Origin of the sequence: Paracoccus indicus (assembly GCF_003056335.1) — a bacterium.
GTDB lineage: Bacteria > Pseudomonadota > Alphaproteobacteria > Rhodobacterales > Rhodobacteraceae > Paracoccus > Paracoccus indicus.
The window spans coordinates 1-229,833 of the sequence record NZ_PYWA01000007.1 but is presented as its reverse complement, the minus strand read 5'-3'; the positions used below and the strand labels follow the sequence as shown (position 1 = coordinate 229,833).

Annotated in this window: 206 protein-coding genes, 3 tRNA genes, 5 pseudogenes and 1 riboswitch (1 of these 215 only partly in view); of the genes and pseudogenes, 134 read left to right on the top strand and 80 right to left on the bottom strand. The window is 65.3% G+C overall.

What is annotated here, in order from left to right; translation table 11 throughout:
- The 10 genes from fba to thiC form a co-directional block, all read left to right on the top strand.
- Positions 1-181 carry the 3' portion of a class II fructose-bisphosphate aldolase gene (fba, locus tag DDE75_RS13460; protein ID WP_108502888.1) on the top strand. 854 nt of this gene lie to the left of the window's left edge, so 181 of the gene's 1,035 nt are visible here — the last part of the coding sequence; its start codon lies off the left edge, out of view; the stop codon is at positions 179-181.
- A gap of 118 nt (positions 182-299) precedes the next feature.
- Entirely contained in the window at positions 300-1,307 is a 1,008-nt protein-coding gene (locus tag DDE75_RS13455; protein ID WP_108502926.1) for an ArsJ-associated glyceraldehyde-3-phosphate dehydrogenase, read from the top strand.
- A complete protein-coding gene (arsJ, locus tag DDE75_RS13450) occupies positions 1,304-2,554 on the top strand; it encodes an organoarsenical effux MFS transporter ArsJ (protein WP_108502887.1) in 1,251 nt (416 codons plus the stop codon). The genes DDE75_RS13455 and arsJ overlap by 4 nt, the downstream gene beginning before the upstream one ends.
- A gap of 88 nt (positions 2,555-2,642) precedes the next feature.
- Complete coding sequence (locus DDE75_RS13445) at positions 2,643-3,221, top strand: TetR/AcrR family transcriptional regulator (RefSeq protein WP_108502886.1); 579 nt, start codon at positions 2,643-2,645, stop codon at positions 3,219-3,221.
- Between the two features lie 44 nt (positions 3,222-3,265).
- Positions 3,266-4,297: an NADP-dependent oxidoreductase gene (locus DDE75_RS13440; RefSeq protein WP_108502885.1), complete on the top strand. Its 1,032-nt coding sequence runs from the start codon at positions 3,266-3,268 to the stop codon at positions 4,295-4,297.
- 30 nt (positions 4,298-4,327) lie between these two features.
- A complete protein-coding gene (locus DDE75_RS13435; protein WP_108502884.1) occupies positions 4,328-5,002 on the top strand; it encodes a type 1 glutamine amidotransferase domain-containing protein in 675 nt (224 codons plus the stop codon).
- Between the two features lie 119 nt (positions 5,003-5,121).
- Entirely contained in the window at positions 5,122-6,423 is a 1,302-nt protein-coding gene (locus DDE75_RS13430; RefSeq protein ID WP_108502883.1) for a cytochrome c, read from the top strand.
- Between the two features lie 20 nt (positions 6,424-6,443).
- The gene (locus tag DDE75_RS13425) at positions 6,444-6,917 is read left to right on the top strand and encodes a (2Fe-2S)-binding protein (RefSeq protein WP_108502882.1); all 474 of its coding nucleotides are present in this window, start codon (positions 6,444-6,446) and stop codon (positions 6,915-6,917) included.
- Positions 6,910-9,234 (top strand): xanthine dehydrogenase family protein molybdopterin-binding subunit, encoded by a 2,325-nt coding sequence (locus DDE75_RS13420; protein ID WP_108502881.1) that lies wholly within the window; start codon positions 6,910-6,912, stop codon positions 9,232-9,234. The genes DDE75_RS13425 and DDE75_RS13420 overlap by 8 nt, the downstream gene beginning before the upstream one ends.
- 75 nt (positions 9,235-9,309) lie before the next feature.
- Positions 9,310-9,432: riboswitch (TPP riboswitch) on the top strand.
- A gap of 106 nt (positions 9,433-9,538) precedes the next feature.
- Complete coding sequence (thiC, locus tag DDE75_RS13415) at positions 9,539-11,311, top strand: phosphomethylpyrimidine synthase ThiC (RefSeq protein WP_108502880.1); 1,773 nt, start codon at positions 9,539-9,541, stop codon at positions 11,309-11,311.
- 30 nt (positions 11,312-11,341) lie between these two features.
- Here the strand turns inward: thiC and DDE75_RS13410 are convergent, their stop codons facing one another.
- The gene (locus DDE75_RS13410) at positions 11,342-12,022 is read right to left on the bottom strand and encodes a GntR family transcriptional regulator (RefSeq protein ID WP_108502925.1); all 681 of its coding nucleotides are present in this window, start codon (positions 12,020-12,022) and stop codon (positions 11,342-11,344) included.
- A gap of 127 nt (positions 12,023-12,149) precedes the next feature.
- Between DDE75_RS13410 and DDE75_RS13405 the strand changes: the two genes are divergently transcribed.
- On the top strand, positions 12,150-12,848 hold the full coding sequence (locus tag DDE75_RS13405) for an aspartate/glutamate racemase family protein (protein WP_108502879.1): 699 nt from the start codon (positions 12,150-12,152) through the stop codon (positions 12,846-12,848).
- A gap of 32 nt (positions 12,849-12,880) precedes the next feature.
- Positions 12,881-14,239, top strand: a complete 1,359-nt coding sequence (locus DDE75_RS13400; protein WP_108502878.1) for an NCS1 family transporter — start codon at positions 12,881-12,883, stop codon at positions 14,237-14,239.
- A gap of 38 nt (positions 14,240-14,277) precedes the next feature.
- Here DDE75_RS13400 and amaB read toward each other — a convergent pair whose 3' ends face one another.
- From amaB to hglS, 3 genes and pseudogenes are all read right to left on the bottom strand, one after another.
- Positions 14,278-15,756 (bottom strand): L-piperidine-6-carboxylate dehydrogenase, encoded by a 1,479-nt coding sequence (amaB, locus tag DDE75_RS13395; RefSeq protein WP_245894752.1) that lies wholly within the window; start codon positions 15,754-15,756, stop codon positions 14,278-14,280.
- Between the two features lie 62 nt (positions 15,757-15,818).
- A complete protein-coding gene (locus tag DDE75_RS17810) occupies positions 15,819-16,166 on the bottom strand; it encodes a 2-oxoadipate dioxygenase/decarboxylase family protein (RefSeq protein ID WP_335672048.1) in 348 nt (115 codons plus the stop codon).
- A pseudogene (gene hglS / locus DDE75_RS13390) lies at positions 16,165-17,130 on the bottom strand (2-oxoadipate dioxygenase/decarboxylase HglS); the annotation flags it as partial. The pseudogene hglS and the gene DDE75_RS17810, both read right to left, overlap by 2 nt.
- Positions 17,131-17,291: 161 nt before the next feature.
- Between hglS and DDE75_RS13385 the strand changes: the two are divergent.
- Both DDE75_RS13385 and DDE75_RS13380 read left to right on the top strand, forming a co-directional pair.
- Complete coding sequence (locus DDE75_RS13385; RefSeq protein WP_162799038.1) at positions 17,292-17,771, top strand: hypothetical protein; 480 nt, start codon at positions 17,292-17,294, stop codon at positions 17,769-17,771.
- A 27-nt stretch (positions 17,772-17,798) separates the two neighbouring features.
- Positions 17,799-19,919 (top strand): M10 family metallopeptidase C-terminal domain-containing protein, encoded by a 2,121-nt coding sequence (locus tag DDE75_RS13380; RefSeq protein ID WP_108502875.1) that lies wholly within the window; start codon positions 17,799-17,801, stop codon positions 19,917-19,919.
- A 250-nt stretch (positions 19,920-20,169) separates the two neighbouring features.
- Here the strand turns inward: DDE75_RS13380 and DDE75_RS17900 are convergent.
- The 3 genes and pseudogenes from DDE75_RS17900 to DDE75_RS13365 all read right to left on the bottom strand — a co-directional run.
- Positions 20,170-20,324 (bottom strand): annotated as a pseudogene (locus DDE75_RS17900) (IS3 family transposase); the annotation flags it as partial.
- Positions 20,325-20,775: 451 nt separating this feature from the next.
- Positions 20,776-20,850 (bottom strand) — tRNA-Asn (locus DDE75_RS13370).
- Between the two features lie 59 nt (positions 20,851-20,909).
- Positions 20,910-21,761: an MBL fold metallo-hydrolase gene (locus tag DDE75_RS13365; protein ID WP_245894747.1), complete on the bottom strand. Its 852-nt coding sequence runs from the start codon at positions 21,759-21,761 to the stop codon at positions 20,910-20,912.
- A gap of 46 nt (positions 21,762-21,807) precedes the next feature.
- Here DDE75_RS13365 and DDE75_RS13360 point away from each other — a divergent pair, with 46 nt between their 5' ends.
- From DDE75_RS13360 to dusA, 5 genes are all read left to right on the top strand, one after another.
- Positions 21,808-23,163 carry an ATP-binding protein gene (locus tag DDE75_RS13360; protein WP_108502924.1) on the top strand — a complete coding sequence of 452 codons (1,356 nt, stop codon included), beginning with the start codon at positions 21,808-21,810 and terminating at the stop codon, positions 23,161-23,163.
- A 147-nt stretch (positions 23,164-23,310) separates the two neighbouring features.
- Entirely contained in the window at positions 23,311-25,728 is a 2,418-nt protein-coding gene (gene lon, locus DDE75_RS13355) for an endopeptidase La (RefSeq protein ID WP_108502872.1), read from the top strand.
- A gap of 174 nt (positions 25,729-25,902) precedes the next feature.
- Positions 25,903-26,160, top strand: a complete 258-nt coding sequence (locus DDE75_RS13350; protein WP_108502923.1) for a DNA-binding protein — start codon at positions 25,903-25,905, stop codon at positions 26,158-26,160.
- Between the two features lie 73 nt (positions 26,161-26,233).
- Positions 26,234-26,308: transfer RNA gene (locus tag DDE75_RS13345), tRNA-Val, on the top strand.
- Positions 26,309-26,401: 93 nt separating this feature from the next.
- Positions 26,402-27,403 (top strand): tRNA dihydrouridine(20/20a) synthase DusA, encoded by a 1,002-nt coding sequence (gene dusA / locus DDE75_RS13340; protein ID WP_108502922.1) that lies wholly within the window; start codon positions 26,402-26,404, stop codon positions 27,401-27,403.
- Here dusA and mazG read toward each other — a convergent pair.
- Positions 27,400-28,236, bottom strand: a complete 837-nt coding sequence (mazG, locus tag DDE75_RS13335) for a nucleoside triphosphate pyrophosphohydrolase (protein WP_108502871.1) — start codon at positions 28,234-28,236, stop codon at positions 27,400-27,402. The genes dusA and mazG overlap by 4 nt on opposite strands.
- Before the next feature lie 64 nt (positions 28,237-28,300).
- Between mazG and DDE75_RS13330 the strand changes: the two genes are divergently transcribed.
- From DDE75_RS13330 to ggt, 11 genes are all read left to right on the top strand, one after another.
- Positions 28,301-29,467 (top strand): M20 aminoacylase family protein, encoded by a 1,167-nt coding sequence (locus DDE75_RS13330; protein WP_108502870.1) that lies wholly within the window; start codon positions 28,301-28,303, stop codon positions 29,465-29,467.
- 146 nt (positions 29,468-29,613) lie between these two features.
- The gene (gene yajC / locus DDE75_RS13325) at positions 29,614-29,946 is read left to right on the top strand and encodes a preprotein translocase subunit YajC (RefSeq protein WP_108502869.1); all 333 of its coding nucleotides are present in this window, start codon (positions 29,614-29,616) and stop codon (positions 29,944-29,946) included.
- 15 nt (positions 29,947-29,961) lie between these two features.
- The gene (secD, locus tag DDE75_RS13320) at positions 29,962-31,626 is read left to right on the top strand and encodes a protein translocase subunit SecD (protein ID WP_108502868.1); all 1,665 of its coding nucleotides are present in this window, start codon (positions 29,962-29,964) and stop codon (positions 31,624-31,626) included.
- 1 nt (position 31,627) lies between these two features.
- The gene (gene secF, locus DDE75_RS13315) at positions 31,628-32,629 is read left to right on the top strand and encodes a protein translocase subunit SecF (RefSeq protein ID WP_108502867.1); all 1,002 of its coding nucleotides are present in this window, start codon (positions 31,628-31,630) and stop codon (positions 32,627-32,629) included.
- On the top strand, positions 32,629-32,982 hold the full coding sequence (locus DDE75_RS13310; RefSeq protein WP_108502866.1) for an Mth938-like domain-containing protein: 354 nt from the start codon (positions 32,629-32,631) through the stop codon (positions 32,980-32,982). The genes secF and DDE75_RS13310 overlap by 1 nt, the downstream gene beginning before the upstream one ends.
- A complete protein-coding gene (gene ccmA, locus DDE75_RS13305; protein ID WP_108502865.1) occupies positions 32,979-33,608 on the top strand; it encodes a heme ABC exporter ATP-binding protein CcmA in 630 nt (209 codons plus the stop codon). Before DDE75_RS13310 ends, ccmA begins: the two co-directional genes overlap by 4 nt.
- Entirely contained in the window at positions 33,605-34,261 is a 657-nt protein-coding gene (ccmB, locus tag DDE75_RS13300) for a heme exporter protein CcmB (RefSeq protein ID WP_108502864.1), read from the top strand. Before ccmA ends, ccmB begins: the two co-directional genes overlap by 4 nt.
- A gap of 52 nt (positions 34,262-34,313) precedes the next feature.
- Positions 34,314-35,039 (top strand): heme ABC transporter permease, encoded by a 726-nt coding sequence (locus DDE75_RS13295; protein ID WP_108502863.1) that lies wholly within the window; start codon positions 34,314-34,316, stop codon positions 35,037-35,039.
- Positions 35,036-35,179: a heme exporter protein CcmD gene (gene ccmD / locus DDE75_RS13290; RefSeq protein WP_108502862.1), complete on the top strand. Its 144-nt coding sequence runs from the start codon at positions 35,036-35,038 to the stop codon at positions 35,177-35,179. The genes DDE75_RS13295 and ccmD overlap by 4 nt, the downstream gene beginning before the upstream one ends.
- 13 nt (positions 35,180-35,192) lie before the next feature.
- Complete coding sequence (locus DDE75_RS13285) at positions 35,193-35,714, top strand: DsbE family thiol:disulfide interchange protein (protein ID WP_108502861.1); 522 nt, start codon at positions 35,193-35,195, stop codon at positions 35,712-35,714.
- Between the two features lie 64 nt (positions 35,715-35,778).
- A complete protein-coding gene (ggt, locus tag DDE75_RS13280; protein WP_108502921.1) occupies positions 35,779-37,581 on the top strand; it encodes a gamma-glutamyltransferase in 1,803 nt (600 codons plus the stop codon).
- A gap of 141 nt (positions 37,582-37,722) precedes the next feature.
- Here the strand turns inward: ggt and acnA are convergent, their stop codons facing one another.
- The gene (gene acnA, locus DDE75_RS13275) at positions 37,723-40,497 is read right to left on the bottom strand and encodes an aconitate hydratase AcnA (protein WP_108502860.1); all 2,775 of its coding nucleotides are present in this window, start codon (positions 40,495-40,497) and stop codon (positions 37,723-37,725) included.
- 239 nt (positions 40,498-40,736) lie between these two features.
- On the opposite strand from acnA, the gene DDE75_RS13270 reads away from it, so the two are divergent.
- Positions 40,737-41,639: a DUF1223 domain-containing protein gene (locus tag DDE75_RS13270; protein ID WP_162799036.1), complete on the top strand. Its 903-nt coding sequence runs from the start codon at positions 40,737-40,739 to the stop codon at positions 41,637-41,639.
- Positions 41,640-41,738: 99 nt separating this feature from the next.
- Positions 41,739-42,335: an inner membrane-spanning protein YciB gene (locus DDE75_RS13265; RefSeq protein WP_108502858.1), complete on the top strand. Its 597-nt coding sequence runs from the start codon at positions 41,739-41,741 to the stop codon at positions 42,333-42,335.
- Here DDE75_RS13265 and DDE75_RS13260 read toward each other — a convergent pair.
- Positions 42,332-43,216: a DUF726 domain-containing protein gene (locus DDE75_RS13260; RefSeq protein WP_108502857.1), complete on the bottom strand. Its 885-nt coding sequence runs from the start codon at positions 43,214-43,216 to the stop codon at positions 42,332-42,334. The two genes, DDE75_RS13265 and DDE75_RS13260, sit on opposite strands and share 4 nt — an antisense overlap.
- Positions 43,217-43,312: 96 nt before the next feature.
- Positions 43,313-44,023 (bottom strand): SOS response-associated peptidase, encoded by a 711-nt coding sequence (locus DDE75_RS13255; protein ID WP_108502856.1) that lies wholly within the window; start codon positions 44,021-44,023, stop codon positions 43,313-43,315.
- 468 nt (positions 44,024-44,491) lie between these two features.
- Here DDE75_RS13255 and DDE75_RS13250 point away from each other — a divergent pair, with 468 nt between their 5' ends.
- The 16 genes from DDE75_RS13250 (at position 44,492) to recN (ending at position 63,096) form a co-directional block, all read left to right on the top strand.
- Positions 44,492-46,867, top strand: coding sequence for an Rne/Rng family ribonuclease (locus tag DDE75_RS13250; RefSeq protein ID WP_108502855.1), 2,376 nt, complete (start codon positions 44,492-44,494; stop codon positions 46,865-46,867).
- Positions 46,868-47,013: 146 nt separating this feature from the next.
- Positions 47,014-47,757, top strand: coding sequence for a cytochrome c biogenesis CcdA family protein (locus DDE75_RS13245; protein ID WP_108502854.1), 744 nt, complete (start codon positions 47,014-47,016; stop codon positions 47,755-47,757).
- Position 47,758: 1 nt separating this feature from the next.
- Entirely contained in the window at positions 47,759-48,622 is an 864-nt protein-coding gene (locus tag DDE75_RS13240; protein ID WP_108502853.1) for an urea carboxylase-associated family protein, read from the top strand.
- A 116-nt stretch (positions 48,623-48,738) separates the two neighbouring features.
- Complete coding sequence (gene ftsW / locus DDE75_RS13235; protein ID WP_108502852.1) at positions 48,739-49,902, top strand: putative lipid II flippase FtsW; 1,164 nt, start codon at positions 48,739-48,741, stop codon at positions 49,900-49,902.
- Positions 49,902-50,987 carry an undecaprenyldiphospho-muramoylpentapeptide beta-N-acetylglucosaminyltransferase gene (gene murG / locus DDE75_RS13230; protein WP_108502851.1) on the top strand — a complete coding sequence of 362 codons (1,086 nt, stop codon included), beginning with the start codon at positions 49,902-49,904 and terminating at the stop codon, positions 50,985-50,987. The genes ftsW and murG overlap by 1 nt, the downstream gene beginning before the upstream one ends.
- Entirely contained in the window at positions 50,984-52,405 is a 1,422-nt protein-coding gene (murC, locus tag DDE75_RS13225) for a UDP-N-acetylmuramate--L-alanine ligase (RefSeq protein WP_108502850.1), read from the top strand. Before murG ends, murC begins: the two co-directional genes overlap by 4 nt.
- On the top strand, positions 52,402-52,689 hold the full coding sequence (locus tag DDE75_RS13220; protein WP_245894746.1) for a DUF2484 family protein: 288 nt from the start codon (positions 52,402-52,404) through the stop codon (positions 52,687-52,689). The genes murC and DDE75_RS13220 overlap by 4 nt, the downstream gene beginning before the upstream one ends.
- Complete coding sequence (locus tag DDE75_RS13215) at positions 52,686-53,033, top strand: hypothetical protein (protein WP_108502849.1); 348 nt, start codon at positions 52,686-52,688, stop codon at positions 53,031-53,033. Before DDE75_RS13220 ends, DDE75_RS13215 begins: the two co-directional genes overlap by 4 nt.
- Before the next feature lie 49 nt (positions 53,034-53,082).
- Entirely contained in the window at positions 53,083-54,018 is a 936-nt protein-coding gene (murB, locus tag DDE75_RS13210) for a UDP-N-acetylmuramate dehydrogenase (protein ID WP_108502848.1), read from the top strand.
- A gap of 195 nt (positions 54,019-54,213) precedes the next feature.
- Positions 54,214-55,104 (top strand): D-alanine--D-alanine ligase, encoded by an 891-nt coding sequence (locus DDE75_RS13205; protein ID WP_245894751.1) that lies wholly within the window; start codon positions 54,214-54,216, stop codon positions 55,102-55,104.
- Positions 55,092-56,036 (top strand): cell division protein FtsQ/DivIB, encoded by a 945-nt coding sequence (locus tag DDE75_RS13200; RefSeq protein ID WP_245894745.1) that lies wholly within the window; start codon positions 55,092-55,094, stop codon positions 56,034-56,036. The genes DDE75_RS13205 and DDE75_RS13200 overlap by 13 nt, the downstream gene beginning before the upstream one ends.
- Before the next feature lie 28 nt (positions 56,037-56,064).
- On the top strand, positions 56,065-57,399 hold the full coding sequence (ftsA, locus tag DDE75_RS13195; protein WP_108502846.1) for a cell division protein FtsA: 1,335 nt from the start codon (positions 56,065-56,067) through the stop codon (positions 57,397-57,399).
- 227 nt (positions 57,400-57,626) lie between these two features.
- Positions 57,627-59,222, top strand: coding sequence for a cell division protein FtsZ (gene ftsZ / locus DDE75_RS13190; protein ID WP_108502845.1), 1,596 nt, complete (start codon positions 57,627-57,629; stop codon positions 59,220-59,222).
- A 229-nt stretch (positions 59,223-59,451) separates the two neighbouring features.
- Positions 59,452-60,396 carry a UDP-3-O-acyl-N-acetylglucosamine deacetylase gene (gene lpxC, locus DDE75_RS13185; RefSeq protein WP_108502844.1) on the top strand — a complete coding sequence of 315 codons (945 nt, stop codon included), beginning with the start codon at positions 59,452-59,454 and terminating at the stop codon, positions 60,394-60,396.
- Positions 60,397-60,561: 165 nt separating this feature from the next.
- Complete coding sequence (locus DDE75_RS13180; RefSeq protein ID WP_108502843.1) at positions 60,562-61,410, top strand: outer membrane protein assembly factor BamD; 849 nt, start codon at positions 60,562-60,564, stop codon at positions 61,408-61,410.
- A gap of 39 nt (positions 61,411-61,449) precedes the next feature.
- Complete coding sequence (recN, locus tag DDE75_RS13175; RefSeq protein WP_108502842.1) at positions 61,450-63,096, top strand: DNA repair protein RecN; 1,647 nt, start codon at positions 61,450-61,452, stop codon at positions 63,094-63,096.
- Here recN and DDE75_RS13170 read toward each other — a convergent pair.
- From DDE75_RS13170 to DDE75_RS13145, 6 genes are all read right to left on the bottom strand, one after another.
- Complete coding sequence (locus tag DDE75_RS13170) at positions 63,093-63,398, bottom strand: hypothetical protein (protein ID WP_108502841.1); 306 nt, start codon at positions 63,396-63,398, stop codon at positions 63,093-63,095. The genes recN and DDE75_RS13170 overlap by 4 nt on opposite strands.
- A gap of 86 nt (positions 63,399-63,484) precedes the next feature.
- Positions 63,485-64,354 carry a 3-hydroxyisobutyrate dehydrogenase gene (mmsB, locus tag DDE75_RS13165; RefSeq protein WP_108502840.1) on the bottom strand — a complete coding sequence of 290 codons (870 nt, stop codon included), beginning with the start codon at positions 64,352-64,354 and terminating at the stop codon, positions 63,485-63,487.
- Complete coding sequence (locus DDE75_RS13160; RefSeq protein ID WP_108502839.1) at positions 64,351-65,358, bottom strand: enoyl-CoA hydratase/isomerase family protein; 1,008 nt, start codon at positions 65,356-65,358, stop codon at positions 64,351-64,353. The genes mmsB and DDE75_RS13160 overlap by 4 nt, the downstream gene beginning before the upstream one ends.
- A 4-nt stretch (positions 65,359-65,362) precedes the next feature.
- Positions 65,363-66,508, bottom strand: coding sequence for an acyl-CoA dehydrogenase family protein (locus tag DDE75_RS13155; RefSeq protein ID WP_108502838.1), 1,146 nt, complete (start codon positions 66,506-66,508; stop codon positions 65,363-65,365).
- A gap of 80 nt (positions 66,509-66,588) precedes the next feature.
- Positions 66,589-67,719, bottom strand: a complete 1,131-nt coding sequence (locus DDE75_RS13150) for a carboxylate-amine ligase (RefSeq protein WP_108502837.1) — start codon at positions 67,717-67,719, stop codon at positions 66,589-66,591.
- Between the two features lie 90 nt (positions 67,720-67,809).
- Positions 67,810-69,309, bottom strand: coding sequence for a CoA-acylating methylmalonate-semialdehyde dehydrogenase (locus tag DDE75_RS13145; protein ID WP_108502918.1), 1,500 nt, complete (start codon positions 69,307-69,309; stop codon positions 67,810-67,812).
- A gap of 102 nt (positions 69,310-69,411) precedes the next feature.
- On the opposite strand from DDE75_RS13145, the gene DDE75_RS13140 reads away from it, so the two are divergent.
- The 3 genes from DDE75_RS13140 (at position 69,412) to coaD (ending at position 71,427) form a co-directional block, all read left to right on the top strand.
- Complete coding sequence (locus tag DDE75_RS13140) at positions 69,412-70,323, top strand: LysR family transcriptional regulator (protein ID WP_108502836.1); 912 nt, start codon at positions 69,412-69,414, stop codon at positions 70,321-70,323.
- A gap of 56 nt (positions 70,324-70,379) precedes the next feature.
- On the top strand, positions 70,380-70,841 hold the full coding sequence (locus tag DDE75_RS13135) for a CBS domain-containing protein (protein ID WP_108502835.1): 462 nt from the start codon (positions 70,380-70,382) through the stop codon (positions 70,839-70,841).
- An 88-nt stretch (positions 70,842-70,929) separates the two neighbouring features.
- Positions 70,930-71,427, top strand: a complete 498-nt coding sequence (coaD, locus tag DDE75_RS13130; protein ID WP_108502834.1) for a pantetheine-phosphate adenylyltransferase — start codon at positions 70,930-70,932, stop codon at positions 71,425-71,427.
- Here the strand turns inward: coaD and DDE75_RS13125 are convergent.
- The 9 genes from DDE75_RS13125 to pyrC all read right to left on the bottom strand — a co-directional run bounded on the left by DDE75_RS13125 (position 71,418) and on the right by pyrC (position 80,450).
- Positions 71,418-72,266: a fumarylacetoacetate hydrolase family protein gene (locus tag DDE75_RS13125; protein WP_108502833.1), complete on the bottom strand. Its 849-nt coding sequence runs from the start codon at positions 72,264-72,266 to the stop codon at positions 71,418-71,420. The two genes, coaD and DDE75_RS13125, sit on opposite strands and share 10 nt — an antisense overlap.
- A gap of 115 nt (positions 72,267-72,381) precedes the next feature.
- A complete protein-coding gene (locus tag DDE75_RS13120; protein ID WP_108502832.1) occupies positions 72,382-72,882 on the bottom strand; it encodes a bactofilin family protein in 501 nt (166 codons plus the stop codon).
- The gene (locus tag DDE75_RS13115) at positions 72,872-74,167 is read right to left on the bottom strand and encodes a M23 family metallopeptidase (RefSeq protein ID WP_108502831.1); all 1,296 of its coding nucleotides are present in this window, start codon (positions 74,165-74,167) and stop codon (positions 72,872-72,874) included. Before DDE75_RS13115 ends, DDE75_RS13120 begins: the two co-directional genes overlap by 11 nt.
- A 188-nt stretch (positions 74,168-74,355) precedes the next feature.
- Complete coding sequence (locus DDE75_RS13110; protein ID WP_108502830.1) at positions 74,356-75,753, bottom strand: helix-turn-helix domain-containing protein; 1,398 nt, start codon at positions 75,751-75,753, stop codon at positions 74,356-74,358.
- Between the two features lie 60 nt (positions 75,754-75,813).
- Positions 75,814-76,350, bottom strand: coding sequence for an MFS transporter (locus DDE75_RS13105; protein WP_108502829.1), 537 nt, complete (start codon positions 76,348-76,350; stop codon positions 75,814-75,816).
- A gap of 64 nt (positions 76,351-76,414) precedes the next feature.
- Complete coding sequence (gene msrA, locus DDE75_RS13100) at positions 76,415-77,056, bottom strand: peptide-methionine (S)-S-oxide reductase MsrA (RefSeq protein ID WP_108502917.1); 642 nt, start codon at positions 77,054-77,056, stop codon at positions 76,415-76,417.
- A 73-nt stretch (positions 77,057-77,129) separates the two neighbouring features.
- On the bottom strand, positions 77,130-78,617 hold the full coding sequence (locus DDE75_RS13095) for a replicative DNA helicase (RefSeq protein ID WP_108502916.1): 1,488 nt from the start codon (positions 78,615-78,617) through the stop codon (positions 77,130-77,132).
- Positions 78,618-78,738: 121 nt separating this feature from the next.
- Positions 78,739-79,410: an orotate phosphoribosyltransferase gene (locus DDE75_RS13090; RefSeq protein WP_108502828.1), complete on the bottom strand. Its 672-nt coding sequence runs from the start codon at positions 79,408-79,410 to the stop codon at positions 78,739-78,741.
- The gene (gene pyrC / locus DDE75_RS13085) at positions 79,407-80,450 is read right to left on the bottom strand and encodes a dihydroorotase (protein WP_108502827.1); all 1,044 of its coding nucleotides are present in this window, start codon (positions 80,448-80,450) and stop codon (positions 79,407-79,409) included. The genes DDE75_RS13090 and pyrC overlap by 4 nt, the downstream gene beginning before the upstream one ends.
- A gap of 157 nt (positions 80,451-80,607) precedes the next feature.
- Here pyrC and DDE75_RS13080 point away from each other — a divergent pair, with 157 nt between their 5' ends.
- Positions 80,608-80,922 (top strand): antibiotic ABC transporter, encoded by a 315-nt coding sequence (locus tag DDE75_RS13080; RefSeq protein WP_245894744.1) that lies wholly within the window; start codon positions 80,608-80,610, stop codon positions 80,920-80,922.
- A 65-nt stretch (positions 80,923-80,987) separates the two neighbouring features.
- Positions 80,988-81,740 carry an SDR family NAD(P)-dependent oxidoreductase gene (locus tag DDE75_RS13075; RefSeq protein WP_108502826.1) on the top strand — a complete coding sequence of 251 codons (753 nt, stop codon included), beginning with the start codon at positions 80,988-80,990 and terminating at the stop codon, positions 81,738-81,740.
- A 51-nt stretch (positions 81,741-81,791) separates the two neighbouring features.
- Here DDE75_RS13075 and gap read toward each other — a convergent pair whose 3' ends face one another.
- From gap to purB, 4 genes are all read right to left on the bottom strand, one after another.
- Positions 81,792-82,793, bottom strand: coding sequence for a type I glyceraldehyde-3-phosphate dehydrogenase (gene gap, locus DDE75_RS13070; protein WP_108502825.1), 1,002 nt, complete (start codon positions 82,791-82,793; stop codon positions 81,792-81,794).
- An 89-nt stretch (positions 82,794-82,882) separates the two neighbouring features.
- Positions 82,883-83,026, bottom strand: coding sequence for a hypothetical protein (locus DDE75_RS17450; protein ID WP_170310954.1), 144 nt, complete (start codon positions 83,024-83,026; stop codon positions 82,883-82,885).
- Between the two features lie 65 nt (positions 83,027-83,091).
- Positions 83,092-84,102: a FliG C-terminal domain-containing protein gene (locus DDE75_RS13060; RefSeq protein ID WP_162799035.1), complete on the bottom strand. Its 1,011-nt coding sequence runs from the start codon at positions 84,100-84,102 to the stop codon at positions 83,092-83,094.
- Positions 84,103-84,181: 79 nt separating this feature from the next.
- Positions 84,182-85,495, bottom strand: coding sequence for an adenylosuccinate lyase (gene purB, locus DDE75_RS13055; protein ID WP_108502822.1), 1,314 nt, complete (start codon positions 85,493-85,495; stop codon positions 84,182-84,184).
- A 145-nt stretch (positions 85,496-85,640) separates the two neighbouring features.
- On the opposite strand from purB, the gene DDE75_RS13050 reads away from it, so the two are divergent.
- From DDE75_RS13050 to DDE75_RS13040, 3 genes are read left to right on the top strand one after another with little or no spacing between them, the layout of a single operon-like run.
- A complete protein-coding gene (locus DDE75_RS13050) occupies positions 85,641-86,384 on the top strand; it encodes a hypothetical protein (RefSeq protein WP_108502821.1) in 744 nt (247 codons plus the stop codon).
- Between the two features lie 28 nt (positions 86,385-86,412).
- Positions 86,413-87,450, top strand: a complete 1,038-nt coding sequence (locus DDE75_RS17700; RefSeq protein ID WP_162799034.1) for a YihY/virulence factor BrkB family protein — start codon at positions 86,413-86,415, stop codon at positions 87,448-87,450.
- Entirely contained in the window at positions 87,450-87,785 is a 336-nt protein-coding gene (locus DDE75_RS13040) for an SMR family transporter (RefSeq protein ID WP_245894750.1), read from the top strand. Before DDE75_RS17700 ends, DDE75_RS13040 begins: the two co-directional genes overlap by 1 nt.
- Here DDE75_RS13040 and DDE75_RS13035 read toward each other — a convergent pair.
- From DDE75_RS13035 to DDE75_RS13025, 3 genes are all read right to left on the bottom strand, one after another.
- Positions 87,782-89,449: a peptidoglycan -binding protein gene (locus tag DDE75_RS13035; protein ID WP_108502818.1), complete on the bottom strand. Its 1,668-nt coding sequence runs from the start codon at positions 89,447-89,449 to the stop codon at positions 87,782-87,784. The genes DDE75_RS13040 and DDE75_RS13035 overlap by 4 nt on opposite strands.
- A gap of 4 nt (positions 89,450-89,453) precedes the next feature.
- Positions 89,454-90,755, bottom strand: coding sequence for a biopolymer transporter ExbB (locus tag DDE75_RS13030; RefSeq protein WP_335672047.1), 1,302 nt, complete (start codon positions 90,753-90,755; stop codon positions 89,454-89,456).
- Positions 90,756-90,835: 80 nt separating this feature from the next.
- The gene (locus tag DDE75_RS13025) at positions 90,836-91,402 is read right to left on the bottom strand and encodes a gamma-glutamylcyclotransferase (protein WP_108502817.1); all 567 of its coding nucleotides are present in this window, start codon (positions 91,400-91,402) and stop codon (positions 90,836-90,838) included.
- A gap of 49 nt (positions 91,403-91,451) precedes the next feature.
- Here DDE75_RS13025 and DDE75_RS13020 point away from each other — a divergent pair, with 49 nt between their 5' ends.
- The gene (locus tag DDE75_RS13020) at positions 91,452-92,468 is read left to right on the top strand and encodes a DUF2125 domain-containing protein (protein WP_108502816.1); all 1,017 of its coding nucleotides are present in this window, start codon (positions 91,452-91,454) and stop codon (positions 92,466-92,468) included.
- Here the strand turns inward: DDE75_RS13020 and DDE75_RS13015 are convergent.
- The 4 genes from DDE75_RS13015 to DDE75_RS13000 all read right to left on the bottom strand — a co-directional run bounded on the left by DDE75_RS13015 (position 92,465) and on the right by DDE75_RS13000 (position 96,511).
- Positions 92,465-93,394: a prephenate/arogenate dehydrogenase family protein gene (locus DDE75_RS13015; protein WP_108502815.1), complete on the bottom strand. Its 930-nt coding sequence runs from the start codon at positions 93,392-93,394 to the stop codon at positions 92,465-92,467. The two genes, DDE75_RS13020 and DDE75_RS13015, sit on opposite strands and share 4 nt — an antisense overlap.
- Complete coding sequence (hisC, locus tag DDE75_RS13010; RefSeq protein WP_108502814.1) at positions 93,391-94,482, bottom strand: histidinol-phosphate transaminase; 1,092 nt, start codon at positions 94,480-94,482, stop codon at positions 93,391-93,393. Before hisC ends, DDE75_RS13015 begins: the two co-directional genes overlap by 4 nt.
- Positions 94,483-94,611: 129 nt before the next feature.
- Positions 94,612-95,232, bottom strand: coding sequence for a 30S ribosomal protein S4 (gene rpsD, locus DDE75_RS13005; RefSeq protein ID WP_108502813.1), 621 nt, complete (start codon positions 95,230-95,232; stop codon positions 94,612-94,614).
- Positions 95,233-95,398: 166 nt separating this feature from the next.
- A complete protein-coding gene (locus DDE75_RS13000; protein WP_108502812.1) occupies positions 95,399-96,511 on the bottom strand; it encodes an ROK family transcriptional regulator in 1,113 nt (370 codons plus the stop codon).
- 125 nt (positions 96,512-96,636) lie between these two features.
- Here DDE75_RS13000 and DDE75_RS12995 point away from each other — a divergent pair, with 125 nt between their 5' ends.
- From DDE75_RS12995 to DDE75_RS12985, 3 genes are all read left to right on the top strand, one after another.
- Positions 96,637-97,659, top strand: coding sequence for a sugar ABC transporter substrate-binding protein (locus tag DDE75_RS12995; protein ID WP_108502811.1), 1,023 nt, complete (start codon positions 96,637-96,639; stop codon positions 97,657-97,659).
- 86 nt (positions 97,660-97,745) lie between these two features.
- Positions 97,746-98,801 carry an ABC transporter permease gene (locus tag DDE75_RS12990; protein WP_108502810.1) on the top strand — a complete coding sequence of 352 codons (1,056 nt, stop codon included), beginning with the start codon at positions 97,746-97,748 and terminating at the stop codon, positions 98,799-98,801.
- A complete protein-coding gene (locus DDE75_RS12985; RefSeq protein WP_211659350.1) occupies positions 98,798-99,571 on the top strand; it encodes an ATP-binding cassette domain-containing protein in 774 nt (257 codons plus the stop codon). Before DDE75_RS12990 ends, DDE75_RS12985 begins: the two co-directional genes overlap by 4 nt.
- Before the next feature lie 58 nt (positions 99,572-99,629).
- Here the strand turns inward: DDE75_RS12985 and DDE75_RS12980 are convergent, their stop codons facing one another.
- The 4 genes from DDE75_RS12980 to thrS form a co-directional block, all read right to left on the bottom strand.
- Entirely contained in the window at positions 99,630-100,850 is a 1,221-nt protein-coding gene (locus DDE75_RS12980; RefSeq protein WP_245894743.1) for a multidrug effflux MFS transporter, read from the bottom strand.
- 58 nt (positions 100,851-100,908) lie between these two features.
- Positions 100,909-101,535: a DsbA family oxidoreductase gene (locus DDE75_RS12975; protein ID WP_108502912.1), complete on the bottom strand. Its 627-nt coding sequence runs from the start codon at positions 101,533-101,535 to the stop codon at positions 100,909-100,911.
- A gap of 285 nt (positions 101,536-101,820) precedes the next feature.
- On the bottom strand, positions 101,821-102,027 hold the full coding sequence (locus DDE75_RS12970; RefSeq protein ID WP_072296963.1) for a cold-shock protein: 207 nt from the start codon (positions 102,025-102,027) through the stop codon (positions 101,821-101,823).
- Between the two features lie 205 nt (positions 102,028-102,232).
- Positions 102,233-104,179, bottom strand: a complete 1,947-nt coding sequence (gene thrS / locus DDE75_RS12965) for a threonine--tRNA ligase (RefSeq protein WP_108502808.1) — start codon at positions 104,177-104,179, stop codon at positions 102,233-102,235.
- Between the two features lie 122 nt (positions 104,180-104,301).
- Between thrS and DDE75_RS12960 the strand changes: the two genes are divergently transcribed.
- Together DDE75_RS12960 and DDE75_RS12955 are read left to right on the top strand one after the other, a co-directional pair.
- Positions 104,302-105,582 (top strand): MFS transporter, encoded by a 1,281-nt coding sequence (locus DDE75_RS12960; RefSeq protein ID WP_108502807.1) that lies wholly within the window; start codon positions 104,302-104,304, stop codon positions 105,580-105,582.
- Positions 105,582-106,328 (top strand): alpha/beta hydrolase, encoded by a 747-nt coding sequence (locus tag DDE75_RS12955; RefSeq protein WP_108502911.1) that lies wholly within the window; start codon positions 105,582-105,584, stop codon positions 106,326-106,328. The genes DDE75_RS12960 and DDE75_RS12955 overlap by 1 nt, the downstream gene beginning before the upstream one ends.
- On the opposite strand, the gene DDE75_RS12950 is transcribed toward DDE75_RS12955, so the two are convergent.
- A complete protein-coding gene (locus tag DDE75_RS12950; protein WP_108502806.1) occupies positions 106,329-106,811 on the bottom strand; it encodes a pyridoxamine 5'-phosphate oxidase family protein in 483 nt (160 codons plus the stop codon).
- Between the two features lie 73 nt (positions 106,812-106,884).
- Complete coding sequence (gene phaZ / locus DDE75_RS12945) at positions 106,885-108,216, bottom strand: polyhydroxyalkanoate depolymerase (RefSeq protein ID WP_108502910.1); 1,332 nt, start codon at positions 108,214-108,216, stop codon at positions 106,885-106,887.
- Between the two features lie 370 nt (positions 108,217-108,586).
- Here phaZ and phaC point away from each other — a divergent pair, with 370 nt between their 5' ends.
- The 5 genes from phaC (at position 108,587) to DDE75_RS12920 (ending at position 113,214) form a co-directional block, all read left to right on the top strand.
- Complete coding sequence (gene phaC / locus DDE75_RS12940) at positions 108,587-110,470, top strand: class I poly(R)-hydroxyalkanoic acid synthase (protein ID WP_418304186.1); 1,884 nt, start codon at positions 108,587-108,589, stop codon at positions 110,468-110,470.
- Positions 110,471-110,660: 190 nt separating this feature from the next.
- Positions 110,661-111,122: a Phasin gene (locus tag DDE75_RS12935; protein WP_108502805.1), complete on the top strand. Its 462-nt coding sequence runs from the start codon at positions 110,661-110,663 to the stop codon at positions 111,120-111,122.
- Positions 111,123-111,270: 148 nt separating this feature from the next.
- Complete coding sequence (gene phaR / locus DDE75_RS12930; RefSeq protein WP_108502908.1) at positions 111,271-111,843, top strand: polyhydroxyalkanoate synthesis repressor PhaR; 573 nt, start codon at positions 111,271-111,273, stop codon at positions 111,841-111,843.
- 46 nt (positions 111,844-111,889) lie between these two features.
- Positions 111,890-111,979, top strand: a tRNA-Ser gene (locus DDE75_RS12925).
- A gap of 398 nt (positions 111,980-112,377) precedes the next feature.
- Entirely contained in the window at positions 112,378-113,214 is an 837-nt protein-coding gene (locus DDE75_RS12920) for a protein NO VEIN domain-containing protein (protein ID WP_108502804.1), read from the top strand.
- Between the two features lie 3 nt (positions 113,215-113,217).
- Here DDE75_RS12920 and DDE75_RS12915 read toward each other — a convergent pair whose 3' ends face one another.
- From DDE75_RS12915 to DDE75_RS12905, 3 genes are read right to left on the bottom strand one after another with little or no spacing between them, the layout of a single operon-like run.
- Positions 113,218-113,601, bottom strand: a complete 384-nt coding sequence (locus tag DDE75_RS12915; RefSeq protein ID WP_108502803.1) for a hypothetical protein — start codon at positions 113,599-113,601, stop codon at positions 113,218-113,220.
- The gene (locus DDE75_RS12910) at positions 113,598-114,923 is read right to left on the bottom strand and encodes a recombinase family protein (RefSeq protein ID WP_108502802.1); all 1,326 of its coding nucleotides are present in this window, start codon (positions 114,921-114,923) and stop codon (positions 113,598-113,600) included. The genes DDE75_RS12915 and DDE75_RS12910 overlap by 4 nt, the downstream gene beginning before the upstream one ends.
- Positions 114,923-115,378, bottom strand: coding sequence for a DUF2924 domain-containing protein (locus DDE75_RS12905; protein WP_108502801.1), 456 nt, complete (start codon positions 115,376-115,378; stop codon positions 114,923-114,925). Before DDE75_RS12905 ends, DDE75_RS12910 begins: the two co-directional genes overlap by 1 nt.
- 765 nt (positions 115,379-116,143) lie before the next feature.
- On the opposite strand from DDE75_RS12905, the gene DDE75_RS12895 reads away from it, so the two are divergent.
- From DDE75_RS12895 to DDE75_RS12815, 18 genes and pseudogenes are all read left to right on the top strand, one after another.
- Positions 116,144-118,177 (top strand): hypothetical protein, encoded by a 2,034-nt coding sequence (locus DDE75_RS12895; RefSeq protein WP_108502800.1) that lies wholly within the window; start codon positions 116,144-116,146, stop codon positions 118,175-118,177.
- Positions 118,178-118,268: 91 nt separating this feature from the next.
- On the top strand, positions 118,269-118,514 hold the full coding sequence (locus DDE75_RS12890) for a hypothetical protein (protein ID WP_108502799.1): 246 nt from the start codon (positions 118,269-118,271) through the stop codon (positions 118,512-118,514).
- 99 nt (positions 118,515-118,613) lie between these two features.
- Entirely contained in the window at positions 118,614-119,336 is a 723-nt protein-coding gene (locus tag DDE75_RS12885) for an RNA polymerase sigma factor (protein ID WP_108502798.1), read from the top strand.
- A gap of 84 nt (positions 119,337-119,420) precedes the next feature.
- Complete coding sequence (locus DDE75_RS12880) at positions 119,421-119,615, top strand: hypothetical protein (RefSeq protein WP_018303655.1); 195 nt, start codon at positions 119,421-119,423, stop codon at positions 119,613-119,615.
- A 38-nt stretch (positions 119,616-119,653) separates the two neighbouring features.
- On the top strand, positions 119,654-119,950 hold the full coding sequence (locus tag DDE75_RS12875; protein WP_108502797.1) for a hypothetical protein: 297 nt from the start codon (positions 119,654-119,656) through the stop codon (positions 119,948-119,950).
- Positions 119,950-120,825, top strand: coding sequence for an ATP-binding protein (locus DDE75_RS12870; protein ID WP_108502796.1), 876 nt, complete (start codon positions 119,950-119,952; stop codon positions 120,823-120,825). Before DDE75_RS12875 ends, DDE75_RS12870 begins: the two co-directional genes overlap by 1 nt.
- Positions 120,826-120,926: 101 nt before the next feature.
- Positions 120,927-121,550, top strand: a complete 624-nt coding sequence (locus DDE75_RS12865; RefSeq protein ID WP_108502795.1) for a hypothetical protein — start codon at positions 120,927-120,929, stop codon at positions 121,548-121,550.
- Positions 121,551-121,563: 13 nt separating this feature from the next.
- Positions 121,564-123,252 carry a DEAD/DEAH box helicase gene (locus tag DDE75_RS12860; RefSeq protein ID WP_108502794.1) on the top strand — a complete coding sequence of 563 codons (1,689 nt, stop codon included), beginning with the start codon at positions 121,564-121,566 and terminating at the stop codon, positions 123,250-123,252.
- A gap of 3 nt (positions 123,253-123,255) precedes the next feature.
- Positions 123,256-123,666 carry a DUF6511 domain-containing protein gene (locus tag DDE75_RS17695; protein ID WP_245894742.1) on the top strand — a complete coding sequence of 137 codons (411 nt, stop codon included), beginning with the start codon at positions 123,256-123,258 and terminating at the stop codon, positions 123,664-123,666.
- The gene (locus DDE75_RS12850) at positions 123,663-124,433 is read left to right on the top strand and encodes a PD-(D/E)XK nuclease family protein (RefSeq protein WP_108502793.1); all 771 of its coding nucleotides are present in this window, start codon (positions 123,663-123,665) and stop codon (positions 124,431-124,433) included. The genes DDE75_RS17695 and DDE75_RS12850 overlap by 4 nt, the downstream gene beginning before the upstream one ends.
- Positions 124,430-126,751, top strand: a complete 2,322-nt coding sequence (locus tag DDE75_RS12845) for an AAA family ATPase (RefSeq protein WP_245894741.1) — start codon at positions 124,430-124,432, stop codon at positions 126,749-126,751. Before DDE75_RS12850 ends, DDE75_RS12845 begins: the two co-directional genes overlap by 4 nt.
- 340 nt (positions 126,752-127,091) lie before the next feature.
- Complete coding sequence (locus tag DDE75_RS12840; protein WP_245894740.1) at positions 127,092-127,631, top strand: hypothetical protein; 540 nt, start codon at positions 127,092-127,094, stop codon at positions 127,629-127,631.
- Entirely contained in the window at positions 127,628-127,828 is a 201-nt protein-coding gene (locus DDE75_RS12835) for a hypothetical protein (protein ID WP_108502791.1), read from the top strand. The genes DDE75_RS12840 and DDE75_RS12835 overlap by 4 nt, the downstream gene beginning before the upstream one ends.
- Complete coding sequence (locus tag DDE75_RS12830; protein ID WP_018303644.1) at positions 127,821-128,201, top strand: DUF6362 family protein; 381 nt, start codon at positions 127,821-127,823, stop codon at positions 128,199-128,201. The genes DDE75_RS12835 and DDE75_RS12830 overlap by 8 nt, the downstream gene beginning before the upstream one ends.
- A 416-nt stretch (positions 128,202-128,617) precedes the next feature.
- Positions 128,618-129,994 (top strand): site-specific DNA-methyltransferase, encoded by a 1,377-nt coding sequence (locus tag DDE75_RS12825; RefSeq protein WP_108502790.1) that lies wholly within the window; start codon positions 128,618-128,620, stop codon positions 129,992-129,994.
- A pseudogene (locus tag DDE75_RS17690) lies at positions 129,951-130,502 on the top strand (DNA cytosine methyltransferase); the annotation flags it as partial. The gene DDE75_RS12825 and the pseudogene DDE75_RS17690, both read left to right, overlap by 44 nt.
- 205 nt (positions 130,503-130,707) lie before the next feature.
- Positions 130,708-131,190 carry a hypothetical protein gene (locus DDE75_RS17685; RefSeq protein ID WP_245894753.1) on the top strand — a complete coding sequence of 161 codons (483 nt, stop codon included), beginning with the start codon at positions 130,708-130,710 and terminating at the stop codon, positions 131,188-131,190.
- Positions 131,187-131,408 carry a DUF7220 family protein gene (locus DDE75_RS12815; RefSeq protein ID WP_108502788.1) on the top strand — a complete coding sequence of 74 codons (222 nt, stop codon included), beginning with the start codon at positions 131,187-131,189 and terminating at the stop codon, positions 131,406-131,408. Before DDE75_RS17685 ends, DDE75_RS12815 begins: the two co-directional genes overlap by 4 nt.
- Here DDE75_RS12815 and DDE75_RS12810 read toward each other — a convergent pair whose 3' ends face one another.
- The 3 genes from DDE75_RS12810 to DDE75_RS12800 all read right to left on the bottom strand — a co-directional run bounded on the left by DDE75_RS12810 (position 131,409) and on the right by DDE75_RS12800 (position 133,154).
- Positions 131,409-132,017: a hypothetical protein gene (locus DDE75_RS12810; protein ID WP_108502787.1), complete on the bottom strand. Its 609-nt coding sequence runs from the start codon at positions 132,015-132,017 to the stop codon at positions 131,409-131,411. It abuts the gene before it with no gap.
- A gap of 182 nt (positions 132,018-132,199) precedes the next feature.
- On the bottom strand, positions 132,200-132,787 hold the full coding sequence (locus DDE75_RS12805; RefSeq protein WP_108502786.1) for a DUF3489 domain-containing protein: 588 nt from the start codon (positions 132,785-132,787) through the stop codon (positions 132,200-132,202).
- 94 nt (positions 132,788-132,881) lie between these two features.
- Entirely contained in the window at positions 132,882-133,154 is a 273-nt protein-coding gene (locus DDE75_RS12800; protein WP_108502785.1) for a hypothetical protein, read from the bottom strand.
- 111 nt (positions 133,155-133,265) lie between these two features.
- On the opposite strand from DDE75_RS12800, the gene DDE75_RS12795 reads away from it, so the two are divergent.
- The 22 genes from DDE75_RS12795 (at position 133,266) to DDE75_RS12695 (ending at position 154,701) form a co-directional block, all read left to right on the top strand.
- Entirely contained in the window at positions 133,266-133,862 is a 597-nt protein-coding gene (locus DDE75_RS12795; RefSeq protein WP_108502784.1) for a hypothetical protein, read from the top strand.
- Positions 133,810-135,813, top strand: a complete 2,004-nt coding sequence (locus DDE75_RS12790) for a phage terminase large subunit family protein (protein WP_108502783.1) — start codon at positions 133,810-133,812, stop codon at positions 135,811-135,813. The genes DDE75_RS12795 and DDE75_RS12790 overlap by 53 nt, the downstream gene beginning before the upstream one ends.
- 2 nt (positions 135,814-135,815) lie before the next feature.
- A complete protein-coding gene (locus tag DDE75_RS12785) occupies positions 135,816-136,025 on the top strand; it encodes a phage head-tail joining protein (RefSeq protein WP_037207673.1) in 210 nt (69 codons plus the stop codon).
- 47 nt (positions 136,026-136,072) lie between these two features.
- On the top strand, positions 136,073-137,563 hold the full coding sequence (locus DDE75_RS12780; protein WP_245894739.1) for a phage portal protein: 1,491 nt from the start codon (positions 136,073-136,075) through the stop codon (positions 137,561-137,563).
- Positions 137,564-137,567: 4 nt separating this feature from the next.
- On the top strand, positions 137,568-139,625 hold the full coding sequence (locus DDE75_RS12775; protein ID WP_108502781.1) for a prohead protease/major capsid protein fusion protein: 2,058 nt from the start codon (positions 137,568-137,570) through the stop codon (positions 139,623-139,625).
- Positions 139,626-139,702: 77 nt separating this feature from the next.
- Entirely contained in the window at positions 139,703-140,038 is a 336-nt protein-coding gene (locus DDE75_RS12770; protein WP_108502780.1) for a DUF2190 family protein, read from the top strand.
- On the top strand, positions 140,038-140,349 hold the full coding sequence (locus DDE75_RS12765; RefSeq protein ID WP_108502779.1) for a head-tail joining protein: 312 nt from the start codon (positions 140,038-140,040) through the stop codon (positions 140,347-140,349). The genes DDE75_RS12770 and DDE75_RS12765 overlap by 1 nt, the downstream gene beginning before the upstream one ends.
- Entirely contained in the window at positions 140,346-140,966 is a 621-nt protein-coding gene (locus tag DDE75_RS12760) for a DUF6441 family protein (RefSeq protein ID WP_108502778.1), read from the top strand. The genes DDE75_RS12765 and DDE75_RS12760 overlap by 4 nt, the downstream gene beginning before the upstream one ends.
- A gap of 105 nt (positions 140,967-141,071) precedes the next feature.
- A complete protein-coding gene (locus DDE75_RS17325; RefSeq protein WP_162799032.1) occupies positions 141,072-141,911 on the top strand; it encodes a hypothetical protein in 840 nt (279 codons plus the stop codon).
- Between the two features lie 6 nt (positions 141,912-141,917).
- Complete coding sequence (locus DDE75_RS12755) at positions 141,918-142,337, top strand: acyl-CoA transferase (protein WP_108502777.1); 420 nt, start codon at positions 141,918-141,920, stop codon at positions 142,335-142,337.
- 24 nt (positions 142,338-142,361) lie between these two features.
- Positions 142,362-143,303, top strand: coding sequence for a phage tail tube protein (locus tag DDE75_RS12750; RefSeq protein WP_108502776.1), 942 nt, complete (start codon positions 142,362-142,364; stop codon positions 143,301-143,303).
- Between the two features lie 2 nt (positions 143,304-143,305).
- On the top strand, positions 143,306-143,743 hold the full coding sequence (locus DDE75_RS12745; RefSeq protein WP_108502775.1) for a hypothetical protein: 438 nt from the start codon (positions 143,306-143,308) through the stop codon (positions 143,741-143,743).
- Positions 143,744-143,811: 68 nt separating this feature from the next.
- Complete coding sequence (locus tag DDE75_RS12740) at positions 143,812-143,970, top strand: DUF7697 family protein (protein ID WP_245894738.1); 159 nt, start codon at positions 143,812-143,814, stop codon at positions 143,968-143,970.
- Positions 143,963-146,380, top strand: coding sequence for a phage tail tape measure C-terminal domain-containing protein (locus DDE75_RS12735; RefSeq protein ID WP_108502773.1), 2,418 nt, complete (start codon positions 143,963-143,965; stop codon positions 146,378-146,380). The genes DDE75_RS12740 and DDE75_RS12735 overlap by 8 nt, the downstream gene beginning before the upstream one ends.
- Entirely contained in the window at positions 146,380-147,006 is a 627-nt protein-coding gene (locus tag DDE75_RS12730) for a DUF2460 domain-containing protein (protein ID WP_108502772.1), read from the top strand. The genes DDE75_RS12735 and DDE75_RS12730 overlap by 1 nt, the downstream gene beginning before the upstream one ends.
- On the top strand, positions 147,003-147,887 hold the full coding sequence (locus DDE75_RS12725; protein ID WP_108502771.1) for a DUF2163 domain-containing protein: 885 nt from the start codon (positions 147,003-147,005) through the stop codon (positions 147,885-147,887). Before DDE75_RS12730 ends, DDE75_RS12725 begins: the two co-directional genes overlap by 4 nt.
- Positions 147,884-148,330, top strand: coding sequence for an NlpC/P60 family protein (locus DDE75_RS12720; protein ID WP_108502770.1), 447 nt, complete (start codon positions 147,884-147,886; stop codon positions 148,328-148,330). The genes DDE75_RS12725 and DDE75_RS12720 overlap by 4 nt, the downstream gene beginning before the upstream one ends.
- A gap of 9 nt (positions 148,331-148,339) precedes the next feature.
- Positions 148,340-152,305: a baseplate multidomain protein megatron gene (locus DDE75_RS12715; RefSeq protein ID WP_108502769.1), complete on the top strand. Its 3,966-nt coding sequence runs from the start codon at positions 148,340-148,342 to the stop codon at positions 152,303-152,305.
- A 10-nt stretch (positions 152,306-152,315) separates the two neighbouring features.
- Positions 152,316-153,392: a DUF2793 domain-containing protein gene (locus tag DDE75_RS12710; protein WP_108502768.1), complete on the top strand. Its 1,077-nt coding sequence runs from the start codon at positions 152,316-152,318 to the stop codon at positions 153,390-153,392.
- Positions 153,393-153,411: 19 nt separating this feature from the next.
- Entirely contained in the window at positions 153,412-153,699 is a 288-nt protein-coding gene (locus tag DDE75_RS12705) for a DUF6127 family protein (RefSeq protein WP_026198502.1), read from the top strand.
- A 73-nt stretch (positions 153,700-153,772) separates the two neighbouring features.
- Positions 153,773-154,447, top strand: coding sequence for a YcbK family protein (locus tag DDE75_RS12700; protein WP_108502767.1), 675 nt, complete (start codon positions 153,773-153,775; stop codon positions 154,445-154,447).
- Positions 154,444-154,701 (top strand): hypothetical protein, encoded by a 258-nt coding sequence (locus DDE75_RS12695; RefSeq protein ID WP_108502905.1) that lies wholly within the window; start codon positions 154,444-154,446, stop codon positions 154,699-154,701. The genes DDE75_RS12700 and DDE75_RS12695 overlap by 4 nt, the downstream gene beginning before the upstream one ends.
- A 464-nt stretch (positions 154,702-155,165) precedes the next feature.
- On the opposite strand, the gene DDE75_RS12680 is transcribed toward DDE75_RS12695, so the two are convergent.
- Genes DDE75_RS12680 through DDE75_RS12650 form a run of 6 tightly spaced genes read right to left on the bottom strand, consistent with a single transcriptional unit; the run spans position 155,166 to position 165,490 of the window.
- Positions 155,166-158,141, bottom strand: coding sequence for a type I restriction endonuclease subunit R (locus DDE75_RS12680; RefSeq protein ID WP_108502764.1), 2,976 nt, complete (start codon positions 158,139-158,141; stop codon positions 155,166-155,168).
- Positions 158,128-160,278, bottom strand: a complete 2,151-nt coding sequence (locus DDE75_RS17515) for an NADAR domain-containing protein (protein WP_211659349.1) — start codon at positions 160,276-160,278, stop codon at positions 158,128-158,130. The genes DDE75_RS12680 and DDE75_RS17515 overlap by 14 nt, the downstream gene beginning before the upstream one ends.
- Entirely contained in the window at positions 160,278-161,309 is a 1,032-nt protein-coding gene (locus DDE75_RS12665) for a phosphoribosyltransferase-like protein (protein ID WP_108502763.1), read from the bottom strand. Before DDE75_RS12665 ends, DDE75_RS17515 begins: the two co-directional genes overlap by 1 nt.
- A 40-nt stretch (positions 161,310-161,349) precedes the next feature.
- A complete protein-coding gene (locus DDE75_RS12660; protein WP_108502762.1) occupies positions 161,350-163,146 on the bottom strand; it encodes a GmrSD restriction endonuclease domain-containing protein in 1,797 nt (598 codons plus the stop codon).
- Between the two features lie 2 nt (positions 163,147-163,148).
- Positions 163,149-165,281, bottom strand: a complete 2,133-nt coding sequence (locus tag DDE75_RS12655) for a type I restriction-modification system subunit M (RefSeq protein ID WP_245894737.1) — start codon at positions 165,279-165,281, stop codon at positions 163,149-163,151.
- Positions 165,278-165,490, bottom strand: coding sequence for a helix-turn-helix domain-containing protein (locus DDE75_RS12650; RefSeq protein WP_101754046.1), 213 nt, complete (start codon positions 165,488-165,490; stop codon positions 165,278-165,280). The genes DDE75_RS12655 and DDE75_RS12650 overlap by 4 nt, the downstream gene beginning before the upstream one ends.
- 844 nt (positions 165,491-166,334) lie before the next feature.
- Here DDE75_RS12650 and DDE75_RS12645 point away from each other — a divergent pair.
- Entirely contained in the window at positions 166,335-167,072 is a 738-nt protein-coding gene (locus tag DDE75_RS12645) for an McrC family protein (protein WP_108502760.1), read from the top strand.
- Between the two features lie 147 nt (positions 167,073-167,219).
- Here the strand turns inward: DDE75_RS12645 and DDE75_RS12640 are convergent.
- Positions 167,220-167,958, bottom strand: a pseudogene (locus DDE75_RS12640) (IS5 family transposase).
- Positions 167,959-168,291: 333 nt separating this feature from the next.
- On the opposite strand from DDE75_RS12640, the gene DDE75_RS12635 reads away from it, so the two are divergent.
- The 4 genes from DDE75_RS12635 to DDE75_RS12625 all read left to right on the top strand — a co-directional run bounded on the left by DDE75_RS12635 (position 168,292) and on the right by DDE75_RS12625 (position 175,248).
- Complete coding sequence (locus tag DDE75_RS12635) at positions 168,292-170,088, top strand: peroxidase family protein (RefSeq protein WP_108502759.1); 1,797 nt, start codon at positions 168,292-168,294, stop codon at positions 170,086-170,088.
- A gap of 243 nt (positions 170,089-170,331) precedes the next feature.
- Positions 170,332-172,215, top strand: coding sequence for a hypothetical protein (locus DDE75_RS17320; RefSeq protein ID WP_162799031.1), 1,884 nt, complete (start codon positions 170,332-170,334; stop codon positions 172,213-172,215).
- A complete protein-coding gene (locus DDE75_RS12630; protein ID WP_162799030.1) occupies positions 172,212-173,183 on the top strand; it encodes a substrate-binding periplasmic protein in 972 nt (323 codons plus the stop codon). Before DDE75_RS17320 ends, DDE75_RS12630 begins: the two co-directional genes overlap by 4 nt.
- A 559-nt stretch (positions 173,184-173,742) precedes the next feature.
- Entirely contained in the window at positions 173,743-175,248 is a 1,506-nt protein-coding gene (locus DDE75_RS12625; RefSeq protein ID WP_108502757.1) for a family 16 glycosylhydrolase, read from the top strand.
- A gap of 59 nt (positions 175,249-175,307) precedes the next feature.
- Here the strand turns inward: DDE75_RS12625 and DDE75_RS12620 are convergent, their stop codons facing one another.
- From DDE75_RS12620 to DDE75_RS12610, 3 genes are read right to left on the bottom strand one after another with little or no spacing between them, the layout of a single operon-like run.
- Positions 175,308-175,799, bottom strand: coding sequence for a RidA family protein (locus DDE75_RS12620; RefSeq protein ID WP_108502756.1), 492 nt, complete (start codon positions 175,797-175,799; stop codon positions 175,308-175,310).
- Complete coding sequence (locus tag DDE75_RS12615) at positions 175,796-176,245, bottom strand: c-type cytochrome (RefSeq protein WP_162799029.1); 450 nt, start codon at positions 176,243-176,245, stop codon at positions 175,796-175,798. Before DDE75_RS12615 ends, DDE75_RS12620 begins: the two co-directional genes overlap by 4 nt.
- A gap of 4 nt (positions 176,246-176,249) precedes the next feature.
- Positions 176,250-177,827 carry a flavin monoamine oxidase family protein gene (locus DDE75_RS12610; RefSeq protein ID WP_108502754.1) on the bottom strand — a complete coding sequence of 526 codons (1,578 nt, stop codon included), beginning with the start codon at positions 177,825-177,827 and terminating at the stop codon, positions 176,250-176,252.
- Between the two features lie 530 nt (positions 177,828-178,357).
- Here DDE75_RS12610 and DDE75_RS12605 point away from each other — a divergent pair.
- Together DDE75_RS12605 and DDE75_RS12600 are read left to right on the top strand one after the other, a co-directional pair.
- Positions 178,358-179,527, top strand: a complete 1,170-nt coding sequence (locus tag DDE75_RS12605) for a GTP-binding protein (RefSeq protein ID WP_108502753.1) — start codon at positions 178,358-178,360, stop codon at positions 179,525-179,527.
- 70 nt (positions 179,528-179,597) lie between these two features.
- On the top strand, positions 179,598-183,827 hold the full coding sequence (locus DDE75_RS12600) for a DUF4082 domain-containing protein (protein ID WP_108502752.1): 4,230 nt from the start codon (positions 179,598-179,600) through the stop codon (positions 183,825-183,827).
- Positions 183,828-183,832: 5 nt separating this feature from the next.
- On the opposite strand, the gene DDE75_RS12595 is transcribed toward DDE75_RS12600, so the two are convergent.
- Positions 183,833-185,155: a mechanosensitive ion channel family protein gene (locus DDE75_RS12595; protein ID WP_108502751.1), complete on the bottom strand. Its 1,323-nt coding sequence runs from the start codon at positions 185,153-185,155 to the stop codon at positions 183,833-183,835.
- A 666-nt stretch (positions 185,156-185,821) separates the two neighbouring features.
- Here DDE75_RS12595 and DDE75_RS12590 point away from each other — a divergent pair.
- The 4 genes from DDE75_RS12590 (at position 185,822) to DDE75_RS12575 (ending at position 191,114) form a co-directional block, all read left to right on the top strand.
- Positions 185,822-186,325: a sugar dehydrogenase complex small subunit gene (locus DDE75_RS12590; RefSeq protein ID WP_108502750.1), complete on the top strand. Its 504-nt coding sequence runs from the start codon at positions 185,822-185,824 to the stop codon at positions 186,323-186,325.
- Positions 186,326-186,334: 9 nt separating this feature from the next.
- Entirely contained in the window at positions 186,335-187,717 is a 1,383-nt protein-coding gene (locus DDE75_RS12585; RefSeq protein ID WP_162799028.1) for a c-type cytochrome, read from the top strand.
- Positions 187,718-187,781: 64 nt separating this feature from the next.
- A complete protein-coding gene (locus DDE75_RS12580) occupies positions 187,782-189,416 on the top strand; it encodes a GMC family oxidoreductase (protein WP_108502748.1) in 1,635 nt (544 codons plus the stop codon).
- 162 nt (positions 189,417-189,578) lie between these two features.
- Positions 189,579-191,114 carry an alkaline phosphatase D family protein gene (locus DDE75_RS12575; protein WP_108502747.1) on the top strand — a complete coding sequence of 512 codons (1,536 nt, stop codon included), beginning with the start codon at positions 189,579-189,581 and terminating at the stop codon, positions 191,112-191,114.
- A 33-nt stretch (positions 191,115-191,147) separates the two neighbouring features.
- On the opposite strand, the gene ccoS is transcribed toward DDE75_RS12575, so the two are convergent.
- From ccoS to fnrL, 9 genes are all read right to left on the bottom strand, one after another.
- Positions 191,148-191,294 (bottom strand): cbb3-type cytochrome oxidase assembly protein CcoS, encoded by a 147-nt coding sequence (ccoS, locus tag DDE75_RS12570; protein ID WP_108502746.1) that lies wholly within the window; start codon positions 191,292-191,294, stop codon positions 191,148-191,150.
- The gene (locus DDE75_RS12565; protein WP_108502745.1) at positions 191,291-193,435 is read right to left on the bottom strand and encodes a heavy metal translocating P-type ATPase; all 2,145 of its coding nucleotides are present in this window, start codon (positions 193,433-193,435) and stop codon (positions 191,291-191,293) included. Before DDE75_RS12565 ends, ccoS begins: the two co-directional genes overlap by 4 nt.
- Entirely contained in the window at positions 193,429-193,878 is a 450-nt protein-coding gene (locus DDE75_RS12560) for a FixH family protein (protein WP_108502744.1), read from the bottom strand. The genes DDE75_RS12565 and DDE75_RS12560 overlap by 7 nt, the downstream gene beginning before the upstream one ends.
- Positions 193,875-195,383, bottom strand: coding sequence for an RdxA/RdxB/FixG family protein (locus tag DDE75_RS12555; RefSeq protein ID WP_108502903.1), 1,509 nt, complete (start codon positions 195,381-195,383; stop codon positions 193,875-193,877). Before DDE75_RS12555 ends, DDE75_RS12560 begins: the two co-directional genes overlap by 4 nt.
- Before the next feature lie 63 nt (positions 195,384-195,446).
- Positions 195,447-196,322: a cytochrome-c oxidase, cbb3-type subunit III gene (gene ccoP / locus DDE75_RS12550; RefSeq protein WP_108502743.1), complete on the bottom strand. Its 876-nt coding sequence runs from the start codon at positions 196,320-196,322 to the stop codon at positions 195,447-195,449.
- Positions 196,319-196,516, bottom strand: a complete 198-nt coding sequence (locus DDE75_RS12545) for a cbb3-type cytochrome c oxidase subunit 3 (RefSeq protein WP_108502742.1) — start codon at positions 196,514-196,516, stop codon at positions 196,319-196,321. The genes ccoP and DDE75_RS12545 overlap by 4 nt, the downstream gene beginning before the upstream one ends.
- Before the next feature lie 8 nt (positions 196,517-196,524).
- Complete coding sequence (ccoO, locus tag DDE75_RS12540) at positions 196,525-197,289, bottom strand: cytochrome-c oxidase, cbb3-type subunit II (RefSeq protein ID WP_108502741.1); 765 nt, start codon at positions 197,287-197,289, stop codon at positions 196,525-196,527.
- Positions 197,290-197,293: 4 nt separating this feature from the next.
- Complete coding sequence (gene ccoN, locus DDE75_RS12535) at positions 197,294-198,889, bottom strand: cytochrome-c oxidase, cbb3-type subunit I (RefSeq protein ID WP_108502902.1); 1,596 nt, start codon at positions 198,887-198,889, stop codon at positions 197,294-197,296.
- Positions 198,890-199,000: 111 nt separating this feature from the next.
- The gene (gene fnrL, locus DDE75_RS12530) at positions 199,001-199,741 is read right to left on the bottom strand and encodes a transcriptional regulator FnrL (protein ID WP_108502740.1); all 741 of its coding nucleotides are present in this window, start codon (positions 199,739-199,741) and stop codon (positions 199,001-199,003) included.
- Positions 199,742-199,811: 70 nt separating this feature from the next.
- On the opposite strand from fnrL, the gene hemN reads away from it, so the two are divergent.
- The 3 genes from hemN to DDE75_RS12515 all read left to right on the top strand — a co-directional run bounded on the left by hemN (position 199,812) and on the right by DDE75_RS12515 (position 205,007).
- The gene (gene hemN / locus DDE75_RS12525; protein WP_108502739.1) at positions 199,812-201,167 is read left to right on the top strand and encodes an oxygen-independent coproporphyrinogen III oxidase; all 1,356 of its coding nucleotides are present in this window, start codon (positions 199,812-199,814) and stop codon (positions 201,165-201,167) included.
- 103 nt (positions 201,168-201,270) lie between these two features.
- On the top strand, positions 201,271-202,383 hold the full coding sequence (locus DDE75_RS12520) for a metallophosphoesterase family protein (protein WP_108502901.1): 1,113 nt from the start codon (positions 201,271-201,273) through the stop codon (positions 202,381-202,383).
- On the top strand, positions 202,380-205,007 hold the full coding sequence (locus DDE75_RS12515) for an AAA family ATPase (RefSeq protein ID WP_108502738.1): 2,628 nt from the start codon (positions 202,380-202,382) through the stop codon (positions 205,005-205,007). The genes DDE75_RS12520 and DDE75_RS12515 overlap by 4 nt, the downstream gene beginning before the upstream one ends.
- A gap of 9 nt (positions 205,008-205,016) precedes the next feature.
- Here the strand turns inward: DDE75_RS12515 and DDE75_RS12510 are convergent, their stop codons facing one another.
- The gene (locus DDE75_RS12510) at positions 205,017-206,408 is read right to left on the bottom strand and encodes a M20 family metallopeptidase (RefSeq protein ID WP_108502737.1); all 1,392 of its coding nucleotides are present in this window, start codon (positions 206,406-206,408) and stop codon (positions 205,017-205,019) included.
- A 196-nt stretch (positions 206,409-206,604) separates the two neighbouring features.
- The gene (locus DDE75_RS12505) at positions 206,605-207,396 is read right to left on the bottom strand and encodes a sulfotransferase family protein (RefSeq protein WP_245894736.1); all 792 of its coding nucleotides are present in this window, start codon (positions 207,394-207,396) and stop codon (positions 206,605-206,607) included.
- A gap of 196 nt (positions 207,397-207,592) precedes the next feature.
- Here DDE75_RS12505 and DDE75_RS12500 point away from each other — a divergent pair, with 196 nt between their 5' ends.
- From DDE75_RS12500 to DDE75_RS12485, 4 genes are read left to right on the top strand one after another with little or no spacing between them, the layout of a single operon-like run.
- Entirely contained in the window at positions 207,593-209,635 is a 2,043-nt protein-coding gene (locus DDE75_RS12500; protein WP_108502736.1) for an HAD family hydrolase, read from the top strand.
- The gene (locus DDE75_RS12495; protein ID WP_108502735.1) at positions 209,628-210,767 is read left to right on the top strand and encodes a glycosyltransferase; all 1,140 of its coding nucleotides are present in this window, start codon (positions 209,628-209,630) and stop codon (positions 210,765-210,767) included. The genes DDE75_RS12500 and DDE75_RS12495 overlap by 8 nt, the downstream gene beginning before the upstream one ends.
- A 5-nt stretch (positions 210,768-210,772) precedes the next feature.
- Positions 210,773-211,741, top strand: a complete 969-nt coding sequence (locus DDE75_RS12490) for a glycosyltransferase family 2 protein (RefSeq protein WP_108502899.1) — start codon at positions 210,773-210,775, stop codon at positions 211,739-211,741.
- A 2-nt stretch (positions 211,742-211,743) separates the two neighbouring features.
- Entirely contained in the window at positions 211,744-212,871 is a 1,128-nt protein-coding gene (locus tag DDE75_RS12485; RefSeq protein WP_108502734.1) for a glycosyltransferase, read from the top strand.
- Positions 212,872-212,915: 44 nt separating this feature from the next.
- Here DDE75_RS12485 and DDE75_RS12480 read toward each other — a convergent pair whose 3' ends face one another.
- On the bottom strand, positions 212,916-213,872 hold the full coding sequence (locus DDE75_RS12480) for a LysR substrate-binding domain-containing protein (RefSeq protein ID WP_162799027.1): 957 nt from the start codon (positions 213,870-213,872) through the stop codon (positions 212,916-212,918).
- Between the two features lie 38 nt (positions 213,873-213,910).
- On the opposite strand from DDE75_RS12480, the gene pcaD reads away from it, so the two are divergent.
- From pcaD to DDE75_RS12440, 8 genes are read left to right on the top strand one after another with little or no spacing between them, the layout of a single operon-like run.
- Positions 213,911-214,693: a 3-oxoadipate enol-lactonase gene (pcaD, locus tag DDE75_RS12475; protein ID WP_108502732.1), complete on the top strand. Its 783-nt coding sequence runs from the start codon at positions 213,911-213,913 to the stop codon at positions 214,691-214,693.
- Positions 214,690-215,082: a 4-carboxymuconolactone decarboxylase gene (gene pcaC, locus DDE75_RS12470; RefSeq protein ID WP_108502731.1), complete on the top strand. Its 393-nt coding sequence runs from the start codon at positions 214,690-214,692 to the stop codon at positions 215,080-215,082. Before pcaD ends, pcaC begins: the two co-directional genes overlap by 4 nt.
- Positions 215,079-215,798, top strand: a complete 720-nt coding sequence (gene pcaH, locus DDE75_RS12465; protein WP_108502730.1) for a protocatechuate 3,4-dioxygenase subunit beta — start codon at positions 215,079-215,081, stop codon at positions 215,796-215,798. The genes pcaC and pcaH overlap by 4 nt, the downstream gene beginning before the upstream one ends.
- Position 215,799: 1 nt before the next feature.
- On the top strand, positions 215,800-216,411 hold the full coding sequence (gene pcaG, locus DDE75_RS12460) for a protocatechuate 3,4-dioxygenase subunit alpha (protein WP_108502729.1): 612 nt from the start codon (positions 215,800-215,802) through the stop codon (positions 216,409-216,411).
- Positions 216,404-217,243 carry a 3-oxoadipate:acetyl-CoA acetyltransferase gene (locus tag DDE75_RS12455; protein ID WP_108502728.1) on the top strand — a complete coding sequence of 280 codons (840 nt, stop codon included), beginning with the start codon at positions 216,404-216,406 and terminating at the stop codon, positions 217,241-217,243. The genes pcaG and DDE75_RS12455 overlap by 8 nt, the downstream gene beginning before the upstream one ends.
- Before the next feature lie 2 nt (positions 217,244-217,245).
- Positions 217,246-217,950, top strand: coding sequence for a CoA transferase subunit A (locus DDE75_RS12450; RefSeq protein WP_108502727.1), 705 nt, complete (start codon positions 217,246-217,248; stop codon positions 217,948-217,950).
- Complete coding sequence (locus DDE75_RS12445; RefSeq protein WP_108502726.1) at positions 217,950-218,591, top strand: 3-oxoacid CoA-transferase subunit B; 642 nt, start codon at positions 217,950-217,952, stop codon at positions 218,589-218,591. The genes DDE75_RS12450 and DDE75_RS12445 overlap by 1 nt, the downstream gene beginning before the upstream one ends.
- Complete coding sequence (locus DDE75_RS12440; protein ID WP_108502725.1) at positions 218,588-219,913, top strand: lyase family protein; 1,326 nt, start codon at positions 218,588-218,590, stop codon at positions 219,911-219,913. Before DDE75_RS12445 ends, DDE75_RS12440 begins: the two co-directional genes overlap by 4 nt.
- Here the strand turns inward: DDE75_RS12440 and DDE75_RS12435 are convergent.
- A complete protein-coding gene (locus DDE75_RS12435) occupies positions 219,902-220,747 on the bottom strand; it encodes a helix-turn-helix domain-containing protein (protein ID WP_108502724.1) in 846 nt (281 codons plus the stop codon). The genes DDE75_RS12440 and DDE75_RS12435 overlap by 12 nt on opposite strands.
- A 96-nt stretch (positions 220,748-220,843) precedes the next feature.
- On the opposite strand from DDE75_RS12435, the gene pobA reads away from it, so the two are divergent.
- On the top strand, positions 220,844-222,013 hold the full coding sequence (gene pobA / locus DDE75_RS12430) for a 4-hydroxybenzoate 3-monooxygenase (protein ID WP_108502898.1): 1,170 nt from the start codon (positions 220,844-220,846) through the stop codon (positions 222,011-222,013).
- On the opposite strand, the gene DDE75_RS12425 is transcribed toward pobA, so the two are convergent.
- The 7 genes and pseudogenes from DDE75_RS12425 to DDE75_RS12395 form a co-directional block, all read right to left on the bottom strand.
- Positions 222,010-222,636, bottom strand: a complete 627-nt coding sequence (locus DDE75_RS12425) for an ATP-binding cassette domain-containing protein (protein ID WP_108502723.1) — start codon at positions 222,634-222,636, stop codon at positions 222,010-222,012. The genes pobA and DDE75_RS12425 overlap by 4 nt on opposite strands.
- A gap of 3 nt (positions 222,637-222,639) precedes the next feature.
- The gene (locus tag DDE75_RS12420) at positions 222,640-224,358 is read right to left on the bottom strand and encodes an ABC transporter permease (protein WP_108502722.1); all 1,719 of its coding nucleotides are present in this window, start codon (positions 224,356-224,358) and stop codon (positions 222,640-222,642) included.
- Positions 224,334-225,524: an ABC transporter substrate-binding protein gene (locus tag DDE75_RS12415; RefSeq protein WP_108502721.1), complete on the bottom strand. Its 1,191-nt coding sequence runs from the start codon at positions 225,522-225,524 to the stop codon at positions 224,334-224,336. The genes DDE75_RS12420 and DDE75_RS12415 overlap by 25 nt, the downstream gene beginning before the upstream one ends.
- Positions 225,524-226,147 (bottom strand): CDP-alcohol phosphatidyltransferase family protein, encoded by a 624-nt coding sequence (locus DDE75_RS12410; protein ID WP_108502720.1) that lies wholly within the window; start codon positions 226,145-226,147, stop codon positions 225,524-225,526. The genes DDE75_RS12415 and DDE75_RS12410 overlap by 1 nt, the downstream gene beginning before the upstream one ends.
- Positions 226,144-228,294, bottom strand: coding sequence for an FAD-dependent oxidoreductase (locus DDE75_RS12405; protein WP_108502719.1), 2,151 nt, complete (start codon positions 228,292-228,294; stop codon positions 226,144-226,146). Before DDE75_RS12405 ends, DDE75_RS12410 begins: the two co-directional genes overlap by 4 nt.
- 91 nt (positions 228,295-228,385) lie before the next feature.
- Positions 228,386-229,069, bottom strand: coding sequence for a haloacid dehalogenase type II (locus DDE75_RS12400; protein WP_108502897.1), 684 nt, complete (start codon positions 229,067-229,069; stop codon positions 228,386-228,388).
- A 536-nt stretch (positions 229,070-229,605) separates the two neighbouring features.
- Positions 229,606-229,833, bottom strand: a pseudogene (locus tag DDE75_RS12395) (transposase); the annotation flags it as partial.

Genomic DNA, 229,833 nt, shown 5'->3' with positions numbered 1-229,833 from the left:
CGCGGCCATTCGCAAGTGCTTTGCCGAGGACCCGGCCGAGTTCGATCCGCGCAAATACCTCAAGCCCGCGATGTCGATGATGGCGCAGGTCTGCAAGGACCGTTTCGAGGCATTCGGCACCGCCGGCAATGCCGACAAGCTGCAGCCGCTGCCGCTGTCGGCCATGGCCGCACGCTACTGATTTGTGACGCCTTGATGACGGGTGCGGGGGATCGGCCCCCGCACCCGTTTCCATGTCTTGCCGCGCCCGATCAATTCCAATATGCATGAAATATGGATTTGATTGGAAAGGCACCCTCATGACCCGCATCGCCCTCAATGGACTCGGCCGCATCGGCAAACTGGTCCTTCGCGACCTGATCGCATCGGGGGCAGGGGGGCAGATCGTCCTGCTGAACGATGCCCAAGGAACGCCCGAACAGCACGCGACATGGCTGGAATTCGACAGCATCCATGGTCGCTGGCGGGCCGACATCGGCCATTCCGAGGACAGCCTGACCATCGATGGCCAGCGGATCGCGCTGACCCGCACCGCCCGGATCGAGGATCTGCCGCTGGCAGCGATGGCCATCGACGTGGTGATCGACTGCACCGGGGTCTTCAAGACGGCGGAAAAGGTCCAGCCCTATTTCGATGCCGGGGTCGGTCGGGTCGTGGTATCGGCCCCCGTCAAGGATGGCGGGGCGTTGAACATCGTCTATGGCATCAACCACGACGCTTATGACCCCGCGCAGCACCGTCTGATCACGGCGGCCAGCTGCACGACGAACTGCCTGGCACCGGTGGTTAAAGTCGTCCACGAGGCGTTGGGTATCCGCCACGGCGCGATCACCACCATCCATGACGTGACGAACACGCAGACCATCGTGGACCGCCCCGCCAAGGATGCCCGCCGCGCCCGTTCGGCACTGGCGAACCTGATCCCGACGACGACCGGATCGGCCACGGCCATCACGCTGATCTATCCCGAACTGGCGGGTCGCCTGAACGGCCATGCGGTGCGGGTGCCGCTGCTGAACGCCTCGCTGACCGATTGCGTCTTCGAGGTCGAGCGCCCCACCACCGCCGAGGAGGTCAACGCCCTCTTTGCCGCCGCCGCCGAAGGCCCGCTGAAGGGCATCCTGGGGTATGAGGTGCGCCCGCTGGTGTCCTCGGACTACCTGAACGATCCGCGTTCCGCGATCATCGATGCGGGTTCGACGATGGTGATCGACGGGACGCAGGTCAAGATCTATGCCTGGTACGACAACGAATGGGGCTATGCCTGCCGCTTGGCCGACATCGTGCGGATGGTGGCGGCGTCATGAATGCGATGCGCGCCTATGTTGCGGTGACGGCGGCCTATTGGGCCTTCATGCTGTCGGACGGGGCCTTGCGGATGCTGGTCCTGCTGCATTTCAACGGGCTTGGTTTCACGCCCGTGCAGCTGGCCTATCTGTTCCTGCTGTACGAGGTCGCGGGCATCGTCACCAATCTTGCCGCAGGCTGGATCGCGGCGCGCTTCGGGCTGGCTAGCACGCTCTATGCGGGGCTGGGGTTGCAGATCGCGGCGCTTGTCGCGCTGGCGCAACTTGACCCGGGATGGAGCGTCGGTGCCTCGGTCGTCTTCGTCATGGCGGTGCAGGGGGCCAGCGGGGTCGCCAAGGATCTGGCCAAGATGTCGTCGAAATCGGCGGTCAAGGTGCTGGCCCCCGAAGGCGACGGCACGCTGTTCCGATGGGTGGCCGCGCTGACGGGATCGAAGAATGCGGTCAAGGGTCTGGGCTTCTTCCTGGGCGCGGCGATGCTGGGGCTGGCAGGGTTCCAGGCGGCCATCTGGCTGATGGCGGCGGTGCTGGCGGCGATCCTGCTGGCGATCGTGCTGTTCCTGCCCGCCGGTCTGCCGAAAGGGCGCAAGGGCAGCAAGATCAGCGCCATCTGGTCGCGCGATCCGGACATCAATCGCCTGTCGCTGGCGCGGATGTTCCTGTTCGGGGCGCGGGACGTCTGGTTCGTCGTGGGCATCCCCGTCTATTTCCAATCGGTGCTGTCGGACGGTACGCCGGACAGCCGCCGTGCGGCGTTCTTCCTGATCGGCACCTTCATGGCCGTCTGGATCATCGCCTATGGCGCCGTTCAGGCGGCGGCGCCGAAACTGCTGGCGGCGCGCGGCAAGCCGCAGGCCGCGATCGTCGATCAGGCCGTGGCCTGGGCCGGTCGGCTGGTTCCGATCCCGCTGGTGCTGGCGGCGCTGGTGCTGGCATCGGGTGCGCCCGCGCCTTGGCTGACCGCGACGCTGGTGGCGGGGCTGCTGCTGTTCGGCTTCGTCTTCGCGCTGAACTCGGCGGTGCATTCCTATCTGATCCTGGCCTTTTCCAAGGCCGAGCGTGTGACCATGGATGTCGGCTTCTACTACATGGCGAATGCGGCGGGGCGGCTTCTGGGGACGCTGCTGTCGGGCCTCAGCTATCAGCTGGGCGGGTTGCCGCTGTGCTTGGCGACGGCGGGGGCGATGGCGTTGGCCGCATGGATCAGCGTGGCGCGGTTGAAACCCGCGGCGGGGGATCGGCGTTGATCGCCGGTCCCTGCACGGATGATTTCAGGAAATAATTATTTCCTTCATGGGGCTAGACAATCGGTCTAGCGTGCTTAGCTAGTGCGTCATGACAGACGCACGGACCCATATCCTTGATACCGGACGCCGCCTTGTGGCGCAGCGCGGCTATACTGCCGTCGGCCTCGGTCAACTGCTGGCCGAGGCGCAGGTGCCCAAGGGGTCCTTCTATCACTACTTCGCCTCGAAAGAGGGATATGGCTGTGCCCTGCTGGACCGCTATGTCCGTACCTATGAATGCGATCTGGGCGCCACGTTGGACAATGACGGCTTGCCGGGACGCGATCAGGTGCTGGGCTATTTCGCGGATTGGCGCGACCGCCAAGGCAGTGGCGATGCCGAACGCCAGTGCCTGATCGTCAAACTGGCCGCCGAGATCAGCGACCTGTCCCCGGATATGGCCTTGATCCTGCAGAACGGCGTCTCGGCGATCATCGCGAAGCTGACACGGGCGCTTGATAAGGCGGGACGGGACGGCTCGATGACGCCGCTTGCAGACCCCAAGGCCATGGCCACCATGCTGTACCAGCTGTGGCTAGGGGCAAGCCTGATGGCGCATCTGTCCCATGACGGAACCCCGCTGGACGATGCGATGGCACGCACCCGCGACCTTCTGCCGCCGTCCTGAACTGAAATTCCACGTTACGATCAACCGATCGGGAAAGAGACATCATGACCCAATCCAAGACACAGAACCGCCGCCACGTTCTGGCCGAACGCCCCAAGGGCGAGCCGACGGAAAACACGCTGCGGCTGGAAACCGTCGATGTGCCAACCCCCGGCAAGGGGCAGATGCTGCTGCGCAACGAATATCTGTCGCTGGACCCCTACATGCGCGGCCGGATGAGCGATGCGCCCTCTTATGCCGCGCCGGTCGAGGTCGATCAGGTCATGGTCGGCGGGACCGTGTCGCAGGTGGTCACCTCGGACGTCGATGGTTTTGAGGAAGGTGACTGGGTCGTGGCCTTCGGTGGCTGGCAGGATTACGCCCTGTCGGACGGTACCGGCGTCATCAACATGGGCAAGAACCCCGAAAACCCATCCTGGGCGCTTGGCGTGTTGGGCATGCCCGGGCTGACCGCATGGGCAGGTCTGACGCAGATCGGCCAGCCCAAGGCAGGCGAGACTCTGGTCGTCGCCGGTGCCAGCGGCCCGGTCGGCGCGACGGTCGGCCAGATCGGCAAGATCCTAGGCCTGCGCGTCATCGGCATCGCCGGCGGTGCCGACAAGTGCAAGCATGTAGTCGAGACCCTGGGCTTCGATGCCTGCGTCGACTACAAGGCCGACAGCTTTGCCGATGACCTGAAGGCGCAAGCGACCGACGGCATCGACATCTATTTCGAGAACGTCGGCGGCGCAGTCTTCGACGCGGTCCTGCCGCTGTTGAACCCCTCGGCGCGGATCCCGGTCTGCGGGTTGATCTCGCAGTATAACGCGACCTCGCTGCCGGACGGGCCGGATCGCATGAATTACCTGATGGGTCAGATCCTGCGCAAGCGGATGACCATGCGCGGCTTCATCGTCTTCGACGATTTCGGCCATCTCTATCCCGAATTTGCCGAACAGGTCGGCGGTTGGGTCAAGGAAGGCAAGATCAAGTACCGTGAGGAAATGATCGACGGGCTGGAACAAGCGCCCTCGGCCTTCATTGGACTGCTGCGCGGCGAGGCTTTCGGCAAGCGCGTCATCCGTCTGTCCGCCTGATCCCGCAACACAAGACAAGGAGATACCGATATGAAAATCCTGATGGTTCTGACCTCGCACGACAAGCTGGGCGACACGGGCAACAAGACCGGCTTCTGGCTGGAGGAATTCGCCGCCCCCTATTACGTCTTCAAGGACGCGGGCGCCGATATCACCATCGCCTCGCCCAAGGGCGGCCAGCCGCCGCTGGACCCGAGCAGCGACGCCCCCGAGGCCCAGACCGATGCGACCGAGCGCTTCAAGAAGGATGACGCGGCGCAGGCAGCCCTGGCCGACACGAAGGTGCTGGCCGATGTGCAGGTCGATGGTTTCGACGCCATCTTCTATCCCGGCGGCCACGGGCCCCTGTGGGATCTGGCCGAGGATGCCGACAGCCGCCGCCTGATCGAGGGCTTTGCCGCCAAGGATCTGCCGGTCGGTGCCGTCTGCCACGCGCCGGGCGTCTTCCGCCACACCAAGGGCGCCGATGGCAAGCCGCTGGTCGATGGCAAGCGCGTCACCGGCTTCACCAACACCGAGGAAGAAGCCGTCGGCCTGACCGATGTCGTCCCCTTCCTGGTCGAGGACATGCTGAAGGCCAATGGCGGTCAGTATGAGAAGGGCGAGGACTGGGGCGTCTTCGTGCTGGTCGATGGCAAACTGGTGACGGGTCAGAACCCGGCCTCGTCCGAAGAAGCCGCGAAAAAACTGTTGTCGCTGATCTGATACCAGAACGCTGCAAGGTAATGGGAACCCGACCGTTCGCGGTCGGGTTAACATTTGCATATCGACTGATCGGCGGGATCCGCCGATTTTGCCATACTGATACCCAGGGATATGGATCAATGATCAAGAAGATCTGCCTAGGCATCCTGGCCATCGCAGCCATCGGCGCTGTGGGCTTTGGCGTCTATGCATATAAACCCGCGATGCAGCCGGTGACGGCGGCAGATCACGCGAATTTCCCGCCTGAACAGGTGGAAAAGGGCAGGGTTCTGGCGGGTGCGGGCTATTGCGCCACCTGCCACACCGCCAAGGGCGGCGAGCCCTATGCCGGCAACTATGCGATGGAGACGGGGTTTGGCACCATCTATGCCACGAACCTGACCCCCGATATGGAAACGGGGATCGGCAGCTATTCGCAGGCCGCCTTCCGCCGCGCCATGCATGAAGGCGTGGGCCGCGACGGGCGTCACCTGTTCCCGGCCTTCCCCTATGACCATTTCACCAAGATGAGCGACGAGGACATCGACGCCATCTATGCCTATATCATGACCGAGGTGGAGCCTGTCCGCACCGTCCAGAAGGAAAACGAGCTGCCCTTCCCGCTGAACCTGCGCATCCTGCAGGCCGGCTGGAAGATGTTGTTCGTGGACTTCGGCGAATACGAGGCCGACCCCGAGAAGTCGGATGAATGGAACCGCGGCGCCTATCTGGCCGAGGGCATCACCCACTGCGGCGCCTGCCACACCCCGCGCAACATCCTTGGCGCTGAAAAATCCAGCGAGGAATATGCGGGTGCCGAGATCGACCGCTGGCAGGCCCCCGCGCTGACCGCCGCCAATGCCTCGGCCGTGCCGTGGAACGCCGCCGAATTCCGCGAGTATCTGGTCAAGGGTTCCTCGACCTATCACGGCATCGCGGCCGGTCCGATGGGGCCTGTGGTCCACGCCGGTGTGCGCGAACTGCCCGACAGCGACCTGACCGCCATCAGCGTCTATCTGGCCGACAAGGTGGGCGGCGACGATCTGGACCCCGCCGACAGCGACGTCGTCCGCGCCAGCCTCGAACGCAACGCCCCCGATCGCCGCTATCGCCAGGTTGAGGGCGAGCGGCTCTATACCACCGCCTGTGCTGCCTGCCACTATAACGCCAAGCAGATCCTCGAAGGCCGTCCCGATCTGGGGATCAACTCCTCGGTCAATCAGGATGATCCCAGCAACCTGATCCAGGTGATCCTCTATGGCGTGAACAGCCATCAGGGCACCGAAGGCGTCGTCATGCCCGGCTTTGCCCAAGCGTTGACCGACGATCAGATCGCCTCGGTCGCAGCCTATCTGCGCGCCGATCGGGCCGAAAAGGCACCGTGGGAGAACCTGCGCGAGGATGTCACCCAACTGCGCGCGCGCGGCCCCGGATCCCACTGAATTCATGAAGGAAACACCTGATGGTTAATCTCAAGATCAACGGGCGCGAGGTCAGCGTCGACGCCGATCCCGACACGCCGCTTCTCTGGGCGATCCGCGACGAGGTCGGGCTGACCGGCACCAAGTTCGGCTGCGGTATCGGCATGTGCGGTGCCTGCACCGTCCACGTCGGCGGACGGGCCACGAGGTCCTGCATCACCGCGCTTGGCGACATCGAAGGCGCTGAGATCACCACGATCGAGGGGCTTGACGCCAACGACAGCCACCCCGTGCAGGAGGCATGGCGCAGCCTGCGCGTGCCGCAATGCGGCTATTGCCAGTCGGGCCAGATCATGCAGGCCGCAGCCCTGCTGACCGATATCCCCGACCCGAGCGACGACGACATCGACGCCGTCATGACCGGCAACCTTTGCCGCTGCATGACCTATCCGCGCATCCGCCAGGCGGTTCGCAAAGCGGCTTCGGCAAACAGGGGGCAGACCCAGAATGGCTAAGAACAAGATCCTTTCGCGCCTCGGCGCCGGCAGCCCGGCAACGGCGCTGAGCCGCCGCGGCTTCCTGATCTCGATGACGGCGGCCGGTGTGGCCTTCGGCTTCCCGCGCACATCCCATGCCGCAATGGACCCAGAGGCCGCCGATGGCGTGCCGATCGAGGCCGTGGGCAAAACCTTCGAGCCGACCATGTGGTATTGGATCGACACCGAAGGCCGCGTGAACGTCAATATCATCCGCGCCGAGATGGGCCAGCATGTCGGCACCGCCATCGCCCGCATCCTTGCGGACGAATTGGAAGTGTCGTGGGACGATGTGCGCATCACCCATGTCGATACGGCCGAGAAATGGGGCACCATGGTCACCGGCGGCAGCTGGTCGGTCTGGCAGAGCTGGCCCGTTTATCGCCAGGCAGGTGCCGCAGGCCGCACGGCGCTGATCGAAGCCGCGGCAGAGCAATGGGGCGTCGATCCCGCGACCTGCACGGCGCGTGACGGCATGGTTACCGATGGCACCAATTCCATCACCTATGCCGAGCTGGTCAAATCGGGCATCACCCGCAGCTTCACCGAGGACGAACTGGCCGCCCTGCCGCTGAAGGCGCATTCCGACCTGCGTCTGGTCGGCAAGGATGTCACCGCCTTGGACATCACCAACAAGACCAACGGCAAGACCATCTATGGTCTGGATGCCAAGATCGACGGCATGGTCTATGGCATCCCGATGCTGCCGCCGACGCGTCTTGGGTCCTCGGTCGCATCGGTGGATGACAGCGGCGCCAAGGACATCAAGGGCTATCTGCAGACGCTGACGCTGGACGATCCTTCGGGGACGGTGCCGGGCTGGGTCGTCGTGCTGGGCGAGACGCTGTTCGCCGCCAAGCAGGCCGCCGATCAGATCACCGTCGAATGGAACGCGGGCGAGACCGCAGGCGTCTCCGAGGCCGACATCCAAGCGCGGTCGCGCGAATTGATCGCCGATGCCTCCAGCGGGGCGATCCTGCCGACCGAGACGCCGGACACCACGCGGGCCTTCCAAGATGCCGTCGATACGATCGAGGCGGAATACACCACCTCGACCGTGCTGCACTTCCAGATGGAGCCGCTGAACGCCACCGTCTTCCGCAATGCGGACGGCATCTGGGAAACCCATGCGGGCAACCAGTGGCAGTCGCTGATCCTGCCGACGCTGTCCGCCGCGCTGGAGGTCGAGCCCGACAAGATCGTCATGCGTAGCTATATGCTGGGCGGCGGCTTCGGACGTCGCCTGAACGGCGATTACATCGTGCCCGCCGCGCTGGCCTCGAAACAGCTGGACGGCAAGCCGGTCAAGCTGGTCTTCATGCGCGAACATGACGTCCAGTTCGACAGCGTCCGGTCGCCAAGCGTGCAGAAGCTGCGCATGGCATTCGACGCCGACAAGCAGGTCATCGGCATGGACCACGATGCCGCAGCCGGCTGGCCCACGGGCGTCATGGCGCCGTCCTTCATGCCCAAGGGCGTGAACGACCAGCCCTATGACGTCTTCGCCATCGACGGTGCAGACCACTGGTATTCGGTCGGTGCGCATAAGGTCCGCGCGATCGAGAACGAACTGGCCAATCAGACCTTCCGTCCCGGCTGGTTGCGCTCGGTCGGTCCGGGCTGGACCAATTTCGCGGTCGAAAGCTTCATGGACGAGGCTGCCGCCAAGATCGGCGTCGATCCGCTGGAATTCCGGCTGCAGCACCTGATCGCCGAGGGCTATAACGCCGGCACAGCGCCCGATTCCGTCGGCGGCGCGTCGCGTCAGGCAAAGGTTCTGGAACGCGTGGCCAAGATGTCGGGCTATGGCACGGCTGATCTGCCTGCCGATACCGCCATCGGCATCGCGACGACCTTCGGTCAAAGCCGCCAGATGCCGACCTGGACCGCAGGTGCCGTGCAGGTGCATGTGGACCGCGAAACCGGCACGGTCGAGGTTCAGAAGATGTGGCTGGCCTTCGATTGCGGCACCGTCGTCGATCCCGACAGCGCCCGCGCGCAATGTGAAGGTGCAGCGCTTTGGGGCCTTTCCATGGCGCTTTACGAAGGGACCGAGTTCGAGAACGGCAACGTCCGCGACCTGAACCTTGGCGGCTATACCCCCCTGCGGATGATCGACACGCCCGAGATGGAGATCGAGTTCATCGACAGCACCGAGGTTCCCGTGGGTCTGGGCGAACCCGGCACCACGGTCGTGGCCCCGGCCATCGCCAATGCCATCCAGGCGGCGGTCGGCGTGCGCCTGCGCCACCTGCCGATGCGCCCCGACGATGTTCTGGCCGCGCTGAAGGTCTGATACCGACCGCAGGCGCCCGCCACCGCGGGCGCCTGCATCAAGCTGTTGACAGTTCCCCCCGAAATCGCGACCCTGCCCGCACGTCAGGGGAGTCCCGCCTTAAGGGGACTGAGAGGCTGAGTGGGGGCAACCCCGGTGAAGCGACCCTTTGAACCTGACCCAGTTTATGCTGGCGTAGGAAGACCAAAGGCAGCTTCCCCAACCCAAGGGGCGGTCCTTTGGGCCGCAAGGTCCGTCACAGGGCCCGCGTGGCCCCTTCATCGCTTGTCTTATCCGGGTCGCCCATTTGTTGCGGGAGACACTGATGAAACCGAACCCCCAGATCACCACCGGCCCCATGCCTGCGTCCAGCAAGCTGTATGTGCCGGGCGACATGCACGATATCCGCGTGCCGATGCGCCGGATTTCCCTGACGGGCGAGGCCCCGCTGACCGTCTATGACAGCTCCGGCCCCTATACCGACGCCGATGCACGCATCGATATTCAGGGCGGTCTGCCTGCGGTGCGCGGGAAGTGGCTTACGGGCAGGGGCGACGCCGAAGCCTACGCTGGTCGTCCCCTGACCGCTGCCGACAACGGTTTTGTCGATGGCAAGCGCCTGACCCCCGCCTTCCCGCATCAGCGCGATCCGCTGCGCGCCACCAAAGGGGCCGTGACCCAGCTGGCCTATGCCCGCGCCGGTATTATCACGCCGGAAATGGAATATGTCGCCATCCGCGAGAACGAAGGCCGCACCGCGGCCTATACCCGCGATGGAGAGGATTTCGGGGCCTCCATCCCCGATCTGGTGACCCCGGAGTTCGTACGCTCGGAAATCGCTCGGGGGCGGGCGGTGATCCCTGCCAACATCAACCATCCCGAACTTGAACCCATGATCATCGGCCGCAATTTCCTGGTCAAGATCAACGCCAATATCGGCAACTCCGCCGTGACATCCTCGATGGAGGAGGAGGTCGACAAGATGGTATGGGCCATCCGTTGGGGTGCCGATACCGTCATGGACCTGTCCACGGGCCGCAACATCCACAACATCCGCGACTGGATCATCCGCAACTCGCCCGTGCCCATCGGGACGGTGCCGCTGTATCAGGCGCTGGAGAAGGTCGGCGGTATCGCCGAGGACCTGACGTGGGAGATCTATCGCGACACGCTGATCGAACAGGCCGAGCAGGGCGTCGATTACTTCACCATCCACGCGGGCGTGCGACTGCACATGATCCCGATGACGGCCAAGCGGGTGACGGGCATCGTCAGCCGGGGCGGGTCGATCATGGCGAAATGGTGCCTGCACCACCACCGCGAAAGCTTCCTCTACGAGCGCTTCGACGAGATCTGCGAGATCATGCGCGCCTATGACGTGACCTTCAGTCTTGGTGACGGTTTGCGGCCCGGCTCCATCGCCGATGCCAATGACCAGGCGCAATTTGCGGAACTGGAGACTTTGGGCGAGTTGACCAAGCGTGCCTGGGCGCGCGACTGCCAGGTCTTCATCGAAGGGCCGGGCCATGTGCCGATGCATAAGCTGAAGGCCAATATGGACAAGCAGCTGGAGCATTGCCACGAGGCGCCGTTCTATACGCTTGGGCCGCTGACCACCGATATCGCGCCGGGCTACGACCATATCACCAGTGCCATCGGGGCGGCGATGATCGGTTGGTTTGGAACGGCGATGCTGTGCTATGTCACGCCCAAGGAACATTTGGGCCTGCCGGACCGGGACGACGTGAAGACCGGCGTCATCACCTACAAGCTGGCGGCCCATGCGGCGGATCTGGCCAAGGGTCATCCGGGCGCGCAGATGCGCGACGATGCGCTGTCACGCGCGCGCTTCGATTTCCGCTGGCAGGATCAGTTCAACCTGGGTCTGGACCCCGACACCGCGCGCGAGATGCATGACGAGACCATGCCCGCCGACGCCCATAAGGTCGCGCATTTCTGTTCGATGTGCGGGCCGAAGTTCTGTTCGATGAAGATATCGCATGATATCCGCGCGACGGCGGAAAAGCAGGAGGGGATGGAGCGGATGGCCGATCTGTTCCGCGAGAAGGGCCAGCTTTACGTTCCAGCCGAGGACTGACCGGGGCGGATCACAGGGCGGCGCCCGTCTTCAGCGGGCGTCGCGACGCAGCGCCTTCGACAGGGCGCCGGTGGGGGGTGCATCCTCGCCGAAGTGGATGCCACCCTCGATATGGCGCAGGTGCCGGTCCAGCAGGTCCTGGGCCGCATCCATGTCGCGGGCCTCGATCGCGTCGGTGATGCGGCTGTGTTCGTCATCGGCGCAAAGCGTGCCGTGGCCGGTGGCGTAAAGCCCGATGATCAGCGAACTGCGCATGGTCAGTTCTTCCAGATAGCGCAGCAGGACGGGATTGCGCCCGATCCGCCCCAACAGCAGGTGGAACCCCCGCGACAGGCGCACGGCGGCGGACCTGTCGCCGCTGCCCCGGGCCAGGGCTTCCTGTGCCAGATGGGCGCGCAGGGCGGCGATGTCATCCGGCGTCGCTTGGCGGACCGCGTTGCGGCAGATCACCACCTCGATGGCGCGGCGGGCCTGAAAGACGTCGCGCGCATCCTCGGGCGTGGGGGTGGCGACATAGGCGCCCCGGTTCGGCAGGTGATCGACCACCTGATAGGCCGTCAGCGTCCCAAGCGCGCGCCGGACATGGGCGCGATTGCAGCCGAACAGATCCGACAAGGCCTGTTCGCCCAGCTTGGTGCCCGCATGCAGGCGCTGGTCGGCAATCGCGTCGAGGATGCTGTCGACGATGACGGTTTCAAGCGGCTTTTCCATTCCCGACAGATTGCACAGCCGATGACCACGCGCAAGAAACATGCGCCTGAAATTTGAGCAAAGAATATATTATCTGATTGTTAACAATCTGTGTTATCAAACTTGCGACTCGGAAAAAGGACGCAAGATGAAACTGGTTGTCATCAACCCGAACTCGACCACCTCGATGACCGACAAGATCGTGGCATCGGCGCGCGCCGTCGCGGGGTCGCAGGTGCAGGTTATCGGCCGCACCGCACATGGCGCCCCCGCCAGCATCGAGGGCCACCATGATGAGGTGATGGCCGCCCCCCACCTGCTGCGCGAGGTGGCGCATGCCGAAAAGGACGGTGCGGATGCCATCGTCGTCGCCTGTTTCGACGACCCTGCGATCGGCGCCTGCCGCGAGATCGCCTCCGGCCCCGTCATCGCCATCTGCGAGGCGGGGATGATGGCGGCCAGCATGATCGCGACCTCGTTTTCCATCGTTACGACGCTGCCTCGCTCGGTCCCCGTGATCGAGGAACTGGTTCGCAGATACGGCCAGGACCACAAGTGCCGCCGCGTCCGCTCGGCCGCCATCCCCGTTCTGGCGCTGGAGGAACCCGGTTCGGACGCCCGCGACCAGGTCCGGGCCGAGATCATGCGCGCCATCGAACAGGACGGCTGCGAGGCCGTGCTGCTGGGCTGCGCAGGCATGGCCGATCTGACCGAATGGCTGACCCTCGAAACCGGCATCCCGGTCATCGACGGCGTGACCGTCGCCACGAAAATGGCCGAGGCGCTTGTGGGCGCCGGGCTGAAGACCAGCAAGATCGGCGCCTATGCGGTGCCCAACAAGAAATAAGACGACCCCAGCTTCCAACAGGGAAAACCGACATGACGTATCAAGACACCGCCGGGGCCGCACCGCCCCATCCGTCCCACGGCAACAAGAGCATCGGTCAGGAGAGCCTGGCGCCGCAGCAGACCCGCATCATGGGGTCGTGGTCCTATCTGTTCGCCTGGTTGGGCGGATGCGTGTCCATCGGCACCTTCACCATCGGGTCGGGGCTGGTCGGCACGCTGAACCTGCTGCAGGTGGTCGTGGCCATCGCCATCGGCTGCACGGTCATCGGCGTCGCGCTGATGATCAACGGGCAGGCGGGGCACCGCTATGGCATCCCGTTCATGGTTCAGGCGCGGTCGTCCTTCGGCTTTACCGGCACGCGCTTGCCAGCGCTTGTCAGATCCGTCCCGGCACTGGTCTGGTTCGGCTTCCAGAGCTGGATCGGGGCAGGGGCGCTGAACCTCGTCTCGGAAACCATGTTCGGCTTTTCCAACATCTGGGCCTTCTTCATCGGCTTTCAGGCCTTGCAGATCGGGCTTTCGGTGCTGGGCTTTCATGGCATCAAGTGGCTCGAGAACATCGGCTCGATCTTCATCATCGGGTCGCTGATCTACATGTTCTTCACCGTCATCGGCAAATACGGCACCCAGATCAGCCAGAACCTGATCAACGTCGAGGGAACATGGGGCGCACCCTTCTGGGGGGCGACGATGCTGTTTCTGGGCATCTATTCGACGATGATGCTGAACGTCTCGGACTACAGCCGCGAACTGCATGACGACGTGGGGCGGGGACGGCAGGTGGCGATCTATGCCAATTCGATCTTGCCCGCGACGCTGTTCATGGGGCTGATCGGGCTGATGGTGTCGGGGGCCACGGGCGAGGTCGATCCGATCAAGGTGTTTTCCAGCGCCGTCGACAACAAGCTGCTGCTGGTGACGACGCTGCTGTTCATCGCCTTCGCGCAGGTGACGACGAACATCCTGAACAACGTCGTGCCGCCCGCCTATGCGTTGATGGACGTCTTCAAGCTGCCGTTCCGCACGGCGGCGGTGCTGGTCGGGCTGCTGGCCTTCGCCACCTTCCCCTGGCTGCTGGTTCGCGACGAAAGCGCGGCGGGGCTGAACCTGTTCATCCAGACCTACAGCGCCTTCCTGGGGCCGATCTTCGCGATCCTTGTCGTCGACTACCATGTGATCCGCGGCCAGAGGTTGAACCTTGCGCATCTCTACGACCCGCAGGGGCCTTATCGCGGCATCAATCCGGCTGCCGTCATCGCGACGGTGATCGGGGTTGGGTTCGCGCTGCTCTTTTCGGGTGTCAGCTGGTATGCCAGCCTGATCCCCGCCGGGGTCAGCTATTACCTGCTGATGAAGACGCTGCCCTCTGCGCGTCGTTTCGCAAGCTGAGGACGGTTGCGCGGGCGGGGGCGACCCCGCCCGTGTGTTCAGATGTCGAAGACCACGCCCTGCGCCAAGGGCAGGTCGCGGGAATAGTTGATCGTGTTGGTCGCCCGCCGCATATAGGCCTTCCACGCGTCCGACCCGCTTTCGCGCCCGCCGCCGGTTTCCTTCTCGCCCCCGAAGGCCCCGCCGATTTCCGCCCCCGAGGTGCCGATGTTGACGTTGGCGATGCCGCAATCGGACCCCTGGGCCGACAGGAAGGCCTCGCTTTCGCGCAGGTCGGTGGAGAAGATGGCCGATGACAGCCCCGCGCCGACGGCGTTGTGATCCGCCAGCACGGCCTCGAAATCGTCGTATTTCATCACATAGAGGATCGGGGCGAAGGTCTCGTGCAGAACGGGGCCGGTCTGGGACGGCATCTCGACCAGGGCGGGGCGGGCATAGAAGGCATCCGGTTCGCCCGCGTCATGGCGCCCGCCGCCATGAACCACGCCGCCTGCCTGAGCGGCGGCCTCCAGCGCTGCCTGCATGGCGTCGAAGGCGGCGCGGTCGATCAGCGGGCCGACCAGCGCGTCGGTGGTCAGCGGATTGCCGATGCTGACCGTCCGGAAAGCCTTGATCAGACGCGGCACCAGATCGTCATAGACGCTTTCATGGACGAACAGCCGCCGCGTCGTCGTGCAGCGCTGGCCGGCCGTGCCCATCGCCCCGAAGGCCACGGCCCGCAGCGCCATGTCCAGATCGGCCGAGGGGCAGACGATGCCCGCGTTGTTGCCACCCAGTTCCAGGATCGAGCGGCCAAAGCGTTCCGCGACCTTGGGGCCGACGATGCGACCCATGCGTGTCGATCCCGTGGCCGAGACCAGCGCCACCTTCGGGTTCTCGACCAGCGCCGCGCCGACCGAGGCATCCCCGATCAGCACCTGCGACAGACCCGCGGGCGCATCGCCGAAACGGTCCATCGCACGGGTCAGGATGGCCTGACAGGCCAGCGCCGTCAGGGGCGTCTTCTCGGATGGCTTCCAGACCACGCTGTTGCCGCAGACCAGCGCCAGCGCGGTATTCCACGACCAGACGGCGACGGGGAAGTTGAAGGCGCTGATGACGCCCATGACGCCAAGCGGGTGCCAGGTCTCCATCATGCGGTGGCCGGGGCGTTCGGTGGCGATGGTCAGCCCGTAGAGCTGGCGCGACAGGCCGGTGGCGAAATCGCAGATGTCGATCATCTCCTGCACCTCGCCCAGCCCTTCCGAGGTGACCTTGCCCGCCTCGATCGACACCAGTCTTCCAAGGGCGGCCTTGTTGCGGCGCAGCTCCTCGCCCAGCAGGCGGACCAATTCGCCGCGACGCGGGGCAGGCACCATGCGCCACGTATGAAATGTTGCCTGCGCCCGGTCGATGGCGGCGGCGGTGGTCGTCGCGTCGTCGCGGGCAAGGCTGGCGATCTGCTGGCCGTTGACGGGGCTGCGGCAGGGCATGTCGCCCGCGCCCAGGGTGGCGGGATCGACGCCAAGGTCGGTCATGAGGGCGTGCACGTCTGCGGTCAGGTCCATGGGTCTTTGGTCTTTCGTTCGGTTGCGGTCGGTCAGGCGGGGGCCATTCCCAGCTGGGCCATGCATCGCGCCAGCGAGGCGTCCTGCAACTGTTGATACAGCGCGAATTCATCCTGCACGGGCGCACCCAGATCGGCCTCGAAGGCGGCGCGATTGGGGTTGGCGGCGAAATCCTGAGCCGCCTCGTCGCCAAGGTTCGACTGGAAGATGCCGGCGGCGCTGACGGGCAGGAAATCCTCGTATGTCAGGGGATGGGCGCGCAGGTGGCCGCTGGCGATCAGAGCCTCGGGGTCGCTGCCGGGGGGGGGGCAGGGTGTCCATGTCCGGCTGAAGCGTGAATTCACAATATCCCAGCCCCTGCTGGCGGATTGCTTCCGCATTGTCGGGGAAATCGGCAAAGCTGGTTTCCAGCGCGTGGATGTATTCGGCGCCATTGCTGCCATCGGCCTTGGGCGTGACCGTGGCGCGGGCACGGGTCAGCAGGCGGTCGTAAAGCGCCTTGCCCTTGGGGGTCAGGGCCTGGCCGCGCGCCTCGATCTCGCCGAAGCGGGCGGTGTGCTGTCCGGGGCTGCCTGCAAAGCTGACCGCTTCGTCCAGCGCCTTGAACGAGGTCTGGCGCAGCAGGATCGGGCAGCGCCGCGCCGGAGGCCCCTCGACCACGGCCTTGGGGGCGATGCCGTGATCGGGCATCATCCGCTGCACGGCGTCGATGTCCAGCGTGCGCGGGGTCAGGTGGTTGATATGGGGGCCGCGGAAGGCCACCACATCGGCCAGCAGGCGGTGCGCGTCATGCAGACGCTGATACATCGCGCGATCGACCGGGGCATCGGCATGCCAGCGGAAGGTCTCCAGCGCCTGCTGCACGAAGGTCGCGGCATCGGCGGGCGAGAGGCCCCCTTGCGCCTCGGCCCGTTCGATCAGGGCGATGCAGGCGTCGGTGAAGATGCGGCGGTTCTGCAGCAATTGCCGGGCTTCCTCGCGCAGCGCCGCGTCCCGCACCAGATCCAGCCGCAGCAGTGATGTGAAGACCCGGAAGGGGTTCGCGTTCAGCGCCTTCTGCGTCAGCGGGCGGAAGGCCGTCGAATGGACGGGAACGCCAGCCTCGGTCAGGTCGTAATAGCCGACCGGATGCATCCCCATCACGGCGAACAGCCTGCGCATCATCGACAGCTCGGCCGGGGTGCCAAGGCGGATCGCGCCGTGGCGTTCATCCGACACGCGCCCCAGCTCGCCCGTGGCCTGCATCCGGTCGCGCAGCTCCGGATCGTCGGCCAGCCGACGGTCGTTCACCTGCGCGACCAGCGTGATCAATTGGCCATAGGCGGGGACCTCGTTGCGATACATGGCCGACATGGCGGCCGAGAACATGGCACGGATGTCGTCGGGGCTGGCATGGTTCGGGCTGTTCATCGGTCTGATCCCCTATGGTGTGCCGCGCTTCCCACCGCCTTGGGGTGTGACCTCCCCGTGCGGCGACACGGGCGCGGAAAATCCGTGACGTTTTCATGAAAATGCCTTTGGTGCTGGCCTGCAACCCCTGTATAGATCTGCCCGAGGTTGCGTCGCCCCAAAGGCGCACGCCCTTGGGCGCCAAGCGGAACGGAACCGGACCGTGCGGCGGCCATCACGCGTCATCCACGGGGATCGATCCGATCATGCCTCATGCCCCTTTGTTGCTCGGTTCGCTGATCATCCTGCTGGCGGCGGGGGGCGCTCATGCGGGGCAGGTCGATTGCCGACAATCCGCGGGTGTCGACCAACGTCTTGCCGGCGGGCTGTGCCAAGCGCTCCGCGGTCTGGAGACGCCACCGGGGCTGCGCCTGCGGGTGCTGGCAACGACGCCATCCTCGATTACGGCGATGCTGGTCACGCCGCAGGGAAAATCGCGTCAGCCGATGCGCTTCAACATCATGGACCGCGATCCCGGCCCCGAGGTCTATTCCGGCTTCGCGCGCGACCTGCTGCGCTTCGGGCTGTCCCAGTAACATTTTTCAGTATTCAGGTATTACCGCATGTGCACCCTTTGCGCCAATTTCCGGCCCTTCGACAAGACCTGCGCCTTCGACACGCAGGCGGACAACGCGCCGATCACCGCGCAGGCCACCATCCACGAGGGCGGGGACGCCGCCGCATCGACGGCCACCACCTATCGCATGACGGTCGAGGACAGCTTTCGTGGCCGGATCGGGGACGTCGGCGACAGCGACTGGATCAGGATTCAACTGCAGGAGGGGCAGACCTATCGCTTCGATCTGATCGGCAATTCGCTGGCCGATCCGATGCTGGCGCTGCACGACCGGAACGGAATACTGCTGGCGGCGAATGACGACATGGGGCCGTCGCTGGACAGCCGCATCACCTTCACCGCATCCGAGAGCGGAACCTATTTCCTGGACGCATCCGCCTATGGCAGCCATACGGGCAGCTATGTCCTGACGGTCGCGGGGGTGCCCAAGCCAGCCGTTTCGGCCATGGCGGATCTGGCGGATTACCTGGTCCAGGGGTACTGGGGCGATGTGGGCCAGCAGGCGCGGGCCTTCGACACCTCGGACGACAACATCATCACGGTCAATCTGACGGGACTGGATGCAACGGGACGCAGCCTGGCGCGGGATGCGATGGCGGCATGGTCCTCGGTCGCGGATCTGCGGTTCCGCGAGACGACGGGCCGCGCCGACATCCGCTTCGATGACGGCGACGACGGCGCCTATGCATGGTCCAGCACCATGGGCCGACGCATCATGTCATCCGAGATCAATATCGACACCGACTGGCTGCGCCGCGAAGGCGGGCAGATCGGGACCTATGGCTTCCAGACCTACCTGCACGAGATCGGGCACGCATTGGGGCTGGGCCATCAGGGCAATTACAACGGTTGGGCAAACTTCGGCACGGATGCGGTCTTTCTGAACGACAGCTGGCAAGCCTCGGTCATGTCCTATTTCTCGCAGTCCGAGAATCCCAACGTCGATGCCACGATGGGTTTCGTGACGACGCCCATGCCCGCCGACATCATTGCCATCCAGGCGCTCTACGGCGTCGCGGGGCAGGGGTCGCTGACGGCTGGCAATACCGTCTTCGGCGTGGGCCATACCTTGGGCGACAGCTGGCTGGGACGGCTGTTCTCGGCCCAGGACGGGAACGGCGACCCGACCGTGCGCGCGGCGCGCAGCGCGGTGATGACCATTCACGACGTGGGCGGCATCGATACGCTGAACCTTGGCAACGATGCGCAGGCGCAGCGCGTGGACCTGCGCATCGGTGCATCCTCGGACGTCTATGGCATGCGCGGCAACCTGCAGATCGCACCCGGCACCGTGATCGAGGTCTATGTGGCCGGATCGGGCGGCGACCTTGTGCGAGGCAATATCGCCGACAATATTCTTGGTGGCCGCGCGGGCGACGATACGCTGCACGGCGCATCGGGCGATGACGTCCTGAACGGTGGTGATGGTGCGGACCGCCTGCTGGGCGGTCTGGGGCATGACCGGCTGTTCGGCAATCGCGGCGATGACGTGCTGACCGACCTGAATGGAAACAATCTTCTGTCGGGCGGTTTCGGCAATGACGATCTGCGCAGCGGCGCGGGACGCGACAGTCTGCATGGCGGTCAGGGCGACGACCTCCTGCGGGCAGGTGGCGGTCGTGACATCCTGACGGGCGGCGCGGGGAACGACCGCATGGCCGGCAACCAGGGCGAGGATCGGCTGTCGGGCGGCACTGGTGCAGACCGGCTGGAGGGCGGCACGGGCAATGACGTTCTGCGCGGCCAGGCAGGATATGACCGGCTGTTCGGGTTTCACGGCAATGACACTTTGGTCGGCGGACAGGGTGCTGACCGCATGGCGGGCGGTCCGGGCGAAGACGTCTTCCGTTTCTTCACCGCCAGCGACAGCCGCCCTGATGCGCCCGACCTGATCGTCGACTTTCAGACCGAGGCCGATGTTGTCGATATGCGTGCGCTCGGGTTGGCCTATGATGGCTGGGACTCGGGCACGGAACCCGCATTGCGCTGGAACCACGCGAACGGTCTGACGTCGATCGAGGTTGATCTGGACGGCGACCGTCAAGCCGACATGGTGATCCGCCTGGCCGGTCTGATCGACCTGCAAGAGGATCACTTCCTGCTTTGAGGTAGGCCATGAAATGATTGCGTCCTACCAATCACCCACCACAGCCGCGCGTCTGCGTCGCATCGATGTGCAACTTGGCCTTTTCCCGCGCACCCTGCAGAGGGGTCATGCATGGATGTCCTCGCCCCCCGCGGAACCGATAGCACAGTTTCGCATCGCGAAGCGCGAGATGCAGATTTGTCGTCAAGCCGAGAAGGCGGGATGATCGGCGCAGATGTCGAATTCCATCAGCAGTATGCGAACGAAATGCGGGCGGTCGAGCTCTGCCGCTGCGAAGTATGCACTGGCCTTCTTACGGATCTCGTTGGCCTGACGCAGTTCACGGAGCTCGCGCTCCAGTTCCTTGATCCCGTCCTTCTCCGCGCTCGTCAGACCGCCGCGCTGACCGGCATCACGTTCGGCCTATTGGCACAAGGCACGCAGACAGTCGAGCAAACGGCCAAGCTTCAGACCGATCTTCTTGTAGGTAGCCGTGTCACTGGCGTAGTCGGCGCGGTTCTCTTGGAAGAGCCGAACATCGCGTCCACCCAGTTCGGCAGGATACGCGGGGGTGAACCGTTTCGACGTCATAGAACGCATCCTTTGAGTATCTTACCGTCCACCAAACCCGGGACGGTTCACCGTGGTGCGCAGAGACAACTGCCAGTGTCTGGTCTTTGTGGATAACTCAGGCAAACGCCGACGCCAACTTCAAGTGGAACCGCGTTGCAGAAGGCAAAAGGTGGTCGCCAAAGTGCGGCCTTTAAGACTAAAGACGAGCGACCCGCATTTCAGGAACTTGTACTACAGTGCTGTGTGACACTGTACTTGCCAAATTCAACCTAAGCCTTGATTATCACAGGCTTATTGGATGAATTGGCTCCGGCGGTAGGGATCGAACCTACGACCAATTGATTAACAGTCAACTGCTCTACCGCTGAGCTACGCCGGAACACGAGGCGGATATAGCAACGTGTTCCGGGGGCGTCCAGAGCCTTTTCCGATTTTTTGTCATGAAATCGAAAAAAAGCTATCGGCGGTCAAATTCCCTTGGAAATCAACGGCACCAAGCTGGGTCAGGGCGATCAGATGGGACAGGATGTTGCGCTGCGCCGCCGGGTAAAGCGGTTCGGGCACTTCATAAAGGCGGCGCGCCAGTCCCTCGGCCGTATCGGGTGCCTGATGCAGGGCGGTCATGATCTGGGCGGTGCGGTCGCGGCGATGGCGGGCCAGTTCGTCGATGCGGGGCAGGGGGTCCTGGATGGGGGCGCCATGGGTCGGCAGCAGGCGGGCGGGGGACAATTGCCTCAGGCGGTCCAGCGAGCGGAAATAGTCGATCAGATCGCCGTCCGGGGGCGAGATCAGGGTCGATGACCAGCCCATCACCAAGTCTCCGCAGAAGATCGTATCGCCCCACGCAAGGCAAAGATGCCCCGCGGCATGGCCGGGGGTGTGAAGGACGCGCAGGCTCCAATCCGGCGTGGTGATCTGCTGATCGTCCTGCAAGCGGATGTCGGGGGTGAAATCCATGTCCAGCCCCTCACCCCCATGGATCATGCCCGATGCGGCAAGGCGGGCGTTGATGGCGGATCGGCCTTCGGTCGCGGTGCCGAAGGCCAGAACCGGCGCGCCGGTCATCTGCGACAGGCGGGCCGCCCCCTGGCTGTGGTCCAGATGCGCATGGGTCACGAAGATATGGCCGATGCGCCCGCGACCCTGCGCAACGATCGCCTCAAGATGCGCGTCGTCATCCGGGCCGGGGTCGATCACGGCGACATGATCCTCTCCGATCAGGAATGTCGTTGTGCCGGGCCCCGTCAGGGGCGAGGGATTGGGCGCGAGGATGCGCAGCGGCTCTTTCATGGGGGCGTGCATGGGGCTAGCCTTGCAGGGGAAGGAAGGGCTGTCCATGTCAAACCACATCCAGGGTCCCATCGCCAGAACGCTGCTGCCGCGCGGGCTTTATGCGCGGGCGGCGCTGATCCTGTTCCTGCCGGTGGTGGCGGTGACGCTGGTGGTGGGCGTCATGTTCCTGCAGCGCCATTTCGATGGCGTGACGCGGCAGATGACATCCAGCATGGCGCATGAGCTGGATTTCGTCGCGCGCCGGATCGAACTGGCCAGCGATGTGACCGACGCCCGTGCGCAGGCCGAGGCGATTGCCCAGCCCCTCAGCCTCGATTTCCGGCTGCCGGTCGATCCGGTGCCCGACGACCGGCGCAAGTGGTACGATTTCTCGGGGCGCATCGTGACCGAGGTCCTGCGCGAGACGGTGCCGCGCGTCATCTCGATCGACCTCGCCTCGAACGAGAAGCGGGTCGAGGTGGCGCTGATGGGGCCGTTCGGGCCCTATGGCCTCGGCTTCGAAAGGCGCAGGGTCAGCGCATCGAACCCGCACCAGCTGCTGGTGCTGATGGTCTTCACCTCGCTTCTGATGAGCGGGATCGCCACGGTCTTCCTGCGCAACCAGCTGCGGCCGATCCGCCGCCTGGCCTTCGCGGCCGAGGAATACGGCAAAGGCCGCATGGTGCCCTATCGCCCCGCTGGTGCGGTCGAGGTGCGCAGTGCGGGGACGGCGTTTCTGGATATGCGCAACAGGCTGGAACGGCAGAACGAACAGCGCAAGCTGATGATGTCGGGGATCAGCCACGACCTGCGCACGCCGCTGACCCGGCTGCGGCTTGGGTTGTCGATGATCTCGCCCGAGATGCCCCCAGATGCCGAGGACGTCGCCGCCATGGAGGCCGACATCGCCGAGATGAACCGCATGGTCGACGGCTTTCTGGACTATGCCCGCGACGAGGCGCAGGACCGCCCCCCCGAGACGCTGGCCGCGGGCGCTTTCTTGGAAACCGTCGTCGCGGATGCGCAGCGGGCAGGGCAGGCGGTCCAGATGACGGGTTTCGGCGGCGATCCGCAGGGGCTGGCCACCTTCCGCCCGGACATGCTGCGCCGGGCGCTGGAAAACCTGATCGGCAATGCCGTGCGCTATGGATCGCGTGCCGAACTGGACGCGGCGCTTGGCCCCCGCAGCCTGCGCATCGGTGTCGAGGATGACGGCCCGGGCATTCCCGAAGACAGCCTCGAGACCGCGATGCGTCCCTTCACGCGACTTGATCCCGCGCGCAAGCGCAACAGCGCGCAAGGGGCCGGACTGGGGCTGGCCATCGTCAACGACGTGGTTCGCGCGCATGGCGGGCAGCTGCGTCTTGGCCGGGGCGACAGGCTGGGCGGCTTGCGTGCCGAGATCGTGATCCCGCGCTGAACCCGGTAAAGGCAGCCTTCATCCTTCAAAATAGGTTGTATTCTTCGGGTCATATTGAACGGCGGGGGTGCTGGCCCTAGATTGACGCGATGCAGGGGCCGTGCGTCGCCATGACGGGGCCACGGCTTCGGGCAGAAAGGACAAGACATGACGGAATTCGCCAAAACTACCTACCCGGTGCTGCCCTTGCGGGATATCGTCGTATTCCCGCACATGATCGTGCCGCTGTTCGTCGGCCGTGAAAAGTCGGTGCGGGCGCTGGAAGCGGTGATGGAGACGGACAGCCCGATCCTGCTGGCCGCCCAGATCGACGCCTCGGTCGATGAACCCACCGAAGAAGGTATCTATCGCACCGGCGTGCTGGCCAATGTGCTGCAGCTGCTGAAACTGCCCGACGGGACCGTGAAGGTTCTGGTCGAGGGCCGCGAGCGCGTGCAGATCACCGATTTCGTTCCCAACGACGACCATTTCCAAGCCGCTGCCGATCAGTTGTCCGAGGTCGACGGCGATACCGATACCGTGACCGCGCTGGTCCGCACCGTCGCCGAGGAATTCGAGCGTTACGTCAAGGTGCGCAAGAACATCCCCGAAGAGGTCGTGACCGCCGTGTCCGAGGCCGATGAGCCCGGCAAGCTGGCCGATCTGGTCGCCGGCCACATGGGAATCGAACTGGACCGCAAGCAGGACCTGCTGGACACGCTCGAGGTCTCGGAACGCCTCGAGAAGGTCTATGGCCACATGCAGGGCGAGATGTCGGTCCTGCAGGTCGAGAAGAAGATCAAGTCGCGCGTCAAGACCCAGATGGAGAAGACGCAGCGCGAATACTATCTGAATGAGCAGATGAAGGCCATTCAGAAGGAGCTTGGCGACGGAGAGGACGGCCAGAACGAGCTGGCCGAGCTGGAAGAGAAGATCGCCAAGACCAAGTTCAGCAAGGAGGCTCGCGAAAAGGCCGAATCCGAGCTGAAGAAGCTGAAATCCATGTCGCCCATGTCGGCGGAAGCGACCGTCAGCCGGAACTACTTGGACTGGCTGCTGGCGCTGCCCTGGGGCGTGAAGTCGCGCACCAAGAAGGATCTGGGCAAGGCCGAGGCAGTGCTGGACGCGGACCACTATGGTCTGGACAAGGTCAAGGAACGCATCGTCGAATATCTGGCCGTGCAGGCGCGCAGCCAAAAACTGAAGGGCCCGATCCTGACGCTGGTCGGTCCTCCGGGCGTGGGCAAGACCTCGCTTGGCCGCTCAATTGCCAAGGCGACGGGGCGCGAATTCATCCGCATCAGCCTGGGCGGCGTGCGTGACGAATCCGAGATCCGCGGTCACCGCCGGACCTATATCGGCTCGATGCCGGGCAAGATCATCCAGGCTTTGAAAAAGGCCAAGACGACGAACCCGCTGATCCTGTTGGATGAGATCGACAAGATGGGTCAGGACTTCCGCGGCGATCCGGCTTCGGCAATGCTCGAGGTGCTGGACCCCGAACAGAACTCGACCTTCGTGGACCACTATCTCGAGGTGGAATACGATCTGTCGAACGTGATGTTCGTGACCACGGCCAACAGCTACAACATGCCGGGCCCGCTTCTGGACCGGATGGAGATCATCAGCCTGTCGGGCTATACCGAGGATGAGAAGCGCGAGATCGCCAAGGGTCACCTGCTGTCCAAGCAGATCATGGCCAACGGTCTGCGCAAGGGTGAATTCAGCGTCACGGACGAGGCGCTGACCCATATGATCCGGTATTACACCCGCGAGGCCGGTGTCCGTTCGCTGGAGCGCGAGATCGCCAAGCTGGCCCGCAAGGCCGTGACCGAGATCATGAAGACCAAGGTCAAGTCGATCGAGGTCACGCCCGAAAAGGTCGAGGAATACCTGGGCGTCCGCCGCCACCGCTATGGTCTGGCCGAGAAAGAGGATCAGGTCGGTGTCGTCACCGGTCTTGCCTGGACCTCGGTCGGGGGTGATCTGCTGCAGATCGAGGCGCTTCGCCTGCCCGGCAAGGGTCGGATGAAGACGACCGGCAAGCTGGGCGACGTGATGAAGGAATCGATCGACGCGGCATCCAGCTTCGTGCGCTCGGTCTCGCCCGAGATCGGGGTCAAGCCGCCGGAATTCGACAAGCGCGACATCCACGTGCACGTTCCCGAAGGCGCGACGCCCAAGGATGGACCCTCGGCGGGCATTGCGATGGTGACCTCGGTCGTGTCGGTGATGACCGGCATTCCGGTCCGCAAGGATGTCGCCATGACGGGCGAGGTCACCCTGCGCGGCAACGTGCTGGCCATCGGCGGGCTGAAGGAAAAGCTGCTGGCAGCCCTTCGCGGCGGCATCACCACGGTGATGATCCCGCAGGACAACGAAAAGGATCTGATCGAGATCCCCGACAACGTCAAAGAGGGTTTGACCATCATCCCGGTCAGCAATGTCCGCGAAGTGCTGCGCCATGCGCTGGTGCGTCAGCCCGTTCCCGTCGAATGGGACGAGGCCGCCGAGGAAGCCGCCGAGGCAGCGCGCCTTGATGCGCGTCGCACCGACGGCAGCAAGGGCAGCGCCGTAGCCCACTGATTGGGCTTTGATGCGAAAAAAGGCCGGGGACGTTCCACGTTCCCGGTTTTTTCATGTCTCGAAACTATTGACGCAACGTCACGGCGCGTTAGGCTGAACTTAAGTTAATCGGTTTGGAGGCCAATGATGCCAGAGACCTCTGTTGAAAAGGCAGGCGATTCCCCTGCGATCATCATGCAGGACCCGCATGTTGCCGCCGTCGTGCAAAAGCGCGATTTCATCGATCGCGTCATCGCGGCCAGCGGTGCCCGCAAATCCGATGCCAAACCGGTGATCGAGGCGACGCTGGCCGAACTGGGCCGTGTCCTGTCCGATGGGCATACGCTGGCCGTTCCACCTTTGGGTCGAGCGCGCATCAGCTGCGAAAAGGACCCGCGTGGGGGCGACGTGATCACCCTGCGGCTGCGCCGACGGCCCACCAAGACCAACTGAGCGGCGAACGCGCGCAGAAATGCACCAAGACCTCTTGCATGCTGTCAAGACTGGCGCTAGAAGCCAGCGCGACGGGTGATTAGCTCAGCGGTAGAGCGCTTCGTTCACATCGAAGATGTCAGGGGTTCAAATCCCTTATCACCCACCATTTCCCCTTTTGCGGATCTGAATGCGGCGCCTGCGTCGCGATTTCCGCATCGCGTGCCGTGCAAGACAGGCGCCAGCAGATCAAGAGGTCCCGATGGAAATCCCCAATACCTCCGGCCATTCCGACCTGCGCCGCGCCGCCCGCCTGTCGGTCGCGCCGATGATGGATTGGACCGACCGCAACTGCCGGCGCTTTCATCGCATGATGTCGCGCAACGCCTTGCTCTACACCGAGATGGTGACCGCCCCCGCTGTCATTCACGGCGAACGCGATCGCCTGCTGGATTACGACGCCTGCGAACATCCCCTTGCCCTGCAGCTTGGCGGATCGGACCCGCAGGAGCTGGCCATGGCGACCCGCATCGCCGAGGATTGGGGCTATGACGAGGTCAATCTGAACGTCGGCTGCCCAAGCGACCGCGTCCAATCGGGCGCCTTCGGGGCCGTGCTGATGAAATCGCCCGATCTGGTGGCCGAATGCGTTCAGGCCATGCAGGCCGAGACCGCAGCCGAGGTCACGGTGAAATGCCGCATCGGCGTCGACGAACAGCTGCCCGCCGAGGTGCTGCCCGATTTCATCGGCAAGATGCAGCAGGCCGGCATCCGCCGCATCACGATCCATGCCCGCAAGGCCTGGCTGCAGGGCCTCAGCCCGCGCGAGAACCGGCAGATCCCGCCCCTCGACTATCCGCTGGTGCAGGCGATGAAGGCGCAATTTCCCGATCTGCACCTGTCGATCAACGGCGGCATCGCCGATCTGGAGACGGTGCGCGATCAGCTGACGGTCATGGACGGGGTGATGGTGGGGCGCGCCGCCTATCACGAGCCGTGGAATATCCTAGGGCAGGCGGATGTGCTTTGGGGCCAGCAGCCGCCCTTCGCTTCACCGCTGGATGTCGCCGCCGCAATGCGCCCGATCATCGTCGAGCACATCGCCCAGAGCGGCAGGCTGCATCAGTTCACGCGGCACATGCTGGGCCTGTTCCACGGCATGCCCGGTGCGCGGGCGTGGAAGCGGACCCTTTCCGAAGGCGCCTCGAAGGGCGGGATCGAGGTCTATGACGCCGCCGTCCAGCAGGTGGCGGAACCGGCCTAGCGCGCCGCTTTCTCGGCCGCCTTGGCCTTGTTCCACAGCTGGTCCATCTCGGCCAGGTCGCTGTCTTCGGGGCGGCGGCCGTCGGCGGCCAGATCGGCCTCGATGGCGGCGAAACGGCGGGTGAACTTGGTGTTTGCCCGCCGCAGCGCCAGTTCGGGGTCGATCTTCAGGTGACGCGCCAGATTGGCCATCACGAACATCAGATCGCCGAATTCCTCCTCCAGCGCGTCCTGGCCAAGCGTGTCGCGGGCCTCGACCAGTTCGGCGGTTTCCTCGGTGATCTTGTCCAGCACGCCCGTGACGCCCGGCCAGTCGAAGCCCACGCGGGCAGCGCGGTTCTGCAGCTTGACCGCGCGTGTCAGCGCGGGCAGCCCAAGCGCCACGCCGTCCAGCGTTCCGCGCTCGGCCTTGCCTGCGCGTTCGACGGCCTTGATCGCCTCCCAATCCTTGACCTGCTGTTCGGCGGATTTGTCGCGGCTTTCATCGCCGAAGACATGCGGGTGGCGGAAGACCAGCTTGTCGCTGATGGCGGCTGCGCAATCGGCGAAATCGAACATCTTCGCCTCTCGCGCCATCTGCGCATGGAACACCACCTGCAGCAGCAGATCGCCCAATTCGCCGGGCAGTTCGTCCCAGGCCTGACGCTGGATCGCGTCCTCGACCTCATGCGCCTCTTCGATGGTATAGGGGGCGATCGAGGCGAAATCCTGTTCGATGTCCCAAGGGCAGCCGGTCTTGGGGTCGCGCAGCGCGGCCATGATGTCCAGCAGGCGCCGGATCTCCGCCGCGGGATCGCGCGAGGCTTCGGCTTGGGTCGGGATCTGGTCGGCCATTGCAATTCCCCTTGGGACACGGAAGATGCCCCATCGACTGCCACAGCCAAAGGCCCAAGTCCACATGCCCGTCCTGAACCGCATCGCCGATTACGCCGACCAGATGACCGCATGGCGCCGCCATCTGCACCAGCACCCCGAACTGGGGTTCGACTGTCACCAGACCGCCGCCTTCGTGGCCGAACGTCTGGCCGAATTCGGCGTCGACGAAATCCATCAGGGCGTCGGGCAGACCGGCATCGTGGCGATCGTCAACGGTCAGGGTGAGGGCCCGACCATCGGGCTGCGCGCCGATATGGACGCCCTGCCCATGGACGAGGTGACGGGCGCGGAATGGGCCTCGACCGTGCCGGGGCGGATGCACGCCTGCGGGCACGACGGCCATACGACGATGCTGCTGGGGGCCGCGAAATACCTGGCCGAAACCCGCAATTTCGCCGGTCGCGTCGCCCTGATCTTCCAGCCCGCCGAAGAGGGCGGCGGCGGTGCCGAGGTCATGGTCCAGGAAGGCATCATGCAGCGCTTCGACATTTCCAGCGTCTATGCCATGCACAACAATCCCGGCCAGCCCCTCGGCAGCTTCTGGACCACGCCCGGTCCGATCATGGCCGCCGTCGATACCTTCGAGATCCATGTCCAAGGCCGCGGCGGGCACGGCGCCATGCCGCATCTGACGACCGATCCCATCGTCGCGGCCGTGGGCATCGTCAACGCGATCCAGACGATCAGCAGCCGCAATCACAACACCGCCGACGATCTGGCCATCAGCGTCACGCAAATCCATTCGGGCAGCGCCGACAACATCGCCCCCGACACCGCCTATATCTGCGGCACGGTCCGCACCTTCGCGCCCCATGTGCGGCAAATGGTCCGCGATCGGATGACGCAGATCTGCGACGGGCAGGGGGCCAGCTATGATGTCAAGGTCGTGCTGGACTACCAGCAGGGCTATCCCGCAACGGTGAACGATGCCGCCCGAACCAATTTCGCGGTCGAAACCGCACGCGAGATTGCGGGGGATGCCAATGTCTCGGGCGAGAAGGGACGCGAGATGGGGGCCGAGGATTTCAGCTATATGCTGAACGCACGCCCCGGCTGCTATCTGTTCCTGGGGCAGGGGGACGGTCCGGGTCTGCACAACCCCGGCTATGATTTCAACGACCAGATCTCCCCCATCGGCGCCAGCTTCCTTGCGCGACTGGTGGAACGCGCCCAGCCCCGCGCGGCGTGAGGCGCGTTCACGCAGGCGTTTGCCGGCCCGCCCCGCGCAGGGGCGGGCGCTTTCTTGCCAAGCGACGGTCGCGCAGCTAGGTTGCGCGCCAAACAAGCCACGGTTTGCGGGCTTTTCCGCGGCCCCGTTTCTCGAAAGGACCATGAATGTTCGTGACCCCAGCTTATGCCCAGGCCGCCGGTGGCGCAGGTGGTGGTGCAGCCTTTGCACAGTTCATCCCGCTGATCCTGATCTTCCTGATCATGTATTTCCTGATGATCCGCCCCCAGCAGAAGCGTGCCAAGCAGCACCGCGAGATGGTCTCGAACGTCAAGAAGGGCGACACGATCATCACCCAGGGCGGCATCCTGGCCCGCGTCGCTTCGGTCCGCGACGACGAGTTGGACGTCGAGATCGCCCAGGGCGTCAAGATCCGCGTCGTGCGCAGCACCATCGCCCAGGTCGTCAGCAAGACCGAACCTGTCGCCGCCAACAACTGAAAGGCGTAAGCCAAAATGCTGCAGATTGACCGCTGGAAGCGCGTCCTGATCGTCGGGATCTGCCTTCTCGGGCTGCTATTCGCGTTGCCCAATGCCTTCTACAAGCGGGTCGAGGCGCATAACGACGCCGTGGCCCAGATCGAGGCCACCGGTGTCGAGACGCCCGAACTGATCGCGGCCCGCGACGCCTGGCCGTCCTGGCTGCCCAGCAACCTGGTCAATCTTGGCCTCGACCTGCGCGGAGGCGCCCATCTGCTGGGCGAGGTGCAGGTCGAGCAGGTCTATAAAAGCCGCATGGACGCGCTTTGGCCGGAAATCCGCCGTGCCATGGCCGCCGAACGCGACACCATCGGCGCGATCCGCCGCGTCCAGTCCCCCGACGGCCAGTTGGCCATCGAGATCGGCAACCCCGACCAGATGGCCCGCGCGGTGGAAATCGCCCGCGGCTTTTCCGATCCGGTCACGACCCTGACCGGCGCAGGTCAGCAATCGCTGGCCATCAGCACGCAGGGCCCCAAGCTGACCATCCAGCTGTCGGATGTCGAGAAGGCCGTGACCGACGACCGCACCATCCAGCAGTCGCTGGAGATCGTGCGCCGCCGCGTCGACGAGGTCGGCACCCGCGAACCGACCATCATGCGCCAAGGCGAGGATCGCATCCTGATCCAGGTCCCCGGCATCGGCTCGGCCGCCGAGCTGAAAGAGCTGATCGGCACCACCGCCCAGCTGACATTCAACCCGGTCGTCGGCACCACCGGCGACGGCGAAAGCAACCCCGGCATCGGGCAGTTCATCGCACCCTTGGTCGATCAGCAGGGCGTCTTCTACATCCTGGAAGACACCCCCGTCGTCACCGGCGAGGATCTGGTCGATGCCATGACCGCCAGCGATGAAAACGGCCTGCCTTCGGTCAATTTCCGCTTCAACCCTTCGGGGGCCCGCGCCTTCGGGGCCTATACCTCGGCCAATATCGGTCAGCCCTTCGCGATCGTTCTGGACAATGAGGTGATCTCGGCCCCGGTGATCCGTTCGGCCATCACCACGGGTTCCGGCCAGATCTCGGGCTCGATGGGCTTCGAGGAGGCGAACCGCCTGGCCGTCCTGCTGCGCGCAGGTGCCTTGCCCGCCGAAATGACCTTCCTCGAGGAACGCACCGTCGGTCCCGAACTGGGTCAGGACAGCATCGACGCGGGCAAGATCGCGGCAGCGGTGGGCTTTGCCGCCGTGATCGCGCTGATGATCCTGTCCTATGGCCGCTTCGGCGTCTTTGCGACCGTCGCGCTTGGCGCCAACATGCTGCTGCTGTTCGCCGTCCTGTCGGTGATCGGCGCGACGCTGACCCTGCCGGGCATCGCGGGCATCGTGCTGACCATCGGCATGGCGGTCGATGCCAACGTGCTGGTCTTCGAACGCATCCGAGAGGAGCTGAAGACCGCCCGTGGCCCCGCCCGCGCCATCGAGACCGGTTACGAAAAAGCCATGTCGGCCATCGTGGACGCCAACATCACGACGCTGATCGTGGCCGGCATCCTCTTCGTGCTGGGCTCGGGTCCGGTCAAGGGCTTTGCCGTGACGCTGACCATCGGCATCGTGACCTCGGTCTTCACTGCGCTCTTCGTGACCCGCCTGATTACCGTCATGTGGTTCGAGCGTGCGCGCCCCAAGCAGATCGAGGTGTGATATGGCCTTTCGTTTGAAACTTGTCCCCGACAACACCAAGATCGACTTCTTTCGCCTGCAGAAGGCCACTTTCGGGCTGTCCGCCCTGCTGATGGTCCTGTCGGTGCTGGTGCTGCTGGTGAACGGGCTGAACTTCGGCATCGACTTCCGCGGCGGCACGACGATCCGCACGGAATCCGAACAGGCCGTGGACATTGCGGCCTATCGCAATGCCCTGCAGCCGCTTGATCTGGGCGATGTCGCCATCACTCAGGTCTATGATCCCGGCTTCCGCGAGGATCAGCATGTCGCCATGGTCCGCATCAGCGCCCAGGACGGCGTCGAAGCGGTGACCCCCGAACTGATCACCGCCGTCGAGGGCGCGCTGCAGACGGTCGATTCCTCGATCAGCTTTCCTTCCGTCGAATCCGTCGGGCCCAAGGTCTCGGGCGAGTTGATCAAGACCGCCATCTATTCGGTGCTGGCGGCGCTGGCGGCGATCTCGGTCTATATCTGGCTGCGGTTCGAATGGCAGTTCGCGGTGGGGGCGATCGTGTCGCTGTTCCACGACGTGCTGCTGACCATGGGGCTGTTCGCGGCCTTCCATATCCGCTTCGACTTGACCACCATCGCGGCGCTGCTGACCATCGTCGGCTATTCGATCAACGACACCGTTGTGGTCTTCGACCGCCTTCGCGAAAACCTGATGAAGTTCAAGCAGAAGCCCCTGCGCGACCTGATGAACCTGTCGGTGAACGAGACGCTGTCGCGGACCATCATGACCTCGGGCACCACGTTGGTCGCGCTGATCGCGCTGCTGGTTCTGGGTGGCGACGTGATCCGGGGCTTTGTCTTCGCGATCACCTTCGGTATCTTCGTGGGCACCTATTCGTCGATCTATGTCGCGAAGAACTTCGTTCTGTGGCTGGGCGTGCGGCGTGACTGGGGCAAACCCGACCCCAACGATCCCAATGCCAAGCCGCGCAAATCCGTGTCGCCCTTCGAGGGCGCAGAGGAGGGCTGATGATCCTGAACCCCACCGATTTCGAGGGCGCACATGCCGTGGACAGCTATGGCCCGGGCTTCTTCCGGGTCGCAGGCAAGGTGCATCAGGGGGCGATCGTCGTCGAAAGCGACGGCGTGACCCCTTGGGGCGGGCTGTCCGACCTGGCCGCGCTGACGGAACTGGCGGGGCGGATCGACGTCCTGTTCTTGGGCATGGGCGATCAGATCGCCTATGCCCCGCGCGAGATCGTCGCCGCGATGGAAGCCGCCGACATCCGCGTCGAGGCGATGAATTCGCCCACGGCGGCGCGGACCTACAACGTGACCCTCTCTGAGGGTCGCCGCGTCGCCTGCGCGCTTCTGCCCCTGTGAGCCTGCTGACGGTCCACGATCTGTCCGTCGCGCGCGGCGGATTGCGGGCCGTCGAGGGCGTCAGTTTTTCTCTGAACCCCGGACAGGCGCTGATCCTGAAAGGCCCGAACGGCATCGGCAAGACCACCCTTTTGCGAACCATCGCGGGGCTGCAGGTCCCCGTCGCGGGAACGGTCGCCATGGCCGAGGATGCCGTTGCTTATGCCGCCCATTCCGACGGGTTGAAATCATCCCTGACCGCGCGGGAGAATCTGACCTTCTGGGCGCAGGTCTTCGGCGGTGACGGCATCGAGGCTGCGCTGGCCGCCATGGATCTGGCCGCGCTGGCGGATCGTCCGGCGGGTGCGCTGTCAGCCGGTCAAAAGCGTCGCCTCGGCCTTGCGCGCCTGATCGTCAGCGGGCGTCCGCTGTGGGTGCTGGATGAACCCACCGTTTCACTGGATGCGGCCTCGGTGAGGCGTTTTGCGCAGGTCGTGGGCACGCATCTGGGGCAGGGCGGAGCGGCGCTGATGGCCACCCATATCGACCTTGGCCTGCCCGACGCCCAGATGCTGGACTTGACGCCCTTCCGCGCCCGCCCCGGCCCCGTCGCCCGCCCATCCGGCTTCAACGAGGCTTTCGCATGATCGCCCTGCTACTGCGCGATCTGCGCCTTGCCACGCGGGCAGGGGGCGGCTTCGGGCTGGGCGTGGCCTTCTTCCTGATCCTCTCGGCGCTGGTGCCCTTCGGCATCGGTCCCGACCGCGGGGCGCTGGCGCCTGTCGCGCCGGGGATCCTCTGGGTGGGGGCGCTGCTGTCCTGCCTGCTGTCGCTGGACCGCATCTTCGCGCTGGACCACGAGGACGGCAGCCTCGACCTGCTGGCCACCGCCCCCATGCCGCTGGAGGGGACCGTCGCCGTCAAGGCGCTGGCCCATTGGATCACCACCGGCCTGCCGCTGATCCTGGCGGCCCCGGTCTTCGCCATCCTTCTGCAACTGCCCACCCGCGCCATGCCGATGCTGATCCTGTCGCTGCTGATCGGCACGCCCGCGCTGTCGATGCTTGGCGCCTTCGGGGCTGCGGTCACCGTGGGGCTGCGTCGCGGCGGGCTGCTTCTGTCGCTTCTGGTGCTGCCGCTTTACATCCCCACGCTGATCTTCGGGGCCGAGATCACGCGTCGGGGCGCCGAAAGCCTGCCCGTCACCACGCCGCTGGTCTTCCTTGGCGGAGTGACCCTTCTGGTGCTGGCCCTGATCCCCTTCGCTGCCGCCGCCGCCCTGCGGGTCAATCTGCGGTGAACCCGTCCCAATGGGCTTGAGAAGCCCGCCACAGGACAGATAAGGAAGAACCATGTCGCTCTGGGAATATGCAAATCCGGCCAAGTTCATGCGCACCACCGACAGGGTTCTGCCTTGGCTGGTCGTCAGCGCCGCGATCTGCGTGACGGGCGGGCTGGTCTGGGGCTTTCTGACGCCCGACGACTACCGCCAGGGATCGACCGTCAAGATCGTCTTCCTGCATGTGCCGGCAGCCCTGATGGCCATCAACATCTGGGTGATGATGCTGGTCGCTTCGCTGATCTGGATCATCCGCCGTCACCACGTTAGTGCGCTGGCCGCCAAGGCGGCAGCGCCCATAGGCGCGGTGATGACGCTGATCGCGCTGATCACCGGCGCGATCTGGGGCCAGCCGATGTGGGGGACGTGGTGGGAATGGGACCCGCGGCTGACCTCCTTCCTGATCCTGTTCCTGTTCTATGTCGGCTATATCGCGCTCTGGTCCGCGATCGAGGATCCCGACAGCGCCGCCGATCTGACCGGCGTCGTCTGCCTCGTGGGGTCGGTCTTTGCGCTGCTGTCGCGCTATGCGGTGCTGTTCTGGAACCAGGGGCTGCATCAGGGCGCCTCGCTCTCGGTCCAGTCGGGTGAACGGATGGCCGCGACCTATCGCCACCCGCTCTACCTGTCGATGATCGGCTTCGGGCTGCTGTTCCTGGCGCTGGTCGTGATCCGCACCCGCACCGAAATCCGCAAGCGGCGTCTGGCCGCATTGCAAGCGCAAGAGGCCCGCGCATGATCGACCTTGGACGTTACGCCGGAACGGTTCTGGCCGCCTATGGCGTTTCGCTGCTGCTGCTGGTCGGATTGATCTGGCACAGCGTCGCCGCCAATGCCCGCGCCCGCCGCAATCTGGAAAGACACAAGACCGATGCCTAAGATCTCGCCCTTGATGCTGCTGCCCCCGGCCGTCTTCCTGGCCTTGGCCGCGACCTTCCTGTGGGGGATGAACCGCGAGGATCCGGGCAATCTTCCCTCGACCATGATCGGACGGCAGGCTCCGGCCATCCCGCAGACGACCCTGCCGGGCAAGGTCCAGCTGACCGATGCGATGCTGCGCGAACCGGGGGTCAAGCTGGTGAACTTCTGGGCCAGCTGGTGCCCGCCCTGCCGCGCCGAACATCCGACCCTGACCGAGCTGTCAACCCGGCTGCCGGTCTATGGCGTCGACCTGAAGGACCCCGAGGGCGCGGCCCTGTCGTTCCTTGACGACGACGGCGACCCCTTCGCGGCGATCGCCACCGACCCGCGCGGCCGAACGGCCATTGACTGGGGCGTCACCGCCCCGCCCGAGACCTTCATCATCGACGGCGATGGCAACATCCTCTATCGCCACGCTGGCCCCCTGATCCGCGAGGATTACACCAACCGTTTTCTGCCCCAGCTTGAAAAGGCAATGGCCGCACAAGACTAGGTTGCGCCCTTGCGTCAACTTGATCAGACTGACCTTATCAAGCCGACATCAAGGGAGAATGGCGATGACGCGAACAGGTCTGGCCCTGGCACTTCTGCTGGGCAGTGCATCACTGGCGGGCGCCCAGCAGGCAACCGATGCGATTTCCCCCGAGGGTGCCTCGGCGCCCGAGATCACCACCGATGGCTTCGGCGATCTGGATCAGCCCGCCCGCGACGGGCTGACCGCCAAGGCCGAGGGTCGCCCCGTCACCGCCAAGAACTGGATGGTCACCGCCGCCCATCCGCTGGCCGTTCAGGCCGGTGCCCGCGTGCTGGAGGCCGGTGGCAGCGCCGCCGACGCCATGGTCGCCGTGCAATCCGTTCTGGGCCTCGTCGAACCGCAAAGCTCGGGGTTGGGGGGCGGTGCCTTCCTGGTCTGGTATGACGCCGAAACCGGCGAGCTGACCACGCTGGATGGCCGCGAGACCGCCCCGATGGATGTGACCCCGACCCTGTTCCAGAACGAGGATGGCGAGCCGCTGGAGTTCATGGAGGCCGTCGTCGGCGGTCGTTCGGTCGGGACGCCGGGCACGCCACGGCTTTTGGAAACGGCGCATCGCAAATGGGGCAAGGCGAATTGGTCCGACCTCTTCGACGACGCCATCGCGCTGGCCGATGACGGCTTCACGGTATCCCCCCGCCTCGCCGGTCTGGTCGCCGAAGAGGGCGACGCCCTGTCGCGCTATCCCGAAACCGCCACCTATTTCTTCCCGGACGGCCAGCCTGTCGCGCAGGGCAGCAAGCTGAAGAACCCGGCCTATGCCGAGACGCTGCGGGCCATCGCCCGCGACGGCGCGGATGCATTTTATGAGGGGCCAATCGCGGAACAGATCACCGCGGCCGTGCGCGGTGCGACCGACAACCCGGGCTATCTCTCGGCCGAAGATCTGGCGCGCTACCGCGTGATCGAGCGTCCTGCCGTCTGCGCGGAATACCGCGACCACGATGTCTGCGGGATGGGACCGCCATCGTCGGGTGGGCTGACCGTGGGTCAGATCCTCGGCATGCTGGACAGTTACGACCTCTCGGCAGGCCCCGAGGATGCCGACAACTGGCGGCTGATCGGCGATGCCTCGCGCCTGGCTTTCGCCGACCGCGGGCGCTACATGGCCGACAGCGATTTCGTCCCCATGCCGACCGATGGGCTGATCGACCCCGCCTATCTGGCCAAGCGCGCCGAACTGCTGGCAGGCGACGACAGCCTGCCCGAGGTTTCACCCGGCAGCCCTGGCTGGTCGCATGCCATGCTCTGGGGACAGGACAGCGCGCTGGAGCTGCCCTCGACCACGCATATCTCGATCGTCGATGCCGATGGCAACGCGCTGTCGATGACCACCACTATCGAGAACGGCTTCGGCTCGCGCTTGATGGCAGGCGGCTTCCTGCTGAACAACGAACTGACCGATTTCAGCTTCGAGACCCATGACGATGCAGGCTACCCCATTGCCAATGCCATCGCGCCGGGCAAAAGGCCACGGTCGTCCATGGCGCCGACCATCGTGATGAAGGATGACGCGCCCGTCATGGTGATCGGATCGCCAGGCGGCAGCCGCATCATCGGCTATGTCGCCAAGGCCATCATCGCGCATCTGGACTGGGGCATGGATATCCAGCAGGCGGTCGCCACCCCGAACATCCTGAACCGCTTCGGGACCATGGATATCGAGGCCGGTCTTCCCGCTGCCTTGACCGACGGCCTGACCGCAATGGGCTTCGAACTATCCGAGCGTGATCTGACCTCGGGCCTACAAGGCGTGGTCTTGACGCCCGAAGGCCTGCAAGGGGGCGTCGATCCACGCAGGGAAGGCGTCGCCATCGGCGGCTGAGGGCTCCTTCCGGACAACCCGGCGCGAAATCACATTGCGGCCCCGGTGCTTCTCGGTTGTCCAAATACCCATAGAACGACAGCGCAGCAAAAAGCCCCCGACCGATGGCCGGGGGCTTTTCCGTTCGTGAACGCCGATCGATCAGGAAGCGGCCAGATCGCGCAGCACGTAGTGCAGAACGCCGCCGTTCTTCAGATAGTCGATCTCGACCTCGGTATCGACGCGGGCCTTCAGCTGGATCGTCTTCTGGGTGCCGTCCTTGTAGGTAATGGTGCAGGGCACCAGCGACAGCGGCTTGAACTCGCCCGACAGCCCGTCGATCGTGATGGTCTCATCGCCGGTCAGCTTCAGCGAATGGCGGGTGTCGCCTTCGGTGAATTCGAACGGGATGACGCCCATGCCGACCAGGTTCGAACGGTGGATGCGTTCGAAGCTTTCGGCGATGACCGCCTTGACGCCCAGCAGGTTGGTGCCCTTGGCTGCCCAGTCACGCGACGAACCGGCACCGTATTCCATGCCGCCGATCACGACCAGGGGCGTGCCTTGGTCGGCATAGGACATGGCGGCGTCATAGATCGCGGCTTCGTTGCCGTTCACGTCCTTCGAGTAACCACCCTCGACGCCGTCCAGCATCTCGTTCTTGATGCGGATGTTGGCGAAGGTGCCGCGCATCATGATCTCGTGGTTGCCACGACGCGAGCCGTAGCTGTTGAAGTCCTTGGGCGCGACCTGACGCTCGGTCAGGTATTTGCCTGCCGGGGTCGTGGGCTTGAACGAACCGGCCGGGCTGATGTGGTCGGTGGTGATCATGTCGCCCAGCAGAGCCAGGATGCGGGCACCCTTCACGTCGCTGATCGTGCCGGGCTCCTTGGACATGCCCTGGAAATACGGCGGGTTCTGGATGTAGGTCGAGCTTGCCGGCCAGTCGTAGGTCTCGCTGTCGGTGATCTCGACACCCTGCCAACGCTCGTCGCCCTTGAAGACGTCGGCGTATTTGGCCTGGAACATCTCGCGCGTGACGACGCTGTCGACCAGGTCCGACACCTCTTTCGAGGTCGGCCAAACGTCCTTCAGATAGACGTCCTGCCCGTCCTTGCCCTTGCCCAGGGGTTCGGTCGTCAGGTCGATGTTCATGTCGCCTGCCAGCGCGTAGGCCACGACCAGCGGGGGCGAGGCCAGATAGTTGGCCCGGACGTCCGGGCTGATGCGGCCTTCGAAGTTGCGGTTGCCCGACAGGACCGAGACGGCGACCAGGTCGTTGTCGTTCACCGACTTCGAGATCTCGGGCTGCAGCGGACCCGAGTTGCCGATGCAGGTGGTGCAGCCGTAACCCACCAGGTCGAAGCCGATGGCGTCCAGATCGTCCTGCAGACCGGCCGATTCCAGGTATTCCGACACGACCTGCGAACCGGGTGCCAGCGAGGTCTTGACCCAGGGCTTGCGGGTCAGGCCCAGCTCGCGCGCCTTGCGGGCGACCAGACCGGCGGCCATCATCACGTAAGGGTTCGAGGTGTTGGTGCAGGAGGTGATCGAGGCGATCACGATCGAACCGTCGCGCAGGGTGTAATCCTCGCCCTCGACGGCGCCGGTCTTCAGGTGGCCGTGGCTGTCGCCGGGGATGTCGCCCGGTGCGGGCTGGCCGCCTTCTTCCGCCCAGTCACCCTTTTCCTCGGCGGGAACGGCGGGTGCCTTGCGCAGGCCCTTGATGTAGTCGCTGAAGGCGGTCGCGGATTCGGTCAGCGCGACGTGATCCTGCGGGCGCTTCGGCCCCGAGATGGCGGGAACGACGGTCGACTGGTCCAGCTTCAGCGTCGAGGAATAGACCGGCGCGTAATCGGCGGTGCGCCAGAAGCCGTTTTCCTTGGCATAGGCCTCGACCAGCGCGATGCGGTCCTCGTCACGGCCGGTCTGACGCAGATAGCGCAGCGTCTCGTCGTCGATCGGGAAGAAGCCGCAGGTGGCGCCGTATTCGGGGGCCATGTTGGCGATGGTCGCACGGTCGGCCAGCGGCATGTTGTCCAGGCCGTCGCCATAGAATTCGACGAACTTGCCAACGACGCCATGGGCACGCAGCATCTGGACGACGCGCAGCACCAGGTCGGTGGCGGTCACGCCCTCGGCCAATGCGCCGGTGACCTCGAAGCCCACAACCTCGGGGATCAGCATGGAAATCGGCTGACCCAGCATCGCGGCCTCGGCCTCGATGCCGCCGACGCCCCAGCCCAGGACGGCCAGGCCGTTGACCATGGTGGTGTGGCTGTCGGTGCCGACCAGCGTGTCGGGGTATGCGACCTCGGTGCCGTTCTGGTCCTTGTCGGTCCAGACGGTCTGGGCCAGGTATTCCAGGTTCACCTGGTGGCAGATGCCGGTGCCGGGCGGGACCACGCGGAAGTTGTTGAACGCCTTCTGACCCCATTTCAGGAAGGTATAGCGTTCGAGGTTGCGCTCGTATTCCAGCTCGACGTTGCGCTGGAAGGCGCGGGGGTTGCCGAACTCGTCGATCATGACGCTGTGGTCGATGACCAGGTCGACGGGGTTCAGCGGGTTGATCTTCTGCGCGTCGCCACCCAAGGCCTTGATGCCGTCGCGCATGGCGGCCAGGTCGACCACGGCGGGAACGCCGGTGAAGTCCTGCATCAGCACGCGTGCGGGGCGATAGGCGATCTCGCGCGGGTTCTTGCCGCCAAGGGTCGCCCATTCGGCGAAGGCCTTGATGTCGTCGGTCGAGACGGTGTGGCCGCCGTCCTCGAAGCGCAGCATGTTTTCCAGCACGACCTTCAGGGCGGCCGGCAGTTTCGAGAAGTCGCCAAGGCCGGCTTCGGTGGCGGCGGCGATCGAGTAGTAGTCGACCTTGCTGTCGCCGACCGCAAGCGTGCGGCGGGTCTTGGCGGTATCGGTTCCGGTGGTGATCGGCATCAGGGCCTCCCTGTCTGGAAGAATGGATGGGTCGGGCATGCGTACCCCTGCTTTGCCCCATCGGGAACCTTATCGCAAGGGTGGTCTCGCAAGATTGTATGCAATCGCATACCATAGGGCGCGCTGTTGCTCAAGGGGCACGGCACCGAAAGCTGCCGGTTGCTGACGAAGCCTTGATTTGGCCTTTGCGGGGCATGGTCGCTATCACTGTGTCCAGGATGAAGATCGGGGATCTGCAAATGTTGTCTGTGTCAGGCTGGTGCCGGACCCATAGCCGCCTTGTTCAGGCGGGGGCCTTCGCGGCTGCCCTGCTGGCAGGGGGCGGGACTGCCCTTGCGCAGCCGATCATCCTTGCGCCCGACGATCCGGGCCGGATGGTCCCATCGCTGTCCGAGGCGTTGGAGAACGGCGGTTTCAGCAATTTCTCGGCCTCGGACGTGGCGGCGCCGACGGTGGACCTGCCTGCGGCGACGCAACCCGTCGTGGTCGAGCTGTTCACCTCGCAGGGGTGTTCGTCCTGCCCGCCGGCGGATGCGATGCTGACACGACTGGCGCAGCAGCCCGACGTGCTGCCGCTGTCCTATCACGTCGATTACTGGGATTACCTTGGTTGGGCCGACAGCTTCGCCAGGCCCGAATTCACCGACCGCCAAGAAGCCTATGCCCGGGCCGCGGGCGAACGTTCGGTCTATACCCCCCAGATGATCGTAGGGGGCATCGAGACCGCCGTGGCGCCGGGGCCGACGCAGTTGATGGGCCTGATCGACAGCCGTCGCTTTGCTGCTACCACCGTCAGCGTCATGCGCGAACCCACCGACAAGGGTGAGGTGATCGAGCTGTCGCCCCTGTCCGAACTGGGCGGGCAGATCGACATCATGCTGGTGCGCTATGCCCCCGAACGCCAGGTCGATCTGACCGAGGGCGAGAACCGGGGCCGCAGCATGACCTATACCAATGTCGTTCTGGGCACGCAGCATCTGACGACCTGGGACGGCACGACCACGCTGCGCCTGAACGTCCACCCCGAACATTTCGCCGACGAACGCTTCGGACCCGACACCCGTCACGTGGTGCTGGTCCAGCAGATGATGGGCAAGCGCCGCCTGCCGGGCAGGATCCTGACCGCGATCCCGCTGGACTGAGCCGCCAACGCCCTTGCGGCGGGGCGCGGGTCGGGCGACAAGATCGCCAGATGGAACGGGTCATGCAGCCGATGGCCAATGAAAAAAGCGGATAACCCGATGACGAACAACAAGCCCTGGATCAAGCCCGTGTTGGAATTTGGTCCCCTGATCCTCTTCTTCGGGGTCTTCATGCTGTATCGGGGCCGAGAGGTGGTTCTGTGGGGCGAAACCTACAGCGGTTTCATCGTGGCCACGCTGGCCTTCATTCCCGCAATGATCATCTCGACGCTGATCCAATGGCGCATCACCGGCAAGCTGGCGCCGATGCAGGTGGCCACGCTGGTGCTGGTGGTGGTCTTCGGCGGCATGTCGGTTTGGCTGAACGATCCGGCCTTCTTCAAATTCAAGCCGACGCTGATCTATCTGCTGTTCGCGGCGATCCTGGGGACCGGCCTGATCCTGCGCCGCAACTGGCTGGGTGCCGTCATGTCCGAGACTCTGCCCATGGATGAGGCAGGCTGGCGCAAGCTGACCTTCCGCATGGCGCTGTTCTTTCTGGCGCTGGCCGTCGCCAACGAGGTGATCTGGCGCAACATGTCCGAAACCACCTGGGTCTATTTCAAGACCTTCGGCCTGCCGGTGCTGATTTTCGTCTTCCTGCTGGGGAACGCGGGGCTTTACCGGGCCCATGCGCTGCCCGAGAAGGACGGCTAGGCCCGCACCTCGCCCAGGCCCACCGTTGGTGCCAGCAAGCGCGACCAGCGCGGATGCGGGCACGTCGGAAGATTGTGGCGCAGCAGGCCAAGGGGCAGGGCCCAGGGGTGGCAAAGCGCCGCGCGATAGAAATCGAACAGCCCGCCCCGCAGATAAGGCGTCCAGTGGGACAGGCGGCGCGCGCGCCGTTCGGTCGGAAACCCCAACCCGTCCAGCGCATCCAGCGTTGCCGCATCGTCGATCTGCAGATCGACCCAGTTCGGGCATTGCGTTTCCAACCCGAAGCCGAGGGCGCGTCGCTTGCCGCGCGACAAGAGCTGCTCCAGCGCGAAATCGAACAGGTCGTTTTCACGGGCGGTGACATTGATGACCTCGGCGTGGCGACCGGCGGGGCGGGCCAATGCGGCGGCGGCGGTGTCGCGGAACTCGGCCGCGTTCAACAGGATGACGCGACCGATGCTGCCCGCATCCGCCGCCTGCACGGCCTGCAGCGCCACCCGCCCGCCAAGCGAATGCCCGATCAGCCCCACGGGCCGCCCCGATACCTGCGCCAGCCGCGACACGACATCGGCAAGCGCCTGTCCCGTCGGGCCGGCGCGCCTGTAGGCGGCCCGCAGCCTGCCGCGGGCATGCCAGCCAAAGCCGATGGCCAGCCCCTGATCGGCAGCGCCGTCCAGCCCAAGGGCGCAGGGCCAGGATGTCGTATGGGGCAGGGCGACGGGCGAAAGGATGTGGCGATGCGGATCATGGGCAGGGGTGGCGGGTGAATAGCGATAGCCGTGCAGCATGACCACGATCGGCGCCCCCTTGGGCAGGTCCCGGGCCGTCTGCAGCAGCCCATCGGTCAATCCGTCTTCGGCATTCAGCTGGATCACCGTCATCCCGACCTCCGATGCTGTCCCGTCACGGGTGCTTCTAGGATCAGGGTGCGACAAAGACGTGAACGGGGCGTTAAGTCTGCGTGACGCCCCGTTGCGTCAGATCAGCGGCAGCTGCGGGTCATCGACGGCCCCCGGCGGATCGCCGTCATGTGTCAGGCCGATGCCCTGCTGATGGATGACCATCCGATCGGCGGGATAGGGCTCGAGCAGCTCGAAGGCCTCATCATCGGTACCCTGCAGCCATTGGTCGTGATCGCGCGGGTGCAGGATGACGGGCATGCGGTCGGGATGCACGGGCGCGACCAGCGCATTTGGCCGCGTCGTGATCATCGAGCTGGTCAGCAAAGCCCGCCGGTCGTTGCCATAGGGACCGTCGTAATCCTGCCAGATGCCCGCCAGCGCGAAGGGCGTACGGTCCTGAGGGCCGGTGACGCCGAACCAGACATGGGTCGCGGGGTTGCGCCCCGTCATCTCGCAGAAGCTGGTGGCGGGGATCAGGCACCGACGGTGGCGAAAGGCCGACCGCCAGAAGGGCGACACGCGCAGCTTGTCGTCGCGGGCATTGTTTACAGCCTTAGGTTGTATCGGCTTGCCCGTTCGCGTCGACGTCTGTGGCAGGACGAAGCCCCAGTGGCTGTAATCCAACCGCCGCTGGCCGTCCGGGTCCATGCGGACGATGGCGGCATCGCCCTTGGGGAAGATGGCCGATTGCGGCGGGGCATTGCCCAGGTGATCGTTTTCCGGGGCGACGGCAAAGACGCGGCGCATCGCCTCAACCGCGGTGGTGTTCGAGAAAAGGTTGCACATGGTGCCAGATTAGCATCCCCGCGCCGGGCCGGAAATCGCCTTAGGGCGGGGTATCGCGTTTTCCGCATTGAATTTTCCCTGCCTCAGCCTCTATGGTGGGGCCATGTGCAATGCGGCCTCAACCAGGGGTTGCCAGGCACCGACAGTTTCGCAGCGGGGCACCTCTGGATCCGATCAAGATGACGGAACAGCCATGTACCCCGCGGAAAACCCGCCCTCCGGTCGCGCCAATCGCGCACGGGGGTGATGAACACAGTGGCCCGGTCGGCCTGACAAGCACCGGGTCTTTCGAAGGAACAGACGCGATGACGCGCGCTTTGGACGGCAGATTTCAGGATGGGCGGGCCGCTGGCCGCGCCGGTCCGAACGCCGTTGCCGAAGACGCCCCCGTGTCCTCATCACACCGCAGCCGCATTCCGGGGATGCCACTGGCACCGCCCGTCAGGCGCCTGCGCGAAAGACATATCAATGGCAAACAAGATGCTCATAGACGCGACCCACGCCGAGGAAACTCGGGTGGTCGTGGTGGATGGAACCAAGGTTGAGGAATTCGATTTCGAGACCGTCAACAAGCGTCAGCTGTCGGGTAACATCTACCTGGCAAAGGTGACGCGGGTCGAGCCTTCGCTGCAGGCGGCCTTCGTGGATTACGGCGGAAACCGCCACGGTTTCCTGGCCTTCGCGGAAATTCATCCCGATTATTACCAGATCCCTGCGGCCGATCGCGACGCCCTTTTGGCCGAGGAAAACGACCCGGCCGACGACGAGCCCGAAGAAGCCCCCCGCAAGACGCGGTCGGCATCCCAGGATGACGACGCAACCTCCGAGGAGGAGGGCGACGACGGCATCGAATCCGTCGCCGAGGAGGACGTGACCGAGGAGGTCCGCGCCCCCCGCAAGCCCCGCGCCCGCCGCTACAAGATCCAGGAAGTGGTCAAGGTCCGCCAGATCATGCTGGTGCAGGTGGTCAAGGAGGAACGCGGCAACAAGGGCGCCGCGCTGACGACCTATCTGTCGCTGCCGGGGCGTTATTGCGTCCTGATGCCGAACACGGCGCGTGGCGGCGGCATCAGCCGCAAGATCACCAATGCCGCCGACCGCAAGAAGCTGAAGGACATCGCGGCCGATCTGGACGTGCCGCAGGGCGCGGGCCTGATCATCCGCACCGCCGGCAGCCAGCGCACCCGGACCGAGATCCACCGTGATTACGAATACCTGCTGCGCCTGTGGCAGCAGATCCGCGACCTGACCTTCAAGTCCGTGGCACCCGCCGCGATCTATGAGGAAGGCGACATCATCAAGCGCAACATCCGCGACCTCTACAGCGCCGAGATCGACGAGGTGCTGGTCGAGGGCGAGCGTGGTTATCAGGTCGCCAAGGACTTCATGAACATGATCATGCCGTCGCATGCCGACAGCGTGAAGCACTACACCGACCAGATGCCGCTGTTTGCCCGCTTCCAGGTCGAAAGCTATCTGTCGGGGATGTTCAACCCGGTCGTGCAGCTGAAGTCGGGCGGCTACATCGTCATCGGCGTGACCGAGGCGCTGGTCGCCATCGACGTGAACTCGGGTCGGGCCACCAAGGAAGGCTCGATCGAAGACACGGCCGTCAAGACCAATCTCGAGGCCGCCGACGAGGTCGCCCGCCAGCTGCGCCTGCGCGATCTGGCCGGTCTGATCGTCATCGACTTCATCGACATGGACGAGCGCAAGAACAACGCCGCCGTCGAGAAGCGGATGAAGGACAAGCTGAAGTCCGACCGCGCCCGCATCCAGGTCGGCCGCATCTCGGGCTTCGGCCTGATGGAGATGTCGCGCCAGCGCCTGCGTCCGGGGATGCTGGAAAGCACCACCCAGCCTTGCGCCCATTGCCACGGCACCGGCCTGATCCGCAGCGACGACAGCCTTGCGCTGACCATCCTGCGCGCCATCGAGGAAGAGGGCACGCGCAAACGCTCGCGCGAGGTTCTGGTCAAGGCGCCGATCGCGGTCGCAAACTTCCTGATGAACCAGAAGCGCGAACATGTGGCAGGTATCGAGGCACGCTACGGCATGTCCGTGCGGGTCGAGGCCGATCCGGCGCTGACCTCGCCCGATTTCGCGATCGAGAAGTTCAAGACCGCCACCCGCGCGGTTCCCGAGCCCTCGCATGTGCCGCTTGGCGTGAACGCAGACCTGATGGCCAGCATCGACCACGAAGAGGTCGAAGCCCCCGAGGCCGAGATCGTCCCGGTCTCGGAGGTTGCTCATCCCCCGGCAGCCCAGCCCACCAAGGCCGAGAAGCCCGAGGAGACCGCGTCGGAGGATGAGGGCGAGGGTGGCCGCCGCCGCCGCCGTCGTCGTCGTCGCCGCAAGATCGGCGACCGCCCCGAGTGCGACAATGCTGAAAACGGCGCTTCCGAGGCCGAGGCCGAAGCGCCTGTTGCTGATGCAGGCGAAGCCGAAGCGCCGGAAGCCGAAGCACCGGAGGTCGAGGCAGAACCCGCATCCTCGGGTCGTCGCCGGTCGCGTTCGCGGTCCCGTTCGCGAAAGCCGGTCGAAACCGAGGCGCTGCCCGAGGTCGTCGACCTGACGGCCGATGCCGACGATGGTCGCGCCGCTGGCTTCCCGACCGAAGCCGCCCCGGCGGAATCTGCCCCGGCAGAAGCCGCTGCGGTGGAAACGGCCGAAGCCGTTCAGGCACAGCCCCCCGCACCCGAGGCGGTCCCCGCCGAGGCTGTGGCTGAAGCACTGGTCGAAACCGCATCTGCCCCCGAGGCAGCGCCCGTCGCCGCCAATCAGACCGAGCCCGCAAGCGAGGAAGCCCCGCGCAAGCGCCGCGGCTGGTGGTCGGGTCGCTAAGGACCGCGCAGATCGAAAACGGGGGCGTGGCAGCGATGCCGCGCCCCTTTTTCATGCCCAGGCTTTCCGGGCGGGCGGGGTGATCCCACGAAGCCGTGACGCGATGCCCTCTGTCCTTCTGCGCGGCGACCGCTAAGGTGCGGGACATGTTGGGAATCGAACTCGCCTCTGCCGCCTTCCTGCCAGCCGCCTTCGTCGCGTTGCTGGCGGGGATCCTGTCGTTCCTGTCGCCCTGCGTGCTGCCGATCGTGCCGCCCTATCTGGCCTATATGACCGGGGTGGGGGTCAACGGGCTGAAGACGCGCGAACGCAGCGCCGTCCTGCCTGCGCTGTTCTTCGTTCTGGGCCTGTCGACGGTCTTTCTGATCATGGGCTTCGCGGCATCGGCCTTCGGGCGGGCCTTCCTGCAATATCAGGACCTTCTGGCGCGGATCGCAGGTGTCATGGTGATCGTGATGGGCCTGCATTTCCTGCATGTCTTCCGCATCCCCTTGCTGGATCAGGAGGCACGTATGAACGCTGGCAAGCAGGATGGTGGGGCGCTTGGTGCCTATGCACTTGGGCTGGCCTTCGCCTTCGGCTGGACGCCCTGCATCGGTCCGCAGCTGGGGATGATCCTGTCGCTTGCCGCCACGGGGGGCGAGCTGTCGCGCGGCACGGCGTTGCTGGCGGTCTATGCCTTGGGCCTTGGCATTCCCTTCCTGCTGGCGGCGGTCTTCATCAACCGCGCCATCGGCGTGATGAACCGCATCAAGCCCTATCTGAAGACGATCGAGCGGATCATGGGTGGCCTTCTGGTCGTAGTCGGCGTCATGCTGCTGACGGGCGCATTCTCAGCCTTCAGCTTCTGGCTGCTCGAGGCCTTCCCCGCGCTGGCGACGCTTGGCTGAGATGAAACCCGCACGTCCCGAACATATCCCGCCGACCGATGCCGATCAGCGCCGCGGCGTGGCGCCCGTCATCTGCTATCCGGTGGACAGCCTGCCGCAGCCCGATCTGGCGGCCTATCGCGCCGCGCGGCAGGGCTGGGTCCAGACGGAACAGATCACCGTCCCACCACGCCAGGCCGCCTGTTTCGAGGTTACCGCCGGGCATTTCTTCCGCATCCTCAGCGTCGATGGCCCGCAGGTGGGGGATCTGAACCTCTGTACGGCAGATCTCTCGGCGCGGTTCTACTCGGGCAAGACGCGGGCGCTGCACGGGACGCATCTGTCGACGGGCGACCGGCTGTGGTCGAACCTGCCGGACCTGCGCCCGCTTGCCACCATCACCGAGGATACGCTGGATTGGTACGGCTTCGACGAATTCGGCGGCAGCGTCCATGACGTGATCGGGACGCGCTGCGACCCCTATACCCACAACCTGCTGTCCCAGGGCGGGCAGTATCACCACTGCTGCCATTCGAACCTGACGCGGGCCTTGGCCGAGGCGCGTAGCATGACGCTGGATCAGGCCGAGGCACACGTCCATGACGTGCTGAACGTCTTCATGTGCACCGGCTTCACCCGCGACACCGGGCAGTACTTCATGAAGGCCAGCCCCGTCCGTCCCGGCGACTATCTGGAGTTCATGGCCGAGACCGATCTGCTGGGCGCGCTCTCGGCCTGTCCGGGCGGCGATTGCGGAGGTGAGCATTCCTCGGATGCCGCCCAATGCCATCCGCTGGTCGTGCAGGTCTTCGCCCCCGTTCAACCGCCCGAAGGGTGGGCGCCTTCGCGTCCCGGCAGCTATGACCGCAGCCACGGCATGCGCTGACATCACGATCCCGCGCCCGCACAATCTACAGTAGCGCGCACCCCGCAATCGCGCTATCCTTGCCCGCAGATCCGGGAAAACCGGACAGGACTAGAGGCAGTGACGGCGGTATTCCCATGACCGACATGGTTTTTGGCACGACGCCCGCACGGGCGGGTGATCCCATTCTTCCACGGTGGTGGCGGACGGTCGACAAATGGGCGCTGTTCTGCGTGCTGTCGCTGTTCGCGATCGGGCTTTTGCTGGGGCTGGCAGCCTCGGTGCCGTTGGCTGAAAAGAACAACCTGCCGCGCTTCTACTATGTGCAGCGCCAGGCGGTCTTCGGCGGCATGGCGCTGGTCGTGATGCTGGTGATCTCCATGATGTCGCCGCGCCAGATCAGGCGCATCGGGGTGCTGGGCTTCGCGGCGGCCTTCGCCTGCATCATCCTGCTGCCCTTCATCGGGACGGATTTCGGCAAGGGGGCCACCCGTTGGCTCAGCCTCGGGTTCGTCTCGATCCAGCCGTCCGAATTCCTGAAACCCGGCTTCATCGCGATCTGCGCCTGGTTCATGGCCGCCTCGATGGAGATCGGCGGCCCGCCAGGCAAGCTCTACTCCTTCATCGCGGCGGCGACGGTGGTGATCCTGCTGGCGCTGCAACCGGACTTCGGTCAGGCCTCGCTGGTGCTGTTTTCCTGGCTGGTGATGTATTTCGTGGCCGGGGCACCCATGGTTCTGCTGCTGGGGGTCTTGGGCATGGCGGTCACGGGGGGCTTCTTCGCCTATGGTGCATCCGAACACTTCGCCCGACGCATCAACGGCTTCCTGTCGCCCGACATCGATCCGCGCACCCAGATCGGCTATGCCACGAACGCCATTCAGGAGGGCGGCTTCTTCGGCGTCGGCGTGGGCGAGGGGACGGTGAAATGGTCGCTGCCCGATGCCCATACCGACTTCATCATTGCCGTCGCGGCCGAGGAATACGGGCTGATCATGGTGCTGACCGTGATCCTGCTCTACATGACCATCGTCGTGCGGTCGCTGCTGCGCCTGCTGAAGGAGCGTGACCCCTTCGTCCGCATTGCCGGCACGGGTCTGGCCTGCGCCTTTGGCGTTCAGGCGCTGATTAACATGGGCGTGGCCGTCCGGCTGCTGCCCGCCAAGGGCATGACCCTGCCTTTCGTCAGCTATGGCGGTTCCTCGGTGATCGCCTCGGGGATCGCGGCGGGGATGCTGCTGGCCCTGACCCGCACCCGCCCCCAGGGCGAGATCGCCGAAATCCTGCGCCGAGGCCGCTGATGTCCGAACCCCTTGCCCTGATCGCTGCCGGTGGGACCGGCGGCCATATGTTCCCCGCCCAATCCCTGGCCGAGATGCTGCTGGCCAATGGCTGGCGGGTCCGTCTGTCCACCGACGAACGCGGCGCGCGCTATGCGGGCGGCTTTCCCGACGCGGTCGAGCGTCAGGTGGTGCGCTCGGCCACCACCGCGCGCGGCGGTGTCGCGGGCAAGCTGGCGGCGCCCTTCAAGATCGCATCCGGCGTGCTGGCCGCGCGGCGGGCGTTTCGTCGTGACCGTCCCGACGTGGTGGTGGGCTTTGGCGGCTATCCGACCATCCCCGCGCTGTCGGCGGCATGGTCGCTTGGCCTGCCGCGGATGATCCACGAACAGAACGGCGTCATGGGACGCGTGAACCGGCTGTTCGCCAGCCGCGTGCATCGTGTCGCCTGCGGCATCTGGCCGACCGATCTGCCTCAGGGCATCAGCGGGCTGCATGTCGGCAACCCGGTCCGCGCCGCGGTGCTGGATCATGCCGCTGCGCCCTATGTCGCGCCGGGGCAGGGGGATCTGCACCTGCTGGTGATCGGCGGCAGCCAGGGGGCCCGCGTGCTGTCCGATCTGGTGCCTGCCGCGCTGGCCGCGCTGCCTGACGACATGCGCGCCCGCCTGATCGTCAGCCATCAGGCCCGCGCCGAGGACGCCGAGCGCGTCACCGCCACCTATGCCGATGCGGGCATCCGGGCGAATGTTCAGCCCTTCTTCACCGATGTTCCCGAACGTCTGGCGCAGGCGCAGCTGGTCATCAGCCGCTCGGGCGCATCCTCGCTGGCCGATATCACGGTCATCGGGCGACCCTCGATCCTGATCCCTTTTGCGGCGGCGACGGGCGACCACCAGACCGCCAATGCGCAGGCTTTGGCCGAAAGCGGGGCGGCGCTGGTCCATCCGGAATCGGTCCTTGACGCCGAAAGCCTCACGCGCGACATCCGCGCGATCCTGAATGATCCCGCGCAGGCCACGGCCATGGCCCAGGCTGCGCTGTCCCTTGCCCGTCCCGATGCGGCGCGGCGCCTTTACGACCTCGTCACGGAGATTGTGCGATGAATGCGGCGACGAAACTGCCCGGAGAACTTGGCCCCATCCATTTTGTCGGCATCGGCGGCATCGGCATGTCCGGCATTGCCGAAGTGCTGCTGACCCTCGGCTATCGCGTGCAGGGCAGCGACCTGAAGACCTCGAAGATCACCGATCGGCTGGTCAGCCTGGGCGCGCAGGTCTTCGAGGGCCAGCGGGCCGAGAACGTGGAAGGGGCGGGCGTCATCGTCGTTTCGACCGCGATCAAGAAGGGCAATCCGGAACTGGAGGAGGCGCGTCGTCGCGGCCTGCCCATCGTCCGCCGCGCCGAGATGTTGGCCGAGCTGATGCGCATGAAATCGAACATCGCCATCGCCGGCACCCACGGCAAGACGACCACCACGACAATGGTCGCCACGCTGCTGGATGCGGGCGGCGTCGATCCGACCGTCATCAATGGCGGCGTGATCCATGCCTATGGGTCGAACGCGCGGGCCGGTGCCGGTGAATGGATGGTGGTCGAGGCCGACGAGAGCGACGGCAGCTTCAACCGCCTGCCTGCCGATATTGCCATCATCACCAATATCGACCCCGAGCATATGGAGCATTGGGGCAGCTTCGACGCGCTGCGCCAAGGGTTCTACAACTTTGCATCCGGCATCCCGTTCTACGGTCTGGCCGTCTGCTGCACCGACCACCCCGAGGTTCAGTCCCTGGTCGGAAAGCTGACCGACCGCCGTGTCGTGACCTTCGGCTTCAACGCGCAGGCGGATGTCCGCGCGGTCAACCTGCGCTATGAGAAGGGCATCGCCCATTTCGACATCGCGCTGCAGGGCGAGGCGACGGGCGACGACATCCCCCTGATCGAGGATTGCACCCTGCCGATGCCGGGCGACCACAACGTCTCGAACTGCCTGGCCGCTGTCGCCGTCGCGCGTCACCTGGGCATCAAGAAATCCGAGATCCGAGAGGCGCTGGCCAAGTTCGGCGGTGTCGGTCGCCGCTTCACCCGCGTGGGCGAGATCGACGGCGTGACCATCATCGACGACTACGGTCACCACCCGGTCGAGATTGCCGCCGTGCTGAAGGCCGCCCGTCAGGCGACGACGGGGCGGGTGATCGCGGTCCACCAGCCGCATCGCTATTCCCGCCTGTCGACGCTGTTCGACGACTTCTGCACCTGCTTCAACGAGGCCGATGTCGTGGCCATCGCCGACGTCTATGCCGCGGGCGAAGAGCCGATCCCCGGCGCGGGCCGCGACGATCTGGTCGCCGGCCTGATCGCCCACGGCCACCGCCACGCCCGCGCCATTCTGTCTGAGGACGACCTGGAACGGCTGGTTCGCGAACAGGCGCGGCCGGGCGATATGGTGGTCTGCCTTGGGGCAGGGACCATCTCGGGCTGGGCCAACAACCTTCCGGGCCGTTTGCAGGGTCAGGCCGCATGACGGGCATCCAGCTGCCCTCATATCCGGTGATGGCCTTAACGGTCACCGGATTGTGGCTGCTTGCCGCCTGTCTTGTTCCGCTTCTGCCGGACCGTATCCGGTCCCCCGCGACCGTCGTGCTGATCGCCCTTGGGGTGCCCAGCCTCGGATGGCTGACGCTGCTCTGGGGGCCGGGGATCGGCGTGGCAAGCTTTGCGCTTGGCTTGTTAGCACTGATCGTGCGTCCCTTTGGCCGTCGCCGTGCCGTGGTGCCCCCCGTGATCGACGGCAGGCAGCACCCATGAACCCCTGGATCATCGCGGGCCTCTGCCTGACGGGGTCGGGTTTCATCGCATGGGGCAGTGCAAGGCTGAAGCTGCGCTGGCCGCTGATGGTGCTGGCGCTGCTGCTGATGGCGATCGCCTTCCAGCTGCTGTTCGCAGCGCGCGGGCGCGACGGGTTTCATGATCTGGCGGCCATCGTCGCGCAGGCCTTCACGGTGATGCCCGCGCTGCTGGGCATGGCCGTGGGGCTGGCCATCGCCCATATACGCCGCCACAAGGTCCGCTGGCGCAACGGGCCGGGTCTGGTCACCGCGGCGGCATTCGCATCGGCCCTTGGTGCCGCCGCCGCCACATTCCTGATCTGAGCCTCCCGCGCAGTTGACGCGCCCCGCGCCGCTGGCTACCACCTGACGCATGAGCTTTGACCTTCCCACCCCGCGCGGCACCCTGATCCCGAACCGTCCCCTGGACAGCCTGACATGGCTTCGCGTCGGAGGACCTGCCGACTGGCTGTTCCAACCCGCCGATGCCGAGGATCTGGCCGAATTCCTGGCCGCTCTGGACCCTGCCGTTCCGGTGTTTCCGATGGGCGTGGGCAGCAATCTTATCGTGCGTGACGGCGGCATCCGCGGCCTGGTCGTGCGTCTTGGGCGGGCCTTCAATTCCGTCTCGGTCGAGGGGCGGACGGTCACTGCTGGCGCCGCCGCTCTGGACGCGCAGGTTGCCCGCCGCGCGGCCGAGGCAGGGCTGGACCTGACCTTCCTGCGCACCATTCCGGGCAGCATCGGTGGGGCGGTGCGGATGAACGCGGGCTGCTATGGCAGCTATGTCGCCGACCATCTGGTCGAGATCCAGTTGGTGACGCGGCAGGGTGAACAGATCACCATGCAGGCCGCCGAGCTGGGCTTCGGATACCGCCACTCGGACATCCCCGAGGGTGCGATCATCACGCAGGCGGTCTTCACGGCGGAAGAGGGCGATCCCGATGCGCTGCACGTCAAGATGGCCGATCAGCTGGCCCGACGCGACGCCAGCCAGCCCACCGGCGAACGCAGCGCCGGATCGACCTTCCGCAACCCGGCGGGCTTCAGCTCGACCGGGCGGGAGGACGACATTCATGACCTGAAGGCCTGGTCGCTGATCGATCAGGCGGGGTTGCGGGGGCACAGCTGGGGCGGGGCGCAGATGTCTGAAAAGCATCCGAACTTCCTGCTGAACACCGGTGCCGCCACCGCCGCCGAGCTGGAGGCCCTAGGCGAATTGGTCCGCCGTCGCGTGCTGGAGGAAAGCGGCCACGACCTGCAGTGGGAGGTCATCCGCATCGGCGATCCCGCACCCGAGGACGAATGAGGCGCCTTGTCGCCTGATGACGGTTAACAGAAAATTCAGTCTTTTGCGATACCCGCTTTGCATGTAACCTTCAGGAACGCATGACGCCCTGAACGGGTGCGGCGTCTCAAATCTGAAGCCCGGATCAACCGGGCGCGAAAGGCGATGGAAGTGGCGGGCAGGTCGAGCAGGACAGCCCACTCGGTCGCGATCATGATGGGTGGCCCCTCGGCCGAGCGAGAGGTCTCGCTGTCATCGGGTCGCGAATGCGCGGATGCGCTGCGGGTGGCAGGATATCAGGTAACCGAGATCGTGTTGGACGATGCCTTGGGCGATCAGGTCGTGCGTGCCTTGGTCGAATGCCGTCCGGACGTGGTCTTCAACGCCTTGCACGGAAAATGGGGCGAGGACGGCTGCGTGCAGGGGCTGCTGGAATGGCTGGGGCTGCCCTATACGCATTCGGGCGTGCTGGCCTCGGCGCTGGCGATGGACAAGACCCGCGCCAAGGACGCCTTCCGCGCCGCCAATCTGCCCATCGTGGAAAGCGTCATCGCCGATGCCGCCGAGGTTCGCCTGCGCCACGTCATTCCCGCCCCCTATGTGGTCAAGCCCAACGACGAGGGATCCTCCGTGGGCGTCTATATCGTCCATGACGGGGCGAACCAGCCGCCGCAGCTGTCCGAGGACATGCCGGACCGCGTGATGGTGGAAACCTATGCGCCGGGTCGCGAACTGACGACGACGGTAATGGGCGATCGGGCGCTGGAAGTGACCGAGATCATCACCGAAGGCTGGTATGATTACGCAGCCAAGTATTCCGTCGGCGGATCGCGCCACGTCGTGCCCGCGCACATCCCCGATGACATCCGCGAGGCCTGCCTTTCGCTGGCCAAGCGCGCCCATGACGCGCTCGGCTGCACCGGGCTGACCCGCACCGACTTCCGGTGGGACGAAACCCGCGGTGTCGAGGGGCTGATCATCCTCGAGGTGAACACCCAGCCCGGCATGACGCCGACCTCGCTGGCGCCCGAACAGGCTGCCCATGTCGGCATCGACTTCCCCGCCCTGATGCGGTGGATGGTGGAGGATGCGATGTGCCGGTCGTGATCGATCACCGCCCCGGAAAGCAAGGCACCCACGAACCCGCCCGCCAGCGGCGCGACCCTGCGCCTTCGCGCCTGAAGTACCGCCTGGAACGGATGTGGCTGACGCCGCTCTATCGCCGGATGGTGCGGGTGGGGGTTCCGGCCTTCCTGATCGCCATGGTCGCGGGGCTCTGGCTGGCGGATGAGGATCGCCGCGCCTTGCTGAAGGGCGGCATCGCCTCGGTCGTCGACAAGATCCAGAGCCGCGAGGAATTCCAGGTCCGCACCATGACCATCGAGGGTGCTTCCCCGGTGGTGGAACGCGCGCTGCGGGCCATGCTGCCGGTCGATCTGCCGGCCTCCAGCTTCGACATCGACCTTCCCGCGCTGCGCATCCAGGTGATGCAGCTGGACGCGGTCGAAAGCATCGATCTTCGCGTCAAGCCGGGCGGCATCCTGTCGGCGGTGGTCAAGGAGCGCGAACCCGCGATCCTCTGGCGCCGCGCCCGCGGGATCGAGATCCTGGATCGCGGTGGCCACCGAGTCGCCAGCGTCACCTCGCGCGAGGTGCGGCCCGAACTGCCGCTCATCTCGGGCGAGGGGGCGGACATGATGACCGCCGAGGCGCTTAACCTCTTCGATGCGGCGGGCCCGATCCTGCCGCGTGTCCGTGGGCTGGTGCGCCGGGGCGAGCGTCGGTGGGACCTGGTTCTGGATCAGGGGCAGCGCATCATGCTGCCCGAACATGGCGCCGTCATCGCGCTCGAGGCCGCGATCGCGCTGGACCGGGCCGAGGATCTGCTGGCCCGCGACGTGACGACGGTGGACCTGCGCGATCCGCAGCGGCCCGTGCTGCGCCTTGGCATGGATGCCCGCAACACCATTCGCGGCGCGCGGGGGCTGACCCTTCTGGGGCCGGACGGCAAGCCGCTGGAAGAAGAAACGAAAAGCTGAAAAATCGGCAAGAGGGGGGACCAAGCGAATGGCGGAATTGTACCAGACACAGCGCGCGATGCGGAACATGCGCCGGGCCGCCCTGCAAAGAGGCGTGATCGGGATCCTGGACATCGGCACCTCGAAGATCGCCTGCCTGGTGCTGCGCTTCGACGGAACCGGCACCTTCCGCGAAACTGACGGTGTCGGTCCGATGGCGGGGCAGGTGAATTTCCGCGTGATCGGCGCGGCCTCGACGCGGTCTCGTGGCATGCGCCGCGGCCAGATCGAGACGATGGCCGAAACCGAACGTGCCATTCGCACGGTGGTGGCCGCCGCGCAGAAGCTGGCCGGCGTGCGGATCGACCATGTGATCGCCTGCCTGTCGGGCGGCTCGCCCTCATCCTATGGTCTTGCGGGTGAGATCACTCTTGAGGCGGGCAAAGTGGCCGAACATGACGTGGCCTCGGTCATGGCCGCCTGCGAGGTGCCCGACTTCGGTCGCGGCCGCGAGGTGCTGCACGCGCAGCCGGTGAATTTCGCAGTCGACAACCGGTCAAGCCTGGCCGATCCGCGCGACCACGTCGGCAACAAGCTGTTCTGCGACATGCATGTGCTGACCGTGGACGGCGATGTCATGGGCAACCTGGTGCAATGCATCCGCCGCTGCGATCTAGAGCTGGCGGGCATCGCCTCGGCGCCCTATGCCTCGGCCCGCGCCAGCCTGGTCGAGGATGAACAGGAACTGGGCGCCGCCTGTATCGATTTCGGTGGGGGCGGGACGGGGGTCTCGATCTTCATCAAGAAGCACATGATCTTTTCCGATCACGTTCCGATCGGAGGGAACCTGATCACCCAGGACATCGCGCAGGGTCTGCGCGTGCCGCTGCCCGTGGCAGAACGTCTGAAGACACTGGACGGCGGGGTCGAGGCCACCGGCGCCGACGACCGCGAAATGATCGACGTCGGCGGCAATACCGGCGATTGGGAAACCGACCGCCGCACCGTCAGCCGCGCCGATGTGATCGGCGTCATGCGCCCGCGCGTCGAGGAAATTCTGGAAAACGTGCGCGGCGTGCTGGATGCGGCGGGCTTCGACTATATGCCCAGCCAGCAGATCGTGCTGACGGGCGGCGGCAGCCAGATCCCCGGACTGGACGGTCTGGCGACCCGCATCCTTGGGCCGAACGTTCGCTGCGGCAGGCCCCTGCGGATCGACGGATTGGCGCATGAACTGACCGATCCCAGCTTTTCCAGCGCGGTCGGCCTGGCGCTTTTCGCGGCACATCCGCAGGACGAATGGTGGGACTTCGAAATGCCCGCCGACAATTACCCGGGACGCAGTTTCCGGCGCGCCTATCGCTGGTTCAAGAATAACTGGTAAACGCGCGAAAATGAACTGGAATATGGAGGTTGCGCGAAGCTGCCACCATATTCTGATATCGTGGCAAGATACCGCCTAAATTGCATCCAATCACCGCCATATTTCGCGTGGGAACTGTGTTTTTTGGGTGACGCTTGGCAAGGGAATGTTTACGATAGTCAGCAAATACGGGGATTCGAGCGGGCAGCCCGCGCCCGATAACGAAGCAGCGATTACAGGCGGACACCATGAACCTCAATCTGATGATGAATGACGAAGAAGAGCTGAAGCCGCGCATCACCGTCTTCGGTGTTGGCGGGGCTGGCGGCAACGCGGTCAACAACATGATCCAGAAGCAGCTTGATGGTGTCGAATTCGTGGTCGCGAATACCGACGCGCAGGCGCTGCAGCAATCGCTGGCGACCAGCCGCGTGCAGATGGGTCCCAAGGTCACCGAAGGTCTGGGTGCGGGCGCCAAGCCCACGATCGGCGCCAAGGCCGCCGAGGAGACGATCGAGGATATCGTCGATCACCTGATGGGCGCGCATATGTGCTTCATCACCGCCGGCATGGGCGGTGGCACCGGCACCGGCGCTGCCCCGATCATCGCGCAGGCCGCGCGTGAGATGGGCATCCTGACCGTCGGCGTCGTGACAAAGCCCTTCCAGTTCGAGGGCACCAAGCGCATGCGCCAGGCCGAGGAGGGCGTCGAGGCCCTGCAGAAGGTCGTGGACACGCTGATCATTATTCCGAACCAGAACCTGTTCCGTCTGGCGAACGAAAAGACCACCTTTACCGAAGCCTTCGCCATGGCGGACGACGTGCTGTATCAAGGCGTCAAGGGCGTGACTGATTTGATGGTTCGTCCGGGCCTGATCAACCTTGACTTCGCCGACGTCCGCGCCGTCATGGACGAGATGGGCAAGGCCATGATGGGCACCGGCGAAGCGACCGGCGAAAACCGTGCGCAGGAAGCCGCCGAACGCGCCATCGCCAACCCGCTGCTGGACGAGATCAGCCTGAACGGCGCCCGTGGCGTGCTGATCAACATCACCGGCGGCTATGACATGACCCTGTTCGAGCTGGACGAGGCCGCCAACGTCATCCGCGACAAGGTCGACAGCGACGCGAACATCATCGTCGGCTCGACCCTTGATCCGGACATGGACGGCAACATCCGCGTGTCCGTCGTGGCAACTGGCATCGATGCCGCCGCCGTCGTGGCCGAGGTTCCCTCGCCCCGCCGCAGCATGGCCGCTCCGCTGACGCAGAACCCGGTCGTCGGTTCGCAGGCCGAGGCCGAACCCCAGATGCCGCAGCGCCGCGTGACCCCGCCAGCCGCACAGCAGGCCGAGCCTGCCGCGCCGCAGGCCCCCGCCGCCCGGACCGAGGAAGAGATGCCGCAGCCGGCCTATCAGCCCAAGGACAATGCGCGTCAGGCGCCCGCCGCCCGCATCGACGACGACGCTTCGGCCTTCGTCGCGCCGCGCGCGCCGCAAGCCGCCCGTGCAGGCCAGCCCGCGCCCGAGGTGATGGACCGTCTTCGCCGCGCCGTCGACAATCACAACCAGACCGGCAGCGCATCGGGCGCCCCCAAGCAGCCTGCGCAGGCACCCGCCGCCCAAAGCCGCATGAGCGGTCTTGGCCGCATGCTTGAGCGGATGGCAGGCCATGGCGATCAGCCGTCGCAGAAGCCGTCCTCCTCCTCGATCGCCGAGCGTGTGAATGAACGCGTCGCCACCCGTGCGCGCCAGCAGGAAACCGATTTCGACGACTTGGCCAGCCCCGACAGCGGACAGGACAATGTCGAGATCCCGGCCTTCCTGCGTCGCCAGGCGAACTGATCGCGATCACGAAACCGGCATGCTGATGATGCAAAGGGTCGCCTCCGGGCGGCCCTTTTTTCCTGTCATTGCAGGTGTTTGGTGTGATATCCCCCCCAGCCCGCCAATGGTGGGGGGCAAGTGTTTCACTCCGTTACAAAACGTTAATTGAATGCTTGGGCGTCTGAACCTAGCTGAACCGATACGAGCCGCGATGGTCGTGACAACAAGAATTGAAGGCAGGCATATCATGCAGGCGACATTGAAAGATAAGGTGGCATTCTCGGGCGTCGGTCTTCATTCCGGCGCTTCGGCCCAGCTTGTGATCCATCCGGCACCCGTCGGTCATGGCATCGTCTTTCGTCGCATCGACCTGACGCCTGCCGTCGACATCCCCGCCATCTGGGATCAGGTGACCCCGTCGCCCCTGTGCACGCTGATGGACAATGGCCAGGGCGTCACCCTGTCCACGGTCGAGCACGTCATGGCCGCGCTGGCCGGGACCGGCATCCACAACGCTTTGATCACCGTCGATGGCCCCGAGGTTCCGATCCTCGACGGCTCGGCCGCGCCCTTCGTCGATGCGATCCTGGAAACCGGCATCGAACGCCAGAACGCCCAGCTGCGCGCCATCCGCGTCCTGCGCCCGGTCGAGGTTCGCCAAGGCGAAGCTTTCGCGCGCCTCAGCCCTGCCGATCACCTGGAAATCGACTTTCAGATCGACTTTACGGATGCGGCAATCGGCCATCAGGAAAAGCGTCTGGACATGGCGAATGGTGCATTCCTGCGCGAATTGGCCGACAGCCGCACCTTTTGCCGCGCCTCGGACGTCGAGATGATGCGCCAGAATGGCTTGGCCCTGGGGGGCACCTATCTGAACGCGGTCGTCGTCGATGGCGCGCAGGTCCTGTCGCCCGGTGGTTTGCGCCATCAGGACGAGGCCGTGCGCCACAAGATGCTGGATGCGACCGGCGATCTGGCCTTGGCCGGCGCCCCGCTGCTGGCACGCTATACCGGTCATCGCGCCGGTCATGCGATGACGAACCGCCTGCTGCGGGCGCTGTTCGCCGATCCGACCGCCTGGACGTGGGAGGTCTGCTCGCCCGATCTGGAAGATCGTCTTCCAGGTGCGCGCATCACCGAACACCTGTTGGCGGATGCCGACATGGCCGCCTTTGCCGTTGCGGCCGAGTGAAAACCAGCGCGTGGCCGATTCCCGGACGTCTTGCAAGGTCACGGGAAAGCCACGCGGAATTCAACGGATTGCCATTTTGCGCCCCCTGATGTTCTGTGCTAGGAGGTGCCGGCAGCGCAGCCTTTCAGGGGCGGCCGCACGGCAGAATCGTAGGGCAGGGTAAAGATGGCAGGCTCGAAAATTTCGGCTTCGGTGATGGCTGTGATGCTGTCGGGCTTGGTTCTTGCAGGATGTGCCGGTAATGGCGACACCGCGCGCAAGGAGAACCTGGACCGTTTCACCGCGGAAGAAATCTACAAACGCGGCGAGTTCGAGCTGGAAAACACCGGCGAACCCGAAGAGGCGGTCTTCTATTTCAGCGAGATCGAGCGGCTCTATCCCTATTCCGAATGGGCCAAGCGCGCCCTGATCATGCAGGCCTATGGCAACCACAAGGCCAAGAATTACGAAGAGGCACGGGGTGCCGCACAGCGTTTCCTGGACACCTATCCGGGGGATGAGGATGCCGCCTATGCCCAATATCTGCTGGCGCTGTCCTATTACGACCAGATCGACGACGTCGGTCGCGATCAGGGCCTGACCTTTCAGGCCCTGCAGGGGCTGCGCACCGTCATCGAGGAATATCCCGACAGCGAATATGCCCGCAGCGCCATCCTGAAGTTCGACCTGGCCTTCGATCACCTTGCCGCCAAGGAAATGGAGATCGGTCGCTATTACCTCAAGCGTGGCCATTACGCCGCCGCCGTCAGCCGTTTCCGCGTCGTGGTCGAGGAATTCCAGACCACCACGCAGACGCCCGAGGCGCTGCTGCGTCTGGTCGAATCCTATCTGGCCCTTGGCCTGATGGACGAGGCGCAGACCGCCGGCGCCATTCTGGGCCACAATTTCCAGTCCTCGCCCTTCTATGAGGACGCCTTCCGCCAGCTGCGCGGTCGCGGCCTGTCGGCCGAGGCCAAGGGCGACAGCTGGTTGACCAACGTTTATCGCCAAACCATTGAAGGAAGATGGCTGTAGCCTTCCGCCCTATGGGCCAGGGCCGCGGTCCGACATCGCATGCTCCGTTCGCTTGATATCCGCGACATGCTGCTGATCGAGCGGCTGGATCTGGGGTTCGGCCCCGGGTTGAACGTCCTGACTGGCGAAACCGGCGCAGGCAAATCGATCCTTCTGGATTGCCTGGGCTTTGTCCTTGGCTGGCGCAGTCGCGCCGATCTGGTCCGCAGCGGCGCCCAGCAGGGTGAGGTACAGGCCGTCTTCGACCTGCCCGCCGACCATCCGGCGCGCGCCGTTCTGTCCGAGGCAGGCATCAGCGTCGAGGAGGACGAGCTGATTCTGCGCCGGGTGAACGGGCTGGACGGCCGCAAGACGGGCTGGGTCAACGACCGCCGCGTTTCAGGCGAGGTTCTTCGCAAGCTGTCCGAGACGCTGGTGGAACTGCATGGCCAGCATGACGATCGCGGGTTGCTGAACCCCCGCGGACACCGCGCCCTGCTGGATGCCTTTGGCGTGATCGACACCACGCCCGTGCGAAAGGCCTGGAACCGGCGCCGCGAGGCTGCGCAGCAACTGGCGCAGGCCGAAGCCGCCTTGGAGGCCGCCCGGCAGGAGGAAGAATTCCTGCGCCATGCCGTTGAGGAAATCGACAAGCTGGCCCCCGAACCCGGCGAAGAACAAAGCCTCGACATCGCCCGCCGCCAGATGCAGGGGGCCGAACGCATCCGCGACGATGTCGCCCGCGCCCTGCAACTGCTCGGCGGCGACGGGGCCGAGAAGGCGATGGTCGATGCCGGACGCTGGCTGGAGGGCGTTTCGGACCACGCCGAAGGGCGCCTCGACCCGCCGCTGGCGGCGCTGTCGCGCGCGCTGATCGAACTGGGCGAGGCCACGCGCGGTGTCGAGGATACGCTGAGCGCATTGGAGTTCGACCCCTTTGCACTCGAGTCGACCGAGGAACGCCTGTTTGCCCTGCGCGCCTTGGCGCGCAAGCATGGCGTGCTGGCCGACGACCTGGCCGAACTGGGACAGGAGTTGCGCACAAGACTGGGCCGCATCGACGCGGGCGAGGCACAGATCGGAACGCTTCGCGCCGAGGCTGCGGCCGCTGCCCAGGCCTATGACGATGCGGCAGCCAAGCTGACGGAACGGCGCATGCGCCACGCCAAGCAGCTGGATCGGGCCGTCACTGCCGAATTGGTGCCGCTGAAGATGGATCGCGCCGTCTTCGAAACCCGAATCTCTGAAGGCGATGCCGGCCCCGACGGGCGCGACACCGTGGCCTTCACGGTCGCCACCAATCCGGGCGCGCCTTCCGGACCCTTGGACAAGATCGCATCGGGGGGTGAGCTGTCGCGCTTTCTGCTGGCACTCAAGGTCTGCCTTGCACGGGGCAATGATGCCTTGGTGATGATCTTCGACGAGATTGACCGCGGTGTGGGCGGGGCAACCGCCGATGCTGTCGGCAGACGGTTGCAGGCCTTGGCGCAGGGTTCGCAGGTTTTGGTGATCACCCATTCGCCTCAGGTGGCGGCGCTTGGTGCGGTGCATTTCCGCGTCGCGAAATCGGTCAGCAATGGGATGACGACCTCGAATGTCGTGGCGCTGAACACCGATGAGCGCACGGCCGAGATTGCGCGCATGCTGTCGGGCGATCGCGTGACAGAAGCGGCAACCGATGCCGCGAAGGCATTGCTGGCCGGTTAGTCGCCCCTGGGCAGCGGGCGCAGGATCGAGATGATCCGCCCGGACTTCTTGTCCAGCCGCACCAGATGTCCCGAGACAATGGCATAGACGCTGCCCGCAATCTCGCTCCCGAGGCCATAGCTGCCCGGGTTGCTGATGCGGCGGACCTGACCGTTGCCGGGAACCTCACCAATGATGGGACGATCCGCAGGCTGCTTGGCTGCGACGCTGGTCACGCGCAGCGCATCGGGCGCATAGGTCGTCAGCGTGCCAAGACCCAAGCCTGCCAGCAAGGTTGCCACTATGATCGTCTGCGCCTTCATGGATTGCGGTTCCCGGTTTCATCACTGGTATCTCAACCAGCCTTTTGACGCCAAGTTCCGTCCAGTCCACCCAAGCGTGACCGGATTCAGCGTCCCTTCGACGTGAATCTGGGAAGCATGGCAGAAAAGTCACGCCCTTTGCCGTCCTCTTCCTCGACAAATCGGCGATACAAGGTATGGGCCAGCTGTCCCATCGGCGTGTCGGCGTCGGCGGATTCGGCGGCCTGCTGCGACAGGTTCAGGTCCTTGAGCATCAGTTCGGCCGCAAAGCCCGGCTTGTAGTCGTTGTCGGCGGGCGAGGTCGGACCCACGCCGGGTGCCGGGCAATAGGTGTTCATCGACCAGCTGCTGCCCGAGCTGGTCGAGACCACGTCGAACATCTTCTGGCGGTCGAGGCCCAGCTTGTCGGCTAAGGCAAAGGCCTCGCAAGTGGCGATCATGGTGACGCCCAGGATCATGTTGTTGCAGATCTTGGCCGATTGTCCCGCGCCGCTTTCGCCGCAATGGACGGTCTTCTGACCCATGATCGCCAAAAGCGGCTGAACCTTGGCAAAATCGGCCTCATCCCCGCCGACCATGAAGGTCAGCGTGCCGTTCTGCGCGCCACCGATCCCGCCCGAAACCGGAGCGTCCACCGCACCCAAGCCTGCAGCACGGGCCTGCTGGGCCACGGCCTTGGCGCTGTCCACATCCACGGTCGAACAATCGCAAAGCACCGCGCCATCCTGCATCGCCGGGATAATGCTGTCAGCGACGCTGCGCAGGATCTGCCCGTTCGGCAGCATGGTGATGACGACCTCGGCCCCCTTGGCGGCGGCCTCGGCGCTATCCGCGGCGGTGACACCCTGCGGCATGGGCGCGGCGGTGTCGAAGCCCGTGACGTCATGGCCCGCATTGGCAAGATTTGCGGCCATGGGTGCGCCCATGTTGCCCAATCCGATGAAACCGATCTTCATTCCGCGTTCTCCCATGTCATTTCGTCGGCGCCCAAGGGGGCCAGAACCGCCTGAACGGCAGCCGTCGATGCGTCCGCGCTCCAACGCGGTGTACGATCCTTGTCGATGATCTGTGCACGCACGCCTTCCAGGAAGTCGGTGCATTCGGTGGCGCGGGCGGTAAAGCGATACTCGCGGCTCAGCGCTTCTTGGATACGTCTGTCTCCGCGGCTGGCGCGGACCATGGACAGACCCGCGGCCATCGACAGGGGCGAATTGCGACGCAGCGCCTTGAGGCTGTCGGTATCGCCCGCAGCCTCGACCGCTTGGGTGATATCAGCAAGGTTGCGCCCGCCGAACGCCGAAAGGTCGCGGTCGGCCAATGTGGCGGCGGGTGGCATGACGCCCTTGATCTGCTGAACGTCGCCGGTCCGTTCCAGGGTCTGGATCAGGGCAGGCCATTCGGCTTCGGGAAGGTAGGTATCGGCAAAGCCCGCGTGGATGGCATCGCCCGGTCCCATCCGCGCGCCCGTTAGCGCCAGGTATTCGCCGATCCGTCCCGGTGCGCGACCCAGAAGCCATGTGCCGCCGACATCCGGGATCAGCCCGATGCCGCTTTCGGGCATCGCAACGCGGGTGGTGTCGCCCACGATGCGGTGGCTGGCATGACCGCCCAGACCCACGCCGCCACCCATGACGAAGCCCTGCATGAAGGCCACCACGGGTTTGGGGTAATCCGCTATGGCTGCGTTCATCTGGTATTCGTCGCGAAAGAAATCTCGCCCGACCTGATGATCCCCTGCAAGCCCCGCATGATAGACGGCAGCAATATCGCCGCCCGCACAGAAGGCGCGATCGCCCGCGGCATCCATGACGACCAGTTCGACCGCAGGATCCTCGCGCCAGTCGTTCAGCGCCTTCAGGACCGCCAAGGCCATGCCATGCGTCAGCGCGTTCAACGCCTTTTCCCGCGTCAGGGTGATACGCCCCGCGCGGCCTTCGATACGAATGTTCAGGTCTTCCAAAGCCTTACCCCCGTTCGGCCAGCAGCGCCCGAGAGATGATCAGGCGCATGATCTCATTCGTGCCTTCCAGGATCTGATGCACGCGCAGGTCGCGGACGATCTTCTCGATCCCGTAATCGGCCAGATAACCATAGCCACCATGCAGTTGCAGGCACTGGTTGGCCACCTCGAATGCGCGGTCGGTGACATGCAGCTTGGCCATGGCGCAGAACTTGCTGGCGTCCGGGGTGGCGTGATCCAGCTTCCACGCGGCCTGGCGCAGGAAGATGCGGCTTGATTGCAGGGCGGTCTCCATCTCGGCCAGGCGGAACTGCAGGGCCTGGAACTGGTCCAGCGATTTCCCGAAGGCGTGGCGTTGGCCCATATAGGCCAGCGTCGCATCCAGCGCCGATTGCGCACCGCCCAAGGCCGCCGCCGCGATGTTCAGGCGACCGCCGTCCAGACCCGCCATGGCATAGGAAAAGCCGCGCCCTTCCTGACCCAGCAGGTTGTCGGCGGGATTGGTGCAATCGTCGAACTGGACCTGCGCGGTGGGTTGCGACCGCCAGCCCATCTTGTCCTCGGGCGCACCGAAGGACAGGCCGGGGGTGCCGTCTTCGACCAGCACCGTGCTGATCCCCTTGGGGCCGTCATCGCCGGTGCGGACCATGGCGATATAGACGTCGGAATAGCCTCCGCCGGAAATGAAGGCCTTGGTCCCGTTCAGCACCCATCCGTCATCCGTGGCGCGGGCCGTCGTGCGCAGGGCGGCGGCATCCGATCCGCTGCCCGGTTCGGTCAGGCAATAGCTGAAGATCCGCTTCATCGCACAAAGGTCCGGCAGCCAGCGGCTCTTGGCCTCATCGCTGCCGAACTTGTCGATCATGCCGCCGCACATGTTGTGGATCGACAGGAAGGAGGCGACCGAAGGGCAGGCCATCGACAGCGCCTCGAAGACCAGCGTCCCATCCAGACGCGACAGGCCCGACCCGCCGTGATCCTCGGAGACGTAGAGCCCGCCAAGGCCCAGTTCCGCGACCTCGGCCCACAGGTCGCGGGGAATGGTCCCTTCGGCTTCCCATTCGCGGGCAAAAGGGGCGATGCGGGATTGGCCGAAATCGCGGGCCATGTCGAAAATGGCCTGCTGCTCCTCACTCAGTGCGAAATCCATGCGGCATCCCTCCCCAGATGTGCTGAATTGAACACGTGTTTAATTGCCAGATGTTGCCAGAATATTGCAAGGCCCGGCGGTCACAGGTCGCATGTGAACTGCTCCACCAGGTGGCGGGTGACGGCGCGCATCGTTTCGGACGGGGTGGCACCGGCATTGCGGGCGCGGGCGGCAACGTCGCGCTGTGCCTGTGCTGCGGTGCCCCTAGCCACCATGTCGCGCAGCCGGGCCACCTGGGGCTGGCTGTCCAGCGCGTCGGCATCCTGCGCGATCAGGGCCAGCCAATCCTCGGCGATCTGGTCGAAGGGGACGATCTGACGGGTGCCGAAATCGATCAGCCCCTCGGACGTGCCATAGCGCATGGCCCGCCAGCGGTTCTCGCCCAGCAGGAAATTGTCGTATTCCCGCCAGCGGATATTGCTGCGCGACAGCCGCCACAGCATCCGCAGCGTCGCCTGGATCAGGGCCGCCAGCGTCACCGCATCCTCGATCCGGGGGCAGGCGTCGCAGATGCGGGTTTCCAGCGTCGGGAACTTGTTGCTGGGGCGCAAGTCCCACCAGATCTTGCTGCTGTCCTCGATCACCTCCAGATCGGTCAGCGCCTTGATCGAGCGTTCATATTCGTCCCAACTGCGCATCAGGGGCGGCAGGCCGGTCCGTGGCATCCCCCCGAAGACCGTCGTGCGATAGGAGGCCAGCCCCGTATCCTGCCCCTGCCAGAAAGGGCTGGAGGCCGAGAGCGCCAACAGATGCGGCAGGAAATAGGACAGCTGGTTCATCAGATCGATGCGCTGCGCCTTGTCGGGAATGCCGACATGGACATGCATCCCGCAGATGACCATGCGCTGCGCCACGCTGCCCAAGTCGCGCGACAGCTGGTTGTAGCGGTCCTTGTCGGTGTGGTCCTGATCACGCCAATCGGCAAGCGGGTGGCAAGAGGCTGATATCGGTGCCAGCCCGTGATCGGCGGCGTGCCGCGCCACGCAGGCGCGAAGGCGGCGCAGGTGGTCGCGGGCCTCGGTCACATTGGCGCTGACGGGGGTGCCGATCTCGATCTGGCAGCGCAGGAATTCGGGGCTGACCTGATCGCCCAGCTCGGCAGTGCAGGCATCCATCAGGGCCTGCGGGGCAGGGGCCAGATCGCCGGTATCGGCATCGACCAGAAGATATTCTTCCTCGATGCCAAGCGTGAAATTAGGTTCGGTGGTCATGGGCGGTTTCCATTCAGGGAAGCCCGTGGTCGCGATGGACCGGAGGCGCGTGCCCCCGGTCCACCCGGTTCGCTCAATGGGGCCGCGGGATCAGTCCATGGCCTTGAAGTTGAACTCTCCGCCTTCCTTGATGCCCGAGGGCCAGCGTGCGGTCACGGTCTTGGTGCGCGTATAGAAGCGGAACGCGTCCGGGCCGTGCTGGTTCAGGTCGCCGAAGCCCGATTTCTTCCAGCCGCCGAAGGTGTGATAGGCCAGCGGAACCGGGATCGGGACGTTGATGCCGACCATGCCGATGTTGATGCGGCTGGCGAAGTCGCGGGCGGTGTCGCCGTCGCGGGTATAGATCGCGGTGCCGTTGCCGTACTCGTGGTCCATCGCAAGGCTGATCGCCTCTTCATAGCTGCCGGCGCGGACGGTCGACAGGACGGGGCCGAAGATCTCCTGCTTGTAGATGTCCATGTCGGGGGTCACGCGGTCGAACAGATGCGGGCCGACGAAGAAGCCGTCCTCGTATCCCTGCAGGCTGAAGTCGCGACCGTCGACGACCAGCTCGGCACCCTGATCGACGCCGGTCTGGACCAGGCGCAGGATGTTTTCCTTGGCGGCCTTGGTGACGACCGGACCGTAGTCGACATCGTTGCCCGCGGTCCAGGGACCGACCTTCAGCTTCTCGATCCGGGGGACCAGCTTTTCGATCAGCGCGTCGGCGGTCTTTTCGCCCACCGGCACCGCGACCGAGATCGCCATGCAGCGTTCGCCAGCCGCGCCGTAACCGGCCCCGATCAGCGCGTCGGCGGCCTGATCCAGATCGGCGTCCGGCATGATGATCATGTGGTTCTTTGCACCGCCGAAGCACTGCGCGCGCTTGCCGTTGGCCGAGGCGCGTTCATAGATGTATTGCGCGATCGGGGTCGAGCCGACGAAGCCCACGGCCTGGATGGTCTCATTGTCCAGGATCGCGTCGACGCTGTCCTTGTCGCCGTTGACGACCTGAAGCACACCGTCGGGAAGACCGGCTTCCTGCAGCAGTTTCGCCAGCATCAGCGGGACCGAGGGGTCGCGCTCGGACGGTTTCAGGATCATCGCGTTGCCGCAGACCAGCGCCGGACCCATCTTCCACAGCGGGATCATGGCGGGGAAGTTGAAGGGCGTGATGCCTGCCACGACGCCAAGCGGCTGGCGCATGGAATACATGTCGATGCCGGGGCCGGCGCTGTCGGTGAACTCACCCTTCAGCAGATGCGGCGCGCCGATGCAGAATTCGATCACTTCCAGACCGCGCTGGACGTCGCCCTTGGCATCGGGGAATGTCTTGCCGTGTTCGGCCGACAGAGCCTCGGCCAGCTTGTCCATGTCGCGGTTGATCAGGTCGACGAATTTCATCATCACGCGGGCGCGGCGCTGCGGGTTGGTCGCGCCCCATTTGACCTGCGCCTTGGCGGCGCTTTCGACGGCGGCATCCAGCTCGGCCTTGGTGGCCAGCGACAGGCGCGCCTGAACTTCGCCAGTGGCGGGGTTGAAGACATCAGCAAAGCGACCCGAGGTGCCCTTGGTTTCCTTGCCGTCGATCCAGTGATGAATCTCTTTCATGCCGTCCTCCTGAATGATGTTGCGGGGACGATAGCCTTGCGGAAATGCCGGATAAAGATGAATGATGGCAAAAGGGTTTTGCATTTTTGCAAAGGTGACGGAATGGACTGGGACGACCTGCGGATATTTCTGGCGGTGGCGCGGACGGAAAGCCTGTCTTCGGCAGGGCGGCGGCTGGCCATGGATGCCTCGACCGTGGGGCGGCGCATCGCGCGGCTGGAGGCGGCGGTGGGCGCGGCGCTGTTCCTGAAGACGCCCCAAGGTTACGCCCTGACCGCCGAGGGCGCGCGCCTTGTCGCCCCCGCCGAGGCCGCCGAACAGGCCGCCGCCGCTGCCGCCGAGGAGGTGCGCCGCGATGCGGGCCTGACCGGCCAGCTGCGGATCGGTGCGCCGGACGGCTGCGCGAACTATCTGCTGCCGCAGGTGGCGCGCGATCTGTGTGATGCCCATCCGGGGCTCGAGATCCAGATCGTCGCCCTGCCGCGCGTGGTCAACCTGACGAAGCGAGAGGCGGACATGGCCATCGCCGTATCACCGCCCGATACCGGCCGCCTGGTGGTGCAGCGGCTGACCGATTACCACCTGCATCTGGCGGCGCATCGCGACTATCTGGACCGCCACCCGCAGGTGAGGGGGCTGGATGACCTGCGCGGGCATCGGATCATCAGCTATATTCCCGACATGATCTTCGACCGCGAACTGGATTACCTGTCCGCGACGGGGCTGGACACGGCGCAGATCAGCTCGAACTCGGTCGCGGTGCAGATGCAGGCGGTCAGGGCGGGGGCGGGCTTGGGCATCGTGCATGATTTCGCCATCCCCTTCGCGCCGGGCGTCACGCGCATCCTGACCGATCAGATCAGCCTTCGCCGCAGCTTCTGGATGATCCGCCATGCCGACGATCGCGCCTCGCGGCGGTTGACGCTTCTGGCCGAGGCTTTGGCGGCGGGCATCCGCGCCGAGGTCGCCCGGCTGGAAGGCCAGTTGACCGCCGGCGGCGATGGTCCCACTTGACGCGGGGCGATTGTGCGAATTTGATAAGGATAACCAAGCCGAAAAGGGGGCGTCTGATGCTGGTCAAGCAACTGCTGTCGATGAAGTCGGATACGGACAAGCCGTGGATCGAGGCCGGATTGATCGTGACGATCAAGCCCGAAGCCACCCTAGCCGAGGCTGCGACCCTGCTGGCGGAACAGCGCATCGGTGCCGTGGTCGTCTCATCCAACGGTCGCACGCCCGAGGGGATCCTGTCGGAACGCGACATCGTGCGTCAGCTGGGCAAGAGCGGCCCTTCCGTCCTCTCCTCGCCTATCAGCGGCGTAATGACCAAGGCCGTTCAGACCTGCCAGCCGGGCGATGACGGCATGGCCGTTCTGCAAAGGATGAGCGAGGGCCGCTTCCGCCACATGCCGGTGGTCGATGCCGATGGTAACATGCTGGGCGTGGTCTCGATCGGCGATGCGGTCAGCGGTCGCCTGAAGGAACTGGCGGCCGAAAAGGATGCGCTGACCGGGATGATCATGGGAAGCTGACGCGACGCCCCCCGGATCACGAACTTGCAATCCGGGGGCAAATGCGGTTTGCCTGAAGGCCGATACCTTGAAACAGGACGTCAGCCTCATGCGCATCGGCCTCTATCCCGGCACTTTCGATCCGATCACACTGGGTCACATCGATATCATGCAACGTGCCATGGTGATGGTCGACCGCCTTGTGATCGGCGTCGCCATCAACCGTGACAAGGGGCCGCTGTTCAACCTGGAGGAACGGGTCGCGATGGTGCAGGCGGAATGCGATGCCATCGCCGCAAAAACGGGTGGCGAAATCATCGTGCATCCGTTCGAGAACCTGCTGATCGATTGTGCCCGCGATGTCGGCGCCTCGATGATCGTGCGCGGTCTGCGGGCCGTTGCCGATTTCGAATATGAATTCCAGATGGTCGGCATGAACCGCGCACTGGACCATGAGATCGAGACCGTCTTCCTGATGGCCGATGCCCGCCGCCAGGCGATCGCCTCGAAGCTGGTCAAGGAAATCGCCCGGCTTGGCGGCGACGTGTCGAAATTCGTCACGCCGCCGGTCTGCCAAGCGCTGATCGCCCGCTACGATCAGGGCTGAGCAATCACGCGCTGGCGCTGTTCGCCCAGGCCCTCGATCCCAAGCCGCATGACCTGGCCGTCGCGCAGATAAACCGGGGGCTTCTGGCCCATGCCCACGCCCGGAGGCGTCCCGGTGGTGATGATGTCGCCCGGATGCAGCGTCGCCAGCCGCGAGCAATAGGCGACAAGTTCGGCCACACCGAAGACCATGGTGCGGGTATTGCCGTCCTGCTGCATCACGCCGTCGACCTCCAGCCACAGGCGCAGGGATTGCGGATCGGGAACCTCGTCACGGGTGACCAGCCAGGGACCGATGGGGCCGAAGCCGTCATAGCCCTTGCCCTTGTCCCATGTGGGGCCGTGGTTGATCTGCCAATCGCGTTCGCTGATGTCGTTGACGACGCAATAGCCCGCGACATGGTTCAGCGCGTCTCCCGGTGCAATGTCGCGGCCCGCGTCGCCGATGACGATGCCCAGCTCGACCTCCCAATCGGTGTGCTGCGATCCTTTGGGCAGATGCAGATCGTCGTCGGGTCCGGCGATGCAGCTGGTCCACTTGGTGAAGACGACGGGTTCGGCGGGAACCTCCATCCCTGCCTCGGCGGCATGGTCGGCATAGTTCAGGCCGATGGCAATGAACTTGCCGACGCCCGCGACGCAGGGGCCCATCCGCAGGTCCTGCCCATCGACCAGCGGCAGGCTGGCCGGGTCCAGATCGCGCAAGCGCTGCAGGCCGGCGGTCGTCAGCGTGGCACCGGCGATGTCCTCGACATGGTCCGATAGGTCGCGAACCCGACCCTCGGCATCCAGCAGACCCGGCTTTTCGGACCCGACCGGTCCGTGGCGCAGCAGTTTCATATGGCATCCCCCCATGTGTCTGTGTTCGGGGCGACTGTGGCACCCTGCAGGCTCAAGGGGAATAGCGCATGAAAAAGACCCGCCGAAGCGGGCCTTGATCGTCATGCGGGGCGGATCACTCGGCGGGCGGGGCCAGCTTCTTGGTGCCGCCATTGGCCAGCGGGTCTTCCTGACGCTGGACCGAGCCTTCGAAATGCGCGCCCGATTCGATGGCGATGGTCTTGTGGATGATGTCGCCCTCGACCCGGGCCGAGGCGGTCAGGCGCACCTTCAGGCCACGGACGCGACCGATGACGCGGCCATGCACGATGACGTCGTCGCCTACGATCTCGCCCTTGATGGTGGCCGATTCACCGACCGTCAGCTGATGGGCGCGGATGTCGCCTTCGACCGTGCCTTCGACCTGGATGTCGCCCTGCGTCTTGATGTTGCCGACGACCGTCAGGTCCGAGGACAGGACCGAAGGCGTCGTGCGGGCGCGGGGCGCGCTTGCCGGGGCGGCAGTGGCCTCGGGGGTGCGCTCGGCCGCGGCGGGGGCGGCTGCCTCGGGTGCGGGCTGCGGGCCCGAGGATTGCTGGGGGCGGGTATTTTCGGTTACGCGGGTCTTAGAAAACATTGTCTGCTGCCTTGATGAAGCTCATCGGGTCCACGGCCCGGCCCTTCATGCGCACCTCGTAATGCAGGTGCGGGCCGGTCGAACGTCCAGTGTTCCCCATATCACCGATAAGGTCACCTTGCGACACTTTATCGCCGACCTTGACGCGGATGCGGTTCAGGTGGCCATAGCGGGTCTCGGTGCCCAGCTCGTGCTGGATCTTGATCAGGTTGCCATAGCCGCTGGCGCGACCCGCGTGGATCACGACGCCGTCGCCCGTGGCATAGATCGGCGTGCCGATCGGGCCCGCCATGTCGATGCCCTCATGCATGCGGCCCCAACGGCGACCGAACCCCGAGGTATAGCGGAAGCTGTCGCGCACGGGCATGGCCAGCGGCAGCTTCTCTATCGCGATGCGATAGGTGTTCATCTGGTCCAGCGTGACGATGATCTGGCGGGCCTTGGTCTCGCCTTGGCTCAGCGCCGCGTCGCCGCGGGTGGAATAGGACATCGGGGTCAGGGGGCCGCCCTGACCGGAATAGCCGCGACGGATGGTGTTCAACACCTCGTCGGGGTTCATGCCGACCGAACGGAAGACATCGTCCAAGGGCTTGACCGAGACCGAGACGGCGTCTTCCAGCTGGGTCAGGATCTCATCGTTGCGGGCCAGGATCTGGTCACGCTCGACGGTCAGTTCCTGTGCGGCCAGCTGCGCGTCGGCGGCTTCCTGTTCGGCCGAGGCGCGCTGATCGGCAGCGCTGCGCAATTCGTTCGACAGGATGTCCAGCGCGACCGAGAATTCGTCGCTGCGGTCGGGGGCGGCCTGATCGCCAGCCTCGGCGCTGAGGGTGGCCTGCGCCTGGTCGCGTTCGGTGATGGCATCGCGCAGGGTGGTCTGGACGGCATCGAGGCCGGTTTCGACCTCGCGGCGCTGTTCTTCGGACTTCAGCAGCTGGGTCTGCATCTTGGACACCTGGTCCAGCGCGACGGTGAAGCGGTTCTGGGCGGCCAAGGCTTCGGCGGCGCGGGCGTCGCGTTCGGCGGACAGCTGGTCCAGCCGTTCCTCGAACGAGGATTGCGCCCGCAGCATCTGGTCGCGCGAATTGCCCGAACTGACGGCGTCGATGACCAGGAACGAGCTGGCCACAAGCGTCCAGCCGAAGACCACCGTGATGCCGCTGATGCCGGCAAGCTGGGTCAGGGGGCGAAGACGCACGAAGCGGGTGGTGTCATCGGACCGGAGGAAGAGACGCTGCTCGGGCAGCCACTTTTCCAGCGAAGAGTTCAGTCGATCGATAACAGCCATGGTTTGACACTGTCCCCCGAATGCGCGCCCGTGTTTCACGGTTGCTGCGCGTTGGTTCCGTTCAGCCTCGGGTAAACAGCACCTGTGCCTTCTTGGCAACAGGGACAGGGCGATTGGTTCCCACGATTGGCGGAACTCTGCTGTAGTCGGCAGATATTTGCCTATGCCAAAGCCGGGCTATTGATAAATCACGCAATTTCGTAGGGCAGGGGGCCGTCGCGGTCCGCCGGGATGCGCAGGGGGCGGTCTATCGGCGGCACCGAGCGCTGATGGCAGTCGGGTCGTGGGCAGATCCGGCAGGATATGCCGATGGGGTCGAAGACGCGCGGCTTGGTCAGGTCCAGCCCGTCGGCATAGACCATGCCCTCGGCCTGCGTGACCTCGCATCCAAGACCGATGGCAAAGCGGCGCACCGGGGCATTGAAAGCGCCCGCATGCTTCGACACGTCCCGCGACAGCAGCAGATAGCGCACCCCATCCGGCGTCTCGGCCAATTGGCGCAGGAAGCGACCCGGCTGTTCGAAGGCCTGATGCACGTTCCACAAGGGGCAGGCCCCGCCGAAGCGGGCGAACTGCAGGCGCGTCGCGGAATGGCGCTTGGTGATGGTTCCGGCCTGATCGACGCGCACGAAGAAGAACGGGACGCCTTTCGCCCCCGGTCGCTGCAACGTCGATAGCCGATGGGCGACCTGTTCCAGCGATGCGCCGAAAAGATGCGCCAGACGTTCCAGATCGTGACGCTCGGCCCGGGCGGCGGCCAGAAAGGCGCGATAGGGCATCAGCGCCGCCCCGGCGAAGTAATTGGCCATGCCAAGACGCGCGATGTCGCGTGCCGTGTCACTGCGGAAACGCGCCAGATCCAGCGTCGCCTCCAGCAGGTCGTTCTGACGTTCCAGCGCCACGATGTGCAGCAGTTGGAACAGGCGCGTGGCGGGCTCGGACGCGGCATTCACCAGGATCTGGTTGCCGTCCCGGCGAAAGACCGAATTTGCAGGCATCTCGGCCATCCGGACCTGAATGTCGCGTCGCGCCAAGGCGGCCACGGCCAGTTGCCAAGGGTCCTGGCGCTGCCCGTCGGGGCAGGCGAAATGTTCGGCGGCGCGGTCCACGGCATCAATGTAGTTGTCGCAATAGTGGAAGAAGTCGCGCACCTCCTCCCACGGGGTGGTCAGGCTGTTGCGGCCATCCGCGCCGATGGCCTGGTCCATCGCCGCCAGCCGTTCCTGCCCCTGGCGATGCGCCCGATAAAGGTCCAGAAACGCCCGCGCCAGCACCGGCGCATTGGTCGCCGCCAGCCGCAGATCGGCCAGGGGGGGCGTGGCGTCGAACAGCGGATCGGCCAAGGCCTCCTGCATGTCGATGACCATGCGTTCGGCGTCGCCTGCGGCCAACGTGGTCAGATCGACGCCGAATTCCTGCGCCAACCGCAGCAGCGCACCGGCCGAGATGGGCCGGTGGTTGTTCTCCATCTGCGAGAGATAGGGCAGGGACACGCCAAGCGTCTCGGCAAAACGCTTCTGCGTAAGCCCGGCGCGGGCGCGGGTTTCACGCAGCGCGCTGCCGGCATAGATCTTCTGCGTGGCCATGCTTTCTCCACCCTTGCAAAGCCAGTGTTAGCCTTTGCAAAGGTGCCGCGGCAAGTGGTCTCAGGCAGGGACCATGATGCGACGTTCGCGGTGAAAGACCCATGCGATGGCCAGAAGCGAACCCAAGGCCGAACAGCACATGATGGTCAAAAGCGGCGTGGCCCCGCTGCCCGGCTGCAACAGCGCCCCGGCCAGCGCCGAGAGCGCCGCGCCCCCCGCCACGGCCAGAGCCCCGCCCAACCCCGAGGCGGTGCCGGCCAGCTCGGGTCGGATGCTCATCATCCCGGCGTTGGCATTGGGCAGGACCATGCCGTTGCCCAGCCCCATCGTGCCGATGGTCGCCAGCAGGAACAGCACCAGCGACCACAGCACCACCGGCCTGCGCCCGAAGCGGTCGCTGATCGGCCCGCCCAACAGCTGCAGCACCGCGCTGGCCCCGATATAGGCCGAGACCGACAGCTGCATGACCGAATAATCGACCTCGAAATCACGCGCCATGCCGGGCAGCGAGGGCAGGAACACGTTCATCGACAGCGCCGAGACGCCGGACAGGACCACAAGGGTCAGGAGGTGGGGGGCAGTGCGCAGATGTGACATCGGAGTTCCTGAAGGCCGCGGGGCGGGCGCGACAGCTTCCTCCGATTATGCAGATCGTGCAAGACTAGTGATCGGCAAAAACTGCGGCATCCCCCCACAGGTCGCGCACCCGTTGATCGCGCCCGCAGGAATCGCGATAGAGCTTGTAGGCCGACGCCTTGGACCGCGGCCCGAAGCGGGTCAGGATCAGGTCGCCCTGCTTGTAGTAATCCTGATGATAGCTGTCCGCGTCATAGAAGGGGCCCGCATCCAGAATCGGGGTCACGATCTTCTGGCCAAGATCGGCGGCCGCCTGCGCCTTGGCCTGTTCGGCCGCCTGTCGTTCGGCGGCGTTGCGCACGAAGATGGCGGTGCGATAGCTGTCGCCCCGGTCGCAGAACTGTCCGCCGGGATCGGTGGGGTTCACCGAACGGAAGAACGCATAGAGGATCTGGTCATAGCTGACGCGGGCGGGGTCATAGATGATGCGCGCGGCCTCGTAATGGCCGGTGCCGCCGGCGGTCACCTGTTCATAGCTGGGATTGGCCACGCTGCCGCCGGTAAAGCCCGAATAGACCTCGGACACCCCGGCCATCTTTTCGAAGTCGGCCTCGACGCACCAGAAGCAGCCGCCGGCGACGATGGCGGTTTCCTGTGCCTGGCTAATTGCGGGGCTGGCGGCGATACCAAGGGCTGCCGCCAGCGCTAGGCGTTTGGAAAGGGTCATCATGGCCTCCTGCGTTTTGCAGCATGGTGCGGGCAGGGGGGGCTTCGATCAAGTCAAGCGCGCGTGATGGCGGTCAATCCCATTGCGACTGGCGATCGCGGGCCAGGTTGCCGAAGCGGGTGAACTGACCTTCGAAGGACAGTTCCACCGTGCCGATGGGACCGTGGCGCTGCTTGCCCAGGATGACCTCGGCCTTGCCGTGGACGTTTTCCATGATCTGCTGCCACTTGGCCATCGCGTCAAGATCGCTGTCCGAGGGCTTTTCGCGTTCCTTGTAGTATTCCTCGCGGAAGACGAACATCACGATGTCGGCGTCCTGCTCGATCGAACCGGATTCGCGAAGGTCGCTCAGCTGCGGACGCTTGTCCTCGCGGTTCTCGACCTGGCGCGACAGCTGCGACAGGGCGATGACGGGGATGTTCAGTTCCTTGGCGACGGCCTTCAGGCCCTGGGTGATCTCGGACACCTCGTTCACGCGGCTGTCCTTGGCGGATGCGGCCTTCAGCAGCTGAAGATAGTCGACCATCAGCACGTCCAGACCATGCGTCCGCTTCAGCTTGCGCGCGCGGGCGGCCAGCTGGTTGATGGGCAGGGCGGGGGTGTCGTCGATGAAAAGCGGGCAATTCTGCAGGGCATGGGCCGCCTCGACGAAGCGGCGGAACTCGGCCTCATCCATGTTGCCCGAACGGATGCGTTCGGAGGGCACTTCGGCGGCCTCCGACAGGATGCGGGCGGCCAGCTGTTCGGCCGACATCTCCAGGCTGAAAAAGCCCACGACCCCGCCTTCGACGGTGCCATGGGTGCCATCGGGCTTCTCGCCCATCTTGTGCGCCTTGGCGATGTTGAAGGCGATGTTGGTGGCCAGCGATGTCTTGCCCATCGACGGGCGGCCGGCCAGGATGATCAGGTCCGAATTGTTCAGACCGCCCATCTTGCCGTCCAGATCGACCAGCCCGGTCGAGATCCCCGACAGCTTCCCGTCGCGCTGATAGGCGGCGTTTGCGACCTGAACGGCCCCGGTGACGGCCTTGAGGAAGCTTTGGAAGCCACGTTCCGCGACGCCCTGTTCGCCCAGCTTGTAGAGCGTCTGTTCTGCAGCCTTGATCTGTTCCTCGGCCTCGTCGCCGACCTCGACCGCCGAGGCGCGGGCGGTGATGTCCTGTCCCAGCTGCATCAGTTCGCGGCGCAGGGCGAATTCTCGGATCATCTGGGCATAATCGCGGGCGGCATAGGCGCTGATGGCGGCGCTGGCCATGCGTGCCAGATAGGCCGGGCCGCCCAGTTCCTTCAGGCCCTCGTCGTTTTCCAGAAAGGCCTTGATGGTGACAGGGCTGGCCAGCGCGTTCTTGCGGATGCGTTCGCCACAGATGTCATAGATGCGGGCATGGACGGGGTGATAGAAATGATCGCCCTTGATGATCTGGCTGACCCGGTCGAACACGTCGTTATTGGTCAGCAGCGCGCCCAGCAGCTGCTGTTCAGCCTCCAGCGAATAGGGGATCGAGGTCTTCTCGCCCTCGGCCCCGTCCTGACCCGGTGTGATGACGCGTAGTCCGGTCATGTCCATGCCGCCTTCCTGATGCTCGAAGCTGAAAGTCTAACGCAAGACGGGGGCCGATGACACGACCCCCGCCAAGATTTCGGTTGATGGTTCTGTGGATAGCCTGTGGACAAATGGGTCCTCAGGCGTTGGCTTCCTGCCATTGACGGGGGTTGGTCAGGAAATTCTGAACCTCGGTCAGGGTGGCCTCGTCGAAGGATTTCTGTTCGCGGGCCTCGGCCAGCACGTCCCACCAAGTGCACAGGTGATGCAGCTGCACCCCGTGATCGGCCAGGCGCTGCGTGGTTTCCGGGAAGATGCCGTAGTAGAAGATCACCGCCGTATGCGCGCAGGTCGCGCCGGTTTCGCGGATTGCATCCACGAAGGACAGCTTGGAGCCGCCGTCGGTGGTCAGATCCTCGACCAGCAAGACCCGCTGGCCTTCGGTCATCACGCCCTCGATGCGGGCGTTGCGGCCGTAACCCTTGGGCTTCTTGCGCACATAGGTCATGGGCAGCGACAGCCGTTCGGCCACCATCGCACCGAAGGGGATGCCTGCGGTTTCACCGCCCGCGACATTGTCGAAGGCCTCGAAGCCCGCGTCCCGCATGACGGTTGCGGCCATGAAATCCATCAGCGTGGCGCGGACGCGCGGAAAGCTGATGATGCGGCGGCAATCGACATAGGTCGGGCCCTTCAGGCCGGACGCATAGGTAAAGGGCGTTTCGGCGTTGAAATCGACGGCCTTGATCTCCAGCAGCATCCGGGCGGTCAGGCGGGCGATTTCTTCGCGGGTGGGGAAGGTCAGGCTCATGCGGTCTCCGGGTGCCAGTAGAGGGGGAAGCCGGGGTCGAAGACGGTGACCTCTTCGTCGCCGGCGGAAATGGTGGCGGGATAGGGGGCGGGCGTGTCGCGGCGAACCAGCGTGATGCGATCGTCAGACGGCGCCATGCGATAGAAGGCCGCGCCGTTCAGGCTGGTGAAGGCCTCCAGCCGGTCCAGCGCGCCATCGTCCTGAAAGACCTGCGCCAGGATCGACATTGTGTTCGGCGCGGTAAAGCAACCCGCGCAGCCGCAGGGTTGCAGCTTGGCGCTGTCGGGATGGGGGGCGCTGTCGGTGCCCAGGAAAAAACGACCCTCGCCGCTGGTCGTGGCTTGGCGCAGCGCCAGACGGTGGCTTTCGCGCTTGGCCACGGGCAGGCAATAGTAATGCGGCCGGATGCCGCCCGCCAGAATGGCGTTGCGGTTGATGACCAAGTGATGCGTCGTGATGGTCGCGGCCAGATCGTCCCCGCCCGAGCGCGCGTAATCCACCCCGTCCGAGGTGGTGATATGTTCCATCACCACCCGCAGTCCCGGCACCTTGCGGCGGATCGGGTCCAGCACGCGGTCGATGAACACGGCCTCGCGGTCGAAGATGTCGATGGCGGGGTCGGTGACCTCTCCGTGGACGCAGAGGGTGATGCCGTTTTCAGCCATCGCCTCCAGCACGGGGCGCACGTGGTCCATGTCGGTCACGCCGCTGTCGGAATTGGTCGTGGCACCTGCCGGATACAGTTTGACCGCGCGGATAATGCCAGCCCTGAAGGCCGCGACCACATCGGCAGGATCGGTCGCATCGGTCAGATAAAGCGTCATCTGCGGCTGCAACGCCGCGCCTTCCGGCAGGGCCGCCATGATCCGGTCGCGATAGGCCGCGGCCTGCGCGCCCGTCACCACCGGGGGCACCAGGTTCGGCATGATGATCGCGCGGCCGAAGCCTGCGGAATGGGGGGCCACGGCCTTCAGCATCGCGCCATCGCGCAAATGCAGGTGCCAGTCGTCGGGGCGGCGAAGCGTCAGCGTCTGTGTCATGGGTCTGCCTTTTACATTGTCATGGCGTCTTGCCAAGCGTCAGCAGCATGTTTCTTGGAACCTTGCCCCTTGGTCGCCGTTGCTTCCTGCGATCTCAGCAGGCACCCTTGATCATCCGATCCATATTGGTGCCGGTGCAACACAGAAAGATCCGGACATGAACATGATGATGCCGATGGTTCTGCCAGCCGCACAGATGCGACTGGTCAGCGAATTTTCCCGCATGGCGATCGAATCCCAGATGGTCATCGGAATGCGGATGGCGGGCATGATGGGCCTGATGCCCCAGGCCCCGGGTGAGAATTTCCGCATGATCGCCGAAAAGCAGGCCGCCGCATCCGAGGCGATGTTCGCGATGGCCAAAGCCGGCATGTCGGGCGCCAGCCCCGAGCGGATGATGTCGGCGGCACTGCGACCCTATGGCAAGCGCACCCGTGCCAACAGTCGGCGCCTGACCTCGAAGAAGGGCTGATCGGGGAACGTCCCCTCTGCTGCACCGTTGTCCCGACACGAAACGTGGCAAGACGAGGGTGCAGGATGAAAACGGCTTTGATTACCGGCGGCGCACAGGGCATCGGCAGGGGCATCGTCACGCGCTTGCGTCAGGACGGCTGGCGCGTCGCGACGATGGATCTGGACGCCGAAGCCTTGGCCGAACTGAGGGCCGACGACGATGGGATCCTGACGTTGCAAGCCGATGTCGGGCAAGAGGATCAGGTCGGTCATGCCTTCGACCAATTGCAAGCATGGTTGGACGGGCAGGGGCTGGACCTGCTGGTCTGCAACGCGGGCATCGCCGATCCCGTCTGCGGACCGATCGAGGATCTGTCGCTAAGCGATTGGCAGCGCTGGCAGGACAGCCATGTGACGGGGGCGTTTCTTTGCACGCGTGCAGCGGTCCTGCTATTGCGGAAGGCGGGGGGCAGTATCGTGATGATGGCTTCGACCCGCGCCCTGCAATCCGAACCGCAGACCGAGGCCTATTCCGCGGCCAAAGGTGCGCTGACGGCGCTGACGCGGGCGCTCTCGGTCAGCCTGGGGCCGGACATCCGCGCGAATTGCATCCTGCCCGGCTGGATCGAGACGGGCCCTTGGCAGAAGCAGGCCGACAGAACGCATCCCGAGCATTCGCAGACGGACAAGGCGCAGCATCCCGTAGGACGCGTGGGCACCCCGGACGACATTGCGGGGCTGGTCGGCTGGCTCGCCTCGGATCAGGCGGGCTTCATCACGGGGCAGAGCTTCGTCGTCGACGGCGAATTGAGCGTCAAGATGATCTATACCGAATGAAAAAGGCGGCGGGATGATCCCGCCGCCTTTCCATTTCGACCTGTTGCAAGATCAGATCAGCTTGCCCATGGCGACTGCCGTGTCCGACATGCGGTTCGAGAAGCCCCATTCGTTGTCGTACCAGGTCAGGATGCGGACCATGCGGCCTTCCATGACTTTGGTCTGATCCATGTGGAAGATCGACGAATGCGGGTCGTGGTTGAAGTCCGAGGAGACCAGCGGCTCCTCGGTATAGCCCAGGACGCCCTTCAGCGGGCCATCGGCCGCGGCCTTGATGGCGGCGTTGATCTCCTCGACCGTGGTGTCGCGGCTGGCTTCGAAGGTCAGATCGACGACCGAGACGTTCGGCGTCGGCACGCGGATGGCGACGCCGTCCAGCTTGCCCTTCAGTTCCGGCAGCACCAGGCCCACGGCCTTGGCGGCCCCGGTCGAGGTCGGGATCATCGACAGCGCCGCGGCGCGGGCGCGGTACAGATCCTTGTGCATCGTGTCCAGCGTCGGCTGGTCGCCGGTATAGCTGTGGATGGTAGTCATGAAACCGCGGTCGATGCCGATGGTGTCGTTCAGGACCTTGACGACGGGCGACAGGCAGTTGGTGGTGCAGCTGGCGTTCGAGACGACGATGTCGTCGGCGGTCAGCGTGTCGTCGTTGACGCCGAAGACGATGGTCTTGTCGGCGTTCTCACCGGGGGCCGAGATCAGGACGCGCTTGGCGCCGGTCGACAGGTGCGGCTGGACCTTTTCCTTCGAGGCGAAGATGCCGGTGCATTCCATGATGACGTCGATATCGCCCCACGGCAGTTCCGCCGGGTTGCGGATGGCGGTCACCTTGATCGGGCCGCGGCCCACGTCGATCGAGGATCCGTCCACGGTGACCTTGGCGGGGAAGCGGCCATGCACGCTGTCATAGCGCAGCAGGTGGGCGTTGGTTTCCACCGGGCCCAGATCGTTGATGGCGACGACCTCGATATCGGTGCGGCCCGATTCGATGATTGCGCGCAGGACGTTGCGACCGATACGGCCGAAGCCATTGATGGCGACCTTGACTGCCATGGGTACCCCTCTTGAGCAGGTGACGGTTGCACATCCTCTAACGCGGCGGCAACCTTGATGCAAACGCGACGATTGCCGCAGATGGCGACCTAACGCCAGAAAGCGCAATATTCGATGAACCGATCCATCGTCTTGCCCACGAACAGCGGCAGCGTCCCGTCCAGCCAGACTTGATCGACAAGAAAGGCCGCGGCGATCAGCAGCAGCAGGGCGATTGCGATTTGATTGGTCATCTGCGCCTCCGGTGAGGTTTTTATCACGCGGCGCGCGTTCGGGGGCAAGATGCTTTCACATCGCGCTATTCATCGTCCTGCGGCATGCGCAGCGTGATCTGGCCCTCCTCTTGCAGGCGGCGGATGGTGGCGACCACCTCGGTCTTGGCATCCTCGATATCCTTGGCGCGGGGCTTGCCAAGCGCCTCGCGTTCCTCGCGCAGGCTATCGGCCATGCGCTGCGACAGGTTCGACAGGATGAAATCGGCCGCCGCCTGATCGGCGGGTTCGGTTGCGGCAAGCGCCCGGATCAGGGCTGCCTGATCGACATCGCGCACGATGCGCGGCACCTCGCGCGGTTCGACGCGGGTGGGGATATGGCCAAAGACGAAGATCGCCTTGCGCACGCCATCGGCAAAGCCCGTGTCGCGTTCATCCAGCACCTGAAGCACGTCGTCGCGCAGATCGGCGGTGGCAAAGTTCAAAATGGCCCCCATGCGGTCCGCCGCGGGGGTGGGAATGGCGGGCTTGGGCAGCGCATCGGCGGCCTGCAACAGCACCAGCCCCACGCGTTTCAGCGCCTCGGGCGTGACGGCGGCGGTCATGGACATCGCCTGCGCCACCGAACGGGCGCGATCCCGCGACAGGGCCAAGAAGGTGGCCGAGGCGGCCTCGACCGGCAGTTTGGACATCATCAGCGCGACCAGTTCGACGGACTCGGCCTGCGCCAACTTGATCAGCGTGTCATTGGGCAGCGCGCAGATGCGGCCCCAAGGGTCGCCGCGCCCCGAAATGGCATCCGCCTGGCGGACGCGGTCGCTGCTGGCATCCGAGATGCGGGCCCCCAGCATCGCCAGCGTTCCATCGGTATTGCCGGGAAAGGTCACCCCCACCGATTCCAGCCGGTCGCAGAATTCGGTGATCACCGCATCGCGCGTCTGTCGGTCGATCAGCTGCATTCCGGCCATTTCCTGCGCCAGCAGGGCCTGGGCATCGCTGTCCAGCCGGTCCAGCCCTGCGACCTGATCGTCGTCCAGCAAAAGGCGCACGATCACCGCCGCCTTCTGCCTTTGGCTAAGCCCGATCTGCGTCGTCATAACTGCCCCCATGGTGGTCATCATCCTGACCGCCACTTTGGCAGAACAACCCTAACGCAAGGTTAGCGGGCCTGTGCTTTTACAGCGGCGCCTGTTCGAAGACCCGCTTGAAGATCGTGTCGACATGCTTGGTGTGATAACCAAGGTCGAACTTCTCCTCGATCTGGGCGGGGGTCAGGGCGGCGGTCACCTCGGGGTCTGCCAGAAGCTCGGTCTTGAAGTCCGCGCCCTTTTCCCAGACCTTCATGGCGTTGCGCTGGACCAGGCGATAGCTGTCCTCGCGCGAGACACCGGCCTGCGTCAGGGCCAGAAGCACGCGCTGCGACATCACCAGACCTTTGAACTGGTTCATGTTGCGCAGCATGTTGTCGGGATAGATGACCAGCTTGTCGACGACGCCCGCCAGGCGGTTCAGCGCAAAGTCCAGCGTGATGGTCGTATCCGGCCCGATGGCGCGTTCCACCGAGGAATGGCTGATGTCGCGTTCGTGCCACAGGGCGACGTTCTCCATCGCGGGGATGACCGACATGCGCACCAGGCGCGCCAGACCGGTCAGGTTCTCGGTCAGGACGGGGTTGCGCTTGTGCGGCATGGCCGACGAACCCTTCTGGCCGGGGCTGAAGAATTCCTCGGCTTCCAGCACCTCGGTGCGCTGCATGTGGCGGATCTCGATGGCGATGTTCTCGATGCTACTGGCGATGACGCCAAGCGTGGCAAAGAACATCGCGTGGCGGTCGCGCGGGATCACCTGGGTGCTGATCGGCTCGGGGCGCAGGCCCATCTTGGCGCAGACGTGCTCCTCGACCGCCGGGTCGATGTTGGCGAAGGTGCCGACGGCGCCGCTGATCGCGCCGGTGGCAATTTCGCTGCGGGCGGCGTCAAGACGGGCGCGGCCGCGGGCCATCTCGGCATAGAAGCGGGCGAAGGTCAGACCCATCGTGGTGGGTTCCGCGTGGATGCCGTGGCTGCGACCGATGCGGACCGTGTCCTTGTGTTCATAGGCGCGGCGCTTCAGCGCATCCAGCAGCTTGTCCATATCGGCCAGCAGGATGTCGGCGGCGCGGACCAGCTGTACGTTCAGCGTGGTGTCCAGAACGTCGCTGCTGGTCATGCCCTGATGCACGAAACGCGCCTGATCGCTGCCGACATGCTCGGCCAGATGGGTCAGGAAGGCGATGACGTCATGCTTGGTGACGGCCTCGATCTCGTCGATGCGGGCGACGTCGAATTCAACGTCCTTGGCCTTCCAGACCGCATCCGCGTTCTCGCGCGGGATCACGCCCAGATCGGCCTGGGCATCGCAGGCATGGGCCTCGATCTCGTACCAGATGCGGAACTTGGTCTCGGGGGACCAGATGGCGACCATTTCGGGGCGGGAATAACGCGGGATCATCGGAGGCTCCTTTCGGTTGCCGTGGGCATAGCCCCGACGTGCCGCAGGGGCAAGTTTTCATCACGCCCGCGTGCATTTGCGCGGAACATTCGGCGCGGATGGCGGGTTCGGTCCACAAGAACCGACATTCAAGACGAGGTACGCCATGCGCCGCCCCCATGACCCCCATCCCGAGCTGACCGAGGCCGATCACACCAGTCAGACCCGTTTCGGCCCGCGCCCCGTTCCCGAAGGGCACAAGACCGGCAGCCCTTATCCCCACCGCCCGATGCGTTCCACCAAGGTGCCGCCCTCGGGGCGGGTGTCGCCGGACGGACGCCACGCCTGGCCCGAACCTTCGCTGTCGGCCAAGATCATCGTCTGGGGCGGCATGGCCCTGGGCGTCGCGGGCATCACGGCCGCGACCTCGATCGCGGCCCGCAAGCTGGTGGCCAGCGACCGCCCCGAGCCGCCGCGCCTGACCGGTCCCGCACCCGTCGCCCCCCGCTTTGCCCAGCTGGAGGAGGACGAGCGCGAAGCCATGCGTCGCCGCGTGCGCGCCCAGGCCCGCGAGGATGCCACCCAGAAGGCGCGTCTGCGTGCCAAGGCCGGACAGCGTCGCGATCCCGCGAATTTTGCCAAGGACCTGACCCGCACCGCGACGGAACTGACCGATGGGCTGAACGGCGTCGCGCAATCGCTGCAGACGGCCTTCGACAGCTTCCGCGGTGTCTCGCAGCAGGCGACGACGATCGTCGCGGATTTCGTGGCGGCCGCCGATCAGCTGAAGTCGATGGTGAACGGCGCACCGGGTCCGGCCCCCGCGCCGCGTCGTCCGGTTGCCCCTGCGCCACAGGCTGCAGCACCACAGGCAAATGATGGGGGCGACGACCGCATCCACAGGTCGTAAGCTGCCACGAATGACGAAGGGACAGATGATGCAGGACAAGCCGGGCGTACTCAGCGCGATCTTCGATCCATTGGACGACCAGACCCGCAGCCGTTTCGGTCTGGACGCGGGCAAGCTGGACGGGGGCAAGAACGAACCCGCCCGGCAGCCCGAGCCTCTGCCCAAGGGACAGGAACCGCGCCTGCGCGATCTGCGCTGGCCCGACTTGGTGTCGCTCGGCAAGTCGATCTTTACCCAGATCGGCGAGGACCGCGTCACCTCGGTTGCAGGGGGCGTGACCTTCTTTGGACTGCTGTCGCTGTTTCCTGCCATCACGGCCTTCGTCTCGCTCTATGGCCTTCTGGCAGACCCTGCGACCATTCAGTCGCATCTTGAGATGTTGCAGGCCCTGTTGCCCGCCAGTTCGCTGGACATCATCCGCGAACAGGTCGCCTCGATCACCTCGGCATCCTCCAGCGCATTGTCGGTTGCAGGGATCGTCGCGCTTCTGTTGGCCTTCTATTCGGCCAATGGCGGGATGAAGGCGCTTCTGTCGGCCCTGAACGTCGCCTTCTTCCAGCGCGAGACGCGCGGTTTTCTCCGGCTGAACATCGTGGCCATGGCCTTCACCTTGGGCGGCCTGGTGATGATCGCGCTGATGCTGGTGGTCATTGCCGTAGTGCCGATCGTTCTGGGCTATCTGCCGCTTGGGCTGGGCAGCGAGACCTTCGTGAACATCGTCCGCTGGCCCATCATGTTCAGCGTGCTTGTCCTGGCACTGGCCGCGATCTATCGGTGGGGGCCGGCGGTGCCGGACGTGCGCTGGCGATGGGTATCGCCGGGGGCTGTCTTTGCCGCCGTGGTGCTGGTCGCGACCTCGATGCTGTTTTCCTGGTATGCGGCGAATTTCGCCGACTACAATGAAACCTACGGCTCGCTCGGGGCGGTGGTCGCGCTGATGACATGGCTGTGGCTGAATGCGACCATCGTGCTGGTCGGGGCCGAGATCAACTCGGAGCTGGACAACCACCTGCGCAAGATGGCCGGTCTGAAACCTCTGCGTGCGATCGGGGCGCAAACCAAGTGATCGCGTCGCCCTATGTTCCCCTGGTCACCGCCATCGTGCTCGAGGTGTTGGGCACCTCGATGCTGCAACGGTCCGAACAGTTCACCCGGCTGTGGCCGACGCTGGCGATGACGATCTGCTACCTTGCCAGCTTTTATCTGCTGTCGGTCAGTCTGAAGGTGCTGCCCTTGGGGGTTGCCTATGCCATCTGGAGCGCCTGCGGCGTCGCTTTGGTGGCCGTGATCGGGCTGGTGGCTTTCGGTCAGCGCTTGGACGTGCCAGCCGTTCTTGGGCTGGTTCTGATCGTCGCCGGTGTGGTGGTGATCAACGTCTTTTCCAAGACTGTCGGGCATTAACGCTCGGTCAGCTTCAACTCGATCCGGCGATTGAGGGCGCGCGATTCGGGCGTATCCTGTGGGGCGATGGGGCGGGTGTCGGCAAAGCCCGTCGGCGCGAGGCGATTCGCCGGAAAGCCCAGCTGATCAGTCAGATAGCGCACGACGGCCAGCGCCCGCCCCTGGCTCAGTTCCCAGTTGTCACGATAGCGGCCCGTGCCGGACAGGGGCAGGTTGTCGGTATGGCCGTCCACGCGGATGATCCAGTCGATCTCATCTGGGATCTGGTCCGAGATCTCGGTCAGCAGCCGCGCCACCCCGGCGATCTGATCGCGCCCGGCAGGGGACAGGGTCGCCTCGCCGGTGTCGAACAGCACCTCGGACTGGAAGACGAAGCGGTCGCCCACCACCTTGACGCCATCGCGCCCGGAAAGGATCTGCGACAGCCTGCCGAAGAATTCCGAACGATAGCGCGCAAGGTCCTGCGCCTCGGCTTCGGCGTTCTGGCGGGCTTCCTCCTCCAGTGCCAGACGCCTGCGCGATTCGTCCGCGGCCCGCAGCAGGGCGGCATTCAGCTGTTGGCCCAGTTCCGCGACTTGCAGTTCGGCCTGATCCTGTTCGTCCCCCGCCGCCTGCAGCAGCGCCTGCAGCGATCCCAGCTGAGCCGTCAGCTGTGCGACCTGTTCGTTCAGCAGGGCGACGCGGCGCTGGCTGTCCTCGGCCATGCCCTCCTGCTGATCCAGTTCCTGACGGGCCGTCGCCAACAGGGCGGCCTGACGCTCGGCCTCATCCATCTGGCGGGCGGCCTGCAGTTCGGCATCATCCTTGGCGGCATTGGCGGCGGCCAGCAGGGTCAGCGTGTCTTCGGCTTGGCGGCGCTGTTCCTCGAGCGCCAGCGTCATGGCGGTCAATTCGCTGTCGGCGGTTTCAAGGCGGTCGCGCAGCAGGCGGGCGGCCTCGGCTTCGGCAAGGCGGTCCTGTTCGGCCTGCGTCAGATCCTCCTGCGCATCGGCCAGCGCGCCTTCGGCCTGCACATTCCGGCTGCGCAGATCGGCCACCAGGGCCTCAAGCGCATCGCGACGCGCGGCGGCCAGGCGCGCGGCCTCGGCTGCGGCATCGGTTTCGCTACGGGCGCTTGCGATGGCCATTTCCGCGGCCGAGGCGCGCTGGTGGGCCTGCGCGACATCCGCCTGCAACTGTTCGACGCGGGCGGCATCGGTGGCGCGGGCGGCCAGCAGGGTGGCAACCTCGGCCTCGAAATCGGTCAGGCGCGATTGGGCGGTTTCCAGTTCTTGGCGGCCCTGATCCAGCTGGCTGCGCAGGCGGGTGATGCGGGCGGCGCGTTCGCGGGCGGCGGCCTCGGCATCGGCAGCGCGAGCGGTCTGTTCCTGCAGATCGCGGGTCAGGGCATCGCGTTCGTCGCCCGCCGCCCCAAGCGCTTGGTTCAGCGCCGCGACCTGCTGGCCAAGACCTTCAAGCTGCTGCTGCTGTTCCGAGATCACCTGCCCCTGGTCCGAGATCGTGCTGTCCTGCGAGGTGATCTGTTCGCGCAGCACCGATTGCACCACCATGAAGATGGTCAGCACGAACATCAGCACCATCAGCAGCGCCGTCATCGCATCCACGAAGCCCGGCCAGATGGTGGCCGAGAAGCGCTGCGCAGATGATCCCCTTGCCAGCCGCATCTCCTCAGCCCCCCTGATGCGTCAGCAGCGGGTCGCCGGGCAGTTGATCGTCGCGGAAAGGGTCGTTGAAACGCGCGGCCCTTACGGCGCGGGTCAGCACGAGGATGTCGGAACGCAGTTCGGCCACCATTTCGTCGCGGCCCTCGTTCATCTCCTGCATCATGGTGGTCAGCGTGGCTTCAAGACGCGACAGGTCAGGCGCGGCGGGGGTCTGGCTGGCCAAGGCCGCCAGCAGCCGGTCCTGACCCTCGGCCAGCCGGTTCAGGCTGTCCACCAGCGGCCCGTTGTCGGTGTCGGGACGTTGGACCAGAGCCTCGATCGCCTGTGCCATGACGACGACGCGTTCGTCGGCCATCAGGGCGGCTTCTTCGCGCATGGTGTCGCGGTCGGCGTGGTAGCTTTGCAGCCGGTCCATCTGGCCTGCCATCTGCTCAAGGAAGCCCGCCAATGCCGCCTGATCGACGCCTTCACCATCGCTGCCGGCCAAGCTGATGCGGGTGAAGCCCGACATCCATTCCTCCAGCTCGCGATAAAACCGGTTTTGGCCGTGGGTCACGAACAGCTCCAGCAGGCCCACCACCAGCGACCCCGCCAGACCCAGCAAGGATGACGAAAACGCCGTCGCCATCCCGCCCAGCTGCGCCTCGAGGCCGGTCATCAGCTTGTCGAAGACATCAAGGCCCGTTTCGCCATCCTGCGGCGCCAGGGCGCGGATGGTTTCCACGACCGCCGGAACCGTGGTCGCAAGCCCATAGAAGGTGCCCAGAAGGCCAAGGAAAATCAGCAGGTTGGCCAGATACCGCGTGATGTCGCGCAATTCGTCGATGCGCGTCGCCACCGAATCCAGGATAGAGCGCGCCGATCCCGTCGAGATCACGCCATCTGCAGGGCCTCGCGTGCCCAGCAGCGCGGCCAGCGGCGCCAACAGACGCGGGGCCACCGCATCGGGCGCGGCGGTTTCGGCACCGCGACGGCGGGCGGCGAAACCCTCGATCCAGCTGACCGAGCGGACCAGCTGCGCCAGCTGCCAGAAGCAGGCCAGAACACCCAGGGCAAAGACCGCAAGGATCAGCCCGTTCAGCCAGGTGTTCGCCATGAAGATCGGCAGGATCCGCCCATAGGTCAGCCAGCCGCCGATCATCACCAGACCAAGAACCGTCAGCATCAGCAGGATCTGGCGCACGGGCTGGGAAAACCGCGGCGCTCCGGCGCCCATCAGCGCCTGATCGCGCGTCGCGGTGATGCGGCGTTCGCCAAGGGTCAGCCGCCCGGGGGCACGAGGTTCGCCATGTCTCGGATCGCTCACGTAAATACCCGTCCCTTCGATGCTTTTCGGCTAAGTGTAGGGAAGGCCCCTTCACTTGCCAAGCGTTCCGAAAAGGGGCTTCAGTCGCGGGGCATCGCTTCCTGCAGGGCACGGACCGCGCGCGACAGGCTGTCTAGATCGTCGTCGGCCATGCCGATCCGAGCCAGATGCGATGCGGTGTTGTGCAGGTAATCCGCATTCGGTCCCCGGCCACCATGCGCGCGGGCGATGATGCGGGCCTGTTCGTCATGCGGCAGGCCGCCCGCATATTGCCAGTGGTCGCGCCGCATCACATAGGCCAGCGCGTGGACATGACGCCCATCCTCCAGCTCCAGCGGCAGGATTTCCTCGCGGTAGGCTTCGGTGACCAGCTCGCGCGCACGCAGATAGGCCAGCACGCGGTCGTGGTCATGGGGCGCGATGCGCAGCGCCACGCCGCGACAGGCGGCCTGCGGGTCCTCGTCCAGGCCCAGCACCAAGCCGGGCAGGTCGTAGGTGCCGCGATGCTCGATCGAGCGCAGGCAGAAGCTGCGCGCAAAGCCTGCAAGGCGTGCGGGGGCGGTCTCGACAGGGTCGAAGCCGGGGTCCCAGATCAGCGAGCCGTAGCCGAAGACCCATTCGATCTTATGCGTTGTCGTTTCATCCATTGTCGGCAAAGGTAAGTCACCCGAGGGGCGGAAAAAAGAGGCTGTTCGCATGTTCAGGGCAATCATCGGCATCGGGCTTTGTGCGGCGGCGGTCGCGGGCCTCTGGGCGGGGGGTGAAACCTTGGCCAGCCGCCGTGTCGCGGAACTGATCGCCGGCGATCCGGCCCTGCAGGCGTCATTGGTGCAGCCCCTGCGCGAACCGCCGGAGTTCGGCTTGCGGATCGAGGAACCCGGCTTCAGCGATCCGGCGGGTGGGGTGACCCTACCTTGGGCCATCCTCCGCATGTCGCCCAGAACGCCCACCACGGCGCATCTGGACCTGCCGGACAAAGGGCAGGTGACCATCGCGGGTCAGACCCATGCGCTTGGGCTGCAGGACCCTCATGCGCTGATCCGGCTGGCACCGCTCAAGCGCCTGGCGCCCGATCAAATCGACATCATGGCCGATCAGGTCACGCTGGACGGTGCGCCGGTGATCGAGGGGCTGGACCTCGAGCTGCGGATGATACGCCTTGGCCCGGATGCGCCGCTTGCCGCGCGGGCCGCCTATGATGCGCATCTTGGGCTGGGGGCGGTCCAGACGGCGGTGCTGTCGCGGATGGGGCTGAACCTGCAGGGCATCCCCGAGCCGGCCAGCGTCAGCGGCAATATCCTGTTATGGCTGGACGGCACGCCCTCGGTTCGGGGGCAGACCACGCTCGCAGTCGTCGGCTGGCAGACCGAGGGGCTGACGGTGGGCGCAGGGTCGATGTCGCTGCGCATCGTCGGCCGTGTCGTGCGCGACAAGGACGGATTGGCCGAAGGGCAGGTCGCCCTCTATACCACCGACGCCGGGCAGATCATCGATCAGGCCGCCGACATGGGGCTGATCCCGCCATCAACGCGGATGCTGCTGAACGCGGGGCTGGGGCAGCTGGCCAAGGCCCAGATCGATGCCGAATTGCCCGGTCCGGATTATCCCGAGCCGCAGGACGGGCAGATGCGGCTGCCCGTGCAGATGATCGACGGCCAGATCAGGCTGGGCGGCATCCCCATCGGACCCGCCCCGCCCTTCGGTGCCCTCTAAGCCGAAGGTTTCGCCCCCGGCGTCCGCCCGAAGTCGGGCGCGCGCGTGTCCTGGCCCGCGTCGAGGATGCCGCGCCGGATCTCCCGCGTGCGGGTGAAATAGTCGTGCAACTGCTGGCCGTCGCCCATGCGGATTGCGCGCTGCAGGGCGAAAAGCTCCTCGGTGAAGCGCCCGAGGATGTCCAGCGTGGCCTCCTTGTTGTGCAGGAAGACGTCGCGCCACATGGTGGGATCGCTGGCGGCGATACGGGTAAAATCGCGGAAACCGGCAGCGGAATACTGGATCACCTCCTCATCCGTGACGCGGCCCAGGTGATCGGCCACGCCGACCATCGTATAGGCGATAAGGTGCGGCACATGGCTGGTGACGGCCAGAACCAGATCGTGATGCGCAGGCTCCATCCGGTCGGTCTTGGCACCCATCGCGGTGATAAGCCGGTCCAGCCGGGCCACGGCGGACTCGTCGCTGTCGGGCAGGGGGGTCAGCAGCCACCAGCGGTTCGCGAAAAGCGTCGCGAACCCCGAGGTCGGGCCCGAATGTTCGGTCCCCGCCAGCGGGTGCCCCGGCACGAAGTGGACGCCCTGCGGGACATGCGGTGCGACGGCATCGATCACCGACTGCTTGACCGATCCGACATCCGTGACCGTCGCCCCCGGTGCCAGATGCGGTGCGATCTGTTCCATGACGACGCCCATCGCGCCAACCGGAACGGCCAGCACGATCAGATCGGCGCCCGCGACGGCATCCTTTATGTCGTCATGCACGCTGTCGCAGAGGTCGATCTGACGCGCGGTCTGGCGCGTCTCGGCGCTGCGGGCGTAACCCGCGATATGGCCTGCCAAGCCGCCCGCCCGCATGGCATGCGCCATGGAACCCGCGATCAGCCCCAGCCCGATCAGGGCCACGCGATCATAGACGATGGTCATTCCTGCCTCCGCGCGGCCATGAAGCTGCCGAGGGTCGCGATGACGCGGCGGCAGCCGTCCTCATCCCCCACGGTGATTCGCAGGGCAGCGGGCAGGCCGTAACCGCCGACGCGACGCACCAGGATGCCGTCGTCGCGCAGGGCGGCATCGGCGGCGGCGGCGGTCTCGGCGCTGTCGAAGCGGGCCAGAACGAAGTTGGCAAAGCTTTCGTCGCAGCCGATGCCCATCTGCACCAGCGACTGGCGCATCCAGTCGCGCATCCGGCTGTTCAGTTCGATGCAGGTGCGGGTGAAATCCGTGTCGCGGATGGCGGCCTCGGCGGCGGCCATCTGGGCGTTCGAGAGGTTGAACGGCTGGCGCACGCGGTTCAGCACGTCGATGATCTCACGCGCGGCATAGCCCCAACCGATACGCAGCCCGCCCAGCCCGTGGATCTTGGAAAAGGTGCGCGTCATGATGACATTCGGGTGGCGGTCCACCAGCGACGCGCCACCATCGAAGCCCGCGGCGAATTCCGTATAGGCGCCGTCATGGACAACGATCACATGGTCGGGCAGGCCGTCGACCAACTGCTGCAGTTCATCCTCGGTCAGCATCGTGCCGGTCGGATTGGCGGGGTTGGCGATGAAGACGATCTGCGTGCGGTCGGTCACGGCATCCAGGATCGCCTGGACATCGACGCGGCGGTCGCGTTCGGGAACCGTCACCGGCACCGCGCCGACCATGCGGGCCAAGATCGGATACATGGAAAAGCCGTGTTCGGTGGTGATGACCTCATCGCCATTGCCGGCATAGGCATGGGTGATGAACTGCAGGACCTCATCCGAGCCCACCCCGCAGATGATGCGGTCGGGGTCCAGCCCGCAGATCTGGCCGATAGCCGTGCGCAGCGATTTGTGATCGGTGTTCGGATAGCGGTGCAGATCGCCCGCAGCCGTCGCGAAGGCCGCCTGCGCCGCCGGGCTGCAACCCAACGGGTTTTCGTTCGAAGACAGTTTCAACACGTCCGCGCGCCCCTGCAGCGTGCTTTCGCCGCTGACATAAAGCGCGATGTCCATGATGCCGGGCTGCACGGGTATCTGGGTCATGGGTCCATCCTTTGTCCCGCCCCGTCTAATCCGGCCATTCGCCTTATGAAAGACCCACCAGGGCGGCGGACATGAAAAAGGGCCGCATCCGAAGATGCGACCCCTTGCAGCAGTCGATGTCGGCGAAGATCAGTTCTTCGCGTAGAATTCGACGACCAGGTTCGGTTCCATCTGCACGGCGTAGGGGATATCGCCCAGGGCCGGGGTGCGAACGAAGGTCGCGGTCATCTTGTTGTGGTCGGCTTCGATATAGTCCGGAACGTCACGCTCGGTCAGGGCGACGGCTTCCAGCACGATGGCCAGCTGGCGCGAACGCTCGCGGATCGAGATGACATCGCCTTCCTTGACGCGGTAGGACGGGATGTTGACGCGCTGGCCGTTCACTTCCACGTGGCCGTGGTTCACGAACTGACGGGCGGCGAAGATCGTCGGGACGAACTTGGCGCGATAGACGATGGCGTCCAGGCGGCGCTCCAGCAGACCCACCAGGTTCTCACCGGTGTCGCCCTTGACGCGCTCAGCCTCGCCGAAGATGCGGCGGAACTGCTTCTCGGTCAGGTCGCCGTAGTAGCCCTTGAGCTTCTGCTTGGCGCGCAGCTGGGTGCCGAAGTCCGACAGCTTGTTCTTGCGGCGCTGGCCGTGCTGGCCGGGGCCGTATTCGCGGCGGTTGACGGGCGACTTGGCGCGGCCCCAGATGTTTTCGCCCATGCGGCGGTCGATCTTGTACTTGGCAGACGTGCGTTTGGTCACGGCTGATCTCCTTCTTGCGGTTGCGAAGGGCGTTGTCCTCTGGCCACGACCGAAACCGGGGCCTGACAGGGTTCCCCTTGCGGGGTCCACCAACACCAATGAAGTCGCGGCTTATACAGGGGTGTCGCCGCGCGTCAACCGTAAAGCCCGCCGAAAAAGTGCCGAATCACGACAGGGTCCCGTCCGGCTGGAAGAAATGCGACAGAGGCAGGGCGGCAGCACCCAGAATGCGGGCGCTGCGGCCCAGGGAGCCCTCGATCACCTGTGGCAGGTCGATGCCCGCCGCCGGGCGTTCCAGCAGCGCCTTGCGCGTCGCCTCGGCCAGCCGGGTGCGGGTCGCTGCCGGCAGGGCGCCGTCGATCACGACTAGCTGCAGGTCGACCAACGCCACCGCAGACAGCGCGACGAAGGCCAGCGCCTTGCCCGCCCTTTCGCACCATGCAGCCTCCAGATCCGGCGGCACGTTCCAGCCGCTGTCATCGGGTGGCAGGACGTGCCCGATGTCGCGTTCCAGCGCTGCGATCGAGGCGATTTCCAGCAGCTGCCCGCCCTCGGGGATGGGCATCGAGCCGAGCGCCCCGGCATTGCGTTGCGGCCCATGGCGCAAGGCGCCGTCCAGCACGATGCCGCCCCCCGCGAAATGGGCGATATAGATGTGGATGAAATCGGGCGGTAGGCGCTGGTCGCCGAAAATCAGCTGGGCCGCGCAGGCGGTGGTGGCGTCGTTTTCCAGAAACACCGGGAAGGGCATTTCCTGATCCAGGATGCGATGCAGGTCGACGTCCAGCCATGTCTCCATGTCGCTGCCCCAGTCCCACAGGCGATAGGGCGCGGCAATACCAAGGCCCGTCAGGCGGCGCCTTTCGTCCTCATCCAGCGACCGCAGGATGGTGTCCAAGCCTTGGCGAGCGAAGGACAGGATCCTCTGGGGGTCGGGGAATGCATGGATTTCCTGGCGATGGATGCGAACCTGACCCGCGAAGTCCACCAGCGCAAGTTCCGCCAGCCTGCGCCCGATCTTGAGCCCCAGGAACAGCGCGCCGCCCGGTGCCAGCGCCAAGGGCGTCGAAGGCTGTCCGACCTTGCCGCGAACCGCGGCCTCGGGCTCCAGCAGACCGGCGCCGATCAGCTTGCGCGTCAGGTTGGTCACCGATTGTGCCGACAGCCCGATCTGACTGGCCAGCACCGCCCGCGACATCGGGCCGTGGCGTCGTATCAACGACAGCACAAGCCGCTCGTTCCGGCTGAGCCAGCCGGGATCGACACGATCAGTGGTCATGCAGTTCTCCTCCGAGAATGCATTAATCAACACGATTGATTTATTGACAAGGGGCAAATCCTTGTGCTTTCTGAACCCAAGGCGGCCGAGGAACCGCCATGCTGGAGGAGATACATAAAGTGACCATGAAGACCGTTTTCCGCGCGTCCGTCGCGCTGTCCGCCCTTGCCCTGTCGGCCGGTTTCGCACAGGCGCAGGATACGACCAAGGCGTGCCTGATCACCAAGACCGACATCAACCCCTTCTTCGTCAAGATGAAGGAAGGCGCGACCGAAAAGGCCAATGAGCTGGGCGTCGAGCTGATGACCTTCGCCGGCAAGGTCGATGGCGACCACGAGACCCAGCAGCAGGCCGTCGAAAGCTGCATCGCGGCCGGTGCCAAGGGCATCCTGATCGCGGCATCCGACACCAAGGCCATCGTCGACTCGCTGAGCCAGGCCCGTGACAACGGCGTGCTGGTCATCGCGCTGGACACGCCGCTGGACCCGATCGACGCCGCCGATGCAACCTTTGCCACCGACAACCGTGAAGCCGGTCGCCTGATCGGCGCATGGGCGGCAGGCAAGATGGGCGACGCGGCGGCCGATGCCAAGATCGCCATGCTGGACCTGTCGGCCAGTGCGCCTTCGGTCGACGTGATGCGCGACCAGGGCTTCCTGGAAGGCTTCGGCATCGACGTGAAGGACGAAAACCAGATCGGCGACGAGGACGACGACCGCATCGTCGGCCATGACGTCACCTCGGGCAACGAGGAAGGCGGCCGCGAGGCGATGGAGGCCCTGCTGCAGAAGGACCCCAGCATCAACCTGGTCTATACCATCAACGAGCCTGCCGCCGCCGGTGCCTATGAGGCGCTGAAATCCTTCGGCAAGGAAAACGACGTGCTGATCGTCTCGGTCGACGGCGGCTGCCCGGGCGTGACCAACGTCCAGGAAGGCGTCATCGGTGCCACCTCGCAGCAGTATCCGCTGCTGATGGCATCCAAGGGCGTCGAGGCCATCGCCGCATTCGCCAAGGACGGCACAAAGCCCGAGAACACCGAAGGTCTGGACTTCACCAATACCGGCGTGAACCTTGTGACGGACGAACCCGTCGACGGCGTTGAATCGATCAGCGTCGAAGAAGGCCTGGATCGCTGCTGGGGCTGATCCCCGACCGACCATGACCACCTGACGGGGCGGCGGCGGCCAATGGGTCGCCGCCGTGCCCCTTGGGCCAACCCACGGAGACATTGATGTCCGATTCCCCAGATCCCGTGGTCCAGAGAAATGCCGGCGAGACGGTCGCACAGTTCGACCACCACTCGCGCAGCCTGTTGGACCGGACGCAGCATTTCCTGCACCAATATCCCACCATGGTACCGGTCATCGTGCTGGTGCTGTCGCTGATCGCCTTCGGGATGATCTCTCCCAACTTCTTCTCGGCGTTCAACCTGTCGCTGATCCTGCAGCAGGTCGCGGTCGTGGGCACCCTGGCGGCGGCTCAGTCGCTGGTGATCCTGACGGCGGGGATCGACCTGTCGGTCGGTGCGGTCATGGTGCTGATCTCGGTCATCATGGGCAATCTGGCGGTGAACTTCGGCATTCCGGTGCCCATCGCCATCGTCATCGGCCTGGCCTGCGGTGCGGGAACCGGCGCGCTGAACGGCCTGCTGGTCACGCGGCTGAAGCTGCCGCCCTTCATCACCACGCTTGGCACCTGGAACATCTTCCTGGCCCTGAACTATTACCTCTCGGGCCGCGAGACGATCCGAAGCCAGACGCTGGACGCCGAAGCCTCGCTGCTGAAGTTCTTCGGCACGCGCTTCAACCTGGGCGGCGCGGTGCTGACCTATGGCGTGATCCTGATGATCATCGTCTTCGCGGTGCTCTACTATGCGCTCTACAAGACCGCGTGGGGCCGCAGGGTCTATGCCGTGGGCGACGATCCGGAATCGGCGGCGCTTGCCGGTATCCAGACCAAGAAGGTCCTGATGTCGGTCTATGTCGTCGCAGGCGTGATCTGCGGTCTGGCCGCATGGTCGTCGATCGGCCGCGTCGGCTCGATCAGCCCGACCTCGTTCTTCGAGGCGAACCTCGAATCCATCACCGCGGTCGTCATCGGGGGCATCTCGCTGTTCGGTGGTCGCGGGTCGATCCTCGGGCCGCTGATCGGGGCGCTGATCGTGGGCGTCTTCAACTCGGGGCTGCGGCTGGCGGGTGTAGACGTGCTGTGGCAGCTGTTCGCGACCGGCTGGTTGATCATCTTCGCCGTCGCCATCGACCAATGGATCAGAAAGGTGTCGTCATGACCGAGCCGCTTCTTTCCGCCCGCAACCTGGTCAAGCGCTATGGTCGCGTGACCGCCATGGACCACGCGGATTTCGACCTCTATCCCGGCGAGATCCTGGCCGTGATCGGTGACAACGGTGCCGGCAAGTCCAGCCTGATCAAGGCCCTGTCCGGGGCCGTGCGTCCCGACGAGGGCGAGATCCGGCTGGACGGCAAGCCGATCAGCTTCGACAGCCCGCTGGATGCCCGCAAGGCCGGCATCGAGACGGTCTATCAGACGCTGGCCCTGTCGCCCGCCCTGTCGATTTCCGACAACATGTTCATGGGCCGCGAGATCGTGCGCAAAAACTTCATGGGCAAGTTCTTCGGCATGCTGGACAAGCCGGCCATGGACAGTTTCGCGCGTGAAAAGCTGTCCGAACTGGGGCTGATGACCATCCAGAACATCAGCCAGCCGGTCGAGACCCTGTCGGGCGGTCAGCGTCAGGGTGTGGCCGTGGCCCGCGCCGCCGCCTTCGGCAGCCGCGTCATCATCCTGGACGAACCGACGGCGGCGCTTGGCGTCAAGGAAAGCCGCCGCGTGCTGGACCTGATCCAGGACGTCCGGTCGCGGGGCATTCCGATCGTGCTGATCAGCCACAACATGCCCCATGTCTTCGAGGTGGCCGACCGCATCCACATCCACCGCCTTGGCAAGCGCCTCTGCGTGATCAACCCCAAGGAACATTCGATGTCGGATGCCGTGGCCTATATGACCGGCGCCAAGGTCCCCGACGAAGTCGCCGCCTGACATCAGGGGACTGGGAAAGACGAAAGGGCGGGACGCTATGTCCTGCCCTTTTTACGTCTCAGTCGCCCAAGCGGCGGATCAGGAACCAGGCCAATGCCGAACAGATCAGCGTCGTGGTGATCGCCGGGACCGCCGTCCCATCGTAAAGCAGCCCGACCGGCGCCGCGATCAGCACCGCCGACAAGGTCGAGATCGCCGCCACGATCGAGGCCGCCATCCCCGCGATATGGCCCATGTGCTGCAAGGCCAGCGCGTTCAGGTTGCCGAAGGTGACGCCCGCCATGAAGAAGACGCTGGTCGCCCAGAAGAAGAAGGCCGGGAATTGCAACGCGGCGGGAATGCTGTCGGTCAGGATCAGGGCCATCATCACCCCCGACACCACGGTCTGCATCACATAGGCCCATTTCGCCATCCGCCGCATCCCGAAGCGCATCACGAAGCTGGCGTTCAGCACCGTGCCCGATCCCGACAGCAGCGCCATCAGCGCGAACCACAGGTGGAAATTCTCGCCCTTGTCATAGGTTTCGCCGAACAGCTGCTGGGCCGAGGACAACAGCCCGAACATCTGCCCGAAGCCCAGGGTCAGGATGACGGTGGCCAGCATGACCTGACGGTTCGACAGCACCTCGCGCGCGGCCGACATCAGGGTGGCGATGCGCAGGGGGCGGCGTTCGGGCGGGGGCAGGGTCTCGGCCTGCCGGATGTTCAGCCAACTGGCACCGATCAGCGCAAAGACGATGAAGGCGATGAAGACGCCGTGCCAATCCGAAAAGCTGATGATGCCCGCGCCGAGAGTCGGGGCAATGGCCGGGACCGTAATGAAGATCATCATCACGAAACTGGTGATCCGCGCCATCTCGCGCCCCTGATAAAGGTCGCGGACCAGCGCCAGCCCCACGATGCGTGGCCCGGACGCCCCGATACCCTGCACGAAACGGGCGAACAGCAGCAGTTCCAGCGAATTGGCATAAAGGGCCGCGATGGTGGCGACGATATAGATGCCGAAGCCAAGCGTGATGGTGCGCTTGCGACCCAAGGCATCCGACAACGGACCGGCGAAGAGGGTCCCCAACCCCATGCCCGCCACGAAGCTGGTCAGGATCAGCTGGGCGCGGTTCACGTTGTCGGGGGTCAGGTCCGCCGCGATGCGGGGCAGGGCCGGCAGCATCGCGTCCATGGAAAAGGCGATGGTGGCGAAAAGGAACGCCAGCATCGCGATGAATTCGGGCAACGGCAGGCGACGCTGCTGCGTCGTGCCGGTCAAGGTCGTGTCGGTCATGGGGATCACCTGTCGGTTCAGACCCGGCAGATAGACCATTTTTGCAGACTATGCAATATTATTGCCGGGGCTGGCTCGTCAATTCGTCGATGACGCTTTCCCACAAGGCGGCGGGCTGTGCGCCGCTGACCGCATGGGTGTCGGCCACGATGAAGGTCGGAACCGAATTGATGCCCCGCTGGCGGGCATGGGCCTCGCGGCTGATGACCTCGTCGCGGTCGGCATCACCGGCCAGCAGCTTGGCAGTGGCGGCGATATCCATGCCCGCGGCGGCGGCAATGCGGGTCAGGGTCTCGGCATCGCTGATGTCCAGTGCTTCCAGCCAATGGGCCGTCAGCAGGCCGGTCATGACGGCATCCTGACACCCTTCGAGGCCCGCCCAATGCATCAGGCGATGGGCGTCGGTGGTGTCGGGTTCGCGGGTCGCGGGGTTCAGCGTCACGCCCAGGGCCGCGGCCCGTTCGGCCACGGCCTTTTCCGCGGCCTGCGCGTCCTCGCCCAGCTTGGCGGTCAGGTATTCGGCGCGGTCCATGCCCTGTTTGGGCATCTGCGGGTTCAGGCGAAAGGGATGCCAGGTGATCGCGAAGGGGTGGTCGGGACGGCTCACCAGTGCCGCATCCAGCTCCAGCTTGCCGATCAGGCACCAGGGGCAGACGGGGTCGGCGAAGATATCAAGGCGGGTCATGATCTGGGTCCTTGCGATGCGGGTCATTCATCCCTGATGACGGGATGAAAATTTGCGACCGCTTCTAACGTGCGTGACCGTCGGGGGCCAGAGGTGCGCTTGACCATGCAGCCCGGTATCGGATCGGGGCAAGGTTCGGCTGGTTTGAAAGGCAGGGGCATGACGGGCAATCGCCCGCCGTGATGCGCAGGCTGCGCGATCCAGGACAGCCGTGGTCCAAAAAACGACGGGCCAAAGAAAAACGGCCCGCGCGAACGGGCCGTCAGGTCACGCGAAATGCGTCCCTTAAAGCAGTTGCAGATCGCTGGCCGATGCACGGCCGTCACGGCCCGACTGCAATTCGTAGCTGATCTTCTGGTTGTCCTGCAGACCCGTCAGCCCGGCGCGTTCCACGGCCGAGATATGGACGAAGACGTCCTTGTCACCATCGTCGGGTGCAATAAAGCCAAAGCCCTTGGTGGCGTTGAACCACTTAACCGTTCCGGTCGCCATAACCGTTCTCTCCTTCAAGTCATCCCGGCGCAGGGATTGCGCCAGGCCGTGCAGCCCGCTTTCGGTCTTCCGGCTGCCCGTAAAGGGAGCGGTAGAAAGTCTTTGCTCACGCATGTCAAAGGATGAACGAATCGAACTAAAAGGCAAGTCTGTTTTACGCGCAGGCGGGGGCCCGCGCGTGAAGCTTGCATGACATTGCGCCCGTTCAGCGCAGGTCGGGGGCGGTCGCCTCGGCCTTCAACAGGGCCACGACCTCGTCCAGGGGCAGGGTCCGGCTGCCCTGTGCGTCAAGGCGACGCAGCGAGACTGTGCGATCCTCGACCTCCTTCATGCCGATGGCCATGATCGCGGGGACCTTGCCGACGGAATGTTCACGGACCTTGTAGTTGATCTTCTCGTTCCTCGTGTCGGCCTCGGCGCGGATGCCGGCGGCCTGCAGGGCTGCGACGACCTCATGGACGTAATCGTCGGCGTCCGAGACGATCGAGGCTACGACGACCTGACGCGGGGCCAGCCAGAAGGGCAGTTTGCCCGCGTGGCTTTCGATCAGGATGCCGATGAAGCGCTCGAAGCTGCCCAGAACGGCGCGGTGCAGCATGATGGGACGGTGCTTATGCCCGTCCTGACCGACATATTCCGCATCCAGTCGTTCGGGCAGGTTGGGGTCAACCTGCAAGGTGCCGCACTGCCAGTCCCGCCCGATGGCGTCGGTCAGCACGAATTCCAGCTTGGGACCGTAGAAGGCGCCTTCGCCGGGGAAGATCGTGTAGTCATAGCCCGCAGCCTGACAGGCATTGCCCAGGGCCGCCTCGACCCGGTCCCAGCTTTCGTCGGACCCGATGCGCTTTTCGGGGCGCGTCGACAGCTTGATCCGCCAGCCGGTAAAGCCCAGATCGGCATAGATGCCCGCCAGGAAGTCGATGAACTTCTTGGTCTCGGCCTCGATCTGATCCTCGGTGCAGAAGATGTGGGCGTCGTCCTGCGTGAAGCCGCGTACCCGCATGATGCCATGCAGCGCGCCTGATGGTTCATAGCGGTTGCACGACCCGAATTCGGCCATGCGCAGCGGCAGGTCGCGATAGGATTTCAGGCCGTGGTTGAAGATCTGCACGTGGCAGGGGCAGTTCATCGGCTTCAGCGCGTTGATGGTCTTGGTCTTGGCGTGTTCCTCATCGACTTCGACGATGAACATGTTGTCCTGATAGTTTTCCCAATGGCCGGATTCCTCCCACAGCTTGCGGCTGACGACCTGAGGGGTGTTCACCTCGACATAGCCGTCGGCGCGCTGCTTGCGGCGCATGTAATCCTGCAGCGTGGTATAGATGTTCCAGCCGTTCGCATGCCAGAAGATCTGGCCGGGGGCCTCCTCCTGCATGTGGAACAGGTCCATCTCGCGGCCCAGCTTGCGGTGGTCGCGCTTGGCGGCCTCCTCCAGCATGGTCATATGCGCCTTGAGGTCGTCGCGGTTGCGGAAGGCTACGCCATAGATGCGCTGCAGCTGGGGACGCGTCGCATCGCCCAGCCAATAGGCCCCGGCGATATGGGTCAGCTTGAAGGCGTCGGCCGGCAGCTGGCCGGTGTTCTGCAAGTGGGGACCGCGGCAGAGGTCCTGCCAGTCGCCGTGCCAGTACATCCGCAGATCCTCGCCCTCGGGGATGCGGTCGATCAGCTCCAGCTTGAAGGGTTCGTTCGCGGCCTTGTAATGCGCGATGGCGCGGTCGCGGTCCCAGACCTCGGTGCGGACGGGTTCGCGGGCGGTGATGATCTTCTTCATCTCCGCCTCGATCGCGCCCAGATCTTCGGGCGTGAAGGGCTCGGCACGGTCGAAGTCATAGAACCAGCCGTAATCGCGGACCGGACCGATGGTGACCTTCACGTCGGGCCAGATCGACTGGACGGCGCGGGCCATGACATGGGCGAAATCATGGCGGATCAGTTCCAGTGCCTGTTCCTCGTCCTTCATGGAATGGATGGCGATCTGCCCGCTGGTCGTGATGGGCCAAGCAAGGTCGATGTGCCGCCCGTCAAGGCTGGCGCTGATGGCGCGCTTGGCAAGGCTGGGGGCGATGCTTTCGGCCACCTGGGCGGCGGTGACGCCTGCCTGATATTCGCGCGAATTGCCATCGGGGAAGGTGAGGGAAATCTGGGACATAGGTCCTCCTCGTCGGTTTGGCGCCCACGGAACGCCCGGTTGCGGGTTATGATAAGGCCGCAGGAATGGACCCGCGCGCAAAAACTGTCAAGATGAGTGCTGGCAGCAATCAGGATGACCCGATGAGAGACATAGAAGAACAGCTGTTCGAGGCGCTGGTCGATGACCCCGAACCCGACGGTGGGCTGGACGAGGACCAGAAACAGGCCGAGCCGCGCAATTTCCTGCGCCACGTCGCGGCGCTTTCGGGTTCTAAGCTGGGGGATGGGCTGGTCGATGCCAAGCTGGTGCTGTCATGGCTGCTGACGCATCTGGGCGCGGGATCGGTCTTCATCGGCCTGCTGGTTCCCGTGCGCGAGGCAGGATCGCTGTTGCCGCAGCTGTTCACGGCGGGGGCCATCGGGGCGTTGCCGCGGCGCAAATGGGTCTGGGCGGTGGGCAGCGTCGTGCAGGGGCTGGCCGCGCTTGGGATCGCGGGCGTGGCGCTGACCATGCAGGGGGCGGCGGCGGGGCTGGCCATTGTCGGGCTGCTGGCAGTGCTGGCACTGGCACGTTCGGCCTGTTCGGCCAGTTACAAGGACATCCTTGGCAAGACGGTCGGCAAGTCGCGGCGCGGATCGGCCACCGGGCTTGCCAGCAGCATCGGGGCGGCGGGCGTCATCATCTTCGCGCTGCTGCTGCTGTGGGGGCCGGTGGATCGCGCGCCGCTGGTCGTGGGCGCGATCCTGCTGGCGGGCGCGGCCTGGATCACAGGCGGCGCGATCCTTGCGACGCTGGACGAGGTCGCGCAGCCGAAGACGGGCGCGCTTGGCCTACGCGAATCCATAGCGCAGCTGCGGCTGCTGAGGCGCGACGGGCAATTGGCGCGCTTCGTGGTTGCGCGGTCGCTGCTGGTGGGGACGGCCCTGGCGCCGCCATTCCTTCTGGTGCTGGCGGCGGGACAGGATGCGGACGACCGGCAGTTGGGGCTGCTGGTGCTGGCCTCGGCGCTGGCGTCGCTTGTGTCATCCTGGGTCTGGGGGCGGATGGCCGACCGCTCGGCCCGGCGGGTGCTGATCTGGTCGGGGGCCGCGGCAGCTGTCGCGCTGGCATTCGCTATAGTGCTGAATGCTGTGGGTCTGGCGGGGCATGCCGTCGCCATCGCGGTGGTTTTGTTTGGCCTGATGATCGCCTATCACGGCGTCAGGCAGGGGCGATCCACCTATCTGGTGGACATGGCGCCCGACGACCAGCGCGCGGCCTATACCGCCGTGTCGAACCTGGTGGTCGGCATCGTGATCCTGGTGGCGGGGGCCGCATCGGCGGCGCTGGCGGCCTTGGGCGCCCCATGGGTCATCGCGGTCTTTGCGCTGGCATCCGTTGCCGGGGCATGGGTCGCCTATGGATTGGACGAGGTTGGATGATGAACGACTATCTGGATACGCCTTCGGGGCGGCGCATCGCCTATCGGCGCACGATGGGGCAGGGGCCCGGCGTGATCTTCCTGGGCGGGTTCAAATCCGACATGACCGGCACCAAGGCCGTGCATCTTGAGGATTGGGCCCGCGCGAAGGGCCGCGCCTTCCTGCGCTTCGATTACTCCGGCCATGGTGACAGCAGCGAGGCTTTCGAGGATGGCTGCATCGGCGATTGGGCCGAGGATGCGTTTCAGGCGATCACTTCCCTGACGACAGGGCCGCAGGTGCTGGTGGGGTCATCCATGGGCGGCTGGATCAGCCTGCTGGTCGCGCGCCGGATGCCTGAGCGCGTAGCGGGTCTCGTGACCATCGCGGCCGCCCCCGATTTCACAGAACGCGGCTTCTGGCCCGGTTTCTCGCAGGATCAGCGTGAAGCCCTGATGCGGGACGGCAGGCTGGAGCTGCCAAGCGATTATGCCGATCAGCCCTATGTCATCACCCGCCGCCTGATCGAGGACGGGCGCGACCAGCAGGTTCTGAACCGGCCGCTGGACCTGCCCTTCCCGGTGCGTCTGCTGCAGGGGACCGCCGACACGGATGTGCCGATGCAATGGGCGCTGGACCTGATGGATCACGCGACCTCGCCGGACCTGCGGCTGACGATGGTGAAGGGCGCCGATCATCGCTTTTCGACGCCCGAATGCCTGGATCTGGTAACCGATACGATCAGCGCATTGCCGATTAGGACCTGATCAGAACGGCAGGGTGTAATGGTCGCCCATGTCGGGCTTGTCGCCGGTGACCTTCGACTTGGCGATCTGGAATAGGAAGGTGGTGCTGCCTCCGGTGGCCCAGACCTCGGCCTCGGAGAGGGTCAGGTGCATCAGCTGCACGTCGGGGTCGTCCTTGCCGCCCTCGAACCAGCTGGAGGCGACGGCGTTCCAGATCTCGTCCAGTTTCGCGCGGTCGTCGGAGAGCGACAGACTGCCGTGGATGCGGGTATAGATGCCCTGTCCGGCGTCGGTGACGACGTGGATGGCGTCCTTGGGACCGCCGGCCAAGGTTTCGGCAAGGTCGGTGCCCTTGGCGCCGATGAACCACAGCGTGGATTGATCACGGTCCGCGTAATGCGACATGGGCACCAGCCGAGGATCCTCGGTGGTGCCCAGCATGCCTGCGTTCACATCGTCAAGCCGGTCCCAGAACTGATCGGCGTGCTTGTCATGGTCGGTCATGGAAATCTCCCTTGGTCGCCTGATGCGACCGTCGGGAAGACAACGACACGCGCGACTGGCGGTTCCGCCAAGCTCAAACGGCGATCTTGCCGTCATCCATGGTATCGACGCTGCCGCAATCGGGGTTCTTGGCACCTTCCTTGCGGCGGCGCTTGGGCTTGATCGAGTCCGGCAGGGCGGCGTTCTCGTCGATGAAGTCCAGAACCAGCGGGCGGATGTTCAGGCGCCAAGACTTGCCGGCAAAGATGCCATAATGCCCGGCGCCCGGTTCCAGATGCTGCACCTTCTTGTCGGCGGGAACGCCGCTGCACAGGTCCAGCGCCGCGACGCATTGCCCGGGGGCCGAGATGTCGTCGTTTCCACCCTCGACCGTCATGACGGCGACGTCGGTGATCTTGCTGATATCGACTGGCGTGCCGTTCACGGTGAAGCGGTTCTGCGCGATCTCAAGGTTCTTGAAGATACGTTCAACCGTCGAGAGGTAGAATTCCGCCGTCATGTCCATCACGGCCAGGTATTCGTCATAGAACTTGTTGTGCTTGTCGGCGTCCGATGCGGTGCCGCGCGCCTCGGCGAAGATCTGGTTGATGAAGGCGCGGCTGTGGGATTCCGCGTTCATGGCGATGAAGCTGCCCAGCTGCGCCAGTCCCGGATAGACCATCCGCCCCGCGCCGCGATATTTGAAGCCGACGGATTGGATGACCAGATGCTCCAGCTCACCCATAGTGATGCGGTTGCCGAAATCGGTCACCTCGGTCGCGGCGGCATCGGGGTCGACAGGGCCGCCGATCAGGGTCAGCGTGCGGGGCTGGGCCTTGGGATCCTCGGCCGCCAGGATGGCTGTCGCGGCCAGCGCAAGGGGCGCGGGCTGGCAGACGGCGATGACATTGGTGTCGGGGCCCAGATGCTTGATGAAATCCACCAGATAGCTGGTGTAATCCTCGATGTCGAACTTGCCCTCGCTGACGGGGATGTCGCGGGCGTTGTGCCAATCGGTGACGTAAACCTCGCAGTCGGGCAGAAGCGAGATGACGGTCGAGCGCATCAGCGTCGCGTAATGGCCCGACATGGGCGCGACCAGCAGCACCTTGCGCGGCATGGGATCGCGGCGTGCGACGCGGAAGTGGATCAGGTCGCCGAAGGGGCGCTTCAGCTCGGGTTCGACATAGATGATGTGGTCCTGGCCATCCTCACCCACGATGCTGGGGATTTCCCAATCGGGTTTCATGACCATGCGGCTGAAGCTGCGTTCGGTGACGCGACCCCATGCGCTGAGCAGGTGGAACGCCGGATTGGGCACCAGTGCGAAGGCGGGGTAGGAGCCCATGGCGCGGGCCGTCGCACCCAGCCATTCGTTCGTGTTCCTGATCGTTTCCATCGCGTCATAGGACACGATGCCCTTGATACCCTTGACCGGCATGTCATCCACCATCTTGCTGCACTGCGGCATCGCTGTCTTCGCCATCGGAGCCGACCGAATTTCGGTCACAAGCCGGGTTTACGCCTTGCCTGCCCTGCGCGTATCATTCCCATATTATTAGGGGGGAATGTTTCATATGGCAAGCCAGCCAAGGAATTCGGACAAAGAAGTTACCGGGGCAGGGCAGAAGAAGCCAGCAAGTGGCAGGTCGCGCAGCCGCGCCAATGCGGCGGATGCGACAGCCCCGAAGACGTCGGATGATGCTGCAGTGCAGCAAGATGCGGCCGCGCAGAAGAAACCGACCGCAGCACCGCGCAGAAGAACACGAAAGCCATCTGCCAAGGCCGCGCCCAAGGTGGATGCCAACCCGGAACCGCAGGCGGGGGATCAGGGTGCGGAAAAGACACCGGATCCCATTCGGGACATTCAGGACAGTCAGCAGGAGGCCGCCCGCATGTTGTCGCGCATGGCGGATATGGGGCATGGCCCGACCGCGCAGAAGCTGGCCGAGAACATCGAACGGATCGAGGGGCTGGGCCAGCGCCTGATGCAGGCCTTCGGATCGCGCAGCCTGCCCAACCCCGGCGTCGAGGGGCCGGGCCCGGACCTGTTCATGACCGCCACCAGCGCCTTCATGAAGACGCTGAGCGAACATCCCACCCGCATGTTGGAAACGCAGGTCTCCTATTGGGCCGAGACGCTGACGAATTATTCCCGCGCCCAGCAGGCGCTGGCCAAGGGCCAGCTGTCCGCCCCCGAGGATGAGAATGCGGACGATCGCCGGTTCTCGAACCCGCTGTGGAAAAGCCATCCCTATTTCAACCTGATCAAGAAGCAGTATCAGACCAATGCCCGCGCGCTTCGCGATGCCGCCAGCGAATTGCAGCTGCCCGATCAGATCGCGCGCAGGCGGGTCGACTGGCTGACCAATCAGATCATCGACATGATGGCGCCGACGAATTTCCTGGCCACCAATCCCGACGCGCTGGAAAAGGCCATCGAGACCGAGGGCGAAAGCCTTGTCCGCGGGCTTGAGAACCTTGTCCGCGACGTCGAGATGAACGGCGGCGAGATGGTCGTCTCGCTGGCAGATCGCAACGCATTTGCCGTGGGCGACAACATCGGAACCGCTCCGGGAACCGTGGTCCACCGCGCACCCTTGTACGAGCTGATCCAATACGCGCCCACGACCGACAAGGTTCACGCGTTGCCCTTGATCATCTTCCCGCCCTGGATCAACAAGTTCTACATCCTGGACCTCAAGCCACAGAACAGCATGATCCGTTGGCTGCTGGAACAGGGGCATACCCTGTTCATCGTCAGCTGGAAGAACCCCGGGCCGGAACTGTCCGAGACCGGGATGGAGGATTACATCGCGGCCTATCTGGATGCGATGGACAGGGTCCGCGATCTGACCGGACAGGAGAAGCTGAACGCCGTCGGCTATTGCATTGCGGGTACCACGCTATCGCTGACGCTGGCCCTGCTGGAACAACGCGGTGACAAGCGGATCAACTCGGCCACCTTGTTCACGACGCTGACGGATTTTTCGGATCAAGGGGAATTCACCAGCTTCCTGCAGAACGATTTCGTCTCGGGCATCGCCGAGGAGGTCAAACGCCACGGGTTGCTGCGCGCCCACCTGATGTCGCGCACCATGAGCTTTCTGCGCGCCAACGATCTGGTCTGGGGCCCGGCGATCCGAAGCTACATGATGGGCGAGGCGCCACCGGCCTTCGACCTGCTGTTCTGGAACGGCGACAGCACCAACCTGCCGGGGCGCATGGCCATGCAATACCTGCACGGGCTGTGCCAAGAGAACGCCTTCGCAGGCGAGGGCTTCGAGATCATGGGCCGACGTCTGCATATTTCCGACGTTAAGGTGCCCCTGTGCGCCATCGCCTGCGAAACCGACCATATCGCACCTTGGAAGGACTGCTGGCGGGGCGTGGCCGCCATGGGCACCCGCGACCGGACCTTCATCCTGTCGCAGTCAGGGCATATCGCAGGCATCGTGAACCCGCCCTCCAAGAAGAAATACGGGCATTACGTCAGCGACGACGACTTCACCAGTGGCCACGAGGAATGGCGGGAATCGGCCAGCTTCCACGAGGGCAGCTGGTGGCCGCGATGGGGCGAGTGGCTAGCCGAAAGGGCAGGGCAGATGGTCGATGCGCGCATGCCCGAAGATGGGCTGGAACCCGCGCCCGGCAGCTATGTCCACGAACGTGCCGGCTGACAGGGGCAGGGGTAGATCGACGGATCAAGGGTTTACGCCGAACTGCCAGAACGCGACCCGATTCTGCTGCAGTGCAGAAGATGACCCTTGAAATGCTGCACTGCAGCATGCATATTGGGGCCACGGAATAGAAGCGACGATTGTTCCCTATCCAAGTCTCTCTGTCGTCGCAGTTACAGGAGTATACGTTATGGCCAAGACCCCCGATTTTGCGAAGACGATGCAGGACATGATGGCGAACTTCCCGATCGACACCAGCTCAATGCAGGATGCGATGAAATCCCAGAGCATGCTGGGCGAGAAGCTGGCAAAGGTCGCACTGACCGCCGCCGAACGCTCGACCGAGATCTCGGCGCAGTGGGCCAAGGATTCGATCGCCCGCATGGGCGAAATGACCTCGAAGAAGGAAGAGCCCGCCGATTACGCCAAGGCCATGAGCGATTTCGCGTCCTCTTCGGCCGAAATGGCCGCCGAGCACATGGCCGCCTATGCCGAAGTCGCCAAGAAGGTTCAGATGGACACCGTCGACCTGATGCTGACGGCCGGCAAGGACATGGCTTCGGACGCGCAGAAGGTTGCTGAGAAAGCAACCCGCGACACGCAGGCCGCAGCCAAGAAGGCCGCGACGGCGACGACCGCCACTGCAAAGTAATCAGGCCGAGTCATCAGTACGACCGACGTGGTCACGAAAGGGCAGCTTCGGCTGCCCTTTTTCGTGCGCGCTGCAGTGCAGGATTTTTTCCTTTGCCTTTTGCATGTGCAGCTTTCATCATGGTCGAAACGACCCCAAGGAAGCCCTGATGGCCGCATCATCCGCGCCCCTGCTGATTAAGCGTTATGCAAGCCGGCGCCTGTACAACACCGAGACCAGCGACTACGTGACCCTCGAAGATATCGCCGCCTTCATTCGCGAGGGTCGTGATGTCAAGATCGTCGATCTGAAGTCCGGCGACGATCTGACCCGCCAGTACATGCTTCAGATCATCGCCGAACATGAAAGCCGCGGCGAAAGCGTCCTTCCACTGGACGTGCTGACCGATCTGGTCCGGAGCTACACGACCAACGCCCAATCCGTCGTCCCGCAGTTCCTTGCCGCCAGCTTCGAGATGCTGCGTGACGGGCAGTCAAAGGTCATGGAGAACATGTCGGCAATCCCGAATCCGATGTCGTCCATGCCGGGGTTCGAGGCCCTGCAACGCCAGCAGCAGATGTTCCTAAAGACCATGATGGGCGGCTGGCGCGGCGGCGCATCCGGCCCGGAACCCGAAGACGAGACGTCCGAGACATCCGCACCGGCCACCGAGGATGCACAGGATATGGCCGAAATTCGGCGCCAATTGGCCGAGCTGCAAAAGCGTATTTCCAAGCTCTGAGATCATGCTTGCGGATCGCCGCATCACAGGCTAGACCCCATCCCACGGAGCGGTGGCCGAGTGGTCGAAGGCGCACGCCTGGAAAGTGTGTAGGCGGGGAACCGTCTCGAGGGTTCGAATCCCTCTCGCTCCGCCACATTCAGACACCGAATCCGTCCAATGGCCCCGCTTGGGGCCTTTTTTCTTTTTGTTTCAAAGGGTGTTGGCAGCGCCATCCGCCCTTCGGAGACCGGGCGCTTGACGTAGAATGGGTCTCCGAATGGCCTGCGTCTCTCTTCGAGCGCCCCTCGACGGCCGCAGGACGGCGCAAAACATCGTAGCGTTTTCAATGAGTTGCCACGTTCATGGGGTCGCCCCGTTCGCGAGATAATCCGGTGACGGAGACGGACGCGAAGGCGCAGGGCGGTCAGAAGGACGGCTCCGTGGCGGCCGATCACCAGGCCTTGGCGCTGGTGCATAGGGCCGGCGACAGCAGCGAAATCCCTGCCGGAAGTCTCTGATGACAAACAGACTTCGCGCCCATAGCCTGGCGCAATGTCGAACGGGCCCTGGACGGATGAAGAGAACGATCTGATCGTCGCGGATTACTTCGCGATGCTGGCCGACGACATCTCCGGGCGCCGCTACAGCAAGGCCGAGCATCGCCGAGCGCTGCTGCCGCTGCTGAAAGACCGGTCCGAGGGGTCCGTCGAGTTCAAGCACCAGAATATCAGCGCGGTGCTGAAGGGGCTCGGCGAGGACTGGATCCCCGGTTACAAACCCGCGTTCAACTTCCAGATGACCTTGGTGGATGCCGTGGCGCGGTGGCTGGCGCTGAACCCGGCTTGGCTCGGGCGCGAACCTGGCCTGCAACCCGCAGGCGGTTTGCGCGAGGCGGTGCAGATCTGGGTGGGGCCGCCGCCGACGCTGTCGAACCAGCCGCCGCCGCAGGAGCTGGAGCAGATGCTGCACATCGCCCGCAAGTTCGACGTGGCGGGCCGGGATGAGCGCAACCGAGCCCTCGGCCGCGCGGGAGAGGAACGTGTGCTGGCGCATGAACGGGCGTCTCTACGCTTGGCGGGACGGGACGATCTGGCGCGCAAGGTGCGCTGGGTGTCGGAGGAGGATGGCGATGGCGCGGGCTACGACATCGCGAGTTTCGGGCCGGACGGCCGGACACGGCTGATCGAGGTCAAGACGACGAACGGATGGGAGCGCACGCCCTTCCACATCACCCGCAACGAACTGGCCGTGGCCGAGGAGCGTCGGTCGGAATGGCGTCTGTTCCGCCTGTGGAATTTCTCACGCGAGCCGAAGGCGTTCGAACTGCATCCGCCGCTGGACGCGCATGTCTCGCTGACGGCGACGACGTTTCAGGCAAGCTTTCACTGAGGATCAGTCGAACACCCGTTCCGGCTGTTCGTGCCACGGCAGGGCCGCGACGTCGGTTAGTTTCAACAGGGTCACGGCGGGCACCTCGCGCTTGTAGACCAGTCGCTTGAGGACACCCGGCGCGAGATAGGCGAGCCGCAGCTGGCGGCTGACATGGCGTTCGGCCAGCCCAACGGCTTTTGCCAGATCGGTGACCGTATTGAACTCGCCAGCTTCCATGCGCCGCCGCCAGCCCCACGCCCGACCAATGGCGCGCAGGATATGCGGATCCTGCGTCCGGTCTTCGCTGGGCAGATAGGTGGCGGGCGGCATAATCTTCGGCCGCCCGTTCTGCTTGCGGACCTTGAGCGGCACGAAGATCCGGAGGGACTCGTCCAGGTTCATCATTCCGCCGCCACCTTCTTTCGTGGCGCCATCATGTCGCGCATGACGCCCGAGACGCCTTCGGTCCGGACATCTATGACCAGCCCCTCGGACGTCACGGTGACCCGGCGCACCAGCAACTGCACGATCCGGGTCTGCTCCGCAGGGAACAGCTGGCCCCAGACGTCGTCGAACGTCTGCAGCGCGGAAATCACGTCGGCCTCGGCGAAGGCGTGACCCTCGCGCGCTATGTGGGCGATGACCTGTGCCGTGATCGACGGGGCGCGCATCACCCGCCGCAACTCGGTCACCACGGCCGCTTCCACGAGGTCGGCAGGAAGACGGCGCGGGATGCCCGCATCGCTGGGTTCGCGATTCTTGATGACGTCCATCGAGACGTAGTACCGGTATCGCCGCGCGCCCTTCTTCGTGCTGCTCGGGGTCATGGCGGCGCCCGTAGCCGTGAAGATCAGTCCCTTAAGCAGCGCGGGCGCCTGCGCGCGGGTGTTGTTGGCGCGCTTTCGCGGGTTCTGCCGCAAGATGGCATGGACCTGATCCCACAGCTGCGCGTCGATGATAGCCTGATGCTCGCCGGGATAGGCCTTGCCCTTGTGGACGGCGTCGCCGCGATAGACGCGGTTCACCAGCACCCTGTAGAGATATCCCTTGTCGACCAATGTGCCCTGCTTGTTGCGGAGCCCTTTGCGGCGCAGTTCGCGCGCCAGCACGGTCGCTGAGCCGACCTCGACGAACCGTTCGAAGATGCCGCGCACGGTGGCGGCCTCTTCCTCGTTCACCACGAGTTTGCGGTCCTTCACATCGTACCCGAGCGGGACATAGCCGCCCATCCACATCCCCTTCATGCGGGAGGCGCGGACCTTGTCGCGGATGCGCTCGGCCGTGACCTCGCGCTCGAACTGCGCGAAGCTGAGCAGGATGTTCAGCGTCAGGCGCCCCATGGACGTGGTGGTGTTGAAGGACTGCGTGACCGACACGAAGGTCACGCCGTTGCGGTCGAAGACCTCAACCAGCTTCGAGAAGTCCATGAGGGATCGCGACAGTCGGTCGATCTTGTAGACCACGACGACATCGATCAGGCCGTCTTCGATGTCTGCCAGAAGCTGCTTGAGACCGGGCCGTTCCAACGTTCCGCCCGAGATGCCGCCGTCGTCATATTGATCGCGGACCAGCACCCAGCCCTCGGAACGCTGGCTGGCGATGTAGGCCTCGCAGGCCTCTCGTTGGGCGTGCAGGCTGTTGAACTCCTGCTCCAGCCCTTCCTCGGACGACTTCCGCGTGTAGATAGCGCAGCGCTGGCGGCGGACGGGATTTGGACGCTGCTCCATCAATCATTCCCCCGCTTTCGTTCGCGCAACCCGAAGAAGCGGTAGCCATTCCAGCGCGTTCCGGTGATCGCCCGCGCTATCGCGGACAGGGATTTGTAGGGGCGGCCCTGCCACTCGAAACCGTCCCGCAAGACCGTGATCGTGTGCTCGACCCCGTTCCATTCGCGGATCAGCCTCGTGCCGACCACGGGATTGCGAGGATCGGCGATCTGGCTCTTGCGCGTCAGGGTGCCGCCGACCTCGTCGGCCAGCAGGTCAAGCATGCGTCGGGTTTCGCGATCAGGACCGCCATACGACAGTTCCTGGATGCGGTAGGCCAATCGGCTCTCGAGGAACGCCCGGCTGTTGTTCGGCGCCGCCGTGGCAAAGATCGTCTGCCACTCTGACTTCAGCTGGGTGACGGACATGGACTTCAACGCGGCCAGGCGCGCGGGGATGGGATCGGGCTTCGTCATGCGTTTCTCCGGTGAGTTGGAGTTGCATGACGGCATTGGTCTTCGGGATAGTGTAGGCAACGTTCTCCAGTATTATCAGATACTTCGCGTCCATTCTGCCCGAGCAGCCGAACCAGCCCGAGCGCCAGCAGGCCGCAAAGCTCGGCGCGGCGCTCGGAGGCGGTCATCTGGTCGGGAGGGAGCGGGTTCGGGCGTCTCATGTCTCGGTAGCCGTGTTCGATGGTGTCGTTACCGATCAAAAGCCACCCAGCCGCCCCCGACGGGACATCTCAGCTGAACGAGATGAGTGAATGCGAACAGGAGGGGAACATCAGGGCTTGCCGATCACGGATTTGTCCATGATCATCGGGAGTTGAATCAAGCGAGAGCAGTTGTTCGATGAGGTGAGTTCATGCCGTGCAAAGCAAGCCCGATCTGTCCCCGTATTTCGGCGCTGATCGAGGACGCGCGCGTGAATCTTGCCCTAACGATTCTCTCGGCCCGGGAGGGCGGTGTTAGTCAACTCGGCCCCCTGAGGCGACGTCGCGGTGTCGAGCCCCGAGCTAGGCACTACGGTCGCGATCTATAGTTCAGCTCAGTATTTTCGGAGATTTATATGGTACGCGCCCCGGCCAGAACTTGCCCCAATCTTTCTCGGCTATTCGACGATGCAGAGCCGGAACTGCTGTCCGGCTTCCTCAAGAGCAAGGCTTTCGAGAGGCTGAGCTGGCTCGCGCCCTACAGGTTCGACCCCGAGAATCCGGACGGTCCGTCGATGCCAGAAATATGCTGCCCCAGGAAAAGAAGGACCGGCTGGGGCCTCTCGAAGCTGAAGCTGCCCGGATCGTCACAATCGCAAGCGACCGTGGCGAGTATGTCCTCGAAGGTCTCGCCAAGACCACGCTCGAACCCGAGCGCGCCAAGGAACTTCTGAACCGGCGGGACAAGCTTGCGCGAAGCCTGTGGGCTTACGCCTACGAACACGGCTTATTTGAAGCGGCGGAGAACAGCCTGCACCTGCGTCTCTACCGGCGCTACGACAAGCACTACCAGACCTTCATGGCCGAGCCTTCGGTCGATGGGGGCCCCGACGCCGGCAGTGCATTGCTCGACGAGCTTCTAGTCGACCTCAACAAGCGTCTCGATCGCGGCGACGGCTACAGCATCGACAAGTTCGACATCCCCGAGGACCGCGATGAACCGGCGGCGGAGATGTACCTGCTGTTCCATCCCGATCCCCCCACGAGCGTTCGGGAGATCGATGACGATGGCAATCGGTCGAGCATCTATTTTCGGCCGCCTGGAGAGGCGATGATCGTCTACACGCCATCGACTGGGCGGGTCCATGTCCGTGCAGGCAACCGAAAGCTCAGGCACACAGTTGCCGAACGCTTCATCGAGACTGCCCTCGAGCAGACTTACTCCAACCAGCCCGTCGACTTTCAGGCTTACGACATTTCGCAGTTCCTGCGGGGGCTCGATCTTGAACCGCCAGAACTCGACGACGTGGCGATCGACCGCGCGCAGGTGATCCGCGCCGACATCAGCATCGGCAATCTCGCCAACCGCCTTTCGCTTTCCACCACGATCGACCAGGACATCTCGGAGATCATCGACAGCCAGCCGGGCCTTCCGAGGGTTTTCGAGCGAGCGCTCGCAATCCGTTTTGTCGAAATTGCGGTCCGGTACTCCCGCGCGGGACGGGATGAGGCGCAAACCCTCAACTTCACGCTCACCGACCGCAACACGAGCAGCCTTCTCAGCATCGACGACCCGTTCGAGCGTGTTCTGGGGCATCGGTTGCTCAGACACTGGAACATCCTTCGTGATGGTCGCGCACCGGGCGATGAGGAGAGCATGGCGGTCATGCCCGCCTTGCTGGCCATCTGGGACATCGGAGCTGAGAGGGTCACCGGTGCATGGCTCCAAGCTCGTGGTGTCGATCCTGGCCTCCTGACCGATCTGGGTTTCCTCGTGCCCGCCGGCTGGGAGGGGGACGACCTGATCGATGATGAAGACGAGGTCGGACCGGTCGCAGCCGAAGTGGTCGTTCGGGTCGATGAGGGAGATGCCGAGGACGGTCACCGAAAGGTGGCCGACCTCAAGGTCGCCGAGGGACAGGTGACGTCTGCGGGCAACCCGGATCGCTACAGGATATATCGGGTGCGCGACGGCTGGGTCGTGCAACATCTGAAGGAACGTCTCGAACAAGTGCTCGATGCGCCTGCAATCGACAAGCTGACCGACCACCTTCTCTACCTTGGAACACTCAGTGTCGATGGCGGGGACGTCCCGATCTATCTCGCGCGCGGTCTCGACCGGGAGAAGGTCCGCTCGGCCGTCGATACTGAGCTTCGGGCGCGCCACAACCTCGGAATAGGTCTTGTCCTGCAGGCCGGCAGCGCTCCCGGACCGTGCCTGGCGGCCAATGTTCTGACGCCGCTTGTTGATCAGATCGACACGCAGCAAGCCGAAATCGCATTGGTCGCAGACAAGCTCCGGTCCGTGTTTCGACGCCATCGGATACTGGCCCGCGGCGGCCAGGCTGTCGAACTCACCCGGGTCGGGGACAACATGGCAACTCTGTTTGTTCCGGGGAAAGGCAGCATCGACATCAAGGGCGAGAACCGCATTGATGTCATCCAACGGCTGGTCGATGCGCATAACGCCGGCCCGATGCCAATGGCGACAGCAGACCTGATCAGCGGGATCGCGGAAGACCAGTCGTTGGCGAACATTTTCAAGCAGCCTCTCTGGAAAAAGCTGACGGCCGACTTCCTGCGAAGCCCCGGAAAAGGGCAATGGGAGATCGCCATCTGACTGCTGGCTCCGATCCGGCTCCGATTGGGGGGTCTGACTAGCTCCGATTCTCCGGGCCAATGGGAGTGCTCCACATCAGAGGAGCACTTCGATGCCGACTCCCTTCCCCTCGCGCCAGGCAGCCCAGACGAGCTGGTCCGGCGCCGCGACGACCAAGCCCACCACCCACAACTCGGAATGGCGCTGCTCGCGCTGTGAAAAGCTGCTCGGCGTCTGCCGGGACGGCCGGATGCACCTGCGCTTCGCGCGGGGGCACGAGTATCTCGTGGGCTTTCCGGTTCAGGCCACCTGCCGCGGCTGCGGCACGCTGAACCACGCGACCGCGCCCGCGCGCTGACGCGCGCATTCACCCAACCCCCTGAAATCGCAGAGACGCGCGACGTCCTGACCTGGCCACGAGAAGGCGCCGGACGCCTGGCCGCAAGGCAGGCGTCCGATGTCCTTCGCGTGGCACGAGATCCGTGATCACCTCATGCATTCATCCTCCAACCTTCACTTCCAGCGCAGTTTCGACGCCGTCCGGCGTGCGCAGGCTGCCCTTGCGCCGTTCCGCGATCCGGCGGCCCTGCTGGACGGGCTGCATCGCACCCCCGGCGATCAGGGCCAGAAGAACGTGATCCTCGCCGCGCTGGTCGGGGCGGCGCAGGGCGACGGGCCCACGTCCGACTGCGCCCTGACGCTGCTGTTGCTGGCGCTCTGGCCCGGCCTCGACGCCATACGACGCCGGTCGCTCTGGCGCAGGCTCGGCAGCGCCGACGAGGTCGCGTCCGACGTTCTGGCGCGCACCACCGAGGCGGTCCGTGGGCTCGACCTCGGGCGCGTCAACTGGATCGCGGCCACGGTGCTGCGCAACGTCGAGCGCGACATGATCCGGGCGCGCCAGCGAGACCAGGCGCGCGAATATCACGCCAGCGGCGCCGACCCCGACGAGGTCGCGGACAACGGCGACAGCGGGATCGGAGCGGCCGGGTACGCGCGCCTGAACGGCGCGGTGCGGAAGCTGCTCGGCGACGACGCCCTTCTGGTGATCCGCGTCGCGATCGAGGGCTTCTCGCAGGCCGAGGTCGCCGTCGAGCTGGGCCTGACCGAGGCCGCCGCCCGCAAGCGGTACCAGCGCGCCATGCGCCGGCTGCACGACGCCCTCGATGAAATCCCCTGAGCCGATGTCCCGATCCTGTCCAGCCGGTGGCTTTTCCCATTCGAGCGCCCCGAGCGCCTTCCCTCCAACCGAAAGCAGACACGCATGAACCGCACTGCCGATCTGTCGCTCGAGGATTTCAGGCGTCTCCCGGGGCTCTATCGCCGCTGGGAGCTGACCGAGGTCTGCGAGCCCAACCGCAACTATCAGATCGAGGACGCCGGCGCCCATGCCGACGGGACGCCGCTCTTGGCGATCTACGTCGCCGAGCCAGCGCCCGACGTCCGCGAGGCCGCGTGATGCGCCTCCTCGATCACATCATCCCACGGAGAACCGCCATGCCGGACCAGCCGGACGACATCACCCGTCTTCGCAAGGCGAGCTACGCGCTCGAAGACCTCCCCGAAACCATCGCCCTCCCGCAGCACGCGGGTGACGAGCCGCGCGAGCCGCTGCCGGTCGTCGAGGCGACCGTCGACGAGATCGCCTTCGCGATCGTGGAAGCGGAGCGCGAGAGCACGGCCGCCTACCGCCGCGCCGATGCGCTGAAGCGGCTCTACAGGCTCGCCCGCGAGGCGGGGTGCATCGGCGCAGATCGCGCCGCCACGGCGGTGATGAAGAAGGTGGGCCAGTGATGGCCCTTCCCATCATCGGCGCCGACGAACGGCTCGCGCAGCGCAAGGGCATCAAGGGCGTCATCTTCGGCCGGTCCGGCATCGGCAAGACCAGCCTGCTCTGGACGCTGAACGCCTCGACCACTCTCTTCCTCGACCTCGAGGCCGGGGATCTGGCGGTCGAGGGCCTGGAGATCGACACGCTCCGGCCGCGCACATGGAAGGAATGCCGCGACTTCGCGGTTTTCATCGGCGGGCCGAACCCGGCGCTGCGCGAGGACCAGCCCTACAGCCAGGCGCATTTCGACGAGGTCTGCGGGCGCTACGGCGATCCCACGGTAATGGGGAAGTACGAGACCGTCTTCATCGACTCGATCACCGTGGCCGGGCGTCTCTGCTTCCAGTGGTGCCGCGGCCAGCTTGAGGCGTTCTCGGAGAAGACCGGCAAGCCAGACGTGCGCGGCGCCTACGGCCTGCACGGGCGCGAGATGATCGGCTGGCTGACCCACCTGCAGCACACGCGCGGCAAGAACGTCTGGTTCGTCGGGATCCTCGACGAGAAGCTCGACGACTTCAACCGCAAGGTCTTCCAGCCGCAGATCGACGGCTCGAAGACCGGGCTCGAACTGCCCGGGATCGTCGATCAGGTCATCACCATGGCCGACATCCCGGACCCGGGCGGCCAGCCGCAGCGCGCCTTCGTCTGCCAGACGCTGAACCCCTGGGGCTATCCGGCCAAGGACCGCTCGGGCCGTCTCGACAGGGTCGAGGCCCCGCATCTCGGACGGCTGATGGAGAAGATCCAGCGCCCTGCGGCGCCTGCCTCCGAACGCCTGACCTGGCCGCCGGTGACCCCGGCTGATCCCGCCCCCGCGCAGGAGCCCGGCCATGGTTGAGCGCATCGCGCCACGCCCGGTGTCCCGATCCGGTCGCCGGGGTGGCTTTTCCCTTCTGACGCCGCTGCGCGTCCCATCCTCCAACTGAAAGGAGCCGCGCAATGTCCGGACCCTGGAACGACTTCAACTCCGCGCAATCGAACGCCAACGTCATGCCGAAGGGCACGCTCGCCAAGGTGCGGCTGACGCTCCGCCCCGGCGGCTTCGACGACCCCTCGCAGGGCTGGACCGGCGGCTGGGCACGCCGCGCCGCCACCGGCGCCGTCTATCTCGACGCCGAATACACGGTGCTCGAGGGACCCTATGCCCGCCGCAAGGTCTGGTCGCTGATCGGCCTCTACAGCCCGAAGGGCCCGGACTGGGCCAACATGGGGCGCGGCCTGATCCGCGGCATCCTCAACTCGGCGCGCGGGGTTTCGGACAAGGACAACTCGCCCGAGGCGCAGGCGCGCCGCCGCATCAACGGGTTCGGTGATCTCGACGGCGTCGAATTCGTCGCCCGCATCGACATCGGGACCGACACCAACGGCGAGGACAAGAACGAGATCCGTGCCGCGGTCACCCCCGATCACCGCGATTACGCCGCGCTGATGAGCACGGTCGCGCCGCAGGTCTCCGCCGCCCCGGCGCAGGGCCACGCCCCGCAGCAGCCCACCACGGCCACCCAGCCCAGCCAGCCCGCGTCCGCCCCCGGCGCCGCCGGTCGGCCGAGCTGGGCGCAGTAAGGGGGGATCGGCGATGCGCCTGCGCCCCCGCCAGAAGACCTTCGTCGAGCGCAGCGTTGCTGCGCTCGCCTCCCGCGGCAACACGCTGGGCGTGGCGCCCACCGGTGCGGGCAAGACCATCATGCTCTCGGCGGTCACCGGCGAGATGATCGGCGACGGCGCGAAGGCCTGCGTGCTGGCGCATCGCGACGAGTTGACTGCGCAGAACCGCGACAAGTTCCAGCGCGTGGTGCCGGGCATAGCTACCTCGGTGATCGACGCCACCGAGAAATCCTGGAACGGCCAGGTCGCCTTCGCCATGGTGCCGACGCTGGCGCGGGCTTCGAACCTCGCCGACATGCCGCGTCTCGATCTGCTGGTCGTGGATGAGGCGCACCATGCCATCGCCGACAGCTACCGCCGCATCATCGACCGGGTGCGCGAAGCCAATCCCGACGCCCGCATTTTCGGGATCACGGCGACGCCGAACCGGGGCGACAGGAAGGGTCTGCGCGAGGTCTTCGACAATGTCGCCGATCAGGTTCGGCTGGGCGAGCTGATCGCCTCGGGCCACCTGCTGCCGCCGCGAACTTTCGTCATCGACGTGGGCGTGCAGGACGAGTTGCGCTCGGTCCGCAAGACCATGTCGGATTTCGACATGGCGGAGGTGGCGGGCATCATGGACCGCGCCCCCGTCACCGACGAGGTGATCCGCCACTGGAAGGAGAAGGCGGGCGATCGGCAGACCGTGGTATTCTGCTCCACTGTCGCGCACGCCGAGCATGTCACCGAGGCGTTCCGGGCTGCGGGTGTTGCCGCCGCGCTGATCCACGGCGATCTGGCGGCCGAGACCCGCAAGGCGATCCTCGCCGACTATGCGGCGGGCGACATCCGCGTCGTCGTCAACGTTGCGGTGCTGACCGAGGGCTGGGACCATCCGCCCACCTCCTGCGTCGTGCTGCTGCGCCCCAGCTCCTACAAGTCCACCATGATCCAGATGGTCGGGCGCGGTCTGCGCACCGTCGATCCCGAGGAACATCCCGGCATCGTCAAGACCGACTGCGTCGTGCTGGATTTCGGCACCTCCAGCCTGATCCACGGCACGCTGGAACAGGATGTCGATCTGGACGGCAAGATCGAGGCTGGTGAGGCGCCGACCAAGACCTGTCCTGCCTGCGATGCGGAAATCCCGCTGGCCGCCACCGAATGCCCGCTCTGCGGCGAGGCGTTCCCGCGCGAGGACGATGGGGCCGGTGAAGGCGGCGGTGCCGCACCGCTCTCGGGCTTCATGATGACCGAGATCGACCTGCTGAAGCGATCCAGCTTCGCCTGGGTCGACCTCTACGGCACGGACGACGCGCTGATGGCCGCGGGCTTCGCGGCCTGGGGCGGCATCTTCTGGCTGGACGGGGTCTGGTACGCCATCGGCGGGGCGAAGGGCGAACGCCCGCATCTGCTGGGCGTGGGCGAGCGCACCGTCTGCCTCGCGCAGGCCGACGACTGGCTGAACACCCATGAGACCGACGAGAGCGCCTTCAAGACCCGCTCCTGGCTGCGCCAGCCTCCGACCGAAAAGCAGCTGCAGTACCTGCCGCCCGAGTGCCGCCATGACTTCGGCCTGACGCGATACCGCGCCTCCGCGCTGATGACCTTCGGCTTCAACAAGCGCGCCATCCGCCAGCTGATCGACACGGCCGCCCGGCCCGAACGGAGGGCGGCATGACCCATGGCTTCCATCACCCCCATCACGGCCGAGGACCGGCGGCGGCTCTGGCATCCGCGTGGGACGCTCTGTGCTGTCTGCCGGCAACCCACCCGTGGTTTTGGCTGGTTCGATCCGCACCGGTCGAAGCGGCCCCGGCCATCGGTCTGGTTCTGCTCGATGCCCTGCCAGTCCTTCTGGACGCGCTTGGCCCGGGAGCGTTTCGCCATGGTTGACCTGACCGAGGAAGAGCGCGCCGCGATCACGGCCACCATGAAGCGCGTGGCGCTGCTGATGGACGAGATCGGCTGGGCCACTCCGCTCGCCGACCTGACCGAGCCGCAGGTGCGCGCGCTGATCGAGGAAGCTGTCGAAGGCTTCCGTGAAGCCATGTCCGACATCGCCCGGGCGCAGACGCCGGAGGTGCCGTTTTGACCCTCGATTACAATCACCGCCCCAGCTTCGCCGACCGGGTCAACGCCGCTGTCGATCGGGCGCTCACCGCCGATCATTCGACGCGGCCGCCCCGCGACTATCTGGGCGGCTCACGCTTGGGCCATGCCTGCGAACGGGCGCTGCAGTTCGAGTTCACGGCGACGCCGAAGGACGAGGGCCATGACTTCAGCGGCCAGTCGCTGCGCATCTTCGCCATCGGCCACGCGCTCGAGGATCTGGCCGTCGCCTGGCTTCGCGGCGCGGGCTTCGACCTCTACACCCGGAAGGGCAACCGGCCAGATGGCGGCCAGTTCGGGTTCTCGGTCGCGGGCGGGCGCATCCGCGGTCATGTCGACGGCATCATTACCGCCGGGCCCGAGGGCTTCGGTCTCGCCGTTCCCTCACTCTGGGAATGCAAGACCATGAACGCCAAGAACTGGCGCGCCTGCGTCAAGGACGGCGTCACGAAGTCGAAGCCGGTCTATGCCGCCCAGATCGCACTCTACCAAGCCTACATGGAAGGGACGGTCCCCGGCATCTCGGCCGCGCCCGCCGTGTTCACCGCGATCAACAAGGACACGGCGGAGATGCACCACGAGCTGGTGCCCTTCGATGCCGATCTCGCGCAGCGCATGTCCGACCGGGGCGTGCGGATCCTTCAGGCGACCGATGCAGGCGAGCTTCTGCCGCGCGTCGCCACCACATCAGACTTCTTCGAGTGCCGCTTCTGCCCGTGGTCCGAGCGCTGCTGGGGGCTGCCGGCATGAGCGACGACGGCATCCTGCATTTCAATCCGTGGATGGACTTCAACGACGGGCCACCGTCCGAGAACCCGTTCGGCTGCGATCCTGACCCCGAGCAGATCGGCCTTTTCCTCGACACCGTGTTCAGCTGGTGCGAGGGGCTGATCCCGCTGCGCGGCTTTGTCGACAAGGGTCAGGGCCGGGACGGCAAGCCGCACAACATCTGGATCCCGGCCGACGCCACCGCGCCCGAGAAACTCGCGACCTTCGCCGCGTGGGCGAACCGCGAGGGCGCCGCCGTCTATGTCATCCCGGGCACGGTCGAGGAGCAGGGTCAGGCACGCGCCGCCGACGTGCTGCAGATGCAGGCCATCGTCGTCGATCTCGACGCGGGCGATATCCCGGCCAAGCTCGACCATGTCACTCGCTACCTCGGCACGCCCACACTCATCATCGAAAGCGGCGGGCGCACGCCCGAGGGCGCCGCGAAGCTTCATGTCTGGTGGAAACTGACCGAGCCCGCGGAGAGCGAGGAGCTCGCCACCCTCTGCCGCCTGCGGGGCGAGATTGCCGTGAAAGTCGGCGGCGACACGCATTTCCGCTCCGCGCACCAGCCGATCCGGGTGCCTGGCACCGTCTATCACAAGCATGGCCATCAACGCCTCGTGCAGATCCGCGAGCATTGCTCGATCGAAGTGGATCTTGCCGATTTCGCGGAAAAGGTCGCCGACATGCCGCCGCTGCCAGGCGTAGGCTTCGCCAGCGACGTTGCCACAACAGCATCGAAGCCCGGCATCGACGCGGTGCTCACCACGCCAGTGCGCGAAGGCGCGGTGGACGACTGGTCCCGCTTCCAGGGGGCCAGCGCCGCCATCGGCCATTACGTACGCCTCGTCCACGAGGGCCGCCTCGATCCCTTCGCGGGCTGGGAGGCGATCTGCGGCTACAACGCCGCCATGCTGCGCCCGTCCTGGCCGCTCGATCGGCTGATGGCCGAGTCCGAACGGCTCTGGGCGCTGCATGTGAAGCGCAACGGTCCGCCGCTCCTGCGCGCGGCCCATGTCGATGCCCCGGCCAGCCCGCTGCCGACCTTCACCCTCGGCGCGCTCCTCGACGACACGAGCCCGATGCCCGAGGACATCATCGGGCCGCGCGTGCTGACGCCGGGCGGGCTCCTGGTGCTGGGCGGCGCGCCCAAGGTCGGCAAGAGCGACTTCCTGATCTCCTGGCTCGTGCACATGGCGGCGGGCGTGCCGTTCCTCGGCTTCACGCCTCCCCGGCCGCTGCGCGTGTTCTACCTGCAGGCCGAGATCCAGTATCACTACCTGCGCGAGCGCATGCAGCAGATCGCGCTGCCCGCCGCCGTGATCGCCGCCGCGCGCGACACCTTCATTGCCACGCCGAAGCTGAAGCTGCTGCTCGACGCAGAGGGCGTCGCGCGCGTGGCCGAGGCGATCCGGGCCGAATTCCCCGACGCGCCGCCCGACATCATCGTCATCGACCCGATCCGCAACCTTTTCGACGGTGGCCCCGAGGGCGGCGGCGAAAACGACAACACCGCCATGATGTTCTTCCTGAAGGACCGGGTGGAGCTTCTGCGCGAGGCGGTCAATCCGGACGCGGGCGTCATCCTCGCCCACCATACCCGCAAGGCCAGCAAGCATCAGGTCAAGGACGATCCCTTCCTCGCGCTCTCCGGCGCCAGCGCGCTGCGGGGTTTCTACACCTCGGGGCTGCTCATGCACCGGCCCGACGAGGACAGCAGCGTCCGCAGGGTGGAGATCGAACTCCGGAACGGCCCCGCGCTGCCTGGGAAGCTGATCGACAAGGTGAAGGGCGAATGGGTCGAGCTGAACCCGATGAACGAGCGCCTGGTGCGAAAGGAGGTCGGCGCCAAACTCGATGCCGAGCGGCTGCGCAAGCACGATGTCATCCTCGGCATGCTGCTGGACGAGGCGGCGAGCGAGCGCCTCTACACCGCCATGCAGTTCGCCGAGACCTTCGAGAACCGGGGAGGTCTGGGCAGCAAGCACACCATCCGCGAGCGCCTCAGCGTGCTGGCGACCAAGGGCTTCGTGAAGTTCCTGCGCGACCCCTCGGGGTTCGGCTTCCCCGTCACCCGGTCGCGGTTCGGCTACCTCTGCGTCGAGGGCATGCAGTTCGGCGCGCCCGTCGAGGAGGTCGATCCGGACACCGGTGAAGTCACCACAAGCGCCCGTCCGGTCCTGCCCAGCCACTTCAAATGCCCCCAGTCCGGGCTCTGCCTGCAGGTCGAAAACCCCGCCGTCTGGGCCTACCCGGAGGGGCTGGAGGACGACCTAACTCATATGAGTGAGGCCTGACTCATATGACAGCGCCAACTGTGCACTCAATGAAATCAATGGGTTACGGGCAAATAAGAGTTAGGTCCCTGACTCATGCCCGAAGACTTCATGAAGTCTTATTCCACAATGATTTCAGCCACTTGAACGCCTCGGAACAGTTAGGTGTCAAACCCCCATACTACGTATGGGAGGGCCACCCCACAGGGTTGGCCACTCCTCCCATACGTCCGGGCCAGCCGCGCGCGTCGCCGTGACGCTCCCTTGTGCTTTCCGATCCGACGACGGCGGCCCCGTACCGCCAAGCACCAGACCGCCGTCGTCTTCCACCACCACAGGCCACCGGCGAAGGAGACCCATCATGGCTCAGCCGACTCTGATCCCCAATTGCGACGGCGCAAGGTTTGAATCGCTGCCACTCGACACTCCCCGCAACCGCTGCATCCTCGCGCTCGACCTCGGCACCTCGACCGGCTGGGCGATCCGCGGTCACGACGGTCTGATCACCAGCGGCACCGTCTCGCTGCGCCCGGGCCGCTTCGACGGCGGCGGCATGCGCTACCTGCGCTTCACCAACTGGCTGACCGAGATCGACCGGCTCTCCGGTCCTGTCGCCGCCATCTGGTTCGAGGAAGTCCGCCGCCACGCAGGCACCGACGCGAGCCACATCTACGGCGGGCTCATGGCCACGCTGACCGCATGGGCTGAGCTGCGCGGCGTGCCGTACGAGGGTGTCCCGGTTGGCACGATCAAGCGCCACGCCTCGGGCAAGGGCAACGCCGACAAGGCCGCCATGGTCGCCGCCGTCCGCGCCCGCGGCTTCAACCCGGCAGACGACAACGAGGCCGACGCCATCGCGCTCCTGCTCTGGGCGATCGAGACGAAGGGAGGTGTGGCATGAGATGGCACCCCCATGGCTACGGCGGTCGGCGCCGGGATCCCGAACAGGTCAAGCGTGAGGGCTGGCAGGAACAGGGCGTGCTCGCGGTCTCCGCCGATGACGACCGCCTCAGCTGGCCCGAGCGTGAGCTTGTCCGCCAGCTCGGCGAGAAGCTCTACGGCCCGCGCCCGTCCGACAGGGAGGCGCGCCATGGCTGATCGCGAATGGACCGCAGACTGCGTCGCCGATCATTTCGAGGAGGCGTTCCGCACCCTGCGCAAGCTGCCGCCGGTGAAGGCGCAGGGCTACTTCAACACCTGGCCCGACATCGTGCGGACCAGCCGCGAGATCGCGGCGATGGAACCCCAGCCGATGCGGGTCTGGCCCTCGGCCGCCGCGATCACCCGGCTCGAGCAGACCTTCGACTGGGTGCTCTGGATCGAGGAAGCGGAGCGCAAGCTGGTCTGGTCGCGCGCGGCCCGGGTGCCGTGGAAGCAGATCAGCGGGGAGTTGGGCTGCGACCGCACGACCGCCTGGCGTCGCTGGCAGCTGGCGCTGACCAAGATCGCCGCGCGCCTGAATGCGCAGTGACTCCAATGTGTTGCAACACTTTTTCCTTCGACATCTGCAACAGATCCATGCTATTCCGAAGGCAAGATGGGGAGAGTGCGCTGGAAAGCTCGCTCTCCCCTTTGCGTTGGCGGGGCTCTTCTGGACCCCGGTATCCAGCGAGGGTCCGGCCGGGGTCCACCCCGAGGCAGTTTCCGGTTCCTTCCTGGCGATATTCGTATGCTGGCGGGCGAAGCGCGGAATATCGCCAGCGACTGGGCCGGTTTTTTGGGAAGCCACCCGGAAGCCGGAGCCGCGCGCGGCCCGCGCAAAAACCAATGAATGCTGGCCTTCGGACCGGACACCGCTGGTGGCCGCTGGACCCCATGTGGAGTCCAGCCTGGCATCCGGAGTCCGGAAGCCACCAGCATCCACCCGACCGAGGAACCTTGCCCACCATGACGCTGAGCTTCGCCCCGGACGCGATCGAGACGTGGCCGCTGTCGCGCCTCCAGCCCTACGCGAAGAACGCGAAAGCGCACGGGCCGGACCAGGTCGCGAAGATCGCCGCCAGCATGGCCGAGTTCGGCTGGACCGTGCCGTGCCTCGTCGGCGAGGGCGGCGAGCTGATCGCGGGCCACGGGCGCGTTCTGGCGGCAACCCAGCTTGGACTGACCGAAGCGCCAGTCATCGTGCTCGGGCACCTGACCGAGGCGCAGAGGCGCGCGTACCGCATCGCGGACAACAAGCTGACCGAACTAGGCACCTGGGACGAAGCGCTGCTGTCGGCGGAACTGAACGACCTTCTGGCCGAGGACTTCGACCTGTCGCTGGTCGGCTTCTCCGATGGCGAACTCGACAAGCTGCTGGCCTACGTCGCGGAAGACGACGGTGAAGAAGGTGGCGCCGGGGGCTCCGTGCCGCCGGTGACCATCCCCGAACCGCCGCGCAACCCGGCCTCGCGGACCGGCGATCTCTGGATCCTCGGTGATCATCGGCTGCTCTGCGGCGACAGCACCAGCCACGAGGATGTCCGTCGCCTGATGAACGGCGAGCGCGCGGTGCTGTTCGCGACCGACCCGCCGTATCTCGTCGATTACGACGGCTCGAACCATCCGACCCGCAACAAGGATTGGTCCGCGTCCTACGGCACGACCTGGGACGACAGTTCTCAGGGCGCGGAACTCTACGACGGTTTCATCGCCGCCGCGGTCGCGGAGGCGATCACGGAGGACGCGGCCTGGTACTGCTGGCACGCCTCCCGTCGCCAGGCGATGCTCGAGGCCTGCTGGGAGAAGGCCGGCGCCTTCGTCCATCAGCAGATCATCTGGGTGAAGGACCGGGGCGTCCTCACCCGGTCGCACTACCTCTGGAAACACGAGCCCTGCTTCATGGGCTGGCGGCGCCCGAACCGGCCGCCGAAGGTCGCCGAGCAGACGCTGCCCTCGACCTGGGAGATGCCGTCCTTCGCCAAGGACGAGCGCCCGGATCACCCGACGCCGAAGCCGCTCGACGCCTTCGGCATTCCGATGCGCCAGCACGTGGCGCGCGGCGGGCTCTGCTACGAGCCCTTCTCGGGCTCCGGCTCGCAGATCATGGCGGGCGAGGCCAACGGCCGTCGCGTCTTCGCGATGGAGATCAGCCCGGCCTACGTCGATGTCGCCGTGGAACGCTGGCAGGCCGAGACCGGCCGCGACGCGATCCTCGACGGCAACGGTCGGACCTTCGCGCAGGTGAGGACCGAGCGGCTGGGCGACGACGCCGCGGCCCCGGCCGATACGCCGCACACGGATGCCGCCCCCGAACCCGCGCGCAAGCGCAAGACCGCCGCGTGACATGCATGACCTGGCTCTACCTTCCTCCGGAGACGCTTCCGGAGCCGGAGACGCATGCCTGTTCGGTCTCTCCCTTTGCTCCGGCGCAGGCGGGCTCGATCTCGGGCTTGCCATCGCCATCCCCGGATATCGTGCTGTGGGCCATGTCGAACGGGAAACCTTCGCCGCAGCCACTCTCGTGGCGCGGATGGAAGACGCGTCCCTGGATCAGTCTGTTGTCTGGGACGACGTTGCCACCTTCGACGGCCGCCCGTGGCGCGGCGCGGTGGACATCGTCACTGCAGGCTATCCGTGCCAGCCGTTCTCTGTCGCGGGAAAGCGTCGCGGCGCGGACGACCCGCGGCACCTCTGGCCGCATGTCGCCCGCATCGTCGGCGAATGCGAGCCGCCCTTCGTGTTCCTCGAGAATGTCGCCCATCATCTCCGCCTCGGCTTCCCCGAAGTCGCCGGCGGACTGGTCGGCATGGGCTACCGCCTTGCGGCAGGCCTCTTCACGGCGGCGGAAGTCGGCGCGCCGCACAAGCGCGAGCGCCTCTTCATTCTCGCCATCCGCGAGGGGGACGAACTGGCCGACCCCGCGCGCCTGCTCTGGGACCCGGTCGAGTGCCGGGAACCGGACGGAACTGCTGCGGCTCTGGCCGACGCCGAGGGCCAGCGCCAACGAGAACCGGCAGACGAAACCGACGCCATCGCAGGAAGCGGGTCAGCACGGCATGAACCTCGCGACGACGGCTGCGCTGTGGCCGACGCCGCAGACGGACAGTTTCCGCAGCCGGGGCGGCGAACGGCGCGACGAGAAGGGTCTGGACCGCATGGCGCGGGATTGGCCGACGCCAATGGCGAACGACGGCTGCAAGCCGAGCGCGGGCAACCGCAAGACGGCCGATCTGACCCATGCGGCGGGGATGTGGATGACGCCGACGGCCCGCGATCACAAGGATGGCGCGACGACCTTGGCGAACACGCCGGTGAACGGCCTGCTTGGCCGCCAGGTCCTGGTGACGCCGATGGCTGGGAGCAACTCCTCCGAGCCGCGCCGGACCTTGAACCCGCTGTTCGTCGAGGCGCTGATGGGCTGGCCCACCGGGTGGACCGGCTTCGCCTCTGTGGCAACGGCGTGGTCCCCCTGGTTGCGGCGCATGCGCTGCGAACTCTGGCGGCTGAATTGCTGGCCGATGGATGAGGCAGCGGCATGAAGCAGTCCCGCCTCATGTCGCTGGTCGAGTCCGTCGCCAACGTGGCTGTCGGCTACGGCGCCGCGGTCGTCACGCAGACCCTGATCTTCCCAGTCTTCGGGCTGCACACGACGCTGGCGCAAAACCTCAAGATGGGCGCGATTTTCACCGTGGTGAGCATCGCGCGGTCCTACCTCCTGCGGCGGCTGTTCGAGCGCCTGAAAGTGGGGCAGCTCTGATTACACTCTTTGATTATCCGGCCAGACTCGTTTCCCTGGTCCGGCGCCGCCCGGAAACTGAAAACCCATGTGGGTGACGGTATCGATTACTGTGGCCGCGAGTTCGGCAACATGGCTTTGAACTTGATGGAGGTAGGGAACGTCAATTGGTGTGCCGAAGATCTCTTTTCGCTTGTTAACGAAGAGAGGTAATGAGCGTCCTTCGTGGTCTGGCGTCCGCCACGAGCCGTGACAGATCACGTTCCTGATCTCAGACGCTTCCTTGATCGCGGCAACGAGTTCGTCAATGTTCTCAGTGGTGCTTTTCGCATTTTCGCGAGCCGCCTTGGCATAGGCATCGGCAAGCGGCTTTAATGTGTCAGTCAAGGCTCTTTCGAGGGTTGGAAGCCATGAAGCATACGCCTCCTGCGCCTCTGCGGTCGTCTCAAACTGACGAGTCGCGGTAAACGCGAAAATCGCTTTGCCCAACACCTCCTCTAGAAAGCCGTAGGTCGCTACAGTTCTACCCAACTGTTCCCAGAACTCGGGCGAATGGCGGTGGGTGGGCCACTTTGGAGGCAGGCTGTCGCGATCAATAATCGCTCGATTGACATCTTCGTCTTCGATCATGTTGTGCCGCCGTTCACAGATTCTCCCACAACATGTCACGCCGAATGATGCCCGTCACGAGTCTCACTGGTGGCACAGTAATGGCACACGACAATCTGCAGGCCGCCGCCCGCGATCTGCTGTTATGGCAACGAGAAACCGCCGCCCGGTCGGGGCGGCGGCGTAGCGCTTACGGCATAGGATCAGGCGGCGGGAAGCCGATAGACCCTGCCGCGCCCGTCCATCTTCTCCGATGTCACCTCGAGCCCGAGTTTCTTCTTCAGCGCCCCGGCCATCGCGCCGCGCACCGTGTGCGACTGCCAGCCCGTCGCGGCCATGATCTCCTCGATGGTCGCGCCATCCGGCGCACGCAGCATGGCGATCAGGGTGGCCTGCTTGGTGCCCTCGCGCGGCGTGCGCGCCTTGGGCGCGGCTGCGGGCTCGGTGGGGGTGTCCTGCGAGGCCTCCGCACTCGGCGCCTCGTCGGCGCCCGTGGGCGCGCTGTCGCCGCTCTCCGGCTCGACGCCGATGGCGGCAAGGCCAGCGTTCGTGATGTGGAGGAGGATGGCGTTGCCGTCCTCATCGTTGTGCCAGATGCGGTTGAGCGCGGCGTCGGCCTTGGTCTGGCTCTCGGTCGGCGTTTCGGCGATCAGCCCGCGGGAGAGGAGCGCGCCGACCACCTTGGCGGCGGCGCCGACGCGGAGCGAGCCGGGAAGCGGCAGGACGTTGCGGTCCTCGCGCTGCGCGGCGGCGCTGAGGATCACGAGCTGTGTGTCGAAAAGCTTGGTCATCTGGGGTCTCCGTGTTCGGGGCCGCGACCGTCGCGACCCTCCTACGACCCCGAGCCGCGCTTCGGCGCGGCAGGAGTTCCGGCAGCGCCGGAAATCAGCGGGCGTGCTCGCCCTCGCCGAAGGCGCTGTCGGTGATGCGCTTCAGAAGGCTGGCGTAGTGTTCGAGGGTGCCGACCATGGCCCAGCCCACCTCGTCGGGGTGGCAGTTGAAATGGTCGTCGCTGAGCGCCTGCAGCCGGGCGAGCATCTCGTCGATCTCGGCTTTCTTGCCGATGAAGGCCGCGAGCGCGGCTTCCTTGTTCCTGCGCGCCCTCTCGGCGCGGAGTTCGTGGCGCGGGGTGGTGATCGGGTTCAGGCGCGTGGTCATCGTGGTGGCTCCGTGGTGAGTTGCATCGTCCTTCTGACAGGACGTTCGCTCTCTCCGTCGTGCTTATCAACTCGATAAGCACATGATCTTGAATGATAATCGGGGTCGTCGATGCAGGGCATGAGCGAGCGCCAGTACGCCGCCCATGTCGGGCTGTCGCGGGGCGCGATCCAGAAGGCGAAGACGGCCGAGCGGCTGGTCCTCTATCCCGACGGCAGCATTAACGCGACGGCCAGCGACGCCCGGCGGGCGGAAACGACGGACCCGTCCAAGACCCGCAAGCCGCCCGCACCGAAGCTGAAGCCTGTCCCCGAGGCGGCAGTGGCGGCCGTCGGTGACACGCTCCGAGAACAGGGTCTGGCGGTGCCAGCCGTCGGTGGTGGCACCACCTTCCTGCAAGCCAAGACCGCGAACGAGGTGCTGAAGGCGCAGGAGCGGCGCATCCGGCTGCAGAAGCTGAAGGGGGAGTTGATCGAGCGGGCTCGCGCGCTGGCGCTGGTGTTCCGCCTGGCGCGGGAAGAGCGGGACGCCTGGGTGACCTGGCCTGCACGCGCGGCGGCGCTGATGGCGGCCGAGCTCTCGGCCGCATGCAGCGACGCGACCGGCCAGCAGATCGCCGTGGAGCCAGCCGCGATGCAGAAGGTGCTGGAGAGACATGTACGCGCCCACCTCGACGAACTCGCCGAGGTCCGGCCCGACTTCCGGTGACGATGATGGCCTGACGGACTTCGACGGCGCGGGCGAGATCCTGCGCGCCTGGGGCAACGGGCTTCGGCCCGACCCGGACCTGACCGTCTCGGAATGGGCGGACCGGCACCGGATGCTTTCGGGCCGCGCCTCGGCCGAGCCGGGGCGGTATCGCACGGTGCGCACGCCCTACATGCGCGAGATCATGGACCGGCTGTCGCCCGGCGATCCCACGCAGCGGGTCGTGTTCATGAAGGCGGCGCAGGTCGGCGCGACGGAGGCCGGGAACAACTGGATCGGGTTCGCGATCCACCAGGCGCCGGGCCCGATGCTCGCGGTCCAGCCGACGGTGGAGTTGGCGAAACGCAACTCCCGCCAGCGGATCGACCCACTGATCGACGAAAGCCCCGAGCTGCGGGAGCGGGTGAAGCCCGCCCGGTCCCGTGACGCGGGCAACACGATGCTGTCGAAGGAATTCGCGGGCGGCATTTTGATCATGACCGGGGCGAACTCGGCGGTCGGGCTGCGGTCCACTCCGGCGCGCTACATCTTCCTCGACGAGGTCGACGCCTATCCGGCGTCCGCTGACGAGGAAGGCGACCCGGTCACGCTGGCCGAGGCGCGGTCACTGACCTTTGCCCACCGGCGCAAGGTGCTGCTGGTCTCGACGCCCACGATCCGGGGGCTGTCGCGCATCGAGCGCGAGTACGAGGCCAGCGATCAGCGCCGGTTCTTCGTGCCGTGCCCGCATTGCGGCGCGATGCAGTGGCTGAAGTTCGACAGGCTACGCTGGCAGAAGGGCCGCCCGGGGACGGCGGAATATCACTGCGAGGGCTGCGAGACGCCCATCGCGGAGCACCACAAGACGGCCATGCTGGAGGGGGGCGAATGGCGGGCGACGGCTGTGGCCGCCGATCCGACCACGGTCGGGTATCACCTCTCGGCGCTCTATTCGCCGATCGGCTGGCTGAGCTGGGAGCGGATCGTGCGGGCATGGGACGCGGCTCAGGGGTCGGACGAGGCGATCAAGGCGTTCCGCAACACGATCCTCGGCGAGACCTGGGTCGAGACCGGCGAAGCCCCCGACTGGCAGCGGCTCTACGACCGGCGCGAGCGCTGGACATCCGGCACGGTGCCCGCGGGCGGGCTGTTCCTGACCGCCGGGGCAAACGTGCAGAAGGACCGGATCGAGGTCGACGTCTGGGCCTGGGGTCGTGGTCTGGAAAGCTGGTTGGTGGATCACGTCGTGATCGAGGGTGGCCCCGACCGGCACGACGCTTGGTCGGAGTTGACGGCGCTGCTTGACAGGTCGTGGCCGCACGAGCGTGGCGCGCATCTCAGGATCGCGCGGCTGGCCATTGATACCGGCTACGAGCCCCCGGCGGTCTATTCCTGGTCGCGAGCGCAGGGGTTCGCACAGGTGTCGCCGGTGAAGGGTGTCGAGGGGTTCAACCGCTCGAGCCCGGTGTCGGGGCCAACCTTCGTCGACGCGACCGAGGGCGGGAAACGCCTGCGGCGCGGGGCGCGGCTCTGGACCGTGGCGGTGTCCACCTTCAAGGCCGAGACCTACCGCTTCCTGCGGCTGGCGCGCCCGACCGAGGAGGACATGGCCGACGGTGCGGCGTTCCCGCCCGGCGCGGTGCACCTGCCGCACTGGGTCGAGAACGAATGGCTGAAGCAGTTCGTGGCCGAGCAGCTGGTGACGGTGCGCACGAAGCGCGGCTTCGCCCGGCTGGAATGGCAGAAGCTGCGCGAGCGCAACGAGGCGCTGGACTGCCGAGTCTATGCCCGCGCCGCCGCCTGGATCGCGGGCGCGGATCGCTGGCCTGACGAGAAATGGCGCGACCTCGAGGATCAGCTCGGGGCAGCCCCCACCGACACCGATCCCGCCGGGCAGATCAACCGGCCGGGACAGGCCCCGCAGGGCAAGCGCCGCTCCGACTGGCTCGGACGGCGCGGAGGATGGTTCTGAACATGACCGACTGGACGGAAACGGAGCTTTCGGCGCTGCGCCGCGCCTATGCCAGCGGCACGACCCGGGTCAGCTATGACGGCAAGTCGGTGGATTACGGCTCGGCCGAGGACCTGCTCGCCCGCATCCGGACCATCGAGCGCGCCATCGCGGGCACCACGCGGCCGTTGCCGATCGCCGGACTGGCTGGCTTCTCGCGCGGGGACCGGTGATGTCGGCGAACTGGTTCGACCACGCCATCGCAACCGTGGCGCCTCGCATGGCCGCGCGCCGCGTCATGGCGCGGCAAGCCTTCGAGACCCTGACGCGGGGCTACGACGGGGCCGCGCGCGGGCGGCGGACGGAGGGCTGGCGTGCGCCGGGATCCTCGGCCGACACCGAAATCGGCGTCGCCGGGGCACTGCTGCGCGACCGGATGCGCGACCTGGTGCGCAACAACCCGCATGCGGCCAAGGCCGTCGCAGTGCTGGTCAACAACATCATCGGCGCGGGCATCATGCCCCGCGCCGCCAGCGGCGACGACACGCTGGACCGCAAGGTGGACGCGCTGTTCGAGCGCTGGACGGCGGAGTGCGACGCCGACGGCCAGCTCGACTTTTACGGGCTGCAGACGCTGATCTGCCGTGAGATGGTCGAGGCGGGCGAGGTCCTGGTACGCCGTCGCCTGCGGCGCGCGAGCGACGGTCTGGCCGTGCCTCTGCAGTTGCAGGTGCTGGAGGCCGACTTCCTCGACGCCACGAAATCCGGCGCCCTCGGCGCGGGGCGCCTTGTGCAAGGGATCGAGTTCGATCCGGTCGGCAAGCGCCGCGCCTACTGGCTGCATGCCGAGCATCCGGGCGACGCCTATGGCGCCTTGCAGAACGGGTTGCAGAGTCGCCCGGTGCCAGCGAGCGAGATCGCCCATGTCTACGAGAAGCAGCGCACGCAGGCGCGCGGTGTGCCATGGGGCGCGCCGGTGATCCGGTCGTTGCGTGATCTCGACGATTACGAGGTGGCGGAACTCGTCCGCAAGAAGACCGAGGCCTGCGTCACCGCCATCGTCTTCGGCGATGACGAGGCGCAGCAGGGCATCGCGCCGTCGGTGATCGATGCCGATGGCAACCGCGTCGAGCAGTTCGAGCCGGGGCTGATCGCCTATGCCCGCGGCGGCAAGGACATCCGGTTCAACCAGCCCTCGGCCACGGGCGGCTACGGTGAGTACAAGCGCGCGAGCCTGCACACCATCTCGGCGGGCTTCCGGGTGCCCTACGAGCTGCTCACCGGCGATCTGTCCCAGGTCAACTATTCCTCGATACGGGCGGGCCTGGTGGAGTTCCGCCGCCAGATCGACGCCGTCCAATGGCAGCTGTTCATCCCGATGTTCTGCGCCCCGGTCTGGCGCTGGTTCACCGAGGCCGCATGGGCGGCGGGTCAGATCCCGTCGCCGATAGTGCCGGTCGAATGGTCGCCGCCGAAGTTCGAGGCGGTCGATCCGCAGAAGGACGCGATGGCGAACCTGCTGTCGATCCGCTCCGGCACCATGACGTTGGCCGAGGTGATCGCGCGGCAGGGCCGGAACCCCGATGCGGTGCTGGCGGAGATCGCCGCGACGAACGCCAAGCTCGATGCGCTGGGGCTGGTGCTCGACAGCGATCCGCGGCGCGTCACGAAAACCGGCAGCGCCCAGACCAACGATCCCGCCGACGACGATCCCTCCGCCAACGCGTATGAAACCAACCCGGCGCAGGCCGACCCCGACCGACAGGACTGACCCCATGGACACGATGATCGAACTGCCGGCCATGCGCCGGTCGGCGGAGCTTGCGCCCAACACCGCCGATGCCGACAGCCGCACCGTCGAGGTGATCTGGTCGGCCGGGGCCCGCGTCCGCCGCGCCACCCTCTTCGGCGAGGCCTATGACGAGGAATTGAGCCTCGATCCCGCCCATGTCCGGCTCGACCGGCTGAACGCGGGCGCGCCGTTCCTGAAGGTGCACGAGCTCGACACGCTCGACGCGGTGATCGGCTCGGTCGTGCCGGGCTCGGCGCGGATCGAGAACGGCCGCGGCATCGCGCTGGTGCGGATCAGCGAGCGCGCCGATGTCGAGCCAATCTGGCGCGACATCCAGGCCGGGCACATCCGCGCGGTCTCGATCGGCTACCAGGTCCACCGCTTCGAGGTCTCGAAGCCCGAGGCCGCGCGCGAACTCTGGCGCGCGGTCGACTGGACCCCGTTCGAGGTCTCCGCCGTCGCGGTCGGCGCGGACCCCGCCGCGGGCTTCCGTGCCCAGCATCCCCTTCACGACTGCGTCCTCCACCGCCGGGACGCCCCTTCCACCACGAAAGGACCGACCCCGATGACGGACAAGACCCAGACTCCGGCGAGCGACGCCGCAACCCCCGCCACCACCCAGCCGACCGAGCCGGTCGCAACCGAGGACACCCCCATGACCGAGCCGAAACCGGCTGCGCCCGACCCGACGGTCGCCGTAGTCGAAACCCGCAGCCAGCCGAAGACGCAGGCAACTCCCGCGCCCGACACCGAAACGGTCGCGACACGCGCGCGCGAGGCCGAGCGCGACCGCGTCTCCACGATCTACGATCTGGCCGGGCGGCTGAACCTCGAGCGCGGCTTCGCCGAGGATCTGGTCAAGCGCGGCGTCAGCGTCGACGAGTCCCGCCGCCTTATCCTCGACCAGGTCGCCGCGAAGTCGGACGAGACCCGCACCTTCCCCCATGTCTCCGTCCCGCTCGGCGGCCGCGACGAGCGCATCACCCGCCGCGATGCGGTGGCGAACGCGCTGCTGCACCGCTACAGCCCGACGCTGTTCCAGCTGGAGGACGCCGCGCGCCAGTATCGCGGCATGACGCTGCTGGAACTCGCCCGCGAGAGCTTCGGCAATGCCGGGGTGAACACGCGGGGCCTGTCGCGCGACGAGGTGGCGACGCGGGCGCTGCATTCCACATCGGACTTCCCCGAGATCCTCTCGGCCGTCACCAACAAGACCCTGCGGCAGGCCTACGAGGCCTATCCCCGCACCTTCATGCTGTTCTGCCGCCAGGTGCTGGCGACCGACTTCAAGGCGATGCACCGGGTGCAGCTCGGCGAAGCCCCTCAGCTGCTCGAGGTCGGCGAGAGTGGTGAGTTCAAGCGCGGCACGCTCGGGGAGTCGAAGGAGAGCTACAAGGTCAAGACGTATGGCCGGGTGGTCGCGATCACCCACCAGACGCTGATCAACGACGATCTCGACGCCTTCACCCGGATCCCGGCGATGTACGGCAACTCCATCGCGCAGCTGGAGTCGGACGTGGTCTGGGGCATCATCACCGCCAACCCGGCGATGGCCGACGGCAACGCGCTATTCCACGCCACCCACAAGAACCTCGCCGGCACCGGCGCGGCGCTCGACGTGAGCAGCGTCGGTGCGGCGCGCGCCGCGATGGCCAAGCAGACCGGCCTCGACAAGAAGACGGTGCTGAACGTCCGCCCGGCGTTCCTGATCGTGCCCGCGTCGCTGGAGCTGAAGGCCGAGCAGCTGGTCGCCCAGAACCTGGTGCCCGCTGCGACGTCCAGCGTGGTGCCGCAGTCGATCCGCACCCTCGCGCCGATCAGCGAGCCCCGGCTCGACGCCGCCAGCGAGACCGCCTGGTATCTGGCGGCTTCGCCCAACCAGATCGACACCATCGAGTACGCCTATCTCGAGGGCCAGCAGGGCGCCTACATCGAGACGCGCAACGGCTTCGACGTCGACGGCGTCGAGATCAAGTGCCGCCTCGACTTCGGCGCCAAGGCCATCGACTGGCGCGGCCTTTACAAGAACCCGGGCGCGTAACCCGCACCCCATGCTGAACCCTGACACGCGGGCGGCCCACACGGGCCGCCCTTCGTCTTTCCAAGAGGATCACCCCCATGAAAACCTACGTCCAGCCCGGCAATACCATCACCCTGACCGCGCCCTATGCCGTCGCCTCCGGCGATGGCCTGCTCGTCGGCTCCATCTTCGGTATCGCCGCGGGCGCCGCCGCCCTCGGCGAGCCCGTCGAGACGGCGCTCGTCGGCGTCTTCGACATCACCAAGGTCGGCTCCCAGGCCTGGACCGTCGGCGCCAAGGTCTATTGGGACGACACCAACAAGCGCTGCACCACGGTCGCGACCGACAACACCCTCATCGGCGCGGCCGTCGAGGCCGTGGCCAGCGGCGCGGGCGACACAACCGGTCGAGTGCGCCTGAACGCGACGTTCTAATGAGCGCCTTCGCCGCCGCCGTTGGCGCGCTCTTCGCCGATCCGAACATCGGTCGGGACGCGGTCTACATCGCCGACGGCGGCGCGCCCGTGCTGGTGCGGGTCGTCGCCCGGCGCGCCGACGCGATCAGCGACTTCGGCGATGCGCGACTCTGGTCCGAGACCACGAGGATCGACCTGCGCGTGGCTGAGGTGCCGACACCGCGTCCCGGCGACCGCATCGAGATCGACGGCGACGCCTTCCTCATTCAGGGCGAGCCTGTCCGCGACCGCGAGCGGCTGGTCTGGACCGTCGATCTGAGGCCCGCGTGAAACTGAAGCTCGACATCGATCCCGACATCGTCGCGATGATGGCGGCCGAGGTCGCGGCGGGCGAGCGCGCTGTCACGGCCGCCATGCGCGAGGCCGGGACCGGACTGAAGACCGCTTGGCGGCTGCAGATCACCGGCGCGGGGCTCGGCCCCCGACTCGCCAACTCGATCCGCAGCCAGAGCTTCCCGAGGTCGGGCGACAGCCTCGATGCCGCGGCGCTGGTCTGGTCGAAGGCCCCGGTGATCGTCGGTGCCCATGACACCGGGCCGCTGATCCGCTCGAAGAACGGGTTCTGGCTGGCGATCCCGCTGCCTGCGGCGGGCAAGTCCCTGCGTGGCGGCCGGATCACGCCCGGTGAATGGGAACGACGACGCGGCCTGCGCCTGCGCTTCGTCTATCGCCGCACGGGGCCGAGCCTGCTGGTGGCGGAGGGACGGCTGAACACGAAGGGCCAGGCCGTGGTGTCCCGCTCGAAGACCGGGCGCGGCAAGGTCACCGCGCCGATCTTCCTGCTGGTGCCGCAGGTCAAGTTGCCGAAGCGGCTGGACCTGGCGCGGGACGCGGACCGGGCATTGGACAGCGTGCCGGGGCTGATCGTGGCGAACTGGGTCTTGTGATTTACCACGGCAGGCTGTCACGTTCGTCATAGTTGACTGTCACGACAAACTGCCGCTGGAATATGTATATGCGGTCGAAAAACCAGAAGCGCGGGGGCCGCTGAAATGACGCTTGGCATATCATGGGTTAGAGTTGCTGGTGGAGTCAGAGAGCTAATCGTTGCTTCTGATAGCCGTCTCTCCGGTGGGCAATTCTGGGACGCAAACCCGAAGATCGTGCTTCTTCCCAGAAGTGATGCCGTAATTTCGTTTGCCGGCCATACAGGCGACGCCTATCCCCTGATGCTTCAGGCGTACAATTCGATCCTAATGTATCCTCCTGCACAGAACAGAGCGATGGACCTCGAGCACCTAAAAGGGCACTTGAATAGGGTCTTCGACCACTCTCGCAAGTTCATTTCGAATTTGCCACGCGGGCAGGTTGTCCCTGATGAACCGGACGCGAAATTCGCGCTCAGCGGGTATTCGTGGAAGTCAAAGAAATTTCACGTTTGGACGCTTCATTTTGATCGATCAATTGGGCGATTCACTTTCAAACCGGCTTCAACATGGGCAGCTCAAGACGAAGATGCGTACAAGTTGATATGCTACATCGGTGATGCGGATCCGGTTGCTGAAGCCAAGGAAAGGTTGGTGTCACTTCTCCGAGCACGTGGAAAGCTTCGCTCGGGCTCTTTGGACATGGAACCTTTCGAAGTGCTTCGAGATATTATTCGAGAAGGGAAATTTGGTAGTGTTGGAGGGCCGATCCAACTAGTGAAGATTTATGAGCACGCCAATGCAGTGCCTGTTGGCGTATATTGGCCTGACCGGGCCTCCGGATCCATATCAGTGCTTGGTCGTCCACTTATGGAATATGAAACAACGCGTTGGGGCGTGATTGATCCCGATCAGCCTGACCGTGCGCGTCCGCCAGATGCCGTTGATCCGGTCGATACGCCGTAGATTGCCATGCCCACCACCCGCGAAACCATCCTCGTCGCGTTGCATGCGCGGCTCTCGGCGCTTCCCGCCACCGCGCTGCGCGGTGAGGTGCTGCCCGAACGCGTGCCGGCCGAGGGCCTGCTGATCCTGCGCGATGGGGAGCCCGGTGAGCCCGAGGTGACGCTGTCGCCGCTCGCCTATCACTACCAGCACCGCGCTGAAATCGAGGCGATTGTGCAGGGCGCCGACCGTGACGCCGCCTTCGACACGCTGACCGCCAGCATTGGCACGGCGCTCGCCGCCGACCGAACACTGGGCGGATTGTGCGACTGGGTCGAGGCGGAACCCCCGAGGCCGGTCGATCTGCCCGTCGAAGGCGCGGCGAGCCTGAAGGCCGCCGTGATCCCGGTGGTGTTGCACTATTCCACGGCCGACCAGCTGGCCTGACCCCGACAACCCGAGGAGAACACCATGGCACGAGCCCAGGGGGCGCGGGCGCTGATGGCGCTTGCGTTCGAGACGACCTATGGAACGCCGCCCGTGAGCGGCTTTACCCGCATGCCCTTCGCCAGCGCGTCGCTGGGGGCCGAGCAACCGCTGCTGAACTCCGAGCTGCTGGGGTACGGCCGCGATCCGCTGGCGCCGATCAAGGACGCGGTGACGGCGGACGGCGATGTCGTGGTGCCGCTCGACGCGGAGGCCTTCGGCTTCTGGCTGAAGGCGGCCTTCGGCGCGCCCACGACCACGGGCGCGGAGGCCCCGTACACCCACGAATTCCAGTCGGGGGCATGGACTCTGCCCTCGATGTCGATCGAGACCGGCATGCCGGAGGTGCCGCGCTATGCGATGTATTCCGGCTGCGTGCTCGACCAGATCACCTGGCAGATGCAGCGCTCCGGCCTGCTGACCGCAACCGCGCGGCTCGTGGCGCAGGGCGAAACGGTGGGCACGACCACCAGCGCTGGGACGCCTGCAGCTCTCGAGCTGAAGCGCTTCGGCCATTTCAACGGATCGATCACGCGGAATGGGACCGCGCTCGGCAACGTCGTCTCGGCCGAGATCACCTATGCCAACAACCTCGACCGGATCGAGACGATCCGGAACGACGGCCGCATCGACGGGGCGGACCCGTCCATCGCGGCGCTCACCGGCCGGATCGAGGTGCGCTTCGCCGACCAGACGCTGGTGACGCAGGCCATCAACGGCGAGGCCTGCGAGATGGAGTTCGCCTACGTCCTGCCCTCGGGCGAAAGCTTCACCTTTACCGTGCACGCCGTCTACCTGCCGCGCCCGCGCATCGAGATCTCCGGGCCGCAAGGCGTGCAGGCCACCTTCGACTGGCAGGCCGCCCGCGACAGCGTGGTCGGCCGAATGTGCACGGCAACCCTGATCAACGACATCGAGGTGTACTAACGATGCTGACGCTCGACCTGACCAATGCCCCACGCTGGCACGACCTCGCCCATGGGGTCCGGGTGCAGCTGCGCCCGCTGACCACCGCGCTGATGGTGGCGACGCGGAGCGACCCGGCCATCGAGGCAGTTCCGGAGGAAGCCTCCGACGAGGAGCGCGCCGTCGCCTTCGCCAAGGCGCTGGCGCGGCGGGCGGTGCTCGGCTGGGAGGGCATCGGCGACGCTGACGGCAATTCCATCGATCCCAGCCCCGAGGCCATCGACGCGCTGCTCGATGTCTGGCCGATCTTCGAGGCCTTCCAGCTGACCTACGTCTCCAAGGGTCTGCTGCTGGAGCAGGAAAAAAACGTCTCCGCGCCCTCGCCGAATGGTCCTTCGGAGGGGGCGATCGATACTGCGACGCCTGCCAGACGGCGTGCGAAGACTACCCGGCGCGGCTGAACCGTCCGGAAACTCCGGAGGGTTGGCAGGTTTGGGACCTGGTCGGCCGCCTCGGTGGCCAGCTGCGCGTGCTGCCGGGCGCGGTGATCGGCTGGGACATGTCCGCGGCGCTGGCGCTCGGTGACGCGCTCGGCGTGCCGCCCGTCGCGATGGCCGAACTGCTGCCCGTGATCGAAGCGGTGATGGTCGCGAAACTTAACGAACAGATGGAACGCCCCGATGGCTGAAAAGCGTGTGTCCGTCCGCTTGGCTGCGGTCGGCGGGCGACAGGTGCGCGCCGAGCTGGAAGGTGTCGGCGAAGCCGGGTCGCGCGGCTTCGGACGGCTGAGCCGGGAGATGGAAGCGGCGAACGCCCGGCTCGCGGCCTTCTCGCGCCGGGTCCGTGTGGCGGCCGCCGCTGCCGTGGCAGCAGCTGCAGCCGCCGGTGTGGCGATGATCCGGTCTGGGCTGCAGACGGTCGATGCGCAGGCGAAGCTGGCGCAATCCCTCGGCACCACGGTCGCCTCGATCCAGGCGCTGGAGCGCGCGGGCGAGCTGGCGGGCGTCTCGATGTCCGGCATCGAGCAGGCCACCAAGGACCTGACGCGCCGTCTTAGCCAGGCGGCGGCCGGGACCGGTCCCGCCGCCGATGCGCTCGACCGGCTGGGCCTTTCTGCAACCGACCTGATCGCGCTGCCCCTGGACCGGCGCGTCGGCGCCATCAACGCCGCCATCGAGAACTTCGTGCCCGCCGCAGAACGTGCCGCGGTCGCGGGGCAGCTTTTCGGCGAAGAAGGCTCCATCGCCATGTCGCGCATCGACACCGCGACGCTGCGCCAGGCGACGGAGGACGTCCTCGCCTTCGGCGTCGTGGTCTCGGAGCAGGATGCCGACCAGATCGAGCGGACGAACGATGCCATCTCCCGGCTCGGGCTGATCTGGCGCGGGCTGTCGAACCAGCTGGCTGTCGCCGCAACCCCCGCGCTGGAGGCCGTTGCCGACGCCATGGCGGCGGTCGCAAGCCGCACCGGGCCGCTTGGCATCGCGATCCGTGGACTTTTCGACAACATCGGCCGCCTGACCACCTATGCCGCGACCTTCGCGGCCTTCCTCGCAGGCCGCTGGGTGGCTGGCATGGCCGCCGCTGCGCTCTCCGTCCGCGGTCTTGCCACGGCGCTGGTCTTGCTGCGTGGGGCGCTGATCCGCACCGGCATCGGGGCGCTGATCGTGGGCGCAGGCGAGCTCGTCTACCAGTTCACCCGCCTCGTCTCCGGCGCGGGCGGCTTCGGCGAGGCCATGTCGCTGCTGAAGGATGTCGCCGTCGAGGTCTGGGAGCGGATCCGCATGGGTGCCGCTGCGGCGGGCGCGGCCGCCACGGCGATGTTCTTCGACCTCAAGGCCGATGCGGCGTCCGGCATGCAGAGCGCCATCGAGAGTGTCGTCGGTTTAGGGAATACGGCGGCAAACACGTTCGAGGGGGCCTACGAGGCGATCAAGGCTACCTGGGGCTTGCTGCCCGCCGCCATCGGGGATCTGGCGTTCCAGGCGGCCAACAGCCTGATCGACGGTGTCGAGGCAATGCTGAACGGCGTGGTCTCGCGCATCAACGGCTTCATCGGTGGCATCAACCAGGGGCTGGAAGCGCTCGGCTCCGAGCGGCGCATTTCGCTGGTGCCCGACCTCGACCTCGGCGAGATCGAGAACCGCTTCGAGGGCGCGGCCAGTGCTGCCACGACGGCGGCGCAGGCAGCCTTCGATCGGGCCTTCGAGGACAACCCGCTGACCGCGCCCGATCTCGGTCTGACCGAGGCGGCAAATCGGGCGCTCGAGTCCGCGAACGTCTATCGCGGCGCCGCGCGCGATCTGGCGGAAGGGGCGCGGGCCCCGCTGGAAAGCTGGCAGGCGCTGCGCGATGCGGTCCGGGGCACAGATGAGGATGGCGCCGATGCGCTGGCCGAGGCCACGGCCGCAGCGGAGCGGTTCGAGACCGCGCTCGACGGCGCTGGACAGGCAGCAACCGACGCCGGCGCTGCCGCGGGTACGGCGGCTGCTGCGGCGGAGCCCGTGACCGAAGCCGCCGTCACCGGGTGGCAGGCGGTGACGGCGGCGCTGTCGGATTACGCCAGCAAGGCGCGCGACATCGGCGGCGACATCGGCCAGAGCCTCGTCGGCGCCTTCCAGTCGGCCGAAAACGCGGTTGGCCAGTTCGTGCGGACCGGCAAGCTGAACTTCCGCGATCTGGTGACTTCGCTGCTGGCCGATCTCGCCCAGCTCGCGGCGCGGCGGTTCATCCTCGGGCCGATCGCCAATGCGCTCTCGGGTGTGTTTGCCGGGGCGGGCGGCATCTTCGCCAACGTCCTGCATGCGGGCGGGATAGTGGGGTCTGCGGGGCCTTCGCGCATGGTCTCGGCCATGGCTTTCGCCGCCGCCCCGCGAATGCATTCAGGCGGCATGGCGGGGCTTCGCCATGACGAGGTACCCGCGATCCTGCAACGCGGCGAGCGCGTGCTGTCGCGGCGCGAGGCGCAGAGCTACGGCGCGGGCGGCGGGGTCAACGTCACCATCATGGCGCGCGACGCCGAAAGCTTCCGGCAGTCCCGTACGCAGGTCGCGGCCGACATTGCCCGCGCCGTGTCGCTCGGGCGGAGAGGCATGTAATGGCGTTTCACGAGGTCCGGTTTCCGGACGACATCAGCCGCGGCGCGCGGGGTGGGCCGGAACGGCGCACCCAGATCGTCGAGCTTGCCTCGGGCGACGAGGAGCGCAACGCCAGCTGGGCGAACAGCCGCCGCCGCTACGACGTCGCCTACGGCATCCGCCGCGCCGATGATCTCGCCGCCGTCGTCGCCTTCTTCGAGGCGCGGAACGGTCGGCTGCATGGCTTCCGGTTCAAGGACTGGGGCGATCACAAGTCCTGCCTGCCCTCGGGCACGCCGTCGCCAACCGACCAGACCATCGGCACCGGCGACGGTGCGACGACCGCCTTCCAGCTCGTGAAGCACTACGCCTCTGGTGCGCAATCCTGGACGCGCGCCATCGGCAAACCTGTGGCCGGAACCTTGCGCGTCGCACTCGATGGCGCGGAGGAACTTGGCGGCTGGTCCGTCGACACGACCACCGGTGTCGTCACCTTCGACACCGGCCCTTCGGCGGGCGTTGCCATCACCGCGGGCTTCGAGTTCGACGTGCCGGTTCGCTTCGACACAGACGCTCTCGACGTGACGCTCGACCTCGAGCGGCTCGGCTCGATCACATCCATCCCGTTGCTGGAACTGCGCCGATGAAATCCCTCGATCCCGCCCTGCAGGCCCATCTCGGCGAGGGCACGACTACGCTCGCCTGGTGCTGGCGGATAACGCGCGCCGACGGCGTCACCTTCGGCTTCACCGATCACGACCTGACGCTCAGCTTCGACGGGACTGACTTCGAGCCCGAGAGCGGGCTGACCGCCTCCGAGGTCCGCTCTGGCTCGGACCTGTCGGTGGATGCGCAGGACGCGGAAGGCGTGCTGACCTCGGACCGAATCACCGAGACCGACATTCTCGACGGCCGCTGGGACAACGCCGAGGTCGAGGTCTGGCGCGTGAACTGGGCGGACACGGGTCAGCGCGTGCTGATGCGCCGGGGCGCCATAGGTCAGATCCGGCGTGGACGTCTGGCCTTCGTGACCGAGGTCCGCTCGCTTGCCCACGTGCTGGGCCAGACGGTCGGTCGGACCTTCCAGACGACCTGCGACGCTGCGCTCGGCGATGGACGCTGCGGCGTCGATCTCGAAGATCCCGCCTACAAGGGCGCGGGTGCCGTCATCGATCTCCTGCGGGATCGCGCGTTCACTGCCTCGGGGCTCAGCGGGTTCGAAGCCGGCTGGTTCACGTTTGGCACCGTCGAATGGACGAGCGGCGCGAACGCCGGGCGTCGCGCGGAAGTGCTGGGCCACGACGTGACCGACGGCATCGCGATACTGACCCTGCTCGAAGCACCGGTGCGCGCGATCGCCGAGGACGACGCCTTCACCATCCGCGCGGGCTGCGACAAGCGGATCGAGACCTGCGGGGCGAAGTTCGCCAACACCGCCAACTTCCGCGGCTTCCCGCATATCCCCGGCCAGGATGCCGTGCTGCGCTACGCCACCAAGGATGGTGGCCACGAGGGAGGCGTCCTATGACGCAACCCCTCGCATTGGCTGACCCCGCGCGCGTCATCGCCATTGCGCGATCCTGGCTCGGCACGCCCTACCACGACCAGGCCAGCCTAAAGGGCGTGGGCTGCGACTGCCTCGGGCTCGCGCGGGGCGTCTGGCGCGAGGTCGTCGGCCCCGAGCCGTTCCGAATCCCGCCCTACAGCCGGGACTGGGGCGAGACCGGCCCGCGAGAGGTGCTGGCGGAAGGCGCGCGGCGAATGATGATCGAGGTGGCACCGGCGGTGACCGGTCCCGGCGCGCTGGTGCTCTTCCGCATGAAGCCCCGCGCCATCGCCAAGCATGTCGGGATCCTTACCGGTGCCGGCTCCTTCCTCCACGCCTATGAGCGGCTCGGCGTGATCGAGGAACCGCTCACCCCATCCTGGCGGCGGCGCATCGCCTTCGCTTTCCTGTTCCCGCAACGCTGAGATCCCGCCATGGCCACCCTCGTTCTCGGCGCCGCAGGCGCCGCCATTGGCGGCAGCATTGGCGGAGCCATCCTCGGCGTCAGCGCCGCGACCATCGGCGGCTTCATCGGCTCCACCATCGGCTCAGTCGTGGACAGCTGGATCATCTCGTCGCTGGCGCCCACGCAGCGCATCGAGGGCGCGCGGCTCGACACGCTGCGCATCACCTCGGCTACCGAGGGCGCGGTGATCCCGCGGCTCTACGGGCGCATGCGGATGGGCGGCAACATCATCTGGGCGACCGACTTCCGCGAGGAGACGATGACCACCACCCAAGGCGGCGGCAAGGGAGGTGGAGGCGGCAAGGTCAAGACGACCGAATATCTCTACTACGCCAGCTTCGCCGTCGCGCTCTGCGAGGGTCCGATCACCGGCATCGGCCGCATCTGGGCCGACGGCAAGCCGATGGACCTCTCCGGCGTGACCTGGCGCTGGTATCCGGGCGACGAGGCGCAGACGGCCGATCCGTTCATCGCCGCGAAGATGGGCGCGGCCAGCACGCCGGCCTATCGCGGCACGGCCTATGTGGTCTTCGAAGAGCTGGCGCTCTCGACCTACGGCAACCGCCTGCCGCAGCTGTCGTTCGAGGTGTTCCGTCCGCTCGCCGATCCCGACACCGCCGAGGGGCTCACCCGCGCCGTCACCATGATCCCGGCCTCGGGCGAGTTCACCTATGCGACGCAGGCGATCCGCAAGACCGATGGCGGCGCGACGGTGCCCGAGAACCTGAACGCGCTGGCCGACTCCACCGACATGGTCGAAGCGCTCGACCGGCTGCAGGCGATGGCCCCGGCTGTGACAAGCGTCAGCCTCGTGGTGGCGTGGTTCGGCGACGACCTGCGCGCAGGCTCCTGCAAGGTGCGGCCCGGCGTCGAGGTCTCCGCGAAGTCGACCACGCCCGCCAGCTGGTCGGTGAACGGCGTGAGCCGCGCCAATGCCTTCCTCGTCAGCCGCGACGACCAGGACCGGCCGGTCTATGGCGGCACGCCGTCCGACTTCGCGGTGGTTCAGGCCATCCAGGAGATGAAGGCGCGCGGACTGCGCGTCACCTTCTATCCCTTCATCCTGATGGACGTGCCGCCCGGCAACACGCTGCCGAACCCGTATTCCGACAGCGCCGCGGAGACGGGTCAGCCTGCGTTTCCTTGGCGAGGGCGGATCACCTGTTCGCCTGCCGCTGGCTACGCCGGATCGGTCGACAAGACCGCCACGGCCGCAAGCCAGGTCGCGGCGCTGTTCGGCGCGGCCACGCCCGCGAGCTTCAGCGTTTCGGGTCAGACGGTTTCTTGGACCGGACCATCCGGCGACTGGGGTCTGCGGCGCATGGTGCTGCACTACGCCCATCTCTGCGTGGCGGCGGGCGGGGTCGACGCCTTCCTGATCGGCACCGAGATGCCGGGGCTCACGACGATCCGCTCGAGCGCCAGCACCTATCCGGCGGTGCAGGCGTATCGGGACCTGCTTGCGGATGTGCGGTCGATCCTCGGGTCCGGTGTGAGCCTCGGCTATGCCGCCGACTGGTCGGAGTATTTCGGGCATCAGCCGGGCGACGGCTCGGGCGATGTGTTCTTCCATCTCGACCCACTATGGGCCGATCCGGAGATCGATTTCGTCGGGATCGACAACTATATGCCACTGTCGGATTGGCGCGACGGCTTCGAGCATATCGATGCAGCCGAGGGCTGGCCCGCGATCTACGACCGGGCCTACCTGCAGGGGAACATCGCGGGCGGCGAGGGCTTCGACTGGTTCTACGCCAGTCCGGCGGATCGAACCGCACAGGTGCGGACGCCGATCACGGATGGCGGCGCGGGAAAGCCGTGGGTCTTCCGCTACAAGGATCTTCGCGCCTGGTGGTCGAACGCACACTACAACCGCCCCGGCGGCGAGGAGAGCGGCACCCCAACCGAATGGGCGCCGCAATCCAAGCCGATCTGGTTCACGGAACTCGGTTGCCCCGCTATCGACCGTGGCACCAACCAGCCGAACGTCTTCTTCGACCCGAAGTCGTCCGAGAGCTTCACGCCGCATTTTTCGCGGGGCTGGCGCGACGACGCCATCCAGCGGGCGTATCTCGAGGCGACGTACCTCTGGTGGGGCGAGGCCGCGAACAACCCGGTGTCCTCGGTCTACGGCGGTCGGATGGTGCATGTCCCCGAATGCGCCGCCTGGACCTGGGACGCGCGGCCCTATCCGTTCTTTCCGGCGCTCACCGATGTCTGGACGGACGGTGGCAACTGGCGGCTCGGCCACTGGCTGACCGGGCGGCTTGGGGCGGTGTCGCTGGCCGCGCTCGTCCGCCACCTTTGTCTGCGCGCCGGGCTGCCCGAGTCCCGGATCGACGTCACCGGGCTCTGGGGCGCGGTCGAGGGCTACGCCATCACGGCGCTGGAGAGCCCGCGCGCCTCGATCACGACGCTGTCGCGCCACTTCGGCTTCGACGCCGTCGAGACCGAGGGGGTGATCCGCTTCGTAATGCGCGGCCGGGCCTCCGTCACCACTCTCGTACCCGACGATCTGGTGGCCGCCCGCGAGGGCGACGTGCTGGAACTGACGCGCGGCCAGGAGACCGAACTGCCGCAGGCGCTGAAATGGCAGATCGCGCGCGCCGACGAGGACTACGACGCGGCCCTCGTCGAGGCGCGGCGCATCACGGTAGACACGACCCGGATCGCCTCAGAATCCTTCCCGATGGCGGTGCCGCCCGAGGAGGCCGAGCGCCGCTGCCGCCGCGCGCTGATGGAGGCGTGGGTGGGGCGCGAGACGGCGGCATTCCGTGTGCCGCCCTCGCGGCTCGCGCTCGATCCGGCTGACGCGATCCGCCTCGTGCATGACGGGCGGCTGGTCGACCTGCGGCTCATCTCCATCGCCGATGCCGAGGCGCGCGGCATCGAGGCGGTGCGCCAGGACAGGGCGACCTACGATCTGCCGCCCGGCGATCCCCGCGCGGCGTCGCTGACGCGCGCCGTGGTGTTCGGCGCGCCGGATGCGGTGCTCATGGACCTGCCGCAGCTGACCGAAGACCAGCCCGCGCACCGGCCGTTTGCGGCGGCGCATGCCGTGCCGTGGCCCGGAGAGATGGCGGTGTTCCGCAGCCCGTCGACCGATGGCTTCGAGCTGCTGACGACGTTCGGCAGCCGCGCCCGGATCGGGGCGCTGGTCTCGGACTTCTATGCCGGCCCCACGTCGCGCTTCGATCTCGGCAATGCGCTGGTAATCGATCTGCTGACCGGCACGCTGGAAAGCGTCACCGAGCTGACCCTGTTCGGCGGGGCGAACGCGCTGGCCATCGAGAGCGCGCCCGGCGTCTGGGAGATCGTCCAGGCGGGTGCGGCCGAGCTGCTCGCGCCCGGCCGGTATAGGCTCACCCGGCTCCTGCGCGGTCAGCGCGGCACAGAAGGCGCCATGGGCAACCCGGCTCCGGCAGGCGCGCGGGTCGTCGTGCTCGACGACAGCCTCGCATCGCTGCCGATCGCCGAGGCTGATCTCGGCATCCCGTGGAACTGGCGCGTCGGCCCGGCGAGCCGATCGGTCAGCGACGAGACCTATGTCGCGCAGGCATTCACGCCGGTAGGCGTGGGGCTGCGGCCGTTCTCCGTCGCCCATGTCGAGCAGCCGTGGCGCACGCCGCGTACGCCCGGCGATCTGACGATCCGCTGGAAACGCCGGTCCCGCGCGCTCGCCGCCGACAGCTGGGGCGCTGTCGAAGTGCCTATGGCGGAGGAACTGGAAGCCTACGAGGTCGAAATCCTGGACGGTGCCACGGTAATGCGGCTGCTGAGCACCGCCACCGCCAGCGCCGTCTACACCGCCGCCCAGCAGACCGCCGATTGGAGCGGGCCGCTCGGGCCCGGCGACAACCTCACCGTCCGCATCTACCAGCTCTCCGCCCTCGTGGGGCGGGGCGCGCCCAAGACCGTCACGCTGATACTCTGAAGGCCATCCCATGTCCGACGCCACGACCCATCTGCTGCTGCCCTACATCCTGGCGGCGCAGGCCCAGAAGCATGTCACCCACAACGAGGCGCTGCGGATCCTCGACGGGCTCGTCCAGCTTTCCGTCCTCGACCGGGATCTGACAGCGCCGCCCGCCATCCCCGCTGACGGTGACCGCTACATCGTCAGCTCGGGCGCGACGGGCGACTGGGCCGGCTGGGACCTCAACGTCGCGCTCTGGACCGATGGCGCCTGGCTGCGCCTGCCGCCGCGCACCGGCTGGCGGGCGTGGGTCGAGGACGAGGGCTTGCTGCTGGTCTACGACGGCGCGGGCTGGGTCGGGACTACGCCCGCGGCGTTGCAGAACATGGCGCTGCTCGGGCTGGGCACGACAGCGGATGCGTCGAACCCGTTCTCGGCCAAGCTGAACGCCGCGCTCTGGACGGCGAAGACCGTGGCCGAGGGCGGCACCGGCGATCTTTTCTACACCATGAACAAGGAGGCCGCCGGTGACGATCTGGGCCTGACGCTCCAGACCGGCTTCTTGACCAAGGCGCTGGTGGGGCTCTTCGGCTCCGACCGCTTCCGCCTCGCGGTCTCCGCCGACGGCAGCACGTTCTTCGACGGGCTCAGCGTCGACAACGCGAGCGGCATCGTCGATCAGCCCCGGCTGCCCCGCTTCAAGGCGTACACGAACTATGACAACTATGTGGGCGTCGGCTCCTGGATGAAGATTGGCCTCAACAACACCGACTACAACGATCAGGGTGCCTTCGACGCCGCGAACAACCACTTCTTGGCTCCAGTCGACGGCACCTACCTCTTCGGCGCGACGCTCATGTACAAGGTCAACGCAAGCACCGCGGCCCGCATGAGCGGGCGGCTGGTGCTGAACGGAACAACCGTGCTTCGGGGCTCATTCGGCGAGATCAGTGGTGCGCATGTCTCCGAGTGGACAGCACTCTGGCTGCAGACCATCGCACCTCTCACCGCCGGAGACACCGTCGAACTGCAAGGAGTCTTCCGCGCTGCGGACGGCTACTTCGCCGCCGATCACACGTCCCTCTGGGGCTGCAAGATCGGCTGAGCGCCGGAAGGAGGACCCGATGACACCACCCCGATCCGAAGGCTTCGTGCGCATGCCCGACGCCGAGTTCGAGGCGATCCTTACCCGCGCGGCCGAGGAAGGCGCGAAGCGCGCGCTCGCCGATGTCGGCCTCGATGGCGACGAGGCCGCGCTCGACATCCGCGATCTGCGCTCCCTGGTGGATTGCATTCGGCTGGTGCGCCGCACCGCGATGCAGACCGCCGTCCGCATGATCACCACCGGCGTCATGCTGGCGCTGCTCGCAGGCATCGCCATCAAGCTCAAGATCTTCGGCAGCGGCCCGTAGCCGCGCCCAATCCCCATTCATCAGCCCGCAATGACCCGCCCTCGAGGCGGGTTTCTCGTTTTCGGAGGCCCCCATGACGAAGACCTTCCACAGCCACTGGCGCGACGTGCCCGAGGGCACCTGGCGCTGGCCGAATTTCAGCCCGGCCGAAATCGCCTGCCGGGGCACCGGCAAGCTGCTGATCAACGAAGCGGCGCTCGACAAGCTGCAGGCGCTGCGCGACCGGCTGGGCAAGCCGCTGATCGTCCGCTCCGCCTATCGCAGCCCCGAGCACAACCGCGCCGTGGGCGGCGCCACCCGCTCGAAGCACCTCGACGGCGCCGCCTTGGACATCGCCATGGCAAACCACGACCCGGTGGCGTTCGAGGCTGCGGCGCGGGAGGTCGGGTTCCTCGGCTTCGGGTTCTACCCGCGATCGGGGTTCATCCATGTCGACCTCGGCCCCGCGCGTCAGTGGGGCGAGCGGTTCCCGGTCCGGCCGACCGCCTTCGCCGAAGAAACGCCGCCCGCGCGCGAAGTGCTGGCGGAGAGCCGCACCATGAAGGGTGGCGGGGCGGCCGGTGTCGCCACGCTGGGCGCTGCCGGCGTGGAGGTGGCGCAGAGCGTCCTGACCGAGACCCAGACCGCCATCCTGCCACTGGTGCCGTATCTCGACACGTTGCGTTGGGTGTTCATCGCCGTGGCGCTCGGCGGCATCGGGGTCACCATCTATGCCCGCCTCGACGATTGGAAGCGGGGGCGTCGGTGATCGGCGGGCTCCTCACCGGGATCGCCACGAGCCCATGGATGCGGGCGGCGCTGCGCTACGGAGCCATCGCGCTGGCAGTGCTCCTGTTCCTGCTTTCGCTTCGGCGCTCCGGGGAGCGAGCGGGACGCCTCGCCGAACGCCTCGAAACCTCGGAGAAGACCAATGACGTACAACGCCGAATGCTGGAGGCTGCGGCGCGCCGTCCTCGTTCTCGCGACGACCTGGCTGAGCGGCTGCGCGACGGTCGGTTCTGACCGTAGCGGGCCAGGGGCGTGTCCGCCGGTCGTCGAGTACAGCAGGGAGTTCCAGGCGCGCGCTGCAGAGGAGCTGGCCCTGCTGCCCGAGGGTTCGGCGATCGCGGAGACGCTCGCCGACTACAGCGTCCTGCGGGATCAGGCGCGAAGTTGTCGCAGCCCAAGCCCTTAAACACGGCAGTGGGAGAAGCGCGAGTCAAGCCGCCATATCTTGTTGATAATAATGGATAAACGAGCGTTCTAGGCGTCGTACCTACTGCGCTGGAGGAGCCGGTCAATGCCCCCGAAGTACTCAAACATAACAGTCCAGCTGACTGGACACGACAGCAATGCCTTCATGATCCTCGGCTTGTGCCGGCAGGCTGCAAAAGATGCGGGCCTCTCGCAGAAGGAGATCGACGCGTTCTACCAAGAGGCCACTAGCGGGGATCATGACCATCTGATCCAAACTGCCATGCGCTGGTTCAGCTGCGAGTAGCGGCCGAACCGGTCGGTGCCGCCTTCTCGGCATAGGTCGCCGCGAAAATCGTCTCCGAAAGCCATTTCTTGAACGATGGATTGTCGCTGAACTGTTTGAATAGCTCGGTATGGTCCGACAGAAGCTCGATGACCGCGCGCTCCAGTGCCTTGTCGTGCTCGATGCGGGCGTTCTGCTTGTCCGAATTCTGCATCGCGTTTTGATAGGCCTTGTCGGCCGCGACCTTCGTGGGCAACTCCTCAGCTATCACCTTCCCGATCTTGTCGGCGTCCTTCCAGTCGATGTTGCCGAACATCTCGTTGAACGTCTTGAGGATGTTGCTGAGCAGATCCAGTTCCGGCTCAGGCTTACGGCCGCCTCCGCCCAACGGCACAGGTCCAATTTCCGCGTCGGCATCGGGAAGCGCAATCGCCATCGTCGCCTGCGCCTCGACTCGGTAGCTGTCCATGTCGATGGCCTCCAGAATGCCCTTCGACAGGTCCTGCTCCTCCGGAGCGGGCAGTTTCGGCGTCAGGAAGTTCAGGAAAATCGAGAGCTTCTCCCACTTCGCATTCGTGTAGGGCAGGATGGCCGCGAGGAATCCGTAGGTGCGCGTGAAAGCCTTTGCCTTGCCCTTGAAGTCGACCTGCCCATCCTCATCGAGATCGGCTTTGTAGACCGCGACGCACGCGTCGAGGATGGGGTCGAGCTTGTCGCGGTCGGCGCCATTGAGATAAAGCGCCACGAGGTCCTCCACCTGCTCCCAGGAATAGACCTGGTAGCCGTCGAGCCGCGCTTTCAGGTCGTGCAGCTTGTTCGGGTCGGTCTCCTCGCTCAGGATCGTCGTGCGGTAATAGTCCTCGAACGACGCCTTGATGCTGTCCACATCGTTCATGAAATCCAGCACGAAGGTATCGTGCTTCTGCGGATGTGCCCGGTTCAAGCGCGACAACGTCTGCACGGCCTTGATGCCGGACAGCGTTTTGTCCACGTACATCGTGTGCAGAAGCGGCTCGTCATAGCCGGTCTGGAACTTGTCGGCGACGATGAGAAACCGGTACGGGTCCTTCTGGATCAACTCCTCGATCTTGTTGCTGGGAAAGCCGTTGAGCGACGCCTCGGTCACCTTCTGACCGCCATATTCGTGCTCGCCCGAGAAGGCGACGATGGCCTGATAGGGGCTCTTGCGCTCCTTCAGATACTCCCCGAAGGCGTGAAAATACTGGATTGCGCGGTGAATTCCGCTGGTCACCACCATCGAGCGCGCTGCGCCGCCGATCTTGCGGTGAGCCATCACCTGGTCGTGGAAGTGGTCGACCATGATCTCAGCTTTCTTGCGGATGGCATGGTCATGGGATTCGACATAGCGCCTGAGCTTTTTTTGCGCCCGCTTGGCGTCGAACTGCGGGTCGTCCTCCACCGTCTTCATGAGCCGGTAGTAGCTCTCGACTGGCGTGTAGTGCTTGAGCACGTCGAGGATGAAGCCCTCTTCGATGGCCTGCTTCATCGAATAATTGTGGAAGGGGACGTGCCTGACTTTCCCACCCTCGGGGACCGCCGTGCCGAAAATCTCCAGCGTCTTGTTCTTGGGCGTGGCGGTGAAGGCGAAATAGCTCGCGTTCGGCAGGACCTTCCGCGCTTCCATCAGCCGGTTGATCGTGTCCTCGACGGTTTCCTCTTCCTCCTCGGCGCCGTTCGCGGCAAGCGCGATGTTCATCTTTGCCGAGGTCCGGCCGCCCTGGCTGGAATGCGCCTCGTCAATGATGATGGCGAAGGTTCGCCCGCGATGCCCGTCCCCGATCTCGTCGAGGATGAACGGGAACTTCTGCACCGTGGTGATGATGATCTTCTTGCCCTGCTGCAGGAACGTCCGCAGCTGCTGCGAGCCTTCCGTGACCGCGCCGACGATGGAGGACACCTGCGCGAACTGCTTGATCGTGTCGCGGATCTGTTTGTCGAGATTACGCCTGTCGGTGACAACGATGACGGTGTCGAAGGTCGGCTTGCCGCCGGTCTCCAGCCCGATCAGCTGGTGGCCGAGCCAGGCAATCGAGTTGCTCTTGCCCGAACCTGCCGAGTGCTGGATCAGGTACCGCCGCCCGGCGCCGGAAGCCTCGGCGTCAGCCAGCAGCTTGCGCACCACGTCGAGCTGGTGAAAGCGCGGGAAAATCTGCTTCGGCGGCTTCTTCTTTCCGCGCTCGTCCGTTTCCTCGACCACCTGCGCATAGTTTTCCAATATGTCGGTGAGGTTGCGCTTCGTAAGAACCTGCTTCCACAGATAGTCGGTTTTCAGTCCATGCGGGTTCGGCGGGTTGCCCGCGCCGTCATTCCAGCCCTTGTTGAAGGGCAGGAACCAGGACGCCTTGCCCTTCAGGTGACTGCACATCCGCACTTCGTGGTCGTCCACGGCGAAATGGACGACGCAGCGGCCGAACTGGAACAGCAGCTCCTTCGGGTCACGGTCGCGCTTGTACTGCTCGATCGCGCCCTCGACCGTCTGCTTGGTCAGGCTGTTCTTCAACTCGAAGGTGGCGACGGGCAGGCCGTTGATGAACAGCGCTGCGTCGAGCGACAGCTTGGTCGCATCCTTGGAATAGTGCAGCTGGCGGGTGACGCTGAAGATATTGGCGGCGAACAGCTCCTCGGCCTTGGCGTTGCCGGGCGTCGGCGTGCCGAAAAACAGCTCAACCGATCCGGGGCCGTGCTTCACGCCGTTGCGCAGCACGTCGATGACACCGCGCTTGGCGATCTCGCCTTGCAGCCGGTGAAGGAACTGCAGCCGCTTCGGCCCGTCTTCACCGATGCCGAGGGCTTCGACAGCATCGGGCTGCGTGGCGTTCAGGAAGGCGAACAGCTTGGCCAGGTCTAGGGCGTGGTCCCGATCGAAATCCGTCGATGCGCCAGCGACGTAACCGGCCTCGTCGATCAGCGAGCGGACGATAAGGGTTTCGAGACCTCTTTCGCTCGTGTCAGTTGTCGGCATCTGCCCCCTCCATCACCTCGGCGTCGTCGCCCTCCAGATCCTCCTCCAGCGCGTCATCGTCATCTGAGATCGGTTCGTCCACAGGCGCCGCAATCTCGATATGGCGTACGTCCAGCTTGCCAGTAACGACATCGGCAATCAGGCGTTCGCGGTATTCCCGGATCAGCGTGATCTCGTTCTGAGCCTTCTCGATTGCCTTGTCGAAGGCGGCCGTCTCAGCTGCGATGTGATCGAGGATCGCTTTCTGCTCGACCAAATCAGGGGCGAACGCGACATGAAGGGTGCCGAGGCGCGCCTCTGAAATCGCCGGATAGGCGACTCCGATTGACGCACGAATGACACGCTCGATGAAAGTGCTGCTCTGCAGGACATAGCCCAGCAATCGTGGCTCGACACGCTCGACGGGGCGCAGTACCGCGAAGCCTGTAGACGCGATTAGGTCCGGCCTTTCCTCGTCAATGAAGTACACCGCCTTCAGGTATGTCCGGACAGTTGATAGGATCGTGTCGCCCTTCTGCACGATCTGCCGCGCTCGGGACGGGGCATCTTCGAACTTCATGCGTTCTGGCTTGGCGGTCAGAAACCCAGTCCCGACACAGCTGATGTCGAGATAATCGAACTCGTACTCTGGCGAGGTCTTGTCGCTCAGTGCCTTGGCGCGTTCGCGGAGCCAATGCTTGAGCGGCTTTACCTCCCAATGAGCCGGAACCTCGGGCATCCAGTCGATGCCGGTGGGCTTCATCGGTGCGTTGGGGTTCAGACCCCGCGTGACGGCCCGGTTGATGATCGCCTGCTTTTGCTCGTTCAACAGCCCGATCAGCCGCCGCTTGTTGCGGATCAGGCGGCGCACCCTTCGATCGTAAGAATCAATGAAAGCAAGTATCTTGGACTGCTCATCCTTGGGGGGCACTACGACACGCACGTCGTAGAAGTCGTCCGAATAAAGGCGCCAGAACCCCTCAACGATGCCCTTCGTCCGCTTGCGAAGCTCGGCCTTGTAGGAGGGCGTCTTGTAGAGATGCTCGAAGTATCGGACCTCGATGTCGTCAACCGGCCGGAACACAGTATAGTCCGGGCTGATCACGCCGGGGATTGAGGCATGCGCGAAGACCCCCAAGTGGGCCTTGAGCCGGTTCAATACGAGGTCGCCAGGTTCGCACAGCTTCCCACCCGCGTAACTTTCGGACCGCAGCCGCCAAGTGTCGATCTTCGCGCTCTCGACCAGACCGTGAACCTGGCTCATTGAAAGCTGGGTTTCCTCACCAGTCTCGGATCGCTTGTCCACCTCCCTAAGAACATATTTGCTGCGCCGGACCTGCCAGTGAGCTGGGATTTCGGAAAGCCAAGGCAGGCCTGCCGCGCGACGATCTTCGTAGGGCTTCAGGGGCTGCGTGCTCTTCCCCGGTTCATTCTGGGCAGTAGCTGCTATGGGCTGCGTATCAGTAATCATTGGCTGCTCAAATAAGGAGGGCTGGGGGTCGCTGGGCTGCGGCTGGATGGCATCAGTCTGGGATGGCCGCCGAGGGGTCCAGCCGGGGATCTCGGCATTGGGCGCGGCCTGGACCGCCTCAATGGGCTGGCCGAACAGCAGGAAGTCGGAGATCGCCAGCGGCTCGATGAACCGCAGGCTCTCCGCCTCGTCGCCCTTCAACTGCTCGCGCAACTCCATCAACAGCCGCCCGAGCACGTTCATGCCGACCAGCGTGCCGTCTGGCTGTTCGGTGGCGCCCCAGAAATCCTTGCGGCGCACCTTTTTCTCGACGATGGGCCGATCGCCGGTGGATAGGAGGAGCCGCCCGAAGGTGGCCCAGTTCTGGGCCAGCTTCACGCGAAGGCACCAGCGCATGATCTTGACCCGCACGCCATCCCAATCCGGTCGGGACGCCCGATGATAGGGTTTGCTGCGCATCTTCGCGGTCATCGGGCTCCGTTCTCCGATGATCATGCGCTGCACCTCCGGCATGTGGGGGAAGCGGCAGGACTGGTAGAGCGCTTCCGACGTCCGGATCCGGACACCATTCACGACAAGCGGAAAGCCAGGCGCCATGTTCGACAGCCCGCCAAAGCGCTCGTTCGTCTTCAGGAAGACAGCGCTTTCGGTGGGGACATATGTGCGAACTTGGCTGGGCTGGGACATTAGAAGTCTTCCTGCGCCAGCATGGCCATGAACCTGCGCATTGAGGTGTCGCTGTTCGTAGTGCGGGGGAACAAGGGGACCCAAGGATCACCTGCCCAAAGCGCGAGGGGCGCATTGTTCGGGCAGTTACGGAAGGTGACGATCAACGAGCCGAAGCCCAGCGTGTCGAGGATCATGTTCCCCAGCGGTCGCTGATATTGGTTCAGGTGCGGGCACATCTGCCGGATCCGCACGCCCGCCTTCAGGAATTCCGTTTCCAGAAGCTGGCGACCGGCATCGCTGGAGAAGATGCCGCTACCGCCGACATGACCAGCAGTACGCAAATGGGGTGGGAAGCGCATAGCCGCGACATACGCCTTCACGTCCTCATCGTCCGGGATGGCGACCGGTCGCAGAACATCAGATGTTGTGGTGTGCGCCTTGCGGTCCTCAAGCTCGACCGACCGCCACCAGTGAACATCAATTGATTTGCCGGAAGCCTTTATGGCCTGTCCCACTCGGTTGCGATTGAAGTAGGAGCTTTGGTGCGTGGCGATGACGATAACGTGGATCGTCGCTTTCTTCGGCGCATGCGTCTCGATCCAGCCGGCGAGATCGCTGCTTACGCGCCCTCCAGAGAATATCGCATCGTCGAGATAAATGAACGTGTCCGGATTAGCGCCACAGTCCTCAATCTTGAAACCACACTTCTTTTCCAGGAGGACGCTGAAGAGCGCCAACATTTCCTTCTGACTTGCACCACCGCCTTGAATATCGAGGAACTTGACGCTCCTCCAGAACGCGCACGGATCTTCTCCCACCAGTTTTTCGGTCTTGAACAGCCCTGCCAGGAACTTTCTTGTATTCGCGCGGGAAAAGTATGTCTGCTTCAGAACGTGGTCCATCTCGCGCAGAATCGGCAGCCGAACTGCGGCGTCGAACTGGCCAATCCAACGCTCAATACGCTCGGGTGTCGGTGCCTCCCCATCGGCCTCACGATAGTCGGCTGTTGTCGCTGCGATCGACGCGAGAAGTTCGTCCCGTTCAGCCATTCCTCGTTCCTCTACCAATGCAATGCATTCATCGTGCCCCTTACAGCCCTTCAAAATAGGTCTTGATCTTCTGCGCCATCAGCTTGCGTCGCTGTTCCAGGAAGTCATCGAATGACGGGATCTCTCCGTCCAGCATGCACTCCGGCAAGCAGCTCATCCGAAGATTGGCCCGCATCTCCTCAATCGTCGTGATGCCACCATACTTCTTGGCGCCGCCGTTGCACTGGTCCGCCAACTCGCTGAAGTAAATCTTTGGGTCGCGGTCACCGATGCCAATGTTGATCTCGCTCTGGGCCAGGACGAAGTTGGCGATCTGGTTGTAGCGGCCGCGCGTCAGCCCCTGGCCCTTGAGGTGATTGCGCGGATAGACGTGATGCACGTCGCTCCGGTTCAACAGCAGGTCACGCACGGTGATGTCCCGCGACAGGAACCCGAGGTCGCCGAGCTTCACCTGCGCTGCCCGATAGACGAGGAAATAGGGGCTCGAGGCGGACGATGTGTCCATCTCCTGCGGCAGCAGAGTGTTCCAGAAGCTTTCGGGCAGCTCCGCGTCGATCACCGCATCGGTGTATGAGGCCAGGCCACGGGACTCGATCTGACGGATATCGAAATCGAAGGCCGTTTCGGGACTGCCCGAATAACGCCCGCGCAGGAGCGACATGACGTACCAGCGCCGAACGAGACGCTCGATGTCGGCGGCCGGCATGCCTTCGGCGCGGCCACGAAGGTAGAGGATGTACGCAAAGTTGATGGCGTTCTGGCTGCGGATCAGGCCGGAGGTGACGAACCCGGCCGAGCGCAGGATCATCGTGAGCCTGTCAAAGTGGGTCTTATTGATGAAGTTGAGGACACCGGCCTTCAGCTTGTCGAAGGCCTCCTCGGCGACCGCTTCCTCGTACTGCTTCGTCTCGAAGTTACGTCCTGACAGCAGGGCGACCAAATCCTGCAGCTTGCCCCTGCGGAACTCCGACGTGAACGCCACGCGCAGCATGTCGGTGTAGGACGGGTCGTAGAGGTCGTCGTTCACGTCCTTCAGCCAACGCATCTTCGGCAGGAACTCGGAAGCGGCGAATGCCTTGTCGCCCTTCTCGATGCGAGGCAGGAATTCGGGCGCGACGGCGAGGTGGCAGAAATAGTCGATCGCCTTGCGCAGCATGTTGCCGCCATAGGTGTCGTTCGCCGCGATTTTCGACATGGCGAAATCCGCTTGGCTGAGCGATGCCCCGGCCGAATTCACCCGGATGAAGATCTCAGTGACCGTCTCGATGTCGAGGTCTTCGGCCAGCTCGATGATGCCGACCTGATTGTTGATGATCTTGCGGACCTTCTCCAGCACTAATGAAATCTGGTCCTGATCAACGTCCGGATTGCGCGCTGTATATTCGCGCGTGAGCTTGGTCAGGCTAGCATCAGGCGCGAAGACCGTTGCCAGATCAGGGATCCACGAGGCGTCCTTCTGGATGGCCGGGTTCGAAACCTCGAAGCGCTCCTCGACCGGGTGGAACGCGATCCGAATGCGTACGGTCTCGTAATCCTTGGTCAGCACCTCCTGGCCGAGCAACGCGGCCATGAGCGCGGTGACGCGCTGTTGCCCGTCGATCAAGATGCGCTTACCCGAGGATGTGGAACCGTCTTTCAGCCTGACCGACGGGTTCCGCCAGGCGATCAGATAGCCGACCGGATAGCCCTGATAGAGCGAGTCCAGAAGGTTGCGGACCTTGGTCGCATCCCAAACGAAGGGGCGCTGGATTTCCGGTATCGCGATCTCGCCGGACTTCACCCAGGTAAGCAGGGTTTCGATCGGATGGGGGGTGACTGAGTACCGTTGGGTGGCCATGCTCAGCGGCCTCCCGTTAGCACGTCTTCAAGCAGGCCTTCGGTTTCCTGCTCAAGAGCCCGGATGTCGGCCTCGATCTCTTGGAGCGTCCGCAGCGGCTGCGGCTTGTAGAAGTGCCGCGTGAAGGAGATTTCATAGCCGATGACCGTCTTGGAGGGATCGATCCAGGCGTCGGCCGCATGAGGCAGAACCTCGCGACGGAAGAACGCCTCGATACCGCCGTCTTCCAAAAACGGCACCTGTTCGGTGTCCCTCAACTCCGTGTCCGGCTCGAATTCGACGATCGCTGGTTTGCCACCGACAGTCAGATGATAGTTGCCGTAGAGCACATCAGATTCAGCATCGGCGCCCGGCTTGATCTTGGACACCTTCTTGATGACCGGTTCCGACCCGGGATCCTTGATGCCCAACCCAGCCATCAGGAGCTTCTGGCGCTTGGCTGTCATACGGACGCCGCGCTTGCCCGCCACAGCTTCGGCTTCTTCAAGGAAGCGGTTGAAATCGAGATGGGGGCCTTCGCCAAGCCGCTCAGCCACCGCTTCCACAACGCCAATGAGGGGCTCTTCAGCAGCCTCCGCGCACCTCTTCGCTAAGCGACGCTGCGCGCTCGCGGATAGTTCGACCTTCAAGCGCAAGGGCCGCTCGACCGTCACCTTCCAGTAACCGAACGCCTCATTGGGGAAGATCTTCGACTGCTCGCTTTCCTCGCTGTTGAGGAAGCTGTCGCAGATGCGCTTGATGTCATCTGGCCCGAGAATGCAATTCTTCTTGCCGAGGTTTTTCCGCAGAGGTTTGAACCACGCCGTCGCATCAATCAGCTGGACCTTGCCCTTGCGGGACTCTGCCTTGCGATTGCTGAGCACCCAAATGTAAGTCGCGATCCCGGTGTTGTAGAAGATGTTCAGCGGCAGCGCGATGATGGCCTCAAGCCAATCATTCTCGATGACCCAACGCCGCACATTGCTCTCCCCCGATCCCGCATCGCCTGTGAACAGAGATGAGCCATTGTGGACCTCGGCGATCCGGCTCCCGACCTTGGTGGCCTTCTTCATCTTGCTCAGCATGTTGGCTAGAAACACCATCTGGCCATCGCTGGAGCGCGTGATCAGGCTGTACTCGGGATCGCCATCGTGCTCGATCACAAAGCGGGGGTCGGTGATGTCCTTCTTGCCGCCGAGTCGGTCGAGATCGGATTTCCAGCTCTTGCCGTAAGGAGGGTTCGAAAGCATGAAATCGAACTCACTCGATGGGAATGCATCGCTGGAGAGCGTCGAGCCATACTTCATGTTCTCGGCTTCGGCCCCTTCACCTTTTAGGATGAGGTCCGCCTTGCTGATGGCGAATGTCTCGGGATTGACCTCCTGCCCGTATAGGTGGACCGACACCTCTTTCCCGTGGTCGGTCGCCAACTTGATCAGCGTCTCTTCCGCGACCGTCAGCATGCCTCCCGTGCCGCAGGCACCATCGTAGACGAGATAGGTGCCTGACTGAATTTCATCCGCGATCGGCATGAAGATCAGGTACGCCATGAGCTCGACCACGTCGCGAGGCGTGAAGTGCTCTCCGGCCTCCTCGTTGTTCTCTTCGTTAAACCGCCTGATAAGCTCCTCGAAGATTGTGCCCATTGAGTGGTTGTCGAGCCCGGGCAGGCGCACACTTCCGTCTTGGTGCAGCACGGGCTTAGGGCTGAGATTAACTGATGGGTCGAGGAACTTTTCGATCAGGAACCCGAGCGCGTCGGCTTCGACAAGCGTTGGGATCTGATTGCGGAACTTGAACTTGTCGAGCACTTCCTGAACGTTCGGGGAGAAGCCGTCGAGGTAGGCCTCGAAGTCTGACTTCAGCTGCTGGCGGCGCGCGCGAGACGTGAGGTCGCGAAGCCGGAACTGCGATGTGTTGTAGAAGGCTTCGCCCGACGCCTGGCAAAGAGCCGCGTGCTGGTTGGCGACTCCTGCCTTATCCAGCTGCGCCTTCATAGCCAAGACAGCGTCCTTGGTCGGTTCAAGCACGGCGTCGAGCCGACGAATGACGGTCATCGGCAGGATGACGTCCCGGTATTTGCCGCGAACATAGACATCGCGCAGAACATCATCAGCGATGTTCCAGATAAAATTGCTGATGTTCAGATCGCTCACTCGGGCCCCCTCAAACTTTCTTTTTTCGCAGCTTTTTTCTGCAGATCGATCCAGCCATCGAGGTCTGACCTCTTGAAGCGCCATGCGCCGGCCACTTTGAAACCCGGCAGATCGCCGCGCTTGGCGAGCCGATAAACCGTCTTTTCGTCGACGTTCAGGTAGCCAGCCACATCTCGTACGGTCATGGCTTGGTCAGCCGCATCCGCCATCATATCGCCCTCTTTTTCTTGACCATATCAGGGTAAGCTGGGGCAAGCCAGTCCAATGCTGGCCGCGGCTGATCGCGGGCCATACTGCTAGCGCGCCCATCAGAGGTGTGAAGAACTGCTTTGTCGGACGGCATGGTCCGAGCGGGGGCCGCGTGGTCTCTCTCGACCGACACTTCAACGAGGTGCTGGGAAGATTCCCTCGCGCTGGCGGGATGACCTGATGGTGGCAGAGAAGCATGCCGCCGCGGAGCACTCAATCGAGCCATCTGGTGGCCGTGCGCCAGTTGGTAACGGTTGATGGTACGGGCGGGCGGAGCGTCTCTTCAGGCTAAAGGCCGAGTGTCTGACGGTCGTTGATGCGCAGATTTTTGCGGCGATCCCGTGCCGAAGCCATCGACACGGGAGAGAGTTCGGTATTTGTTACACTCCCTCCGCCAAATACCATAAACTAACCTGTCTCCAAGTCCGGCTCCCGCCGGATTTTTTCGTTATATTCAGGGGTTATAGGACGAGACATTTTCACATGTCCCGGCACAGGTAGGCTTCACTTTGTTCTCTAGCGACCGCATTTCTCTAAAGCTTATGACTGCGTCGGAACGGTGGTCAGCTCGCAATGAACTGAAAATATGCGATCTTTTCTAGCTATTCTTTGGCGTTGGATATGAGGGCCTTCTAGGACTAAGGATCTCTGGTCGAACCGCATCCGCTTAGTATACCTCCGAGATATGGCGGAGCGGCCCCTCGATAGGGATGATCGCAACCTACACCGGCAAATCCTGCCGAAATGCAGTCTGCATGGAAAGTAAGGGATCGACACTAAACCAGCGACGACGCGAAGGGCGGTGTGAACCGCTCCGGCAAACCCGGCGCGGTTCAGTCGCGCCTGTCCGGTGCACCGGATAACCAGCGCGTACTGCGCGAACTGGGCTTCGTGTACGCCGACGTAGCCGACGTCCATCCGAACGCACTCTGCCGGGACCAGGTCGTCCTAGACCGCACCAATCGTCGTTGGCGGGATCTCCTGTCTCTCGCGCGCCTCTTTTTATCTGACCGGCACCAACAGACGAGCGCGGGGACCATTGACGGTCACGCGCTGCTCTTCGAGATGAACGTCTTGTTCGAAGCATACGTCGAGCGGATGCTGTCACGTGCTCTGGCCGGCACGGGCTTTCGCGTGTCGTCGCAAGGCGGCCATCGGGATTGTCTTTACGAAGGCGAGACCGGGCGCTTCCGCACAAGGCCGGACCTCATCCTCCGGCATGGCGAGAAGATCATTCTGATCATCGACACCAAGTGGAAGCGCATAATGCCGAAGATCGACGATCCGAAGCAAGGTGTGAGCCAAGCAGACGTCTACCAGCTGATGGCTTATGGCAGGCTCTACGCCTGCCCAAACGTCGTGCTGCTGTACCCCCATCATGGCGACTTGCCGCCCGATCCGATCCGGCGGCGATATTCAATCGGGATGAAAGGCGCAAAGGAAATGCTGATCGTGGCGACACAAGATATTGCCGGACCACTGCGGAGCCACACGGAAGGTCTACGACAATTGGTCCTCGATTGCCTGCAGCGTGGCGATTGATCCAAGGCTGCTCCTCGCAGCGAAGAAGTGTTTCTGCATTCCACATAAATGGCCCACACTTCACCTAAGCACGCTTTCGAACCTGCCATCGAGCCAGAGAAAGTTGGAGGTCAGTCCCATTCCCTCCGCCAAATTCGCTGAACTAGGTCATGTTGACAAATGGTAAATGCAGATACGGATCGATGTGATGTCTACGAATTCAAGAAAGCTTTCGGCAGTGTTGTCGTAACGGGTGGTAACACGTCGGGCGTTCTTCGGCTTGTTGAAGCACCGTTCGACAAGGTTGCGCAGTGCATAAATCGCGTGGTCTACACCGACACGCATCTTGCGTGATCCCCGCATCGGACCTTGGGTCAGCTCACACCACACCTCCACCCTTTTTACGAATTTTTCAGCATCATAGCCTTGGTCCGCGAGCATCACGCTCGGCACCGGTAATTTGACGGTCATGACCAGATCGAAGCCCTTATAATCGGATGACCGGCCTGATGTGATTTCGATTCTCATCGGCAAGCCGGCCGTATTGACGCGGAGGTGGATTTGGTCGAGAACTATCTTTTGAGCGCCCGAAATCCTAGCGCGAAGTTCCCCTTTGCCCCCGCGCCAAATGTTGCGGTCGGATCACGGTGCTATCAACCATTTGCAGGACATCTGACGCAACCCTACTCTCGTTCAGGGCATCCATGATTTGCTCCCAACGGTCTGCCAGTGTCCAGCGCCGGAACTGCCTGTAAACACTGGACTACTTGCCAAATTTGTCCGGTAGATCGAGCCATGTAGAGCCGGCTAAAGCAATCCAGAAAATTCCATCGGGAACGAGGCGGTGATTGGTTGGTTTGCGTCCATTCGGAGCGCGGACAGTGCGAATGAAATGTTCAAAGAGTATCCACTAATCGTCCAACATAGGTGTCGTGCCAAGCCGGTCTCCTTCGCAGATACCAGTTTGAATCACATCCATTCCCCGCCGTGAATTCCATTTGTCCACAAATCCTGTGCTTTGAATCGGGAATCTGGCGACATGGTATGCGATACTATGCTGGTTTATATTATACTTTATAAAATTAACTAATATGATATAGTATAAATCTTCAACGATTCCCGCTGCGTATATCCGAATGGAATTTTATTGCCGTGGTGGTGCGCTAATATATCGGAAGGCTCGGAGCAATAACGAAAAGATCTTGGTTTTGTCGTCATCAGCCTCGTTAAGGAGTAACTTATGCTTTTCTCTCTCACTCACGGAATGCATGTCATTCAGGACATGCCGGATCAGGACGCAGGTCAGGGGATACGGTCTTCGAGGTCGGTCGGTGACGGCAAGAAGTCTTTGGACAAGGCCGGGGTCATCCCGATCGACGCGGTCGTCGAGGGTGGCGATGCTTCCCGAACGGTAAGCCGATCGCGGGGGTGGGGCGATGGGTCGGCCGCCACGAATGGCGCGTTTCGCTACATGTTCCGCGATGCCTCGGGCATTCCGGTCGATCCTCAGACGCTGTCGGCGCTTGATGCCTTGGCCGACAGCATGGCCACGGAGGCGCCGGGCGATTCCGAAAGCGCCTTGCCGCCCATCCTGACGTATTTCGGGCAGTTCATCGATCACGACATCACCGCCAATACGGATCGCGAGATCGAGGGGTTGTCGGTCATCTCGGGCGAGTTCGAACCGGTGCCTCGCGACAATGTCGAGGCGGGGATCAGCAATCTGCGCGACGGGTCGTTGGGATTGGACAGTCTCTATGGCGACAAGCCGGGGCAGGGGCCCTTTGCGACCAAGCTGGCTGGCCTCATGCGCCATCCGACCTTGACCAACAAGATGCGGTTGGGGACCGTCGCGGATTCGGGCGACGGGCGTCCGCCTCTGCCCGCCGATCCCGCGGCCGATCTGTTGCGTCTTGGGTTTCTGCTGGATCGTGGCGAAATCACCCAGGCAGAGCTTGAGGCCCTGAACCCTGCCTTGCGGGCGAATTTTGTCGACGACAGCGGCCCGATCCGGACCCGTGCCATCCTGGGGGACGGTCGCAATGACGAAAATCTGCTGGTGGCGCAACTGCATGTCGCGTTCCTGCGGCTGCACAACAAGCTGGCCGATGTCACCGACAGCTTTGAGGATGCCCGCCGACTGACGCAGTTCCACTATCAGTGGCTGGTCCTCAACGAGTATCTGCCGGCGATCTGTGCCGGTGACGTTGCAGACGAGGTGCTGGCGAAGGGCGCGCCGCTTTATGCGGATTTCCACGACGCCCATCCTTCGGCCGATCCCGCGCAGATGCCGATGCCGCTCGAATTCTCGATCGCGGCCTTCCGCTTTGGGCATTCGATGGTGCGAGGCGGTTACGACCACAATCGCTTCTTCGGCACCGCCGTCGAGGGAAGCAACCAGATCCTGCCCTTCGCGACCTTCCGGCAGCTGTTCGAATTCACCGGCAATGGCCGCATGCCGTCGCCGCTGACGGCCGATCCCAAATCCTCGCTGCCCGGGAACTGGGTCATCGAATGGGATCGGATGGTCCATGCCGAAACGCGCAACCGTTCCTCGCGCAAGATCGACACGCATCTGGCGGAGCCTCTGAACGACCTGCTGAACGAACCCGCCGAACCAGCGGTGATGAAGAAGCTTGCGCAGCGCAATCTGCGGCGTGGCTACAGGTTGAACCTTCCGTCGGCCCAATCCCTGGCGGAGGCGATCAACCGGACGGGATTGTATCGCCCGATCCCGATCCTGTCGCCCGAACAGGTCCGCGAGGGGCGCGACTTCATGCAGGCCGCAGGTCTGGATACGGCCACGCCGCTTTGGTTCTATGTGCTGCGCGAGGCGGAATTGACCGGCGGGCATCATCTGGGCGCCTTGGGCAGCCATCTGGTCGCCAACACGCTTGCAGGCCTGGTCATGCGCGACAGCACGTCATATTGGCACGCCACGATCGACGGCAACCGCTGGTCGCCCGCGCGTTTCCAGCCGTCGCAACCGATCGACAGCCTGAAGGCGATGCTGCGGTTCACGGGCCTGCTCGACTGATACGACCGCCGAGGCCCGGCATGGTCGGGCCCCGGCGCTTGTCCCATATCGCACCGAAACGACATCATGAAATCGGAGGGTGGAAGAATGAAATGCTTGATCTTCGTCGCCGCATTTGCCGTCGCAGCCTTGGGGATGTTCCAGCCACATGGGAATGCCGCTTCGGCGCAGAACGTCCCGTGCAATCCTGCCGTGCAGACCTGCGGGTGACGCGGTGCACGGATCGACGTCAGGAACGCGTCGATGACCCCCGAAGCCGTTCAGGGGGCCGAGGGTTTCCTCGTGGCGCTGTTCTTCGGGGCGGTCTCGGTGTGGCTGCATGCCATCAATCAGTTCAACCGCTCGACCTATGACCAGTCCAAGGAATTCTACCGCCTGTTGGACAAGCTGCGCCCTTCCGACCTGCGCAAGAGCGACGTCTACCGGCAGGCATTCCTGTTCTACTCGGTGATCCTGACCCTCGTCTATCTGGCGGTCGTGGCATTCCTGACCGTACCCGGCCTGCAGCAGTTTGCCGAACTTGTTCCCGGTCTTTCCAGCCTCGGTCAGTCGGTGGGCGCGGGTGTGCTGCCCGCGCCTGATTACGTCGCTGGTGTCGCCTTCGACGAGGGGGGCGCAGTCAAGGATCTTGAGGGCGTCGACCCGGCCACCGGCTACAGCGCGGCCATTCCTCTTGCGGTTGGTCTTGCAGTGGTCGGACTGGCGCCGAACGTTCCGGGTCTGCTGCGCCTGGAACAATTCGTGCGCGCGACGGCGCATCAGCTATCGGGCATTCCCACCCATCTTGTGACGGTCGCGCTGGCATTGCGCCACAAGCCGCTTTTGACCTCCGAACCCTCGGGGCAGGGACTTCAGAAATCCGATTGGGACCGGATCAGGGCCTATTCCGCCGCCTGCGACCGCAACGTCGAGAATGCCGAGCGTTTCACATCGGATGCGACCAAGATCATCATCCTCCGGCGCTGGATCCTGGAGCAGGCGGTCTTTGCCCCCTATTTGCCGATCAGCACCAGGTACCATTTCGTCGAGGCCGATGTGCGCGCCCGCGTCGCCGCGCTGGTGGCGGAACTCGACCGGATCTCGGGCTATGCAGCCGAAGAGGGCAATGCGACCACGGGCATCGACGACGCCCGCGTCCGGCCCGATTGGACGAGGCTGATCGCCGCCACCGAGGATACGGTCGAGGACCTCTGCCTGCTGGTCGTGCTCTACGAGGAACATCAGGCGCTGCAGATCGCAAGCCAGGGCGCGGATGAGGCCGAGGGCGATGAACGTCTGGAAGTCGCAAGGCGGTATCTGGCATCCGTCTCGGGCCTGATGGAACAAGCGAACATCGACAATATCGCCTCGGCGCTCTTCTTTCGTCTGACGCTTGCGATCCTGTTGATGGCGGTCGTGGGCAGCCTGATCTATGGCTGGGTCTTCCTTGCGGATGGGTTCGAACCCGGATGGCGGACGATCGGGCTGGCCAAGCATGCGCTTGCGATCACGCTGTCGACCGCGGTGACCTATGTCCCTGCGCTGTTCTTCACGCTGACCTTCCAGCAATCCCGATACGTCAGCGTTCCTCCTGTCTGGGAAAACCCCTTCATGCAGGGTGCAAAGCGGTCCCGTTTTGTCCCCCAGCTGGTGGTCTGCGGCCTGATCGCGCTGTTCGTCGCCTTCTTCTTTCGGATCGGCTATCACCTCTATGTCGTGATCAGCGCGGTGGGGCTTGAAACCGTGCGAGAGCGTTTGTGGCAGGTCATCGATTTTGCCGTTGTTCAGGAACTGATGTTTGCTTTGCAGGGAAGTGCGGTGGCAGTCACGGCGGCCCTGATCATCGATGCGTGGCGGGCGGGTCGGCTGATCGTCTGGCACTGGTGGTTCGTAGCGGCGCTGGCGCTGCTGCTTTCGGCGATCGCCTTGGTCGGACTTGCCGCGCAGGTCGGCTGGGGCTGTCTTGGCACGCTGGCCGACCGTCCATCCGGATGCGGACGAACACCGACCTGGCGTCTGGTCGTCGATACGGCCCTGCCGGCCCTGCTGACCGGTGCCGTCGCCGCGATCTACGCCGTGGGATTTCTTCGCGACGAGTTTCCCGAGGTCTACAGGAAAGGCGTCGGCAGTCCGACGGCGGTCCCATGATTGTGTCAGGGCGCGCCAGCCTGATGGCCGCATGCGTATTGATGGCCGGGCTTTTTCTGGCAGCGGTCGGCAGCGTGCAGGCGCAGACGGTGACGATCGGTGTCCGCGTCGATGCCGGCCCCTTCGCCCGGCTCGATCCTTTCACCGGAAAGTTTCGCGGCTACCTCGTCGATCTGTGCCGAGAAGCTGTCACCCGCGCCGGTTACACCTTCACCGAACGCCCCGTGACCGCAGGTCAGCGCATGCAGATCCTGGAAGGTCGGATCGACGTCACCCCGGTGGACCAGGATGACACGCAAGGACCCTGGACGCTTGATCTGCTGTGCGATCCCACCACCCTTTCGCTGAAGCGACTGGACAATCTTGCGCGACAGGGCAGCGAGGTATTGGCGTTCTCACCGGTGGTGTTCGTGGCCAATGGCAGCTTCATCACCCTCAAGGACAGGAAAGCGCGCGGCCCCGAGGATCGCGGCCTTGCCGACCATTGCCCGCCACCCGGCACGGATGGCGAAGGTGATCCGCAGTTTCTGATTGCCGGGCACGTCCGGGGCACCACGTCGGAGACCGTCATAAGGCGGGTCGCTGCGGTCGACGACAAGGACGCCCTGTGCATCTGGACCGCCGAGGGCCATGCCGAGGCAGTGGCCGCGCTGTGCCGGGGCGAGATCGACTATTATTTCGGCGATCTGGACATCATCGAATTCTACCGCTCTCACCTGGCCGAGAGCGGGACGAATTGCGCAAGGATCGAACCGCCACGCTCGGTCCTCAGCTACGAGCCATATGCGCTGCTTGTCTCGGACAACACTTCAGGATTTCGCCCACGCTTCTTCGCAGCGCTCTACGAGCTTTTTTCGGACGGAACCGCCGAACAACGATTCAGCAGCCACTTCGGCGGCGCCAGCCCATCGACAGCGCTCAACCTGTTGTTCCGGATCAACAGCGTTCCCGGCCTGCGCGACAACTGACGGCCTGTTGCTGGAAACCTGACCATAGGCTGGTCTTCATTTCCGGTATCCCACTTCGGGAAATCCGTTCACGCAATGGCGGTTTGGGCGCAGGCTGCATGACCTTGGGGCCGGGGCATTTGCCGAAGACGAATCCTTCCAGCCTATTGGTCGTAAGCTGTTTGCCCTGCGTCCTTCACTTCGCAGTTCACGGCACGGCCGAGATCTTTCGGCAGCGTAGCAGAGATGGACATACTGCCAGTCCTTATCCAGCCAATGCATCAGCCAATCCGGGGCACTGCCCAATGATTGATCATATTATAATATATTTGTAAGCACATTTATCTACAATCACGTTCCAAATATTAGCAATTAATTAATATATTGCCTTAACTATGGCCTTGCCGGTAAAGCGGCGGGTGAGCGGGAAGCCTTGGTAAATCAGTTAAAAATGTATGCTCATATTAAAATGGAGATAATGCGTATTAGGCGGTTAATGTCATCCACACGGGTATGGTTGCCGATCTGCGCGTGAAATCTCCGACGCTATGACACGCAATTGATTCAAGGGGTGAACGGCATGAACCACACGGAAGACGACCAAGGCCTTGCCATCTATACCCTTGGCCAACCAAGGCCCGATGACGGGTGGCTGGTTTCCGATTGGGGGGCAGGGCAGACCACGATCATGAACTGGTCGCCGGACAACGTGCGGGTGGCATCGGACGGTGAGGTGCAATTGGTCCTGAATCGCGCGCCGGAGGGATCGTCGCGGCCCTGGCAGGGCGGAGAGATCCAGAACACGACCGCGACCACGACGGGCACCTGGAGCTGGACCGCGCAGGCGCCCCAGATGGTCGCGGGCGCCGTCTTCGGGATGTTCACCTACAAGAGCGACTGGAAGAATGCGCCCTGGACCGAGTTCGACTTCGAGTTCGTCGGAGATGATACGACCCGGGTCGAACTGAACATCCACATGATCGATGCCAACGGCAAGCATGTGACCTTGGCCGACAACAAGGCGGTCAAGACGATCGTCGACCTTGGCTTCGACGCGGCCGAAGCCGTTCACACCTACGAGGTCTCGGTATCGGATAACGGTGCTGTCTTTTACATCGACGGCAAGGTGGTGGGCGATTTCAAGGCAGAGGACATGCCGGGCGGCACCTGGAACCTTGCGCCGATGAACAGCTATGTCGATCTCTGGGTGGCGCCTGCCTCGATGGAGGGGTGGACGGGAAAATGGATCGATCCCGGCAGACCCTTGGTGGCGACGGTTTGGGACGCCGAGATCCGGGCAGGCGAATACGGCAGCACCTATGAGCCCCAGACCGATCCGCTTGTCGATACGCCCGAGGATGTCTTGCCCCCCGATGCGACCATCATCGGCGATGATGATGACGATACGCTTGTCAGCGCTTCGGATGGCGACCGAATGCATGGGATGCGGGGGAACGACGTCTATGTGGTCGATGACGCGGGCGACCAGACGATCGAGAATGCGGACGAGGGCGATGACCTTGTCATTTCCACTGTCGACTGGACCCTGACGGACAACGTCGAGGCGTTGTCGCTGCAGGGCAAGCTGCATATCGACGGCATCGGCAACGATCTGGACAATCGACTGAGCGGAAGTGCCGGCAGGAACGTTCTTGCGGGCATGGCCGGAGATGACATCGTCGATGGCCGGGGCGGGCAGGATGTTCTGATCGGCGGAACGGGCAGCGACAGGCTGATCGGCGGTCGGGGCACCGATGCGATCTTCGGTGGGCAGGATCAGGACCGCGACACTTTCGTCTTTGAATCCGTCAAGGAAAGCCGGGTCGGAAACGGACATGATGTCGTCCATGACTTCGCGTCGGGCACCGATAAGCTGGATCTGTCCGGGATCGATGCCGATGACAACCAATCTGGCCTGCAGAAGTTGAACTTCACCGGGTCATCCAAGGCGGCCCATTCGGTCTGGACCGTGGGTGATGGTGACGATCTGCTGTTGCAGGCGGACGTCGACGGGGATGCCAAGGCCGACTTCGAGGTGCTGCTGCGCGACGTCGCAACACTGTCGGCGGATGATTTCGTCTTCTGAGCCATGAAGAAGGCCCGCCCCTTTGATACGGGGGCGGGCTTTCGTCATGTCGCCTGGGGTCAGGGGCGGACGGCGACGACCTCGATCTCGACCAGCCAGGCGGGGTTTGCCAGACCGGCCACTTCGAAGACCGAACGGGTGGGCAGGTTGGGTTGTTCCTCGGTGCCGAAATACTGGGTATAGCCTTCCATGAAGCCACCGAAGTCCATGCCGTCGCCACCTTCCGGGGCAACCAGATAGGCCTGCATCTTGACGACATCGCCCATCGTCAGATCCAGCGCGGTCAGCTTGGATTCGATGGCGGCAAGGGTGCTTTCGGTCTGTGCGGCGGTGTCGCCGAACTGTTCGGGCGATCCGTCCTCGGCCTCGGTGTCGATCACCTGGGGGACGGTGCCGCTCAGATAGACCAATGTCGCATCGGCCGGGATCTCGACCGCCTGCAGGATCGGGAAGTCCGAACCCGGGATCGGATGGCGTGTGACGTCGGCGGTGGCGGCGGATGCGCCCATGACAAGGGCGGCGGTGGCGATGGCGGTCAGGGTATGTGTCATTCGTGCTCTGCTTTCGTGGTGTCTTTCGGGGTCTCGGGTCGTGCGTTGGCGACGGCCTCGGCGGTCGCGTCGGGTTCGAAGTCGTTGCCCAGGTTCGTCTGCAGATAGGTTACCAGCGCGACCACCTGTTCGTCGTTCAGAAACGTCCCGAAGGCGGGCATCGCGGCCTGGCCGTTCACGATCAGCGTGACGGCATAGGCCGAGAATTCAAGGTTGGCGTTCCCCTGCAAGGCGGGATATTCGCCCGCGCCCACCGCACCCGACCCGTCGGGCATGTGACAGCCCGCACAAAGCGTCTGGTAGAGAACCTCGCCGTCGGTCGAGGTATAGCCCTCGGCGCCGAAGGTGGCATCCGCGGCATGGGGCGACATTTCGGGGGATTGCGCTTGGGCTGCGGTCGCTGACAGCGACATCGCGGCGGCAATCGTGATCAGGATCGTTTTCATGGCTTCACCCGTTGATGACTTTGTCATGCAGACGCGTGATCGCGTCCAGCGAGGACAGGATCGCGCCTTCCTGCCAGGCGGGCAGATACGACAGGTGTTCGCCCGCGCAGACCACGCGGTTGTCGATCTTGACCGCCTCGTCATAGCCTTGGGCGTCGCGGTCGTTCCACACGCCCGAACAGCCCAGAACCCACGGCACCTTGTGCCATGACACGGCCACGCCCGCCTTGAATTCGTCGCGATACTGCGGGTGCAGCTTCTCGCCCTGCCGCAGGGCCCATTCGATGCGTTCGGCGGGTTGCATGGCGTTGAACTTGTAGGTGTCGGCCCCGCGCCACGTATAGCATCCCAGCAGCACCGCAGGCCCATCCGACTGATACCCCGTCGAGGGATAGCTGATCTGGGTGATCGCTTGGTCGGTATAGCTGATGCCGCCATAGATCTGTTCGTCCTCTTCCCAGAAGCGGCGCTTGAACTCCAGCCCGACCTTGGTCGATCCGTTGTAGAACATCGAACCGATGACATTCGACAGGCCCGACGACAGGTTGTGGTCGATCTGCCCCAGGATCGAGAAGGGGATCGTGCAGACGCAGTAATCGGCGGTGCTGGTCTTGGTGCCGCCACCTGCGGTATCCTCCCACGTCACGGTGACGCCGTTGTCGTCCTGCTGCAGGGACACGACCTTGGCGTTATAGGTGATCAGGTCGCCCACCTCGCGTTCGAACCCCTTGGCGATGCCGTCCATGCCACCGACCGGCTGGAACATCGGCGCCCAATGCTCCAGCGTTTCATGCTGCGACAGCGACCGCCACAGTTGCGACTGGATGACCCGGGCAGGATCGTAGAGGTCCGACGCCACGGGCGCCGCATCCACGCCACCGCCCGGCTGCTTTTCGAAGCCGCGATAGCCGCTGGTTCGCAGGCTTTTGACATAGGCGTTGTCTTCGTCCAGCACGCCGAAGCTGCGCAGGCTTTCGATCAGCATCTCGCGGTCGTCTTCGGTGACCATCTCGTCCAGCTTGCCCTGATCGACCGCCTTGGCCAGCAGTTCGGCGATATGGCCGCGCTGGTCGGTCCTGATCTTGCCCATCCGCTGCGGCTTGCCCTCGAATGCGTCGCCGTTGTGGACATAGGCGTTGTAATTGGTCTGGATGAAAGGCTCCAACGGGACCTTCAGGCGCTTGCAATAGTCCATGACGGCGTAATGATGATGGGGCAGGCGCCACGGTCCGGGGTTCAGATAGTTGCCTTCGGCGAAATCCACCGTCTGTTTGGCCCCGCCCAGTTCGGTGTATTCATCGCCGGATCGCAGCGTCCAGCAGCGGCCACCGGCCTTTTCGCGATACTCCAGAACCTCGACCTGATAGCCCGCTGACCGCATCTCGAGCGCCGCCGTCATGCCGGCCAGTCCCGCGCCCAGGATCAGCACCTTCGCCCCCTTGGGATCGCCGTCCAGCTTGATGGGACCGGTATAGTTGGATGCCGCCGCGTGGCCCATCGATGCCATGGCGTAATACATCGCGGAACTGCCCGCGGCAGTCCCGATCATGCCCAGCAAGCTGCGCCTTGTGAATTGGGTCATATGGCTTCTCCCTTGTTGTTCATGCCTTGGGGATCGGCGGTCGCACCTTTCCAAGGGGGGCGGACAATCCGCGGGCATGACGATTGCGGTGTCTTGGATGTCGGAGTTCATCCTCGACCACAGGTTGAAAATGACCTTGGGTCATTCCGGCGTCCTGTAGGGTCAGCTTGCGCGCAGATTGCGCAGAACGCAAAAGTTTATTTTGCTGAGCGGGTGATTTTTCTGCACATGAAAGGTGCTTCACCGGTGCATTTCCGCACGAATCGCGCAGGCCCGATCCGAAAATATCACTTATACCGTGCCCAATTGTCTTTTTACGCTGCCGAAGCCTTGGGCAGGCCCGGCAGTGGCACCTATGCCCCCCGGTGCATGGCAATCCCCCGAACGACGGATCCCGCTTGGCCGGATTGCCGAGGGGCCGTGCTTTAGTCCTAGTCCCTTGCCCGTCCGCGCCCTTGGTCGCTTTCCGCACCGCGGCGATACTCTGCGATGGATTTCACGACATTCGATGGATCAGGGCAGGTGGTGCGATGCAACAAGAAACGAAATTGCCGGTGACCGTGCTTTCGGGGTTTCTGGGGGCCGGCAAGACCAGCCTGCTGGGGCATATCCTGAACAACCGGGGCGGGTTGCGCGCCGCCGTCATCGTCAACGACATGTCGCAGGTCAACATCGACGCCGATCTGATCCGCGCCAGCGGCGCCGAACTGAGCGTCACGGACGAGACCCTGGTCGAACTGTCGAACGGCTGCATCTGCTGCACCCTGCGCGACGACCTGCTGACCGAGGTTCGTCGCATCGCCTCTCAGGGGCGCTTCGATTGTCTGCTGATCGAATCCACCGGCATATCCGAGCCTTTGCCCGTGGCCGCCACCTTCGAATATTGCGACGCGGACATGCAGGGGCTGGCCGATCTGACCCGGCTGGATGCCATGGTGACCGTGGTCGATGCCACGACGGTGGCGGATGATTTCGCCAGCCACGACCTGCTTGCGATGCGCGGTCAGGTCCGCGACCCTTCGGACCGCCGAGCCATCGTCGAACTGCTGGTCGACCAGATCGAATTCGCAGACATCATCGTGCTGAACAAGGTCCATGCCGCGGGACCGCAGAGGGTCGCGGCGGCCCGCCGGATCATCGGCGCCCTGAACGCCGAGGCGCGCGTGATCCTTGCTGATCACGGGCGGGTCCCCTTGCCACAGATTCTGTCGACCGGGCTCTTCTCGGCCGCCAAGGCGCGCAGTCATCCGCTGTGGTTCCAGGAATTGAACGGTTTTGCCGAACATACCCCCGAGACCGAGGAATACGGCATATCGTCCTTTGTCTACCGGGCGCGTCATCCCTTCGATGCGGCGCGCATCCGGTCGGTGCTGACCGGTCCGCTGCCCGGCGTCCTGCGCGCCAAGGGGCATTTCTGGACCGCAACCGATCCCACCCGCGCGATGGATTTCAGCCTTGCGGGCAATCTTGCCACCATCGGCACGGCAGGGCGCTGGTGGGCGGCCATGCCACGCGACCAGTGGCCGCAGGATGCCGCCGCCATGGCCCGCATCGCCGACAGGTGGCAGCCCCCCTTCGGCGACCGCCGGCAGGAACTGGTCTTCATCGGATCGGGCTTCGACCAGGCGCGCATCTGCGCCGATCTGGATGCCGCCTTGATCCGCCAGCGCCCCGGATTGCCGCTTAGGCTTTCCGCCTGAGTGATGTCGCGAGTTTCCCGGCCGGTCGTTCGCCGGTCCGTTCAGTAACCAGTTGCCCGGAGTTCAGGCCATGCCCGACAATGCCATCACCTTGGAAAATGCACGGACGGAGGGCCGTTCACCCCAGAGTTATTGGGATGTGGACCATTCCTCGCAGATCGAGGGTTTCGCCACCGACATCAGCATCAATGCCGGTGATCAGGTCGATTTCAAGATCAACATCAGCGACGATCCCGGCAGCGACTACCAAGTCGAGATCTTCCGGCTCGGCTATTACGGCGGCGACGGCGCGCGGCAGGTCGGGGGGTGGGTCAACACTGACGGCGTGGTGCAGCCCGACGCCGAATATGACGCCACGCGCGCACTGGTCGATGCCGGGAACTGGTCGGTCACCGACAGCTGGCAGATCCCGCAGGATGCCGTGTCGGGCGTCTATCTGGCGCGCGTCCAGCGGCTGGATGCCAATGGCGACCCGATCGAGGGCGCGACCAACCAGATCCCCTTCATCGTGCGCGAGGACGACCGCCCCGCCGACATCGTGCTGCAGACCTCGGACACGACATGGCACGCCTATAACGGCTGGTTCGGCAACAACGGCCTGATCGGGGCGAACTTCTATGGCGATGCCAGCGGCACGGTCGATCACCCGGACGTCCCCGATCCGGCAGGGACCGCGCAGGACCGGGCCTATGCCGTCAGCTACAACCGGCCCCTGATCACCCGTGGGATCGAGGGCCAGCAGGGCGGTCCCGCCGCCGGGGCGCAGGATTACCTGTTCGGGGCCGATTACGCGGCGATCTTCTGGCTGGAACAGAACGGCTATGACGTGTCCTACATCTCGGGGATGGATACGGACAGGCTGGGGGCGGATTACCTGAAGCAGTACCAGTCCTTCATCTCGGTCGGTCACGACGAATACTGGTCGGGCGATCAACGCCTGAACGTCGAGGAGGCCCGCGACGCAGGCGTCAACCTGCTGTTCTGGGGTGGCAACGACATCTATTGGAAGACCCGTTGGGATGTCAGCATCGTCGACGGTCAGGAATACCGCACCCTCGTCTGCTACAAAGAGACCTGGGCCCATGCGGACGTGAACGCGACGGGCGATGACTACTACAACCTCGACCCATCCGATATTTGGACCGGCACCTGGCGCGACACCCGCTTTCAGGACAACCCCTTGGCGGGCGGGGCATTGGTGGACGATCCGCTGACCGGCCAGCCCCACACCTGCAACTGCGCCGAAAATTCGCTGACGGGGCAGCTGTTCGGACCGGACGGGACGGGGGAGTTCGGCGGCGCGCTGGATGTGCCGGAAAGTTATTCGGTGCTGCGGGTCTGGCGGGACACGACCATCGCCAACGGCGGCCAGCTGGACATCGCCGAGGGCATTCTGGGTTATGAATGGAACACCTCGCCCAATGACGTGAACCGGCCTGCGGGGCTGATAAAGCTGTCCGAGACCACCATTCCCTGGAGCGGCATCCTGATCGATCAGGGCAATACCATTGCCCCCGGCGTCGCGACCCACAATCTGACGATGTATCGCGCCGAAAGCGGGGCCATCGTCTTCGGCGCGGGCACGGTCTTCTGGACCTGGGCGCTGAGCGACCGTCACGATTCCGAACCCTATGGCGCCGATCTGGAAAACACCGATCTGAAGCAGTTCACCGTCAACATGTTCGCCGACATGGGGATCCAGCCCGGCGTTTCGGATGCGGTGCTGGCCAGCCAGGGGCTGGTGCGGGCCTTGGCGTCCTCGGACGGGGTTGCCGCGACGGTCCAGATCGACCCTCTGCCCTCCGAAGTCGGCGCCTTCGAGGTCATCCAGATCAGCGGAACGGCGACGGATGACGATGGCAACGCGCTGACCGTCGATGGCGTCGTCGCCGGGGTCGAGGTCTCGCTGGACGGCGGCGCGACCTGGATCGCGGCGCAGGGCACCACCAACTGGCAGCTGAACTGGCGGCCGACGGTGCAGGGCACCTATGACATCAAGGTCCGCGCCATCGACGATTCCCTGAACACGCCCTCTGCGGCCTCGCTGCCCAGCCATGTCCTGACGGTGACCGAGCCTGTCCCGCCCGACGACATCCATCTGCTCAGCCCCCTGCAGGATTTCAATGGCAGCATGGTCAACGACAACACCGCCCTGACCCTGGGCCAGCAGTTCGTCACCGACGAGGGCGGCACCGTGACCGAACTGCGCTATTACCGTGCGCAGGCGGATGCGAATGACACCGACCTGCGGCAGGGGCACCTGTGGGGACCGAACGGCCAGTTGATCGGGACGGTGTCCTTCGTGTCCGATCCCGGCGATTTCGGATGGCAGAGCGCCGCCCTGGATACCCCGGTCCAGATCCAGCCGGGCGTCACCTATACCGTGTCCTACGACACGGTGAACAACTATGTCACCTCGGCGGGCTTCTACGACGCCCCATATACCGAACCCTATGGCATCATGTCGGCCGGGGTGGGCAGCGGGGTCTATCAATACGGCAAGCAGCTGGAACGCCCTACCGACACCTTCAACGGGTCGAACTACTGGGTGGATGTCACCTTCGCGCGCGGCAGTGTCGGAAACGATGCGCCGGTCTTCACCTCGGCCGAGGCCTTCAATGCGCCGGAGAACGGCACGCTGGCAGGCATCGTCACCGCCACCGATGCCGAGGGCGACACCATTCGCTATGGCATCGCGGGCGGGGATGATGCGGATCTGTTCTGGATCGACGCCCAGACCGGGCGGATCACCTTCCTCTTTTCCCCCGACCACGAGGCGCCGATCGATGCGGGCGCCGACAACACCTATGACATCGTGGTCAGCGCATCCGACGGCGTGAACAGCGCCACCGAAACCGCCGTCAGCATCACCGTCACCGATGTCGATCCCGAAGATCAGCCCGGTCCGTCGAACCTCTTTGGTCATCAGGATGGGCCCGCGACCGTGGTCACGAACGACAACACGACCTATGAACTGGGCGTCAGGTTCACCGCATCCGCCGATGGGGTGGTAAACAGCCTGCGCTATTATCGCGGGCTGGCCGATGCGGGCGACACCGATATCCGCACGCTGAACATCTGGACCGCCGATGGGGTCAACCTTGGCGCGGTGCAGGTGCGATCGGACCCTGGCATGGTCGGATGGCAGGTCGGCACGCTGGCCAGCGGCGTCGCGCTGGAGGCGGGGCAGACCTATGTCGTGTCCTATGGCACCGAACAGAATTACTCGTTCAGCAATGGCTTCTTCGCGTCGCTGTGGTCGGGGCCGGACGGGACGCTGTCGGCGGCGGCTGGCGGCAACGGCGTCTATGCGGCGGGGGGCACGGGCCTTTTCCCGACGCTGACCTACAACAGCTCGAACTACTGGGTGGATCTCAGCTTTGCGCCCGACGAAACGACACCCAACGTGGCCCCTGTCTTCACCTCATCCGCCGATGTCTCGGTGGCCGAGGAACAGACCCGCGCCGCCCAGCTGACCGCCACGGATGAAAACGGCGACAGCCTGGCCTACAGCATCGCGGGCGGGGCGGATGCGGCGCAATTCGCGCTGAACCCGACGACCGGCCTGCTGACCTTCGTCGCGGCCCCCGATTTCGAGGACCCTTCGGACGCGGGCGGCGACAACGTCTATGACCTCATCGTGGCTGTGGCGGACGGCCATGGTGCGACGGTGCAGCAGGCCATGACGGTCACCGTCGTCAACATCACCGGCGAACCCTCGGACGATGCATCCCATCTGTTCAGCCAGGCCGATCAGCCTGCGGCGACATCGCTGGCCGACCCGACGGACTACGAGTTGGGCGTGCGCTTCACCGCGTCCGAGGACGGCAGCATTACCCATCTGACCTATTACCGCGGGGCCGAGGATGCGGGCGACACCGACACCCGCACGCTGAACCTGTGGACGGATGCGGGCGTGAACCTGGGTTCGGTCACCGTGACCTCGGCGCCGGGGCAGACGGGGTGGCAGACGGCGGCGCTGCCCAGCCCGATCACGGTGCAGGCGGGGCAGGTCTATGTGGCGTCCTATGGCACGCAGCAGAACTATGCCTATACCTCGAACTATTTCGCCGATGATCACGCAAGCGACGATCAGCTGCTGACCGCGCCTGCGGGCAATGGCGTCTTCTCGCCGGGGGGCACCGGTGGCTTCCCGACGCAGATCTACAACAACACCAACTATTGGGTGGATGTGGCCTTCCTGCCCGACGAGGGGCAGGAGCCGGTGATGGCCGAGGCCGTCCAGGCCCCGGACTTCGTCATCTATGAACCGCCCGCGGATGATTTCATCTGGAGCTGACAGCTTCAGTCCTGAACCCCCCTCGGGTTCAGGACACGCACTTCGCGCTGCGGGAAGGGGATCGAGACGCCATTGGCCTTGAAGCTGTCCCACAGCGCCAGAAAGACCTTGCCGCGGATGTTGGTCAGCCCGCCCGTGGGGTCCTTGATCCAGAAGCGCAGGACGTAATCGACGCTGGAATCGCCGAAACCCACGATGTGGCAGACGGGCGGGCGCGATTGCAGCACCCGGTCGTCCGTCAGTGATGCCTCGACGGCGATGCGGCGCACCAGATGCGGGTCGTCGTCGTAGGAGGTGCCGAAGTTGATGTCCAGGCGCACGAATTCGTCGGAATGCGACCAGTTGACCACCTGCCCGGTGATCAGATCCTCGTTCGGGATCAGATATTCGCGCCCGTCACGGGTCGAGATCGAGGCATAGCGCGCGCCCAGCTGGTTGATCCAGCCGAAGGTCTCGCCGATGGAGATGACGTCGCCGGGCTTGATCGACTTGTCCATCAGGATGATGACGCCCGACACCAGGTTCGACACCACCTTTTGCAGGCCGAAGCCGATGCCAAGGCCGATGGCACCCGACAGGAAGGCCAGCGCGGTCAGGTCCACGCCGATGGCACGCAGCCCGATGACGAAGGCCGCGATGAACAGCGCCGTCTGCAGCAGCTTGACCGACAGCACCCGCATGGAGGGTGACAGGTTCTCGCTGGCCGCGATGCGTGCCGACAGCCAGCGCGACATGAACTTGGCGATCAGGAAGAAGACCGTCAGCACGGTCAGCATCTGCAACAGCATCAGGACCGAGATGCGCACCTCGCCCATCTCGACGTCCATGTGGTCCAGCAGTCGGGCTGCGGTCCCGGTCAGGTCTAGTGCGCTGAGCGTGACCCATGTCAGCGCCCCCCATCGCACGGCCCGCCGCAGGATCGCATTTGTGATCAGCCGCGTGGTGAAGACGATGATCAGCCACGCCAGCGCCAGATTGGCCAGCAGCACCAGCAGATAGGACCTGCTTGGCCATGTCACCTCGCGCATGACAATCACGACCGACCAGATCAGCGCCACGAAGATGATCCCGCGCAAGCGCCTGCGGACCAGCACCAGCACGCGCAGGCGCCACATGGGCCAATCCTCGCGGCTGCGCATCCAGGCCTGCAGGCGCGGCGTGAAGATCCGCGCCAGCAGATGCGCCAGCAGGAAAAGGGCCAGCGTGATGGCCAGTTGATAGCTGTTCCAAGGGCGCAGCAATCCCGTCAGCAGGACCTGGCCCTGTTCCAGGATCAGGTCCAGAAGGGCGACGACCCTGTCCAACATTCCCGTGGCCTGCTGCTCCATCCCGCGATCACCATGGCCCCGGCGTGGGGCATCCGCTCAGCGTGACGCAGAAGGGGACATCAGGCAATAGCGGCCTCGGGGCGGGCCATTGGCATGCTTTCGGTGCATCGAATGAAGCGCGCGGCGGTCGGTCGGCGCGTTTCTTGGGTCCTGATCTGCTGTCCGGGTTTTCCCGGGGGCAAAGTGATTGGCCAGCAGGGCGAAACAGCCCCGTTGGCTAATCATCAGGCCGGGTCTCTGCCCGATCCCGATGGTCGGGCAGGGCGCGGTCGTTCGTTCAGAGGTCCGCAGCAATCGCATCCGTCTGAAAAGCTTCGCTCGCATCGATGATTCGGGACATTTTCCAGTGAGCGACCCGTGGCCAGCTATCGACTGCCGGTCTTCCCGCTATGAGCTGTCTGCATGGCACAGGTGATCGCAAGCTGACGCAGCGTCCGCTTGCGGGACGGCAAGTTGCACGGCATGCATCTGTATTCATTGGCGAAAGGAATGCGACCTACTGTCGCACACGGCTTTCCACCAATCACTCATTCGAAACCCGACCAATTCCGTCATCATGGGATGCTGACCTGCTGATTGGTTGCAAACTCCGGCACGAGGGTCAGTTTGTGCGCTAACAACCGCCACTCGGGGGCGGTGTTTGCCATCCATTTCAGGATCAGCCTCATGTTCACAAACGCTCGTCTGGACCGGCGACAGTTCCTTGGCAGCTCTGCCATGGGGTTGTTCGTTGCCGCCCTTCCATCCTCAGGTTTCGCACAGGAGGCGATCCGCCTTGATCGCTTCATGGTGCTGTCGCGCTTTGCGACCGGCCATGACCGTCTGGATGCCGACGTCGGGGCAGGGCTGCTGCAGGGGCTGCGCGTGGAACATGACGGCTTCGACGCCGACGCGCAGGCCCTTGAACGCCGGATGGCCGAAGCCCCCGATGTCGAGACATTGTCAGCGGCCCTGAGGGACGATCCCCTGCGCGAAACCCTGCTGGCGATCATCCATGCCTGGTATTCGGGCGCCGTCGCGGAAGGCAGCGATGCCACGGTCTATGCTTTCGACAAGGCGCTGATGTATCGGCCCGCACTGGATGCGGTGCCGATCCCGACCTATGCGCTGAACGGTCCGGACTGGTGGACCGCGACGCCGCCCGCGCTTGCTGACATGCCCGCATTCTGAAGGCCGATGATGACCCTTTCCCACAGCCTCCGCCTTGCCGCCGTGATGATGGGCGGGCTTGCCCTGCCGGTCTCGGCGCAAGATATGTCGCGCGGCGAATATGTCGCCACCACCGCCGATTGCGCCGCCTGCCACACCAGTGGCCACGAGGGCGCGCCCTATGCGGGCGGCTATGCCATCCAGTCGCCGATGGGGGCGATCACCTCGTCCAACATTACGCCCTCGGTGGAATTCGGGATCGGCGGCTACAGCCTTGCCGAATTCACCGCCGCCCTGCGCGACGGCATCCGCAAGGATGGCGCGCATCTCTATCCGGCGATGCCCTATCCCTCCTATGCCCGCATGACGGACGAGGATATCGCGGCGCTCTACGACTATCTGATGACCGAGGTCGAGCCGGTCGAGGAGGCCGCGCCGCAGACCAGGCTGTCCTTCCCGTTCTCGCAGCGCTGGTCGATGATCGCCTGGAACGCCGCCTTCGCGCGGGCCGAACCCTTCCAGCCCGACGGCGACCAGTCCCCCGAATGGAACCGTGGCCGCTATCTGGTCGAGGGGCCGGCGCATTGCGGCACCTGCCACACGCCGCGCAACCTGCTGATGGGGTCCGACCAGGGCGAATTCCTGGCCGGGGGCGAGGTCGGCGGCTGGCACGCCCCGAACCTGACGCCGACGGGGTTGGGCGATTGGTCGGATGAGGATCTGGCCGACTATCTGAAGACGGGCGTGGCGACCCATGCCCGCGCCTCGGGTCCGATGGCCGAGGCCGTGGAATACAGCCTCCAGCACCTGAAGGATGACGACATCGCGGCCATGGTGACCTATCTGCGCAGCCTGCCCGCCAAGGGTCGGGAACCCGCAGCCCCGGCCGATGTGCCCACCCCCGCCGCCTTCGTTCCCGCCGATCATGCCGATGCACGCAGCCAGCACCGGCTGGACGGCGATGCCTCGGGGGCGCAGCTCTACGAGACCGTCTGCGCATCCTGCCACGGGCTGTCCGGACAGGGTTCGCCCGACGGCACCTATCCGGCGCTGAAGGGCAATCTGACCCTGACGCAGGTGCAGGGGACGAACCTGCTGTCCACCATCCTGCAGGGCGTCAGCCGCGAGACCGGCGACCATCACACGCTGATGCCGGGCTTCGGCCCCGACAGCCTGGTGCAGAAGCTGGACGACGAACAGATCGCGCGGCTGGCCAGCTTCACCGCGACCAGCTTCGGTCCCCAGCCCGTCGCCTTCACCGCCGATGACGTGAAGACGGCCCGCACCGGGGGCGCCGTGCCGCCGCTGGTCCGGCTGGCCACCCCGCAGATCATGGTGGCGGGGCTGATCGCCGCGCTGGTCCTGCTGGGACTGGTCGTCCTTCTGATCGTCCGCCGCCGCCGCGCGGCCTGACACCCCCCATTTTGGCCGCGCATCGGCGATCCGATGCGCGTGCATTGACCCCAAGGAACACTCCATGACCCAGGAAACTCTGACAGCCGATGTCGTCATCGCCGGCGCGGGGATCTGCGGCGGCCTTCTGGCGCTGGATCTTGTACGGGCGGGCCTCTCCGTCATCATCCTGGATGCCGGGCCGCGCTATGACCGCGACAAGATCGTCGAGAACTGGCGCTACATGCCGCCGCGGAACAAGGCCGATTTCGACTATGCCACGCCTTATCCGAACGTGCCCTGGGCGCCGCATACGAACTTCTTCCCCGACAACGGCTATCTGAAGACGACCGGTCCCGATGCCGCCGCCTACAAGCAGGGCATCATCAAGGGCGTCGGCGGCACGACCTGGCATTGGGCGGCCTCCAGCTGGCGCTATCTGCCAAGCGACTTCGAGATGCAGTCCCGCTATGGCGTCGGACGCGACTTCGCGCTGAGCTATGACGATCTTGAACCCTATTACTTCGCCGCCGAGACCGAGATGGGCGTCATGGGCCCCAACGGGCAGGACATCACGCCGTCCGCCCCTCGGTCGCAGCCCTGGCCCATGACCTCGATGCCATACGGCTATGGCGACCGTCGCTTCACCGAGGTCGTGGCCCCCTTGGGCTATGACAACACGCCGGTGCCGCAGGGGCGCAACTCGCGGCCCTATGACGGGCGTCCGCAGTGCTGCGGCAACAACAACTGCATGCCGATCTGCCCCATCGGCGCGATGTACAACGGCATCTATTCCGTCGAGAAGGCCGAGCAGCTGGGCGCGAAGGTCATCCCGAACGCCGTCGTCTATCGCATCGACACGGACAGCGCGAACGACGTCACGGCGATGCATTTCTATGATCCGGACAAGAACAGCACCAAGGTTCTGGCCCGGCGCTTCGTCATCGCCGCGAACGGCATCGAGACGCCCAAACTGCTGCTGGTCGCGGCCAACGACAAGAACCCGGGCGGCATCGCCAACTCCTCGGATCAGGTGGGCCGCAACATGATGGACCACCCCGGCATCTCGATGAGCTTCGTGGCCGAGGAACCCATCTGGGCGGGGCAGGGCTCGGTCCAGATGTCGTCGATCACCAACTTCCGCGACGGTGACTGGCGGGGCGAACGTTCGGCCATCCAGATCGGCTACAACAACACCGCCCAGACCACCAAGGGTGGGTTGAAGGCGCTGGCGACCGGCAAGGTCGGCAAGGCGCTGGATGCCGAGATCCGCCGCCGTGCGGCCTGTGGCGTCGACATCTATGTCAACCACGAGACGCTGGCCGATCCGGAAAACCGCCTGACCCTTTCGGGCGACCGGCGCGACAGCTTGGGCATTCCCATGCCCGACGTGCATTACGACGTGGGCGATTACGTCCGCCGCGCGGCCGTGTCGTCGCGTGAACATCTGCGCACCATCGCCGAGGCCTTCGGCGGCACCGAGATCGAGATGAGCGATCATTTCACCCCCAACAACCACATCTGCGGCGGCACGATCATGGGCACCAATCCCCGCAATTCCGTCGTGGACAGCTGGTGCCGCAGCCATGACCACCAGAACCTGTTCTTGGCGACAGGCGGCGCGATGGCGGCGGCAGGCACGGTGAACGCCACGCTGACCATGGCGGCGCTGTCGTTGCGGGCGGCCGACGCCATCAAGCGCGACCTGCGCACGGGCTGAGCCAAGCGGCATCGTCACGCCATACGGCCTGCCCTTATGGGGCGGGCCGTTCTGCATTGCGGGGCAGGGCAATGTCACCCGAAATTCGTGGCGCTGTCGCGTGGCTGTCAGCTTCTGTTGCGACTTCAGCCCTCTGTGTCCCTTGGCAACCGGAGAACCGACATGCCCCGCATCACCTTCACCCGCAGGCAAGCCTTGCTTGGAACCGCAGCCGTGGCCGGGGGACTGGCCATGCCGGGGCTGGTCCGTGCCGCCGCGCGGCCGATCATCAGCCATGGCGTGCAATCGGGCGACGTGGCCCATGACGGCGCCGTCATCTGGAGCCGCGCCGACCGCGAGGCCGAGATGTGGGTCGAATGGTCGACCTCGGACAGCTTCCGCGATGCGCATCTGATGCCGCGTCTGCCGGTCGGTGCGCCCACCGACAACACGGGCAAGATGGCGCTGACGGGCCTGCCCTCGGATCAGGAGATCTTCTATCGCGTCACCATGGCCGATCTGTCGGACGGCACGAAATCCGAACCCGTCACGGGACAGTTCCGCACCGCGCCGAATGAGCTGCGCGATGTCAGCTTTGTCTGGTCGGGCGATGTGGCGGGCCAAGGCTGGGGCATCGACGAGGATCGCGGCGGCATGAAGACCTATGCCACGATGCTGAAACACAACCCCGACTTCTTCCTACACTCGGGCGACACCGTCTATGCCGACGGCCCCTTGCAGGAACAGGTCGAACTGGCCGACGGCACGCTGTGGAAGAACGTCATGACCGAGGCCAAGATGAAGGTGGCCGAGACGCTGGACGAATATCGCGGCCAGTATCTGTACAACATGATGGACAAGAACGTCCGCGCCTTCAACGCGCAGGTGCCGGTCATCGCCCAATGGGACGACCACGAGGTGACCAACAACTGGTATCCGAACGAAATGCTGGAGGCCGATGACCGCTATACCGTCAAATCCGCCCGCCTGCTGGCCGCCCGCGCCGGTCAGGCCTTCCACGAGATGCTGCCCACCCGCCAGAACCTGGCCGAGCCGCGCCGCATCTATCGCAAGGTCGCCTATGGTCCGCTGCTGGATGTCTTCGTCATCGACATGCGCACCTATCGCGGCGACAACACCGCCAACGACGAAGAGGGCGGCACGCCGTTTCTGGGTGCCGACCAGATGGCATGGCTGAAGCGCGAACTGACCAATTCGAAAGCCGTCTGGAAGGTCATCGCCGCCGACATGCCCATCGGCATGATGGTCCGCGATGGCGACACGGCGATGGAGAATGGCGCGAATGGCGACGGTCCGGTGCGTGGCCGCGAACAGGACATCGCAGCGATGCTGTCCTTCATCAAGCATGGCGGCATCGCGAACACCGTCTGGTTGACGGCGGATGTGCACTATACCGCCGCCCATCACTACAGCCCCGACCGCGCGGTGTTCCAGGATTTCGAGCCCTTCTGGGAATTCGTGTCGGGCCCCTTGCACGCAGGCACCTTCGGCCCGTCGGACTATGACAACACCTTCGGCCCCGAGGTCCGCTTTGCCAAGCATCCCGATGAAGGTCAGGCGAACCTGCCGCCGTCGGACGGGATGCAGTTCTTCGGCAAGGTCGACATCAGCGCGGATACCAAAGTAATGACCGTCAGCCTGATGGACCGCGAGGACGTGAAGCTGTGGTCCACCGAACTGGAGCCGGTGCTGGGCTGACCTTTCATGCGACGGACTGACCCCGCGGTGGGGTCAGTCTTCCTCCATCAGGTCCAGGGCGCGGGCCTGATCGCCTGCGGGGTCGTCATATTGGCCCGACCGCAGCGACCAGACGAAAGCTGCCAGCCCCGCTAGCCCGAGGGTGACGGAAATCGGGATCAGGACGGCCAGCACGTTCATCGAAACCTCCGCAGGGCATTCAGGGTCACGGTCAGCGAGGACAGCGACATGGCCAGCGCCGCGATCAGCGGGGATGCATGCCCCGACATCGCCAGCGGCACCGAGACGACGTTATACAGCACCGCCAGCCCGATGTTCTGGCGCATCCGCCCCATCGCGGCCCGTGCGGTGGCCAGCGCGCGCGGCACGCCCATCAGGCCGCCGCCAATCAGCACTACATCGGATGCCGATCGCGCCGCATCCAGCGCCGTGCCCGGCGAGATCCCCGCATGGGCACTGGCCAGACAGCCGGTATCGTTCAGCCCGTCGCCCACCATCAGCACATGCGCCCCTTGGGCGGTGCGGTCGCGCACCCAATCGACCTTGAGGGCGGGCGTCAGCTGCGCCAGCGCCGTCCCAATGCCGGTTGCCTGCGCCATGCGGGCCACGGGGCGGGGCGCGTCGCCCGACAGCAGGGCCATGTCATAGCCCGCGTCGTGCAACGCCCTGACCGTGGGGATGGCATCATCGCGCAGGGCTTCGGATGTCATCAGCGGCGTGGGGGGCTGGCCCGCGACCGACAGCCAGACGGCGGCATCGGACGTATCCGTGCCCTTAATCCAGCCGGCGCGGCCAAGGCGGACGCGCTGGCCGGCCAGCATGCCCTGAACCCCGCAGCCCGGATATTCGGTCGTATCCGTGACGGGGGCGGGCGCGATGCCGCGCGCATCGGCAGCCGCCACGATGGCCTGCGACACCGGGTGGCGTGATGCCTGCGCCAGCCCCGCGGCGATGGACAGCGTTTCAGGATCGGGGTTGCCGCCAAGCGTCACCAGCCCCGTGGTCAGCGTGCCGGTCTTGTCGAAGGCCACCGTGTCGATCTGGCACAGACGCTCCAGCGCGGTGGCGGATTTCACCAGGATACCCGCGCGGAACAGCCGCGCCGTGGCCACGGTGGATACCGCAGGCACCGCCAGCCCCAGGGCGCATGGGCAGGTGATCACCAGGACCGAGATGGCGATATCAAGCGCCCGCCACCCGTCGCCCGACAGCATCAGCCAGCCGACGAAGGTTGCGGCGGCCAGCACATGGACCAGCGGCGCATAGATGCGGGCGGCGCGGTCGGCGATGCCGGTGTGGCGGGTGCGCTGCGTCTCGGCGGTGGCGACCAGATCGGCCATGCGGGCCAGCGCCGTGTCGCGCCCGGCCCGGTCCACGCGGACGGTCAACGCGCCGGTCAGGCAGGTTTCGCCTGCGGTGACCTCATCGCCGGGGCCTGCAGGTTGCGGAACGGATTCGCCGGTCAGCGCGGATCGGTCCAGATCGGTCCGACCGGTGATGATGGTGCCATCGGCGGGCAGGCGGTCGCCGGGACGCAGGCGGATCAGCGACCCCGGTTGCAGGGTCTCGGCGGCGACGATGCGTTCCTGTGCGCCCTCGATCAGAACGGCCTGCGGGGCCTCCAGCGCGGCCAGCTCGGCTGCGGCGGATCGGGCGGCGGCGCGGCCCGCGCGATCCAGATAGCGCCCGATCAACAGGAAGAACGTCAGCGCCAGCGCCGCATCGAACCAATTGGCGCGGTCGCTGAAGCCGAAGGCATTGGCCAGCGACGCCCCCGAGGCCAGAATGATCGCTAGCGAGATCGGCACATCCATGTTCATCCGCCCGTGACGCAGGGCGGTGATGGCGGATGCGAAGAACGGTTGCGCGGCGAAGCCCACGGCCGGGATGGCGATGGCCGCCGATATCAGGTGAAAGACCTGAGCGGTGGCACCTGCCGCGCCGCTCCAGATGGCGACGGACAGCAGCATGACGTTCATCATCGCAAAGCCCGCCACGCCGATGCGGGTCAGCAGGTCGCGGGCGGTCACGTCGCGCGGGCCAAGGCGCCCCGCATCCAGACGGTCGGCGCGGTGACCGGCTCGGGCAAGCGCCTCGATCAGCGTGGCATCTTCGGCCCCCGGCGCGACGATCATCACCCGCTTCAGGGTCAGGTTCACCCGCGCCTGCTGGACCACGGGCAGGGCGGTCAGGGCGCGTTCGACCGTGGCGATGCAGGCTCCGCAATGGATGTCGGGCAGATGCAGCACATGGGTGGGCTGATCGACCGCGCGGCCCTGCGGCAACGGGACGGTGGAACAGGCGGGGCAGGCGGTTACCATGTCGGATCGACCTTCAGGGGGATGGCGCGTTGATAGGGGGTTCCGTCATCGGCATGGCCCGCAAGGTCCAGCCGCCACATGCCGCGCGCCAGTTCGAGGGCCACCTGACCCCGTGCGTCAAGCATCAGGGCGATGTCGTCGCGGGCCTCGGTCGGGCGGCCGATATGGGCGGTCAGATCGCGGATGGGGGCGGGGTGGCCGTCGCGGTCCAGGACCGCGATGGTCAGCGACCCGTCGTGGTAATCGACCCGCGACGTCCAGCCAAGCGCCGTCTGCGCCTTGCGCCGGGCGTCGAAGGATTGGCTGGCGACATAGGAATTGGGCACCTCGAGGCCGGGGAAAGTGCTGACGGCCTTGGTCGCCAGCAGCAGGTTGACGGCGATGATGATGCCGAAACCGCCCGTGAAGATCGCGGCGACATGGCGTCCTGTCAGTCGGGTCATCGGCTGTCCTTTCCGTTGAATGTGCTGTCCACATGGGCGCGTTCGCCGCTGATCGCATCTTCGACCCAGATCCGGACGGGGCTGTGATCGCCGGTGGCGGGGGGCGACCCGGCAGGGGCGGTCAGATAGACGCGGACCCTGGTCTGGGCATCGGCGGGGACCGGCACCTGTCCGTCCTGATGGCCCTCGACCTGCAGTTCGGTCATGCTGTCCGCGCCCGGTGTCAGGGTAAAGATGCGGGCGTCGTGATGCTTGTTGCGCAGCCGCACGTCATAGGCGTTCCGCACACTGCCATCCGACAGGGTCACGAAGGTAGGGTTGCGGACGGGGGCGACGGTCAGCTCGATCTGCGGGCGGATGAACAGGGCAAAGACCAGCGCCGCGCCGATGGCCAGCCAGATCGCCAGATAGATCAGGTTGCGTGGCCGCAAGGCATGGCGCCACGCGGGAATATGGGCACCGCCCGCGGCCTCGCGCGGGGCGTCGGACAGGGCCAGATAGTCGATCAGCCCGCGCGGGCGGCCGATCTTCTCCATCACCTGGTCGCAGGCGTCGATGCACAGCGCACAGGTGATGCAGGCCATCTGCTGGCCGTCGCGGATGTCGATGCCCATGGGGCAGACGTTGACGCAGGCGTTGCAATCGATGCAGTCGCCGGGACCCTGCACATGGGTCGTGGTGTCCGGCACGCCCGGCATGGGGATCAGCGGCGCGCGCCCGCCGATTTGCGGGCCCGTCACGCGCAGGCCAGCGGCCTGACGGCGCAGCCCGCGGCCCCGCGGCTCGCCCCGCCAGTCGCGATAGGCGACGGTCAGCGTGCCAGGGTCCATCATCGCCCCCTGGATGCGCGGCCAAGGGCACATGTAGATGCAGACCTGTTCGCGCATGAAGCCGCCGAAGACAAAGGTCGTCGCGGTCAGGATGGCGATGGTGGCATAGGCGATGGGCGGGGCCGACAGGGTCACCAGCTGGCGGGCCAGTTCGGGCGCGTCGGTGAAATAGAAGACCCAAGCCCCACCGGTGGCCAGCGCCACCATCAGCCACAGTGCCCATGTCGTGCCCATCAGGCGGATCTTGCGGCCGGTCCATGGCGCTTGGTGCAGGCGCATACGGGCGTTGCGATCGCCCTGGACCCAACGCTCGATCACCAGGAACAGGTCGGTCCAGACCGTCTGCGGGCAGGCATAGCCGCACCAGACACGGCCCAGCATGGCGGTGAACAGGAACAGCCCCACCCCCGCCATGACCAGCAGGCCGGCCACGAAATAGAATTCATGCGGCCAGATCTCGATCCAGAAGAAATAGAAGCGGCGGTTGGCCAGATCGACCAGAACCGCCTGATCGGGCAGGTTCGGCCCGCGATCCCAACGCAGCCAGGGCGTCAGGTAATAGATGGCGAGGGTTGCGGCCATGATCCACCATTTCAGGCGGCGGAAACGGCCCTGCACGCGGCGGGGAAAGATCGGCACCCGCGCGGCATAGAGGTTCTGGGGAATGTCGGACATCATGCTGCCTTCTGATTGCCCGCCCCTCGTGGCCGAAGGGCGGGCAGGATGCATTGACGTGGATCAAGGGGCGGCGTTCGGCTCGCCCCCGCCAAGGCCGTGGACATAGGCGGCGACGGCGCGGATCTCGGCCTCGGACAGGCGGGTGTTCCACGGGGGCATCACGCCGAAGGGACCGCGGGTGATGATGCGGGTGACCTGTTCGGGGCTGTCGCCGTAAAGCCAGATCGCATCGGTCAGGTTCGGCGCACCCTGCGTGCGGTCGCCGCGGGCATCATCGCCATGGCACGAGGTGCAGTTGTCGGCGAACAGCTGCCCCCCCGGCCCGGAAAGCGGATCGGCACCGTCTGGCAAGCTGCGGACATGGGCCACCAGCGTCGCGATCTGGTCGCGGTCCAGCATCTCGCCGAAGGCGGGCATCTGGGAATAGCGGGCGTCAGGATCGTCCTCGTTCCGGATGCCGTGGCGGACGGTATAGGCGATATCCTCGACCATGCCGCCCCACAGCCAGTCGTCATCCAGCAGGTTGGGATAACCCACCGCACCGCCCGCGCCCGAGCCGTGGCACTGCGAGCAATTCGTCCGGAAGACGGCCGCACCCGCGTTCATCGCGAATTCCATCAGCTCGGGATTGCGGTCCAGCGCGCCTAGATCGGTCTGGGTCAGCGATGCGCGCATCTCGGTTTGGCTGGCGTCTACCTGTTCGATATGCATCTGCACATCGGCGCGGGTGGACCAGCCCAAGACGCCCTTGGTCGCGCCGTTCACCATCGGCCATGCGGGATAGAGGATCACATAGATCACCGCGAAGACGATGGTCCCATAGAGCGTCCACAGCCACCAGCGGGGCAGGGGATTGTTCAGCTCCTCGATGCCGTCCCAGCTGTGGCCGGTGGTTTCGACCTGCGGCTTGTCGTCGGGTTTAGGATGCTTGGTCATGTTGGGTCCCTGGGCTGATCGTCGCCGTCGGCGGGTGTCGGGCTGTCGCGGAAAATGGCCATGGCGGCTTCGTCATGGACGGCACGGGCACCGGGGCGAAACGCCCAGAGGCAGGCGCCAAGGAAGAAGGCCGACATGGCCAGCAGCATCCAGCTGTCCGCGAAAAGGCGCAAAAGCGAATATGTATCGGTCATCGGTCCCCCTAGCGGCTGTCGTCGGCGATAAAGGTCGAGAAATCGACCAGCGTGCCCAGCATCTGAAGATAGGCGATCAGGGCGTCCATCTCGGTCAGTTCGGGGTTGCGGTCGAAGTCGCGGACCTGCGCACCGGGATAGCGTTCCAGCAGGCCGTCCGTGTCGCCCCAGGGATCGACCTGCACTCGCATGTCGGCGCGGGCATTGGCGATCATGTCGTCGGTATAGGGCACCCCGACCATCGCATGGGTTTCCAGCAGGTCGCCGATATGGGTGACCTCCAGCTTGGTGCGCGCCAGGTAGTCGTATTTGGGCATGACGCTTTCGGGGACGACCGATTGCGGGTCCGACAGATGGTCGTAATGCCATTCGTCGGAATAGCGGCCACCGACGCGGGCCACATCAGGCCCCGTGCGTTTCGACCCCCATTGGAAGGGGTGGTCATACATGGATTCCGCCGCCAGCGAGTAATGGCCATAGCGTTCGACCTCGTCCCGCATGGGGCGGATCATCTGGCTGTGGCAGACATAGCAGCCTTCGCGGACATAGATGTCGCGGCCGGCCAGTTCCAGGGGGGTGTAGGGGCGCATTCCCTCGACCTCCTCGATGGTGTTTTCCAGCCAGAAGAGGGGCGCGATCTCGACGATGCCGCCGATGGTGACGACAAGGAAGGACCCCACCAGCAGCAGCGTGGCGTTGCGTTCCAGCGTGGCGTGGCGGTCCAGAAGCGTCCGCCGCTTGGGCTTTTCGGGTGTCTTGCTGTCTTGGGTCATGGGATCACCTCGCAGGGACGGTTGCGGCGACGGGACGGGCTTCGGGGGCGCGGATGGTCATCCACATGTTCCAGACCATCACCAGGCCACCGGCCAGGTACAGCAGCCCGCCCGTGCCGCGCACGACGTACATCGGGAACTTGGCGGCCACCGTGTCGGCGAAGGAATTGACCAGGAAGCCGTTGGCATCGACCTCGCGCCACATCAGGCCCTCCATGATGCCGGTCACCCACATCGAGGCGGCGTAGAGGACGATGCCCAACGTCGCCAACCAGAAGTGCAGGTTGATGGCCGCCATGGAATGCATCTGCGGACGACCCCAGAGCCGCGGCGTCAGGAAATAGAGGCAACCGAAGGTGATCATCCCGTTCCAGCCAAGCGCGCCGGAATGGACGTGGCCGATGGTCCAGTCGGTATAATGGCTGAGGCTGTTGACCGCGCGGATCGACATCATCGGGCCTTCGAAGGTGGACATGCCGTAAAAGGCAAGGCTGGCCACGAACATGCGGATGATGGGATCGGTACGGATCTTGTCCCAGGCACCCTCCAGCGTCATCAGCCCGTTGATCATGCCGCCCCAGCTGGGCATCCATAGCACGATAGAAAACACCATGCCCAAGGTCGCCGCCCAATCGGGCAGGGCGGTGTAATGCAGGTGGTGGGGACCCGCCCAGATATAAAGAAAGATCAGCGCCCAGAAGTGGATGATCGACAGCTTGTAGCTGTAGACGGGGCGGCCCGCCTGTTTCGGAACGAAGTAATACATCATCCCCAGGAAACCCGCCGTCAGGAAGAAGCCGACCGCGTTGTGGCCATACCACCATTGCGTCATGGCATCCTGGACGCCCGCGAAGACCTGCACGGATTTAGACCCCAGGATCGACACGGGGATCGACAGGTTGTTGACCACATGCAGCATGGCCACGGTCACGATGAAGGCCAGGAAGAACCAGTTGGCGACATAGATGTGACGCTCGCGCCGCTTCAGGATCGTGCCCATGAAGACGGCCAGATAGGTCAGCCAGACGACGGTCAGCCAGATGTCGACGTACCATTCAGGCTCGGCGTATTCCTTGGATTGCGTGGCGCCCAGCAGGTATCCGGTGGCGGCCAGCACGATGAACAGCTGGTATCCCCAGAAGACGAACCATGCCGCGTTGCCGCCCCACAGCCGCGCGGCACTGGTACGCTGCACGACATAGAAGGATGTCGCGATCAGGGCATTGCCCCCGAAGGCGAAGATCACCGCGCTGGTGTGCAGCGGGCGCAGGCGGCCGAAATTGGCGTATCCTTCCGACCAGTCGAAGTTCAGGGCCGGAAAGGCCAGCTGGAAGGCGATGAAGGTGCCGACCAGAAAGCCCGCGATGCCCCAGAAGGCGGTGGCGATGACGCCCGCGCGGATGGGGCCGTCCATATAGGTTCCGGGCTGGGGCAGGGTGCGGGGTTCATCTACCCGGCGCAATTCCCACAGGCACAGCCCGCCCGCGATCAGCATGACGATGGTCGCATGCACCGAATAGGCCAGATCGCGCCCAAGGTCCGCTGCCATCGCCGCCAGCAGGGTGATCAGCGCCAGAATGGCGATCCTTGTAAACTGCATGTCGTCCTCATGTCGAAGCGCGCCCATCGCGGGACGCGCCCCGGCAGTCGCACGGGCGTCAGGGTCGCTTCATTGACATGGATCAAGCCGGATCACGAAACCGGCATGGGGTCAGACGATGGGACCGCCGTCGCCGTCCTCGCCCGCCTCGGCCGAGAGGGCCTCGAAATCGGGGATCAAGACCTCGCGCGATTGGCGCAGGTCGATCAGGCCGTCCTTGCGCAGGGCGGTCATCTGGCGGCTGGTGGTCTCGATGGTCAGGCCCAGGTGATCGGCCAGTTCCTCACGCGTCAGGGGCAGGGTCAGGGACACGCCGCCACCGGGCAGGCGGGCGGTGCTGCCCTGGGCCTGGCGCCGCGCAAGGCTGACCAGGAAGGCCGCCAGCTTTTCGCGTGCCGTCATGCGACCCAGGACGACCGCCCAGTCCCGCGCCGCATCCAGTTCGTCCAGCGACATGGTCAGCAGGCGCGTGGCGATATGGGGGGTGTCGCGGACCATCTGCTCGAAGGCCCGGCGTTCGAAACGGCAGACCGTCACCTCGCCCAGGGCCTGCACGTCGAACGCCGATTGCGCGCGCCCCGGACGCCCGATGAAGTCGGGCGGCATCAAAAGACCGACCGTCTGGCGGCGCCCGTCCTCCAGCGTGCGGGACATGGTCGCGCAGCCCGAGACGATGGACGAGAAATGGTCCAGCCCTTCGCCCGCCAAGGCCAGATGCGCCCCTGCGGCATAGGTCCGATAGGTCTTCACCCGCTCCAGCATGGCCAGTTCCTCGGCGTCGCAATCCGCACAGACGGCGCGGAAACGGATGGGGCAGTCGTTGCAGGCAATGATGGGGGTCAGTCGTGTCATGCCCGAGTTTTACATCCACCTTTGATTTCGATCAATGTATGACCGCCCGCGCTGCCCCTAATTCGGGCCCATGACACATGATCCCCTGCATCACGCCCTGCTGAATGCGCGTGCGCCGCGCTATACCAGCTATCCCCCCGCCGACCGGTTCACCGATCTGGTTGGGTCCGACACGCATCAGGGGTGGCTGCGCGCCATTCCACCCGGCAGCACGCTGTCGCTTTACGTGCATGTGCCCTATTGTCGGCGGCTGTGCTGGTTCTGCGCCTGCCGCACCCAGGGCGCGCGCGGCGATGCGCCGCTGGATCACTATCTGGACCACCTGGACCATGAGATCGCGATGATCCGCGCCGTGCTGCCTGACGATATCACCATCGGCGCGCTGCATCTGGGGGGCGGGACGCCGACGATCCTGTCGCCCGACCGGCTGAACCGGCTTGGGGCGATGCTGCACGCGGCCTTTCCGATCGACGCGGCGACCCGCGTCTCGGTCGAGATCGACCCCTGCGATTGCGACGACGCGCGGCTGGATGCGCTGATGGGAATGGGGATGAACCGCGCCTCGATCGGGGTGCAGGATTTCGATCCATCGGTGCAGGCGGCCATCGGGCGCAAGCAATCGGCGGAAGGCACGGCGCGGATGGTGCAGGGCCTGCGCGCACGTGGCGTGAACAGTGTCAACATGGACCTGCTTTACGGCCTGCCGCATCAGAACGGGCGACGTCTGGCGCGCACCTTGCAGACCGTCTTGCGGATGCAGCCCGACCGGATCGCGCTTTACGGCTATGCCCATGTGCCATGGATGGCGCGCAGGCAGGCGCTGATCCCCGAAGATGCGCTGCCGACCGCGCAGGAACGGTTGGATCTGTCCGATCTGGCCCGCGACATCCTTCTGGCCCATGATTACGAACCCGTGGGCATCGATCATTTCGCCTTGCCCGACGACAGTCTTGCGCAAGCCAGCCGCGAGGGTCGGCTGAGGCGCAACTTCCAGGGCTATACCACCGATCAAAGCCCGATCCTGCTGGGCATCGGTCCCTCGGCCATATCGCGGCTGCCGCAGGGTTATGTGCAGAATATCACCGCGACCGCCGATTGGCAGCGTGCCGTGGCCCAAGGCCGCCTGCCGACTGCGCGCGGGGTTCGGATGACGTTGCAGGATCACGTCATCGCCGCCGTGATCGAGGCCTTGATGTGCTATGGCCGCGCCGATCTGCCTGCCCTCGCGAGTGATGCGTCGCTGGCCGAACTTTGCCTTGAACGGGCAGGGGCCGCGTTGCGACGATATCCCGGCGCGGGCCGGTTGCAGAACGGGGTACTGAGCTTGGCCGACCTGCGGTTCGCCCGTCTGGTGGCGCAGGTCTTCGACACGGGGGTTGGCCCACGCCACGACGCCGATCAGCGACGCTACAGCCAAGCCAGCTGACAGCCGTGCCTGCCTGATCGGCCCCCAACAATTTTAGCGGCCTGGCCCTTGCCAAGCCCGCCTTGCCACGCGATCCATGGCGCAGGCGCACAGGGGGGTCGCGATGCTTCGTTTTCTACACTCGTCGGACCTGCATCTGGGCAAGGCCTTCGGCGGCTACCCCGAGGCGATCCGCAACCGCCTGCGCGAGGCGCGCCACGGTGCCATCGCCCGGCTAGCGCAGGCCGCCCGCGACGGCGGTGCCGATACGGTGCTGCTGGCGGGCGATACCTTCGACGCCGAAACCCCTGCGCCCGACACCCTGCGTCACGCGCTGCGGGCCATGGCCGCCCAGACCGACATTCGCTGGATCATGCTGCCCGGTAACCACGACAGCCTTGCCGCGACCGAACTGTGGCGGCGCATCCTGTCCGAGGATCTGCCGAACCTGCGGATCGTGACTGATGACACGGCATTTGCCCTGAACGATCACGCGATGCTGCTGCCGGCGCCATGCACGCAGCGCCGCCCCGGACGCGATCTGACCGCCGCCATGTCCGCCCCGACGCCCGAAGGCTGTCTGCGGATCGGGCTGGGCCATGGTGCCATCACCGATTTCTCGGCCGAGGAAGGGGTGCCCGGCATCATCCCGCCCGACCGCGCGCGCCTCTCGGGGCTGGATTATCTGGCGCTTGGCGACTGGCACGGGCGGATGCAGGTGGGCGCGGAAACCTGGTATTGCGGATCGCCCGAGGCCGACGGTTTCAAGCACGACATGGCCGCCGGTGCGCTGCTGGTGACGCTGGACGGCGGCGCGCAGGTCGATGTCGTGGAAACCGGCACGCTGCAATGGCGCAGGTTGCTGCTGGACCTGCTGCCCGGCGACGATCCCGTGGCACGTCTGGACGCCGAACTGCCCGCCGCGCATCTGCGGCGCGATCTGCTGCTGCGCCTGCAGGCGACGGGTCGGCTGCCCCTGGCCGATCGCAGCAGGCTCGAGGCCAAGGCCGAGGCGATCGGCCCCGATTTCGGCTGGTTCGATCACGACTTCGGCCAGCTGGCGACCGACACCCGCCCCGACGATCTGGACCAGATCGACCATGCGGGCGCGCTGCGGCAGGCCGCCGAAACCCTGCTGGCCGAGGCCCACGACACCGCGCTGTCCCTGTCCGAGCGCGAGGTTTCCGGCAATGCGCTGTCGCGCCTCTATACCTTGGCGTTGCAGGTGCAGGCATGAAGATCCGCGCAATCGAACTGACCAACGTCCGCCGTTTTGCCGGACAGACCGCCCGGATCGACGACATCGGCGATGGTGTCACCGTCCTGTCCGAGCCCAATGAATTCGGCAAATCGACCTTCTTCGACGCCATGCACGCGCTGTTCTTCGAACGCCATCGCGGGGCCAAGGCCGCGGTCAAGGCGCTGCAGCCGCATTCGGGCGGCGCCCCCGAGGTCGCGGTCGAGATCGACCTGCCCGATGGCCGCTTCCGCATCGAGAAACGCTGGCTTTCCCGCGCCACCGCCCGCGTCCTGCGCGACGGGCGCCTGATCGCGCAGGACGATGAGGCCGAGGCCTGGATCGGGGCGATGCTGGGGGGCGGGCTTGCCGGTCCCTCGGGGCTTTTGTGGGTGCGGCAGGGGCTCTTGGGGCTGGAGCCCGAGGGGAACTCGGCCAGCGACAAGAACGAACGTGAACGCGGCCTGGGGGCGCGGCGCGATCTGCTGTCCTCGGTCGCGGGCGAGATCGACATGATGACGGGCGGGCGACGGCTGGATGCGGTCGTGGCCCGGGTAAACGATGCGCTGTCACGGCTGGCCACCACCACGGGCAAGCCGCGCACGGGCGGCGAATGGCACCGCGCCGAGGCCGATGCCGAGGCCCTGCGCCAGCAGGAGGGCGATCTGGCCACCAAGGCCGCCCGCCTGTCGGCCGATCTGGCCCGCCGCGCCGAGGTTCAGCGCGACCTGCGCGAACTGGATGACCCGCAGGCCGAGGATCAGCGCAGGCAGGCCTTGGAACAGGCGCGGCAGGCACAGGCGCAGGCTGCCGCCCATGCCGAAAAACTGGCCGAGGCGCAGCGCGCGCTGAAGTTGGCCGCTATGACGACCGACAACACCGCCGCCCAGATCCTGCGCCTGCAGGACCTGTCGGAACGGGTCGCGCGTGCACAGGCCGACCTGGCACGGGCCGGCGATGACGCCGCCCGCCATGAAACACGGGCCGAGGAGTTGTCGCAGGCCGATACCGCCGCCGCGGCGATCCTGGCGGGGGCGCAGGCCGAAAGCCGCGCGGTGGCGGAACGCATGGCACGGTCGCAGCGCGCGCAACTGGCGCAGGCCGCCCGCAGGCAGGCCGAACACCTGGGGCGCAGCCTTGATCGGGCCGAGGAACTGCGCCGGACGCTGGAAGCCGATCGTGCCGCGCGGGGGCTGCTGGTGGTGACGCCCAGGCTGCTGGCGGGCGCCGAACAGGCGCGGGACCGGCATGAACAGCTGACCGCGCAGATGGCCGCGGCGAATGTCACCCTGTCCCTGCGCTATGACGGGACGCTGCGGGTGCGCGACGGTGCGACGGATCTGCCCGAAGGCGCGCATGTCGTGACCGAGGCGCGGGATTTCGACCTGCCCGGCATTGGTCGGATGCGCATCCAGCCGGGCACCGGTGCCGGGGGCGATCTGCAGGCCGTCGATGCCGCGGCCCGTGATCTGGCCGATCGCCTGGCTGCCTGCGGTGCCGAGACCCTGTCCGAGGCACGACGCAAGCTGACCGAGGCGCAGCGGTTGGACCAAGCCGTCCAAGGTGCCGAACGGATGCTGGCGGAACTGGCGCCGGACGGGCTGGATGCGCTGCGACAGGCGCATGCCAAGGCGCAGGCCGATGCGGGCGCGGATGCCGCGCCCCCGGAAGATCACGCCACGCTGGAGGCCGAGATGGCCGCCGCGACCCGGGCTGAAACCGCCGCCTGCGATGCCGCGACCCAGGCTCATGCCGCCTTTCTTGCCGCATCCGAGGCGCGGGCCGCGGCTCGTTCGACCCTGCGCTCGGCCAATCGAACAGCCGAGGCCGCCTTGGCCGAGGCCGGCGATCTGGCCACGCTTGCTGCCAGCCTACAGCGGTTGCGCGACGATCTGGCAACCCATCAGGCGCGTCAGGCTGAAGCGCAGGCGCATTGCCGAACGCTGGCGGAAGCCGCACCCGATCAGGGGATGGCGGATGCGCAATTCAAGCGCATGCAATCCGTCGTCACGCAGGCGCAGGACCGCCGCGCCGCCCTTCGCGAGGAACTGGCCACGTTGAACGGCTCGATCGGGACGATGGCCGAACAGGGCATCGAGGAACAGCTGGACGAGGTGCGCGGCAGGCTGACCGCCGCCCAGTCCCGCGCCGCCCGCTATGACACCGAGGTCAAGGCCCTGTTCCGCCTGCGCAGCGCCCTCGAGGACGCGCGTCGCAGCGCCCGCGAAACCTATTTCGGCCCCGTGATGAAGGAACTGGAGCCGCTGCTGGCGGTGCTGCATGCGGGGGCCTCGGTCCAGATCGACGACCAGACGCTGCTGCCCGTGGCCCTGACGCGCGACGGCCAGGCCGAGCCCTTGGACATCCTGTCGGGCGGCACCCGCGAACAGATCGCCATCCTGACGCGGTTGGCCTTCGCGCGACTGTTCGCCCGGGCAGGCACGGCGGTGCCGGTCATCCTGGACGACGCGCTGGTCCACAGCGACGACGACCGGATCGAGGCGATGTTCAACGCCCTGCATCACGTCGCCCGCGATCAGCAGATCATCGTGCTGACCTGCCGACAGCGGGCCTTCGCGGCCTTGGGGGGCGACAGGGCAAGGGCGGTGATCACCGCGACCTGATTGCCTGCGTCAGGACGGCGGGGTGGCGGTGCCGATGTCCCAGAACAGCCCCGCCATGACCTGCATCGCCTCGCGGCAGACGGGCTTCAGCACGTGTTCATCCGGCGCATGCTGGTTGCAGCCAAGATAGCTGTGGGGAATCCAGATCGTCGGCAGGCCCAGGATGTCGGCAAAGCAGTCGTTCGGCAGCGATCCCGCAAGGTTGGGCAGCACGTGCGGATCCTTGCCGGTCGTCTGCTTCAACGAGGCGCGGACATAGGCGACCCAAGGGTGGTCCGGGTTCAGCCGGGTGGCGCCGAAGGCGACTTTGTCGGTAGGCCGGATCTGGACAACGCCGAACCCGCGGTCATCCAAGTGCCGACGCAGCGCGGGCAGGATACGCTCGGGGTCGGTGCCCACGACATAGCGCAATTGGCAGCGCGCGCTCGCCGAGGGCGAGATGGCGTTGACCGGTGCCTCGGGGATGCCCGCCTTCATGGCAAGAACCGCAAAGCTGTTCCAGCCATAGGCCCGTTCGGCGGGGGTCAGGCCTTCCTCACCCCAATCGAGGTCGATGGGGGTTTCCTCGTCGCTGCCGATGGGCAGATCGCGCAGGGCCTCGCGGATGTCGGGCGTCAGGCTGTCGGGCCGCCATTCGGGGATCTGCAGCTGCCCGCGCGCATCGGTGATCGTGGCCAGCGCATGCGCCAGGATGATCGCGGGATCGGCCAGCAGACCGCCCCAATTGCCCGAATGCTGCGCCCCCTTGCGCAGATCGACGATCAGATCGAAGGACAAGCCGCCCCGCGACCCCATGAACATCGTCGGGCGTTGCGCACTCAGCCGCGGCCCGTCCGAGGCGATCAAGACGTCCGCCTGCAGCGCATCGCGGTGCAACTGCATCATCCGCGCCAAGCCGGGCGAGCCGATCTCCTCGCTCATCTCCATGACGATCTTGATGTTGAAGCCCAGCTTGCCGCGCACGGCCAGCACGGCTTCCAGCGCGGCGATATTGACCAGATGCTGCACCTTGTTGTCGGCGGCCCCGCGACCATAGAGCCTGTCGCCCCGTTCGGTCAGGCGGAAGGGGTCCAGCCCTTCGTGCCACTGTCCCTCTTGGCCCCAGATCACGTCGCCATGGCCATAGGTCAGGACGGTCGGCAGGGCGGGATCCTCGATCCGGGTGCCCAGCAGGATGGGGCCACCCTGGACCGTGGTGTCGGGATTGTCGTGAATGGCGCAATCGAAGCCGAGGGCGGTCATGCGCGGCAGGATCGCCCGCGTCAGATAATCATGCAGGACCGCCTGCGCGCCGGGGTTCTGGCTTTCGCTGCGATAGCCGACCAGATCGGCCAGATCGGATTGCAGCCGTCCAGTCTGGAAATAGTCGGTGGCCTGGGCGATGGCGGCATCACGGGTCATGTCGGGGTCCTGTCGTTCAAGGTCACGCGGGTGTCGGTGCATCGGGATGGTCTAATGCGCCCGTAGGCGATCGGCAAACCATGCGCTTCATCCGGGCTGATCAGTTTCCCGACCGAAGACTGTGCGGCGCGAAAAACGCCGAGATCATCGCGGGATTGCCGATCCGTTCACCTTGAACCTGGCGGACCATCCCGGTTCAGCAGCGCGGCCCGTCGAAGGCCTGACGGGCGGCCTCGGCCACGGCGCGCAGGGGGTGGGTCAGATGGGGCGTTGCGGCCATCACCTGAAGGTTCGGGCCATAGCCCCATTCCGCCGCCCGGGAGGCCTGATCACCGCTCATGGGTGGGGCATCGGGATAGTCGTCGTTGCCATTGCGCAGCATGCCATCGGGTTTTACGGGCGGCAGGTCCAGAAAGCGGAAGACGCCTTCTGTCATCTGCGCGGGGCGGGCGACCAGATCCTCGTAGCGGATGACAGTCGCGGCATGGAGGTAGGCCAGATCCCGGCGCAGCTGGTCATGTGCGGCCAGCCAGTGATCGATCAGGCTGGAAGGCGGATCGGGCAGCCATTTGGCGACCGCGGCCGCGACGGCCTGCGGGTGTCGGATGACGACCACGAATTGCGACAGCGGGAACAGCTGCTGGTAAAGCCGCATCCGCGTCAGGTTAACGGGCGATTTCTCGACCCGCCATGGCCGTCCGTTGTCGAACCAGGGGTCCCAATCGGCCTGCAGCCTGACGCGGGTCTCCAGCCGGTCCAGCGGGTCGCCTTCGATCAGGTGCTGGGCGGGGTCGGTTGCGAAATGCATCGGTGCGCCGTGGCGGGCGGTATGGGGGATGGCGCCCTGCAGATAGCAGCCCTCGTTTTCGGGAACGGGCGCATTGCGGATGGCGGCGACCTGCGGATGCGCCGCGATCATCCGCGCCACCAGCGAGGTGCCGGAACGATGCAAACCGCCCACGAAGACATATCGATGATCCAGCGCCACTGCCGCTCCTGTGCGATCCGTGCCTCATGGATAGCCATGCCCTTGAAACGTGCAAGACCGAAGCCTTCGGACAGCAATTAACTTTTATCATCGAGATCGCGGTGAACCATGTCCCCCCCGGGGGGGTTCAGGGTGCAGAGGGTCGAGACCGACCCGTTTTCAATCATCAGTTGTTCTGCCAAAGGGGGGGGCTCGCATGCGGATTCTTCATGTCGCCTTGGGTGGATGCCTGAAGGCTCCGCCCGTCAAATATGGCATCACCGAGGATACCGGAGGCCATATCGCCTATGTCCTGGGTGCCGCCATGGCGCAGGCGCGCAATCCTGCCGTCCGTGACGTGCAGATCGTCACCCGCGCATTCCTTGACCCGGGCCTGGACCCGGTCCATGCCGAACCGGTCCAGAACGTCGCCCCGCGATGCACCATCCGTCGTCTGGTCACGGGTGACATGCGATACCTCAGCAAGGAGGCCCTGCAGGCGCATCTGCCTGAATTGTCGCGCGCCTTCTGCGACATGCTGCGCGAGACGACCGAGAAGCCGGATGTCATCCACGCCCATTTCGCCGATGCTGCCGTCCTGGCCCGTGCCGCGCATGATGAATTCGCCATTCCCTGGACCTATACCCCCCATTCGCTGGCGCTGCAGAAAAGCGGTGCGGCCGATTGCCCCGAACTGCGCGATCGTATCGTGGCGGAACGCGCGGCGGTGGCCGGGGCAGGGGCGATCATCGTGTCGTCGCGCGACGAGGCAGAGCGTCAGCTGCTGCCCTATGGTGCCGACAGCGAAGGGCGCACCCATCGCATCAACCCCGGCGTGTCCCTTGACCGTGACCTTGGGACGGCGGCGGCACGGGCGCTGATCGCCCCCTTCCTGCGCGATGCCGACAAGCCGATCCTGTTGGCCATCGCGCGCCCTGTCCGCAAGAAGAACCTGGGCGCGCTGATCGAGGCCTATGCCGCCAGCCCCGCCCTGCAGGAACGGGCCAATCTTGTGATCGTCGCGGGGCTGCGCAACGGCATCAACGCCGGACCCGAAGAACAGATGAGCGTCATCCGCGATCTGTTCGACCGGGTCGACCGACACGGGTTGTGGGGCAAGGTTGCCCTGCCCGCGCGCCATGACGGGGCGCAGATCCGATCGCTCTATGCGCTGGCCGAACGCGGTGGCGTCTTCGTGAACCCGGCGCTGCACGAGCCCTTCGGCCTGACCCTGATCGAGGCCGCGCAGGCGGGCGTTCCGGTGGTGGCCACGCGTGACGGTGGGCCGGTGGACATCCTGCAGCAACTGGATGCCGGCAAGCTGGTCGATCCCACCGACCCTGCCGACATCGCCGACGCCTGTCTGCAGATGCTGCGCCACCCGCGCCGCGACTGGCTGGCGCAAAAAGCCCGTCACAAGGCCCGTGCGGCCTTCAACTGGGACCGTTGGGCGGCGGCCGCCGTGCAGGTCTACGACGGCCTGCGTCCCGCCGCCTTGCAGAAGGCGGCACCGGTGCGACGGATCTTGGCCAGCGACATCGACGGCACGCTGACCGGATGTGCGACGGCGGCCCGCCAGTTCGGTACGTGGCACGACGCCCGCCCCGAGGGCTTGATGTTCGCCGTCGCCACCGGTCGATCCGCCCCCGAGGCGCGTCGCGTTCTGCGCGAATGGCATCTGCCGCAACCCGACCTGTTCATCACCTCGGTCGGCAGCGAGATCTGGCGCCCCGACGGACAGGGCGGCATGAGGCTGTGTCAGGCCTATGCCGATCACCTGTCGCAGGATTGGGACCGTGATGCCGTGATGTCCGTCCTGCTCGCCACGGGCATCCCCCTGCAGCCCCATTATGAACAACGCCGCTGGAAGCTGAGCCTGTTCGGAAACGCGGATGCCGCAAGATCGGTCGAAGACGCCTTGTCCGATGCCGGATTGACCGCTCATGTCATCGCCTCGCACGGGCGGTTTATCGACATACTGCCGGTGCGGGCGGGAAAGGCCGCGGCCCTGCGGTTCGAGGCCGAACGCTTTGGCCTGACCCTGGCCGATTGCGTGACGGCGGGCGACAGCGGCAACGACCGCGACATGCTGATCGCCAGCGGCGCATCGATCCTGCCTGCGAACGCCTATTCCGAGCTGTCGGGCATCACCGGGTTGGACATCTTCCGCAGCAGCGATCGACATGCAGCAGGCGTGCTGGACGGGCTGACAAGGCTGGGCCTGACTGCGACACCGAAACCGGGGGTGCATCATGCGTGACATCGCCGCCGCCCCCGACCGCCCCTTCGGCTATTTCGTCCACCACCAGGGGCGCGGCCATGCCGAACGCTGCGCGGCCATCGTGAACGCGCTGCCCGCCAGCAGGCCCGTGACGATCTTCTGCGCCAAGCCCTCGGTTCTTGGGCCGATGCCCGCCAACGTCTCGATCCGTCAGATCCCGTCCCTGTTCGAACGGTGCGGCGATGAAACCGACATGGATCATCTGCAGACGCCGGACACGTTGCATTGCGCGCCGACCGGCTGGCCGGGCATCCGTCAGGCGATGGGGCAGATCGCCGGTTGGTTCGCCAGCCACGACCCCGCCCTGATGATCTGCGATGTCAGCGCCGAGATCGCGCAGCTGTCGCGCATCTGCTCGGTCCCGCATGTGGCGGTGCTTCAGCATGGCGACCGCAGCGATCCGGGTCACCGTGCGGCCTATGACGGCGCTGCGGGGATCCTGGCGCCGTTCTCGGAAGGTCTGGCGCAGGATGATTGGGCGCCCTTCCGGTACAAGATGCATTTTGCTGCGGGATTGGGCGTCTCGGGCGACCTGCCGGATCGGCAGACGGCACGGGCGGCATTGGGATTGCGACCCGATCAGAAGATGGCGCTGGTCCTGTCGGGCGGCGGAGGCACCGGCTTCGGCGCGGCCCCGCTTGGCGTGGCGGCCCGCGCCTTCCCCGATTGGCAGTGGATCACCATCGGCAAGCTGCAGGGCGACTGGCATGCCACCCAAGGCGCCAACCTACGCCACAAGGGCTGGGTCGATGATGTCGCCACCCATGTCGCAGCTGCTGATCTGGTCGTATCGTCGACCGGAAACACGACCTGCGCGCAGGTGCTTGGGGCGGGGCTGCCGTGGATCGTGGTACCGGAATGGCGGTATTTCGATGAACAGCTGTGCAAGGCGCAGGCCTTGGCGAGGGCGGGGGCGGCGCTGCATCTGCCGCATCTGCCCTCTAGCGCGCATGCGTGGAAGGCCGCCATCGCCGACGCGCTTCAAGGGCATGACCGCGCAGCCCAAGCGGCACTGCTGGAACCGGACCCCGCGCAGGGAACAGTCGATTGGCTGGAACGGCTGGCAACAGAACTGTGGGGCACGGCCCTGACACTTGAAACGACAGGATGAACCCCATGACGACCGTATCCGCACTGACCATCGCCGGTGGCCGCGACCAGCATCTGAAGAACGTCATCCGCGGCTTTGCCCTGCAGGATCACCCTATCGACGAATTGATCATCGGGGTGATGCAGGACCACGAATATACCGACCTGCCGCAGACCGACTTTCCGATCCGCCAGATCCTGATGTCGGGCCCCGACCTCTGCATGGCGGCGGCCCGAAATGCGGTGGCCGACGCCGCGCAGGGCATGGTGCTGTTGTTCGTCGATGTCGACTGCATTCCCGCGCCGGATTTCGTCAGCTCCTACGTCGATAGGATGCAGGGCAATACCGGCCTTTTCATGGGCGAGGTTCAGTATCTGCCCGCGGGTGCGACCGACGGCGGCCTGAATTTCGACCATTTCGCCGAAGTGTCGGTCAAGCATTCGGACCGGCAGGGACCGCCCGCCAAGGGAATCGCGCCCTGCAACGATTATCGCTGCTTCTGGTCGCTGAACTTCGCAATGCACCGTGACTGCTGGCAGAACAGCCCGCGCTTCGATGAACGTTTCACCGGCTATGGCGGCGAGGATACGGATTTCGGCCGCGCCCTGTCCGAGGCCGGAACCCCGATCTGGTGGATCGCGGGTGGACGCGTCTTCCATCAGTATCACCCGCATTGCATGCCGCCGGTGCACCACATGGAATCGGTGATGCGCAACGCCGATCTGTTTGCCCAGAAATGGGGGCATCGCACGATGGAGCATTGGCTCTATGCCTTCCAGCTGATGGGGTTGATCCGTAACGACCCCGAGGGGTTGGTGGTCCTGCGCCAGCCCGACCAGACGGATTACGACCTTTGCGCGCAGCAGTCGCATATGCCCTATGCCAACACGCGGCGGGTCATCGACCATCTGCAAGCCTGTGGCGACTGGACCGCCGAACGCGCCCGCAGCGTGCGTGAGGCCGAGGCCGCGATGCTGCTGCCCGCCGCCGAGTGACCATGAAGATCGCGCTGCTGGCACATCCGCGCCACCCCATCGCCGCCCCCTTCATGGGCGGTATGGAGGCGCATGCCTGGCATCTGGCACATGGGCTGAAGGCGCGGGGTCACGATGTCACCGTCATCGCGGCGGGCGACAGTCGCCTTGATACGGCGCTGCATCCGCTGATGGTTCGCCATTACGACGCCGATCTGCCGTGGCACCGTTTTCATGGGACCGAACGGTTGAACGCCTATCTGGACGACAGCCATGACCGGGCATTGCAATGGATCGCCGCCCAGGGCTTTGACGTGGTGCACAATAACGGGTTGCACCGCTTTCCGCCGCGCCTGTCGCGCCGCGACCGGATGCCGATGGTGACATCATTGCATGTGCCGCCTTTCGACGCGCTGCTGCGGGCGATGCGCGACAGCGTTGCCCCTTGGCATCAGGTGACCGCCTGTTCGCGGACCCATCTGGCGGAATATTGGCCCGATGGCGCGCCTGCGTCCTGTCACGTGGTACCGAATGGCATCGACATGCGGAGGTGGCCCTTTGCGCCGGAAGGGAAGGGGCACGCCATCTGGGCCGGACGCATCACGCCCAACAAGGGCACGCATCTGGCCATCGAGGCGGCCCGTCGCGCCGACGTCCCCTTGGTCATCTTCGGCAATATCGAGGATCAAGCCTATTTCGACAGCCGGATCAGGCCTGCGCTGTCGGACAGCATCCGCTTTGGCGGGCATCTTTCGGGGGACGAACTGGCGGCGGAATACGGGCGTGCCTCGGTCATGCTGTTCACGCCGCAGTGGAACGAACCCTTCGGACTGACCGCGCTGGAGGCGATGGCCTGCGGCACCCCCGTCGCGGCCATTCGCATGGGCGCGGTGGCAGAGGTCGTCGGCCCATCGGGCAGCTATGCCGCGCCGGACGGGCAGGATCTGGACAAGGCGCTGCTGCGCGCGATCCAGGTTCCGCGCCGCGCGGTCAGGGACCGCGCGGTCCGTCTGTTCGGCATGAATGCGATGCTGGACCGTTACGAGGCGCTCTATCGTCTTGCCATCGCCAACCGCGATGCCCCCGCAACCGCCCCCGATTACGCCGCGATCGAACTTCCCCCAGCAGCCGAGATTGCGCGCGCGGGATAGTCGTATCGCGACGTTAAGGCTCTGGGACGTATCCGGAAACAGGGTCATCCGCGCCAATCGCCGCTTGCGACGGTTTCATGCGTCAAGCGTGCCAGCAGGTCCAGCGACGGCGGAACGGGACCGCCCTGTCTGCGTGTCAGGCCGACTGCGCCCGACAGAAAGCCCGCGTCGGTCGACCATTGCGCCAGCTCGCCACGGTCCAGTTCATCCTCGACCACGCCGCGTGAAATGAACCACAATGCATCGGACCCGGCCAAGATCCCGCGCCCGACCGCAAGGGCCGCTGTTTCGAAGGCCGGTTGCAGTGAGGTCAGATTGCGCGCCAGCAGGTATTCGTCGACCGCGCGCCGGATCAAAGCATCCGCAGGTGGCAGGATCAGGGGGCATTCGGCCAGCGCCTCTTCCACCGGTCGGCCCCGCATCGGATGCCCCGCAGCCGAGACCAGTGCGATCCGGTCTTCGTAGAGATGCTCGAACCTCAGACCGGCCATGTCGTTCGCCGCAGGCATTCGCCCGATCATCAGGTCGATGCCGCCATCGCGCAGCAGGCGAACCAGGTGGGAATGCGGCCCCGTCTCGACCGCCAGCGTGACCTTGGGGGCCGCTTCACGAAAGCGCAGGGCCACGCGCGGGAACAGCCGGGTGGCCGCCGTCGGCAAGACCCCCACCCGCAACCTGCCGCCATGCCCCGACGGATGCAGCGCCTCGACCCCTGCGTGCAACATCTGCACGGCCGATGCCGCATGCTGGCGGAACAGCACGCCATTCTCGGTCAGGATCAGCCGCCGCTTCTCGCGCAGGAAAAGGGTGGTGCCCAGCAGATCCTCCAGTTCGGCCAGGGTGCGTGACAGGGCGGGTTGGGTGATGCCCTGCGCGCGGGCGACGGCGGTCAGCGTGCCGGCTGCCGCGATGTCCAGAAAGGCGCGGATGTGGCGCAGCTTGATGGCAGGATGCATGATCATATGGGCATGAACCACGGCGTAATCGGCATTATTCGGCAAGTTTTCGTCATGCTACGTTATGGACCGGAGGAGCCCTTATGCAAGTCTTGAACCGTGCCTATGGTGCGCTGCACTATCGTGTCGAGGGACCGGATGATGCGCCGGTGGTGGTCTTCGCCAATTCGCTTGGGACCGATCTGCGGTTGTGGGATGCGCTTTTGCCGATGCTGCCGCAGGGGTTGCGCTATCTGCGCTATGACAAGCAGGGGCATGGGCTGTCCGATCTGGGGCAGGCCGACCGGCTTCAGGATCACGTCGATGATGTGGCAGCGCTGATTGCCCATGTCGCCCAAGCGCCGGTGGTCTTCGTGGGCCTGTCCATCGGCGGTCTGATCGGCCAGGCCGTGGCCAGCCAGCACCCCGATCTGATCCGCGCATTGGTGCTGTCGAACACCGCCGCCAGGTTGGGCACAGCCGAAAGCTGGCGGGACCGCATCGAGGCCGTGCGCCGCGACGGGCTGCCCGCGATGGCCGATGGCGTCATGCAGCGCTGGTTCGGCCCCGACTTCCGCGCCACGCCCGATTTGGCGCTGTGGCGCAATATGCTGGCCCGCACCTCGGCCGATGGCTATGTCGCGGCCTGCCATGCGCTGGCGGGTGCCGATCAGACGCAGGCCACCGCCGCGCTGGACCTGCCCACCGCCGTCATCGCCGGGTCCGAGGATGGCGCCTCGCCCCCCGATCTGGTGCAGGCGACCGCCGCGCTGATCAAGGACGCCAGCTTCGACATCATTCCGGGCGCGGGACATCTGCCCTGCGTGGAAACCCCCGCCGCCCATGCCGCGATCATTGCCCCGTTTCTGGAAAGGCACGCCCGATGACCGAACTGAGAGACAAGGGAATGGCGATCCGCCGCCGCGTCCTGGGCAGCGACCATGTCGCCCGCGCCGAGGCGCAGAAGACCGGCTTCGACGAACCCTTCCAATCGCTGATCGCCGATGCCGCATGGGGCCATGTCTGGGCGCGCGACACGATCACGCTGCGCGAACGCTCGATGATGACCATCGCGCTGCTGGCGGGGCTGGGCAATGACGGCGAGTTGGCGCTGCACCTGCGATCGATCCCGAACACCGGTGCCAGCCGCGACGACGTGATCGAGGCGCTGATGCATGTCGCCATCTATGCGGGCGTGCCCCGCGCCAATCACGCCATCAAACTGGCCAAGGAGATTTTCGCCCAGCATGATGCCGCGCAGGAGGACGCCAGATGACGACCGAGCTTTATCAACGCGACCGCTGGTGGCATCCCCCCGCGCTGACGCCGGACTACAAGACCTCGGTCGCGCGGTCGCCCCGGCTGGCGCAGCTGTCGCTGCAGGGCGGGGTATGCGAATTGACCGGCCCGACCTTCGGGCATGGCGATATCGACGCCATCGACAACAACCTTATCGTGAATTACGCCAAGACCGGCGACGCCATCGGTGAACGCATCCTGGTCCATGGCCGCGTGCTGGACGAGGATGCGCGTCCGGTCCCCGACACCCTGGTCGAGATATGGCAGGCCAACGCGGGCGGGCGCTATCGTCACAAGAAGGACCACTATCTTGCGCCGATCGATCCGAATTTCGGCGGCTGCGGGCGCACGCTGACCGATGCTCAGGGGCGCTATCACTTCCTGACCATCAAGCCGGGCGCCTATCCTTGGCGCAACTGGGTCAACAATTGGCGGCCCGCGCATATCCATGTCTCGGTCTTCGGGACGTCCTTCGCGCAGCGCCTGATCACCCAGATGTATTTCGAGGGCGACCCGCTGATCGCGCATTGCCCCATTGTGAAATCCATCCCCGATCCCAAGGCCATCGACACCCTGATCGCGCCCTTGGACCTGAATGCCGCCGCGCCCTTGGATCATCTGGCCTACAAGTTCGACATCGTGCTGCGGGGGCGCCGCTCGACCCTCTTCGAAAACCGGCCCGAGGGGAGCTGACATGCCGCAACCCTTGCAATACCTGAAGGAAACCCCCTCGCAGACGGCGGGCCCCTACGTCCATATCGGTCTGGCGCCTGCCGCGGCCGGTTTCGACATCTATCGTCGCGAATTGGGCACGCAGATCGCCCCCGAGGACACCCCCGGCACGCGCGTCCGGATCGAGGGGCGCGTGATCGACGGCATGGGGGCCGCGGTCAAGGACGTGATGATCGAGATCTGGCAGGCCGACGCCAATGGCATCTATCCCCACCCCGACGATCCGCGCCACGCCGATGCGGCCCCAGGCTTTCGGGGTTTCGGCCGCGTGATCCCCGATTTCGACAGCGGCGATTTCGCCATCGAGACGATCAAGCCGGGTCCGGTGCCCATGAAGGGCGGGACCGTCGCCGCCCCGCATCTGAACCTGTGGCTGGTCGCGCGGGGGATAAACCTGGGCCTGAACACGCGGCTCTATTTCGGGGATGAGGACAATTCGGCCGATCCGGTCCTGAACCTGGTCGAACAGGACCATCGCCGCCGGACGCTGATCGCGGAAAAGACCGCCGACGGTGTCTATCGCTTTGACATTCGCCTGCAGGGCGACAACGAAACGGTGTTTCTCGATGTCTGACAACGCTTGCATCATCTGCGTGGCCATCACCGGCTCCTTGCCCGGCAAGGAAAACAATCCCGCCGTTCCGATCAGCATCGCGGAACAGATCGAATCCACGCAAGAGGCCTTCGAGTCCGGTGCGACCATCGCCCATTGCCACGTGCGCGACGACGCGGGTAAGCCCACCAGCGATCCCGAACGTTTTGCCCTGCTGCTGGAAGGATTGCGGAAGCATTGCCCCGGCATGATCGTGCAGCTGTCCACCGGCGGCCGGTCCGGGGCAGGGCGCGACCGCGGGGGCATGTTGCGACTGTCGCCGGACATGGCATCCCTTGCGGTGGGGTCGAACAACTTCCCCAACCGCGTCTATGAGAACAGCCCCGAGCTGGTCGATTGGCTGGCCGCCGAGATGGTCGCCCATGGCGTGATGCCCGAAATCGAGGCCTTCGACCTGTCTCACATCCTGCAGGCGGCGATCATGCACAAGGATGGGCGCCTGCCGAACCGCCCCTATGTGCAGTTCGTGATGGGCGTCAAGAATGCCATGCCGGTCGATCGCGATGTCTTCAATTACTACATCCACACGGTCAGGCGCCTCTTCGGTCAGGATGTGCCCTGGTGCGCGGCAGGTATCGGCCCGAACCAGATCGTGCTGAACGAATGGGCGATTTCATCGGGTGGGCACGCGCGCACCGGTCTGGAAGACAACGTCCGCATTGACCGCGACACGCTGGCGCCGTCGAATGCGGCATTGGTGCGGCGCGCGGTCGAACTGTGCGAGAAATACGAACGCCCCGTCGCGACCTGGCAGCAGGCGCGCGACATCTTGGGTCTGAAAACGAAGGTGTAGGCATGAAGAAGGTTTACGGGACGGCGTCCGAGGCGCTCGAGGGTGTCTTGCACGACGGGATGTTCATCGCGGCGGGGGGCTTCGGGCTCTGCGGCATTCCGGAACTGCTGATCGCGGCGATCCGCGATGCGGGCACGAAGGATCTGACCATCGCCAGCAACAATTGCGGCATCGACGACTTCGGGCTGGGGATCCTGCTGCAGACCCGCCAGATCCGCAAGATGATCAGCAGCTATGTCGGCGAGAACGCAGAATTCATGCGCCAGTATCTGTCGAAGGAGCTTGAGCTGGAGTTCAACCCCCAAGGCACCCTGGCCGAACGCATGCGCGCCGGGGGCAGCGGCATCGCGGGCTTCTATACCAAGACCGGCGTCGGCACGATGATCGCCGAGGGCAAGGAGCACAAGGATTTCGACGGCCAGACCCACATCCTGGAACGCGGCATCGTCGCCGACCTGTCGATCGTGAAGGCCTGGAAGGCCGATGACACCGGCAACCTGGTCTTCCGCAAGACCGCCCGCAACTTCAACCCGCCCGCCGCCATGTGCGGCAAGATCTGCGTCGCCGAGGTCGAGGAGATCGTCCCGCGCGGCAGCCTCGACCCCGACCAGATCCACCTGCCGGGCATCTATGTCCACCGGATCGTGCAGGGCACCCACGAAAAGCGCATCGAGCAGCGCACCACCCGCAAGAAGGAGGACGCGTGATGACCGAGGCACCCAAGGGCTGGGACCGCAACCGCATGGCCGCCCGCGCGGCCGAGGAGCTGGAGGACGGCATGTACGTCAACCTCGGGATCGGCATCCCGACGCTGGTGGCCAATTACGTGGGCGACAAGGACATCACCCTGCAATCCGAAAACGGCATGCTGGGCATGGGCCCCTTCCCCTATGAGGGCGAGGAAGACCCCGACCTGATCAACGCCGGCAAGCAGACCATCACGGAACTGGACCGCACCAGCTATTTCGACAGTGCGACCAGCTTCGGGATGATCCGCGGCGGCAAGATCGCCGCCGCCATCCTTGGCGCAATGGAGGTGGCCGAGAACGGCGATCTGGCCAACTGGATGATCCCCGGCAAGCTGATCAAGGGCATGGGCGGCGCGATGGATCTGGTCGCGGGCGTCGGCCGCGTGATCGTCGTCATGGACCATCAGAACAAGGCAGGCGAGAGCAAGATCCTGCGCGAATGCACGCTGCCACTGACCGGCAAGGGCGTCGTGGACCGCATCATAACCAATCTCGGCGTCTTGGACGTGGTGCCCGGCGGCCTGAAGATCGTCGAACTGGCCGAAGGCATCTCCGAAGACCAGATCCGCCAAGCAACACAGGCAACAATCGTCGCATGACGGGACCCGCCGACAGCCCGCTTTATTCCGAACTGTTCGGCGATGAGGCCACCGCTGCGCAGTTCACCGCCAGGGCCGAGCTGTCGGCGATGATCCGAACCGAAGGCGCACTGGCGCAAGTGCAGGGGCAGGCGGGGTTGATCCCCGCAGCCTCGGGGGCGGCAATTTCTGCCGCCTGCGCCGACATGCAGATCGACCCAGCCACGCTTGCCACGGCCACGGCCCGGAACGGCGTGCCGGTTCCGGCGCTGGTGCAGGCCATGCGCGCGCAGATCCCCGCGGATCATGCGCAATATCTGCATTGGGGCGCGACCAGTCAGGACATCATGGACACGGGGCTGGCCCTGCGACTGCGCCCCGTGCTGGACCTGTGGCAGGGGCGGCTTGGCGACCTGCTGACCCGCCTTGGGCAGATGGCGCAAGACCACGCCGATCTGCAGATGGGCGCGCGAACCTATGGTCAGCTGGCGACGCCGACCACATTCGGCGCGGTCGTCGCGGGCTGGGGCTGGCCGCTGATTGAAGCCCTGAGGGACATGGACCGCCTGCGCGCTGCCGTGTTGCGGGTATCGCTGGCGGGCGCGGCGGGCACGCTCTCGGCCATGGGCGATCAGGGTGCACAGATCAGGGCCGAACTGGCGCGGGCGTTGAACCTGCGCGATCCGAGCCATGCCTGGCACAGCGATCGCAGCGGCATGGCGACCCTTGCGGGTTGGATGGCATCGCTGGCCGCCAGCCTCGGCAAGATGGCCGAGGATCTGCTGCTGATGACCCAATCGGGTCTGGGACTGGTGGCGATCAGCGGGGGCGGCGGGTCCTCGACCATGCCGCAGAAACAGAACCCGGTGATGGCGGCGGCGCTGGCGGCGTTGTCGCGGCAGGTGCTGGGATTGGCGGCCACCATGACCGGCGCGGGGCTGCACCGCCAACAGCGCGACGGCGCGGCGTGGTTCACCGAATGGCTGACCCTGCCGCAGCTGTGCATCAGCACGGGAAGGATGCTGTCGCTGACGGATGATCTGCTGTCGCGCTTGCAGCCCGATGCACAGGCCATGCAGGCCGATCTGCAGACCGGCAATGGCGTCATCCACGCCGAGGCGCTCAGCTTTGCGCTGGTGCAGGTGATCGGCATCGACCGGATCGAGGCTGCAGCCAAGGTCAAGCAGATGTGCCAGATGGCCCCGCGCGACGACGTCCAGCTGACCGATCTGGCGCAGCGCGAATGGCCGGGCCACGACTGGCCGCAGCTGCTGGCCGCGCGGGGGCTGGGCGTTGCCCCCTCCGAGGCGCGCGATTTCGCGCTGGCGGTGTCATCCCTCTAGTCGCTGGCGATAGGCGCCGGGCGACAGGCCCATCACCTTGCGAAAGCGGCGGTTGAAATAGCTGGGGTCCTGATAGCCCAGCTGATAGGCGATCGCCTGCGCCGTCATTCGCGTATAGGCCAGCAGGCGCGCCGCCTCGCGCATCAGGTGGTTTTCGATCAGCGCATGTGCCGACATCCCGGCCTGCGCGCGACACAGCCGCCCCAGATTGCGCGGCGACATCCCCATCTCGGCGGCATAGCGATCAAGGCTCCAATGCTGGGCATGATGGCGGGCGATCAGCTCGGAAAAGCGCAGCAGCCGCGTCTGCGCGGGTGGAACGGGGGCGCTGTCGGCGGCATGATCCTGCAACAGCATGCAGACCATCTGGACCAGAAGGCCCTGCAAGTGCGTGCGCCGCAGGGGGGCGTTCCCCCGCCACGCCGAATGCAGCGATGTCACGAGGTTTAGCGCCCCAGGGGACGGGGTGCCCAGCACGGGGACCGTGGCAAGGGGCGCGATCTCGCTGGTCGGGGCGAACAGCATCGGGTGGCTTTCGACGGGCAGGGTCAGGACCCAGCCCTCGGTCCCGGCAGAAAAGGTGAAGCCGTGGACGATGTTCGGCGGGATGAACAGCATCAGCGGCAGGGGCGGTTGGTTGGACTGGCCGTCCAGCCTGATCGCCGCATGCCCGTCCGTCAGCAGGAAGATCTGTGCCAGATGCGCATGGCGGTGGGCCGCGATCCGCCAGTCCAGCCCGGCGGCCCGGTCACGGATGCGTTCCATGTGCAGAATGTCGGGAAAGGGCGAGCTTTCACCATAAAGCTGCCATGCGGGAATGGGGGGCGTCATCATGTCCGGATAGTGCCATCATTTGCCTGCATCGTCCATTCAGACGCTGTTCATCCCATCGCAATATCGTCTGAAGGGTTGGATGCGAAAGGGGGGATCATGCGGACACAGGTGGCCATCATCGGCGGAGGGCCTTCGGGGCTGATGCTGTCGCAACTGCTGAACCGGGCAGGTGTCCGGACGGTGGTTCTGGAACGCAGGACCCGCGACTATGTGCTGGGGCGCGTGCGCGCCGGCATTCTGGAGGCAGGCACCGTCGATCTGCTGGAACAGGCCGGCGTCGGGCAGCGGATGCATGCGGAAGGTCATCCGCATCGCGGCTGTTTCCTGACCGATGATCAGCAGATGATCCACGTCGATTTCACTGAAAGCTGTGGCCAGCAGGTGATGGTATACGGCCAGACCGAGGTGACGCGCGACCTCTACGAGGCGCAGGACCGGATCGGTGCGACCCATCTGCATGAAGTCGAGAACGTCGCCCTGCACGACCTGAAGGCCGCGGCACCCCATGTGACCTTCGATCAGCACGGCAAAAGCCATCGGCTGGATTGCGACATGATCGTCGGCTGCGACGGTTTCCATGGCGTCAGCCGTCAGTCGATCCCCGCGGATGTGCGGCGCGAATTCGAACGCATCTATCCCTTCGGCTGGCTGGGCATCCTGTCAGAGACGCCGCCCCTGCGCGACGAACTGATCTATGCCAACCACCCGCGCGGCTTTGCGCTTGCCTCGATGCGACACCAGATGTTGTCCCGATATTACATTCAGGTGCCGCTTGGCGATACGGTCGAGGATTGGTCCGACGATGCCTTCTGGGATGAATTCCGCCGCCGTCTGCCCGATGATGTCGCGGCCGACCTGATCACCGGCCCCAGCATCGAGAAATCCATCGCCCCCCTGCGCAGCTTCGTCAGCGAGCCGATGCGTTGGGGCCACCTGTTCCTTTGTGGTGACGCTGCCCATATCGTCCCCCCGACCGGTGCCAAGGGCCTGAACCTTGCGCTGTCGGATGTTCGACTGCTGTCGGCGGGCCTGATCGCGCATTTCCGCGATGGTGACGACAGCGGGCTGGAGGGGTATTCCGAACAGGCGCTTCAGCGCGTCTGGCGGGCGGTGCGCTTTTCCTGGTCGGTGACGAAGATGACGCATCGCTTCCCCGATCACGATGCCTTCGACCATCGCATGCAGCAGGTCGAACTGCAGGCCTTGGCGACATCGGACACGGCGCGGCGGCTTTTCTCGGAAAGCTATACCGGCGTGGGGCTCTAGGCGCCCAGAAGCACCTTTGGACCCCGTGCGGCATCGGCGTCCTGCGGGTCGTGGGTGACCAGCAGGGCGGGGATGCCGGCCTTGGCGACATGGGCGAAGGTGAAGGCGCGGATATCCGAGCGCAGCGTGGCATCCAGCTTCGAGAACGGCTCGTCCAGCAGCAGGGCGCGGGGTCGGGCCAGCAGGCCGCGCATCAGCGCCACCCGTGCCATCTGCCCGCCCGACAAGGTGGCAGGGTCGCGATCCGACATGCCTGCCATTCCGGCATCCGACAGTGCCTTTTCGACCAGATCGCGTCGGTTCCGGATGGCGCGTGGAATGCCGAATGACAGGTTCTGCCCGACGCTCAGGTGCGGGAACAGCACCGGGTCCTGAAAGATGACGCCGATGCGGCGGGCCTGCGGCGACTGCCCCGCCAGATGGGACCCGTCCAGCAGAATGTCTCCGTCAACCGTGAAATCGCGGGCCAGATGGCCGCCGATGGCATCCAGCAGCGTCGATTTCCCGACGCCCGATGGCCCCATGACGATGCCCACCTGTCCCGGGTCGATGCGCAGGTCTAGGGGGGCGAACAGCGGGGAGGCCTTGGCGTGACGGATCTGCAGGCGGCGCAATTCGAGCATGGGTCATCTTCCTGCGCGCATGGCGCGGCGGTTGCGGAACACGATGGCGGGCAGGGCGAAGGCCAGCCCGTAGGTCAGGATCGGCAGCAGCGCCTGAAGGCTGGCAACGACACCGGTGATGCGGCGGTCCGACCCTGAGGACAGGGTCACCGCCTCGGTGGTCAGCGTGCCGACGCGTCCCGCGCCCAGAAACAGCGTCGGCAGATATTGCGCGACCGAGACCGCCACCCCGATGGCGGATGCGGTCAGCACCGGCACCAACAGCACGGGCAGCTTGACCCGCCACAGGATGCGCCACGGTCCCGCCCCAAGCGCCGCCGCCGCGCGGGGCAGGCGCGGGTCCAGCGCCCGCCACGGATCCGACAGCGCGATCATCACATAGGGAAAGACAAAGATCGCATGGCCCCATGTCACCAATGCCACCCCCTGTGGCAGCCCCGCGCCAAGGGCCGCGATATTCAGCCCATAGAGGAAGGCGATCTGCGGCAGCAACAGCGGCAGATAGATCAGCGCCTCGGCCCAAGGCGCGCGGGGGGCGGCGCGGCGGTCCTCGGCCTCGAGCCAGGCGATGGCGGCGGCCAGCGCCAGTGCGGCGCTGATCAGCGCGACGATCAGCGTCGTCATCAGCGGACCGCCCGCGATCTGTCCGGCACGCGCCCAGAACCGCCACGACAGGGCCTTGGGCAGGATGTCGGGAAAGGACCAGCGCCACGTCACCGACCAGACCGCCAGCACCGCAAGCGAGGCCAGGGTCATCGCCAGCATCGCACCCCCGCAGATGGCGGCGATCCGCATCGCGACCGTCAGCCCCGGCAAGCGGTTTCCCTGCGCCACCCAATGCGGACCATGACGCCGGATGGCACGCTGCAGGCCCATGACGCCCGCACCGGCCAGGATCACCAGCGCCAGTTGCAGCAGGCTGCCCGCCGATGCAGGCAGCAGGCGCATCAGGTCCGGATCGCCATAAAGGCGGGTCAGCATCACCGCCAGGGTCGGCGGGTTCGCGGGCCCCAGGATCATCGCGACATCGACGACCGACAGCGAATAGGCCAGCACCACCAGCACCGGCAGGCGGATCAACGGCCAGAGCTGCGGCGCGATCAGGGTCAGCCAGATATGCGCCTCGGGCAGGCCCAGGGCGCGGGCGCTGCGCAGGTGGCGCGACAGGGGGATCTGCTTCAGCGCGGCCAGCATCATCAGCAGCAGAAAGGGAAACTCCTTGGCGGTCAGCCCAAGGATCAGCGCCAGCCCGAATGGGTCGTTGAGCGTACCGATATCGGGCGGGCGGTCCCATCCGGCCAAGGGTGCCGCGGTCCGTGCCAACCACCCCGAAGGCGCGATCAGAAACCCCAGCCCGATGGCCAGCGCCGCATGGGGCGCGGCCAGCACCGGTGCCAGGACGCGCAAGGGCCAACCCCGGTCGTGCCAGCGGATGCAGCAGGCCGCCGCCAGTGCCAAGGACAGCAACGTGGTCGCCACCCCCGTCCACAGGCTGACCAGCGTGGCGCGCGCCAGCCCGGGGATGGCCAGCAACTCGCGGAAGGCACCGAGCCCCGCATCCGTGGCGCCGATGGCGGGCATCCACCCCGCAGCCGCGCGCAGGGTCTGCCAGACCCCGGCAAGGATCGGCAGCAGGATCAGCAGCAGCACCGCCGCCAGCACGATCCGTGCCAGCCGGCGGTCGGTCGCGGGGGGTGTTACCTGGTATATCGCGCGGCCCATTCTTCGGTCAGTCGTGTCATCCAGCTTGCGTGCGGCTCGGGCAGGGTCGGGCCAAGGTCCTGCAGCGTCGGCAGGGCAGGCGCGGTGGGCAGATCGGCGAAAGCACCCTCGGGCAGCTTGGCCGGATCAAGCACCGAGAAGGACCCCAGCACGGTGATGTCCTGCATATGGGCCTGGCTTTCAGGGTCCAGCAGGAAGTTCGCGACCACCTGCGCCCCTGCCGCATGGGCGGCGTTGAAAGGGATGGCCACGAAGCTGATATTGCCGATCGAGCCACCCTCGGGAACGAAGACACGCGCCGTATCGGGCAGCAGACCCTGTTCAATGGCCGCCGCCGCCGAAGCGGGGTCGAAGGACAGGGCGATGTCGATCTCGGCATCGTTCAGCAGTTGCTGCTGGATGGATTCGTTCTCGGGAAAGACCTGCCCCTGGCGCCACATGTTGGGACGCAGTGCATCGTACCATTCCCACAGGGGCGCGGTCTGGGTGGCGAAGGCCTGATCCGAGACGGGCGATTGCAGTGCGTCGGGATCGGGGGCCATCTCGACCAGCGCCTGCTTCAGGAAGGTCGCCCCCATGAAGTTCGATGGGTCGGGATGCGTCATCCGCCCCGGATGTGCCGCCGCCCAATCGACGAAGCCTTCCATGTCCGAAGGTGGGTTCGGCGCGCGTTCGCTGTCGTGGATGAAGACGAAGCGTGCCAGCCGCCACGGACTTTCGCGACCCTCGGTCGGGACCGTGAAATCAACCATGGCCGGTGCATCGGGCGACAGGTCCAGATATTGTGCGTTCGGCAGGTCCGATAGGAAGGGCTCGGCCAAAAGGCCCTGTTCCTTCATCGCCAGAAAGTTCGGCCCGTTGATCCAGATCAGATCGACCGACCCGCCGGTATCCTTCCCCGCGGCCTTTTCCGACAGGACGCGGGTCACGGCCTCGGCGGTGTCGGACAGCTTGACCTGCTGCACCGAAACGCCAAAGCGTTCCTGCGTCTGTTCGCCCACCCAGGTGATGAAGTCGTTGGTGCGTTGATCCCCGCCCCATGCGTTCCAGAAGACGGTCTGGCCGCGCGCCTGCTCCAACGTCTTGTCCCAATCGGCCAGTGCAGGCGTATTCAGAGACAGCAAAGCTCCGGCGGCAAGAAGGGTGGCGGTCAGATGGTGGCGCATCAGCGGGTTTCCTTGGTTCGAGGGGCGAATGCCTTCCACCCCATGTGCCAGCGCAGGATGGTCGTGATCGCGCAGGCGGTTGCGAAGACATAGGCCAGCGGCGCGAAGGCATCGGGCCACAGGCAGATGATGACGAAAAGGGCGATCGTCTCGAACCCCTCGGTCAGGCCACCGAGGTAGTAGATGCCCTTGGCGGGAAAGGCCTCGGCACTGTCGCCGCGCTTGGCGGCGATGGCGGCAAAGGCCAGAAACGACGATCCGGTGCCCACGAAGGCCGCGATCAGGACGGCGGCGGGCAAGGCGTTCATCGGGTCGTTCAGCGCAAACCCAAGCGGGATCAGCGCATAGAACATGAAGTCCAGCGCGATATCAAGAAAAGCCCCGCGATCGGTTGGGCCTTGCAGCCGCGCGACGGCTCCGTCCAGCCCGTCCATCAGCCGGTTCAGCGCAATCATCGCCAGCGCGGGCAGCCACCACCCCATGACGACCGCCGCGAAACCGGCCAGTCCGAAACCAAAGCCGACGATGGTCAGCTGGTCGGCCTGAACGTTGCGCGCATCCAGCCAAGTGGCGATGGGGGAAAGGGCGCGGCGTTGCGTGGGCAGGATCAGGGCGTCGATCATCCGCGTCTCCAGTCGTGGAAGCGTTGGGCCAAGGCGGTCAGGCGGGGGTTCACATGGGCGCGGCGCCATTGACCGGCGACGGATTTGTTGGCCTCGGCCAAGGTGGGATAGATATGGATGGTGCCGAGGATCTTTGACAGGCCCAACCCGTGCTTCATGGCCAGCACGAATTCGGCCATCAGATCACCCGCATGGGGACCGACGATGGTCGCGCCAAGGATGCGGTCCTTGCCCTTTGGCGTCAGCACCTTGACGAAGCCGCGCGTGGCGCCATCCGCGATGGCACGATCCGAGCCGTCCAGATCGAAGCGCGTGACCGTGACATCCAGCCCCTGATCGCGCGCCTCGGTTTCGGAAATGCCGACACGGGCGACCTCGGGGGTGGTGAAGGTGGCCCAGGGGATGACGCGGGCATCGACCTTGCTGGCCTTGATGTCACCGAAGAGCGCATTCACCGCCGCGTAATAGGCCTGATGACTGGCAGTATGGGTGAACTGCCACGGCCCCGCCACATCCCCCGCCGCCAGGATGTTGGGATAGATCGTCTGCAGGTAATCGTTCGTCTGCACGGTGCGATGGGTCGGGATACCCAGATCCTCGAGCCCCAGACCGGTCAGGTTCGGGGTGCGGCCAACGGCGACGATGATCTCGTCCACGGTGATGCGGCTGGTCTGACCATCGTGTTCGACCTGCAACCAGCGACCTGTGTCGTCCCGGCCTGCGGCGGTCGCCTTGTGACCGGTCAGGATCTGCACGCCATCATCGCGCAAGGCATCGGCGATCAGGTCCGAAACCTCGGGGTCTTCGCGGGACAGGATGCGGTCGCCTGCCTCGATCTGGGTGACCTCGGCCCCAAGTCGCGCAAAGGCTTGTGCCAGCTCGCTGCCGATGGGACCGCCGCCAAGGATGGCAATGCGCGCCGGAACCTGGTCGCGGTCCGACAGCGCGTCCCACATCGTGTCCGAGGTCAGCGCCCCGCAATCCGCCAAACCCGGAATGGGCGGCATGGTGGGCCGCGCCCCGGTCGCGATGACGATGGCACGGGTGGTCAACTGCTGCGTACCGCCGTCGTTCAGATCGATGCCGACGGTGAAGGGGTCGACGATCCGGGCGCGGCCCTTCAGGACCTCGACGCCCAAGCCTTCATAGCGCTCGACGCTGTCATGGGGGGCGATGCGGGCGATGGCTGCATGAACACGGGCCATGACGGCGCGGAAATCCACCTGCGGGCTGACGGGGGCGATGCCATAGGCCTGCGCATCACGCATGCCATGGGCGACATGGGCGCTGGCGATCAGCGTCTTCGAGGGCACGCAGCCGGTGTTCAGGCAATCGCCGCCCATGGCGCCCGCCTCGACCAGGGTCACGCGGGCCTTGGTGGCCGCCGCGATATAGGCGGTGACCAGACCCGCCGATCCGGCGCCGATGACGATCAGGTTTCGGTCGAACCTGGCTGGCCGCGTCCAGCGGGCATAGACGCGACGGCGCCGGATGATGGCCATGACGGCCCGTGCGATCCAAGGGAAGGCTGCCAGCGCGGCGAATGACGCCAGAACCGCAGGCGACAGGATGCCCGAGATGCTGTCCAGCCCCGCCAGCTGCGTGCCCGCGTTCACGTAGACCGCCGTCCCCGCCAACATCCCCAGCTGGCTGACCCAGGCAAATGTCGCCACCGGGATGGGCGTCAGCGCCATCAGCAGGTTCACGGCAAAGAAGGGTAGGACCGGGATCAGTCGCAGCGAAAACAGATAGAAGGCACCGTCGCGTTCGACGCCGCTTTCTATCCGCTCCAACCGGTCGCGAAAGCGGTCACGCACCCAATCGCGCAACAGATAGCGCGCGGCCAGAAACGCCAGGCTGGCCCCGATGGTCGATGCGAAGGACACCAGCAGCAGCCCCTGCCAGAACCCGAAAAGCGCCCCGGCACCAAGCGTCATCCAGACAGCCAGCGGCAGGGAAAACGCCGCCACCGCCACATAGATCGCAAAGAACGCCCCCGCGACCAGCATCGGGTTGTCCGCCCGATATGCCTGCGCCCGATCCAGCTGATCGCGCAGACCCTCCAATGTGGTGAACTGGTCCGGAATGGCCAGGAAGGCCGCGATGGCGACCAGCACCAGCAGGGCAAAGATCAGGGGGCGGGTCATGGGCGGGCCTTGTCCAAGGGATGCTTTCGATGCGTTTCGCGGCTGGGACCGCCGATGTTACAGCCGCGATGCGAAATAGTGAAATTCCACCCTAGCCCCAGGTCCTGACGATGTCCTGTGCCAGATGGGCCAGATCGGGTGCCACCAGATCGGGGATCGGCACGCCGGGAACATGCAGGGGGGCGTTCACCCCATGGGTGACCAGCGCACCCTTTCCGCCCATCGCCTGCAAGCCGATGGTATCCCAGACGTGGCATGCCACAAGGCACAGGTCATGCGGTTCGACCTGCAGGGCATCGCAGACCAGCCGATAGGTTTGCGGCGCAGGTTTGAAGCGCCCGCTGGGCTGAACGCTGAACGAGGCCTCGAAGAACGTCGCGAGGCCGGATCGATCCAAGGCGGATGGCCCGTCGCCCTTGGGCGAATTCGTCAGGGTAACCATGCGGAAGCCCGCCTTCTGCAGCTGCTGCAGGGCCTCGGCCGCATCGGGATGGGCGGGCATGCTGCCCATCGCCGCGGACAGGTCGGCCACATCGGCATCGGTGATGTCACGACCGCGAATGCGGCCCTGCATGCGCAGCACGCCTGCGGCCAATTGCGCAAAGTCGCTCTCGATCCCCGTCAAAGAAAGGGTCTGCGAATAGAGAACCAGCTGTGCGAACCATTCCCGCATGGCGGCGGGATCATCAAAAATCCTGGTAAAGAAAGGTGCAAGGCTGTCGAGGTCCAGCAGGGTTTCGTTCACATCGAAGACGAGGATCGGTCGTTGAGACATCTGCGGGCCTTTCATGACGCATGCAGCCCTTGGAACGAGCGCCGACGCCCCCCGGTTTCCCCGGATCGTCATACAGGGCAGCATCGGGCAAACGCATGTAGAGCGGTTCGTCGGCCCTTCAGCCAGTGGCCAAGGCGTTCCAGGGTGATGCGTGACGAATGAATGCGGCATTTGAAGGAACTGCGATGGCAGCGCCTTGATCGCTGCAATGGATCAGAAAGCCCCGGGCTACCCTCGGCGCAATACCATGTTTCTGTTCCGTTTCGCTGCAATCCGATGTCGTTTCATGCGGGGATCAGCCGTGATCGCTTGTATTGCTCGCGTAGCATGCCGTGATCGCTATATGGCGCGTGCGTGGGCAAGCGGGACACTGATATCACAGCCCTCTTGCACATGGCAAAGTCGGATTATGCGGTTTGCGGCAGCGATCAGGGATTACGCCAGTGGCCAATGGTCAGGCATCATACCGCCACGTTCGCCCCTGCAATCGCTGTCGTCAGCGCCTCGCGGACGCCGGTGTTTCCGGACGGCTTAGGTCATGTTGACAAATGGCGGAGCCAGAGACGGATCGAGGTGATGTCGATGAACCCCAAGAAGCTCTCTGCGGTTTTGTCGTAGCGGGTGGCGACGCGGCGGACGTTCTTCAGCTTGTTGAAGCAGCGCTAGACGAGGTTGCGCAGCCTGTAGAGGGTGCGATCCACGGTGACACGGAGCTTGCGGGTCTTGCGCATGGGGATGACCGGCACAACGTTGCGCGCTTCCAT

Bases quoted from the DNA above. Each gene is read 5' to 3' on its own strand.
- murG (WP_108502851.1), top strand. From the start codon at position 49,902: ATGTCCGAACCCCTTGCCCTGATCGCTGCCGGTGGGACCGGCGGCCAT.
- DDE75_RS12975 (WP_108502912.1), bottom strand. From the start codon at position 101,535: ATGACCCGCCTTGATATCTTCGCCGACCCCGTCTGCCCCTGGTGCCTG.
- DDE75_RS12590 (WP_108502750.1), top strand. From the start codon at position 185,822: ATGTTCACAAACGCTCGTCTGGACCGGCGACAGTTCCTTGGCAGCTCT.
- DDE75_RS12425 (WP_108502723.1), bottom strand. From the start codon at position 222,636: ATGCTCGAATTGCGCCGCCTGCAGATCCGTCACGCCAAGGCCTCCCCG.
- DDE75_RS12730 (WP_108502772.1), top strand. From the start codon at position 146,380: ATGGCGTTTCACGAGGTCCGGTTTCCGGACGACATCAGCCGCGGCGCG.
- DDE75_RS13380 (WP_108502875.1), top strand. From the start codon at position 17,799: ATGTGCACCCTTTGCGCCAATTTCCGGCCCTTCGACAAGACCTGCGCC.
- dusA (WP_108502922.1), top strand. From the start codon at position 26,402: ATGGAAATCCCCAATACCTCCGGCCATTCCGACCTGCGCCGCGCCGCC.
- DDE75_RS13270 (WP_162799036.1), top strand. From the start codon at position 40,737: ATGTTGTCTGTGTCAGGCTGGTGCCGGACCCATAGCCGCCTTGTTCAG.
- DDE75_RS13075 (WP_108502826.1), top strand. From the start codon at position 80,988: ATGAAAACGGCTTTGATTACCGGCGGCGCACAGGGCATCGGCAGGGGC.
- DDE75_RS13120 (WP_108502832.1), bottom strand. From the start codon at position 72,882: ATGTTTTCTAAGACCCGCGTAACCGAAAATACCCGCCCCCAGCAATCC.
- hisC (WP_108502814.1), bottom strand. From the start codon at position 94,482: ATGACCCAGATACCCGTGCAGCCCGGCATCATGGACATCGCGCTTTAT.
- msrA (WP_108502917.1), bottom strand. From the start codon at position 77,056: ATGACCCTTTCCAAACGCCTAGCGCTGGCGGCAGCCCTTGGTATCGCC.
- DDE75_RS13105 (WP_108502829.1), bottom strand. From the start codon at position 76,350: ATGTCACATCTGCGCACTGCCCCCCACCTCCTGACCCTTGTGGTCCTG.
- DDE75_RS12605 (WP_108502753.1), top strand. From the start codon at position 178,358: ATGCAACAAGAAACGAAATTGCCGGTGACCGTGCTTTCGGGGTTTCTG.
- DDE75_RS12560 (WP_108502744.1), bottom strand. From the start codon at position 193,878: ATGACCCGACTGACAGGACGCCATGTCGCCGCGATCTTCACGGGCGGT.
- ccmB (WP_108502864.1), top strand. From the start codon at position 33,605: ATGATCGCCCTGCTACTGCGCGATCTGCGCCTTGCCACGCGGGCAGGG.
- DDE75_RS12765 (WP_108502779.1), top strand. From the start codon at position 140,038: ATGAGCGCCTTCGCCGCCGCCGTTGGCGCGCTCTTCGCCGATCCGAAC.
- DDE75_RS12575 (WP_108502747.1), top strand. From the start codon at position 189,579: ATGCCCCGCATCACCTTCACCCGCAGGCAAGCCTTGCTTGGAACCGCA.
- DDE75_RS13435 (WP_108502884.1), top strand. From the start codon at position 4,328: ATGAAAATCCTGATGGTTCTGACCTCGCACGACAAGCTGGGCGACACG.
- mazG (WP_108502871.1), bottom strand. From the start codon at position 28,236: ATGGCCGACCAGATCCCGACCCAAGCCGAAGCCTCGCGCGATCCCGCG.
- DDE75_RS13350 (WP_108502923.1), top strand. From the start codon at position 25,903: ATGCAGGACCCGCATGTTGCCGCCGTCGTGCAAAAGCGCGATTTCATC.
- DDE75_RS12410 (WP_108502720.1), bottom strand. From the start codon at position 226,147: ATGATCGACGCCCTGATCCTGCCCACGCAACGCCGCGCCCTTTCCCCC.
- DDE75_RS12750 (WP_108502776.1), top strand. From the start codon at position 142,362: ATGGCACGAGCCCAGGGGGCGCGGGCGCTGATGGCGCTTGCGTTCGAG.
- DDE75_RS12865 (WP_108502795.1), top strand. From the start codon at position 120,927: ATGTCCGGACCCTGGAACGACTTCAACTCCGCGCAATCGAACGCCAAC.
- pobA (WP_108502898.1), top strand. From the start codon at position 220,844: ATGCGGACACAGGTGGCCATCATCGGCGGAGGGCCTTCGGGGCTGATG.
- DDE75_RS13060 (WP_162799035.1), bottom strand. From the start codon at position 84,102: ATGACGACGCAGATCGGGCTTAGCCAAAGGCAGAAGGCGGCGGTGATC.
- DDE75_RS13035 (WP_108502818.1), bottom strand. From the start codon at position 89,449: ATGCGGCTGGCAAGGGGATCATCTGCGCAGCGCTTCTCGGCCACCATC.
- thiC (WP_108502880.1), top strand. From the start codon at position 9,539: ATGAAACCGAACCCCCAGATCACCACCGGCCCCATGCCTGCGTCCAGC.
- DDE75_RS12520 (WP_108502901.1), top strand. From the start codon at position 201,271: ATGCTTCGTTTTCTACACTCGTCGGACCTGCATCTGGGCAAGGCCTTC.
- DDE75_RS12625 (WP_108502757.1), top strand. From the start codon at position 173,743: ATGAACCACACGGAAGACGACCAAGGCCTTGCCATCTATACCCTTGGC.
- DDE75_RS13410 (WP_108502925.1), bottom strand. From the start codon at position 12,022: ATGGAAAAGCCGCTTGAAACCGTCATCGTCGACAGCATCCTCGACGCG.
- ccoP (WP_108502743.1), bottom strand. From the start codon at position 196,322: ATGACCAAGCATCCTAAACCCGACGACAAGCCGCAGGTCGAAACCACC.
- DDE75_RS13125 (WP_108502833.1), bottom strand. From the start codon at position 72,266: ATGAAACTGCTGCGCCACGGACCGGTCGGGTCCGAAAAGCCGGGTCTG.
- DDE75_RS13020 (WP_108502816.1), top strand. From the start codon at position 91,452: ATGTTCAGGGCAATCATCGGCATCGGGCTTTGTGCGGCGGCGGTCGCG.
- DDE75_RS12585 (WP_162799028.1), top strand. From the start codon at position 186,335: ATGACCCTTTCCCACAGCCTCCGCCTTGCCGCCGTGATGATGGGCGGG.
- DDE75_RS13205 (WP_245894751.1), top strand. From the start codon at position 54,214: ATGGGTGGCCCCTCGGCCGAGCGAGAGGTCTCGCTGTCATCGGGTCGC.
- lon (WP_108502872.1), top strand. From the start codon at position 23,311: ATGACGGAATTCGCCAAAACTACCTACCCGGTGCTGCCCTTGCGGGAT.
- DDE75_RS12565 (WP_108502745.1), bottom strand. From the start codon at position 193,435: ATGGTAACCGCCTGCCCCGCCTGTTCCACCGTCCCGTTGCCGCAGGGC.
- DDE75_RS13400 (WP_108502878.1), top strand. From the start codon at position 12,881: ATGACGTATCAAGACACCGCCGGGGCCGCACCGCCCCATCCGTCCCAC.
- DDE75_RS12785 (WP_037207673.1), top strand. From the start codon at position 135,816: ATGACCGACTGGACGGAAACGGAGCTTTCGGCGCTGCGCCGCGCCTAT.
- pcaD (WP_108502732.1), top strand. From the start codon at position 213,911: ATGCAAGTCTTGAACCGTGCCTATGGTGCGCTGCACTATCGTGTCGAG.
- DDE75_RS13150 (WP_108502837.1), bottom strand. From the start codon at position 67,719: ATGACCACCGAACCTAATTTCACGCTTGGCATCGAGGAAGAATATCTT.
- DDE75_RS13295 (WP_108502863.1), top strand. From the start codon at position 34,314: ATGTCGCTCTGGGAATATGCAAATCCGGCCAAGTTCATGCGCACCACC.
- DDE75_RS12700 (WP_108502767.1), top strand. From the start codon at position 153,773: ATGACGAAGACCTTCCACAGCCACTGGCGCGACGTGCCCGAGGGCACC.
- DDE75_RS12455 (WP_108502728.1), top strand. From the start codon at position 216,404: ATGTCTGACAACGCTTGCATCATCTGCGTGGCCATCACCGGCTCCTTG.
- DDE75_RS13180 (WP_108502843.1), top strand. From the start codon at position 60,562: ATGGCAGGCTCGAAAATTTCGGCTTCGGTGATGGCTGTGATGCTGTCG.
- DDE75_RS12895 (WP_108502800.1), top strand. From the start codon at position 116,144: ATGCTGCCCCAGGAAAAGAAGGACCGGCTGGGGCCTCTCGAAGCTGAA.
- DDE75_RS13025 (WP_108502817.1), bottom strand. From the start codon at position 91,402: ATGGATGAAACGACAACGCATAAGATCGAATGGGTCTTCGGCTACGGC.
- murC (WP_108502850.1), top strand. From the start codon at position 50,984: ATGAATGCGGCGACGAAACTGCCCGGAGAACTTGGCCCCATCCATTTT.
- pcaG (WP_108502729.1), top strand. From the start codon at position 215,800: ATGCCGCAACCCTTGCAATACCTGAAGGAAACCCCCTCGCAGACGGCG.
- DDE75_RS12615 (WP_162799029.1), bottom strand. From the start codon at position 176,245: ATGAAAACGATCCTGATCACGATTGCCGCCGCGATGTCGCTGTCAGCG.
- pcaC (WP_108502731.1), top strand. From the start codon at position 214,690: ATGACCGAACTGAGAGACAAGGGAATGGCGATCCGCCGCCGCGTCCTG.
- ftsW (WP_108502852.1), top strand. From the start codon at position 48,739: ATGACCGACATGGTTTTTGGCACGACGCCCGCACGGGCGGGTGATCCC.
- DDE75_RS12985 (WP_211659350.1), top strand. From the start codon at position 98,798: ATGACCGAGCCGCTTCTTTCCGCCCGCAACCTGGTCAAGCGCTATGGT.
- DDE75_RS12990 (WP_108502810.1), top strand. From the start codon at position 97,746: ATGTCCGATTCCCCAGATCCCGTGGTCCAGAGAAATGCCGGCGAGACG.
- DDE75_RS12405 (WP_108502719.1), bottom strand. From the start codon at position 228,294: ATGACCCGCCCCCTGATCTTTGCCCTGCTGGTGCTGGTCGCCATCGCG.
- DDE75_RS12495 (WP_108502735.1), top strand. From the start codon at position 209,628: ATGCGTGACATCGCCGCCGCCCCCGACCGCCCCTTCGGCTATTTCGTC.
- DDE75_RS12845 (WP_245894741.1), top strand. From the start codon at position 124,430: ATGAGCGACGACGGCATCCTGCATTTCAATCCGTGGATGGACTTCAAC.
- gap (WP_108502825.1), bottom strand. From the start codon at position 82,793: ATGGCAGTCAAGGTCGCCATCAATGGCTTCGGCCGTATCGGTCGCAAC.
- DDE75_RS12860 (WP_108502794.1), top strand. From the start codon at position 121,564: ATGCGCCTGCGCCCCCGCCAGAAGACCTTCGTCGAGCGCAGCGTTGCT.
- DDE75_RS13115 (WP_108502831.1), bottom strand. From the start codon at position 74,167: ATGGCTGTTATCGATCGACTGAACTCTTCGCTGGAAAAGTGGCTGCCC.
- DDE75_RS13145 (WP_108502918.1), bottom strand. From the start codon at position 69,309: ATGAAAGAGATTCATCACTGGATCGACGGCAAGGAAACCAAGGGCACC.
- DDE75_RS12905 (WP_108502801.1), bottom strand. From the start codon at position 115,378: ATGACGAAGCCCGATCCCATCCCCGCGCGCCTGGCCGCGTTGAAGTCC.
- pcaH (WP_108502730.1), top strand. From the start codon at position 215,079: ATGACGACCGAGCTTTATCAACGCGACCGCTGGTGGCATCCCCCCGCG.
- DDE75_RS13000 (WP_108502812.1), bottom strand. From the start codon at position 96,511: ATGACCACTGATCGTGTCGATCCCGGCTGGCTCAGCCGGAACGAGCGG.
- purB (WP_108502822.1), bottom strand. From the start codon at position 85,495: ATGATCCCGCGTTATTCCCGCCCCGAAATGGTCGCCATCTGGTCCCCC.
- DDE75_RS13330 (WP_108502870.1), top strand. From the start codon at position 28,301: ATGCCCGTCCTGAACCGCATCGCCGATTACGCCGACCAGATGACCGCA.
- DDE75_RS12555 (WP_108502903.1), bottom strand. From the start codon at position 195,383: ATGTCCGACATTCCCCAGAACCTCTATGCCGCGCGGGTGCCGATCTTT.
- DDE75_RS12885 (WP_108502798.1), top strand. From the start codon at position 118,614: ATGTCCTTCGCGTGGCACGAGATCCGTGATCACCTCATGCATTCATCC.
- DDE75_RS12960 (WP_108502807.1), top strand. From the start codon at position 104,302: ATGAGAGACATAGAAGAACAGCTGTTCGAGGCGCTGGTCGATGACCCC.
- DDE75_RS17515 (WP_211659349.1), bottom strand. From the start codon at position 160,278: ATGTCCCAGCCCAGCCAAGTTCGCACATATGTCCCCACCGAAAGCGCT.
- hemN (WP_108502739.1), top strand. From the start codon at position 199,812: ATGACACATGATCCCCTGCATCACGCCCTGCTGAATGCGCGTGCGCCG.
- DDE75_RS12875 (WP_108502797.1), top strand. From the start codon at position 119,654: ATGCCGGACCAGCCGGACGACATCACCCGTCTTCGCAAGGCGAGCTAC.
- DDE75_RS12545 (WP_108502742.1), bottom strand. From the start codon at position 196,516: ATGACCGATACATATTCGCTTTTGCGCCTTTTCGCGGACAGCTGGATG.
- DDE75_RS17685 (WP_245894753.1), top strand. From the start codon at position 130,708: ATGAACCTCGCGACGACGGCTGCGCTGTGGCCGACGCCGCAGACGGAC.
- DDE75_RS12400 (WP_108502897.1), bottom strand. From the start codon at position 229,069: ATGTCTCAACGACCGATCCTCGTCTTCGATGTGAACGAAACCCTGCTG.
- DDE75_RS17695 (WP_245894742.1), top strand. From the start codon at position 123,256: ATGGCTTCCATCACCCCCATCACGGCCGAGGACCGGCGGCGGCTCTGG.
- DDE75_RS13250 (WP_108502855.1), top strand. From the start codon at position 44,492: ATGGCAAACAAGATGCTCATAGACGCGACCCACGCCGAGGAAACTCGG.
- DDE75_RS12600 (WP_108502752.1), top strand. From the start codon at position 179,598: ATGCCCGACAATGCCATCACCTTGGAAAATGCACGGACGGAGGGCCGT.
- DDE75_RS12450 (WP_108502727.1), top strand. From the start codon at position 217,246: ATGAAGAAGGTTTACGGGACGGCGTCCGAGGCGCTCGAGGGTGTCTTG.
- ggt (WP_108502921.1), top strand. From the start codon at position 35,779: ATGACGCGAACAGGTCTGGCCCTGGCACTTCTGCTGGGCAGTGCATCA.
- DDE75_RS12485 (WP_108502734.1), top strand. From the start codon at position 211,744: ATGAAGATCGCGCTGCTGGCACATCCGCGCCACCCCATCGCCGCCCCC.
- arsJ (WP_108502887.1), top strand. From the start codon at position 1,304: ATGAATGCGATGCGCGCCTATGTTGCGGTGACGGCGGCCTATTGGGCC.
- DDE75_RS13080 (WP_245894744.1), top strand. From the start codon at position 80,608: ATGAACATGATGATGCCGATGGTTCTGCCAGCCGCACAGATGCGACTG.
- DDE75_RS13110 (WP_108502830.1), bottom strand. From the start codon at position 75,753: ATGGCCACGCAGAAGATCTATGCCGGCAGCGCGCTGCGTGAAACCCGC.
- DDE75_RS12840 (WP_245894740.1), top strand. From the start codon at position 127,092: ATGGCTCAGCCGACTCTGATCCCCAATTGCGACGGCGCAAGGTTTGAA.
- DDE75_RS12970 (WP_072296963.1), bottom strand. From the start codon at position 102,027: ATGGCGACCGGAACGGTTAAGTGGTTCAACGCCACCAAGGGCTTTGGC.
- DDE75_RS12920 (WP_108502804.1), top strand. From the start codon at position 112,378: ATGTCGAACGGGCCCTGGACGGATGAAGAGAACGATCTGATCGTCGCG.
- DDE75_RS13405 (WP_108502879.1), top strand. From the start codon at position 12,150: ATGAAACTGGTTGTCATCAACCCGAACTCGACCACCTCGATGACCGAC.
- ftsZ (WP_108502845.1), top strand. From the start codon at position 57,627: ATGAACCTCAATCTGATGATGAATGACGAAGAAGAGCTGAAGCCGCGC.
- DDE75_RS13385 (WP_162799038.1), top strand. From the start codon at position 17,292: ATGAAAATGCCTTTGGTGCTGGCCTGCAACCCCTGTATAGATCTGCCC.
- DDE75_RS13285 (WP_108502861.1), top strand. From the start codon at position 35,193: ATGCTGCTGCCCCCGGCCGTCTTCCTGGCCTTGGCCGCGACCTTCCTG.
- DDE75_RS17810 (WP_335672048.1), bottom strand. From the start codon at position 16,166: ATGCGGAAGCAATCCGCCAGCAGGGGCTGGGATATTGTGAATTCACGC.
- DDE75_RS12955 (WP_108502911.1), top strand. From the start codon at position 105,582: ATGAACGACTATCTGGATACGCCTTCGGGGCGGCGCATCGCCTATCGG.
- DDE75_RS12795 (WP_108502784.1), top strand. From the start codon at position 133,266: ATGCAGGGCATGAGCGAGCGCCAGTACGCCGCCCATGTCGGGCTGTCG.
- DDE75_RS12980 (WP_245894743.1), bottom strand. From the start codon at position 100,850: ATGACCGACACGACCTTGACCGGCACGACGCAGCAGCGTCGCCTGCCG.
- DDE75_RS12630 (WP_162799030.1), top strand. From the start codon at position 172,212: ATGATTGTGTCAGGGCGCGCCAGCCTGATGGCCGCATGCGTATTGATG.
- ccoS (WP_108502746.1), bottom strand. From the start codon at position 191,294: ATGAACGTGCTGGCCGTCCTGATCCCGATTTCCGTCACCCTCGGGCTA.
- DDE75_RS12715 (WP_108502769.1), top strand. From the start codon at position 148,340: ATGGCCACCCTCGTTCTCGGCGCCGCAGGCGCCGCCATTGGCGGCAGC.
- DDE75_RS12755 (WP_108502777.1), top strand. From the start codon at position 141,918: ATGCCCACCACCCGCGAAACCATCCTCGTCGCGTTGCATGCGCGGCTC.
- coaD (WP_108502834.1), top strand. From the start codon at position 70,930: ATGCGCATCGGCCTCTATCCCGGCACTTTCGATCCGATCACACTGGGT.
- DDE75_RS13265 (WP_108502858.1), top strand. From the start codon at position 41,739: ATGACGAACAACAAGCCCTGGATCAAGCCCGTGTTGGAATTTGGTCCC.
- secF (WP_108502867.1), top strand. From the start codon at position 31,628: ATGGCCTTTCGTTTGAAACTTGTCCCCGACAACACCAAGATCGACTTC.
- DDE75_RS13455 (WP_108502926.1), top strand. From the start codon at position 300: ATGACCCGCATCGCCCTCAATGGACTCGGCCGCATCGGCAAACTGGTC.
- fnrL (WP_108502740.1), bottom strand. From the start codon at position 199,741: ATGACACGACTGACCCCCATCATTGCCTGCAACGACTGCCCCATCCGT.
- DDE75_RS12910 (WP_108502802.1), bottom strand. From the start codon at position 114,923: ATGGAGCAGCGTCCAAATCCCGTCCGCCGCCAGCGCTGCGCTATCTAC.
- DDE75_RS12435 (WP_108502724.1), bottom strand. From the start codon at position 220,747: ATGATGACGCCCCCCATTCCCGCATGGCAGCTTTATGGTGAAAGCTCG.
- DDE75_RS13135 (WP_108502835.1), top strand. From the start codon at position 70,380: ATGCTGGTCAAGCAACTGCTGTCGATGAAGTCGGATACGGACAAGCCG.
- DDE75_RS12915 (WP_108502803.1), bottom strand. From the start codon at position 113,601: ATGATGAACCTGGACGAGTCCCTCCGGATCTTCGTGCCGCTCAAGGTC.
- DDE75_RS12595 (WP_108502751.1), bottom strand. From the start codon at position 185,155: ATGGAGCAGCAGGCCACGGGAATGTTGGACAGGGTCGTCGCCCTTCTG.
- DDE75_RS13090 (WP_108502828.1), bottom strand. From the start codon at position 79,410: ATGAGCCTGACCTTCCCCACCCGCGAAGAAATCGCCCGCCTGACCGCC.
- recN (WP_108502842.1), top strand. From the start codon at position 61,450: ATGCTCCGTTCGCTTGATATCCGCGACATGCTGCTGATCGAGCGGCTG.
- DDE75_RS12635 (WP_108502759.1), top strand. From the start codon at position 168,292: ATGCTTTTCTCTCTCACTCACGGAATGCATGTCATTCAGGACATGCCG.
- DDE75_RS12415 (WP_108502721.1), bottom strand. From the start codon at position 225,524: ATGCGCCACCATCTGACCGCCACCCTTCTTGCCGCCGGAGCTTTGCTG.
- amaB (WP_245894752.1), bottom strand. From the start codon at position 15,756: ATGACCGACCTTGGCGTCGATCCCGCCACCCTGGGCGCGGGCGACATG.
- phaR (WP_108502908.1), top strand. From the start codon at position 111,271: ATGGCCGCATCATCCGCGCCCCTGCTGATTAAGCGTTATGCAAGCCGG.
- ccoN (WP_108502902.1), bottom strand. From the start codon at position 198,889: ATGCAGTTTACAAGGATCGCCATTCTGGCGCTGATCACCCTGCTGGCG.
- DDE75_RS13365 (WP_245894747.1), bottom strand. From the start codon at position 21,761: ATGAAAGAGCCGCTGCGCATCCTCGCGCCCAATCCCTCGCCCCTGACG.
- DDE75_RS17700 (WP_162799034.1), top strand. From the start codon at position 86,413: ATGCAGGACAAGCCGGGCGTACTCAGCGCGATCTTCGATCCATTGGAC.
- secD (WP_108502868.1), top strand. From the start codon at position 29,962: ATGCTGCAGATTGACCGCTGGAAGCGCGTCCTGATCGTCGGGATCTGC.
- DDE75_RS12720 (WP_108502770.1), top strand. From the start codon at position 147,884: ATGACGCAACCCCTCGCATTGGCTGACCCCGCGCGCGTCATCGCCATT.
- DDE75_RS12420 (WP_108502722.1), bottom strand. From the start codon at position 224,358: ATGGGCCGCGCGATATACCAGGTAACACCCCCCGCGACCGACCGCCGG.
- acnA (WP_108502860.1), bottom strand. From the start codon at position 40,497: ATGCCGATCACCACCGGAACCGATACCGCCAAGACCCGCCGCACGCTT.
- DDE75_RS13095 (WP_108502916.1), bottom strand. From the start codon at position 78,617: ATGACCGGACTACGCGTCATCACACCGGGTCAGGACGGGGCCGAGGGC.
- DDE75_RS12500 (WP_108502736.1), top strand. From the start codon at position 207,593: ATGCGGATTCTTCATGTCGCCTTGGGTGGATGCCTGAAGGCTCCGCCC.
- DDE75_RS12610 (WP_108502754.1), bottom strand. From the start codon at position 177,827: ATGACCCAATTCACAAGGCGCAGCTTGCTGGGCATGATCGGGACTGCC.
- DDE75_RS12705 (WP_026198502.1), top strand. From the start codon at position 153,412: ATGACACCACCCCGATCCGAAGGCTTCGTGCGCATGCCCGACGCCGAG.
- DDE75_RS13240 (WP_108502853.1), top strand. From the start codon at position 47,759: ATGAAACCCGCACGTCCCGAACATATCCCGCCGACCGATGCCGATCAG.
- DDE75_RS12725 (WP_108502771.1), top strand. From the start codon at position 147,003: ATGAAATCCCTCGATCCCGCCCTGCAGGCCCATCTCGGCGAGGGCACG.
- DDE75_RS17320 (WP_162799031.1), top strand. From the start codon at position 170,332: ATGACCCCCGAAGCCGTTCAGGGGGCCGAGGGTTTCCTCGTGGCGCTG.
- DDE75_RS17450 (WP_170310954.1), bottom strand. From the start codon at position 83,026: ATGACCAATCAAATCGCAATCGCCCTGCTGCTGCTGATCGCCGCGGCC.
- DDE75_RS12830 (WP_018303644.1), top strand. From the start codon at position 127,821: ATGGCTGATCGCGAATGGACCGCAGACTGCGTCGCCGATCATTTCGAG.
- DDE75_RS12995 (WP_108502811.1), top strand. From the start codon at position 96,637: ATGAAGACCGTTTTCCGCGCGTCCGTCGCGCTGTCCGCCCTTGCCCTG.
- DDE75_RS12770 (WP_108502780.1), top strand. From the start codon at position 139,703: ATGAAAACCTACGTCCAGCCCGGCAATACCATCACCCTGACCGCGCCC.
- DDE75_RS17325 (WP_162799032.1), top strand. From the start codon at position 141,072: ATGACGCTTGGCATATCATGGGTTAGAGTTGCTGGTGGAGTCAGAGAG.
- DDE75_RS12445 (WP_108502726.1), top strand. From the start codon at position 217,950: ATGACCGAGGCACCCAAGGGCTGGGACCGCAACCGCATGGCCGCCCGC.
- DDE75_RS12580 (WP_108502748.1), top strand. From the start codon at position 187,782: ATGACCCAGGAAACTCTGACAGCCGATGTCGTCATCGCCGGCGCGGGG.
- DDE75_RS12800 (WP_108502785.1), bottom strand. From the start codon at position 133,154: ATGACCACGCGCCTGAACCCGATCACCACCCCGCGCCACGAACTCCGC.
- DDE75_RS12870 (WP_108502796.1), top strand. From the start codon at position 119,950: ATGGCCCTTCCCATCATCGGCGCCGACGAACGGCTCGCGCAGCGCAAG.
- DDE75_RS12665 (WP_108502763.1), bottom strand. From the start codon at position 161,309: ATGGCTGAACGGGACGAACTTCTCGCGTCGATCGCAGCGACAACAGCC.
- DDE75_RS13260 (WP_108502857.1), bottom strand. From the start codon at position 43,216: ATGACGGTGATCCAGCTGAATGCCGAAGACGGATTGACCGATGGGCTG.
- DDE75_RS12825 (WP_108502790.1), top strand. From the start codon at position 128,618: ATGACGCTGAGCTTCGCCCCGGACGCGATCGAGACGTGGCCGCTGTCG.
- ccoO (WP_108502741.1), bottom strand. From the start codon at position 197,289: ATGACCCAAGACAGCAAGACACCCGAAAAGCCCAAGCGGCGGACGCTT.
- DDE75_RS13440 (WP_108502885.1), top strand. From the start codon at position 3,266: ATGACCCAATCCAAGACACAGAACCGCCGCCACGTTCTGGCCGAACGC.
- DDE75_RS13155 (WP_108502838.1), bottom strand. From the start codon at position 66,508: ATGGATTTCGCACTGAGTGAGGAGCAGCAGGCCATTTTCGACATGGCC.
- DDE75_RS12810 (WP_108502787.1), bottom strand. From the start codon at position 132,017: ATGATCGAAGACGAAGATGTCAATCGAGCGATTATTGATCGCGACAGC.
- DDE75_RS13310 (WP_108502866.1), top strand. From the start codon at position 32,629: ATGATCCTGAACCCCACCGATTTCGAGGGCGCACATGCCGTGGACAGC.
- DDE75_RS12880 (WP_018303655.1), top strand. From the start codon at position 119,421: ATGAACCGCACTGCCGATCTGTCGCTCGAGGATTTCAGGCGTCTCCCG.
- DDE75_RS12515 (WP_108502738.1), top strand. From the start codon at position 202,380: ATGAAGATCCGCGCAATCGAACTGACCAACGTCCGCCGTTTTGCCGGA.
- pyrC (WP_108502827.1), bottom strand. From the start codon at position 80,450: ATGACACAGACGCTGACGCTTCGCCGCCCCGACGACTGGCACCTGCAT.
- DDE75_RS12660 (WP_108502762.1), bottom strand. From the start codon at position 163,146: ATGGCCACCCAACGGTACTCAGTCACCCCCCATCCGATCGAAACCCTG.
- DDE75_RS13215 (WP_108502849.1), top strand. From the start codon at position 52,686: ATGAACCCCTGGATCATCGCGGGCCTCTGCCTGACGGGGTCGGGTTTC.
- DDE75_RS12490 (WP_108502899.1), top strand. From the start codon at position 210,773: ATGACGACCGTATCCGCACTGACCATCGCCGGTGGCCGCGACCAGCAT.
- DDE75_RS13420 (WP_108502881.1), top strand. From the start codon at position 6,910: ATGGCTAAGAACAAGATCCTTTCGCGCCTCGGCGCCGGCAGCCCGGCA.
- DDE75_RS13170 (WP_108502841.1), bottom strand. From the start codon at position 63,398: ATGAAGGCGCAGACGATCATAGTGGCAACCTTGCTGGCAGGCTTGGGT.
- DDE75_RS12815 (WP_108502788.1), top strand. From the start codon at position 131,187: ATGAAGCAGTCCCGCCTCATGTCGCTGGTCGAGTCCGTCGCCAACGTG.
- DDE75_RS12735 (WP_108502773.1), top strand. From the start codon at position 143,963: ATGGCTGAAAAGCGTGTGTCCGTCCGCTTGGCTGCGGTCGGCGGGCGA.
- DDE75_RS12835 (WP_108502791.1), top strand. From the start codon at position 127,628: ATGAGATGGCACCCCCATGGCTACGGCGGTCGGCGCCGGGATCCCGAA.
- DDE75_RS12710 (WP_108502768.1), top strand. From the start codon at position 152,316: ATGTCCGACGCCACGACCCATCTGCTGCTGCCCTACATCCTGGCGGCG.
- DDE75_RS12745 (WP_108502775.1), top strand. From the start codon at position 143,306: ATGCTGACGCTCGACCTGACCAATGCCCCACGCTGGCACGACCTCGCC.
- DDE75_RS12510 (WP_108502737.1), bottom strand. From the start codon at position 206,408: ATGACCCGTGATGCCGCCATCGCCCAGGCCACCGACTATTTCCAGACT.
- DDE75_RS12790 (WP_108502783.1), top strand. From the start codon at position 133,810: ATGTACGCGCCCACCTCGACGAACTCGCCGAGGTCCGGCCCGACTTCC.
- murB (WP_108502848.1), top strand. From the start codon at position 53,083: ATGAGCTTTGACCTTCCCACCCCGCGCGGCACCCTGATCCCGAACCGT.
- thrS (WP_108502808.1), bottom strand. From the start codon at position 104,179: ATGTCCCAGATTTCCCTCACCTTCCCCGATGGCAATTCGCGCGAATAT.
- DDE75_RS13220 (WP_245894746.1), top strand. From the start codon at position 52,402: ATGACGGGCATCCAGCTGCCCTCATATCCGGTGATGGCCTTAACGGTC.
- DDE75_RS12440 (WP_108502725.1), top strand. From the start codon at position 218,588: ATGACGGGACCCGCCGACAGCCCGCTTTATTCCGAACTGTTCGGCGAT.
- DDE75_RS13140 (WP_108502836.1), top strand. From the start codon at position 69,412: ATGGACTGGGACGACCTGCGGATATTTCTGGCGGTGGCGCGGACGGAA.
- DDE75_RS12650 (WP_101754046.1), bottom strand. From the start codon at position 165,490: ATGGCGGATGCGGCTGACCAAGCCATGACCGTACGAGATGTGGCTGGC.
- ftsA (WP_108502846.1), top strand. From the start codon at position 56,065: ATGGCGGAATTGTACCAGACACAGCGCGCGATGCGGAACATGCGCCGG.
- DDE75_RS13050 (WP_108502821.1), top strand. From the start codon at position 85,641: ATGCGCCGCCCCCATGACCCCCATCCCGAGCTGACCGAGGCCGATCAC.
- DDE75_RS12890 (WP_108502799.1), top strand. From the start codon at position 118,269: ATGCCGACTCCCTTCCCCTCGCGCCAGGCAGCCCAGACGAGCTGGTCC.
- DDE75_RS12680 (WP_108502764.1), bottom strand. From the start codon at position 158,141: ATGCCGACAACTGACACGAGCGAAAGAGGTCTCGAAACCCTTATCGTC.
- DDE75_RS13430 (WP_108502883.1), top strand. From the start codon at position 5,122: ATGATCAAGAAGATCTGCCTAGGCATCCTGGCCATCGCAGCCATCGGC.
- DDE75_RS13015 (WP_108502815.1), bottom strand. From the start codon at position 93,394: ATGACCATCGTCTATGATCGCGTGGCCCTGATCGGGCTGGGGCTGATC.
- DDE75_RS13255 (WP_108502856.1), bottom strand. From the start codon at position 44,023: ATGTGCAACCTTTTCTCGAACACCACCGCGGTTGAGGCGATGCGCCGC.
- DDE75_RS12780 (WP_245894739.1), top strand. From the start codon at position 136,073: ATGGCCGCGCGCCGCGTCATGGCGCGGCAAGCCTTCGAGACCCTGACG.
- yajC (WP_108502869.1), top strand. From the start codon at position 29,614: ATGTTCGTGACCCCAGCTTATGCCCAGGCCGCCGGTGGCGCAGGTGGT.
- ccmD (WP_108502862.1), top strand. From the start codon at position 35,036: ATGATCGACCTTGGACGTTACGCCGGAACGGTTCTGGCCGCCTATGGC.
- DDE75_RS13445 (WP_108502886.1), top strand. From the start codon at position 2,643: ATGACAGACGCACGGACCCATATCCTTGATACCGGACGCCGCCTTGTG.
- DDE75_RS13360 (WP_108502924.1), top strand. From the start codon at position 21,808: ATGTCAAACCACATCCAGGGTCCCATCGCCAGAACGCTGCTGCCGCGC.
- DDE75_RS12805 (WP_108502786.1), bottom strand. From the start codon at position 132,787: ATGACCAAGCTTTTCGACACACAGCTCGTGATCCTCAGCGCCGCCGCG.
- DDE75_RS12935 (WP_108502805.1), top strand. From the start codon at position 110,661: ATGGCCAAGACCCCCGATTTTGCGAAGACGATGCAGGACATGATGGCG.
- DDE75_RS13425 (WP_108502882.1), top strand. From the start codon at position 6,444: ATGGTTAATCTCAAGATCAACGGGCGCGAGGTCAGCGTCGACGCCGAT.
- DDE75_RS12775 (WP_108502781.1), top strand. From the start codon at position 137,568: ATGGACACGATGATCGAACTGCCGGCCATGCGCCGGTCGGCGGAGCTT.
- DDE75_RS12620 (WP_108502756.1), bottom strand. From the start codon at position 175,799: ATGACACATACCCTGACCGCCATCGCCACCGCCGCCCTTGTCATGGGC.
- DDE75_RS13245 (WP_108502854.1), top strand. From the start codon at position 47,014: ATGTTGGGAATCGAACTCGCCTCTGCCGCCTTCCTGCCAGCCGCCTTC.
- DDE75_RS12950 (WP_108502806.1), bottom strand. From the start codon at position 106,811: ATGACCGACCATGACAAGCACGCCGATCAGTTCTGGGACCGGCTTGAC.
- lpxC (WP_108502844.1), top strand. From the start codon at position 59,452: ATGCAGGCGACATTGAAAGATAAGGTGGCATTCTCGGGCGTCGGTCTT.
- mmsB (WP_108502840.1), bottom strand. From the start codon at position 64,354: ATGAAGATCGGTTTCATCGGATTGGGCAACATGGGCGCACCCATGGCC.